The following is a 230,686-nucleotide window of genomic DNA, read 5'->3' as shown; positions in this document are numbered from 1 at the left end:
GTCAGCCTGACACTCAAACCTGTAAAAGGACGTCACCATGCAATACGGCAAAACCCTACTGATCATCGCCGCTTGGTTCGTCACTCAAGCCTCGGCCCATGGCCTGTGGACCGAACAACGGCGCGGCAATATCGAAGTGATCTACGGCCACGGTGCCGAAGACAATGCTTTCAAGGCGCAGAAAATCAGCCGCGCCTGGGCCTATGACACAAGCGGCAAAATGATCCCGGTGAGCGTCGAACGCCTGTCCGATCACGCGCGCCTGAAGCCGCTAAAAACACCGGCGGTCATGGCCGTCGCACTGAACAACGGCATGTGGTCGCAAACCGCCGACAGAAAATGGATCAACGAAGGCCGCAGCAAAGTGCCGGGTGCTGTCGAAGCCACCGAGACGCTCAAGTACAGCCTGGCGATTTATCAACCGGGAGCAAAGTTGCCCAGGCTTGAGCAGATCAAGTTGCTGATTTTGCCGGAGGTCGACCCGCTGACCGTCGGCCCGGGCAATTCACTGCCGGTACGGGTGCTGCTCGATGGCAAGCCGGCAGCGGGCGTGAAGCTGATTGGCGACTATCGCAATGCACCGAACACCCTGAGCACTGAAACGGACAAGGACGGTCGTGCGCAAGTGCTGGTGCGTAATGAAGGATTGAATGTGATTGCGGCGCAGGTGGAAGTGCCGGTGAAGGACAGCGCTGATGTGAACAGTCGCGGGCTGTTCAGTTCGCTGACGTTCCTTGGCGAACCGCATCACGAGTAAAAGCGCACCCTCACCCCAGCCCTCTCCCTGAGGGAGAGGGAGCAGACCGAGCTGTCTTGCGAAGTACATCGACCTGAAAATCCGAGTCGATTATGGATTCAGTACAGCACTCTCACGTCGGCGAAACTCTGCAATATCCCCCAATCAGTCCCCTCTCCCTCTGGGAGAGGGAGCAGACCGAGCTGTCTTGCGAAGTACATCGACCTGAAAATCCGAGTCGATTACGGATTCAGCACAGCACTCTCACGTCGGCGAAAATCTGCAATATCCCCCAATCAGTCCCCTCTCCCTCTGGGAGAGGGCTAGGGTGAGGGGCTTTGGCTTTTAGAGGTTGCCGAGACCGTCGATCAGCGCCTGATTCTGCTCCGGCGTACCGATCGAAATCCGCAGGAACTGGGCAATCCGCTCCTGCTTGAAGTGGCGCACAATCACGCCCTGCTCGCGCAGCTTGGCCGCCAGACCCGCGGCATCGTGTTGCGGGTGACGGGCGAAGATGAAGTTCGCCGCCGACGGCAGCACCTCAAAGCCCTTGGCCTGCAATTGCGCGATCACCCATTCACGGCTCTCGATCACCAGACGGCAGGTCTTGTCGAAATACTCGCGATCCTCGAACGCTGCCGCCGCCCCGACAATCGCCAGGCGATCCAGCGGATAGGAGTTGAAGCTGTTCTTGATCCGCTCCAGCGCTTCGATCAGATCCGGATGACCCACCGCCAGACCAACGCGCAGCCCGGCCAGCGAGCGCGACTTGGACAGGGTCTGGGTCACCAGCAGGTTCGGATAACGATCCACCAGACTGATCGCGGTTTCGCCGCCGAAGTCGATATAAGCCTCGTCCACCACAACCACCGAATCCGGGCTGGCCTTGAGGATCTGCTCGACCGCCTCCAGCGCCAACAGGCAACCGGTCGGTGCGTTCGGATTGGGAAAAATGATCCCGCCGTTCGGTTTGGCGTAGTCCGCCGGGTTGATCTGGAACTGCGCGTCCAGCGGCACGGCATCGAACTGGATGCCGTACAGACCGCAATACACCGGATAGAAGCTGTAGCTGATGTCCGGGAACAGCAGCGGCTGCTCGTGTTGCAGCAGACCGTGGAAGATGTGCGCGAGCACTTCGTCCGAGCCGTTGCCGAGGAACACTTGATTGCTCTGCACGCCGTAGTAGTTAGCGACGGCGTTTTTCAGCAGATCGCTGTTCGGGTCCGGGTACAGACGCAGGTTGTCGTTGAGTTCGGTCTGCATCGCCGCCAGGGCTTTTGGCGACGGGCCGTAGGGGTTTTCGTTGGTGTTGAGCTTGACCAGTTTGGTCAGCTTTGGCTGTTCGCCCGGCACATACGGCACCAGATCCTTGACGAACGGGCTCCAGAATTTACTCATGTTCAGTTCCCCTTCTGCTCAGCTTTGATGCGGTATTCGGCGCTGCGTGCGTGCGCACTCAGGGATTCGCCACGGGCCAGCACCGAAGCGGTCTTGCCCAGCTCGGAAGCACCGGCCTCGGAGCAGAAGATGATCGACGAACGTTTCTGGAAGTCGTACACACCCAGCGGCGAGGAGAACCGCGCAGTGCCGGAGGTCGGCAGCACGTGGTTCGGGCCAGCGCAGTAGTCGCCCAGCGCCTCGGAGGTGTGACGGCCCATGAAGATCGCGCCGGCGTGACGGATCTGCGGCAACCACGCTTGTGGATCAGCGACCGACAGCTCCAAGTGTTCCGGGGCGATACGGTTGGCGACTTCGATGGCTTGCGCCATGTCGCGCACATGAATCAGTGCACCGCGACCATTGATCGAGGTTTCGATGATGGTTGCGCGGTCCATGGTCGGCAGCAGTTTGTCGATGCTCGCAGCGACCTTGTCGAGGAATTCGGCGTCCGGGCTGACCAGAATCGCCTGGGCGTCTTCGTCGTGCTCGGCCTGGGAGAACAGATCCATGGCGATCCAGTCCGGATCGGTCTGGCCGTCGCACACCACAAGGATTTCCGACGGGCCGGCGATCATGTCGATGCCGACCTGACCGAACACGTGACGCTTGGCGGTGGCCACATAGATGTTGCCCGGGCCGACGACCTTGTCCACCTGCGGCACGCTTTCAGTGCCGTAAGCCAGCGCGGCAACCGCTTGCGCACCGCCGATGGTGAACACCCGGTCAACGCCGGCAATGCACGCCGCCGCCAGCACCAGTTCATTGAGCTCACCGCGCGGGGTCGGCACGACCATGACCACTTCGGTCACGCCGGCGACCTTGGCCGGAATCGCGTTCATCAACACCGAAGACGGGTACGACGCCTTGCCGCCCGGTACGTACAGGCCGGCGCGATCCAGCGGCGTGACCTTCTGCCCGAGTACGGTGCCGTCGGCCTCGGTGTAGCTCCAGGAATCCTGTTTCTGTTTTTCGTGATAGCTGCGCACCCGCGCCGCAGCTTTTTCCAGCGCTTCGCGCTGTGCCACGGTGATGCGGGTCAGGGCCAGTTCCAGACGCTCGCGCGGCAGGATCAGGTCAGCCATCGAGGCGACGTCGAGGCCGTCGAACTGGCGGGTGAACTCGACCAGCGCCGCGTCACCGCGCTCGCGCACCGCCTTGATGATGTCCAGCACGCGCTGATTGACCGAGTCGTCAGACACACTTTCCCAGCTCAGCAGATGATCCAGATGATGCGCGAAATCCGGGTCAGCAGCGTTGAGTCGGCGAATTGCAGTCGGTGCGGTCATAGCGAGAGCCTCATAGGAATGGCAAAAACTCAGGCGCCCGAAGGTGCGCTGACGTTTAATAACGATCGCGTTGGTACTGTGCCCGCACCAGGCAAGGCGTGGGACGAAGGTAAGGGTTTTTCCTTACCGAGTCCCGCAACGCAGCATGGTGCGGGCACAGTGCCAACCCGTAGGGCCTTGCTTCAAAAGGCTGGCCACTACGCGTTTATACTTCTGAGAAATTGTTCTGCTGCTGTTAGATTGCCTTTTGGAGTAAGGCGCGGTCGTTATTAAACGTCAGCGCACCTTCCCTAGCCAGTCGTTTCCGCTTGGGCACCTGAGATTCTGGCTATGAGGCGGATAGACGGGCGCGACTCAAGGTCACGCAGGTGAATCAGCCGCGGTGTCGCGATTCCACTGCGTTGCGCAGGGTATCGATCAACGCCTGGATTCGGGCGTGTTGCATCTTCATCGAAGCCTTGTTGACCACCAGGCGCGAGCTGATCGTGGCGATCAGTTCCTGAGGTTCCAGGCCATTGGCGCGCAGGGTGTTGCCGGTGTCGACCACGTCGATGATCTTGTCGGCCAGACCGATCAGCGGCGCCAGCTCCATCGAACCGTAGAGCTTGATGATGTCGACCTGACGCCCCTGTTCGGCGTAGTAACGCTTGGCGACGTTGACGAACTTGGTCGCCACGCGCAGACGGCCCTTGGGCTCGGCCGCGCCGATCTTGCCGGCGGTCATCAGCTTGCACTGGGCAATCTGCAGATCCAGCGGCTCGTACAGGCCCTGGCCGGTGTATTCCATCAACACGTCTTTACCGGCGACGCCGAGGTCGGCCGCGCCATGCTCGACATAGGTCGGCACGTCAGTGGCACGCACGATCAACAGACGTACGTCATCCTGAGTGGTGGGGATGATCAGCTTGCGGCTCTTGTCCGGATTCTCGGTCGGCACGATGCCGGCTTCAGCGAGAAGCGGCAGGGTGTCGTCAAGGATGCGGCCCTTGGACAGTGCGATGGTCAACATGGGAAACGTCAGTCCTTATCAAGGTACTCATGTCCGGTCGCAATCGGCGCCGGACACACATCGAGCCGGATACCGGCTCGACTCGAAACAAATTCAGTGGACACGTCCCTGTGTCCGCATGCAGCAATCAGCCCGGAACGCGACGGATCTTGGCGCCCAGCATCTGCAGTTTTTCTTCGATGCACTCGTAACCACGGTCTATGTGGTAGATGCGATCGATCAGGGTGTCGCCTTCGGCCACCAGTGCCGAGATCACCAGGCTGGCCGAAGCACGCAGGTCAGTGGCCATCACTGGCGCGCCCTTCAGGACTTCAGTACCGGTGACGATCGCGGTGTTGCCTTCGACCTGGATCCTGGCGCCCATGCGGTGCAGTTCGTACACGTGCATGAAACGGTTTTCGAAGATCGTCTCGATCACTGCGCCTGTGCCTTCGGCAATGGCGTTGAGCGAGATGAACTGGGCCTGCATGTCGGTCGGGAACGCCGGGTACGGCGCGGTGCGCACGTTGACCGCTTTCGGGCGCTTGCCGTGCATGTTCAGCTCGATCCAGTCTTCACCGCTGGTGACTTCAGCGCCGGCTTCACGGAGCTTTTCCAGAACGGCTTCGAGGATGGTCGGATCGGTGTCCTTGACCTTCACGCGGCCACCGGTGACCGCAGCGGCCACCAGGTAGGTGCCGGTTTCGATACGGTCAGGCATGACCTTGTAGAAGCACGAACCCAGACGCTCGACGCCATCGATGGTGATGGTGTCGGTGCCGGCGCCGGAAACCTTGGCGCCCATGGCGTTGAGGAAGTTCGCCAGGTCAACCACTTCCGGCTCGCGCGCGGCGTTCTGCAGGACGCTGCGGCCCTTGGCCAGGGCAGCTGCCATCATGATGTTTTCGGTACCGGTCACACTGACGGTATCGAAGAAGAAGCTGGCGCCGCGCAGGCCGCCTTCAGGCGCCTTGGCCTTGATGTAGCCGCCTTCGACGTCGATCACCGCGCCCATGGCTTCGAGGCCACGGATGTGCAGGTCAACCGGACGCGAACCGATGGCGCAACCGCCAGGCAGGGCGACTTCGGCTTCACCGAAACGCGCAACCATCGGGCCCAATACCAGGATCGAGGCACGCATGGTTTTCACCAGTTCGTACGGCGCGATCAGGGTCTTGATGGTGCGTGGGTCGATTTCGACGCTGAGTTTCTCGTCGATCACCGGCTCGATGCCCATGCGACCGAACAGCTCGATCATGGTGGTGATGTCGTGCAGGTGCGGCAGGTTGCCAACGGTCACCGGGCCATCGCACAGCAGGGTGGCAGCCAGAATCGGCAGGGCGGAGTTCTTCGCCCCGGAGATACGGATTTCGCCATCAAGACGAACGCCACCGGTAATAATCAATTTATCCATAAGAATCTCGACGCCCTTGGGCTCAGGTGCGCTCGGCCCAGGCCGCGCGGCTGAAAAATTTCATAGTGACCGCATGGATGCTGCCATCGGCGATCCACGGGTTCAAATGGGCATAGATGCTCTGCTGACGCTTGACCGGGCTTAACGCCGCCAGTTCATCGCTAATCACGTTCAGCTGAAAGTTGCAGCCTTCGCCTTCAACTTCCACCTGCGTTCCTGGCAGCTTCCCTTCAAGGAAGCTCTTCACTTCTACGGCCTGCATGCTCAACCTCAATCGGCGCCCTGTGCGCACGGGTCGGACATCATACAAAAAAGCCCCGCGCCTGCGAACCCCGCATTGGCAGGACTCTGACGGGGGGCTTGTTTATCGATGCGGGTTCAGGGGTGCGCCAGCAACTCGGTCAGTTCACTGACCTGAGCGATTTCGCGCATGTCTTCCGGCATCGCACGGATGCTGACGGCCTTGCCGGCCGCCTGGGCATCGCGCATGAAGCACAGCAGCAAGGACAAGCCGACGCTGCTGGACTTCTTCACTGCCGAGCAATCGATGACCAGCGATGCCGCCTTGCTGGACTTGATCAGCGCCTGGCCTTCCTTGCGCAGGTCGGGACCTGTGCGGTAATCCAGTACTCCACTGAGCAATAGCTCGTCGACGTCACTCATACGAACTGCCGCCTCATTCATTGCGCTGGCTTCTCGGCAGCTTTCTCGGTGGTTTCCTTGGCCTTGGCCACTTCGCCAGCCCAATTGTTGATGGTCTTGTCCAGATCGTTGCCATTGCGCTGCATCGCGTCGGCGAACTGATCACGGAACAGCTTGCCGATGTTGATGCCGTTGATGATCACATTGCGCAGTTTCCACTCGCCATTGATCTTCTCCAGCGTGTACTGCACAGGGTAGATCGCGCCGTTGTTGCCCTTGACGGTCATGCCGACGCTGGTGCGATCGCCGGACTCATCCTTGGCCGGATCAACGGTGATGCCCTGGTTGTTGTACTCGAGCAAAGCGTTGCCATAGAACTGGAACAGGCCGCGCTTGAAGTTTTCCTGGAAGGTCTGCATCTGCGCCGGCGTGGCCTTGCGCGAATACTTGACCGTCATGATGCTCTTGGAAATGCCTTCGGCATCCACCACAGGTCCGACGATGGTGTTCAGCGCCGTGTAGAAGTCCTGCGGATCCTTCTTGTACTTCTCTTTATTGGCCGACAAGTCGGCCAGCATCCGGTTCGTGGTGTCCTGAATCAGGTCGTGCGCCGACTGTCCGGGCGCAGCGCTAGCCAGCATCGGCAGTGCCGCAAGCAACACCAACAGGCCACGTCGCAAGGTAGAGATCATTCAAAAGCTCCTCATTTGGCGTCTTTGCTAACGGTATTGAGCAGGAATTTACCGATCAGGTCTTCCAGTACCAGAGACGACTGCGTGTCGTGGATGGTTCCACCATCCTTCAGACGGGTGTCTTCCCCGCCCACGCTGATACCGATGTACTTCTCGCCCAACAGGCCAGCGGTCAGGATAGACGCTGTGGAGTCGGTCGGCAGGTTGTCGACCTTTTTATCCACTTGCAGGGTTACCCGACCGGTGAAGCTGTCGCGATCCAGATCGATGGCCGTGACCTTGCCGATGGTTACGCCAGCCATGGTCACTTTGGCTCTGACCGTCAAACCGGCGATGTTGTCGAAGTAGGCATACAGTTTATAGGTGTCGGTGGTCGAAGTCGGAGACAGGCCACTGACCCGCAGAGCCAGTAGCAACAAAGCCAGGATCCCTGCCAGCAGGAACAGGCCGACACCGATTTCCAGGGTGCGGTTTTGCATCAGAAATCTCCAAACATCAAAGCGGTCAGAATAAAGTCCAGGCCCAGTACCGCCAGCGAGGCGAATACCACGGTCTTGGTGGTGGCGCGACTGATGCCCTCGGAAGTGGGCTCACAGTCATAGCCTTGGAAAACGGCGATCCAGGTCACGACGAAGGCGAAAACGATACTTTTGATGACGCCGTTGAGCACATCGCTGGTGAAGTTCACGCTGTTCTGCATGTTCGCCCAGTAGGAGCCTTCATACACGCCAAGCCAGTCGACAGCCACCCACGAACCGCCCCAGATTCCCACCACGCTGAAAATCATCGCCAGCACCGGCAGGGAAATGAAACCGGCCCACAGACGCGGGGCAATAATGTATTTGAGCGGATCGACACCGATCATTTCCAGGCTGGAAAGCTGTTCGGTGGACTTCATGTTGCCAATTTCTGCGGTCAGCGCCGAACCGGCACGCCCGGCAAACAGCAACGCCGTCACGACTGGCCCCAGTTCACGCAGCAACGTCAGGGCGACCATCTGCCCCACCGCCTGCTCCGAACCGTAGCTCGACAGAATACTGAAGCCCTGCAGCGCCAGCACCATGCCGATGAAAATCCCCGACACGACGATGATCACCAGCGACATCACGCCGACCGAATGCAACTGCTTGACCAGCAGGCCGAAACCGCCGCTGATACCGCCACGACCGAGCAGGGCGTGAAACAGGAACAGGGTCGCGCGGCCAAACACCGCGACGGCGTCGATCGCCGCCTCGCCGAACCGGCGTACGCGTTCTATTAATGAAATTTTGCGCATCAGCGCTTCCCCAGAAGATCTGCGCGGTAATCCGTCGCTGGAAAATGATACGGCACCGGGCCATCGGGGTTGCCGGTCATGAACTGGCGAATACGCGGTTCATCCGAATTCATCAATTCGTCCGGCGTGCCCTGCCCCAGCACCTGACCATCACCCACTACATAGATATAGTCAGCGATGCTCGCGGTTTCGGCCAGATCGTGGGAGACCACGATGCTGGTGATCCCCAGCGCATCGTTGAGCAGACGGATCAGGCGTACCAGCACCCCCATGGCGATCGGATCCTGACCGACGAAAGGCTCGTCATACATGAGAATCTGCGGATCGAGCGCAATCGCCCGGGCCAGCGCCACGCGCCGCTTCATGCCCCCGGACAGCTCGTCGGGCATCAGCTCGATCGCACCGCGCAGACCGACCGCCTGCAATTTGAGCAGGACGATGTCGCGGATCATTTCATCCGGCAATTGCGTATGAACGCGCAGGGGGAAAGCGACGTTCTCGAAGACATCGAGATCGGTGAACAGCGCGCCGCTCTGAAACAGCACACCCATGTGCTTGCGCGCATCGAACAGATCACTGCGCGACAGCGTCGGCAGGTTCTGGCCGTTGACCCAGACTTCGCCGCTGGATGGACGCAACTGCGCACCCATCAAGCGCAACAAAGTGGTCTTGCCGCACCCGGAAGGTCCCATGATGCCGGTAACCTTGCCACGCGGGATGCGAATATCGACGTTATTGAAAATGCTGCGCGCACCGCGCTTGAAGGAGACTCCCTTCAGCTCGACCGCGTAGGCGTTATCGGCACTCATCTAAACTCCTTGCGATGCAGCCTCTCACTCGGACGCCTGGCTTTCCGCAGAAAGCACATACCTCCCGGGCAGGCCGAACTGGCGGCGAACTATATCACTGCAAAGGCCAAGCGCCCAAGGCCCATGCCCCCCTGTGTTCAGCGATATGACAGGCGCGGCCGCGCTTTTTCAGGGTTTTGGTTACGAGGAATGACAAAGCACGACGAACTTGCGTGAGGCTTTTCAACATAACCGCTATAATCGCCGCCTTTTCATCGGGCTATACGATTTCTGACATGAGCCAATCCAGCGACCTGATTCAATCGGCACAACGCACCATTCGCCTCGAAGTGGAAGCCGTACAAGGCTTGTTGCCCCATATCGACGCCGATTTCGTACGCGCTTGCGAGATGATTCTGGCCAGCAAAGGCCGTGTGGTCGTGGTCGGCATGGGCAAATCCGGGCACGTCGGCAACAAGATTGCCGCGACCCTGGCCAGCACCGGCACCCCGGCATTTTTCGTCCACCCGGCCGAAGCCAGCCATGGCGACATGGGCATGATCACCCGCGACGACGTGATCCTCGCCCTCTCCAACTCCGGCTCGACCAACGAAATCGTCACCCTGCTGCCATTGATCAAGCGCCTCGGCATCCAGTTGATCAGCCTCACCGGCAATCCGCAGTCGCCGCTGGCCAAAGCTGCCGAAGTCAATCTCAACGTTCATGTCGAACACGAAGCCTGCCCGCTGAACCTGGCACCGACTTCCTCGACCACCGCCGCGCTGGTCATGGGCGATGCCCTGGCCGTGGCGCTGCTGGAAGCGCGTGGTTTCACCGCCGAAGATTTTGCCTTTTCACACCCGGGCGGCGCTCTGGGTCGACGCCTGCTGCTGAAAGTGGAAAACGTCATGCATGCCGGGCAAGAGCTGCCGCAAGTGCAGCGCGGCACCCTGCTCAAGGACGCGCTCATGGAAATGACCCGCAAGGGTCTGGGCATGACCGCGATCGTTGAAGCCGATGGCAAACTGGCCGGAATCTTCACCGACGGCGATTTGCGCCGCACGCTGGACCGCAGCATCGACATCCGCAGCGCCACCATCGACCAGGTCATGACCGCACACGGCAAGACCGCACGGCCCGAGATGCTCGCCGCCGAAGCCCTGAAAATCATGGAAGACCACCGAATCAACGCACTGGTTGTCGTGGACGAAGAAGATCGCCCGATCGGCGCCTTCAACCTCTCCGATCTGCTGCGTGCAGGAGTGATGTAATGACCACCGATCTGCTGCAACGCGGCAAAGCGATCAAACTGGCGGTGTTCGACGTCGACGGCGTCCTCACCGACGGGCGCCTGTACTTCCTCGAAGACGGCAGCGAATTCAAGACCTTCAACACCCTCGATGGCCAGGGCATCAAAATGCTGATGAATGCCGGTGTCGAGACTGCCATCATCAGTGGCCGCAAGACCCCGGTGGTTGAACGCCGGGCGAAGAACCTCGGTATCCCGCACCTGTTTCAGGGTCGCGAAGACAAATTGGTGGTTCTGGACGGCCTGCTGGCGCAACTGGGCCTAAGCTATGAACAGGTCGCCTACCTGGGTGACGACCTGCCTGACTTGCCGGTGATCCGCCGCGTAGGGCTGGGCATGGCCGTTGCCAATGCTGCCGACTTCGTGCGCGAACACGCCCATGGCGTCACTCGGGCCCGCGGTGGCGAAGGTGCCGCCCGCGAATTCTGCGAATTGATCCTGCGCGCCCAGGGCCGCCTCGATGCGGCCAACGCCGCGTACCTGTGAGCCAAATCATGTTTAGCAAAAAATTTCGCAACTTCCTGCTGTTCGGCTGCATCGCTGCGATGTTTGCGGCGGTCGGCTACTGGAACATCAGTCCGGAACGTTTCCTCGACAAGCCTGTGGCCAAGGTCGAAGACACTGCCATCGACTGGTACGCCACCAATACGCATACCCTGCAATATCTGCCGGACGGCAAAGTGCAGTACGAAATGACGTCGGACAAGGCCGAACACCTGAAAGCGACGGATGTGACTCTGGTTACCAAACCCGACCTCAACATGTATCGCGGCACCGAGTTTCCGTGGCACGTGACCAGCGAACGCGGCGAAGTGAATCCGGACGGAACGCAGGTAGAATTGATCGACTCGGTACGCATCAAGCGCACCGATGAAAAGAAACGCGACACCCTGATCACCAGCACACGCATGACGGTGTTCCCTCAGCAGCAATATGCGCAGACCGAGCAACCCGTTAGAATCGACGGCGCTGGCGGTGTATCGACTGGCGTGGGAATGAAGGCGTATTTGAAGGAAAGCAGGATACACCTGCAATCGAACGTAAGAGGACAGTATGAGGCTCGTTAAAACCCTCCCTATTTTGCTCAGTCTGGGCGCAGCACTGGGAAGCGTGAGCGCCTGGGCTCTGCCGAACGATCAGCAGCAACCTATCCGCATTCAGGCCGACGACGCCCAGCTGGACGACAAGAACGGCATCGCCACCTATAAAGGTGATGTGATCATCACCCAGGGCTCGATGATCGTTAAGGGCAATACGGTGACCATCACCCGTACTCCGACCGGCGATATCGACGTGGTGACCTCGGTGGGCAACCTTGCCTACTTCGAGCAACTGCAAACCCAGGGTGACGCCAAGCCTGTTCAGGGCTGGGGCGTGACGATTCAGTACCACGCCGCGCAAAACCGCGTCGTGCTGATCGACAAGGCCAAGGTTGTCGACAAGGACAACAACACCACTCAGGGCGAGAAAATCGTCTATGACACGGTGAAGAAACTGGCCAGTGCCGGTCGCGCTACCGGCAGCAAAGTCACCGAAGCGCGTCCGCGTATCGACATGGTGATCCAGCCGAAGAAGAAAACCGACGAGAAAACCCAGTAATGGCAACTCTGAAAGCTCAACACCTGGCCAAGGCCTATAAAAGCCGCCAGGTTGTGCGCGACGTCAGCCTGTCGATCGACAGCGGCCAGATCGTTGGCCTGCTCGGCCCGAACGGTGCCGGCAAGACCACCTGTTTCTACATGATCGTCGGCCTTGTGCAGGCCGATCAGGGTCGCGTGCTGATCGATGATCTGGACGTCAGCCATCAGCCGATGCACGGCCGCGCCAAGGCCGGTATCGGCTATCTGCCGCAAGAAGCGTCGATCTTCCGCAAACTGTCGGTGGCCGATAACATCATGGCCATCCTCGAAACCCGCACGGAACTCGACAAGGCCGGTCGTCGCAAGGAACTGGAAAGCCTGCTGCAGGAATTCCACATCAGCCACATCCGCGACAACCTCGGCATGAGCCTGTCCGGTGGTGAACGCCGCCGGGTGGAAATCGCCCGCGCCCTGGCGACCGCACCGAAATTCATCCTGCTCGACGAGCCGTTCGCCGGTGTCGACCCGATTTCGGTCGGCGACATCAAGCAGATCATCCATCACCTCAAGGCCAAGGGCATCGGTGTTCTTATCACCGACCACAACGTGCGTGAGACCCTGGATATCTGCGAAACCGCCTACATCGTCAACGACGGTCAACTGATCGCGGAAGGCGATGCGGCGACCATCCTTGCCAACGATCTGGTGAAGGAAGTGTACCTGGGCCACGAGTTCCGCCTGTAAGCACCAAGGCACTTGGCCAGCCTCCGGGTGCTGTATCGATGAAGCAGGCTTTTTATACGCTTTTATTGTTACAGCGCTCTAGGCAAACACGACAGTTTCAGGCATATAATTTGCTTAAGTTTGGCGCTCCGGCGCCCTGTAGTGGATGGCGCATGCGCGCCGGCGAATAAGGTGTTAAGCCCCTGCCATGAAACCATCGCTAGTCTTGAGAATGGGCCAGCAGCTGACGATGACACCGCAGCTGCAACAGGCCATCCGCCTGCTCCAATTGTCGACCCTGGACCTGCAACAGGAAATCCAGGAGGCCCTGGAATCCAATCCGATGCTCGAACGCCAGGAAGAAGGCGACGACTTCGACAATACCGATCCTTTGGCCGACAACGCCGAACAAAAACCCAACACCGACATTCAGGAACCGTCCTATCAGGAAGCCGCCCCGACGGTGGACAATCTGGAAGATGGCGAATGGAACGAGCGCATTCCTAACGAACTGCCCGTTGATACCGCCTGGGAAGACGTCTACCAGACCAGCGCCAGCAGCCTGCCCAGCAGCGATGACGACGAGTGGGACTTCACCACCCGCACGTCCGCCGGCGAAAGCCTGCAAAGCCATCTGCTGTGGCAATTGAACCTGGCGCCGATGTCCGACACCGACCGCCTGATCGCCGTGACCCTGATCGATTGCATCAACAATCAGGGCTACCTGGACGAAACCCTCGAAGAAATTCTCGACGCCTTTGATCCGGAGCTCGACATCGAGCTGGACGAGATCGAAGCCGTTCTGCACCGCATTCAGCAGTTCGAACCGGCCGGTATCGGCGCGCGCAACCTCGGCGAATGCCTGCTGCTGCAACTGCGTCAGCTCCCGGCCAAGACCCCGTGGCTCAACGAAGCCAAACGTCTGGTCAGCGATTACATCGATCTGCTCGGCAGTCGCGACTACAGCCAGTTGATGCGGCGTATGAAGCTCAAGGAAGACGAGTTGCGTCAGGTCATCGAACTGGTGCAAAGCCTCAATCCGCGTCCGGGCTCGCAGATCGAATCGACCGAAGCCGAGTACGTGGTGCCCGACGTCATTGTGCGCAAGGATAACGAACGCTGGCTGGTCGAGCTGAATCAGGAGTCAGTGCCCCGTCTGCGGGTTAACGCGCAGTACGCCGGTTTCGTCCGTCGCGCCGACACCAGCGCCGACAACACCTTCATGCGCAACCAGTTGCAAGAGGCACGCTGGTTCATCAAGAGCCTGCAAAGCCGCAACGAAACCCTGATGAAGGTGGCCACCCAGATCGTCGAGCATCAGCGCGGCTTCCTGGAGTATGGCGATGAAGCCATGAAGCCGTTGGTCCTGCATGACATCGCCGAGGCGGTCGGCATGCACGAATCGACGATTTCCCGGGTCACCACGCAGAAATTCATGCATACCCCGCGCGGTATTTATGAACTGAAATACTTTTTCTCCAGCCACGTCAGCACCTCCGAAGGCGGTGAATGCTCGTCGACGGCGATCCGCGCGATCATCAAAAAACTGGTTGCGGCGGAAAATCAGAAAAAGCCGTTGAGTGACAGCAAGATCGCTGGTTTACTGGAGGCACAAGGCATTCAGGTGGCTCGCCGCACCGTCGCCAAGTACCGCGAATCCCTCGGGATCGCGCCTTCGAGCGAACGCAAGCGGTTGATGTAAGCCACGTTACAGCGTTCCAGTGGCAGGCTCTTCGGCCTGCCGCTTTATGCACTGGCAACGAAGGAGAAGCTGTATGCAAGTCAACATCAGTGGACACCAACTGGAAGTGACCGAACCTCTGCGCACCTACATCAACGAGAAACTCGAACGATTGGAGCGCCATTTCGACAAGATCACCAACGTGCAAGTCACGATGTGCGTCGAAAAGCTCAAGCAGAAAATCGAAGCCACCTTGCATATACCCGGCAGCGAAGTGGTCGCTAACGCAGAAGATACTGACATGTACGCTGCGATCGACTCACTGACCGACAAGCTGGATCGCCAACTCAAAAAGCATAAGGAAAAGACCCAGAGCCTCCTTCAGGGCGCGACAGGTCGTTAACACTCCCAACCCATGATCCGACTTGAAAGTATCCTGACCCCCGGCCGTTCCCTGGTGAACGTGCCGGGCGGCAGTAAAAAGAAAGCCCTCGAACAGATTGCCAACCTCATCCATAAAGAAGTGCCGGATCTGGCCATGCAGGATGTTTTCGAGAGCCTGGTAGCCCGTGAGAAACTCGGATCCACCGGTTTCGGCAACGGCATCGCCATTCCCCACTGTCGCCTCAAAGGCTGCGAAGCGCCTATCAGCGCGTTGATGCACCTTGATGCCCCCATCGATTTCGATGCCATCGACGGCGCACCGGTCGACCTGCTGTTTGTACTGCTGGTCCCGGAAGCGGCCACCGATGCCCACCTGGAATTACTGCGCCAGATCGCCAGCATGCTCGATCGCAAGGAAGTGCGCGAAAAACTGCGCAGCGCACCGAGCAACGAAGCCTTGTATCAGGTCGTCCTGAGCGAGCAGAACGGTCATTAATCATGCGTTTGATCATCGTCAGCGGCCGCTCCGGCTCGGGTAAAAGTACCGCCCTGAATGTCCTTGAGGACAACGGCTACTACTGCATCGACAACCTGCCGGCCGGTCTGCTGCCGGAACTCGCCGAACGCGCCCTGATTCACACCGAACTGGCCCAGCCGCTGGTGGCCGTGTCGATCGATGCACGCAATCTGCCGAGCCACCTGTCGCGTTTCCCCGAACTGCTTGAAGAAGTCCGTGCCCGGCACATCCAGTGCGATGTGCTGTATCTGGATGCCGACGAAGAAACCCTGCTCAAGCGCTTCTCGGAAACCCGCCGGCGCCATCCATTGAGCACTGCCAACCGCTCGCTGGCCGAAGCGATCGAAGATGAAACCGCCCTGCTCGGCCCGATCGCCGACCTGGCCGACCTCAAGGTCAACACCACCAATCTGAATCTGTACCAGTTGCGTGACACCATCAAGCTGCGACTGCTGAACCAACCGGAACCGGGCACGGCGTTTCTGGTCGAGTCGTTCGGCTTCAAGCGCGGCATGCCGGTGGACGCGGATCTGGTGTTCGATGTGCGCTGCCTGCCCAATCCTTACTGGAAACCGGAACTGCGTGCACAATCGGGTCTCGACGCACCGGTCGCCGAGTACCTGGCTGCACAACCGGAGGTTGAGGAGATGTTCCAGGACATCTACGGCTACCTGTACAAATGGCTGCCACGCTTTGCCGCGAGTAATCGCGCCTATGTCACCATTGCCATTGGCTGCACCGGCGGGCATCACCGCTCCGTTTACCTGACCGAACGCCTGGGTCAGGCCCTGCAGAAAACCCTGAAGAACGTCCAGGTTCGCCACCGCGACCTCACTTAAAGGATTCACACCGCGATGCCTGCTCTGGAAATCGAAATCATCAATAAACTGGGCCTGCACGCCCGAGCGTCGGCCAAGTTCGTCGGGGTGGCGGGCCAGTTCCCGGATTGCACGATCAGAGTGGGTCGCACGCCAGAAACCACAGTGGATGGCAAAAGCATCATGGCGATGATGATGCTCGCCGCCGGCAAGGGTACGAAGATCTATCTGAGCACCGAAGGCCATCAGGAACAGGAAGCGCTGGATGCGCTGGTGGCGTTGATCAACAACTACTTCGATGAGGGTGGTTGATCGTTTAAAGATCAAAAGATCAAAAGATCAAAAGATCGCAGGCTGCGATCTTTTGATATTCAACCCAACGCCGTATCCATCACCATCATCAGACAAAACCCGATCAGCAAGCCAAGACTGGCCAGCTTGTCATGACCATTGCGGCGCGATTCTGGAATGACTTCGTGCGTCACCACCAGCAACATCGCCCCCGCCGCCAGCGCCAGCCCCATCGGCAATAACAGCTCCGCCAGACTGACCAGCCAGGCACAGAGCAGTGCAAACACCGGTTCGACCAGTCCTGACGCCGCACCGATCAAGAATGCCTTGACCCGCGACATTCCCGCCCCCGCCAGTACCAGCGCAATCACCAATCCCTCTGGCACATCCTGCAAGGCGATGCCCATCACCAGACTGTCGGCATCCGGCATGCCGCCGCCAGCGGACACCCCCACCGCCATGCCTTCCGGGATGTTGTGAGCAATGATGGCGAAGACGAACAGCCAGATGCGCGGCGGAATCACCGGGTGCTCGGGGGTACCGACGAGCATTTCCGGTGAGGCGCCGGACAGTTTCAGATCCACCAGATACAAACCGAATGCACCGAGCATGATGCCGAAGCAAATCAGCCCGCTGGCGGCCAACGGTGTCAGGCCCAGACTTTCGGCAGCAGCGATGCCCGGCACGATCAGCGAAAACGCAGTCGCCGCCAGCATCACGCCGGCGCCGAAACCCAGTAGCGTATCGCTGAGCCTCTGCGGCATACGCCGGATCACCAGCACCGGCACCGCGCCGAGCGCCGTGCCGAGGGCGCAGATCGCGCCGCCCTGCAATGCGCGTGACAATCGCGGCTGCAGATCCAGCCATTCCAGCCCGTGCACGGCCAGCAGGGTCATGCCCGCCAGCAGCAACAGCGACCCGACCGCGTAACGAAACATGCGCCCACCGCCAATCGCCAGTGTTTCAGTGCCCATAGTCAGCCCTGGATTGTTTTTATAGAAGACTTAAACCAGTGCAGCCTGGTAGCGCGCAGCAACTTCCGGCCAATTGATCACGTTGTAGAACGCGTTGATGTATTCCGGGCGACGGTTCTGATAACGCAGGTAATAGGCGTGTTCCCAAACATCCAGACCGAGAATCGGCGTGTTGCCGTTCATCAACGGGCTGTCCTGATTGCCGCTACTTTCCACGACCAGTTTTTTCTCCGGGGTCACGCTGAGCCAGGCCCAGCCGCTGCCGAAACGGGTCAACGCGGCTTTGGTGAAGGCTTCCTTGAAGCTGTCGAGGCCGCCCAGTTGCGCCTCGATGGCCTTGGCCAGCGCGCCGTCCGGCTTACCACCGCCGTTGGGCACCATGACTTCCCAGAACAGCGAATGGTTGGCATGCCCGCCACCCTGATTGATCACCGCCGCGCGGAGTTTTTCCGGCAACTGCTGAACGCTGGCGACCAGTTTTTCCACCGGCCATTCGGCGTACTCAGTGCCTTCGACGGCGGCATTGAGGTTGTTGATGTAGGTCTGGTGGTGCTTGGTGTAGTGGATCTCCATGGTTTGCGCATCGATGTGCGGTTCCAGGGCATCGTAGGCGTACGGCAAGGCAGGCAAGGTAAAAGCCATTTCAGTGGACTCCATGGTGATGTGAGGCTGACGCGCGGCGTGCATTGCCGGTGTCCGGGTGCAGCAGGCGCTGGGTGCGCGGGTATTCGCCGTGTTCGCTGATGAAATTCAGCAGTTCGACGTAGGTCTTGCTGCTCTGGCGCAACGCCGCCTCACGCAGGGCCGGGCGCAGGCGCTCGTCCTGCATGGTCTGCAACAGCCGTTGATGAATCGCGCAGAGGTACTCGGCGCTCTCCTCCGGCTGATTCAGGCGCAGGTGCAGATCCGCCAGGTTGTGGTGGGAGATGACGCAGGCCGCCACCGCTTCGTCGGCATCGGCCCAGCGTTCGAATAGCACTTGCGCCAGGGCCAGGGCTTGCAGGTAAGCCTCGCGGGCGTCGATCAGCTCGCCGAGCATGAAGCAGCGATTGGCCCGTTCGATCGTGCGTTTCCAGTGCTCCATGGTGAGCCTCCAAAGCGGTTGCGGGGTTTACACGCCGCCGGCGGTGAGTTTCTCGGGGTTGAGCAACTCTTCCAGGTGGCTGCGCGACAGATCGGTGTGTTCCAGCGCGACGTCGATCACCGGGCGGCCCTGCTTGTAGGCCTGCTTGGCGATTTCGGCGGCTTTCTGATAGCCGATGATCGGGTTGAGCGCCGTGACTAGGATCGGATTACGCGACAGCGCTTCTTTGAGCCGCGACTCGTTGACCTTGAAGCTGGCGATGGCCTTGTCGCCGAGCAGACGACTGGCATTGGCCAGCAGTTCGATGCTGCTCAGCAGGTTCTGGGCGATGATCGGCAGCATCACGTTCAGCTCGAAGTTGCCCGACTGGCCGGCGATGGTGATCACCGAATCGTTGCCGATCACTTGCGCAGCGACCATCGCAGTAGCTTCCGGAATCACCGGATTAACCTTGCCCGGCATGATCGACGAACCCGGTTGCAGGGCTTCCAGCTCGATCTCGCCAAGGCCGGCGAGCGGACCAGAGTTCATCCAGCGCAGGTCGTTGGCGATTTTCATCAGCGACACGGCGGTAGCCTTGAGCTGACCGGAGACGGCGACGGCGGTGTCCTGCGAGCCGATCAGGGCGAACAGATCCTTGCCCGGAGTTAATTGCACATTCGTCAGTTGGCTGAGCTGGCGACTGAAACGCTTGGCAAACTCCGGATGCGCGTTGATCCCGGTGCCGACCGCCGTACCGCCCTGCGCCAGCGATTGCAGGCTCGGCAGCAAGTCCTGCAGATGACCGATGTTGGCCTTGAGCTGCTGCGCCCAGCCATTGAGCACCTGACTCATGCGCACCGGCATCGCGTCCATCAAGTGCGTGCGGCCGGTTTTGACGTGGTGGTGCACCTGTTCGGCTTTGTTTTCGATGACCTGCACCAGATGCAACAGCGCCGGCAGCAGTTGTTCGTGCAACGCCAGGGCGGCGCTGACGTGGATGGTGGTCGGAATGATGTCGTTGCTGCTCTGGCCGCAGTTGACGTGATCGTTCGGGTTGACCGGCTCGCCAAGCAGTCGGCTGGCGAGGGTCGCGATCACTTCGTTGGCGTTCATGTTGGAGCTGGTGCCGGAGCCGGTCTGGAAGATATCCACCGGGAAATGCTGCATGAAGTCGCCTTCGAGCAGGCCTTGGGCCGCATCGCTGATGGCTTTGCCCTGGCCGGCGCTGAGCTGGTTGAGCTCGACGTTGGCCCGCGCGGCGGCGGCTTTGGCGAGGATCAGCGCACGGATGAATTGCGTTGGCATCGGCTTGCCGCTGATCGGGAAGTTATCCACTGCACGCTGGGTCTGCGCGCCATAGAGAGCGTCCACCGGCACCTGTAGTTCGCCCATGCTGTCGCGCTCAATACGAGTCTTGGTCATCGGTAAATCCTTGGACTAATTCAATGAGAGGAATCGAGGGAAGCAACTCGCAGGTCGCCAGTTGCCAGGTGTAGCGCTGCCAGCGCTGGAGCCGACAGTTGCACAGAGAGAGGCGCTCCATTTCACGCAACGGACGCCAGGCTTGATCGAGACACAGGCTGCGCCAGTGCCACGGCAACGCGATGTCGGTGGCTGTGTCGAGCAGCAGACGGAAGGAGGTTTCAGCGATGGTCCACGGGGAAGTCGCCGTACAGCAGGCCAGATAACGGCCTTCGGCCAGGTAATGTTCGATCAGGCGTGGTTCGTCAGGATCCATCGCGCAACGGATCTGTCGACTCATCCAGCGCCAGCTTTCGAGGTACGGCTGCTCGTGCAAGGCAGAACTCATGATCCGGGACTCGTTCGGAGATGAGATTTATTATTATATGATAATGAGAACCAAAACAAGAGCGCCTGATTACACAGACTTCATCGGGGCAGCGAGCCTGCTCGCGAAGGCGTCGTGTCAGTCACCGCTGGGGTCGGCCGCTTTCGCGAGCAGGCTCGCTCCCACAAGGTTTTGTGTGGAGCCAAGAAAAAAGGCGCGCCACCCGATGAGGTGGCGCGCCTTTCTTGTCTGACCGCTGGGGCTTAGCTGCCCGCGACAGTCATCCGCTCGATCAACACCGAACCCGTGCGAATATTGCTGCGCAGCTCCAGATCATTACCGACCGCGACGATCTGCTTGAACATGTCGCGCATATTGCCGGCGATGGTCACTTCCTGCACCGCGAACTGGATTTCGCCATTCTCGACCCAGAACCCCGCCGCACCACGCGAATAGTCGCCGGTGACCATGTTCAAGCCATGGCCCATCAACTCGGTAACCAACAAGCCACGGCCCATGCGCTTCAACAGCGCCGCCTGATCTTCATCACCGTGAGTGACGAACAGGTTATGCACGCCTCCCGCGTTGGCGGTGCTCGGCATGCCGAGTTTGCGCCCGGAGTACGTGCCGAGGATGTACGACACCAACTCGCCCTTCTCGACGAACGGTTTGGCGTAGGTGGCCAGACCATCACCGTCGTAGGACGCACTGCCCATGGCGCGCATCAGATGCGGACGCTCATCGATGGTCAGCCATTCCGGAAACAATTTCTGCCCCAGCGTGCCTTCGAGGAACGACGATTTGCGATACAGACTGCCGCCAGAAACCGCCGACAGGAAGCTGCCGAACAAGCCGCCCGCCAGTTCAGCGGAAAACAGCACCGGCACTTCGCAGGTCGGCACCGGACGCGCGCCCAGACGGCTCGCGGCGCGTTGCGCGGCACGCTGGCCGATGCTCACCGGATCCGCCAGCAGGCTGCCCTGACGATTGACGTCATACCAGTAATCGCGCTGCATCTGGCCGTCGGCTTCGGCGATCATCACGCAGCTCAGGCTGTGCCGGGTCGACGCGTAACCGCCGATGAAACCGTGGCTGTTGCCATATACACGGCAGCCCTGATGGGTGCTGAGGGTGGTGCCGTCGGCGTTCTTGATTCGCGCATCGGCGTCGAACGCGGCGGCTTCACAGAGCAACGCCTTCTCGATGGCCTGCTCCGGGGTGATGTCCCATTCGTGGAACAGGTCGAAATCCTGCACATCCCTGGCCATCAGCGCGGCATCGGCGAGGCCCGAGGCTTCGTCTTCAGAGGTATGTTTGGCGATCGCCAGTGCAGCGGCAACGGTTTCACGAATCGCGTCCGGCCCGGTGGCGGAGGTGCTTGCCGAGCCTTTTCGCTGGCCAACATACAAGGTGATGCCAAAGCCTTGGTCGCGATTGAATTCGACCGTCTCGACCTCACGCTGACGCACCGACGTCGACAAACCCTGCTCCAGCGACACCGCGACTTCGCAGGCACTGGCGCCCTGACGCTTGGCTTCGGCGATGATCTGCTCGACCTGTTCCTGCAGTGCCGGCAATGCTTGCGGGCCGACGCTTTGAACTGCACTCATGCTCATCTCCACTCAAATTCTGCTTTCGGCTGGGGCCATCGAGCGACCGGGCCGGACAAGCGGCCCCCGACTGGTTATCATGGCGGCGTTTCTTTGCGGACTGCCACCATGGTTGATTCTTACGACGACTCCCTCGATACGGGAGAAAAAAGCAAATCTCAGGTCAAACGCGAGCTGCATGCTCTGGTTGACCTTGGCGAGCGCCTTACAACACTCAAGCCCGACTTGCAGGCAAAACTGCCATTGACCGACGCCTTGCGCCGGGCCCTGGCTGATGCGCCGAAGCACACCGCGAACATCGCGCGTAAACGGCACCTGCAGTTCATCGGCAAACTGATGCGCGATCAGGACACTGACGCGATTCTGGTCCTGCTCGATCAACTCGATGCCTCCACCCGTCAGTACAACGAGCGTTTCCACAACCTCGAACGCTGGCGTGACCGCCTGATCGCCGGTGACGATGCCGTGCTGGAGAAATTCGTCGTCGAATACCCCGACGCCGATCGCCAGCAACTGCGTTCCCTGATCCGTCAGGCTCAGCACGAGGTTGCGCAAAACAAACCTCCTGCTTCCAGCCGCAAGATCTTCAAGTACATCCGTGAGCTGGACGATACGCAACGCGGCCTGCGTTGATACTCGCCATCGGGTGGCCGCCCTGCGCGCCACCCGCAGCTCCACCTCTTTTTATGCGCCCGTGCCACCCACGGTAATCGCATCGATCTTCAGCGTCGGCTGACCGACACCCACCGGCACCGACTGCCCGTCCTTGCCGCACGTGCCCACACCGCTGTCCAGCGCCAGATCGTTACCGACCATCGACACCCGGCTCATCGCCTCGGGGCCGTTGCCGATCAACGTCGCGCCCTTGACCGGCGCGGTGATCTTGCCGTCCTCGATCAGGTACGCCTCACTGGTGGAGAACACGAACTTGCCGCTGGTGATGTCGACCTGACCGCCGCCAAGGTTGGCGCAGTAGATGCCCTTCTTCACCGACGCGATGATTTCCGCCGGATCGCTCTCGCCTCCGAGCATGTAGGTGTTGGTCATGCGCGGCATCGGCAGATGCGCGTAGGACTCGCGACGACCGTTGCCGGTACGGGCCACGCCCATCAGACGCGCATTGAGCTTGTCCTGCATGTAACCTTTGAGCACGCCGTTCTCGATCAGCGTGGTGCACTCGGTCGGAGTGCCTTCGTCGTCGACGCTCAGCGAGCCGCGACGACCGCTCAACGTGCCGTCATCGACAATGGTGCAGAGCTTGGAGGCAACCATTTCGCCCATCCGCCCGCTGTAGGCCGAACTGCCCTTGCGGTTGAAGTCGCCTTCCAGACCGTGACCGACCGCTTCGTGCAGCAGCACGCCGGACCAGCCCGAACCGAGGACGACAGGCAAGGTGCCGGCCGGTGCCGGAATCGCTTCCAGATTCACCAGCGCCTGACGCAGTGCTTCACGGGCATAGCCCATGGCACGGTCTTCGGCGAGGAAATAACGGTAGTCGGTACGCCCGCCGCCGCCATGTCCGCCGCGCTCGCGACGGCCATTCTGCTCGACGATCACGCTGACGTTGAAACGTACCAGCGGACGCACATCAGCGGCCAGGCCACCGTCGGTGGACGCCACCAGAATCCGTTCCCAGACCCCGGCCATGCTCACGCTGACCTGCTGAATCCGTGGATCGAGGGCGCGGGTGGCGACGTCGATGCGCTTGAGCAGCTCGACTTTCTCGGCGCGGCTCAGCACTTCCAGCGGATTGTCCGGCGCATACAACTGCGCGACATCCTGAGTGCTGAACGCCTGCACCGTGCCGTTCTGCCCGGCGCGGGAGATCGAGCGGGCGGCACGGGCGGCAGCGCCCAGGGCTTCGAGGGTGATCGCGTTGCTGTAGGCAAAACCGGTTTTCTCGCCGGACTGCGCACGCACGCCAACACCTTGGTCGAGGTTGAAGCTGCCTTCCTTGACGATACCGTCCTCCAGCGACCACGACTCAGAGATCTGGCCCTGGAAATACAGGTCGGCAGCATCGATGCCCGGGCCTGCCAGATCGCCGAGCACGCCTTGCAGGCTCTCGATGGTCACGCCGCCGGGCGCCAACAGGTGATCACTGACTGAGGACAACAACTCGCTCATAGGTTTACGCCTTAAATTCATGTTCTGAAGCAGGCCGCTGGGCGCCCTGCGAGAAAAACCGCCGATGATTCGTCACCGGCATTCGCGCCCTGATAGACGCTTGTTCATCACTGTCGCGAGCGGCCAGCAACACCGCTTCGCCTTGATCCTGATGCGCCAGCACCCGGCCCCACGGATCGATAATCGCCGCATGACCGAAGGTCTCACGCGGTCCCGGGTGGGTCCCGCCCTGTGCTGCCGCCAATACGTAACACTGAGTCTCGATGGCCCGGGCGCGAATCAGCACGTCCCAATGCGCCGCACCGGTCACTGCGGTGAAGGCCGATGGGGCGGTAATCAACTCGGCCCCGGCAGCGCGCAATTCGCTGTACAGCTCCGGAAAGCGCAGGTCGTAGCATACGGTCAGGCCAACTCGGCCAACCGGCGTGTCCGCGACCACCACGCCACTGCCATAAGCATAGTCATCGGATTCACGGTACCGCCCGCGATTGTCCGCCACATCGACATCGAACAGGTGCAGCTTGTCATACCGCGCCACGGTTTCACCCTGATCGTTGACCAGCAGCGAGCAGGCGTGGGACTTGGCGTCCGGTTGCCCAAGCGGCGGCAACGGCAAGGTGCCGGCCACTATCCACAACTTGAGGTCGCGGGCGGTCTGTTTCAACCATGGCAGGATCGGTCCTTCGCCAAGCGCTTCGGCACGGCCGATGTCGGCGATGTCGCGACGGCCCATGGCGGCGAAGTTTTCCGGCAGCACTGCCAGCTTCGCGCCGCTGGCCGCAGCCTGTTCGAGCAGGCGTCGAGCCTGCGCCAGATTGGCCAGCACATCGCTCTGGCTGACCATTTGAATCACCGCTAAAGACATGGCGCACTCCGTAACAGGTATGCGGCCATGCTACTCCATAGGCCTGGGATGTGGCTGTTCAAAAAGGCTTGTCGAAGGTGATTTTCGGCTCTTTCCACGGGCCTTTGACGGTGTACTTGACGCTGGCGAAGCGTGCCACGCGGTCGCCGATCAGCTTGTCGATCAGGAACAACGCCCCGCCGACCGCCGGCGCGCCGACGATCAACGCGGCAATCGGCAGGTTGTTGGTCACCGGCAAGGTCACCAGCAATTTCGCGTCGACCTGATCGCCGACCAGATCCAGCGTACCGTCCAGCTCAAGATTGCTCGAAGGACCGGTCAGACGAATCGGCTCGCGGGTGACATACACGCCGTTATTAGCCACCAACAGGCCCTTGACCCGATCGTAGCTCAAGCCTTTGCCAAACAAGTCGGAGAAGTCCAGACGCAGGCGACGGCCGATGGAGTTGAAGTTGAGCAGGCCAAACACCCGCAACGCCTGCGCGCCGCCCTCCACTTCAACGAACTGACCTTTATTGAGCGAGGCATCCAGCGTGCCGGAGAAGCGCTTGGTTGCCAGCCATGCCGGCGAGCCCGGCCAGCGGCCATCGACATCCATGTGGAACTCTTCACTGGTCACGCTCGGCGCAAAGCCCCAGCCCTTGAGCACATCGGCAAGGTTTTTGCCGCTGATCCGGCCCTTGAACCAGCTGTTGGTCGAACCCGGCGCCCCTTCCCAGCCGCCATTGCCCTGCAACAGAATGCCCTTGAGGCCCATATCGAGATTGTTCAGGGCAATGCCTTTGGCCGTCGGTCGAACCTTGAGCGACCAGCCGCCCACCAGATCCTGGCCCAGAAACAACTGATTGATGGTGATATCCAGCGCGGGAATCTTGGTCGGGTCGACCGAAACCAGCGGATCAGGCGAATTCTCGTCAGCCTGCACCGTCGGATCCGGCGCCGGCAGACGTACGTATTGCAGATTGACCGCGATCGGCGCGCCCTTGGCATCGGGCAGGCTGGCCGAACCCTTGGCCTGCTGGCTTTCGAGCGCCAGATTCCACGCCCATGGCTTGCGATTGACCTGTACAGCAGCCTGATCCAGCGTGGTGCCGAAGGCGGTGAGCTTGCCCACCTTGAAATCGGCACTGTTGAGCAATTGCTTGGCACTGCCGCCCGGATCGTTGCCGGCGTATTTGCTGACCAGATCCTGCCACGGCGCGACGTCCAGCTCCGACAGCACACCGCGAATGCGCAAGCCCTTGGCCTCCGGCAGTACGGCGTCGCCCGTACCGAGGAACAGCTCACCGCGACCATCGGCGATATTGCTCGGCGGCGCGGCGAAGGTGAAGCTCGCCAGCTGATCGTAGTTGACCCAGTAACGCCGCTCCGCACCTTGCAACGTCATGCGGAACACCGTGTCACGACCCTGCTCGGCCGACATGCCAAACGGTGCCGGCAGATCCACTGCCACGCCTTTCATGCTGGAGCTGACAGTGAGCTGACTGTCAGTGCCGTCAAGGTTAACCTGCAACTGATACGGAAGGGTCCCGGACACCGGCAACGGCTGAGTCACGCCCAGCCAGTCAGTGAGCTTCTTGACCTCGACCTGCCCGGAAGCCGCGACCCGAGTCTTGAGCTTGTTCGGGCTGCCATCAGCGAAAATCTGCGCGGTCACCGGCTTGTCGAAGGCCCTGGCGGCGATGTTCTGCCCGCTCAGCCCCTTGGCGCTGTCAAAACGGAAATCGCCCTTGAGCTGGCTCAGTTCCAGCTTCGGCTCGGCCAGTTTCAGGCGCGCATTGGCGGTTTTGAAATCGACGAGGATCTTCGGCAGATCGCCCTTTTCCAGCGGAATGTCGAGTTTGACCTTGCCCTGCAAATCGCCCTCGCCTTCCCAGCCGGCAAAGGTTTCGCCGGTACCGATCGGCGCGGTCTGGAGAATTTTCAGGCCATCGCCCAGCCCGCCGGCAAATCCGCCGTCGAGCAACAGATGGGTAGGTTGCCCGGCCGGCACATGGGGAATGTTGACGAAAACGTCGCTGACCTGGGTGTCGAGCAACTGGCCCTTGTCGGCCACGATGCGCACGCCGCTGTCCTCGATGAACACATCGCCGCTGACCTTGCTCACGTGCGGCCAGCCCGGCTGGAACGCCAGCTCGGCGTCATGCACCTTGAAGAACAGGCTGATGCTGCGATCCACGTCCTTGGCGTTTTTGCTCAGCGAACCCTGGTACTGGAAGAAGCCCTGATCCACGGCGCCCTTGAGGATCGCTGTACGCAGCCACTCGTCGAGGGCCGGGCTCAAGACTTCGGGCAGGTATTTGGCGGTGTAGCGACCATCGCCATCGACCAGCCCGACGCGCAGGTCCATGTAGTCTTCCTGGCTATGGTCGAAGTGCAGGCGGATCAGGAAGTCGCCGGCAATCTTGCCCTCTTCGCCCAGCACTTTCAGGTACGGCGCGATCAGGGTGAAACCTTCTTTATCGAGCTTCCAGGTCAGTCGGGCATTGGCCTGGATGTATTGCCATGGCTTGGCGAAGATCGGGTCGAGGTGCAGGACGAAATCCTTGCTGTCCAGGCGCAACTCGCCACCGTCGAGGTTGCCGCTGAGGCTGCCACTGACGTTTCGCGCCGCCGGGGCACCGTGATAGGCATCGAAACCGACATTATCGAGGTTGGCCGCAAAGCCGAATTTCGAGCCGTCGGTGGCATTGGGACGAAAATCCAGCAGCACGTTGCGCAGTCCACCCGTCACCTTCAGGTGGTCGACGACCGTAGCGACGTTTTCGGGCAACGGCCCCAGCGCATTGAGCAACGGCGTGATCGGTGTCAGGTCGAGGCGGTCGGCCTGCAAGTGCCACAACTCATCGGTTTTATCGGTGGCCACCGTCTGCTTGAGCTGCACATGGGATTCCCAGCGGGTCTCGCCGAAGTTCATCGCCAGCGAATCGAGAGTGACAATCGCGCCCTCGTCATCGCGCTGGTAATAGCCGTTGAGCGCCAGATTGCTGATCTTGATCGGCTTGCGCTCGGCATAAGCGCCGGTCACCTGTGGTGCGTTCAAACGGATGGCGGCGCTTTGCAGAGCGCCGTCGTTCCAGTTCACCCACAGCTCGCCGCCAGCCTTGATCTCGGAAAAATTCCACTGTTGGGTCAAACGCTCCGGCAGCCACTTCGACCAATCGCTTTGCGGCAGGCTGACATAACCCTCCAGCGAACTGTCCGGCAATTGAGAGGGGCGAATCCGTGTACGCAGGCTCATCGCCACCGGTTGCCCGTCGGGCAAGGTCAGACGAGCATCAAGACGCTGACGGCTGCTGCCGGTTTTCAGATTGAGGCCGACATACGTAAAGGTCATCGGCGCCTGATCCAGCGGCTGCACGGTCACCTGACTGTCGAGCACCGACAGTTGCTGAACCATCTGCGAGCGCTTGAACAATTGTTCGGGATCCAGCGGCTGATCGTTCTGCACCGGCAGGCCTTCCAGCGCCCAGGTGCCGTCCTGTGCTTCTTTGACACTGATCTTCAGGCCGTTCAATTCCAGATGGGCGATACGCACTTCGCGCGCCAGCAGACTGGCCCAGAGGTCAGGCACCACGCGCACCCGATCCAGACGCAAGGCATTGGCGCCGTCACCGACCATCACATCGTGGGCCAGCAGAATCGGCGCGAAGCCGCTCCAGTTGCCTTCCAGCTCGCCGATCTGCAACGGCATGCCAAGCGCAGCCGTGGCCTTGTCTTCGATATCGGTGCGGTATTCCGCCACCAGTGGCGTCAGTTCCCGACCGAGGCTGACGTACAACGCCATCAACACCAGAACCAACGCGCACAGGCCCAGCCCCCAGCGGGTCAGTGCGGCCAAAATGCGTGTCAGACGCTCCATGTCAGTTGGCTCCCATGGCAAAAAAACTACTGAAAGCTGAGGCCAGCCGTTGTGGATTAAATGTGCTGCAGGGGTTCAGAGCAGCACCACGTCATATTGTTCCTGGGAATACATGGTTTCGACCTGAAAGCGTATGGTGCGGCCGATAAACCCTTCAAGCTCGGCGACGTTACCGGATTCTTCATCGAGCAAACGGTCCACCACTTTCTGGTTCGCCAGCACCCGGTAACCTTCGGCCTGATAGGCGCGGGCTTCGCGCAGAATCTCGCGGAAAATCTCGTAACAGATGGTTTCCGGGGTCTTCAACTTGCCCCGCCCCTGGCAACTGCTGCACGGCTCGCACAGCACTTGCTCAAGGCTTTCACGGGTGCGCTTGCGGGTCATCTGCACCAGGCCCAACTCGGTGATACCGATGATGTTGGTCTTGGCGTGATCACGTTCGAGCTGTTTTTCCAGGGTACGCAGCACCTGGCGCTGATGCTCTTCATCTTCCATGTCGATGAAGTCGATGATGATGATCCCACCCAGATTGCGCAGGCGCATCTGCCGGGCAATCGCGGTGGCGGCTTCGAGGTTGGTCTTGAAGATGGTTTCTTCGAGATTGCGATGGCCTACAAACGCGCCGGTGTTGACGTCGATGGTGGTCATGGCTTCCGCCGGATCGACCACCAGATAGCCGCCGGACTTGAGCGGCACTTTGCGCTCGAGGGCTTTCTGGATTTCGTCTTCGACGCCATACAGGTCGAAAATTGGCCTCTCGCCCGGATAGTGTTCGAGACGATCGGCGATTTCCGGCATCAGTTCGGCCACAAACTGCGTGGTTTTCTGGAAGGTTTCCCTGGAGTCGATGCGGATTTTCTCGATCTTCGGGCTGACCAGATCGCGCAACGTGCGCAGGGCCAGACCGAGGTCTTCGTAGATCACACTCGGCGCGCCGATGGTCTGGATCTGCGCATTGATCTGATCCCACAGGCGGCGCAGGTAGCGGATGTCCATGAGGATCTCATCGGCCCCGGCACCTTCGGCGGCGGTACGCAGAATGAAGCCACCGGCCTCCTTGATTCCTTCCTTGGCCACACAATCGCTGACCACCTGTTTGAGGCGCTCGCGCTCGGCTTCGTCTTCGATTTTCAGGGAAATGCCGACGTGGGCGGTGCGCGGCATGTACACCAGATAGCGCGACGGAATCGACAGCTGCGTGGTCAGGCGCGCGCCCTTGGAACCGATCGGATCCTTGGTCACCTGTACCACCAGGCTCTGCCCTTCGTGCACCAGCGCGCTGATGCTTTCCACCGCAGGGCCTTCGCGCAGGGAGATTTCCGAGGCATGGATGAACGCGGCACGATCCAGACCGATGTCGACGAATGCCGCCTGCATGCCCGGCAGCACCCGGACAATCTTGCCCTTATAGATGTTGCCGACGATCCCGCGTTTTTGCGTGCGCTCGACATGGACTTCTTGCAGCACACCGTTTTCGACCACCGCCACGCGCGATTCCATCGGCGTGATGTTGATCAGAATCTCTTCACTCATGGCAGGGTCTCGTTCAGGCATGTTCACGATAATGGCCGCATCTTGATTCGTACGACGCTCATTGCGCGTTCAGGTTTTGCCAACAGGGTATGCCGAAATGGCCCAACAGTTCTGCGGTTTCGCAAACCGGCAGCCCGACCACCGCCGAATAGCTGCCATTGAGCCCGGCGACAAACACCGCGCCGAGGCCCTGAATGCCATAACCGCCAGCCTTGTCCCGGGGTTCGCCACTGGCCCAGTAGGCCGCCGCTTCTTCGCGGCTGATCGGGCGGAACCGCACCAGACTGCGCACCACGCGCGACTCACAGCGCTCGCCTTCGAGCACGGCGATGGCGGTCAGCACTTCATGCTCCTTGCCGGACAACATCATCAGCATGGCGCATGCGTCGGCTTCGTCCACCGGTTTGCCAAGAATTTTGCCGTCGAGCACCACCGCGGTATCTGCGCCCAGAACGCAAAATGCCGCGTCGGACACCAGCGTGCGTCGACCGGCCTCGGCCTTGCCACGCGCAAGGCGTTCGACATAGGCCGCTGGCGATTCTTCGGGGAGCGGGGTTTCATCGATGTCCGCACTGATGGCGGAGAACGGCACGCCGATCTGCGTGAGCAACTCACGCCGACGCGGCGAACCAGAGGCGAGGTAAAGCGGCTTCATCAAGACATCTCCCTTGTCGAGGTGCGGGCACATGCCTGACCGAATCAGTTGATTTTGTAGCGCCGGCGCAATCCACGCAAAGCGAAGCTGACCCAAGGCCAGAGCAAGGCACTGACCAGTGCCGGCAGTACCAGCGCCAGGGTTGGCTGACGGTTGCCGGTCAAGGCGCTGAGCCACAATTGAACCAGTTGAGCGAGGCCGAAGATCACCAGGATCACCAGGCATTGCTGCCACATCGGGAACATCCGCAGACGCTGCTGCAACGACAGCACGAGGAAAGTGATCAGCGTCAGGATCAAGGCATTCTGGCCAAGCAGATCGCCCTGCAGCACGTCTTCGGCCAGCCCCAGGCAGAACGCGGTGACCATGCCGACCGTATGCGGCATGTACAACGCCCAGAAAGTCAGCAGCAAGGCCAGCCAGAGGGGACGCAGGATTTCCATGAACATCGGCAGCGGTGAAACGCTGAGCAGGATGCCGAAGACAAACGTCAGCCAGACAATCCAGCCGTTACGCGAAGCGGTAGCGCCGACCATTATTCTTGTCTCCCTGTGTTGCCCGGCGCAGTGGCGGGCGGTTTCGCCGCCGGACGCGCAGCAGGCTGGGATGCTGGCGGCTTGCTCGCCGCCGCGGGCTTGGCCGCAGGTTTGGCCGGCGTGGTGCTGGCCGCAGCAGCTGGCGCTGGAGCGGTCGGCGAAGCTGGCGTTGCCGCCGCTGCCGGTGTGTTGACAACTTTCGGCACCGTGGCCGGAAGCATCGGGCCACCGCCCTGCGCATCGAGATTTTCCTGGGCCTGCGCCGCATCGTTGGCGCGCTCTTCGGCGGTGCGGTTGTCACTGAACACCAGCAGCAGATAACGGCTGCGGTTCAACGCAGCGGTTGGCACCGCGCGGACAATTGCGAACGGCTGGCCGGAATCGTGGATGACTTCCTTGACCGTCGCCACCGGATAACCGGCCGGGAAGCGCTGACCCAGGCCGGAGCTGACCAGCAGATCGCCTTCCTTGATGTCAGCGGTATCGGCAACATGCCGCAGTTCCAGACGTTCCGGGTTGCCGGTGCCGCTGGCAATCGCCCGCAGACCGTTACGGTTCACCTGCACAGGAATGCTGTGAGTGGTGTCGGTCAGCAGCAGCACCCGGGAGGTGTACGGCATCAACTCGACCACCTGGCCCATCAGACCGCGTGCATCGAGCACCGGTTGACCGAGCACCACGCCATCGCGCTCACCTTTATTGATGATGATGCGATGGGTGAAGGGATTGGGGTCCATGCCGATCAACTCGGCCACCTCGACCTTTTCGTTGACCAGTGCGGAGGAATTGAGCAACTCGCGCAGCCGCACGTTCTGCTCGGTAAGGGCGGCAAGCTTCTGCATGCGCCCCTGCAACAGCAGGTTCTCGGTCTTGAGTTTTTCGTTTTCGGCGACCAGCTCGGTGCGGCTGCCGAACTGACTGGCGATCCCTTCCCACAGCCGTCCGGGCAGGTCGGTGATCCAGTAGGCGTCCATCAACACCAGCGACGCTTGTTTGCGCGCGGGTTTGAGCAGGTCGAAGCGGGCATCGACCACCATCAGCGCGACCGACAGCACGGCCAGCACCAACAGGCGCACACCCAACGAAGGGCCTTTGGCGAAAAGCGGTTTAATAAGCCGCTCCTCCCAGGCAAATGTTCTGTTTATTCATACGGCATCAAACCGGCCTGGATGAAGACTGACAGAAGATAAACGCCAACAGGCAGCACTGCAAAGTGCTGCCTGTGCGCTCACCCACGTATTGCAAACCGGCGCTTATTCGCTGGAGAGCAGGTCCATGGTGTGCTTGTCCATCATTTCCAATGCACGGCCACCGCCGCGAGCAACACAGGTCAGCGGATCTTCGGCAACGATCACCGGCAGACCGGTTTCCTGGGCCAGCAACTTGTCGAGGTCACGCAGCAGCGCGCCACCACCGGTCAGCACCAGGCCACGCTCGGCGATGTCGGAAGCCAGTTCCGGCGGCGATTGCTCCAGCGCGCTTTTCACCGCCTGAACGATAGTGGCCAGGGACTCTTGCAGAGCTTCCAGCACTTCGTTGGAGTTCAGGGTGAATGCACGTGGAACGCCTTCGGCCAGGTTGCGACCGCGAACGTCGACTTCGCGAACTTCGCCGCCCGGGTAGGCCGTACCGATTTCCTGCTTGATGCGCTCGGCAGTCGATTCACCGATCAGGCTGCCGTAGTTGCGGCGCACGTAGGTGATGATCGCTTCGTCGAAGCGGTCGCCGCCCACGCGGACGGATTCGGCATAGACCACACCGTTCAGGGAGATCAGCGCGATTTCAGTGGTACCACCACCGATATCGACGACCATCGAACCGCGTGCTTCTTCAACCGGCAGGCCGGCACCGATCGCAGCAGCCATCGGCTCTTCGATCAGGAACACTTCACGGGCACCGGCACCGAGGGCCGATTCACGGATGGCACGACGCTCAACCTGGGTGGATTTGCATGGAACGCAGATCAGCACACGAGGGCTGGGCTGCAGAAAGCTGTTTTCGTGAACCTTGTTGATAAAGTATTGCAGCATCTTTTCGCAGACGCTGAAGTCGGCGATCACGCCGTCCTTCATCGGACGAATGGCAGCAATGTTGCCCGGCGTACGGCCGAGCATGCGCTTGGCTTCGGTGCCGACAGCAACGACACTTTTCTGGTTACCGTGTGTCCGAATGGCCACAACCGATGGCTCATTCAGGACGATACCGCGCTCGCGCACGTAAATAAGGGTGTTGGCAGTGCCCAGGTCAATGGAAAGATCGCTGGAAAACATGCCACGCAGTTTCTTGAACATGGGAAAGGGACCCTAGGCAACGCGTGGGTAAAAAAGTGCGGCAAACTCTAACAACGACAGGGATTTTGGGCAAGGCGCCAATATGTTAAATTGGCCGCTTTTCTGTGCACCAAGCCCCACAATCGCGGCCTTATGACCGTAGAAGTGCGGTAGTGTTCCGACAATCTAACACACGGACGCCGTCCGTTCTGTTTTCCACTGGAGAATCCCGATGGCGCTAGAACGCTCCGACGTGGAAAAAATCGCACATCTGGCCTGCCTTGGCCTGAATGATGCCGATCTTCCGCACATTACTTCCGCCCTCAACAGCATTCTCGGGCTGGTCGACGAAATGCAGGCCGTCGATACCGACGGTATCGAGCCTTTGGCCCACCCGCTGGAAGCCAGTCAGCGCCTGCGCGCCGACGTCGTGACCGAGACCAATCACCGCGAGGCCTTATCAGTCCATCGCAGCGGTCGAAAACGGCCTGTATCTGGTTCCGAAAGTCATCGACTAAAGGGAAAGAGCCTGCAATGCATCAAATGACTCTGGCCGAGATCGCCCGCGGTCTCGCCGATAAAAAGTTTTCCTCCGAAGAGCTGACCAAAGTCCTGCTGGCGCGTATTACCCAGCTCGATCCGCAGCTCAACAGTTTCATCAGCCTCACCGAAGAGCTGGCACTCGAGCAGGCGAAAGCCGCCGACGCGCGCCGGGCCAACGGTGAGAGCGGCGCCCTGCTCGGTGCGCCGATCGCCCACAAGGACCTGTTCTGCACCCAGGGCATCCGCACCAGCTGCGGCTCGAAGATGCTCGACAACTTCAAGGCCCCGTACGACGCCACCGTGGTTGCGAAACTGGCCGCTGCCGGCGCCGTGACACTGGGCAAGACCAACATGGACGAATTCGCCATGGGTTCGGCCAACGAGTCGAGCTGGTACGGCGCGGTGAAAAACCCGTGGAACCTGGAACACGTGCCGGGTGGTTCGTCCGGTGGTTCGGCGGCGGCGGTTGCCGCTCGTCTGTTGCCGGCGGCCACGGCCACCGATACCGGTGGTTCGATCCGTCAGCCCGCTGCATTCACCAACCTCACAGGCCTGAAACCGACGTACGGTCGTGTTTCGCGCTGGGGCATGATCGCTTACGCCTCCAGCCTCGATCAGGGTGGCCCGTTGGCGCGTACGGCCGAAGACTGCGCGATTTTGTTGCAAGGTATGGCCGGGTTCGACCAGAACGACTCCACCAGCATCGATGAGCCGGTTCCGGATTACTCCGCCAGCCTCAACACTTCGCTGCAGGGCCTGCGCATCGGCGTGCCGAAGGAATACTTCAGCGCCGGTCTCGACCCCCGCATCGCCGAACTGATCCAGAACAGCATCAAAGAGCTGCAGAAGCTCGGTGCCGTGATCAAGGAAATCAGCCTGCCGAACATGCAGCACGCGATTCCTGCGTACTACGTGATCGCGCCAGCCGAGGCCTCCTCGAACCTGTCGCGTTTCGACGGCGTGCGCTTCGGCCATCGCTGCGAGAACCCGGAGAACCTGATCGACCTGTACAAACGCTCCCGTGGCGAAGGCTTCGGGCCGGAAGTGCAGCGCCGGATCATGGTCGGCGCCTACGCGCTGTCCGCCGGTTACTACGACGCCTACTACCTGAAAGCGCAGAAGATCCGTCGTCTGGTGAAAAACGACTTCATGGCGGCCTTTAATGAAGTCGACATCATCCTCGGCCCAACCACGCCGAACCCGGCCTGGAAGCTCGGCGCGAAGAACAGCGACCCGGTCGCTGCCTATCTGGAAGACGTCTACACCATCACCGCCAACCTCGCGGGCCTGCCAGGCCTGTCGATGCCGGCCGGTTTTGTCGACGGTCTGCCGGTGGGCGTGCAGTTGCTTGCGCCGTATTTCCAGGAAGGTCGCCTGTTGAACGTTGCCCATCAGTATCAGTTGAACACTGACTGGCACACCCGCACCCCAACCGGCTTCTGAGGAGACACACATGCAATGGGAAGTCGTGATCGGGCTGGAGATTCACACTCAGCTCACTACCCGGTCGAAAATCTTTTCCGGTAGTTCCACCCAGTTCGGCTCCGAGCCGAACACCCAGGCCAGCCTGATCGACCTGGGCATGCCCGGCGTATTGCCGGTGCTGAACCAGGAAGCGGTGCGCATGGCGGTGATGTTCGGTCTGGCGATTGACGCCGAGATCGGTCAGCACAACGTGTTCGCCCGCAAAAACTACTTTTACCCGGACCTGCCGAAGGGCTACCAGATCAGCCAGATGGAATTGCCGATCGTCGGCAAGGGCCACCTGGACATCGCGCTGGAAGACGGCACCGTCAAACGTGTCGGCATCACCCGCGCGCACCTGGAAGAAGACGCCGGCAAGAGTCTGCACGAAGAATTCAACGGTGCCACCGGCATTGACCTGAACCGTGCCGGCACGCCGCTGCTTGAAATCGTTTCCGAGCCGGACATGCGCAGCGCCAAGGAAGCCGTGGCTTACGTCAAGGCGATCCATGCGCTGGTGCGTTACCTGGGCATCTGTGACGGCAACATGGCCGAAGGTTCGCTGCGTTGCGACTGCAACGTCTCGGTCCGCCCGAAAGGCCAGGTCGAGTTCGGCACCCGCTGCGAGATCAAGAACGTCAACTCGTTCCGCTTCATCGAGAAGGCCATCAACTCCGAGATCCAGCGGCAGATCGAGCTGATCGAAGACGGCGGCAAAGTGATCCAGCAGACCCGTCTGTACGATCCGAACAAGGACGAGACCCGTCCGATGCGTTCCAAAGAGGAAGCCAACGACTATCGTTACTTCCCCGACCCGGACCTGCTGCCAGTGGTCATCGAAGAGTCGTTCCTCGGCGAGGTGCGCGCCACCCTGCCGGAACTGCCACCGCAAAAACGCGAGCGCTTCCAGAGCCAGTTCGGTCTGTCGGCCTACGACGCGAACGTGCTGGCTACCAGCCGTGAGCAAAGCGGACTACTTCGAGAAGGTCGCAGCCATCGGCGGCGACGCCAAACTGGCGGCGAACTGGGTGATGGTCGAGTTGGGCAGCCTGCTCAACAAGCAAGGCCTGGACATCGACGAGTCGCCGGTTTCCGCTGAACTGTTGGGCGGCATGCTGCAGCGCATCAAGGACAACACCATCTCCGGCAAGATCGCCAAAGTGGTGTTCGAAGCGATGGCCAACGGCGAAGGCACGGCGGACGAGATCATCGACAAGCGCGGTCTGAAGCAAGTGACCGACAGCGGCGCGATCTCCGCGGTGCTGGACGAAATGCTCGCGGCCAACGCCGAGCAGGTCGAACAATACCGTGCGGCAGACGAAGCCAAACGCGGCAAAGATGTTCGGCTTCTTCGTCGGTCAGGCCATGAAGGCTTCGAAAGGCAAGGCCAACCCGCAGCAAGTGAACGAACTGCTGAAAAGCAAGCTCGAAGGCTGATGCAAATGGGGCCAGACCTGAAGCCTGGCTCCATCCCCTGTGGGAACAATCCATGGCTGAAGGGGTTTTGTGGTGAGGGGATTTATCCCCGATGGGCTGCGAAGCGGCCCCAATTCTTTTGTGTCTGGAATTTGGGGGCGCTGCGCGCCCCATCGGGGATAAATCCCCTCGCCACAGAAGCTGATCTTCACATTGGGTTGTTTCCACATTTGTTTTGTGGAGCCTTTGAATGAAACGTCTGCTCGGCGCCTGCGCCCTGCTCTCCTTGCTCGCCGGTTGCGCCAGCAACGACATCATCGACCCGCACGGGTACGACCAGACCGGCGTCGCCTCCTATTACGGTGCCAAGCACCACGGTAAACGCACCGCCAGTGGCGAACCGTTCAACCAGCATTCCCTGACCGCCGCCCACCGCCAATTGCCATTCGGCACCCGGGTGAAGGTCACCAACCTGAAAAACGACAAATCCTGCGTTGTGCGCATCAACGATCGTGGCCCGCACACCCGTGGCCGCTTGATCGATGTCTCGCGTGAAGCCGCCGAACGCCTCGGCATGCTCGGTAGCGGCACCGCACGGGTGCGCATACAGGCCCTCGACGACTGATGGAGCGCTGACCATTTTTGCTCTAGCCGACCTACCACTGATCAAGGTGATCGAGCTGCTTAGCGGCCTGATCCTGCTGATCCTCGGCGCCGAACTGATGGTGCGCGCCGCGGTGCGTCTCGCCGCGCGCCTGCATGTGCGACCGCTGATCATCGGCCTGACCATCGTCGCCCTCGGCAGCAGCGCCCCGCAGATGGCGGTCAGCCTGCAAGCGACCCTGACGCACAACCCCGACATCGCCGTCGGCAGCGTGATCGGCAGCAGCATCTTCAACATCCTCGTGACCCTCGGCCTGTCGGCGCTGATCATTCCGCTGCGGGTGTCGCGGCAACTGGTGCGCCTGGATATTCCACTGATGATCGGCGCCAGCCTGCTGGTGTTCGTCCTCGCCTGGAACGAACAGATCGGCCGCTTAGACGGCGTGCTGTTGCTCGCGGCATTGGCGTTGTACCTGGGCTTGCTGCTGCGCCAGTCGCGGCACTCGGCGCGCCCGCATTCGGAATTGCCGCAAACCCCGAAGGCGCCGTGGTTCAGCAGTCTGCTGATGATCGCTGTCGGGCTGGCGCTGCTGGTGTTCGCCGGGCATTTGCTGCTCGGCGCAGCGGTGGCGGTGGCGACCGATCTGGGCTTCTCCGAACGGGTGATCGGTCTGACGGTGGTCGCGGTCGGCACCTCGCTGCCGGAACTCGCCACCTCGCTGATCGCGGCATTGCGCGGGCAACGCGATATCGCCGTGGGCAACGTGATTGGCGCCAACCTGTTCAACCTGCTCGGGGTGCTCGGGGTCACTGCGTTGATTGCGCCGACACCGTTGTCGGTCTCGCCCAACGCGCTGGATTTCGACTTGCCGGTGATGCTCGGCGTCGCCGCGCTGTGCCTGCCGGTGTTCTATTCCGGCTACCGTGTGACCCGCGCCGAGGGTCTGCTGTTGCTCGGTTTGTACGCGGCTTACGGACTGCACGTGGTGTCGTTCACCACCGGCATGCCGCTGGCCGGCAAACTGGAAAAACTGATGCTGTTCTACGTGCTGCCGACGCTGCTGGCGTTTCTGTTGTTCACGTCAGTACGCGCCTGGCGCCGCCAACACCACAAGAGGGATGTGCCATGACCGATTCGCAGAAAACCGGGGTTGAAATCCGCCGTCAGGTAATGGGCGATGCGTTCGTTGATCGCGCCTTGGGCAACGCCACCGAGTTCACTCAGCCGTTGCAGGATTTCGTCAATGAACACGCCTGGGGCGGCGTGTGGAATCGCGAAGGTCTGCCGCTGAAAACCCGCAGCCTGATTACCCTTGCAGCGCTGACCGCATTGAAGTGCCCGCAGGAACTGAAAGGCCACGTGCGCGGTGCGCTGAACAATGGCTGCACGGTCGAGGAGATTCGCGAGGCGCTGCTGCATTGCGCGGTGTACGCCGGGGTGCCGGCGGCGATTGATGCGTTTCGCGCGGCGCAGGAAGTGATCGACAGTTACCAGAAACCTGAGTGAAAGGACTGACGCCTTCGCGAGCAAGCCCGCTCCCACAGGGTTCTTTGGTGTTGTTGAAATCTGATTAACAACACAAAAACCTGTGGGAGCGGGCTTGCTCGCGAAGAGGCCCGCAGGAGCAACCCGAGTCTCAGGCTAGATCCACCCACCCCACTGCAACAGAAAGATCCCGATATTGGTGGTCACCGCCGCCATCAGCGTGGTCAGCACAATGATCGCCGCTGCCAGCTCATGATTGCCCTGCGCCGCCCGGGCCATGACGAAACTGGCCGCCGCCGTCGGGCTGCCGAAGTACAGAAACAGAATCCCCAGCTCTGCGCCACGAAAGCCCCACAACCACGCCCCCAGCGTCGCCAGCACCGGCAGGCCGATCATCTTCACCAGACTCGAACTCAGCGCCATGCTGCCGCTCTTGCGCAGCGCCGCCAGTGACAGCGTGCCACCAATGCAGATCAGCGCCAGCGGCAAAGTGGTTTGCGCCAGATACTGGCCGGAGGTTTCCAGCCAGCCCGGCAGGCTGATCTGGAAATACGCGAACGGCGCGGCGGCAATCACGCTGATGATCAGCGGGTTGCTGAACACGCTTTTGCAGATGCTCCACGGATCGGACTTGATCACCGGGCTGTACACCGCGAGCACGATGGTCGACAGCGTGTTGTAAAACAGGATCACCAGCGCCGCGAGAATCGCCCCGAGGGAAATCCCGTAGTCGCCGTACATGCTCGCCGCCAGCGCCAGACCGATCACCCCGTTGTTGCCGCGAAACGCACCCTGGGTGTAGATACCGCGATCTTCACGCGGGCACTTGATGATCGCCCAGCCCCAGGCCAGGGCAAAACTCACCAGCGTCGCGATCGCAAAATAGATCAGCAGCGCCGGTTGCAGTGCGGCGTGCAGATCCGCATGCAGAATCCCGAGAAACAGCAGCGCCGGCATGCTGACGTTGAACACCAGCGCCGAGGCGGTGTGGATGAAGTTGTCGTTGATCCAGTCGATGCGCTTGAGCAACACCCCGAGGAACAGCATGGCGAACACCGGCGCGGTGATGTTCAAGGTTTCGAGGAAGATTGCCAGCATGCCGGGGGAGCCTTTGGGTGAGCGTCGTCAGGGCTTAATGATAAGCCAAAAGCTTGAAAAGCCCCTCACCCTAACCCTCTCCCGGAGGGAGAGGGGACTGACTGAGGTGTGGTGCGTCATACATCGACCTGCAATACCGAGTCGACTATGGATTCGGCAAAGCATTTTCAGGTCGGCGTATTATTAAAATTCCCGGATCGGCCCCTCTCCCCCTCCGGGAGAGGGGGCTGACTGAGGTGTGGTGCGTCATACATCGACCCGAGAGACCGAGTCGATTATGGATTCGGTAGATCCCTTTCAGGTCGGTGTATTACTAGAATATTCCCGGATCGGCCCCCTCTCCCTCCGGGAGAGGGTTGGGGTGAGGGTAGCTTTTGCCTCACAAACCATCAGGTAATCGGCGCCGGATTGAACAGGGTGATGTCGTTATGCAGCTTGTGCTTCTCCGCCCACGTCTGCTGCTTGCCGCTCGCCACATCCAGGTAGTAGTGGAACAACTCCCAGCCCAATTCCTCGATGGTCGCGCGCCCGGTGGCAATCCGACCGGCATCGATGTCAATCAGGTCCGGCCAGCGCTGCGCCAATTCCGTACGCGTCGAGACCTTGACCACCGGCGCCATCGCCAAACCATACGGCGTACCCCGCCCAGTGGTGAACACATGCAGGTTCATCCCCGCTGCCAACTGCAAGGTGCCGCAGACAAAATCACTCGCCGGCGTGGCGCAGAAAATCAAACCCTTCTGCTTGAAACGCTCGCCCGGGCCGAGCACGCCATTGATCGCGCTGCTACCGGATTTGACGATCGAACCTAGCGACTTCTCGACAATGTTCGACAACCCACCCTTCTTGTTGCCCGGTGTAGTGTTGGCACTGCGATCCGCTTCGCCCTTGGCCAGATAGCGGTCGTACCAGTCCATCTCACGCACCAGTTCCTGCGCCACGGTTTTGGTTTCGGCACGGGAAGTCAGCAGATAAATCGCATCGCGCACTTCGGTGACTTCGGAAAACATCACCGTCGCCCCTGCGCGCAGCAGCAAGTCCGAGGCATAACCCAGCGCCGGGTTGGCGGTGATGCCGGAGAACGCATCGCTGCCGCCGCACTGCATGCCGAGGATCAGCTCGGAGGCCGGCACGGTTTCGCGGCGGCGCTGGTCGAGCTTCTTCAAACGGACTTCGGCCAGCGCCATGATCTGCTCGATCATCTCGGTGAAACCGTGACTGGAATCCTGCAGGCGATACAGCCATGCCTCGCTGAGATCGACCGAGGCATCGTCCTCGTGCATCACCTGCCCGGCCTGCAATTTCTCGCAGCCCAGACTGATCACCAGCGCTTCACCACCCAGGTTCGGGTTGCGCGCCAGGTTGCGCACGGTGCGGATCGGTATATAGGCGTCAGTGGCGGTGATCGCCACGCCGCAGCCGTAACTGTGGGTCAGCGCCACCACGTCATCGACATGCGGATATTTCGGCAGCAACTCGTCCTTGATGCGTTTCACCGCGTGATCGAGCACGCCGGTCACGCACTGCACCGTGGTGGTGATCCCGAGAATATTGCGCGTGCCGACGGTGCCGTCGGCGTTGCGATAACCCTCGAACGTGAAGCCTTCCAGCGGGGCCTGCGCGGCAGGCACCTCGGTGGACAGCGGCAGGCTGTCCAGCGGCGGCGCGGTCGGCATGCGCAGTTGATCTTCCTTGACCCAGCTGCCACGCGGGATCGGCTGCAACGCGTAGCCGATGGTCTGGCCGTAGCGAATCACCTGGCCGCCCTCGGGAATGTCCTCGAGGGTGACCTTGTGGCTCTGCGGCACAAAATCCACGGTCACCAGACCGTCCGGGAACTCGGTGCCGGCCGGTACGCCCTGGTCGTTGACCACAATCACTACGTTGTCCCGCTCGTGCAGGCGGATGTAGCGCGGCGAGTCGGAATGTTCAATCAACTGCATGACGCCGCTCCTCAGGAATGCGCTTGAGACAATTTGCCGGTGATTTCAGAACCACCGTTGGTTGGCGGCTCTTTGAGCACCACACGTTTGATCGGGCCGACGATCACCAGGTAGCTGAACACCGCGACCAGTGCGTTGGCACCGACGAACACCAGCGCCCACTTGAACGAACCGGTGGAGCTGATGATGTAGCCAATCACGATCGGCGTGGTAATCGAGGCGATGTTGCCAAAGGTGTTGAACAGGCCACCGCTCAGACCGGCGATCTGTTTTGGCGAAGTGTCGGACACCACTGCCCAGCCCAACGCGCCCACGCCTTTGCCGAAGAATGCCAAGGCCATGAAGCCGACCACCATCCATTCAACATCAACATAGTTGCAGGCGACGATGCTGCTGGATACCAGCAGACCGGCGATGATCGGTGCCTTGCGGGCGAAGGTCAGCGAATGCCCTTTGCGCAGCAAGTAATCGGAAATCACCCCGCCAAGCACGCCACCGATGAAACCGCAGATCGCCGGCAGCGAGGCAATGAAACCGGCTTTGAGAATAGTCATGCCGCGCTCCTGCACCAGGTACACCGGGAACCAGGTCAGGAAGAAATAGGTGATGCCGTTGATGCAGTACTGACCCAGATATACACCGAGCATCATGCGGTTGGTCAGCAACTGACGGATGTAATCCCACTTCGGACCGTCGGATTTTTTGCCTTGCTTGACGTCCATGTCGACCATGCCGCCGTTGTCGGCGATGAACTGCACTTCGGCTTCGTTGGCCAGCGGATGTTGACGCGGGCTGTGGATAACCTTGAGCCAGACCAGCGAGAAGATGATACCGAGGATGCCCATGACGATGAACACGTGCTCCCAGCCGAAGCGATACACGATCCAGCCCATCAGCGGTGCGAACAGCACGGTGGCGAAGTATTGCGCCGAGTTGAAGATCGCCGAGGCGGTACCGCGTTCCGCAGTCGGGAACCAGGCCGCGACAATGCGCGCGTTGCCGGGAAAGGATGGCGCCTCGGCCAGGCCCACCAGAAAGCGCAGCATGAACAGCGCAACGATCGCCGTGGACATGCCGAATTCACCGACAAAGCCTTGCAGCACGGTGAACAGCGACCAGGTGAAAATGCTCAGGGCATAGACTTTTTTCGAGCCGAAGCGATCGAGCAGCCAGCCACCGGGAATCTGCCCGGCAACATAGGCCCAACCGAAAGCGGAGAAGATGTAGCCGAGGGTGACCGCGTCGATGCCGAGGTCTTTTTGCAGGCTGGAACCGGCGATGGCGATGGTCGCGCGGTCGGCGTAGTTGATCGTGGTCACCAGAAACAGCATGAGCAGGATCAAATAGCGGACGTGAGTCGGCTTGGACGATTGCATGTAGATGTACTCCCACTGATTATTTTTATGCGCGGGTGAATCTGTTGTGCTGCATGTATTCCCTGTAGGAGTTGCCGAAGGCTGCGATCTTTTGATCTTCAAAAGCAAAGATCGCAGCCTTCGGCAGCTCCTACAGGGGTATTGCTGTATCAGGAGCCGATGTAGGCGGTTTTCACCACGGTGTAGAACTCTTGCGCATAGCGGCCTTGCTCACGTGAGCCATAGGATGAACCCTTACGGCCACCGAACGGAACGTGGTAATCGACACCGGCGGTCGGCAGGTTGACCATTACCATCCCGGCCTGCGAATGACGCTTGAAGTGGTTGGCGTACTTCAGCGACGTGGTGGCGATACCAGCCGACAGACCGAACTCGGTGTCGTTGGCCATCGCCAGCGCCGCCTCGTAATCGGCCACGCGAACGACGTTGGCCACCGGGCCGAAGATCTCTTCACGGCTGATGCGCATCGACGCCTCGCTGTCGGCAAACAGCGTTGGCGCGAGGAAGTAGCCTTCGGTGTCGCAGGTCACCAGACCACCGCCGCTGACCAGACGTGCACCTTCGGACTGGCCGATGTCGATGTACTTCATGTCCTGTTCAAGCTGCGCCTGGGAAACCACCGGACCGATGTCGGTGCCGGATTTCAGCGCGTGGCCGACCTTGATCGACTGCATGCGCTCGGCCATGGCCTCGACGAATTTGTCGTGAATCCCGGCGGTGACGATCAGGCGGCTCGACGCCGTGCAACGCTGGCCGGTGGAATAGAACGCGCTCTGCACCGAGAGCTCGACCGCTTGTTTGAGGTCGGCGTCGTCGAGAATGATCTGCGGGTTCTTGCCGCCCATTTCCAGCTGCACCTTGGCCTGGCGCGACACGCAATTAACAGCGATCTGCCGACCCACGCCCACCGAACCGGTAAAGCTGATGCCATCGACTTTCGGGCTGTTGACCAGCGCTTCGCCGACCACTCGACCGCTGCCCATCACCAGGTTGAACACGCCGGCCGGGAAGCCTGCACGGGAGATAATTTCCGCCAGCGCCCAGGCACAACCCGGCACCAGATCCGCAGGTTTCAGCACCACGCAGTTGCCGTAGGCCAATGCCGGAGCAATCTTCCATGCCGGGATGGCAATCGGGAAGTTCCACGGGGTGATCAGACCGACCACGCCGAGGGCTTCGCGGGTCACTTCAACGTTGACGCCCGGGCGCACCGACGGCACGTAATCGCCGGACAGACGCAGGCATTCACCGGCGAAAAACTTGAAAATATTGCCGGCGCGGGTCACTTCGCCGATGGCTTCGGGCAGGGTCTTGCCCTCTTCCCGGGCCAGCAGGGTGCCGAGTTCTTCGCGACGGGCGAGGATTTCCGTGCCGACTTTATCCAGCGCATCGTGACGGGCCTGAATGCCCGAAGTCGACCACGCCGGGAACGCGGTGCGGGCCGCATCGATAGCGGCGTTAACCTGAGTCAGGTCAGCCTTGGCGTAATCGCCGATGGTGTCGCTCAACTCGGACGGGTTGATGTTGGCCGAGTAGTCGGCACCGGCGACCCATTCACCGTTGATGTAGTTGTCGTAACGCTTGGAATCAGCCACAGAAAATTCTCCTCTCTACGCAAAAGCCGCTGATTGCTCAGCGGCCTTGTGGGTCGGTGTTTATTGCGCGCCTTGCTTGTCGATCAGCGCAGCGAGCATTTCGTACTCTTCGCCGGTCAGGTCGGTCAGCGGTGCGCGCACCGGGCCTGCGTCATAGCCGGCGATCTTGGCGCCTGCCTTGACGATGCTCACGGCATAACCGGCTTTGCGGTTGCGGATGTCGAGGTACGGCAGGAAGAAGTCGTCGATGATCTTGCCGACGGTGGCGTGATCTTCGCGAGCAATCGCGTGGTAGAAATCCATCGCGGTTTTCGGGATGAAGTTGAACACCGCCGACGAGTAAACAGGCACGCCCAGCGCCTTGTAGGCGGCGGCATAGACTTCAGCGGTCGGCAGGCCGCCGAGGTAGCTGAAGCGATCACCGAGGCGGCGACGGATCGACACCATCAGCTCGATATCGCCCAGACCGTCCTTGTAGCCGATCAGGTTCGGGCAACGCTCGGCCAGACGTTCCAGCAGTGGCGCGGTCAGGCGGCAGACGTTGCGGTTGTAGACCACCACGCCGATGTTCACCGATTTGCACACCGCTTCAACGTGGGCGGCAACGCCGTCCTGGCTGGCTTCGGTCAGGTAATGCGGCAGCAGCAACAGACCTTTGGCGCCCAGACGCTCGGCTTCCTGGGCGTACTCGATGGCTTGACGGGTCGAGCCGCCGACACCGGCCAGAATCGGCACGCTGGTGGCGCAGGTATCGACCGCGGTCTTGATGATTTCCGAGTATTCGCTGGCTGCCAGGGAGAAGAACTCACCGGTGCCGCCGGCGGCGAACAGTGCCGACGCGCCGTACGGGGCCAGCCATTCCAGACGTTTGATGTAGCCAGCGCGGTTGAAATCGCCCTGGGCATTGAAATCGGTGACCGGGAACGACAGCAGACCGGCGGAGAGGATGGACTTCAGTTCTTGTGGATTCATTTTTCGAACACCCTGGGTAGCAACATTTTTTGTGAGTTTTATGGTTCAGCCAGCGCTGAAGTTGTAGGTCATCGTACAACTTAAAAGACAACCGTCAACTGCATTTCATCGTCGCCTCACACTTTTTGTCGGACAAGATTCGTTCTTGACGTAGGAAAAATCTGGGCTAGGCTCGATTTTGCTGTATATCCATACAGCTAAAAATAAACCCACCGACGACATATCAAGGAGAAAGAAATGTCCGGACTGCATGCAAAACCACAGGAACGACCCAAGCCGGTCATCGCCCGATTCGAAGATCTTTTCACTGTAAACGGCATCCACTTCAGCACCGACAATCCGCATCTGCTGCTGCACATCGCCGACGCCCACAGCGATGTCGAACCGGCCACCGCCCTCCCCGGCAACGCTTTGAAAATTCGACCGCCACTGCGCTTCGAAGGCGCTGAACACACGGCCATCGGCGATAACACCCTGCTGCGCTTCAGCGCAAACGCCGAACCGATTCGCGCGCAAAACCTGCCCTTGCACTTGCCCAACGGTCTCGCGCTGACCTACGGCCAGGTGGTGGCGCTGGCTGGAGATTTCTACGGCGTGGTCGATCGACCGATCAACGAAGGCGCGACCCCGGCTGATCGCCTGAACCGTTTCAATGCCGCCTTCGACTCTCTCGCCGTGCTGCCGGCCTCCCGCGCCGAGGCCACGCAGATTCTCGCGGTCATGCAAAAAGAGATCGACGCGGTTAAACAAGCGATCAAGGACGGCAAAGCACCGCACGAAGCCTACGATGCGCTCGGAGATACGTTGTCCGAAGAGTGGAACAAGATCACCGGTGGCGGCAGTTTTGTCTCCGCGCTGTTCCCGCTCGGACGTTATCTGAAACTGGCGGCGAACAACGCCGACCACTTCGGCGAATGGGCCAGACTGGCCTACATCGCCGGCCACACCGCCGCCCTGCAAACCGCCGTCGCGGCCCGCGCCACTCACGATGAGCAGCAACTGAAACGGGCCTATGCAATGAACGCATTTGCCGACCACTTCCTCACTGACCTGTTCTCTGCCGGCCATCTGCGGGTGCCGCGCAAAGAGATGGCGGCGGTGGTCACGCCGAGCGATCTCGGCTCGCTGGTGACCCGTTTCATGCACGACGAGGACAGCAAATTCGGCCTCAAAGTGCGCAACGCCCATGGCGATCAATGGCGCGCCTACGGCGACAAACGCTACTTCGAGGCCAGCGATGCGGACAACCGCACCCAGGTCAACCTGGCGGTGCAGGCCTCGGCGGATGAAGTCTTCGCAGCTTACCTCAGCGGCAACGTGCCCGCCCCTTCGACGTTTGCCGCGCTGCAACGGCTGCCGGATCTGACGGCGGTGCTGAATCTTTCCGGCAACTTCTCGCCGCTGTTCCGCGTCGAGGGCGGCAAGGTGCTGCGGCGCAAAGACGTGAACAACCTCAACGACACCGCCACCATCGATGACTGGTGGGGCTGGAGCACCTACCTGCTGCTCAAGGACTACCACCCGAGCGGCAACGTCAATCAAGGAGAATGGGCATGACGATCAGATTGAAACTGGAACTGGCGTCGGGACAGTCGCTGCAAGGTGCACCGCTGGAGTTGCTGGCAGATGGCAAGCCGATTGCGCGGGGTATTGTGGATCAATCAGGCGAGGTGGCGTTTGCTGCCAAGCCGGGGCAAGCGCAACTGGCAGTGAGGGTGGATCGCTCGATATTGCCGCGCTGAATTCACGGGCCCCTTCGCGAGCAAGCCCGCTCCCACAATGGATCTCGGCTGAACTCAAAGTCCGGGCTTGCCGAAAATCCAGGGTGGGAGCGGGCTTGCTCGCGAAAGCGGTAGATCAATCAACACATGAATCAAACCTGCAAACTCATCCGCGCTGCGCCTGCGCCTCTTCATGAGCCTGGCGCAGTCTTTCGCGGCTGTTGGTCAAGTGCAGACGCATGGCCGCCCGCGCCGCATCGGAATCCTGGCGGGCAATTGCGTCATAAATCTCTTCGTGCTCACGGCTCAGACGATTCATGTAGTGCTGCTGATCATCATGGGCCAGGCGCGCCGAATTCAGCCGCGTACGCGGAATGATGCTGGTACCCAGGTGGGTCATGATGTCTGTGAAGTAGCGGTTGCCGGTGGACAGGGCGATTTCCAGGTGGAAGGCGAAGTCCGAGGCCACCGCATCGCTGGCGTGGGCCACGCTGTCGTTCAGCGCATCGAGGGCGGCGCGCATGGTCGCCAGTTGTTCGGAGCTGCGGCGTTGCGCGGCGAGGCCGGCGGACTCCACTTCCAGGCTGATGCGCAATTCGAGAATCGCCAGCACGTCACGCAGGGTGACGACCGTGGCCGGGTCGATGCGGAAACCGCTGGGGCTCGGCGTGTCGAGCACAAAGGTGCCGATGCCGTGGCGGGTTTCCACCTGGCCGGCGGCCTGCAAACGGGAGATCGCCTCGCGCACCACGGTGCGGCTGACGCCGTGCTCCTGCATGATCGCCGACTCGGTGGGCAATTTGTCGCCGCGCTTGAGCAGACCGTCGCGGATCTGCTCGGTCAGCACCGTCACCAGCTCCTGAGCCAGGCTGCGGCGCTTGCGTGGGAGGCGTGGAGTGTCGATCGGGTTTTCCATGGTCAACGTCTGGTCTCGAAAATTCGGCTTGGTGGGCATCATAGCGCAGGCGGGTTGTACGATCACATCCCGCCTCACATTACCCCATGTGGGAGCGGGCTTGCTCGCGAAGGCGGTGTGTCAGGCAACCGATTTGTCGACTGAAGAGACGCCTTCGCGAGCAAGCCCGCTCCCACAGGGGGTTGTGGTGATCAAGCGGTCACGGCCTGCTCCACCAGATGCCCGCTGTCGATCCGCACATGTCTAGGGTGGAAACGCTTCAGGCTGCTGCGGTGGCCGACGCTGACGATGCTCAGGCCCGGCAACTGATCGATCAGCGCCTGATACAACGTTGCCTCATCCTCTTCATCCATCGCCGACGTCGCTTCGTCCATGTACAGCCATTGCGGTGCGTAAAGCATGGCACGGGCGAAAGCCAGGCGTTGCTGCTCACCCGGCGACAGCATGCGCTGCCAGTGATTGGCTTCGTCCAGACGCGCAACCAGATGCGGCAGTCGGCAAGTTTCCAGCACCTCGGCGTAGCGCTCCGGCGCATAGGTATCGCCCGGCTGTGGATAACTCAAGGCCTCGCGCAAGGTGCCGATCGGCAGGTACGGTTTCTGCGGCAGGAACAGGTAACGCGCCGCCGGCAGCCGGATGTTGCCGTGGCCCGCCGGCCACAGATGCCCCATCGCCCGCAGCAACGTCGACTTGCCGCTGCCGGATCGGCCGCTGAGCATCACCCGCTCACCCGGCTCGACTGTCATGTCGGCGCTGGTCAGCAGATGACGACCATCAGCCAAGTCCAGACCGAGGTTGTGCACTTGCAATTCACTGCCCTGATTCTGCACGTCGATGGCCGGCGTACGCTGTTCGTTATCGGTCATGGCCTGACGGAAACTCAGCAGACGATCACAGGTGGCGCGCCACGAGGCCAGCTCTTGATAGGCGCTGATGAACCAGCTGAAACTCTCCTGGACGTTGCCGAATGCCGAGCTGATTTGCATCAGTTCACCCAGCTCGATCTTGCCGGCGAAGTAACGCGGCGCCGCAACGATAAACGGAAAGATCACGGCTGCTTGGCTGTAGCCGGCGGTAAAGAAGGTCAGTCGTTTGGACACTTTCATGATGTCCCAGAAGTTGTGCCAGACCAGACCGAAACGGCTGCTCAGCCGGCGGTTCTCGTTCGGCTCGCCGTTGTACAACGCGATGCTCTCGGCATTCTCACGAATTCGAACCATGGAGAAACGCAGGTCAGCCTCGAAACGCTGTTGTCTGTTGTTCAGGCCGATCAAGCGCCGACCGATCAAATGCGTCAGCCAACTACCCACCCCTGCGTAAATCAGCACACACCAGAACATGTAACCGGGAATCGTAACCCCGAACACTTCGATGCTGCCCGATACACCCCAGAGGATGATCGAAAAAGACACCAGACTGACGACATTGCTCAGCAAGCCAATACCCAGGCTTAAGGTGGTGGCGGTGAACTTGTTGAGGTCTTCTGAAATCCGCTGGTCCGGGTTATCGGTGTAACCGCCCTGCTCCAGCTGGTAGTAATTCTTGTCGGCAAGCCAACGGGAGAAATGCTTTTCGGTGAGCCAGGCCCGCCAGCGAATCGTCAGCATCTGGGTCAGATACAGCCGGTACACGGCACCGACAATCGCCACGGCCGCAATGCCGCAAAAATACAGAATCAAGCGCCAGAACGCCGCTTCATCCTTCTTTTGCAGGGCGTTGTAGAAGTCCTTGTACCAGGTGTTGAACCACACCGAGATGCCCACGCTCAGCAGCGAGAGCGCGATCACCGCAATCAGCAGCGTCCAGGCCTTGCCCTTCTCTTCACTGCGCCAGTAGGGCGTGATGATCGCCCACACCTTGCGAAAAAACTGCCCGCGCACAGCATCGTTGACCGCGGAATATTCAGCGTTCTGATTCATGGAAAAGGCTCGATAAAGAAAAGAACAGACACGCACCGATCATAGTTGATCGGTTCGTTTTATCGCCAGAGTGGGACTGGCTCATTCAGGGATTGTTCAGATTGATGGGGGTTTCAGTATCGCAGCGAGCGCACGTACCGTTCATCGGGACTGTCAGAGTTGACAGTAGAGGGGGGCTATTCAGGCTGATCAACTGGGCTGGCCTCCTGCAAGGAATTCGCTGTGAATCAGGAGAGCAGATTACCCCTCTGACAACGAAAGGAATTGGTCATGAACAAAGAAGAAAACCCGCTTAATGCTCCAACCAGCGATTCGATCAGGAATGGCAAACTGTCTATCAGCAAGCTCGGGGATTCGGGAACTACATTCACATTCGGGTCCAAAAACTCCGAGGTTCATATCGATGCTGCCTGGATCGGTTATGCCTCCGGAAAGAAATCCGAACAGAAAGGCGGTAAAAACAACGAGCTTATTCTCCCGGTATCAAAAGCTACCTTGGAAAGCTGGTTGGGGCTGGATCTCTACGCGCAATGCAAAGCGACACTGGGTGAAAAACAATACTCATCGCCAAAAACATTCTTCACGGTTGTAGATTGAACCCAAGGCGCTGCCCGAATGCAGGGTAGCGCCTGTTTCATTCAATCCAGCTCATTCGGCCAGAAAACCTCTCAACGACGAACCGGGCGCTTCTGCAGCTTGCGCTGCAGGGTGCGGCGGTGCATGCCCAGGGCGCGGGCAGTGGCGGAAATGTTGCCTTCGTGTTCGGTCAGCACACGCTGGATGTGCTCCCATTGCAGACGGTCAACCGACATCGGGTTTTCCGGCACCAGACTGTCGAGGTCGGCGTGCTCGGAGAGCAGCGCGGCCAGTACGTCGTCGGCGTCGGCCGGTTTGCACAGGTAGTTGCAGGCGCCGCGCTTGATCGCTTCGACCGCGGTGGCAATGCTCGAATAACCGGTGAGGATCACCACGCGCATTTCCGGGTCCAGCTCCAGCAGCTTGGGCAGCAGCACCAGGCCGGAGTCGCCGTCCATTTTCAAGTCCAGCGCGGCGTAGTCCGGCAGGTCGGCCTGGGCGATGGTCAGGCCTTCTTCGGCGGAACCTGCGGTGCTGACGCGAAAGCCACGACGAGCCATGGCACGGGCCATTACTCGGGTGAACGTTGCGTCGTCGTCGACCAGCAGCAAATGCGGCAGTTCTTCGCCTTCGACTTGGATTTCGTCACTCATGTTGGTCTCCTCGGGCGCCGTGGGGCAGGCGCAGCTCGGTGAGCGTGCCGCCTTCCTCATGACTATAGAGTTTCACTGAGCCGCCGGCGCGTGTCACGCTGGCCTTGCTCAAAAACAGGCCCAGGCCGAAACCTTTGCCCTTGGTGGTAAAAAACGGTTTGCCGATCTGCTCGGCGATGGCCAGCGGCACACCGGCGCCGTGGTCACGAATGCTGATGGTCACGGTTTCCGCGTCCCAGTCCAGCGTCACCTGAAGATTTTCCGGGCAGGCGTCGGCGGCATTGTTCAGCAGGTTGAGCAGCGCCTGGGTCAGATCCGGCGGCGGTGCCATGCGCGGCACGGTGCCCTGGCCGAGACGCTGGAAGCGATAACTGGCTTCCGGACGCATCAGGTGCCAGCGGTTCAGCGCTTCGTCGAGCCATTGGGTGACATCCTGCATTTCCACGGCCATACGGCGGTTGGCTTCGGCGGCGCGCACCAGTTGCTGCAGGGTTTCTTTACACAGTTTGACCTGATCCTGCAGCACCTTCAGATCATCCTGCAACATCGCGTCGGGGTGGTCCTGCTGCATCTCCTTGAGCAACACGCTCATGGTCGCCAGCGGTGTGCCGAGTTCATGCGCGGCGCCAGCCGCCTGAGTGGCGACGGCGAGCAATTGCTGATCGCGCAAGCCTTCTTCGCGGCGAATCGCACGCAATTCTTCCTGACGACGCAGCTCTTCAGCCATGCGCGCAGCGAAAAACGTGATGACCGCAGCCGCCAGCGCGAAGCTCAGCCACATGCCGTAGATCTGCAGGTTCTCGCGGGCCACCGGCAGAGTTTCCAACGGGTAGAAACGCGTGAGCATCACGGTGTACAGCGCCAGCGCGATACCCGACAGAATCACCGAATAACGCCACGGCAGCGTCACCGCCGCGATGGTCAGCGGCACCAGATAGTAGGAAACGAACGGGTTGGTCGAACCGCCGGAGAAATACAGCAACGCACTGTGGATCACCAGATCGCAGGCCAGTTGCAGGGCGTATTCGAGTTCAGTCACCGGCCATGAAGTACGCAGGCGCACGGCGGTGAACACGCACAGCAGAATCGAGCAGCCGAGGGTCATCGCCAGTTGCACCCACGGCAACGGCAGCAGTTGCAGCCAGTAGGCCAGGCCGACGGAACCGGCCTGCGCGGCGAGCACCAGGGTGCGAATGAAGGTCAGCCGCCAGAGGTTCTGGCGAGTGGCGGAAGTCAGTTGTACGGGGGCGAGCATGAGCTCTCCTGATGAGCGCTCCAGGCGGATCGCACGGAGTATAACCAAGCCGCGCCTTTGAGAGGCGAAAGTGCGGCAAATGACCACATGGCGTTGGCGGTAAATTGGGCTACTCCCGCGACTGTTCGAGATCAATGTGGTGAGGGGATTTATCCCCGATGGGTGGCGAAGCCGCCCCAAAACCTGCAATCCGCTTTTCACAGGCAGACCGCATCCGCTGAATTGCGACTGCTTCGCAGCCGATCGGGGCGGTGCGACGTTTCGCTAAATCCCCTCGCCACAAAAACACTCCCTGGCTAATCCGGCGCATCTGTATAGAAGTTGTAACTGGGCGAACCAGGCCGCAGAAGCTAGAGTCTGATGGTTTCACGCAGGGACGAACCAACACCTGCGCATTATTCAAGGAGCCTTCATGCACACCTTTCGCCGCAGCGCCGCCCTTCTCGCCCTGACCGTCGGCAGCATCGCCAGCCTTCCGGCGCTGGCCGCCGATGAGCTGCACTACAACCAGATCTCCCTGCGCGCCGAAGTCAGCCAGGAAGTGGCCCGCGACCTGATGATCGTGACGCTCTACACCGAAGCGCAAAACACCGACCCGGCCAAACTCGCCGCCGACGTCAGCACCACCATGAACAAGGCACTGGCCCAGGCCAAGCAAGTCAAAGACATCACCCTGCGCCAGGGCAGCCGCAACAGCTACCCGATCTACGACACCAAGGGCCAGAAAATCACCGGTTGGCGTGAACGCGCCGAACTGCGCCTGGAAAGCGCCGACTTCGCCGCCCTGTCCAAACTCACCGGCGAACTGCTGACCGACCTGAAAATGGGCGGCATGGACTTCGCCATCGCCGAGCCGACCCGCAAGGCCAGCGAGGACAAGTTGCTGAAAGAAGCCGTCATCGCCTTCAAGGCCCGCGCGCAACTGGCCACCGATGCACTGGGCGGCAAGGGCTACAAAATCGTCAACCTGAACCTCAACAGCAATGGCTTCCCGCAACCGTACATGCGCGCCCCGATGATGATGAAAGCCGCCGGCATGGCGGATTCGGCACCGGTCACGCCAGAAGTTGAAGCCGGCACCAGCCAGGTCAGCCTGACCGCCGATGGCTCGATTGAAGTGCTGATGCAGTGAATTGATATGGGCTGAATGAAAAACCGGCGATCAGTGAATGATCGCCGGTTTTTTTGTGCCTGGATTTTGTGGTGAATGTTCCGCCGCCATCGCGAGCAGGCTCACTCCTACAATTTGGAATGCGTTCCCCTGTAGGAGTGAGCCTGCTCGCGATGAACGATAACGCGGTCTCAAGCCTGCGGATCAACCCGGTCCAGCGCCCGATTCACCGCCAGCTCAGCGAGCATGATGATCTGCTGAATCGCCAGCGCCGTATTGAGCTGCGGACGACTGAGCTGATCGGCGAAATCGCTGGCCATGGTGTTGGCAGAGGCGAGGGATTCACAGGCATGCGCCAGCAGACTTTCCGTGTCGATGCCCGGATGGACGAGGAACATCGAACTCGGGGGGCGCGGTTTTGTAGCTTCGGGGCTGAGGTAGAAATCGAGGGCGCGTTTGATCGCTTCGCGGTTTTTTGCGAGGTCTTCGGCGTGGAGGGCTTCGGTGAGTGGGGTTGTTTCTGGGGGTGGATCGGGGACAGGCTTGGACATTGATAGCGTTCCTAATCAAAAGCCATTCACTCGCCGTTTCTCACGCGGCGGAGTGGTGGCAGCAATGTGCGGGGTGAGAAACCGGTAGGAACAAGCCCGGCCGGACCGAAGCCCGCCCGCACACAGCCGCCATAGAACATTGCAGCAGCAGAAATGCCGGCGGCAATTATGGTGGTACTGATTGTGGATTAACAGTTCCTGCGGGTTCTCACACCCGATCGCTGAGTTTTCAGCGACAGCCCAAGGCTAGAGAGCTGGCGTCCGAGGGACAACCTGAAAACCTTGTGGGAAGGTTCTGGTTATTTGACACAGATTTAAACAGCCAAAAGCCAACCCTCACCCTAGCCCTCTCCCGGAGGGAGAGGGGACTGACCGAGGTGTTTGGGGGAGCTACGCCGACATGAAATACCGAGTCGAACTCCAATTTTGAAAAGCCCAAAAATCGGCCCCCTCTCCCTCGGGAGAGGGCTGGGCGGGCGGCGTTCCGATGAGGGGCAAATCCACCACAAAACCAAAGCCGCCCCCCCGCTTTCACCACTCAACAGGATGAGCGTTAGCTCGGCTGCGGCTTTTGATCTGTAAGGCGACGTCGGAAGGCTGAGTGGAGGGATTGATCCGGGGGCGGGAGCGCAGCGACCGTTTGGCGCAGCCAAACACAGCGAGAGGAGGTGCAGCGAAGCAAACCGTAGGCGCTGCCCCCGGATCGATCCCGCAGCGAAGGCACCCCGAGCCCCAGCGAGCGGGCCGAACGCAGGAGCAAGCCTTTTTGGTTACTTTTTCGGCGTCTGGAAAAAGTGACCCGCCGTAAGGGCGGAACCCCAAGCCGCCGTTACCGCAGCAACGGATATGCACCCAAAAGCCCCAGATATACCGAGATAGACACCCCAACAAGAAAAACGATATTTCCGAACACACCCAAATCCCCGCTAACCTGAAAAAACAACCACCTCAAAATCCCGGGGACTCCATGGAAAGATTCACCCTAAAACCACTACTAATCACCCTCGCACTCACCGCCATAGCCCCAATCGCCAATGCCACCACCACCCTGGTCTACTGCTCCGAAGCCAGCCCCGCCGGCTTCGACCCCAGCCAATACACCAGCGGCACCGACTTCGACGCCTCCGCCGAAACCGTCTTCAACCGCCTCACCCAATTCCAGCGCGGCGGCACCGACATCGAACCCGGCCTGGCGACAAAATGGGACGTCTCCAGCGACGGCCTGCAATACACCTTCCACCTACGGCAAGGCGTGAAATTCCACACAACGGAATATTTCACCCCGACCCGCGACTTCAACGCCGACGACGTACTGTTCACCTTCCAGCGCCTGCTCGACCCCGACAACGCCTTTCGCAAGGCCTACCCCGCCGAGTCCCCGTACTTCACCGACATGGGCCTGAACACCACGATCAAATCGGTAGAAAAAATCGACGATCAGACCGTGCGCTTCAACTTGAACAACGTCGACGCCGCGTTCGTGCAAAACCTCGCCATGAGCTTCGCCTCGGTGCAATCGGCCGAATACGCCGCGCAACTGCTAAAGGAAGGCAAAGCCGCCGACCTCAACCAGAAACCGGTGGGCACCGGCCCGTTCGTATTCAAGCGCTACCAGAAAGATTCGCAGATCCGCTACGCCGCCAACCCGGCCTACTGGAAACCCGAAGACGTGAAGATCGACAACCTGATCTTCTCGATCACCCCCGACGCCGCCGTACGCCTGCAGAAACTCAAGGCCGGCGAATGCCAGGTCAGCGGCTACCCGCGCCCGGCCGACATCGAAGTCATGGAGAAAGACCCGAACCTGCGCGTGCTCAAGCAGCCCGGTTTCAACCTCGGCTTCCTCGCCTACAACACCACTCACCCGCCATTGGACCAGCTCAAGGTCCGTCAGGCACTGGACATGGCCATCGACAAACCGGCAATCATCAAAGCCGTTTACCAGAGTGCCGGCCAACTGGCGCAGAACGCCTTGCCGCCGGCGCAATGGTCGTATGACCCGAACATCAAGGACGCGCCGTACGACCCGGTTAAGGCCAAGGCGCTACTCAAGGAAGCCGGGGTTGCGCCGGGTACCACCATCAACCTGTGGGCGATGACGGTGCAGCGCGCCTCAAACCCGAATGCACGCATGTCGGCGCAGATGATCCAGCAGGATTGGGAGAAAATCGGCATCAAGGCCAACATCGTCAGCTACGAATGGGGCGAGTACATCAAGCGTGCGAAAAATGGCGAACACGACGCGATGATCTATGGTTGGACAGGTGACAACGGCGACCCGGACAACTGGCTCGGCGTGCTCTACAGCTGCGCGGCAGTCAAGGGCAGCAACTACGCCAAGTGGTGCGACCCGGCCTACGACAAACTGGTGCAGCAGGCCAAGGTGACCACCGACAAGGCGCAACGGGTAAAACTGTATCAACAGGCGCAACTGATCCTTAAACAGCAGGTGCCGATCACCCCGATCGCCAACTCCACGGTGTTCCAGCCGCTGCGCAAGGAAGTGACCGACTTCAAGATCAGTCCGTTTGGCCTTACGCCCTTCTACGGCGTGGGTATAAATAAGTAACACCGAGCCCCAATGCGGCGCGCACAACGTGACCAGCGCACCGTTTTGGGGCTTCGTTTGCACCGTAAAATCCACCCGCAAACGGTCAAATGCGTCAAAAGTTATACAGATGCGACATTAAGGTACGTACGTGCCACCGTTTAACGCTCGCTCACACTCTGGATCTTGCATTGGGTATGGCCCCTGCATAAGTATCCGCAGGCACGACTCACGAGGTCGTACCTCAATATTAAAAAATGACAACAAATCATGAGGCCAACATGCTTAAACACGCGGTCATTCCGTTTTTAGTCGGCGCAGGCTTGTTAGCCTCCGCACCTTTCGCATCCGCTGCGACTAACCTGGTGTTCTGCTCCGAAGGGAGCCCGGCCGGTTTTGATCCAGGCCAGTACACCACCGGAACCGACTTCGACGCCTCAGCCGAAACCATGTTCAACCGCCTGAGCCAGTTCGAGCGTGGCGGCACCGCCGTTATCCCGGGCCTGGCCACCAGCTGGGACATTTCCCCGGACGGCCTGACTTACACCTTCCACTTGCGTGAAGGCGTCAAGTTCCACACCACCCCGTATTTCAAGCCGACTCGTGAGTTCAACGCCGACGACGTGCTGTTCACCTTCAATCGCATGATTAACAAGGATGACCCGTTCCGTAAGGCGTACCCGACCGAATTCCCGTACTTCACCGACATGGGGATGGACACCAACATCACCAAGATCGATAAAGTCGACGACCACACCGTTAAATTCACTCTGAAAGAAGTCGACGCCGCGTTCATCCAGAACATGGCCATGAGCTTCGCCTCGATCCAGTCCGCCGAGTACGCAGCCCAGCTGCTCAAGGAAGGCAAGGCTGCCGACATCAACCAGAAGCCGATCGGCACTGGCCCGTTCGTGTTCAAGAGCTACCAGAAAGACTCGAACATCCGCTACACCGGCAACAAGGATTACTGGAAACCTGAGGACGTGAAGATCGACAACCTGATCTTCGCCATCACCACCGACCCGTCGGTGCGTATCCAGAAGCTGAAAAAGAACGAGTGCCAGGTCACCCTGTTCCCGCGTCCGGCGGATCTCGCGGCGCTGAAGGCCGACAAGACCCTGAAGATGCCTGACCAGGCCGGTTTCAACCTGGGCTACATCGCCTACAACGTGATGGACAAGGTCAAGGGCAGCAACGAGGCTAACCCGCTGGCTGACCTGCGCGTACGTCAGGCGCTGGACATGGCGGTGAACAAGCCGCAGATCATCGATTCGGTTTACCAGGGCGCCGGCCAGCTGGCCGTCAACGCCATGCCACCGACCCAGTGGTCCTACGACACCACCATCAAGGACGCCAAGTACGATCCTGAAAAAGCCAAGCAACTGCTCAAGGAAGCTGGCGTCAAGGAAGGTACCGAGATCGTTCTGTGGGCGATGCCGGTTCAGCGTCCGTACAACCCCAACGCCAAGCTGATGGCTGAAATGCTCCAGTCCGACTGGAAGAAGATCGGCCTGAACGTGAAGATCACCAGCTACGAGTGGGGCGAGTACATCAAGCGTTCCAAAGGTGGCGAGAACCAGGCCATGATCATTGGCTGGAGCGGTGACAATGGTGACCCGGACAACTGGCTGAACGTGCTGTTCGGCTGCGACTCGCTCAGCGGCAACAACTTCTCCAAGTGGTGCGACAAGAAGTTCGACGGCCTCGTCAAGGAAGCCAAACGCACTACCGACCAGGCCAAGCGCACCGAACTGTACAAACAGGCGCAACACGTCCTCAAAGATGCAGTCCCAATGACACCTATCGCTCACTCGACGGTGTATCAACCCATGCGCGCCAACGTGCAGGACTTCAAGATCAGCCCATTCGGCTTGAACTCCTTCTACGGCGTCAGCGTCAGCAATTAAAAACAGACAGCGGCGACGTTTCAGGCGGCGCCGCTGTTTTTTTTCTGCCGACTAGCCAGGAATTTGCCTACAGCCATTTCCACCCTGCTCTAACAGGGTGGTACATGATGTGTTGCCTTTTCCTACGAGTCTTTAGGACTCAGCGCATTTACTGCCAGACCCACGGCCCCTACCGTCGGGTTCTGACCAGTTTCTGCGTGGGCCACCGGCTTGCTGTACGTACTGGATTGAGCTCAATGCCACCTCAGCGTCCCTGGACGGGACCGCGGTGCATTGAACAACACTACAAAAAAGAGGGAGCGTCATGCGCCATACCTTGGTTTTTTCCGCACTGCTGGGCGCCGGCCTGTTGGCCGCCACGTCCGCCAGTTACGCCGCCAGCAACAGCCTGGTGTTCTGCTCCGAAGGCAGCCCGGCGGGTTTTGATACCGCGCAATACACGACGGCCACCGATAACGATGCCGCCGAGCCGCTGTACAACCGCCTGGTCGAGTTTGAAAAAGGCGCGACCAACGTCGTACCGGGACTGGCAACCAAGTGGGATATTTCCGAGGATGGTCTCAAGTACACCTTTCACCTGCGTGAAGGTGTGAAATTTCATACAACGCCGTACTTCAAACCGACGCGCGATTTCAACGCCGACGACGTGCTGTTCACGTTTAACCGCATGCTCGATCCGCAACAGCCATTCCGTAAGGCTTATCCGACCGAATTCCCGTATTTCAACGGGATGAGCCTGAACAAGAACATTGCCAAGGTCGAAAAGACCGGGCCGCTGACCGTGGAATTCACGCTCAACAGCGTCGACGCCGCGTTCATCCAGAACATCGCCATGAGCTTCGCTGCCATCCTGTCCGCCGAATACGCCGACAAGCTGCTGGCCGAAGGCAAGCCGAGCGACATCAACCAGAAGCCGGTCGGCACCGGGCCGTTCGTGTTCAAGAGCTATCAGAAAGACTCGAATATCCGTTACACCGGTAACGAGCACTACTGGGATCCGAGCCGGGTCAAGCTGAAGAACCTGATCTTCGCGATCAACACCGACGCTTCGGTGCGCGTGCAGAAGCTCAAGGCCGGCGAATGCCAGATCACTCTGCACCCGCGCCCTGCCGATGTTGAAGCGCTGAAGACCGACCCGAAACTGCAGCTGATCTCCAAGCCGGGCTTCAACCTCGGCTACATCGCCTACAACGTGCGCCACAAGCCCTTCGACCAGCTCGAAGTACGTCAGGCGCTGGACATGGCGGTGAATAAACAGGGGATTCTCAACGCTGTTTATCAAGGCGCCGGGCAACTGGCGGTCAACGCCATGCCACCGACCCAGTGGTCCTACGACGACAGCATCAAGGACGCCGCCTACAACCCGGAAAAAGCCCGCGAGCTGCTCAAGGCTGCCGGCGTCAAGGAAGGCACCGAGATCACCCTGTGGGCGATGCCGGTACAGCGCCCATACAACCCGAATGCCAAATTGATGGCCGAAATGCTCCAGGCTGACTGGGCCAAGATCGGTCTGAAAGTGAAGATCGTCAGCTACGAATGGGGCGAGTACATCAAGCGCACCAAGAATGGTGAGCACGACATCAGCCTGATCGGCTGGACCGGCGACAACGGTGACCCGGACAACTGGCTGGGCACCCTGTACAGCTGCGACGCGATTGGCGGCAACAACTACTCCATGTGGTGCGACCCGGCTTACGACAAGCTGATCAAAGAGGCCAAGGTCGTCACCGACCGCGACCAGCGCACCGTGCTCTACAAACAGGCGCAGCAGTTGCTCAAGCAGCAAGTGCCGATCACGCCTGTCGCCCACTCGACGGTCAACCAGCCGTTAAGCGCCCGGGTTGAAGGCTTCAAGGTCAGCCCCTTCGGTCGCAATGTGTTCTCGGGCGTCAGTATCGATTAACCCAACCGATTAGCCGCAACGCTGAGGGGGCTGTCTATCCCCCTCACGCAAGCGCTTTGCCGAAATTCGCCAATCAGGCCTTTTGCAAACGTTTGCGATGTGTGAATGAGTTCTAAACCAATAACCGGCCAACCCAAAAAAGCCGGCATAAAAAGAAAGTAAAGGAGCTTCACCCATGAAACTGAGCAGCACCGCGATACTGGCCTTGGCCATCAGCAGCATCACCGCTACGGCGTATGCAGAACCTGTCAGTCAGGAATTCGTACCGACCACTCTGGCCGGCAGCAGCGCCCAAAGCGAGGCCAAAGGTTTTGTCGATGGACAAAGTCTGGGCGGCACCACGCGTAACTGGTATGCCAACGAACTGCGTCGTCGCGACGACACTTTCAGCTACGTGAAAAACAGCGACAAGAATACTTCGCCAGTGGTCCGGACCAAGACCCCGCGCCGTATCAACTGGGTGCAGGGCACAATCGTCAACTACACCTCGGGCTTTACCCAAGGTACCGTTGGCGTCAGCACCGAGGTGGCGGCCTACAACGCCATCGCTCTCGACCGCGACCGCAAGGACATTGCTGGCGGCTCCAACCGCACCCTGGCGCACTCCGACGGCGACGCTGTCGACCAGTGGAGCAAACTGGGTCTGGCCAACGTCAAGTTCCGTGTTTCCAACACTACGCTGACCGCGGGTCGTCAGAATTTCAGCACCCCGATCGTCGACGTCATCGGCAACCGTCCGCTGCCTTCGAGCTTCGAAGGTATCAGCCTGCACAGCGAAGAATTCAACAACCTGTCGTTCGACCTGGCCGGTTTCGACCGCGTCTCGCCTCGTACCGAGCAGAGCCTGTCGAAATTCCGCAGTGAGTACAACGCCAACGGCGCGGAAACTGACAAGGTCTACACCGGCGGCGTGAACTACCAGCCGCTCAAGAGTCTGAAAACCAGCCTGTACGTAGCCAATGTCGAAGACTTCTGGAACCAGTACTACTTCGGCGCCACCCACGAACTGGGTGATAGCCAGGTACTGAGCCTGACCACCGGCCTGAACTACTACAAAACCGTCGACGAAGGCAAAAAGTTGATGGGCAACATCGACAACGACACCTACTCGCTGTCGTTCGGCCTGACCCACCAGGCGCACAGCCTGACCTTCTCGTACCAGCAAGTGAACGGTGACGAGTACTTCGACTACCTGCACGAAACCAACGGCATCTACCTGGCCAACTCCCTGCTGTCGGACTTCAACGGCCCGAACGAGAAATCCTTCCAGATCGCCTATGGCATCAACATGGCCGAATACGGCGTGCCAGGCCTGAAGTTCAACATCTACCAGGCTCGCGGCTGGGGCATCGACGGGACTCACTACACCGGTACTGCCTACACCGTCCCAGGTGACAAGCGCGGCGACCTGAGCCTGATGGACGGCGAAAGCCACTACGAATACGGCATCGGCGCCTCTTACGCCGTGCAGAGTGGCCCTCTGAAGGCCACCGCGATTCGCGCGACTTACACCACTCACCGCGCGAGCGAGCACCAGGCTGACGGCAACATCAACGAGTTCCGTCTCGTGACCACCATCCCGTTCAACATCCTGTAAAAACCGCCAACCGACGGCTGACTCATGACGAGTCGGCCGTTCGGTTTTTGTCTTCAACCGATTGCAGAGGGTTATCGATGAAAATGCTTCCCCTACGTGCGGCCGTCGCTGCCGCGTTGTTGAGCGCCGCCATCGGCGTCTCGGCCAAACCCTTGGTGGTCTGCACCGAAGCCAGCCCGGAAGGCTTCGACATGGTCCAGTACACAACTGCAGTCACTGCCGATGCGGTGGCCGAAACGATCTTCAACCGCCTGGCCGACTTCAAGCCCGGCACCACCGAAGTGATTCCGGCACTGGCCGAATCCTGGGACATCAGTGAAGACGGCCTGACCTACACGTTCCACCTGCGCAAAGGCGTCAAGTTTCACACCACCGAATACTTCAAGCCGACCCGCGACATGAACGCCGACGACGTGGTCTGGAGCTTCCAGCGTCAGCTGGACCCGAATCACCCGTGGCACAAACTGTCGAGCGTGGGCTTCCCGTACTTTGAAAGCATGGGCTTCAAGGAACTGCTCAAAAGCGTAGAGAAAGTCGACGACAACACGGTCAAGTTCACCCTGACCCGCCGCGAAGCGCCGTTCCTGGCCGACATCGCCATGGCGTTCTCCTCGATCTACCCGGCCGAATACGCCGACCAGTTGCTCAAGTCTGGCAAAACTGCCGACCTGAACAGCAAGCCGATCGGCACCGGTCCGTTTATCTTCCAGCGCTACGCCAAGGATGCGCAGGTGCGCTTCAAGGCCAACCCGGACTACTTCCGTGGCAAGGCCCCGGCTGACGCGCTGATCCTGGCGATTGCCACCGACAACAACGTGCGCCTGCAGAAGCTCAAGGCCAACGAGTGCCAGATCGCGCTGTATCCGAAACCGGATGACATCCCGAGCATCAAGAAAGACAGCAACCTGAAAGTCGACGAGATGGACGCGATGACCGTCTCGTACATCGCCATGAACACCCAGCACAAATACATGAGCGACGTGCGCGTGCGTAAGGCCATCGACATCGCGTTCGACAAGGAAGCCTACGTCAACGCGCTGTTCGGCAAAGGCAACGCCAGCGTGGCGGTCAACCCGTACCCGCCGACGCTGCTGGGCTACAACCACGACCTGAAGAACCCGCCACGCGATCTGGACAAGGCACGCGCCCTGCTCAAGGAAGCCGGGGTTCCGGAAGGCACCGTGTTTACCCTGTTTACCCGTAACGGTGGCGGCCCGACCAACCCGAACCCGATGCTGGGCGCGCAGATGATGCAGGCTGACCTGGCCAAGGTCGGAATCAAGATCGACATCCGCGTCATGGAATGGGGCGAAATGCTCAAACGCGCCAAGGCCGGCGAGCACGACATGGTGTCGGCCGGATGGGCGGGCGACAACGGCGACCCGGATAACTTCCTGACGCCTATGCTCAGTTGCGAAGCAGCCAAGAACGGCGAAAACTACGCGCGCTGGTGCAACGAGAAATTCCAGACCCTGCTCGACGAAGCACGGGCTAAAGTAGATCCGGCCGAACGCGCCAAACTCTACGAACAGGCCCAGGTGCTGTTTAATCAGGACCAACCGTGGATCAGCATGGCCCACACCCGGATGTTTACCGCAATGCGCAACAACGTAGAGGGTTATCACATCAGCCCTCTCACAACCAATAACTTCGCCACTACCCAGGTGAAGTAGATAAGAAACTCCCGGCCTCCCTGATCCCAGGGTCGCCGGGCACGCCTAACCGGCTGATGAGGTACCACACAAGATGTTTAGTTTTATTGCCCGCCGACTGGGGTTGTTGATCCCCACGTTTTTCGGCATCACCTTGCTGACTTTCGCGTTGATTCGCATGATTCCGGGCGACCCCGTGGAAGTGATGATGGGCGAACGTCGGGTCGACCCCGAAATGCACGCTCAGGCAATGGAACGCCTAGGTCTGAACAAACCGCTGTATGCCCAGTACCTGGACTACATCGGCAAACTGGCCCACGGCGATCTCGGCGAATCCCTGCGTACGCGTGAGAGCGTATGGACCGAGTTCACCTCCCTCTTCCCGGCGACCCTGGAACTGTCCATGGCCGCCCTGCTGTTTGCCGGCATCCTGGGCCTGCTGGCCGGGGTGATCGCGGCGCTCAAGCGAGGATCCCTGTTCGACCACGGGGTGATGGGCATCTCCCTGGCGGGGTATTCGATGCCGATCTTCTGGTGGGGCCTGATCCTGATCATGTTCTTCTCGGTGAGCCTGGGCTGGACCCCGGTTTCCGGGCGGATTGACCTGCTCTACGACATCGAGCCGCGCACCGGTTTCATGCTGATCGACACGCTGCTGGCCGATGACATGGGCGCATTCCTCGACGCCCTGCATCACCTGATCCTGCCGGCCATCGTGCTCGGCACCATTCCGCTGGCGGTGATCGCGCGGATGACCCGTTCGTCGATGCTCGAAGTGCTGCGTGAAGACTACATCCGTACCGCCAAGGCCAAAGGCCTGTCGCCCTCGCGCGTGGTGTTCGTCCACGGCCTGCGCAACGCGCTGATTCCGGTGCTGACCGTGGTCGGCCTGCAAGTCGGCACCCTGCTGGCCGGTGCAGTCCTGACCGAAACCATTTTCTCCTGGCCCGGCATCGGTAAATGGCTGATCGAAGCCATCGGCGCCCGGGACTACCCGGTTGTGCAAAACGGCATCCTGTTAATCGCCTGCCTGGTGATTCTGGTCAACTTCGTAGTGGACATCCTCTACGGCTTTGCCAACCCACGCATCCGTCATCAGCGCTGAGGTCCATACCATGAGCACTCCAACATCCTCAGTAGCCACTTCCGCTCCAAACGCGGATCAAAGCCTGCTGTACCCGTCACCGTACAAAGAATTCTGGCAAGCCTTCTCCAAGAACAAGGGCGCGGTTGCCGGCCTGCTGTTCATGCTGCTGGTGATTTTCTGCGCGATCTTCGCGCCGTGGGTCGCCCCGCATAACCCGAGCGAGCAATACCGGGACTTCCTGCTGACGCCACCGGCGTGGCTCGAAGGCGGGCAGATGCAATTCCTGCTCGGCACCGATGAACTGGGTCGCGACCTGCTGTCACGGCTGATCCAGGGTTCGCGCCTGTCGCTGCTGATCGGTCTGTCGTCGGTGGTGATGTCGCTGATCCCGGGGATCCTGCTGGGTCTGTTCGCCGGTTTCTTCCCGAAAATGATCGGCCCGACCATCATGCGTCTGATGGACATCATGCTGGCCCTGCCGTCCCTGCTGCTGGCTGTGGCGATCGTCGCCATCCTCGGCCCTGGCCTGATCAACACCGTGATCGCCATTGCTGTGGTATCGCTGCCGTCCTATGTGCGTCTGACCCGCGCGGCCGTGATGGGCGAACTGAACCGCGACTACGTGACCGCCGCGCGCCTGGCCGGTGCCGGTCTGCCACGTCTGATGTTCATCACCGTGCTGCCGAACTGCATGGCGCCGCTGATCGTGCAGGCCACCCTGAGCTTCTCCTCGGCGATTCTCGATGCCGCCGCCCTGGGCTTCCTCGGCCTTGGCGTACAACCGCCAACCCCTGAGTGGGGCACCATGCTGGCCTCGGCCCGCGACTACATCGAACGCGCCTGGTGGGTCGTGAGTCTGCCTGGTTTGACCATTTTGCTCAGCGTGCTGGCAATCAACTTGATGGGCGACGGTCTGCGCGATGCGCTGGACCCGAAACTCAAGAACGCCGCCTGAGGAGATTCCCATGTCACTGTTAGAAATCAAGAATCTCAACGTTCGCTTCGGCGACAAAACCGCGACACCCGTTGTCGATGGCCTCGACCTGAAAGTCGACAAAGGCGAAGTCCTGGCCATCGTTGGCGAATCGGGTTCGGGTAAATCCGTGACCATGATGGCGCTGATGGGCCTGATCGAGCATCCCGGCATCGTCACCGCCGACTCGCTCAGCTTTGACGGCAAAGACATGCTCAAGCTGAGCAATCGCCAGCGTCGGCAAATCGTCGGCAAAGACCTGTCGATGGTGTTCCAGGACCCGATGACCGCGCTCAACCCGAGCTACACCGTCGGTTTCCAGATCGAAGAAGTGCTGCGCCTGCACCTGAAAATGTCCGGCAAGCAGGCGCGCAAACGCGCCATCGAACTGCTGGAAAAAGTGGAGATCCCGGGCGCCGCCAGCCGTATGGACGCCTACCCGCACCAACTGTCTGGCGGTATGAGTCAGCGTGTCGCGATTGCCATGGCGATTGCCGGCGAGCCGAAACTGCTGATCGCCGACGAACCGACCACGGCACTCGACGTAACCATTCAGGCACAGATCATGGATCTGCTGCTGGCGTTGCAGAAAGAACAGAACATGGGCCTGGTGCTGATCACTCACGACCTCGCGGTTGTGGCCGAAACCGCCCAGCGCGTGTGCGTGATGTACGCCGGCCAGGCTGTTGAAGTCGGTCAGGTGCCGCAACTGTTCGACATCCCGGCGCACCCGTACAGCGAAGCGCTGCTCAAGGCGATTCCGGAACACAGCCAGGGCGCCGAGCGTCTGGCGACACTGCCGGGCATCGTCCCGGGCCGTTATGACCGCCCGCAGGGTTGCCTGCTGTCGCCGCGCTGCCCGTACGTGCAGGACACCTGCCGCGCGCAGCGTCCGGCCCTTGATCCGAAAAGCAACAGCCTCGCGCGCTGCTTCTTCCCGCTGAACCAGGAGGTGGCGTAATGGCCGTCGTACTTACCGCCCGCGACCTGACCCGTCACTACGAAGTATCCCGTGGCCTGTTCAAGGGGCACGCCACCGTACGCGCGCTCAACGGCGTGTCGTTCGAACTGGAAGCCGGCAAGACCCTCGCCGTAGTCGGCGAATCGGGCTGCGGCAAATCCACCCTCGCCCGCGCCCTGACCCTGATTGAAGAGCCGTCGTCCGGTTCGTTGAAAATCGCCGGCCAGGAAGTGGCTGGCGCCGACAAGGCCCAGCGCAAACAACTGCGCAAAGACGTGCAGATGGTATTCCAGAGCCCGTACGCGTCGTTGAACCCACGGCAGAAAGTCGGTGACCAACTCGGCGAGCCGCTGCTGATCAACACCAACCTGTCCGCCGCTGAACGCCGCGAAAAAGTCCAGGCGATGATGAAGCAGGTCGGCTTGCGTCCCGAGCACTACCAGCGCTATCCGCACATGTTCTCCGGCGGTCAGCGCCAGCGGATCGCTCTCGCCCGGGCGATGATGCTGCAACCGAAAGTGCTGGTGGCGGATGAGCCTACCTCGGCACTGGACGTGTCGATTCAGGCCCAGGTGCTGAACCTGTTCATGGATCTGCAGCAAGAGTTCAACACGGCGTACGTGTTCATCTCGCACAACCTGGCGGTGGTGCAACATGTGGCCGATGACGTGATGGTGATGTACCTCGGTCGCCCGGTGGAAATGGGCCCGAAAGACGCTATCTACGAACGTCCGCTGCACCCGTACACCCAGGCGTTGCTGTCGGCGACCCCGACCATTCACCCGGACCCGAACAAGCCGAAAATCAAGATCGTCGGCGAATTGCCCAACCCGCTGAACCCGCCACCGGGTTGCGCGTTCCACAAGCGCTGCCCGTACGCGACCGAGCGTTGCAGCACTGAAGAGCCGTTGTTGCGTGAATTGGATAATCGCCAGGTGGCCTGCCACTACGCCGAGCAATTTCTCGACGGCGCCGCCTGATTAACGGCGGACGAAATTGTGGGAGCGGGCTTGCTCGCGAATGCGGTGTGACAGTCACTGATAATGGTGACTGACTCACCGCTTTCGAGAGCAAGCCTCCTCCCACAGGGAACTTGAGTTGTCGCTAAAGCGTTAACCAAACCCCTTCTCCCCCGATTGCGCATCAGTCGGGGAAGAAGGGGTTTTCTTTTGCCGGCGATTTACGACTGGCTGTCGCCTTCGTCATCGTCGGTGTCCGGCTCATCAGTGGTCGAGTCGTCATCATCCTTGCTGCCGCCCTGATCCTGATCGCCCGGTTCGGATTCAGACTTGGCCAGCATGACCACACCGGCTTGTCCGTGGGCTGCGTTAAACCCCTGTGATGGTGTGGCAGAACTTGCCCACGCCGCCGTAGTGCCAAGCGTCAACATCACCAAAACCTTAAGCAACAGCACAATGCGTTGAAAAATGCTCATAGCCATTTCCATCCTTTCGTGGTTGAAGCCTGGGGTGCCGATCCGGCGCTGAATGAAATCTAGTTCCGATCAGTCCCGTTCACCAGATAGGACGCTGACCAACCCCGGGAAATGCCCCGGTACGGCAGATCACTTGTGAATAACCGCTATAACCGAATCAGCTAAGCGAGGCCGTGCGTTTGCTGGTGGCCAGCGCCTTGTCTTGGGTCGATGAGCGCGTCGCCAGGCAGATCAGCGGCAAGGTCAACAACGCCAGTGTCGCGCTTGCAAGCCATACACTGTGGCCGCCGAAGCGACCATACAACTGACCACTCAACACCGGCGACAGCAATGCACTGGCGCTCCAGCTCATGAAAAACAGGCCGAAATACTGGCCGCTTTTGCCGCCCTGCGCATGCCGCATGACCAGCACATTCATCGGCGGCATGAAAAAAGCTTCACCCAACGTCCAGATCACCGTCGACAAACACACGTAAAACAGCCCCGAACCAAACGGCAACATTCCCAACCCGACCGCCAGCAACACACAACCCGCCAGCAATTGCCGACGCAAGCCCCAGCGCTCGCCCCAATGCGTCAGTGGTATCTGCAGCGCCACCACCAGCATCGCGTTAAGCCCGAACTGCCAGCCGATGGCCTCGGTGCTCAAGTGGTAGTAGTCGCGCAGATAGTTGCCCAGCGTGCTGTAGACCGTATCGAACGCCATCCCCAGCAACACCGCCGCACCGAGCAGCCAGAGGAACGCCGCGTCGCGCAACGGTGTGCCAGTGCCAGCCTCGGTCACCTCATCGGGCTCGAGCACCTCACGGTGCCAGGTAGTGCGCACAAACCACAGCAACGCCAGCAACGTCATCGCCGCACTGACAAAAAACACCCAACGGAAATCCGTCTGCGCCAACACCCCGCCCGCCACACCCGCGGCGGCCATGCCAAGGTTACGCGCCACCCGGCTCAAGGCCTGCGCGCGCGAGCGTTGAGAGACTTCGCAGTACTCCATGATCAGGCGTTGGTGCAGGGTGCGAATGGCCCCATCGATCGTCCCGCTGAGCAACAGCAATGCCGCAAGCAACGGCACTTGCGAGACCAGCCCCAGCAGGATCAACACCCACACCGAAACAAAGAACAACCCCGCCGTCAGCCGCGCCGTACGCACATGGTCACTGAGCAAACCACCCAGCATCGAACCGACCAACAACCCGGCACCATAGGCCGACAGCAACCAGCCGACGGTTTCAATCGCCAGCCCCAGCTCCTGACGCAGATACAGCGCCATGAACAACTTGACCATGCTGCTCAGACGATTGATGAACAGCAACGCCGCAAGCACCCAGGCCATCAGACTGAAATAGCCATTGGGGCGCAGCAGATGGATGAGGTTGCGCGTCATTCCATTGACCTCTCAAAGCGACTGGCGTGACCTGGAACACTAACGTCCAGCGCGCCGGTTGTCGCGTTCAAGAACCTTGAGATCTCAAAATACGGATTCGTCCTACAGTCCCTGCAAGGAGCTTCCTTCAGTCGCTCAATTGGATAGAGAAACTGGTCGGCTGTCAGGCCGCCATCGCCAGCAGGCTGGCTCCTACAGTGGGAATGGGTGCGGTCAGCTGGAGACTGGTCGGCTGTCAGGCAGCCTTCGCGAGCAAGCCCGCTCCCACAGGTTGAAACCGGTGTATTCAGGTAGAGATTGGTCGGCTGTCAGGCAGCCTTCGCGAGCAAGCCCGCTCCCACAGGTTGAACCCGGTGTATTCAGGTAGAAATTGGTCGGCTATCAGGCCGCCATCGCTGGCAAGCCAGCTCCCACAGAAAAAGCTAAAGCCAGGCGCATGCTTTTCACCACTCAAATGGCCGAGTGTCAGCTCGCCGAAAGCTTTTGATCTTGATCCACGGGCGACGTCGGAAGGCTGAGTGGAGGGATTGATCCGGGGGTGGGAGCGCAGCGACCGTTTGGCGAAGCCAAACACAGCGAGAGGAGGTGCAGCGAAGCAAACCGTAGGCGCTGCGCCCGGATCAGTCCCGCAACGAAGGGACCCCGAGCCCCAGCGAGCGGGCCGAACGCAGGAGCAAGCGTTTTTGGTTACTTTTGAGGCGTTTGTCAAAAGTGACCCGCCGTAAGGGCGGAACCCTAATCCGCCATCACCTAAAAAACGGATATGTACACAAAAAAACCAAGAACCTGGTCGGCCCAAAGGCCGCCAAGACCAAAGCCCCAAAAAAAGCCCCCAAGGCCTACACCTCAGGGGCTCCAGACAACCCAGCTCAGCGCTTAGTGATGCTCACGCGTCGCACGGAATTTCACATCCGGCCACCGCTCTTCCATCAACGCCAGGTTAACCCGCGTCGGCGCCAGGTAGGTCAGGTGCCCACCGCCATCCAGTGCGAGGTTCTCCACCGCCTTGTTGGAAAACTCCTCAAGCTTCTTCTTGTCGCTGCATTCGATCCAGCGCGCGGAGTAAACAGTGATCGGCTCATACGAGCACTCAACCTTGTATTCCTCCTTCAAACGACTGGCGACCACATCAAACTGCAGCACACCCACGGCGCCAAGAATGATGTCGTTGCTGCGCTCCGGGAAGAACACCTGGGTCGCGCCTTCTTCGGCCAACTGCTGCAGACCCTGACGCAACTGCTTGGACTTCAGCGGATCACGCAGACGCACACGACGGAACAGCTCCGGGGCGAAGTGCGGGATACCGGTGAAACCGAGGACTTCACCTTCGCTGAAGGTGTCGCCGATCTGGATCGTGCCGTGGTTATGCAGACCGATGATGTCGCCGGCGTACGCCTCTTCCAGCTGTTCACGCTCGGAGGAGAAGAACGTCAGGGCGTCGCCGATGCGCACGTCCTTGCCGGTACGCACGTGGCGCATCTTCATGCCTTTCTCGTACTTGCCGGAGCAGATACGCATGAAGGCGATGCGGTCGCGGTGCTTCGGGTCCATGTTCGCCTGGATCTTGAAGATGAAGCCCGAGAACTTCTCTTCCACCGGCTCCACGGTACGTTCGTTGGCGACACGGGCCAGCGGACGCGGGGCCCAGTCAACTACAGCGTCGAGCACGTGATCAACACCGAAGTTGCCCAATGCCGTACCGAAGAACACCGGAGTCAGTTGACCGTCGAGGAACTCCTGCTGGTTGAACTCATGGCAGGCGCCCTGCACCAGTTCCAGCTGTTCGAGGAAGCGATCGTACTCGTCGCCCAAGTGCGCGCGCGCCTCGTCGGAGTCGAGCTTCTCGATGATCTTGGTTTCGGTGCGTTCGTGACCGTGACCGGCGGTGTAGACAATGATGTAGTCGTCGGCTAGGTGGTACACGCCCTTGAAGTCGCGGTAGCAACCGATCGGCCAGGTGATCGGCGCTGCCTTGATCTTCAGAACGGCTTCGATTTCGTCGAGCAGTTCGATCGGGTCGCGGATGTCACGGTCGAGTTTGTTGATGAAGCTGACGATCGGCGTGTCACGCAGACGGCAGACGTCCATCAGGGCGATGGTCCGTGGCTCAACACCTTTACCGCCGTCGAGGACCATCAATGCCGAGTCGACCGCCGTCAGGGTGCGGTAGGTGTCTTCGGAGAAGTCTTCGTGGCCCGGGGTGTCGAGCAGGTTGATCATGTGTTCGCGATACGGGAACTGCATGACCGACGTGGTAATGGAAATACCCCGCTGCTTCTCCATCTCCATCCAGTCGGATGTCGCATGGCGGTCGGATTTACGGGATTTCACCGTACCGGCCACTGCAATCGCCTTGCCCATCAACAGGAGCTTTTCGGTGATCGTGGTTTTACCGGCATCGGGGTGGGAAATAATGGCGAAAGTGCGGCGTTTCGCGACTTCGGCGGCCTGGTTGGTCATGGGAAATCGCCTGGCGGTGATTCAAAAAAGGGCCGCGATTATAGCCCAACTCGATGCAATAACCGAACCGTTGAGCACATTAAGGGTGGCCAAATGCTGCCCCAGATGGGAACCTTTTAAAGCACGGAGACGTCCATCCCCTGTTACGACATTTCGTCAGGGGCTGAAAAATCAGCAAGTTAGCCTGACGAGGCTGCGCTCATGGCTCGCTTTCAGACCGCTTGTTGCCGGTGCTGAAGGAGCTGCTTCTCGCGAACGTTTATTCCCGGCAGCCAAGGCTTGGCATGCCACACGGGAGAGCGTTCGCCGACTATAAAAAAGGAGTCCGCCTGTGGCTATCCGCTATGGCAAAGGGCTGATGGGAGGTGCGGTGGTTATCGCGCTCCTGGCCCTGCTGATCCACTGGATCGGCATCAACACGATCGAACACTACCGCGACGATTTGTTGTTTTACCTGCAAGCTCATCTGATTCTCGTCCTCGCTTCAATGCTGGCCGCCCTGGTCGTGGGCATCCCCGCCGGTATCTTCCTCAGTCGCCCGACCATGGTCGGCCGCGCTGAACGCTTCATGCAGATCTTCAATATCGGCAACACCGTACCACCGCTGGCCGTACTGGCGATTGCCCTGGGGGTTCTCGGCATCGGCAGTGGTCCGGCGATCTTCGCTCTGTTCCTCGCATCCCTGTTGCCGATTGTGCGCAACACCTACGAAGGCCTGAAAAACGTCCAGGGTTCGCTGAAAGAAGCCGCCGTCGGCATCGGCATGACTCCGCGCCAGGTGTTGTGGAAAGTCGAATTGCCCAACGCCGTGCCGATCATCATCGGTGGCGTGCGCGTGGCACTGGCGATCAACGTCGGCACCGCGCCGCTGGCCTTCCTGATCGGCGCCAACAGCCTCGGCAGCCTGATCTTCCCTGGCATCGCCCTGAACAATCAGCCGCAACTGCTGCTCGGCGCCGCGTGCACCGCGCTGCTGGCCCTGCTGCTCGATGGCGTGGTCACCCTCGCCAGCCGTCTCTGGCTGGAACGCGGTTTGCGCCCGTCTTAAGGCTCTTGCGAAGGAATATTTATGAAACGATTTAGCTTGATCTTGAGCTGCCTCCTGCTGTTTGCAGGATTGGCCCAAGCCGCCGAAAAACCAGTGATTCGCCTCGGCGCCCGGGTGTTCACCGAGCAGACCCTGCTCGCGGAAATCACCGCGCAATACCTGCGCAGCAAAGGCTACGACGCGCAGATCACCGGCGGTCTGGGCAGCAATCTCGCCCGCAGCGCCCACGAAAGCGGACAGCTGGACATGCTCTGGGAATACACCGGCGTGTCGCTGGTGGCCTACAACCATGTCACCGAGAAACTCGACAGCGAACAGTCCTACGCCCGGGTCAAAGAACTCGACGCGAAAAAAGGCCTGGTCTGGCTGACCCCGTCGAAATTCAGCAACACCTACGCCCTCGCCCTGCCGAAAAAAGTCGCCGAGGAGTACCCGCAGATCAACACCATCAGCGACCTGAACAAGGTTCTGCGTGATGAAGCCAAGACCAATCACCTGGTGGCGCTGGACACCGAGTTCGCCAACCGCTCCGACGGTCTGGACGGCATGGTCAAGCTCTACGACATGAACCTGACCCGCAAGAACATCCGCCAGATGGACGCCGGGCTGGTCTACACCGCGCTGCGCAATGGCCAGGTGTTTGCCGGTCTGGTCTACACCACCGACGGCCGCCTCAACGCCTTCGGCTTGAAGCTGCTGGAAGACGACAAGCATTACTTCCCCGACTACACCGCCGCGCCGGTGGTGCGTCAGGCCTACCTCGATGCACACCCGCAACTGGCCGAGCAACTCAAGCCGCTGGCGCAACTGTTCGACGACGAAACCATGCGCCAACTCAACGCGCGGGTCGATGTCGATCACGAAAGCCCATCGAAAGTGGCCGCGGATTTCCTGCGCCAGCACCCACTCAACTAAGGAGGAAAAGTCATGGAATTTCTCAACGCCTTTTCCCACCTCGACTGGCAGCAGGTGATGCACCTGACCTGGCAGCACATCACCCTGGTCGGCATCGCGGTAACGCTGGCGATTCTCATCGGTGTGCCGCTGGGCATTCTGATGACGCGCTTCCCGAGCCTCGCCGGTCCCTTGCAGGCCAGCGCCACGGTGCTGCTGACCGTGCCGTCGATTGCCCTGTTCGGCCTGCTGCTGCCGTTCTACTCCAAATTCGGCCAGGGCCTGGGGCCGATGCCGGCGATCACCGCAGTGTTCCTCTATTCGCTGCTACCGATCATGCGCAACACCTATCTCGCCCTGACCGGCGTCGAGCCGGGCATTCGTGAAGCTGCACGCGGCATCGGCATGACCTTCGGCCAGCGCCTGCGCATGGTCGAATTGCCGATTGCGGTGCCGGTGATCCTCGCCGGGGTGCGCACCGCGGTGGTGATGAACATCGGCGTGATGACCATCGCCGCGACCATCGGCGCCGGTGGCCTTGGCGTGCTGATCCTCGCCTCCATCAGCCGCAGCGACATGTCGATGCTGATCGTCGGCGCGCTGCTGGTCAGTCTTCTGGCGATCTTCGCCGACCTTCTCCTGCAGTGGCTGCAACGTACGCTGACTCCAAAAGGACTCCTCAAATGATCGAACTTCAAAACCTCAGCAAGACCTTCCAGAGCAACGGCAAAGATGTCAAAGCCGTGGACTCGGTGAGCCTGACCGTCAATGAAGGCGAAATCTGTGTGTTCCTCGGGCCATCGGGTTGCGGCAAAAGCACCACGCTGAAAATGATCAACCGCCTGATCAAGCCGACCTCGGGCAAGATCCTGATCAACGGCGAAGACACCACCGACCTCGACGAAGTGACCCTGCGCCGCAACATCGGCTACGTGATCCAGCAGATCGGCCTGTTCCCGAACATGACCATCGAAGAGAACATCGTCGTGGTGCCGAAACTGCTCGGCTGGGACAAACAGAAATGCCACGACCGCGCTCGCGAACTGATGAGCATGATCAAACTGGAACCCAAGCAGTATCTGCATCGCTATCCGCGTGAACTGTCCGGCGGCCAGCAACAGCGCATCGGCGTGATCCGCGCACTGGCGGCGGATGCGCCGCTGTTGCTGATGGACGAGCCGTTTGGTGCGGTCGACCCGATCAACCGCGAGATGATCCAGAACGAGTTCTTCGAGATGCAGCGGGCGCTGAACAAGACCGTGATCATGGTCAGCCACGACATCGACGAAGCGATCAAACTCGGCGACAAGATCGCGATTTTCCGCGCCGGCAAACTGCTGCAGATCGACCATCCGGACACGCTGCTCGCGCACCCGGCGGACGACTTTGTCAGCAATTTCGTCGGCCAGGACAGCACCCTCAAACGCCTGCTGCTGGTGAAGGCCGAAGACGCCGCCGACAATGCGCCTTCGGTCAGCCCGGAAACCCCGGTGGCCGATGCGCTGGAGTTGATGGACGAGCATGACCGCCGCTACGTGGTGGTCACCTGTGCCGAGAACAAGGCGCTGGGCTATGTGCGTCGTCGCGACCTGCACCGCCAGACCGGCACCTGCGCGCAGTATCTGCGTGAGTTCAACGCCACCGCGGCGTACGACGAACATCTGCGCATCCTGTTGTCGCGCATGTACGAATTCAACCGTTCGTGGCTGCCGGTGATGGATGCCGAGCGGGTGTTCCTCGGTGAGGTGACGCAGGAGTCGATCGCAGCCTATCTGAGCTCGGGGCGTTCGCGCGGGATGAAGACCAATATCGTCTCGCCGGCTGAGGCTGTGGTCGCGTAAAAACACCTGACCTGTGGGAGCGAGCCTGCTCGCGAATGCGCAATAACAGGCAACAATGATGTTGGCTGTGAAAATGTCTTCGCGAGCAGGCTCGCTCCCACAGGATTCGCGCAATCTTTGGGCGCATTCACAGGGCGGAAAAGAATCTCAACAGCAATGTCCGCAGCACCTCTGCAAACACCCGCTCCCAAACGGCCAAAATCCCCCTCACATCCACCTCTCGCCGCCAACGTCGCCGATGTTGCGCCGATCACACTTCCCGGCTAATTAGCCGACAAAAGCCGCGAACGTGCAGGTATTTTTAACACATGAAAATTCCCCGGGAACATCTGTCCGTCATCTGGGTCGGCTACAAAGAGTGATATCCGCGACGTACGTCAGAAGCGTGCAAAAACGCGACATTTTTAGTTGATCTCACGCCCCTCACGCCCTAAAGTTCGCGCCGAACGTCCATGCTGGAAACGATCCATCCGGCTCAAGTACTGACGACGAGACAGCAAGGCCAAGGGCAGATACGCCCGTGGCCTTTTTGCTTTCGGCGACATGCCTTGGGAAGTAGGCGAACCAAAGTGGGGATACGGAGGACGTTCATTTACACCCATGTTTTTACCCGTTTGCCCATAGGAGCACTCCAGCATGTCGATCCAGGTCGAAGACTATTTCGCGCGCGAAACCTTTCAGAAAATGAAGGCGTTCGCCGACAAACAGGAAACCCCGTTCGTGGTGATCGACACCGCGATGATCGCCCAGGCCTACGATGACCTGCGCGCCGGTTTCGAATTCGCCAAGGTCTACTACGCGGTCAAGGCCAACCCGGCTGTCGAGATCATCGACCTGCTCAAAGAGAAAGGCTCGAGCTTCGACATCGCCTCCATCTATGAGCTGGACAAAGTGCTGAGCCGTGGCGTCAGCCCGGACCAGATCAGCTACGGCAACACCATCAAAAAGTCCAAGGACATCCGCTACTTCTACGAGAAGGGTGTGCGCCTGTTCGCCACCGACTCCGAAGCCGACCTGCGCAACATTGCCAAGGCTGCGCCGGGTGCGAAAGTCTATGTGCGCATCCTCACCGAAGGCTCGACCACCGCTGACTGGCCACTGTCGCGCAAGTTCGGCTGCCAGACCGACATGGCCATGGACCTGCTGATCCTCGCCCGCGACCTGGGCCTGGTGCCGTACGGCATCTCGTTCCACGTCGGTTCGCAACAGCGCGACATCAGTGTCTGGGACGCGGCGATCGCCAAGGTCAAAGTGATCTTCGAGCGCCTGAAAGAAGAAGACGGCATTCATCTGAAGCTGATCAACATGGGCGGTGGCTTCCCGGCCAACTACATCACCCGCACCAATAGCCTGGAAACCTACGCCGAAGAAATCATCCGCTTCCTGAAGGAAGACTTCGGCGATGACCTGCCGGAAATCATTCTGGAGCCGGGCCGTTCGTTGATTGCCAACGCCGGCATTCTCGTCAGCGAAGTCGTGCTGGTTGCACGTAAATCCCGCACCGCCGTTGAGCGTTGGGTGTATACCGATGTGGGTAAATTCTCCGGCCTGATCGAAACCATGGACGAGGCGATCAAGTTCCCGATCTGGACCGAGAAGAAAGGCGAGATGGAAGAAGTGGTCATCGCCGGCCCAACCTGCGACAGCGCCGACATCATGTACGAAAACTACAAGTACGGTCTGCCGCTGAACCTGGCCATCGGTGATCGTCTGTACTGGCTGTCGACCGGTGCCTACACCACCAGCTACAGCGCCGTCGAATTCAATGGCTTCCCGCCGCTGAAATCGTTCTACGTGTAATACGTAGCGATTGAGAAAAAGGCCCATGAGCAATCATGGGCCTTTTTTTATGGGCGCAGCCACGCCTCAAGATGATCGAGCATTGCCATGCACTCATTGGCGCTCTCGGTCATCGCGGCGAGTTTGAAATTCAGCTCACTCAGTTTCACCGCAGACTTCGCCTGCAAGAGTTGATTGCACACGTTGTCGAGGCGCTGATAAAGCGCTTCGATGAATAGCCCCACCTGCGTATTCAGCGACACGACTCCATTGAATAACGCCGCGATATCAGCCTGGTATTCAGCCGCCCTGATGGCCGGATCAGTCGATGCATAAGCCAGATCCCAGACAGGCGTCGTCAATGAATCGCCAAACAACCCTTCGGCAACGGTTGGCGTCGCATGACACAGACAGGAGCGGTGATCCATAGCGCTGAGAAACACTGACTTCAAGCCAAATGACTCGTCGTACACTTCCACGACCGTGTATTTCAGCTGCCGTATCTCGGCCTGCAGCGCATAGAAACGCAGTGCCAGTTCGTGGATCAGGTCAGGCACATCCTCTGCTGGGAACAACTGCCAGCTGGTCGACCGCGAAAGGCTGAACAGCCGAAAGTCCACCTGGCTGACAGGCTCGTGTCTGGAGGTGTTGCCTGTGATATCCAGGGCTTCGCGGGTAAACACTTGCAGATCCCCTAGATACCCTGCGCCAAGACGCCTCGACGCTTCGGTACGCGCCCAGAAATCCTGCAGATAGCGCTGATTGAACCGGGCGTTCTCCAGACGCGAGTCTTTGGCCAGGACGGCCAATTGATGCCCTGCCTTTCTCCGGCGCTCGAAGACCAGCGGTATCGCATTGAATGTCGTCGGCAAGGTGCCGAGAAATCGCCCGTAACGGTCCAGTACACGCCGTTGCATCGCTGAAAATTCATAAGCCAAAGCATTCATGCCGTTTCAGGAAAGGCAGGCTAGTCGCCCACCTTTCCAGCTCCTTGTTATTGATGAATGCTCTGTAGATGCCGGACGACTTCGGCGACTCGATCAATCGCTGCTTGCGCCCGGGTTTCAACGGGAAGCGCAGTGTTCTGTCTGAAATCATTGGCGAAGCGGGTAAAGTCATCGATCAGAACGCTGAACTCTCCAGCGTAAGCCGCACGGCCGTCGTCCAGTTGATCCAGGGTTTCGACCAGCTCAATCCGGCCTTCAATGCGCGCGAGGTCTTTGCTGTATTTGTTGATCTGTGTGCGCAGATCACCTGCCTGTTCATTCAGCCGGTTGTACGCTGCCAGCATATTGAGAAAGGAAACGGCCTCGCCAATGCCGGAAATCAGTTTCTTCAGCGTCTCGATAGCCAGCAGGGCAACCTGCACCTGAGGTGGCGCCAGTCCCAATGCCTTGAGGCTTTCCAGAGACAACTGCGCTTGTTCGCCAATTTTCTCGATGCCAGCCTTGGCGATCAGATCAATACCCTCGGAAACAGACTTCATTTCGGTCGTCAGGTCTGCGAGTTTTTTGTCGGATCTGGCCTTGAGCTCGATCGTGGTGACACGCTCGGCCTTGAGCGTCACGATCCACTCGGCCGAGGCGCTGCGATCGTAATAAGCGCTGATGCTCTTGTGCACAGCTTTCAGATCTTCGTTCTGCACCGCCACCTTGTTGAAGATATTCTTCAGCTCGACCTCCATATCCTCGCGAACTTCGTCCGCGTCGTCCGGATACTCCAGCTCAGCTTGATAGCTGCGCAGTTTTTTATCGGCGCGTTCCAGGTAAATGCTGGTGGCCTGTGCCTGACTCCGCAGATCGTAGGTGGCCTTGTTGATGGCGAGCGCCAGATTGTTCATGGCCCCGACAGTTCCAGGCATGTAATCGAATTGCTCGAAGAGCATCTGAGCCGTGGTATTAAGACCCTGCACACCCGCATTATGCTCACGCAGGCGGGGCATGTTGAATGCGGGTACAGCCGAACTAACCGATAGCAAAGACATCATTGACCCACTCCGAACAACCAGCCCACTTCTTTCATATTCCCTGTCAGCCTCTTCAAACACTTTCAGCAACTGATCAGAGCTGACTTTTATCTGCTCCCAGGGATCGATGATACTCAGTAATTGAATCTTGAAACGGCGTAGCGAAGTCGCTTCGAAAATACCGTCAACTTCCTTGAACGACGCCTCGACGTAATCACTGAGGGCATTCCATACCAGCATCAGGTTCTGAGTCGCGACCTCGGCTTCAATCGCCACGTAACTCAAATTCTGCAAATCATCTCGAACCTTGTTCAACGAACTCAGCGTCTGGTTCTTGCTTGCCATACTCTGGTTATCGACCTGCTGCAGTTGCTTCAGGCGATTACGTTCAGAGCGGATTTTCTCGGCCTTGACGCCTTGGTAAATGCCAAGAATCAATCCGCCAATATTCAGGGTGGCCGCCGACTTGATCGCTTCCTGCACCAGTTGATCGTACTGTTTGTTCAGTTCATCAATTTCTTTTGCGCGCTGATCAATGACTTCCTGCAGCGCCTTGGTATCGTTCTGATAAGTGTTCCTGGAGACGAACTGCAGTCGCAAGGCAATTTCCGGCAGCACCTTTTCACGCATATCGGCGCCAAAACTGTCCAGCAGGGCCCGAACGCGCTCGGCTTCCTGATGACAATGCGCAACTTTAGCCAACAGGTCATTGAGATACGCCTTGATATCCAGGATATCTTCCGAAGACAGGTCAAGATCAGGCAGACCCGGAATCTGCCGTTGCAGATTCAGGTATTCCTCAGGCGTATTGATGTTGTGCTCTTCGAGATACCTCGAGGCCTTGAGATCCTCATACACTTCAACAATGGCGTTACCCGTGCGGATAATACTGCCAGCAAAGATTCTCAGATCGTTACCGGTCAACATGATCTTTTCGCGCAATGGCGACCAGCGTTTGGCGTGATCATAGGTCATGCTGAAGGTGCGCAGGAAATCTCCCGCTTTCAGGCCCACGCCGCCTTCATCACCCGCACCATAGTTCAGATAGGCAATAACATCTTGCAACCGGACGGGCAGCGAGAGGCCGAGAACTTCATACTTCCTTAGACTGATAATTTGCTCTTTGGTCATTTGCAAACCGGTACCGCGGTTATACCCCTCACCCACACCCAGCGAAGCATTTACAAATGCCAGAGGCGCTTTCGCGGCGGCCTCGACCACCTTGTCATTTAACTTGAGTTCCATCAAAGACTCCTTGTCTTCCGTGGATATTAATAACGGCTAATTTATTTTCGATGCCGACAAGAAACTTCCAATCACTTGAAAAACATCGAGCCCGACAGTAGGCAGATACAACTAATTCGCCAAGTTATTAACTATTAAAATTAAATACAAGAAGCAGAAAAGCCAACTAACCAGTGGCAAACCGAAAGACTTTTTAATGACTCAAGCGACGAGCAATTCCCCAAGCCGCTGCCGATAAGCATCGGCCATCTGGCGAATCGACGGATGACGGGCGCTCGATAATGAACCCATGCTCACCCGCAGAAAATTCACGTTCCCTGTAGCCAGTGCCTTGCGCAACCAGCCCAGTGCGTCCTCGATCAATCCAGCATCAGCCAGCACTGCGGCATAACTGAACTGCCCACGAAAATCTCCGCCCTCGGCCGAGCGTCGGTACCAGTCGCGCGCGGCGACCGGGTCGGCCCGACAGACCAGCCCTTCTTCCAGATAACGCCCCAGCAGGTTCATCGATTTGGCGTGGCCGGCTTCTGCGGCGCTTCGATACAGGGCCAGTGCCTGAAATTGATCCTCAGCCAATCCACGCCCGGTGGCGAGCAGATTGGCCAGGTTGTACATCGCCCAGTCCAGCCCATTATCTGCGGCGACCCGGTAATGCTGCGCGGCAACCGCAGCATTGGCGACACAGCCCCAACCATGCTCATGACAACGACCCAGCATGTTGCGCGCCATCAGATGCCCTTGCCCGGCGGCAATGCCAAACCAGCGTAGCGCCAGCGGCAGATCCTGAGCGATGCCACGGCCATCGAGCAGGATCTGCCCGAGCAGCGCCTGCGCTTCAACAATGCCCTGGCCGGCCGCGAGCAGAATCGCCTGCGCCGCACGCGCCGGGCTTTGTTCAAGCATGGCGTTGAGCTGGGCGCCGTCGAGTACTTCTTCGCGTCGCAGTTGAAAACTCATACCTCGACCCAGCGCCGCAACAGATTGTGATAGGTGCCGGTGAGGCGGATCAGCGACGGGTGATCGGGCATGTCTTGAGTGAGCTGCTGGATCGCCCCGTCCATCTCGAACAGCAGAGCGCGCTGGCTGTCTTCACGCACCAGACTTTGCGTCCAGAAGAACGACGCATAACGCGCGCCGCGGGTGACGGCATTGACCTTGTGCAGGCTGGTGCCGGGGTACAGCACCATATCGCCGGCGGGCAGTTTCACCCGTTGCGTGCCGAAAGTGTCCTGGATCTCCAGCTCGCCGCCGTCGTAATCCTCGGGTTCGCTGAAAAACAGTGTGGCCGACAGATCGGTGCGCACCCGCTCGATGCTGCCTTTGGGCTGACGCACGGCGTTGTCGATGTGAAAGTCGAAACTACCGCCCGCCGTGTAGCAGTTGAGTAACGGCGGGAATACTTTGTGCGGCAGCGCGGCCGACATGAACAGCGGATTTTTCCACAACCGTTCGAGCATCGCTGCGCCGATTTCTTTGGCCAGTGGATGGCCTTCCGGCAGTTGCAGATTGTGCTTGGCCTTGGCCGACTGATAGCCGGCGGTGATCTTGCCATCGGCCCAATCCGCCTGCTCCAGCGCCTCGCGGATGCGCTGCACTTCTGCTTTGGCGAACAGGCCGGGGATGTGCAGCAGCATGGCGATCGTACCTGATGGTAAAGGGGTGCCAATGGTATTGATTCTTATTGGCCGTGTAAAACCCGCACGACGGATGAATCGGCAAAAACCGTAAGGTTAAATTGTAAAGAATGTAAATTCGTCGCGAATAACAATGTTTCGCAATTGATACGAATACCTGTTTACCCTATATTCCGCGACCTCAAATCCTTGGGGAGGGGAATAAAAATGTCACGTCAACAGGTTCAATTGCCGGTCAGTTCACCACGTTTGCTTGCTTCGGCCATTGGTGTCGCCATCACCGCCGGCTCTGCTGGGCACATGGTCTTCGCCGCGGAAAAGACCGACAGCAAAGCTTCCGGCAATGCCATCGCTCTGGACGCTACCGCCATCACCGGCGAAGCGCAGGACTCGACGTCCTACCAGGTCGAAAAAGCCTCCTCGCCCAAGTACACCGCGCCGCTGGTCGACACGCCGCGCTCGGTCACCGTCATTCCGCAACAAGTCCTGAAAGACACCGGCGCCCTGAACATGCAGGACGCGCTGCGCACCGTGCCGGGCATCACCTTCGGTGCCGGTGAAGGCGGCAACCCGCAGGGCGATCGTCCGTTCATTCGTGGTTTCGACGCCCAGGGCGACACCTACCTCGACGGCGTGCGCGACACCGGTTCGCAGAGTCGCGAAATCTTCGCCGTAGAAAACATTGAAGTCAGCAAAGGCCCGAACTCCGCCATCGGCGGTCGTGGCGCAGCCGGCGGCAGCATCAATCTGGTGAGCAAGAAAGCGCACCTGGGCAATTCGTTTGATGGTGGTTTCACCTGGGGTTCCGACCAGACCCAGCGTTACACCCTGGACGGCAACTACCAGTTCAGCGACACCGCTGCCGGCCGCCTGAACCTGATGAGCCACGAGAGCAATGTCGCTGGTCGCGACAAGGTCGACTACGATCGCTGGGGTATCGCGCCGTCCCTGGCGTTTGGCCTGGGTACCGACACCCGCGTCAACCTCGACTACTACCATCTGGAAAGCAACGACACCCCGGACTCGGGCATTCCTTACACCATCCCGGCCGGTGGTTCGGCGGCACGCACCAAGTCCAACCCGGACAAGCCGTACGCCGGTGGTGATCACAGCAACTTCTACGGTCTGGATCGCGACTTCCGCAAGGGCCGCACCGACACCGCGACCTTCGCCATCGAGCATGACCTGAGCGACTCGCTGACCATCAAGAACACCCTGCGCCACGGCACCAGCATGCAGGATTACATCCTGACTCAGCCGGACGACAGCAAGGGCAACGTCAACAATGGCAGCGTCTGGCGCCGTGCCAACACGCGGGTCAGCAACACCGAGACCACCACCAACCAGACTGATCTGTTCGGCAATTTCTACGTCGCCGGTTTCAAGAACAGCTTCTCCACCGGTGTCGAATACACCCGCGAGGAAGGCCAGAAGTCCTCGTACAACGTCAACACTGACACCACGCCGCGCACCAGCGCCGCGACCACCAATTGCACCCCGTCGATGATTGGCGCATCGAGCGGCTACAACTGCACCTCGCTGTCGAACCCGAACCCGAACGATCCGTGGAACGGCGCGATCTCGCGCAACTACGCCGGCACCGACACCAAGGCCAACACTTACGCGCTGTATGCGTTCGACACCCTGGAGTTGTCCGAGCAGTGGCTGGTGAACATGGGCCTGCGTTACGACCACTTCGACACCGACTACAAGACCTACAACAACGCCGGCACAACCACCTCCAAGGGTGATGACACCAGCGAATTCGTCACCGGTCAGTTCGGCGTGGTCTACAAACCGGCACCGAACGGCAGCATCTACGCCTCCTACGCGACCTCCGCGACGCCACCGGGCAACACCCTCGGTGAAGGCCAGGAAGGCAACCCGCTGGGCGGCACCCCGGATCGCAACGGCAACCTGCTCAAGAGCGACATGGAGCCGGAAACCACCAAGAACTACGAATTCGGCACCAAGTGGGATCTGTTGAACGATCGCCTGTCGCTGACCGCTGACATCTTCAGCACCGAGAAAGAAAACGCTCGCGTACAAGTCGACACCACCTCCTACGAGAACGCCGGCAAGACCCGCGTGCAAGGTATCGAGCTGTCGGCCAGCGGCAAGATCACTGACAAGTGGCAAGTGTTCGCCGGCTACGCCTACATGGACAGCGAACAGGTGGACGGCGGTGACCTGCCGGCCAACAAAATCAACAACGGTAACGAGTTGCCCAACACGCCGAAAAACAGCGCCAGCCTGTGGACCACTTATCAGGTCACACCGAAGCTGACCCTCGGTGGCGGCGCGTTCTACGTCGACGACGTCTACGGCAGCGTGGCCAACACCACGATGGTCGATTCCTATGTACGTTACGACGCGATGGCCGCCTACAAGCTAAGCAAAAACGTCGACCTGCAACTCAACGTGCAGAACCTGACCAACGAAACCTACTACGACAAAGCCTTCTCGACCCACTTCGCCAACCAGGCGGCGGGCCGTACGGCGCTGTTGAGCACCAACTTCCACTTCTGATGGATGCTTTAAATGTGGGAGCGGGCTTGCTCGCGAAGGCGATGTGTCAGTGAAATAGATATCGACTGACACGACGCATTCGGGAGCAAGCCCCCTCCCACAGTTAATGCAATCAGCAGATCCGGCCCCGTTCATTAGATTGAACGGGGCCTTTGTGCGTAATCAAAGAAGCTCTCGACAACCCACGGCATAATGCGCGCCGTGATGACAATTATCGAACGGACAAGGCGAGCAACGTGTTGAAGAAAACCCTGTTCCAGTTGCACTGGTTTTTCGGCATCACTGCCGGGCTGGTGCTGGCCCTGATGGGCATTACCGGTGCCGCCTATTCGTTCCAGGACGAAATCCTGCGGGCGCTGAACCCGTCGGTGTTGCAGGTGGAAAAACAGGTCGCTGGCGTCCTGCCTCCAGTCGAACTGGTGGAACACATCGAAGCGAACTCCGGCAAGAAAGTCGGGATGCTCTGGGTCGAGACCGACAGCGGCAACGCCGCGCGCGTCTACTTCACCCCGCCCAAAGGCGAACGCCGTGGCGAGATGCGCTACTTCGACCCGTACACCGGCGAGTTCATGGGCGACGCCGTGGGTCAGGACTTCTTCGGCCTGATGCTGCAACTGCACCGCTTTCTCGCCATGGGCGACACCGGGCGCAACATCACCGGCGCCTGCACCCTGATCCTGCTGTTCTTCTGCCTCTCCGGGCTGTACCTGCGCTGGCCACGCCAGTGGAACAGCTGGCGCGTGTGGCTGACCCTCGACTGGAAGAAAAAGGGCCGCAGCTTCAACTGGGATCTGCACTCGGTGGCCGGCACCTGGTGCCTGCTGGTGTATCTGCTGCTGGCGTTGACCGGGTTGTCCTGGTCGTACGAGTGGTACAACAAGGGCCTGACCAGACTGCTTTCCGACGCGCCGCAAAACGAGCGCGTGCGCGGCGGTCGCGGCGCGGCGCCAGAAGGTCCGGCACCGACCGCCGACTATGCGGCGATGTGGAGCAGCATCTACAGCGCTGCCGGCCCGGGCCTGTCGGCCTACAACATCCGCATGCCGCCAGTGGCCGGGCAACCGGCGACCGTGTTCTACCTGCTCGACAGCTCGCCGCATGATCGCGCGCTGAACCAGATCACCCTCGACCCGGCCACCGGCGTGGTCAAACGTGTCGACCGCTACGCTGACAAGAGCTTCAAGGCGCAGCTGTTGACCAGCATTTACGCGCTGCACGTCGGCAGCTATTTCGGTCTGGTCGGGCGAATCATCATCACCCTCGCCGCCGTGTGCATGCCGCTGTTTTTCATCACCGGATGGCTGCTGTATCTGGACCGCCGGCGCAAGAAAAAGCAGATTCAGGACGCGCGCAAAGGTCTCCAGCCATCGAGCGGTGATGCACCGGCATGGCTGGTGGGTTTCGCCAGCCAGAGCGGTTTTGCCGAGCAACTGGCGTGGCAGACCGCCGGGCAATTGCAAGCCGCCGGGTTGCCGGTGAAGGTGCAGCCGCTGGCGAACGTCAGCGCGCAGGATCTGCGTGAATCGAATAACGCTCTGTTCGTGGTCAGCACCTTCGGCGACGGCGAAGCACCGGACAGCGCGCGTGGTTTCGAGCGCAAAGTGCTGAGCAACGCTGCAAGCTTCGACGGCCTGAACTATGCGGTGCTGGGCCTCGGCGACCGCCAGTACCAGAATTTCTGCGGTTTCGCCCGACGCCTGCATCAGTGGCTGGGCGAGCACGGCGGCAAGACCCTGTTCGCCCCGATCGAAGTCGACAGCGGCGACCCCTACGCCCTGCGTCATTGGCAAACCCAGCTCGGACAGCTGACCGGGCAAGCGCCGGTCGACACCTGGCAAGCGCCGAGCTACGACAACTGGACGCTGGTCAGCCGCGAACTGATGAACCCCGACAGCAGCGGCGCGCCGGTGTACCTGCTGGGCCTGAGGGCGCCGAGCACCAGCAGCTGGCTGGCCGGTGATCTGGTGGAAGTGCTGCCGCGCAACTGCCCGTGGGCCATCGAACACTTCCTCGACGGCCTGGGCATTCGTGGCGAAACCACGGTGAAGATCAACGGCCTCGAAGAGCCACTGGAAGTCGCCCTCGCCAGCCGCCAGTTACCCGAGCATCGCGCGCATCTGGTCGGCCTGCATGCACAAGCGCTGGTGGATGCGATGGTGCCGCTGGCCATGCGCGAATACTCGATTGCCTCGATTGCCGCCGACGGCGTGCTGGAACTGATCGTGCGTCAGGAACAACACAGCGACGGCAGCCTCGGCATCGGCTCCGGCTGGCTGACCGAACATGCGCCCGTGGGCGGCAGCATCAGCCTGCGCGTGCGGCGCAACAGTGGCTTCCACTTGCCGAACCAACCGGTGCCGATGATTCTGCTGGGCAACGGCACGGGGCTGGCCGGGCTGCGCAGTCTGCTCAAAGCACGCATCGCCGACGGTCAGCAGCGTCACTGGCTGCTGTTCGGCGAGCGCAATCGTCAGCACGATTTCCTTTGCCGTGCAGAGCTGGAAGAGTGGTTGATCAATGGCGATCTGGCACGGCTGGACCTGGCGTTTTCGCGGGATCAGGCGCAAAAGATTTACGTGCAGGATCGTCTGCGCGAATCCGCTGACGAACTGAAGAAATGGCTGACTGACGGTGCGGTGATCTACATCTGCGGCAGCCTGCAGGGCATGGCCGCCGGCGTCGATCAGGCACTCAACGACATCCTCGGTACCACCGAAGTCGAACGTCTGATCGAACAGGGCCGCTACCGCCGCGACGTGTACTGACTCAGCCAAAGAGCCCCTCACCCTAACCCTCTCCCGGAGGGAGAGGGGACTGATTGGGGGATGCCGGATAAATACGCCGACCTGAAGGTGATGTACCGAATCCATAATCGACTCGGTCTTTCAGGTCGATGTACAACTCGATACAACTCCGTAGGCTCCCTCTCCCCGAAAAAGAGAGGGGCTGATTGGGGATGCCGAATTACGCCGCTATGAAGGTGATTCACCGAATCCATAATCGACTCGGTCTTTCAGGTCGATGTACAACTCGATGCAACTCCGTAGGCTCCCTCTCCCCGAAAAAGAGGGGCGCTGATTGGGGATGCCGAATTACGCCGCTATGAAGGTGATTCACCGAATCCGTAATCGACTCGGTCTTTCAGGTCGATGTACAACTCGATACAACTCCGTAGGCTCCCTCTCCCTCCGGGAGAGGGCTGGGGTGAGGGTCCTCGTCTACAGTGAGATTTCCAGCCACTTCACAAGGATCGTGAAGCATGCAAAATCGCCTCACTCTCGCTCAGTTCGCCCGCCAGTTACGCAGCAGCCAAACCGATTGCGAACAATTACTCTGGCAAAAACTTCGTTCACGCCAAGTCGCCAATCTGAAATTCCGCAGGCAGTTTCCATGTCCGCCCTATGTCCTGGATTTTTACTGCGTAGAGCTGAAACTGGCGATTGAGCTGGATGGGGGTCAACACTATGAAATAGCGGGCTTGATCCACGATCAACGTCGGACGCTTTTCCTGGAACGTCAGGGCATTGAAGTTGTGCGATTCAGTAATCTCGAAGTAATGCAGCAGATGGATGATGTACTGGAGCAAATCACAAGAATTGCCGCGAATCGAAAAACACCCTCACCCTCCAAGCGGTCCGACATTTCGGGAGGGCCGGGGTGAGGGTTGTTTTTGATCTTCAAACTGGCTGCAATTTCTGCTCGAAAACCGCTACCCCATTCAAATCCCGCAACACCACACTCATCTCCCCGCTCTGCCCTTCGATGTTCACCTCGCCAAAGAACTGAAAGCCGGCAAACGGTGAAGCGTTCTGCGTGGGTGGGGCCTTCTGGAACACCACTTCCGGGCCGAAGGTCCTGTCCAGCGGATTAGGACCGAAACTCCCGGCATTCAGCGGCCCGGCGACAAACTCCCAGAACGGTTCGAAATCCTGAAACGCCGCGCGATCCGGGTGGTAGTGATGCGCCGCGCAGTAATGCACGTCCGCGGTCAGAAACACAAAATTGCGTACCTGTTGCGCCCGCAGAAAACCGAGCAACTCGGCGACTTCCAGCTCGCGTCCCTGCGCCGGGCCCGGATCACCGTTGGCCACGGCCTCCCAGCGCGCCACACCCGGGCTGACTTCACCGTCGGGCACGCCGAGGCCGATCGGCATGTCGGCGGCGATCACCTTCCACTGCGCCTTGGAGTGCTTCAAGCCACGCTTGAGCCAGTCCAGTTGCTCGCGCCCCAAAAACGGTTTCGCCGCGCCGAGGTTGTCGTCGTTGGCCCCGCGATAACTGCGCATGTCGAGCACGAACACATCGAGCATCGGCCCGTAGCTGAGCTTGCGATAAATTCGCCCGCCGCCGTCGGCCGCCTGCAAACGCATCGGCGAATATTCCAGCCAGGCCTTGCGCGCGCGGCCGACCAGGGTGTGGATATCTTTTTCCTGATAACGCTCGTCGAGCTGCTTGCCCGGCGACCAGTTGTTGACCACTTCGTGGTCGTCCCACTGCCAGATCTGCGGGACTTCGGCGTTGAAACGGCGGATGTTTTCGTCCATCAGGTTGTAGCGATAATTGCCGCGATAATCGTCAAGGGTCTGCGCGACTTTGCTCTTGGCCTCGGTGGTGAGGTTGCGCCAGATACGTCCACCTTCGGTGGTCAGTTGTGCCGGCACCGGGCCGTCGGCGTAGATGGTGTCGCCGCTGTGGATAAAGAAGTCCGGCAGGCGCAGACGCATGGATTCGTAGATGCGCATGCCGCCGATGTCCGGGTTGATGCCGAAACCCTGGCCGACCGTGTCGCCACTCCAGACGAAACGAATATTGCGCCGCGCCTTCGGAGCGCTGCGCAAATGGCCGAGCCACGGCTCGCTGGCGACGCCGGATTGTGCGTCCTTGAAATACACCCGGTAGAAAATCGCCTGATCAGGGGGCAGCCCGGTGAGTTCGACGCGGGCGGTGAAGTCGGTGCGCGCATCGGCCAGTGGCGAGACTACACGGCGCGGGTGGCGAAACTGGCTACGGGTGTCCCACTCGACCACCATCCGTGCCGGGCGATCGCTGCGGCTCCAGATCATCGCGCGGTCGCCTTGCAAGTCGCCGGACTGCACGCCGTCGGTGAGTTGCGGCCGATCCTTGACCGACGCGATGACCGCCGGCGCCAGCCCCGGCATCAGCAGCCCGGCACCGACCACCTGCATGACCCGCCGACGCCCCGGATTGAAATCGCTCATGCGTGTTCTCCCTGAAAAAAGGAAAACTTAAGCACGCTCACATGACCCGGAAATGACACCAGACACACCACACAACCCATGTGGGAGCGAGCTTGCTCGCGAATGCGTCCTATCAGTCGAAATCTTATTCGCTGACACACCGCTTTCGCGAGCAAGCTCGCTCCCACAGGGTTCTGTGGAGCCAGTTAAGCCTTCGCCGGTTCCAGCGCCAACTCAACGGCTTCCGGACGCTTGACCGTCGCATAGACAACGGCCGTCAACAGACTTCCCGCGACAATCGCCAGCAGATACAGCAACGCATGATTGATCGCATTGGGGATCGCCAGCACAAACAAGCCACCGTGCGGCGCCATCAGTTTGCAGCCGAAGTACATCGACAACGCGCCAGTCAACGCACCACCGGCGATGCTCGCCGGAATCACCCGCAGCGGGTCTTTGGCGGCAAACGGAATCGCCCCTTCGGAGATGAAGCACAGCCCCAGCACCAGCGCCGCTTTACCGGCCTCGCGCTCGGTCTGGGCGAACTTGCGGCGAGCAATGAAAGTGGCAATGCCCAGCCCGATTGGCGGCACCATGCCGGCGGCCATGGTCGCGGCCATCGGTGCATAACTCTGCGAAGCCAGCAGCCCCACCGAGAAGGCATACGCGGCTTTGTTGATCGGCCCGCCGAGGTCGACACACATCATGCCGCCGAGCAACACGCCGAGCAGAATCGCGTTGGTGGTGCCCATGCTGTCGAGAAAATGCGTCAGCGCCGCAAGCATGCCGGCAACCGGTTTACCGACCACGTAGATCATCACCAGCCCGGTGAACAGGCTGGCGAACAACGGGATGATCAGAATCGGTTTCAGCGCTTCGAGGCTCTGCGGCAACGCCACATAACGACTGATCAACTTGGCCGCATAACCGGCGATGAAACCAGCGACGATCCCGCCGATGAACCCGGCGCCCAGCGTACTGGCGAGCAAGCCACCAATCATCCCCGGCGCCAGGCCCGGGCGGTCGGCGATCGAGTAGGCAATGTACCCGGCGAGCAGCGGCACCATCAGCTTGAACGCGGTTTCGCCGCCGATCTGCATCAGCGCTGCCGCCAGCGTGCCTTCTTCCTTGAACGCGGTGATGCCGAAGACGAACGACAAGGCGATCATCAGACCCCCGGCCACCACCATCGGCAGCATGAACGAAACACCGGTCAGCAGGTGTTTGTAAACGCCGGTTTTCTCTTGCTTGGCCGGCGCCTTGCCGTCGCTCGCAGCGCTCTCCACCTGAGCTTCGGCGAGGGCTTTTTTCAGCGTCGCTTCGGATTGCTTGAGGGCAATGCCGGTGCCGCAACGGTAGATTTTCTTGCCGGCGAAACGCTCGGTGGCGACTTCGATGTCGGCCGCCAGCAACACCACGTCAGCCTCGGCAATCGCCGTTGCGCTGAGCGGGGTTTTCGCGCCGACCGAGCCTTGGGTTTCGACGTGCAGTTCATAGCCCAGACGCTTGGCCGTCTGCTGCAACGCCTCGGCCGCCATGAAGGTGTGGGCAACACCCGTCGGGCACGCAGTGATGGCGACGATGCGTGGCGCACGTGGCGCAGCGGCAACCGGGACGGCTTCGCTGGCGAGGTAAACTTCGGCCTCTTGCGCACCACGGCGCAGCACCGCTTCGACATCCTGCAGCGCTTGCGCCGGGGCGATGCGGAACACGCGCTTGCCGACGAAACGGCGCATGTCGACGTCACCGGTGGCAACCAGCAACACCCACTCCGCCGCTTCAATGGTGGCAGCCGACAATTCACGTTCCGGGTGCGCCGCATCGACCACTTCAACGCTGGTGCTCCAGCCCTGACGCTGGGCCGCCGCGTCCAGCAGACGGGCGCACAGCACACTGGTGACCATGCCGTTCGGGCAGGCCGTGACAATGGCTAATTTCATGACAAACCCTCTTATTGTTCTGTCAGGGGACGCACGCGTACGCCCTGTTCGAGCTGCGCCAGTTGCGCCGCATCGTTGATGCCGAAACCGATCTGCGTCACCGCCATCGCGGCAATCGCCGTGGCCGTGCGCAGGGTCTGCTCGGGCGTATCGGCACTGAGCAGACCGTGGAGCATGCCGGCCAGCAACGAGTCACCGGCACCCACTGTGCTGGCGACCGTAACCTTGGGCGGCGTGGCATGCAGCGCCGAGCCGACGCTGAACCAGTTCACACCGTCGGCACCGTGGGAGATCACTACGTGCTCGATACCCTTGGCGTGCAGGCACGCCGCAGCCTGAGCTTCGGCGGCGTGCGAAACCACATCGCAATCGAGCGCATCGGCGAGTTCTTCAGTATTCGGCTTGATCAGCCACGGACGCCCTTCAATGGCCGCGCGCAAAGCTTCGCCACTGCTGTCGAGGGCGACTTTCAGGCCGAGGCCGTTCAGGCGTTCGATCAACTCGCGTAACCACTGCGGGCTGACACCGCGCGGCAGACTGCCGGCGACCACCACCGCGTCATGCCCCGGAGCGATCTGCAGCAGACGCTCAAGCAACGCCTGCTGCGCCGTCGCGTCGACCACCGGCCCCGGGCCGTTGATGTCGGTGATGCGCCCGTCGTGCTCGGCGACCTTGATGTTGCTGCGCGTCTCCCCCGGCACGCGAATGAACGCATCGACAAAGCCGCGCTTGGCGAACAGGGTTTCGAAGGCTTGCAGATTGTCTTCGCCGAGAAAGCCGCTGACCGTCAGTTGATGCCCGAGGTCTGCGAGTACCTGGGCGACGTTCACGCCCTTGCCGGCGGCATGGGTGTGCATCTCGTCGCTGCGGTTGACCTGACCGGCCTCCAGGCGTGGCAGCTCAACCGTGAGGTCCAGCGCCGGGTTGAGGGTCAGGGTGAGAATCTTGGCCATTACAGGGCCTCCACTAATGCACGCACTTCGTTCGCGCTGCCCACGGTGAGGGCTTGTTGAGCAAGGGTTTGCGCCTGGTTCAGGCTGAGTTCGCGGATGCGCGCCTTGACCTCGGCGATGCTGCGACCGGACACGCTCAGCTCATCGACACCGAGGCCGACCAGCACCGGCACCGCCAGCGGATCTGCCGCCAGCTCGCCGCACACGCCGACCCATTTGCCATGGGTATGCGCGGCGCGCACGGTGATGTCGATCAGTTGCAGCACCGCCGGGTGCAGGCCGTCAGCCTGGGCCGAAAGCGTCGGGTGACCACGGTCGATGGCCAGGGTGTATTGCGTCAGGTCGTTGGTACCGACGCTGAAGAAGTCGACTTCCTTGGCCAATACCGGCGCCAGCAATGCAGCGGACGGTACTTCGATCATGATCCCCAGTTGCAAGTCCGCGACCGGGATTTCCAGGCGCAGACGCTCGGTCATGTCGCGGGCCTGACGCCACTCTTCAACGCTGCCGACCATCGGGAACATGATCCGCAGCGGACGGTTGTCCGCCGAACGCAGCAAGGCGCGCAGCTGCGCTTCCATGACCTGCGGACGCTGCAAGGTCAGGCGAATGCCGCGCACGCCGAGGAACGGGTTTTCCTCCTTGGCGATCGGCCAATAAGGCAGCGGTTTGTCACCGCCGACATCAAGGGTGCGCACCACCAGCGGCCGCCCGGCGAGGCCGTCGAGAACGCGACGGTATTCGGCCTCTTGAGTGGCTTCGTCTGGCGCTTGCGGGTGAGCCATGAAAATCAGTTCGGTGCGTAGCAGGCCGATGCCCTCGGCACCCTGCTCCACTGCGGCGGTGACACCGGCGCTTTCACCGATGTTGGCGAACACTTCCACAGCGTGACCGTCAGTGGTGTGCGCAGGTTGATGGCGTTGCTCGGCGGCAGCCTTGAGGCGCTGCTCGCGGGTGTCGCGTTCTTCGGCGGCGCGTTGCAGGGTTGCGGCATCGGCGTCGACGTGCAGGCGACCGCGCTGGCCGTCGAGCAGCAACGGCGTGCCCGGTGCCAGCAGCAACACCGCTGCACCCGCACCAACTAGCGCAGGAATTCCGAGAGCACGGGCGACGATTGCACTGTGCGCCGTGGCGCCGCCGCGAGCGGTGAGAATCCCCGCTACTCGCGCCGGATCGAGCCGCGCCACATCGGACGGGCCGACTTCATCCATCACCAGAATGTACGGCTGCTCGGGCTCGTTCGGCGTTTGTACGCCGCAAAGTTGCGCCAGCACCCGGCGACCGATGTCACGGAGGTCCGCCGCCCGCTCAGCGAGCAACGCGTCCTGCAGCGATTCCTGTTGTTTGGCCGCTGCTTCGATCACCGCCATCCACGCCGCTTCGGCGCTTTCGCCCTGCTTGAGGCGGGTGTCGACTTCATCGGTCAGTTCCGGGTCGTCGAGCATTTCCTGGTGGGTGATAAAGATCTCGCGGATGGCCTTGGCCTTGCTGCGTTCGATCAGGCCCTGAATGTCACTGCGCACATCGCTCAGCGCTTGCTTGAGACGTTCGCGCTCGACGGCCGCGGACTCGCCGCGCAACGGGTAATCGATAGCCTGCTGCACCTGAATGTGCGCAGGCCCGATGGCGATGCCCGGTGCAGCAGGGATCGCCTGCAATTGCGCGCCAGACGCCGGGGCGATCAGCACTTCGGCGATATCAGCGATGGCTTCGCGTTGCTGGCTCACGGCCGGCAGCGGTTCGACTTCTTCGCCGAGGCCTTCTTCGATAGCGGCCAGCAATGCAGGCAAGGCGTCGGCAGCGATGCTCGGTTCAGCGATCAACTCCAGCACCTGACCACGACGGGCGCCGAGGCTCAGCAGTTTGCTCAGGCTTTTTACCGACACGGCACTGTCCGCGCTGTCGACGATGCGCACGCGGATTTCACCGTCGAAACTCTTCGCCAGTTGCGCAAGGATCTTCGCAGGGCGTGCATGCAGACCGTGGGCGTTGGCCAGGGCAATACGCGCGCTCGGCCAGTCGGCGGGCAGTTCGCCGCCGAGCACTTCGAGGACTTTGCGGCTGCTGGTGGCCCGGCCCAATTCATGGCCGCGCCCTTCGATGAGCAGCGCGCACAGACGTTCGAGCAGCGCCTGATGCGCCTCACCCAGACTGGCCAGACAGAACAGACCGCTGAGCGGCTGGCCGAGATAACGCATCGGTTTGTCCGGGGTGACAAACGCCAGGCCCGGGCGCTTCACAGTTTGCTCGCTGTGCAGCCACCACAGGCCATCGCCCAGCGGCAGCGCCTCGACCTGCTGCAACACACCGGCAAAACCGTTGCTCACGCAATCGGCCTGCCGCAGCAGTCGTGCGCCACGCCAGACCAGTTCTTCGAAATCGTCAGCCGACACGCCGAGGCCGATCATCTGCGCATCCAGCGCCAACTCCTGCGGCGCGCCTTGCAGCAGTTTCAGCAGCGCTTCCGGCGAGCTGGCGCGACGCAGGGCCTGACCCAGATCGGTCTCGCCGAGGGCGCGGGTCAGCAGTTGCAGCAGGCGCAGGTGTTCGTCGGATTTGGCGGCGATGCCGATCGCCAGATAAACGATCTGGCCGTCGCCCCAATCCACGCCCCCGGGAAACTGCATCAGCCGCACGCCGGTGGCGAACACCTGATCGCGGGTCTCCGGGGTGCCGTGGGGGATGGCGATACCCTGGCCGAGAAAGGTCGAGCCCTGGGCTTCCCGGGCCTGCAATCCAGCGAGGTAGCCATCGGCGACCAGGCCATCGGCCACCAGATGATGGGCAAGCAATTGCAGGGCGGCGGGTTTATCCACAGCCGATTGGCCCATGGATATCTGCTCTATAGTGAGCTCGAGCATGCGATCTCCTTTTTGGCACATGGATGCGCCAGGATATTGTTTTGAATGGTCACAGCTTAGGCGCTGGTCAGCCTGCTTTTCAGCGGCAGTTTTGGCGGTTTCACGGCAGAACCGGCCAAAGGCGTCTAAAACGTAGAAAATACGCTTGCTGAAACGTTTAATCTAGATTGATCGGCACGTTACTCGATAATGTCTCATCCTTGAAGTCCAACTTGTCGGATGCGCTGCGACAATAGTCGTCTGCCCGAATCGGGTAGGATTGGCGAAAATGTGGCGGCAAGCTCGAAAAAACAAGGAAATCCCGGGTTGAAACTCAGTGATATCGCGCGGTTGGCCGGAGTGTCCGTGACCACCGCCAGCTACGTCATCAACGGCAAGGCCGAACAGCAACGCATCAGCAACGCCACGGTCGAGCGGGTGCGTGCGGTCGTCGAACAGCACGGCTTCACCCCCAACCCGCAAGCGGCCGGGTTGCGCAGTCGGCACACCCGCACGTTGGGTTTTATTCTGCCGGATCTGGAAAACCCCAGTTACGCGCGGATCGCCAAACTGCTGGAGCAAGGCGCGCGGGCGCGTGGCTATCAGTTGCTGATTGCCAGCTCCGACGATGCGCCGGACAGCGAGCGCCAGTTGCTGCAACTGTTCAAGGCGCGCCGTTGCGATGCGCTGATCGTCGCCAGTTGCCTGCCGGCCGGTGACGACAGCTATCGCCAACTGCAGGCCAAGGGCTTGCCGATCATCGCCATCGACCGGGTCATGGAACCCGAGCACTTCTGCTCGGTGATCAGTGATGACCGCGAAGCCAGCCTGCACCTGACCCAGAGCCTGCTCGATCCGCAGCCGAAACAGATCGTGCTGCTCGGCGCGCGTCCGGAGCTGAGCATCAGTCAGGAACGTGCGGCCGGCTTCAAGCAGGCACTGGCCGACTTTAAAGGCGAAGTGCTGATCGAGCACGCCGAGTCCTTCAGCCGCGAATGCGGCAAGCAATTGATGGAAGAACTCCTGCAACGTCTGGGGCATTTGCCGGATGCGCTGGTGACCACGTCCTACGTGCTGTTGCAGGGCGTGTTCGATGCGCTGCATGATTTCCCGCTCAAATCCCGCCCGCTGCGCCTGGGCACCTTCGGTGACACGCAGTTGCTGGACTTTCTGCCGCTGCCGGTCAACGCCATGGCCCAGCAGCACCAGTTGATCGCCGACAAGGCGCTGGAACTGGCGCTGGCCGCCGTCGAGCAATCGCAATACAAGCCTGGCGTGCAGGCCATCGCCCGTACCTTCAAGCAGCGTATTCATCGGGACTGAACCGTGGAGCTGATCGACAGCCACACCCACCTCGACTTCCCCGACTTCGACGCCGATCGCTCAGCCTTGCTCGCCGAAAGCCGCGCCCTCGGGGTGCGGCGGATGGTGGTGCTGGGGGTTTATCAGGGCAATTGGCAACGGGTGTGGGAGCTGGTGCAGAGCGATGCCGACCTGTACGCGGCATTCGGTTTGCATCCGGTGTACCTCGATCAGCATCAACCCGAAGATCTACGCGCACTCGGCGACTGGCTGACGCGGCTACGCGGCCATCGGCAACTGTGTGCGGTGGGCGAGATCGGCCTGGATTACTTCATCGAAACCCTCGACCGCGAACGCCAGCAGGCGCTGTTCGACGCGCAGCTGCAACTGGCGGCAGATTTCGAACTGCCGGCGCTGATCCACGTGCGCCGCAGCCACGCCGCGGTGATCGCCACGCTCAAGCGCTTTAAGCTCAAGCGCGCGGGCATCATCCACGCGTTCGCCGGCAGCCGCGAAGAAGCACGCGAATACGTCAAGCTCGGTTTCAAACTGGGTCTGGGCGGAGCACCGACCTGGCCGCAGGCGTTGCGCATGCATCGGGTACTGGCGGATCTGCCGCTCGATTCGATCGTGCTGGAAACCGACTCCCCGGACATGGCGCCGGCGATGTTTCCCGGAGTACGCAACACCCCCGCGCACTTGCCGGCGATCTGTGCGGCACTGGCCGAGTTGATGAATGTCAGTGCAGAACGACTGGCTGCCGCCAGCACCGCCAACAGCTGCGAAGTGTTCGGCTGGTAATCAGTCGCCGTGGGCCTTGGCCGCCTCGAGGATCAGGGTCATGTGCTGGCGATGATGAACAAAACGCAGCAGCGCGAAGTACACGAAAAGCACGATCAGTGATGCATTCAACTGTTCCGTCACGTTGAGCAGCCCGATCCATTCCATGACCAACGCCACCAGCAGCGCGGTGCACACCGTGACTGACGCGCTGAAGCGCAGCAATCCGAGAGAGTCGAGAGATTTGAAGCGTTTGATCTGCACCGGACAGCGCAACTTCAGGGTTTTCTGGCAGTGATTGCAGGTAAACGGTTCATTGATTGCGATGGCATTGAGTTGCCAGGGTTTGAGCACCTGCGTGGTCTGGCAATGAGCACAACGGCCCTGAACTCCCAGGGTTACAACGGACATTCGCGGCCTCCTCAGCGCAACTAACTGATCAGGGATACTGGCTCAATAATGACGAAAAGCCAGCCGCCGGAAGAAAACAGGAATTGGCTTACAAGCGTAAGCATCAAAGCATTACAAAATGTTCTGACATCTGCCCTGCTCCAGCCCTGTGGTGAGGGGATTCATCCCCGATGGACTGCGCAGCGGTCCCTGATCCCTTACAGGCTTGGGAGGACGCTATGCGTCCCATCGGGGATGAATCCCCTCGCTACAGGATCTTCCGCTGCGTCAGGACTTAGACGCGGAACGCGCTGATCAGTTGTTTCAGCTCCACTACCTGCGCTGACAGTGCCCGGCTGGCGTCCTCCGTCTGGTGCGCCCCTTGGGCCGTGCGCTCGCCAGCGCGGTTGATCTCGACGATATTCTGGTCGATGTCATGGGCCACGGCGGTTTGCTGCTCCACGGCGGCGGCGATCTGCTGGTTCTGATCGACGATCATGCCTACCGCGCCGAGGATGTTTTCCAGCGCCTGCTGGACCTTTTCCGACTGCCCGACCGTGCCGTTGGCCATCTGATGGCTGACGCCCATGGCTTTCACCGCCGCGCCGACGCCGCCATGCAGCTTGGCGATCATCTGTTCGATTTCTTCGGTCGATTGCTGGGTGCGCTTGGCCAACGTACGCACTTCGTCCGCCACCACCGCAAATCCCCGGCCCTGCTCTCCGGCCCGGGCGGCTTCGATGGCGGCGTTGAGCGCCAGCAAGTTGGTCTGCTCGGCAATGCTCTTGATCACTTCCAGCACGCGGCTGATCGACTGGCTGTCGCTGGCCAACTGGTTGATCACCAGCACCGATTGATCGATCTCACTGGCCAGCGCAGCAATGCTGCCCTGCTGCGACTCCACCAGTGTGCGACCGCTAACGGTTTCATCGTTGACGCTGTGCGCGCTGCTCACCGCTGCCGCTGCGCTGCGTGCAACTTCCAGCGAGGTCGCCGACATCTGGTTCATCGCGGTCGCCACTTGCTCGATCTGCGTGCGCTGCCCGGCCACCGCCTGATTGCTTTGCGCGGAAACAGTTTCCACCTGCCCGGCCTGGCGTTCAACCTCAGCCACGGTCTGCCCGACTCGCTCGATCAGGTCATGGATTTTCCTCACGGTGCCGTTGAACACCTCACCCAGCTCGCCGAGTTCATCGCGGCTGTTGGCCTTGAAGTTGACCGTCATGTCACCGGCCGCGACCTTGTCCATCATCGCGCCCAGGCGCTTGAGCGTGGTGCGGGTCGAGGCGTAGAACCCGCCGTAGAGATAGAAAATCAGCACGAACACCACCGCCAGCGCCACCGCCTGCAACACCATGTGCGTGCGGTTTTGCGCCAGGCGCTGCTGCAGTTGGGTATCGAGAAATTTCAGGGTCGCGTCATTGAGCTGGTAGGTCTGCGCCATCAGCCCGGTGACCTGATCGTAGAACGCCTGCCACGGGGTATCGAGGGTCTCGGCCACCACGACTTTCGCCTCAAACAGTTCACTGGCCTGTTTGAGCGAAGCCTTGCTGCTGTCGGCCGGCGCGCTGAGACTGGCGCGCGCGGCCTGGCTGGAGTCGAGGGCGTCCTGCAGTTTCAACGCGTATTCAGCCTGGAGCTTTTCGATCTGCGCCAGCAACTCGTCGAAACGGCTGCTCGACGAACTGTTGAGAAAGCCCTGCCCCAACGAATACGAACCGATGGCCCGACCTTCGCCAAGCGTCTGGGTCACGGCCGGAGTGATGTTGGTGAGCAGCTCGCTGAGCTGGCGGATGTCGCTCTGGTTGTCGCGGCTCAGACCGGCCTGACTGGTGACGATCTGGCTGAAGATCTGCGCATTGCCGAGCAGTTTGCCGATCATCGCGCTTTTGCTTTGCAGGGAGCTTTCCGCCTGTTGAGCCTTGAACGCGCTGATCATTTCATCGCGTTTGCCGTCGAACAGTTTGATCTGCTCGGGATCGTCGGTCATCGCCTGCAAACCTTGCAGGCGCGCCAGCACGGATTGCTCCAGGCTGCTGATCTGCGCTTCGAGGTTGTCGGCTTTGCCGGACTGGCCGAGGGTGACGTTGATCTGCACCAGATTGTTCAGCGTTTCCAGATCCCGGCGCAGGCTCAGGCTGCTGCCCAGCAGATCGAGGCTCTGCAATTCGACCCGGGTGCCCTGGAATTCGCGATAGGAATCGCGCACCAGATAAAAATTGGTCACCAGCATCGGCACCAGGAACAGCACGCTGATCAAGCTGAACTTCATGCCGAAGCTCAGACGGTTCATCAGCGAGACGGCGGGATAGAGCAAGCTCTTCACTGGAAGTCTCCCTTGGCTTTTTTTGTTTTTATTGGCAGGCGCGGGGCGACAGCAGATAGCCACTATCGGGCGCTGTCTCTGTATAGCTCAAATCGGGGAGAGGTTTTGTAACTTAAGGTTAACGACTACGCTGCGCCGGTCACTGACCTGTGGCGAGGGGATTTATCCCCGATGGGCTGCGCAGCAGCCCCATTAAGATATTGGGGCCGCTGCGCGCCCCATCGGGGATAAATCCCCTCACCACAATGAATTTCACGGGCGAGTATCAGTGGATCAAGACTGTCCACAAGGCAAACCCGGCATACCACAGCACCGCCGCACGCAGCAGCAGTTCCCAGAGGCAGTCGAGGGTGTTGATGCCTTCAGGCCCGACCACCGGCGGCGGGATCTCACCCGCTGCCAGCCCGACCTTGTTGATCAGCTGCGCGGCGCTGATGTTCCAGTTCAGCAGCTCATGCAACATCACCCGGCTGACCGCGACGAAATTGCCGACCAGAGCCAGACTGGCGGCGAGCAAGCGCACTGGCAACCAGTCAAAGGCGTGACGTAACTGTCCGGCACGTTCGGCGAGCGCCGGGTTCTGGCTGTGTTCTTCCGCCAATGCGAGCAAGCGATAAGCCAGCGCCGCGACCGGACCGAGCACGAAGTACCAGAAGATCACCGCGAAGAAACTTTGATAGGCCTGCCACAACAGGTGCCCTTGGACCCGATCCAGCAATTGCTCACCACTGTCGGCACAGATATCCAGATCACGCTTGGCCACATGCGCGGCGGCTTGGAGGTCTTCGCGACGCCATGCGTCACGAAACGGCCCGAGACCGCCGAGCAAATCACCGCGGCCCAAGGCGTAAATCACCACCAGCAAATGCACCGGCAAGGCCAGCAAACCGTACGCCACGGGCTCCAGCACCAGCAGCAACAGGCCGAGCAGCGCCACCGGCAGCAACACCAGAATCGTCAGCACCAGCCATGGTCGCTGGGCCAGGCGCGCGCTGGTTTCGAGTTTGTGCAGTTCGCGGATCCATCCGCCATCGCGTTGAACCCGATGGCGCAGGGCCGAGAATTTCTCGATCCAGACCGCCAGCAGTAACACCAGAAAACTCATTGTCCTTCCTCTTGTGCCAGGGCTGCGCGGTAACGCGCCCAGTCGAATGCCGGGCCAGGATCGGTCTTGCGCCCGGGTGCGATGTCGCTGTGCCCGCAGATACGGGCGCCGGTGATAGCCGGAAATGCTGTTTGCAGCTGACGCGTCAACGTGATCAGGGCCTGATACTGCGCATCGGTAAAGGGCAGATCATCAGTGCCTTCGAGCTCGATGCCCACGGAAAAATCGTTACAGGTTTCCCGGCCTTCAAACATCGACACGCCAGCATGCCACGCCCGCTCAAGACAGGAGACAAACTGGGTGACGCTGCCGTCACGTTCGATCAGAAAATGCGCCGAGACGCGCAGGTCGGCAATCCCTGCAAAATAGGGATGCTCGGTGACATCCAGACGATTCTGGAAAAATTCCTGCACCTTGCCGGTGGCAAACTGCGCCGGCGGCAGGCTGATGTTGTGGATCACCAACAGGGAGATTTCGCCCGCAGGGCGTTCATTGAAGTTGGGCGATGGGCAGACCTGTACCCCGTGACACCACCCGCTAGCGGGATCCAACTGCATACCGATTCCTTCAACGCCGACTGTGTTGGCGCCCAGTATGCCGTGATCGGCCCCCGGCGCGCGATCACTTGCCGCGATTGAGTCGCCGCAGATTGCCAAGCACCGACTCCAGCGCCCGATCGAACAGCAAGGTGTCATCCAGCGCCCGCACCGCGCCACGGCGGAACTCAAGGGCCAGCTCGACGCGGCTGCGCTCCAGCACCTTCATCCCGGTGCGGTCGACAAACACGTATTTGCCGGTGGCTTCGATGATCGCTGCCAGTTTGCAGCGCAGGCTGTGCTCGTCGTCTTCCTGGAACGCCACCCAACTGCCCAGGCGCAGTTGCTCCAACTGACGCAGCCCCGGGTCGTCATGCGCCAGGCCGCTGGCATTCATGCCGATCGCGCCCTCGTCGGCGCTACGCAGGGTGATGTGCTGCGACACCTCCACCAACGCCGGCGCATCGGCCGGCGGCTGCTCGGTGAGCGGTTCAAGCACCCGCACATGCAGCGCTTCCAGCTCGCTGAAAAATTCGCTGGTGGCGAACGGATCAAACGCCGAACTGCTCAGGCCATCACGCAATGATTTGAGCAACCCTGGCACCAGCGCCAGCAACTGCAGATCGGCGTCCACCTCGTCGTGACGCTGTACGCTCCAGATCAATTGCTCCATGGTCTGCACATCGGCCTGCCATTCAGCGCAGTGGTCGCCATGTTTGAGGCAGGTCAGCAGCAGCACTTTGCTCCACGCATCACGCACAAAGGTCACCACCGACGGCGGCAGGACTTTACCCAGCAACGCCTGGTTCAGCACATGCTCGACTCGCTGCCGAGCCAGTTCAGTTTTCGCCCGCCCTTCCTCGGCATCGCGCAAACGCTGCTCCAGCAACTCGCTGCGCCGCCGCTCATCACTGGTGAACGCCAGGAAATCGGCGAGCAACTCGGAGAAAATCGCCGGGTCGTCGACGAAGTCGCTCAACAGGCGCTGCACCACTTGTTCGATGCGCAGATACAGGCTGTCACGCGCCTCGCCATTGCAATCGCCCCAGCCCATGGCGGCATCGGCGATTTCATTGAGCAGGCGCCGCGCCGGGTGGCTGCTGCGGCTGAAGAAGCTCTTGTCGAGTACTGCCACTTTGAGCATCGGAATCTGCAAACGCGCGATCAACGCCTTGAGCGAATCCGGGAGGTTACGGTCTTCGAGGATGCAATCGAAGACCATGGCGATCAGGTTGATCACGTCTTCATCCGCGCCGTCGACGATGCGTGATTTGCCGCTCCTCACGCTGACCCGCGTCAGCAGCTGCTCAAGCTGATTGCGCAGATCGAAATCGTCCTGCGCCGCCAGCGCCGGGACGTATTGCTGCAAGTGTGAAAGCAGGCGCAGTAGATCGCGGGTGCTGATCGGTTGCGCCGCCGCACTCGGCTCCAGGGTCGGCGCGACGCTGCCGCGCACGTGCAGCAGCAGTTCCTGCAACGCGGCGAAGACTTCCTGCACGCCTTCGTCGGCGGGCGCGGGTTCGTCACTCTCTTCGCTGCTGATGCTTGCTGCCGCACGCTCGATTGCGCGGCGTGCGGGGGCCGGTTTCAACTCAGGCAACACGCCGGTGGCGACTAGCAATTGATTGGCTTCGGCATACAACTGCTCGGTATCGGCCAGCACATAGCGTTCGAACAGTTTGAGCAGGATCAGCTTGACCTTGATCTCCACGCCCAGGTTACGTCCGGCCTGCAGAAAGAACTCGCAGAGCATCGCCGGGCCGAGCGGGTTGTGTTGGTTATCGAAATCCTTGCCCAGCAACACGTTGAGCCGCGCAGTCAGTTGATCAAGAGCAAAGCCATCACGCTTGAGCACCCGCCCGACCATGGTCTCGACCGCCACGCTGCGTTCCATGTCATCGGTACGCGGTGCCGAATCCTCGAATATCAGCGTGCCGGACAATGTGGGTTGCACGACTTCGTATTGAATCAGCGCGACAAAGGCTTCGAAGAATTGCTCGAGAAAACCCCGTTCGATGTTTTTGCGCTTGAGGCGCAGGTCGCGCATGGCTTCGAAAAAGATGTTCTGCTCGACATCATTGCGCGCCCGGTCGGCCATTTCGAACAGAGTGTCGTCTGCGTTATCGAACAACTCCTGCAAACCGTGGCGCAGTTGCTGGGCAGCCTTGTCGCGGACCTGAAGCAGAATCACAGGCAGGCGGGCGAGCGGCGAGTGATTCGCCTGATCGGTAGCGGCCTTGTGCAAAGGCACTACATTCCCGTCGTTGTGCATCCAAGCCTCCTGAAACGGTGATTTCACTGGTCAGTTACCGCGCAATTCCCTGTGGGAGCGGGCTTGCTCGCGAAAGCGGTGTGTCGTTCGCCAAAACTGTCACTGACAAACCGCTTTCGCGAGCAAGCCCGCTCCCACATCGGCGTCAAAGCTATGACGTCAAATGCAAGGCGGATTATCTTGCAAAACTTGTCCCCGGCGCTATAGCCGTCAGGGTTTCCCCTATGCCGTCGCACCTTGCAGTGACCACGAAAAACCGCGCTTTGCTCACAGGAAATCGACCAGTTGCAGTCAGGCACGCGCGTTCTCGCCTTGGGTTGGTTCTCGCCATGCCCCTATAATCGGCGCACTTAGTTTGTGGAGCCCGTTATGCCGAATCTACGTCTCGCCGATCTGACCGCCGAAATCGAAGCCAACGTGCGCCGTGCGTTGCTCGAAGATGTCGGCAGCGGCGACATCACCGCACAACTGATCCCGGCCGAACGTCTGGCCAAAGCCACCATCATCACTCGCGACGACGCGGTTATCTGCGGCACGGCGTGGGTCGACACGGTGTTTCGCCAGCTCGATCCGCGCGTCGCGGTGCACTGGCAGGTACGGGACGGTGAACGGGTCAAACCCAACCAGCCGTTGTTTCATTTGGAGGGCCCGGCCCGTTCGTTGCTGACTGGCGAACGCAGCGCGCTGAACTTCCTGCAACTGCTGTCCGGCGTGGCCACGCGTGCGCAATATCTGGCGGACTTCGTGGCGCAAACCCAGGTCAAGCTGCTGGATACCCGCAAGACCTTGCCGGGCCTGCGTCTGGCGCAGAAATATGCGGTGACCTGCGGTGGTTGCCACAACCACCGCATCGGTCTCTACGACGCGTTCCTGATCAAGGAAAACCACATCGCCGCCAGCGGTGGCATCGCGCAGGCCATCGCCGCCGCGCACAAGATCGCGCCGGGCAAACCGGTGGAAGTCGAAGTGGAGAGCCTGGAAGAACTGAAGGAGGCGCTGACTGCCGGCGCCGACATCATCATGCTCGACGAACTGAGCCTGGATGACATGCGCGAAGCTGTCCGCTTGAACGGCGGCAAGGCCAAACTGGAGGCCAGCGGCGGTATCAATGAAAGCACACTGCTGCCGATCGCTGAGACCGGGGTGGACTACATCTCGATCGGGGCGATGACCAAGGATGTGAAGGCGGTGGACCTGTCGATGCGTCTGAGCCTCTGAGGCTGTCACGCCATAAAAAACGCCAGCCCGATTGAGGCTGGCGTTTTTGTTTCAGACCACCAGATTATTCATCTCGCAGTACTCGTCCCACTCGACGCCCAACACCTCGGCCGCCTCCTTGTGCAGCTCCAGGCGCTTGGCCTCAAACTCTTCAGGGGTGCTGGTGTACTTGAGCGTCAGCTCCCACGGCTGCAAGCCCTGGGCTTCGGCTTCGTCCTCGAACGCCCACTGGATCTGATCTTTCTGATCATCAGGGCTCAGGTCCTTGATCTCTTCTTTCAAGTCCGGTACGTCCAGAATGTACTTTGCCAACGCTTGTTCGTGTCGTTGCTCTTGAGTTAATTCGGTCATGGCGTTCTCGCTGATCGTAAGAATGGAGGATGGATCTGGATCATCAAGGATCTCTCTGACGCGGATTGTCCGGCCTTCGGAACCATTCGGGATCATCTGAAAACTGCTAAGCGATGCTCATGCAGGCACCGAATATAGGACGTTTGCATGACGAATTACACGGCTCTTTACATCTCTCGCACAAAAACTTTGACCTGGGAGACATAAATCGCGGGATTGCGCGAGGGGATGGTGCCCGAGACAGGAATCGAACCTGCGACCTTCGCGTTACGAGTGCGCTGCTCTACCGGCTGAGCTACACGGGCGGTGGGCTAAACCTAGCACCGGTCTTGAAGTCCGGCAACTTCAAAGCCTGTCCCGGCATTTCGCAGACAAAAAAATGCCCCGCCGTTTTCACGGCGGGGCATTTCATTGCGCTAAAGCTGTGGGCTGATTAAACGCCCGAAGCCTTGGCCGCTGCCACGTCTTTGATGGACAGCTTGATACGGCCGCGGTTGTCCACGTCCAGTACCAGCACTTCCACTTCCTGGCCTTCTTTCAGGATGTCGGTGACTTTCTCTACGCGAGCGTCGCTCAGCATCGAGATGTGCACCAGACCGTCCTTGCCCGGCAGGATGTTGACGAATGCGCCGAAGTCGACGATGCGTTCAACCTTGCCGACGTAGATCTTGCCGATCTCGGCTTCTGCAGTGATGCTCAGAACGCGCTGACGAGCAGCTTCTGCGGCATCCTTGGTTTCGCCGAAGATCTTGATCGAACCGTCGTCTTCGATGTCGATCGAAGCCTTGGTTTCTTCGCAGATCGCACGGATGGTCGCGCCACCTTTACCGATAACGTCACGAATCTTGTCGGTGTCGATCTTCATCGCGATCATAGTCGGAGCGTTGGCCGACAGTTCGGTACGCGACTGGCCGATGATCTGGTTCATCTGGCCGAGGATGTTCAGGCGCGCTTCCAGGGCTTGGCCCAGAGCGATTTCCATGATCTCTTCGGTGATGCCCTTGATCTTGATGTCCATCTGCAGCGCGGTAACGCCTTTGGCGGTACCGGCTACTTTGAAGTCCATGTCGCCCAGGTGGTCTTCGTCACCCAGGATGTCGGTCAGGACGGCGAACTTCTCGCCTTCTTTAACCAGACCCATGGCGATACCGGCAACCGGTGCCTTCATTGGCACACCAGCGTCCATCAGGGCCAGGGAAGCGCCGCAAACGGAAGCCATCGAGCTCGAACCGTTGGATTCGGTGATTTCCGAAACCACACGGATGGTGTACGGGAACACGTCAGCGGCCGGCAGCATGGCCGAAACGGAGCGACGGGCCAGACGGCCGTGACCGATTTCACGACGACCAGCGCCACCCATGCGACCACACTCGCCCACCGAGAACGGAGGGAAGTTGTAGTGCAGCATGAACGGGTCTTTTTTCTCGCCTTCCAGGGTGTCCAGCAGCTGTGCGTCACGGGCGGTACCCAGCGTCGCAACGACCAGGGCCTGGGTTTCGCCACGGGTGAACAGCGCCGAACCGTGAGTCTTCGGCAGAACGCCGACTTCGATGTTCAGCGGACGTACGGTGCGGGTGTCGCGGCCGTCGATACGTGGCTTGCCGTTAACGATGTTTTCGCGAACGGTGCGGTATTCGATTTCGCCGAAAGCGGCTTTGACGTCAGCAGCAGAAGGCTGGCCTTCTTCGCCGGACAGCTTGGCAACGACCTGGTCTTTCAGCTCGCCCAGACGTGCGTAGCGGTCAGCCTTGACGGTGATGGTGTAAGCCTGGGAGATCGCTTCGCCGAACTCGGCACGGATCGCGCCCAGCAGTTCGGTGGCTTCTGGAGCAGGAGCCCAGGTCCAGGTTGGCTTGGCAGCTTCAGCGGCCAGTTCTTTGACGGCGTTGATCACCACCTGGAACTCGTCGTGAGCAAACAGTACCGCGCCCAGCATCTGGTCTTCGGTCAGCTCTTTGGCTTCCGATTCAACCATCAGTACGGCGTCGGAGGTGCCGGCAACGACCATGTCCAGGCTCGAAGCAGCTTGCTGCTCGTAGGTCGGGTTGAGCAGGTAGCCGGTGCTTTCGTGGAAAGCGACGCGGGCGGCGCCGATCGGGCCGTCGAACGGAATGCCCGAGATGGCCAGGGCAGCCGAGGTACCGATCATCGCAGCGATGTCCGGATCGGTCTTCTTGCTGGTGGAAACGACGGTGCAGACAACCTGCACTTCGTTCATGAAGCCTTCCGGGAACAGCGGACGGATCGGACGGTCGATCAGTCGGGAAGTCAGGGTTTCTTTCTCGGAAGGACGGCCTTCACGCTTGAAGAAACCGCCAGGGATCTTACCGGCAGCGTAAGTCTTTTCCTGGTAGTGAACGGACAGAGGGAAGAAGCCCTTGCCTGGATCGGCTTGCTTGGCACCGACTACGGTCACCAATACGCTGACGTCGTCGTCAACGGTGACCAATACTGCGCCGGAGGCCTGACGGGCGATACGGCCAGTCTCGAGGGTAACGGTCGACTGACCGAACTGGAATTTTTTGATTACCGGGTTCACGGTGTCCTACCTTCTTTGTGGCTCTTGGGGGAACTGGTTTCTTGCGAAATTCTTGGGCAATGTCGGGAATCGGCCCGCTGACTGTCCGGGTAAAACGGTAGTGCAGATAAAACTTGAGGCTGGGAGCCTGCCAGCCACCAGCGGAAAACCGCTGATGCCTGACAGACAACCAACCTCATAGCGCAATCGCTGATTAGCGACGCAGACCCAGGCGGCCGATCAGAGCGCTGTAACGGCTCAGATCTTTGCCTTTCAGGTAATCCAGCAGCTTACGACGCTGGTTTACCATGCGGATCAGACCACGACGGGAGTGGTGGTCTTTACCGTTGGCCTTGAAGTGACCTTGCAGTTTGTTGATGTTGGCGGTCAGCAGTGCAACTTGCACTTCTGGCGAACCAGTATCACCAACAGCTTGCTGGTAGTCGGCAACGATTTGAGCTTTTTCTTGAACGTCGAGAGCCATGAGGCAATCCTTTTATCAGGAAACTGTTTCAAAAACAGTTTCAACAGGCCAGGGACAAATCCCTGTATCTATAAATGAGTAGTGACCGTGCCTGTTAACAGCCACACTCGTTCGGTCATTCTGACCGAATCAGTCGACGCGGCGCGATGCGCCCGTCCTCGCTCACTTCACCGATACCGATGAAGCGACCATTGTGATCCTGTACCCGTACCATGCCGAACTTCGGAGCATCCGGGGCACGTACCGGCTGGCCGTTGAGCCAGTAGAACGCACTCGCTTCGGAGAAGTGCAGCAGCGGCCAATCCTGCAGGCCGCTGTCCGATGGCATCAGGAAGCGGTCGACCGCTTCGTTGCCGCCTTCGGCATGTACCGCTTCCAGCTCTTCGAGGGTCACGGTCTGCGCCAGGGTGAAAGGCCCGGCCTGGGTACGACGCAGTTCTGCGACGTACGCACCACAACCGAGTTGCTCACCGATATCCTCCACCAGGGTGCGGATATAGGTGCCCTTGCTGCAATCCACCGCAAGACGCGCAGTATCGCCTTCGAAGGCCAGCAATTCCAAGCGCGCAATAGTAACAGAACGCGGTTCGCGCTCCACTACTTCGCCTGCACGGGCAAGCTTGTACAGCGGCTGACCGTCACGCTTGAGTGCCGAGTACATCGGCGGTATCTGACTGATTTGCCCACGAAATTTCGGCAGAACCGCTTCGACATCGGCGCGACCAACGGTCACCGGGCGCTCCTGCAAAACCTCACCCTCGGCGTCCGCCGTGGTAGTGGTCTTGCCCAGTTGCGCCAGGGTTTCGTAACCCTTGTCGGAATCGAGCAGGTACTGCGAGAACTTCGTTGCCTCGCCAAAGCACAGCGGCAATACACCGGTGGCCAGCGGGTCGAGACTGCCGGTGTGACCGGCCTTCTCGGCGTTGAGCAACCAGCGAACCTTCTGCAACGCGGCGTTGGAGGTGAACCCCAGCGGCTTGTCGAGCAGGATGATACCGCTGACGTTACGACGGATACGTTTGACCTGAGCCACCGAATTACTCCTTGGTGTCTTCAGGTGCAGCGGCCAGGTGCTGATTGTCCTCAGCCACGGCGCGCTCGATCAGGGCCGACAGATGCGCGCCACGCACGACGCTTTCGTCGTAGTGGAAGTGCAATTGCGGCACGCTGCGCAGCTTCATTTCACGGGCCAGCTGCATGCGCAGGAAACCTGCGGCAGCGTTGAGCACCTTGATGCTTTGCGCGATGTCTTCGGCGTTGTCCTGCCCCATCACGGTGATGAAGATCTTCGCGTGACCGACGTCACGGCTGACTTCCACAGCGGTAATGGTGACCAGGCCGACGCGCGGATCTTTGACTTCACGACGGATCAGTTGGGCCAGCTCACGCTGCATCTGATCGCCGATACGTTGGGTACGGCTGTATTCTTTTGCCATGATTTTGTTACCTGTTACTGCCCCACGGTGAAACCCGCAAGGTCTGAAAGCGGCAAACGCCCGGCCTGACAAAAGCCAGACCGGGCGTTGCGTTTAGAGTCCTGACGCCGTGGCGCGCATCTGCATGCGGCGGCTCGGCGTGGCCCTTGAAGTGCGCGAGTCAGAGGCTGCGAGCAACCTGAACCTTCTCGAAGACTTCGATCTTGTCACCGACTTTGACGTCGTTGTAGCTCTTCACGCCGATACCGCATTCCATGCCGGCACGTACTTCGGAAGCGTCATCCTTGAAGCGGCGCAGGGATTCCAGCTCGCCTTCGAAGATAACGATGTCTTCACGCAGTACACGGATCGGACGGTTACGGTGCACAACACCTTCGATCACCATGCAACCGGCGATCGCGCCAAACTTCGGCGAACGGAACACATCACGCACTTCGGCCACACCCAGGATGTTCTCGCGAACATCGCTGCCGAGCATGCCGGTCAGGGCTTTCTTGACGTCTTCGATGATGTCGTAGATCACGTTGTAGTAACGCATGTCCAGACCTTCCTGCTCGACGATCTTCCGTGCGCCAGCATCAGCACGCACGTTGAAGCCGAACAGTACAGCGTTGGAAGCCAGTGCCAGGTTGGCGTCGGATTCGGTGATACCACCGACACCGCCACCGACTACGCGCACTTGCACTTCGTCGTTGCCCAGGCCGTTCAGAGCGCCCTGCAAAGCTTCCAGCGAACCACGGACGTCGGATTTGAGGACGATGTTGAGCGTCTTCTTCTCTTCCTGACCCATGTTTTCGAAGATGTTTTCCAGCTTGCCGGCGTGAGCGCGAGCCAGTTTGACTTCGCGGAACTTGCCTTGACGGAACAGAGCCACTTCACGGGCTTTCTTCTCGTCGGCAACCACGCTCATCTCGTCGCCAGCGTCTGGTGTACCGTCAAGACCCAGGATCTCGACCGGAATGGCCGGACCTGCTTCCTTGATCGGCTTGCCGTTCTCGTCGAGCATGGCGCGCACGCGGCCATAGTTCGAGCCGACCAGCACCATGTCGCCTTGACGCAGCGTACCGTCCTGAACCAGCACGGTGGCCACCGGGCCACGGCCCTTGTCCAGACGCGATTCAACGACAACACCCCGGCCAGGAGCCGATGGGGTGGCGGTCAGTTCGAGTACTTCGGCCTGCAGCAGAACCGCTTCGAGCAGCTCGTCAACGCCGGTACCCATTTTCGCCGAAACCGGTACGAATGGAGTGTCGCCACCCCAGTCTTCGGAGGTCACGCCGTGAACCGACAGTTCGCTGCGGATGCGATCGAGGTCGGCACCCGGCTTGTCGATCTTGTTCACCGCAACCACCAGAGGAACGCCAGCCGCCTGAGCGTGCTGAACAGCCTCGATGGTTTGCGGCATCACGCCGTCGTCCGCCGCAACCACCAGGATCACGATGTCGGTCGCCTTGGCACCACGGGCACGCATTGCGGTAAACGCAGCGTGACCCGGGGTGTCGAGGAACGTCACCATGCCACGGTCGGTTTCAACGTGGTACGCACCGATGTGCTGGGTAATGCCGCCGGCTTCGCCCGCTGCTACCTTGGCGCGACGAATGTAATCGAGCAGGGAAGTCTTACCGTGGTCAACGTGGCCCATTACGGTCACGACTGGCGCACGGGAAACTGCCTCACCTTCAAACTTCAGGGACTCGGCCAGGGAATCTTCCAGGGCGGTGTCGCTGACCAGGGTCACTTTGTGGCCCAGCTCTTCAGCTACCAGTTGAGCAGTTTCCTGATCGAGTACCTGGTTGATGGTCGCTGGAGTGCCCAGTTTGAACATGAACTTGATGATTTCAGCAGCCTTGACCGACATCTGCTGGGCGAGATCGCCAACAGTGATGGTCTCGCCGATCTTCACTTCACGCACGACAGGACCGGTAGGGTTCTGGAAACCGTGAGCGTTGCGTTTTTTCAGCTTGGCCTTGCCGCGACCACCACGACGGAAGCCATCGCTTTCTTCGTCGGTAGTGCGTGGCGCCACACGTGGAGCCGGCGCTTTTTCTTTGACCGATGCGCGATGCGGAGCGTTTTTGCGCTCGCCATCGCCACCACCGCCGCGACGATTGTTATCGTCGGCACGTGGCTTGTCCGGACGGCGCTGTTCGTCACGCTTGCGAGTGTCGGCAGCCGGCGCAGCAGCAACCGGCGCGGCGTCGCGCACGGGTTCAGCGACTGGCGCAGGTGCTGCAACAGCTTCGGCAGGAGCGGACGGCGCAGCAGCAGGCTGGCGACGCGCTTCTTCTTCAGCGCGCTGCTTGGCTTCTTCTTCAGCCTTCTGACGAGCAGCATTTTCTACTGCGCGACGCTCTTCCAGTTCACGCTTGCGCTCGGCTTCGATTTCTTCCGGGCTACGCTGTACGAAAACTTTCTTCTTGCGAACTTCAACGCTGATGCTCTTGCTACCAGCCACACGCAGGGTGCTGGTGGTTTTACGCTGCAGCGTGATCTTGCGTGGTTCTTCCACTTTCGCCTTGTGGCTGCTCTTCAAGTGAGTCAGCAGGGATTGCTTCTCACTGTCAGTCACATTTTCTTCGGCGGCGGTGTGCGGCAGACCTGCCTCACGCATCTGCTGCAACAGGCGCTCTACCGGTGTTTTGACCTCATCGGCCAGTTGTTTCACCGTGACTTGCGTCATGCACTTCTCTCCTCAGGCCGCGCCTAATTACTCGAACCAGTGGGCTCGGGCGGCCATGATCAACTTGCCGGCACGATCATCGTCAATGCCGTCGATGTCGAGCAGGTCGTCAATAGACTGCTCGGCCAGGTCTTCGCGGGTAATTACGCCGCGCACCGCCAGTTCCATCGCCAAATCCTTGTCCATACCCTCAAGCGAGAGCAGGTCTTCGGCCGGATGGGCGTCTGCCAGCTTTTCCTCAGTAGCGATGGCTTTGGTCAACAAACGATCCTTGGCACGAGCGCGAAGCTCGTTGACGATATCTTCGTCAAAGCCGTCGATGTTGAGCATTTCTTCCAACGGTACGTAGGCAATCTCTTCCAGGCTGGTGAAGCCTTCATCTACCAGCACCTGAGCCAGTTCTTCGTCGACTTCCAGCTCGTCGATGAAGTTGCGCAGGATGTCGCCGGTTTCTGCTTGCTGCTTAGCCTGGATGTCCGATTCGGTCATCACGTTCAGGGTCCAGCCAGTCAACTGGCTCGCCAGACGCACGTTCTGACCACCTCGACCGATGGCCTGAGCCAGGTTGTCTGCGCCAACGGCGATGTCCATTGCATGGGCATCTTCGTCAACGATAATGGCCGCCACTTCTGCCGGCGACATGGCATTGATCACGAACTGCGCCGGGTTATCGTCCCACAGGACGATATCGACACGCTCGCCACCCAACTCGCCCGACACGGCCTGGACGCGCGAACCGCGCATACCGATGCACGCGCCCTGCGGGTCGATGCGCTTGTCCTTGGAACGGACAGCGATCTTGGCACGCGAACCCGGATCACGGGACGCCGCCATGACTTCGATCAGGCCTTCAGCGATTTCCGGCACTTCGATACGGAACAGCTCGATCAGCATTTCCGGCGCGGTACGCGACAGGATCAGCTGCGGGCCGCGGTTCTCGGTGCGGATTTCCTTAAGCAGTGCACGCAGACGCACACCGACACGGAAGGTTTCGCGAGAAATGATGTCTTCACGGGCCAGCAACGCTTCGGCGTTGTTGCCCAGATCGACGATCACGTTGTCGCGGGTGACTTTCTTCACGGTGCCGGAGATGATTTCTCCCAGGCGCTCGCGATAGGCGTCGACCACTTGAGCGCGCTCGGCTTCACGCACTTTCTGCACGATGACCTGTTTGGCGGTCTGTGCTGCAATGCGGCCGAACTCGATGGATTCGATCTTTTCTTCGACGACGTCGCCGACCTTGGCGCCCGGATGCGTTTCGGCAACCTTGCTTGGCCAGGTTTCGATCGCAGGATCGTCGAGATCATTCTCTTCGACGACTGTCCAGCGACGGAAAGTCTCGTAGGAACCGGTGTGGCGGTTAATTTCCACACGCAGGTCAACTTCGTCTTCAAAACGCTTTTTGGTAGCAGTGGCCAGAGCCAGCTCCAGCGCTTCAAAAATCACGCTTGCCGGTACGCCCTTTTCATTGGATACCGACTCAACAACCAGCAGTACTTCTTTGCTCATCGTACGCCTCGCCTTTCGCAAGCCATTGGATCCGCGGGATCCGCGTCTCAGTCAAAACTGGGAATAATGTTGGCCTTGTCGATCATATCGATCGGCAACAGGAATTCATGGTCTTCTACCTGCACCACGACATCCTGTTCTTCTACACCGCGCAGAAGGCCCTGAAAGTTGCGTCGACCTTCAAAAGGCGAGCGCAGCTTGATCTTCACTTGTTCACCGGCAAATTTTGCAAACTGCTCAAGAGTGAACAGTGGGCGTTCCATGCCAGGCGAGGAAACTTCGAGGGTGTATTCAACGGAGATCGGATCTTCAACATCCAGGACACCGCTGATCTGACGGCTGACAATGGCGCAATCGTCCACCAGCACGCCACCCTCTTTATCGATATAAACGCGCAACATCGAGTGACGACCTTGAGCCGAAAACTCGATACCCCAGCATTCATAGCCTAGGGCCACGACCACCGGGGCCAACAAGGCCTGCAACTCTTCTAGCTTGCTCGACACCTGAACCCCCTCGTGCATGTAAATGCATGCGCTGCAAAATAAAAAAATGGGCGAAACGCCCATCCTTGAAACGCCGTCGAACATCGGCGTAGAAAGTGTCCAGCTAACAAAAAGCCCCTGAAAAGGGGCTCCTTAAACTGGTTGCGGGGGCCGGATTTGAACCGACGACCTTCGGGTTATGAGCCCGACGAGCTACCAGACTGCTCCACCCCGCGACAAAGCTGGGGCGGAAGTATACGACCGATCCCTTATAGGGTCAATGTAACCTTCCACCTGCAAGAAAGCCCGCAACAGCGGGCTCTCCTGACTAATTGGTACCGAGAAGGGGACTCGAACCCCTACACCCTATGGGCACAACCACCTCAAGGTTGCGTGTCTACCAATTCCACCACCTCGGCAAAACTACGTTTGAAACCCTTCTTACTTCTGCTCTTGAGCTGGAGGTACGTCAGTCGCTGGAGTAGCCGACTTTTGCTCTTGAAGCACCGGGACATCATCAGAAGCCGGTTGTTGTTGCTTAGGCACTTCCAACACTGCTGGATCTGGCAAACCTGCTTGAGTCAGCTGATGAGCCTTCTCTTTAGCAAAGTAACCTAACCCCAAGCTGGTTATGAAGAAACCGGCGGCAAGTATAGCAGTAAACTTACTAAGAAAGGTAGAGGAACCTTGGCTTCCGAACACAGTATTTGAAGCACCTGCTCCGAAAGACGCGCCAGCGTCCGCACCCTTACCCTGCTGCAGCAAAACCAGAGCAACTACGCCCAATGCACCCAGCAGATGAAAAACGACTACGACTGTTTCCAGCATTTTTTCAGTTTCCCGCGGCGCGACAAATCGCACCGAACTCATCTGCATTCAGGGAAGCTCCACCAATGAGCCCCCCATCGATATCCGGCATGCCGAACAGTTCGACCGCATTGGCCGCCTTCACGCTGCCGCCGTATAGAAGGCGCACACCTCGTGCGACTTCAGAATTCTCTGCCGCCAACTGCTCGCGAATGGCTTTATGCACATCCTGAGCCTGTTGCGGCGTTGCAGTCAGTCCGGTACCAATGGCCCAGACAGGCTCGTAAGCAATGACTGCCTTGGCAAAGGCACCAACACCCAGCTCCTCGATGATGCTGCCCAGCTGACGCCCGACAACTTCAAGAGTTTTTCCGGCTTCGCGCTGCTCGAGGGTTTCCCCTACACACAACACCGGAATCAAGCCACATGCCTGTGCCGCTGCGAACTTGCGATTCAGCATCCCGTCTCGCTCGCCCATTATCTGGCGGCGTTCGGAGTGCCCGACAAGCACCAGGGAACAACCTGCATCCACCAACTGACTAGGAGCAATCTCGCCAGTCAACGCACCTTGCATGGATTCCACCGCAGAATTTTGCGCACCGACCGAAATCGATTTGCCTTTCAAGCCATCAATCACTTGATTGATATGCAAGCAAGGCGGGAATACCGCGACATCAACACCGCTTGGCAAGGCCAGATGACGAAGGCCGTTGATCAGCTCAGCGACGCTGGCGCGGGTACCGTGCATCTTCCAGTTACCAGCTACCATAGGGCGACGCATGCTGTACCTCGTCGGTCAAAGTGGGCGCAGATGTTACCCAACACAATCATGGCTGGCAAGCCGAATCAGGCAGAAACTTCACTTACCAGTTTTGCCAGTTCTTCGGCGTAGCTGCGAACCTGAGTTTCATCCTCACCTTCGACCATCACGCGCACCAAAGGCTCTGTACCGGACTTGCGCAGAAGTACCCGGCCACGCCCCGCCATTGCCTGGGTGACACGCGCACTGGCTTCCTTGACCGCCGGATGCTCAAGCGGACTTTCACCGCCACCAAAACGCACATTGATCAGCACCTGAGGACACTTGCGCAAGGCCTGACGCGTTTGCGCAAGACCTTCATTACGGGCCTTCAGTGCCATCAGCACCTGGAGCGCAGCAATGATCGCATCACCGGTGGTGGTGTGATTGAAGCAGACGATATGCCCCGAGTTTTCACCGCCTACCAGCCAGTCGCGCTCCAGCAGTTCGGCGATCACATAACGGTCACCGACATTGGCACGAATGAATGGAATCGAGAGCTCTGCCAGCGCGAGTTCAAGACCCAGGTTGCTCATCAGCGTACCGACTACGCCGCCCTGCAATTTGCCCCGCCCGTGCAGATCGCGCGCAATGATGAACAGCAACTCATCACCATCAACGATGGCGCCAGTGTGATCAACCATCAACACCCGATCACCGTCACCATCAAAGGCGATGCCCAGATCAGCGTGCTCGGCCAGAACCGCGGCCTGCAGCTGACCCATATGGGTCGAGCCGCAATTGTCATTGATGTTCAGACCGTTGGGCTGCGCCGACAGCACGACCACTTCAGCACCCAGCTCACGGAACACACTCGGAGCAACCTTGTAGGTCGCACCGTGCGCACAATCGATCACGATCTTCAAACCGGAAAAACTGGTACCGGTCGGCACACTGCTTTTGCAGAATTCGATGTAGCGGCCGGAGGCGTCATTGATGCGCGACACCTTGCCGATCTTGCTCGACTCAACCACAGTCATTGGGGTATCGAGCAGCTCTTCGATCATCAGCTCCAGCTCATCAGGCAGCTTTGTGCCCTTGCCGGAGAAAAACTTGATGCCGTTATCGTCATGCGGATTGTGCGAAGCACTGATCACGATCCCGGCTTCAGCCTGGAACGTGCGCGCCAGATAAGCAATGGCAGGCGTCGGCATCGGACCGAGCAGCATCACGTCCGCACCAGCCGAGGTCAGGCCTGCTTCAAGTGCCGATTCGAACATGTAGCCAGAGATGCGCGTGTCCTTGCCGACCAGCACCTTGCAGGCGCCCATCTTGCGAAAGGCCATACCCGCCGCCCAGCCGAGCTTAAGCATGAAGTCAGGAGTGATCGGATATTCACCCACACGACCACGAATACCGTCAGTACCAAAGTATTTCTTGCTCATAAGTGCTCCATCATTTTTATTCGGCTGATTCCACGGCCGCGAGCATGCGCACCACGTCTACCGTTTCCGCCACATCATGGACGCGCAATATACGCGCTCCTTTAACCGAAGCGAGTGCTGCGAGAGCCAGACCACCATAAAGACGCTCACCCACGAGGCGGTTCAATGCGTGGCCGATCATGCTTTTGCGTGAGACACCAACCAATAGCGGACGCCCCAGCGCATGCAGGGCTTCCATATGCTTGAACAAGCTTAGATTGTGCTGCAGGGTTTTCGCGAAACCGAAACCGGGATCAAGAATGATCCGTTCGGCAGGAATACCCGCCGCCGCACATTGAGTCATGCGCTCTGCCAGAAACTCACCCACTTCCCGGGTAACGTCCTGATAATGCGGATTGTCCTGCATGTCACCCGGCTCGCCGAGCATGTGCATCAGGCAGACCGGCAACCCGGTCGCGGCTGCGGCATCCAGCGCGCCATCGCGGCGCAGCGAGCGCACATCATTGATCAACCCGGCACCCAGGCGCGCCGTTTCACGCATCACCGCAGGCGTCGAAGTATCGACCGAGATGACTACATCCAGCTCGCGATTGATCAACTCCACGATCGGAGCTACGCGTTCCAACTCCTCCAACGGCGAAACCGCTCGAGCGCCAGGCCGGGTCGATTCGCCGCCGACATCGATCAGCGTCGCACCAGCAGCCACCATGGCTTCGGCGTGGCGCAAGGCCACGTCGAGCTGGTTGTATCGGCCACCGTCGGAAAAGGAATCGGGAGTGACATTGAGAATACCCATGACATGCGTCTGAGCCAAATCAAGAACCCGGTTGCCGCAAGGCAACCGGGTCAGAGACTGTACAGAAGTCATTTCAAGCCTTAAACGTCAGCAGCCGGACCGCCGATCGGTGTTTCCGGGCGCTCATCCTGAATCACTGGAGGCGGGGGCGTACCCGTGCCACCGGTCCAGTCACGCGGTTCGCGAGGCGTACGACCCGCCATGATGTCGTCGATCTGCTCGGCATCGATGGTTTCGTACTTCATCAGCGCATCAGCCATGGCATCCAGCTTGTCACGGTTGTCCGTGAGGATCTGCTTGGCCGTGCCGTAGCACTGGTCAATGATGCTGCGCACTTCGGAGTCGATCAGCTTGGCAGTCTCACCGGAGAAACTTGCATTCTGACCGCCACCACCGCGACCGAGGAACACTTCACCCTCTTCTTCGGCGTACATCAGCGGACCGAGCTTTTCCGACAGACCCCACTTGGTCACCATGTTCCGCGCAATCTGACTGGCACGCATGATGTCGTTGGAAGCGCCGGTGGTCACACCGTCGAAACCAAGGGTCATTTCTTCAGCGATACGGCCACCGTACAGCGAGCAGATCTGACTGATCAACGCACGTTTGGACAGGCTGTAGCGATCTTCTTCCGGCAGGAACATGGTCACACCCAGCGCACGACCACGTGGAATGATCGAAACCTTGTAGACCGGATCATGCTCAGGTACGACGCGACCGACAATAGCGTGACCCGCTTCGTGATAAGCGGTGTTCTGCTTCTCTTTCTCGGACATGACCATCGATTTGCGCTCGGCGCCCATCATGATCTTGTCTTTGGCCAGCTCGAACTCTTTCATTTCGACGATGCGCTTGCCGCTGCGTGCAGCGAACAGCGACGCTTCGTTGACCAGGTTGGCCAGATCGGCACCAGAGAAGCCCGGGGTACCACGTGCGATAACGGCCGGGGCAACGTCGTCACCCATTGGCACTTTGCGCATGTGAACCTTGAGGATCTGCTCGCGACCACGGATATCCGGCAAACCTACAACGACCTGACGGTCGAAACGGCCCGGACGCAGCAGCGCAGGGTCGAGTACGTCAGGACGGTTGGTAGCGGCGATCACGATGATGCCGTCATTCATTTCAAAGCCATCCATCTCTACCAGCAACTGGTTGAGAGTCTGCTCACGCTCGTCGTGACCGCCGCCCATGCCGGCGCCACGGTGGCGACCGACGGCGTCGATTTCGTCGATGAAGATGATGCACGGCGCATGCTTCTTGGCCTGCTCGAACATGTCGCGAACGCGGCTTGCGCCAACACCCACGAACATTTCAACGAAGTCGGAACCGGAAATAGTGAAGAACGGAACCTTCGCTTCGCCGGCAATCGCCTTGGCCAGCAAGGTTTTACCGGTACCCGGAGGGCCGACCATCAATACGCCGCGAGGAATACGACCACCCAGGCGCTGAAACTTGCCCGGATCACGCAGGAACTCAACCAGTTCGCCGACCTCTTCCTTGGCTTCGTCGCAACCTGCAACGTCAGCCAAGGTGGTTTTCACCTGATCTTCGGAAAGCAGGCGTGCCTTGCTCTTGCCGAAGCTCATCGGTCCGCCCTTGCCGCCAGCACCGCCCTGCATCTGGCGCATGAAGAACATGAACACCGCGATGATCACCAGGATCGGGAAGCTCGCCACCAGGAGTTGAGTCCAGATGCTTTGCTGTTCAGGCTGCTTGCCCTCAACCACAACGTGGTTGTCGACCAGGTCGCCGATCAGGCCATTGTCCTGGATCGCCGGACGAATGGTCTTGAAGCTGTCGCCATCGTTGCGCTTGCCGGTAATCACATAGCCATCAACGGCTACGCGCTCGACCTTGCCATCCTTGACCTGCTGGATGAAGTCGGAATAGTTGAGGGTCTGCGGCTCGTTAGGGCTGGAGAAGTTGTTCATCACCGTCACGAGGACTGCCGCGATGATCAACCACAGGATCAGATTCTTTGCCATATCGTTCAATTAACTACCCTCTGAAGCAAGCTCCGCTACTGGCGCGCGCTTCGCATGATATTCACCGGCCTAACTTACTACATTACCTACAACTCTGGCAGGCGCCGTCTGTAACCCTTTGTGAAACACTTTCTACACAATATTCGCTTATACACGCGGGGCAAAATACGAAAAACCTATCGCCCCGGCAAAAAACCTCGTTTTACTCGTTACCACCGCGGTAACCCCAAGCCAGCATATATTGCTCGCGGGAGCTGCCTCGGGAAGAATCCGGCTTGATCATCTGGATCTTGTCGAATTTCTTGCGGGCATCCTTCAGGTAAACATCGAAACCTTCACCCTGAAAGATCTTGATCACGAAATTTCCACCCGGCTTGAGTATCCGTTCCGCCAGATCAAGCGCCAGTTCGCAAAGGAACATGGCTTTCGGCATATCCACTTCAGGCGTACCACTCATATTGGGGGCCATATCGGAAATCACAAGGTCCACCTGCGAATTACCCACGGCCTCAAGGATTCGCGCGAGCACTTCGTCCTCGGTGAAGTCACCCTGAATGAAGGTAACGTCCGGGATGCTGTCCATTTCCAGAATGTCCGAAGCGATCAGACGCCCCTGACCGCCGATCAGCCGACTGGTGACCTGCGACCAGCCGCCGGGCGCTGCGCCCAGGTCGACAACGCTCATGCCGGAACGGATCAGCTTGTATTTCTCCTGGATCTCCAGAAGCTTGTAACTTGCACGCGAACGGTAGCCATCCTTCTGCGCCTGCTTCACATAAGGATCGTTGACATGTCGTTTCAGCCAACCAAGGCTTGTCTTGGAACGCGCCATTGGGCACCTCGATGATTAGGGTCGTGATTAATTGGGCGGATCCACGAACCCTCGGGTAAAATGGCCGCCATTTTACAGAATCCAGACGAAAGGGTCAGATTATGCCGCTCACTCCAGAGCAGAAGAAACAGTACAAATCCATTGGCCACCACCTGAAGCCGGTTCTGACGGTGGCGGACAACGGTCTGACTGAAGGTGTATTAGCCGAACTCGAACGCGCACTGGCGGATCACGAGCTGATCAAGATCAAGCTCAACATCCTCGATCGCGAGTCGCGCCTGGCGCACATTGCAGAGTTGTGCAAGGTCGGCAAGGCTGACCTGGTTCAGGTCATCGGCAAGATGGCACTGGTATATCGCAAGAACTTCAGCGTCAACAAGCAGCTGTCGAACGTTCATCGCTTCAAGTGATGACAAGGGTCAAGGGTGTGCTTCGCGCACCCTGCCACTCCATCCCGGCAGTGGCTGCAACACCAACACCACACCGGAGAAGCCCAACAGCAGAAAACTGAATTCCTGCCAGCGCTGCGCTTGCGGCCAGCCGACACGCACTGCAATAAACATCGCACACGCATACAACGCCATCAGCAACACCTGCCCGCGAAAATCCCGCCATAGACTGGCAAGGCCATCGGCCTGTACCAGCACCAAAGCCTGAAAAATCACGCATGCCGCGGCAAAACCCGCCACCGGCACTTCGAATGCATCGGCAACTTCATCGATCAGCAACGGTGCCAGGCCAATCTTGCCCAACACCGGTCGCAAACCGAGATGTATCAACCAGAAGCCGCCGACCCACAACATCTGGGTCAGCTGCCAAAGCATGGCGCCCGCACGTAGCGGGCGCCTGCCTTCAGATGTGACGGACTTCGACAATCTCGTACTCGATAACGCCACTCGGCGTTTTCACGGCGACCACATCACCCTCTTCCTTGCCGATCAAGGCACGGGCCAATGGCGAGCCGACCGAAATCTTGCCGAGTTTGAAGTCAGCCTCATCCTCACCCACGATGTGGTAAGTGACGCTTTCATCAGTCTCGACGTTGGCGATTTCGACGGTAGTACCGAAGATCACTTTACCGGTGTGCGGGATAGTCGTGACCGATGATCACCTGATTCTGAATCCGGCCTTCGATGTCACGGATCCGCGCCTCGACCATGCCTTGCTGTTCGCGGGCGGCATGGTATTCAGCGTTTTCCTTCAGGTCACCCAACTCGCGAGCGGTACCGATGTCCTGGCTGAGCTTCGGACGAACGACCTTGGTCAGGTGAGCGTGTTCTTCTTCCAGGGCTTTCGCGCCCTGGACGGTCATTGGGTATTTGATCATGCCTTCAATCCTGCGTGTAGATCCTGCAAGCGGCGCACGGTCTTCTCGGGACCGAACTTCAGCGCTTCGCAGATAGCTTCGCCCGCAGCAATGGTGGTGGTGCAGTAGATCTTGTGCTGCAGGGCATTACGACGAATGGAGTAGGAATCAGCGATCGACTGACGGCCTTCGGTGGTGTTGATGATCAGAGTGACTTCGTCATTCTTGATCATGTCAACCACGTGCGGACGCCCCTCGGTCACCTTGTTCACACGGCGCACTTTCAGGCCTGCAGCTTCGATCAGCTTGGCAGTGCCGGCAGTCGCGACCACTTCGAAGCCCAAGTTGATCAGATCACGGGCCACGCCTGCAACCAGCGGCTTGTCATCATCACGCACGCTGATGAACGCGGTACCGCCGGTCGGCAGCACTTCGCTGGCGCCCATCTGGGCCTTGGCGAATGCTTCACCGAAAGTGTCGCCGACGCCCATCACTTCACCGGTGGACTTCATCTCTGGGCCGAGGATCGGGTCAACACCAGGGAACTTGGCGAACGGGAACACCGCCTCTTTCACGCTGTAGAAGTTCGGGATGATTTCCTTGGTGAAGCCGATTTCCTTCAGGGTCTTACCGGCCATGACGCGAGCAGCGATCATTGCCAGGGAAACACCGATGCACTTGGACACGAACGGTACGGTACGCGAAGCGCGCGGGTTGACTTCGATGACGTAGATGTCTTCGCCCTGCAGCGCCAGTTGCACGTTCATCAGGCCGACAACGCCCAGTTCCAGGGCCATTTTCTTGACCTGTTCGCGCATCTCGTCCTGGATGTGTGCCGGCAGCGAGTACGGCGGCAGCGAGCACGCGGAGTCACCGGAGTGAACGCCCGCCTGTTCGATGTGCTGCATGATCGCGCCGATCACCACGTCCTTGCCGTCGCAGACCGCATCCACGTCCATCTCGATGGCGCAGTTGAGGAAGTGATCAAGCAGCACCGGGCTGTCGTTGGACACTTGCACCGCATCACGCAGGTAGCGCTTGAGTTCGTCTTCCTTGTAAACGATTTCCATCGCGCGGCCGCCCAATACATAGGACGGGCGCACCACCAGCGGATAACCGATTTTCGCGGCAGCGCGAACGGCTTCGTCTTCGCTGCGCACGGTGGCGTTTGGCGGCTGACGCAGGTTCAGGCGCTCGACCATTTGCTGGAAGCGCTCACGGTCTTCGGCGCGGTCGATGGCGTCAGGGCTGGTACCGATGATCGGCACGCCAGCGGCTTCGAGGGCACGCGCCAGTTTCAGCGGAGTCTGGCCCCCGTACTGGACGATTACGCCTTTCGGCTTCTCGACGCGGCAGATTTCCAGCACGTCTTCCAGGGTTACCGGCTCGAAGTACAGACGGTCGGAAGTGTCGTAGTCGGTGGAAACGGTTTCCGGGTTGCAGTTGACCATGATGGTTTCGTAGCCGTCTTCGCGCAGAGCGAGGGCAGCATGTACGCAGCAGTAGTCGAACTCGATGCCCTGGCCGATACGGTTCGGACCGCCACCCAGAATCATGATCTTGTCGCGACCGGACGGCGCGGCTTCGCACTCCTCCTCGTAAGTAGAGTAGAGGTAAGCGGTGTCGGTGGCGAACTCGGCGGCGCAGGTGTCAACGCGCTTGTAGACCGGGAACACTTCCAGTTTTTGACGGTGAGTACGCAGATTCTTCTCGGTCACACCCAGCAGCTTGGCCAGACGCTGATCGGAGAAGCCTTTGCGCTTGAGCTTGAACATCAGGTCGCGGTCGATGGCGGACAGACCGAGGGTCTTGACCTTCTCTTCGTCCTTGATCAGATCTTCGATCTGCACCAGGAACCACGGGTCGATCATGTTCATGCCGAAGATGTCTTCGACGGTCATGCCGGCGCGGAAGGCGTCCGCCACGTACCAGATACGCTCGGCGCCCGGCACGGTCAGCTCGCGCTTGAGGATGCTCATGCTTTCCGGATTGCTCAGGTCGAGCTTCTCGTCCAGACCGCAAACACCGACTTCCAGACCGCGCAGGGCTTTCTGCAGGGATTCCTGGAAGGTGCGACCGATGGCCATGACTTCGCCGACCGACTTCATTTGAGTGGTCAGGCGTGCGTCAGCGTTGGCGAATTTCTCGAAAGCGAAACGTGGCAGCTTGGTGACGACGTAGTCGATCGACGGTTCGAAGGACGCCGGAGTCTTGCCGCCGGTGATGTCGTTCGACAGTTCGTCGAGGGTGTAGCCCACAGCCAGCTTGGCCGCGACTTTGGCGATCGGGAAACCGGTGGCTTTCGAAGCCAGTGCCGAGGAGCGCGATACACGCGGGTTCATCTCGATCACGACCATGCGGCCGGTGTCCGGGCAGATGCCGAACTGCACGTTGGAGCCACCGGTCTCGACGCCGATCTCGCGCAGTACCGCCAGCGAGGCGTTACGCAGGATCTGGTATTCCTTGTCGGTCAGGGTCTGTGCCGGAGCAACGGTGATCGAGTCACCGGTGTGCACGCCCATCGGGTCGAAGTTTTCGATCGAGCAGACGATGATGCAGTTGTCCTTTTTGTCGCGGACAACTTCCATTTCATATTCTTTCCAGCCGATCAGCGATTCGTCGATCAGCAGCTCTTTGGTCGGCGACAGGTCCAGACCGCGGGCGCAGATTTCTTCGAACTCTTCACGGTTGTACGCGATACCGCCGCCGGTGCCGCCCATGGTGAAGGACGGACGGATGATGCACGGGAAACCCAGACGCTCGAGGACGGCGTTGGCTTCTTCCATGCTGTGGGCGATACCGGAACGCGGGCATTCCAGGCCGATCGACTTCATGGCCTTGTCGAAACGCGAACGGTCTTCAGCCTTGTCGATGGTGTCGGCGTTGGCGCCGATCATTTCCACGCCGAACTTTTCCAGAACGCCTTCGCGCTCCAGGTCCAGGGCGCAGTTCAGAGCAGTCTGGCCGCCCATGGTTGGCAGCACGGCATCCGGACGCTCTTTTTCGATGATCTTGGCCACGGTCTGCCACTTGATCGGCTCGATGTACGTGGCGTCAGCCATGTCCGGGTCGGTCATGATGGTGGCCGGGTTGGAGTTCACCAGGATGACGCGGTAACCCTCTTCGCGCAGGGCTTTGCAGGCCTGGGCGCCGGAGTAGTCGAATTCGCAGGCCTGGCCGATAACGATCGGGCCAGCGCCGAGAATCAGGATGCTTTTAATGTCTGTACGTTTTGGCATGGGTTTGTCACTCAAATCCGCAGGTCAGTCGGCAAGCCGTCTTGATCGATTTCTGAAGCCCTGAGGGGCGCCACCGGTGTCGGGGCCGCCCTCGAGGGCTTCTCGCTACAGTCTCAAGGCGAACGCTTAGCGTCGCTTGGCCATCTCGTTGATGAAGCGGTCGAACAGGGGCGCCACATCGTTCGGGCCCGGGCTCGCTTCAGGGTGGCCCTGGAAGCTGAACGCGCTCTTGTCAGTGCGCTCGATGCCTTGCAGGGTGCCGTCGAACAGCGACTTGTGGATCGCACGCACGTTGGCCGGCAGGGTCGCTTCGTCAACCGCGAAACCGTGGTTCTGGCTGGTGATCATCACAACGCCAGTGTCCAGATCCTGCACCGGGTGGTTGGCACCGTGGTGGCCATGACCCATTTTCAGGGTCTTGGCGCCGGAGGCCAGAGCCAGCAGTTGGTGACCGAGGCAGATGCCGAAGACCGGAATTTCGGTTTCCAGCACTTCCTTGATCGCCTTGATTGCGTAGTCGCAAGGCTCCGGGTCACCAGGGCCGTTGGACAGGAACACGCCGTCCGGCTTGAGTGCCAGCACATCGGCAGCCGGGGTTTGCGCCGGCACCACGGTCACGCGGCAGCCGCGCTCGACCAGCATGCGCAGGATGTTCAGTTTGACGCCGTAGTCGTAGGCAACCACGTGGTACGGCAACTCGGACGCTTCGATGGTCGCGTGGCTGTCGGTCTTCAAGTCCCAGACAGTGGAGCGCCATTCGTACTTTTCCTTGGTGCTGACGACTTTCGCCAGATCCATGCCCTTCAGGCCCGGGAAGCCTTGCGCGGCGGCAATTGCAGCTTCTTCGGAGATGTTGTCGCCGGCCATGATGCAGCCGTTCTGTGCGCCTTTTTCACGCAGGATGCGGGTCAGGCGACGAGTATCGATACCAGCGATTGCCACAACATTGTTGGCTTTCAGGTAGTCGGACAGGGACATCGTGTTACGCCAGTTGCTCGCTACCAGCGGCAGGTCACGAATCACCAGGCCTGCGGACCATACGCGGTCAGACTCGGCGTCTTCCGGCGTGGTGCCGGTGTTGCCGATGTGCGGGTAAGTCAGGGTAACGATCTGCTGGGCGTAGGAAGGATCGGTAAGGATTTCCTGATAGCCGGTCATTGCGGTGTTGAACACCACCTCACCAACGGTTTGACCGTCGGCTCCAATGGCTTCGCCGCGAAAAATGCTGCCATCAGCAAGGGCGAGTATGGCTGGCTTAGTCAAGAAGACCTCCCGTAAATAACGCATGAAAGGGCAATCGCAGGTTGTAAAAAAGCGGAGTGACGTATGGACACGTCACCCCGCTTCTTCACCGAATTATTCTGCGCGCTTTTAGTGGACACACTAAAGCTGTAGCTTACAGAAAAAGGCTTTTTTGGTCCACCGCTAAAGAGCCTAAAAGGCCGGAGAATGCGACAGGCCGTCGCGCGGTGCAGAAAAACCAGCGCAAACCGGGCGTTTGCGCTGGGTAAAGCAGTCAATTAATGCAGGTCGAGCACGTCCTGCATGTCGTACAGACCCGGCTCGCGACCATCCAGCCACAACGCCGCACGCACCGCACCCTTGGCGAATGTCATGCGACTGGAAGCCTTGTGCGTGATCTCCAGGCGCTCGCCTTCGCAAGCGAACAGCACGGTGTGATCGCCGACCACATCACCACCACGCACGGTAGCGAAACCGATGGTTTCCCGCTCGCGCGCACCGGTGTGGCCTTCACGGCCATAGACCGCAACCTTCTGCAGATCACGATCCAGCGCCTCGGCGATCACTTCACCCATGCGCAGGGCCGTGCCCGAAGGCGCATCGATCTTGTGCCGGTGATGCGCCTCGATGATCTCGATGTCCGCATCATCGCCCAGCACCCGAGCGGTCATTTCGAGCAGCTTCAGCGACAGATTGACCCCAACACTGAAGTTGGCCGCGAACACGATCGGAATATCCTTGCCCGCCTCGGCCAGCAGTTGCTTCTGCGCAGCATCCAGCCCCGTGGTGCCGATGACCATGGCCTTGCCAGCCTTGCGACAGAACGCGAGGTTTTTCAGCATGACTTCCGGCAGGGTGAAATCGATCAGCACATCGAACTCTTCAGCCACCGATTCGAGATTGCCGGACAACGGCACACCGATGCGACCCAGCGAAGCCAGCTCACCGGCGTCCACCCCGATCAGCGTACTGCCGGGACGAACGATCGCCGCGGTCAGGCCGGTCAGCGGCGCGCGCTGTTGCACGGCCTCGACCAGAATCTTGCCCATGCGCCCGGCGGCGCCCATCACAGCTATACGTCGCATGCCGACTCCTTACAGATCGCCGAAGAAGCGCTTCACGCCATCGAACCAACCGGTGGTTTTTGGCGAGTGACTGTTGTCATCCGCCAGCGAGCTGCGGAACTCTTCGAGCAATTCGCGCTGACGACGATTCAGATTGACCGGGGTCTCGACCGCTACACGGCACATCAAGTCGCCCGCACCACCGCCCCGCACCGGCGCCACGCCTTTGCCGCGTACACGGAACTGCTTGCCGGTCTGGGTGCCTTCAGGGATTTTCAGTTTGACGCGACCGTCGAGGGTCGGGATTTCCAGCTCGCCGCCGAGCGCCGCATCAACAAAGCTGATCGGCACTTCGCAGAACAGATGTTTGCCATCGCGCTGGAAGATGTCGTGTTCGCGCACGTTGATCACCACGTACAGGTCGCCGGTCGGGCCGCCCTGGGTGCCCGCCTCGCCCTCGCCAGACAGACGAATGCGGTCGCCGGTATCAACGCCAGCCGGCACCTTCACCGACAGGGTCTTGTACTCTTCGACGCGACCGTCGCCGTGGCAGGAATCGCACGGATCGGAAATGATCTTGCCTTGGCCATGGCAGCGCGGGCAGGTCTGCTGCACCGAGAAGAAGCCCTGCTGCATACGCACCTGGCCGATGCCGCCGCAGGTCGGGCAGGTTGATGGCGACGAGCCTTTCTTCGCACCGGAACCATCGCATGGCTTGCAATTGACCAGTGTCGGAACGCGGATATTCACGGTAGTGCCGCGCACCGCTTCTTCCAGATTCAGCTCCAGGGTGTAGCGCAGATCGCTGCCGCGCTGGGCGCCGCCACGGGAACCGCCACGACCGCCACCGAAGAAGTCACTGAAGACATCGCCAAAGATGTCGGAGAAGTTCTGCCCGCCGAAACCGGCGCCACCGCCACCCATGCTTGGGTCGACGCCAGCATGACCGTACTGGTCGTACGCCGCGCGCTTGCTCGAATCGGACAATACTTCGTAGGCCTCGTTGGCCTCTTTGAACAGTTCTTCCGACGCTTTGTCATCGGGATTACGGTCCGGGTGATGCTTCATCGCCAGACGACGATAGGCCTTCTTCAGGTCTGCATCGCTTGAACCACGCTCTACACCCAATACTTCGTAATAGTCACGCTTTGCCATAAGTCTTTTGCACTCTTGAGGACGTTCGGCAAACCCCTCCTGAGGATGGCCAAACTCGTTGAGCCCCAATACAGGCCCGGACCCAACTCACGTCAATTCAACGATCCTGGTCTTTGTTTCTTTTGGTACTTGCGGCGCGAAAAGCAGGAGCATTCCCGGCCATACCAGCAGCAGGCGAACCTTGTCGCATGCTGTAAAAATTCGTGTATTCCAGATACGCCAACGCGGGAGCAAGCTCCCGCGCGGCGACATCCTACCAGTCACCGCCGCAAGGCAGTCAACCGGCCGACCAACAACTTACTTGTGGTCTTTGACTTCTTCGAACTCGGCATCGACAACATCGTCAGCCTTTTCAGCTTTCTCGTCGTGCGGTGCCGCGCCTTCAGCAGGCTGAGCCTGTTCGGCGTACATCTTCTGAGCAACCGGAGCCGAGACTTTCGACAGCTCTTCGATCTTCGCTTCGATGGCAGCCTTGTCGTCGCCTTTCACAGCGGCTTCCAGTGCAACCACAGCGGCTTCGATCGCGGTCTTCTCTTCAGCGCTGACCTTGTCGCCCGCTTCGGTAACCATTTTGCGAGTCGAGTGAACCAGTGCATCACCCTTGTTACGGGATTCAGCCAGTTCAGCGAACTTGCGGTCTTCCTCGGCGTTCAGCTCGGCATCGCGAACCATCTTCTGAATTTCTTCATCCGACAGACCGGAGTTGGCCTTGATGGTGATCTTCTGCTCTTTACCGGTCGCCTTGTCTTTCGCACCAACGTGCAGAATGCCGTTAGCGTCGATGTCGAAGGTCACTTCGATCTGCGGCACGCCACGTGGAGCTGGTGGAATGTCGGCCAGGTCGAACTTGCCCAGGGACTTGTTCTGTGCGGCTTGCTTACGCTCACCTTGCAGAACGTGAATGGTCACGGCGCCCTGGTTGTCGTCGGCAGTCGAGAAGACTTGCGATTTCTTGGTAGGAATCGTGGTGTTTTTCTCGATCAGCGCGGTCATCACGCCACCCATGGTTTCGATACCCAGGGTCAGCGGGCTGACGTCGAGCAGCAGAACGTCTTTCACGTCACCGGCCAGAACGGCGCCCTGGATCGCAGCACCCATGGCAACCGCTTCGTCCGGGTTCACGTCTTTACGTGCTTCTTTACCGAAGAAATCGGTCACCAGCTTCTGCACCAGCGGCATACGGGTCTGACCGCCGACCAGAATCACGTCGTTGATCGCGCCAACGTCGATACCGGCGTCTTTCATGGCGATGCGGCAAGGTTCGATGGTGCGCTGAACCAGGTCTTCAACCAGAGCTTCGAGCTTGGCACGCGAAATCTTCACGTTCAGGTGCTTAGGACCGGTGGCGTCTGCAGTGATGTATGGCAGGTTGACGTCGGTCGACTGCGCGGACGACAGCTCGATCTTGGCTTTCTCAGCGGCTTCTTTCAGGCGCTGCATGGCCAGCGGGTCACCTTTGAGGTTCATGCCGCTTTCTTTCTTGAATTCGTCAACGAGGTAGTCGATCAGACGAATGTCGAAGTCTTCACCGCCGAGGAAAGTATCACCGTTGGTGGCCAACACTTCGAACTGGTGCTCGCCGTCAACTTCAGCGATCTCGATCACGGAAACGTCGAAAGTACCGCCACCCAGGTCGTAAACGATCACGGTGTGATCGCCCTTGGCCTTGTCCATACCGTAAGCCAGAGCAGCTGCGGTTGGTTCGTTGATGATACGTTTAACGTCCAGACCGGCGATGCGGCCGGCGTCTTTGGTCGCCTGACGCTGGCTGTCGTTGAAGTAGGCCGGAACGGTGATCACCGCTTCGGTCACAGGCTCGCCGAGGTAGTCTTCGGCGGTCTTCTTCATCTTCTTCAGAATTTCAGCCGAGATTTGTGGCGGCGCCATTTTCTGGCCGTTCACTTCAACCCAGGCGTCGCCGTTGTCAGCCTTGGCGATTTTGTACGGGACCATCTTGATGTCTTTCTGTACGACTTCTTCGTCGAACTTGCGACCGATCAGACGCTTCACCGCGTACAGGGTGTTGTGCGGGTTGGTCACTGCCTGACGCTTGGCCGACTGACCAACGAGGATTTCACCATCGTTGGCGTAAGCGATGATCGACGGCGTGGTACGCGCGCCTTCGGCGTTTTCGATAACTTTGGCTACGCCGTTTTCCAGCACGGAGACGCAGGAGTTGGTAGTCCCCAGGTCGATACCGATAATTTTGCCCATGTTCACTCTCCCGAAACTTTGGATTTTGTTGCCGCAGCAGTGGTGGCTAACTGCGGTAATACTTAAACGCTTGACTTCTAAATGGGGGCCTTGCGGCTAATTTCAAGCCTTCTCGTCAATCGAAGGCGAAATTGGCGCCGGCGCCTTGCTGACCACAACCATGGCCGGACGCAACAGGCGGCCATTGAGCTGGTAGCCCTTCTGGAACACCTTCAGAACGCTGTTCGGTTCGACGTCGGCGCTTTCCTGCATGGCCATCGCCTGATGGTGAACGGCATTGAACGGTTCGCCATGCGGATCGATCGCTTCAAGCTGATAACGCTTGAGGGTGTCGTGGAACATCTTCAGGGTCAGCTCGATGCCTTCGCGCATCGGACGGATGCTTTCGTCGTCCGGGCTCGACAGCTCGAGGCCGCGCTCCAGGCTGTCGACGATCGGCAGCAGGTCACCGGCGAATTTTTCCAGCGCAAACTTGTGCGCCTTCTCGACATCCTGCTCGGCACGACGGCGGACGTTCTGCAGATCGGCAGCTACGCGCAGCGACTGATCCTGCGCGGCGGCCAACTGCTCTTCGAGCACTTGTACACGGGTCGCCAGGTCGTCACCCGAAGTTTCGGGCGCCTGATTGGCTTCTGGATTTTGCGTATCTACTGTCTGTTCGTCAGCCATAGAATTCTCCTTTCAATTACGTCCGCGAGCTGTACTCGCGCTTCTGCCCCGATATATGGGGCCGCAAAATCAGGCTTCAAGGGCCTGCAATGATTAACCCTACAAAAAAGTGCTGCATTGTCATTCCCGCTCGGACTAAGCATTTGATCGGATCAAGCAAATCGAGCTAAGCGAGGGCATTGTCAGCCTGAAACAAAACACTGTATAAATAACCAGACCTAAAGCCTGGGAGCGGCCTTTATGCTGGTGCACCTGTCCGTACATAACTACGCCATCGTTGAACATCTCGATCTCGAACTCGATCGCGGGATGAGCGTGATCACAGGGGAAACCGGCGCCGGCAAGTCGATCATGCTCGACGCCCTGGGCCTGACCCTGGGCGATCGCGCCGACAGCGGCGTGGTTCGCCCAGGCGCCGACAAGGCCGACATTCTGGCCACCTTCGATCTGGTCGACATTCCCGAAGCCCATGCCTGGCTGGCCGAACGCGATCTCGAAAACGACGGCCCATGCATCCTGCGTCGGGTGATCACCGCTGAAGGCCGTTCGCGTGGCTATATCAATGGCACGCCCTGCCCGCTCGGCGATCTCAAGGCTCTCGGCGAACTGCTGATCGATATCCACAGCCAGCACGAACACCAGTCCCTGCTGAAAATCGATACCCATCGCCGCCTGCTCGATGAATACGCCGGTGCCACCGATCTGGCCCGCCAGGTTCAACTGGCTGCGCAGCGCTGGCGCCAGACTCGCCAGGAGCTGGAGCGCCTCTCCAACTCCGGCGACGAACAACGCGCGCGCCACCAACTACTCAGCTACCAGCTCGAAGAACTGGAAAACCTCGGCCTCGGCGAAAACGAGCTGGAACAGCTGGAGCAGGAACACAAAAACCTGACCAATGCCGAAACCCTGCTCGGCATTTGCCGACAGGTGGTCGAGCAGTGCAGCGAAAGCGATTCCGGCAACGTACTGAACGCACTGACCGCCAGCCTCAATCGCCTGTCGAGCGTGAACAACTCGGTTGGCGCACTGGGCGAAGCCAGCAGCCTGCTGACCAGCGCGCAGATCCAGGTCGAAGAAGCCGTGGGCGAACTCAATCGCTTCCTCGACAACTTCGATGCCGATCCGGCGCGCCTGCAGTATCTGGAAGAACGCCTCGACGCAATTTACACCCTGGCCCGCAAGCACCGGATCCAGCCAACCGAAGTCGCCGAGATGCAGCAGAAGTTGCTGGATGAGATCGAAACCCTTAACGCCAACGACGAATCCATCGAGCGCCTGGGTGAAGAACTGGCGTCCTACGCACGCCATTATCAAGAGAAGGCCCGCGAGCTGAGCGACTTGCGTCATCAGGCCGCCGGCAGCCTTGCCAGCGCCGTGGAGCAGGAAATCCAGCGCTTGGGCATGCCGGGCGGGCGCTTCACCATTGAATTGCGCGCCAATAGCAGCGACGAACTGCTGCCCAATGGTCTGGAACAGGTTGAACTGCTGGTCAGCGCCAACCCCGGCCAGCCACTGAAGGCGCTGGCCAAAGTGGCCTCCGGCGGCGAGCTGTCGCGGATCAGTCTGGCGATTCAGGTGATTACCGCGCAGACCTCAAGAGTGCCGACCCTGGTATTCGACGAAGTGGACGTGGGTATCGGCGGGCCGACCGCCGAAATCGTCGGCCAGTTGTTGCGACGTCTTGGCGATCGCGGGCAGGTACTGACCGTGACGCACTTGCCGCAAGTGGCAGCGCAGGGTCATCAGCATTTGTTCGTGCACAAGGTACGGGGCGAACAGGCGACTCACACCGCCGTGTCCAAGCTGAGCAAGAACGACCGTATAGAAGAAGTGGCGCGGATGCTGGGCGGCATCGACCTGACCAAAGAGTCTTTGGCTCACGCAAAAAAAATGGTGGTTACCGCAAAAGTTTAAGCACAGCAGAAAGCACGAAGGCGACCCTTGGGTCGCCTTCGTTCGTTTCGCGAACCTGAAATTCGCGCGACATGCTTACTTTTTCTTGCGTACGTACAGCACCAGATTGTGATCTACCAGATCAACACCGTGCTCCTCGGCAATTGCCTTCTGGAGCTTTTCGATTTCCGGACTGACGAATTCGACGACTTCACCGGTTTCCACGTTGACCATGTGGTCGTGGTGGCCACCGTCGGCCAATTCGAATACCGCGTGGCCACCGTCGAAGTTGTGACGGACCACGAGGCCAGCGGCTTCGAACTGGGTCAGAACACGGTAAACCGTGGCCAGACCGACGTCCTCGCCCGCTTCCATCAACGCCTTGTAGACGTCTTCGGCACTCATGTGACGCTGCTCGGTAGAGTCGAGCATTTGCAGGATCTTGACCCGTGGCAGGGTCACTTTGAGGCCGGCTTTGCGTAGTTCGCTATTTTCAACCATGGTCAGCTTTCTCGCGATGCTGCTTCGCAGCTTCTCTTAATGCGGGTATGATCGGCGTTTACGTTGTCCCAGCCAAGATAGTGGAAGTCGCCCACCGATGCAAAACACCAAGCTCTTGCTAACCAGTTTCACCTTTGTGGGACTGCTCGCACTCGCCGGTTGTTCATTCCCCGGGGTTTACAAAATCGACATCCAGCAGGGCAATGTCGTCACGCAGGACATGATAGACCAGTTACGCCCGGGAATGACCCGTCGGCAAGTACGGTTTATCATGGGTAACCCTCTGCTGACCGACACGTTCCATGCCGATCGCTGGGATTATCTGTACAGCCTGCAACCTGGTGGCGGTGAACGCCAACAGGAACGCGTGAGTGTTAACTTCAACTCCAACGACCAGCTTGTCAGCCTGTCCGGTGACTTCATGCCGGGCGTGAGCCGTGACGAAGCCATTCTCGGCAAGGACAGTGGCACCAGCGTGACCGCCCCTGCTGAAAACGCCGAGAAGCCGAAGCCGGAACAACCAGCCAAACCGGGCTCCTTGCTGGATTCGATCCAGAAGGACGTGGACGGTGTTGAAACCGTTCCGGTTCCGACGCCTGAACCGCTGGACACCTCGCCGCAGTAATGTGCGAGGCAATAAAAAACCCGGAATTTCCGGGTTTTTTATTGCCTGCGATTTGCTCGTCCTACTGATTTCGCGCCTTGGCTTCGGCAGCCTTGGCCGCCCGCAAGCGCCGAACCTCTTTCGGATCTGCCAATAGCGGCCGGTAGATCTCGATGCGATCCCCCGCCTGAATCAGGCGAACCTGCGGATCCGCGATCACTTTGCCGAAGATACCCAACGGGCACTCGCTCAAGTCCAGCTTCGGAAATTCATCGCCAATACCTGACTTGAGCACCGTCTCACGCACTGTCGTCCCTTCAGGAACGCTCAAAGTGCGCAAGATCTGACGATCCACGGCGGCATACACCACCTCAATCTCGATCACCGGCTCAACCATGCATCTGCTTGGCGCGCTGGCAGAACGCATCCACCAACGTATTCGCCGCCTGATTGAACAGCGGGCCGAGCGTCGCGCGCACCAGCGGGCCGGCGTAGTCGAAAGACAGGTCAAGACTGATCTTGCAGGCCTTCTCGTTCAACGCTTTGAAGACCCAGACGCCATGCAGTTGGTTGAACGGGCCTTCTTCCAGGTTCATCTCGATCGATTGCCCCGGCACCAGCGTATTGCGCGTGACGAAGTGCTGACTCAGACCGCCCTTGGCCACGCCAACGCTGGCACGCATGTGCTCGGGCGAACTCTCCAGCACCTCGGCGGACGAGCACCATGGCAAGAATTCCGGGTAACGCGCGACGTCGTTGACCAGGTCGTAGAGGAATTGCGCCGGGTATGGCAGCAACGCCGAACGTTGAATATGTGTCGTCATGTAAGCGTTACTTCCAGAGCTGAGCGGCAAACACTACAAGAATGCCGATAGGCGCCACGTAGCGCATCAAGAACAAGGACAGGGCAAACAGCGCCGGGTTACGAATCGACAACTCGTCACGCACCGCCTCACGCCCCATCACCCAACCGGCAAACAGCACGAAGCACAAGCCACCGAGCGGCAACATGATCCGCGAGGTGAAGAAATCGATCACGCCGAAGAAGTCCAGACCGCCTGCCGCCCCCCATTGGTAGAGATGAAACAGCCCGCCATCGTTCACGAAAAATTTGGCTTCCTTCCAGATATTGAAGGAGAAAACCGTACCCAGACCGACGAACCAGCAAATAAATGCCAGCCAGAAAGTCACCCAGCCACGGCTGATTTTCGTGCGTTCAACCAAATAGGCAACCATCGGTTCGAGCAGGGAAATCGCCGAGCTCCAGGCGGCAATTGCCACCAGGACAAAGAACACCACGCCCATCAACTGGCCGAAAACCACGTTACCGAAGGCAAATGGCAGACTGACGAACATCAGGCCCGGACCTTCGCTAGGGTTCAAACCGCCAGCAAACACAATCGGAAACAATGCCAGACCGGCCACCAGCGACACGAAGGTGTCGAGCAGTGCCACACCGACCACCGTGCCGGACAACGAGGCTTCCTTGGTCATGTAAGCGCCGTAGATCATGATCGAGCCGACGCCCACGCTCAGGGAAAAGAACGCATGGCCCATGGCGGGCAGCAAGCCGTCGAGGACTTTTTCCGGGTGGAAATCGAACATGAAATGCACGCCTTCCATGAAATGCCCGGTGGTCATGCTGTAACCCAGCAACACCAGCACCATCACGAACAGCAGCGGCATCATGATCCGCAGACTGCGCTCAAGCCCGGCAACCACGCCTTTGGCGATCACCACGGCCGACAACAGCATGAAAACTGTATGCCAAAGTGTCAGGCGCCAGGGATCGGAGATGACATTGCCGAAATAAGCGCCGACCTGCTCCGCCGTGGCGCCCTGGAAGTCGCCGCGCCCCATGTCGATGATGTAATCCAGCGACCAGCCGCCAACCACACTATAGAAAGACAGGATCAGCAACGCCGTGATCATCCCGGCAAATGCGCCCCACGACCACTTGCCCGAATGCCCGGCTTCCAGCGCCAGCACCTTCAGGGCGTTCGCCGGACTTTGCCGTGCGCGGCGGCCGATCAGGGTTTCAGCCAGCATGACCGGGATCCCGATCAGGGCGATGCAGGCCAGAAACATCAGCACGAAGGCGCCGCCGCCGTAGACCCCGACCATGTAGGGGAATTTCCAGATGCTGCCCAGTCCCACGGCCGAACCGGTCGCGGCGAATATGAAAACCCAGCGGCTAGCCCAACTGCCGTGGACAGAAACCTTGTCTGTCGACATTGAATATCACGCCCAAGCGTTAGAAAAAGAGGCCGCATTGTCCGGGATTCACTCAACGTGCTCAAGCACGCAGCATCACCGTAGCCGAGGACCGTTTATCTCCATATAATGCCGCCCCTATGGCTAAACAGAAGAAACACCCAACAGGGACCATCGCGCAGAACAAAAAGGCGCGACACGATTACTTCATCGAACATCGTTTCGAGGCTGGTCTGGTCCTGGCCGGCTGGGAAGTAAAAAGTCTGCGGGCAAGCAAGCTGCAACTGGTCGACAGTTACGTGCTGCTCAAGGATGGCGAAGCCTGGCTCCTCGGCAGTCACATCACGCCGTTGATGACCGCCAGCACCCACGTCATCGCCGATCCGACCCGCACCCGCAAACTGCTGCTCAACAAGCGCGAGCTGGAAAAACTCGCCGCTGCCGTGCAACAGAAAGGCTACGCCTGCGTGTGCCTGTCCTTCTACTGGAGCAAGCACATGGTCAAGTGCGAGATCGCTCTGGGCAAGGGCAAGAAGGAATACGACAAGCGTGACACCGAGCGCGAACGCGACGCCGGTCGTGAATTGCAGCGCGCCGTGCGCAACAAGGGCAAGGAAGAATAATTTTCCTGCTTTAAAAGATCGCAGCCTGCGGCAGCTCCTACACAGGAATGAGAATTTCCCTGTAAGAGCTGCCGAAGGCTGCGATCTTTTTGCCTCTAAAAGCTACATTCCCTTGCGCCGCTCCGCCCGAGCCATGCGCTGAACTTCCTGCCGCACCTCCTCCAGCACCTCCTGCACATACAGAATGTGCCGACTGGAAACCTCCCGCGCCTGCTCCGCACGCCCCTCGATAATCGCCAGATACAGCTCCCGGTGCTGAGAGATCAGCATGTCGCGGGTTTCCGTGCGCTGCTTGTACATGCCGCCAATGTTGGTCACCACGTTGCGCTTGAGCAGATCGAACAGCCCGCGAATGGTGTGCAGCAGCACTGCGTTGTGGCTGGCTTCGGCGATCGCCAGATGAAACTTGGCATCCGCCGCGCCCTCTTCCGCCCGGCTCACTTCGTCATGCCGCGTATAGCAATCCTGCAACTCATTGAACGCTGCAGTCAGACGCTCACGATCCACATCCGTGGCGCGCAATGCTGCGTAATAGGCGCACGATGCCTCCAGAGTGTGCCGAAACTCCAGCAAGTCGCGCTGCGCCTCGGGATTGCTCTCCAGCAGCAATAGCAGAGGATCACTGAAGGTCGAGCCGAGCGTTTCCACCACATAATTGCCGCCGCCCTGGCGACTGACCAGCAAGCCCTTGGCCGCCAGTTTCTGAATCGCTTCGCGCAACGACGGACGCGACACGCCGAACTGCTCGGCCAAGGCGCGCTCGGCCGGAAGCCGCTCACCGGACTTCAGCGTGCCTTCGAGGATCATCCCCTCGAGGCGCTCGACAATATCGTCAGACAAACGGCGCTGACGAATCTGATCAAACCCCATAACTCATTTCTCCACGATCCCGACCGCTCGCCGGGCTCTCTATTCTGGCCTATCGGCGCCCCGCCGACACCTGTCAGCGCACATTCGCCCGACCGGATCAGATGCCCTCTGCACCGCTTATTCGACAAAAGTTTCAGGGCGACAAATTGACACACCGACATCAAGGCTTTTACCCTAGCCAACAGCGATTGTAAATTGGTATTACCAATTAACCAAGAACGCTGACAGTGCCTGACCAACAACAATTAGGGGCCACCCCATATGCAAACCTGGCAACAGCTCTATACCCCGCTCGGCAGTCTCGGCGTCTCCGCACTCGCGGCCGTCATCCCCATCGTTTTCTTCTTTCTGGCTCTGGCGGTGTTCCGCCTCAAGGGTCACGTGGCCGGCAGCATCACGCTGGCCCTGTCGATTGCCGTGGCGATTTTCGCCTTCCACATGCCGGTCGACATGGCCTTCGCCGCGGCCGGATACGGCTTTGCCTACGGTCTGTGGCCGATTGCCTGGATCATTGTCGCGGCGGTGTTCCTCTACAAACTGACAGTCAAGAGTGGCCAGTTCGAGGTCATTCGCAGTTCGGTGCTGTCGATCACCGACGACCAGCGTCTGCAGGTGCTGCTGATCGGTTTCTCCTTCGGTGCATTTCTTGAAGGTGCCGCCGGCTTCGGCGCGCCAGTGGCGATTACCGCTGCGCTGCTGGTCGGTCTCGGGTTCAACCCGCTGTACGCCGCCGGCCTGTGCCTGATTGCCAACACCGCGCCAGTGGCGTTTGGCGCACTGGGCATTCCAATCATTGTTGCCGGGCAAGTGACCGGCATCGACGCGTTCAAGATCGGCGCCATGACCGGCCGCCAACTGCCACTGCTGTCGCTGTTCGTGCCGTTCTGGTTGGTGTTCATGATGGACGGCCTGCGTGGCGTGCGTGAAACCTGGCCGGCAGCACTGGTCGCAGGCCTGAGTTTCGCAGTGACCCAGTACTTCACTTCGAACTTCATCGGCCCGGAGCTGCCGGACATCACCTCGGCCCTAGCCAGCCTGATTTCCCTGACTCTGTTCCTTAAAGTCTGGCAGCCAAAACGCACCGCCGGTGCACAGATCGCCGGCGCCACCTCGAGCGCAGCGATTACCGCCAGCGTCGGCGGTTTCGGCCAGAAGCGCACCACCGTGGCTTCGCCTTACAGTCTTGGGGAAATTTTCAAGGCGTGGTCGCCGTTCCTGATCCTCACCGTGCTGGTGACCATCTGGACCCTCAAACCCTTCAAAGCCATGTTCGCCGCCGGCGGATCGATGTACGCCTGGGTATTCAACTTCGCCATCCCGCACCTTGATCAACTGGTGATCAAGACCGCGCCGATCGTCGCCACCCCGACCGCGATTCCGGCGGTGTTCAAGCTCGACCCGATCTCGGCGACCGGCACCGCGATTTTCTTCTCGGCGCTGATCTCGATGCTGGTGCTGAAGATCAATTTCAAAACTGGTCTGACCACTTTGAAAGAGACCTTCTACGAACTGCGCTGGCCAATCCTGTCGATCGGCATGGTGCTGGCCTTCGCCTTCGTCACCAACTACTCGGGCATGTCTTCGACCATGGCTCTGGTATTGGCCGCGACCGGCGCAGCCTTCCCGTTCTTCTCACCGTTCCTCGGCTGGCTCGGTGTGTTCCTGACCGGCTCCGATACTTCGTCGAACGCCCTGTTCAGTTCGCTGCAAGCGACCACCGCGCACCAGATCGGCGTCAATGACACCCTGCTGGTAGCCGCCAATACCAGCGGCGGCGTGACCGGCAAAATGATCTCGCCACAATCGATCGCCGTGGCCTGCGCCGCGACTGGCCTGGTGGGCAAGGAATCGGATCTGTTCCGCTTCACCCTCAAGCACAGCCTATTCTTTGCGACGATTGTCGGCCTGATTACCCTGGCCCAGGCCTACTGGTTCACCGGCATGCTGGTGCACTAAAGCTGGAAGAAGCCTACAAGCAACACGGAAATAACCGACGCCGGCTGGTGATTCCGGCGTCAGCAATTCACAACCCGGTCTGTAAGGCTGCTGAAAGCAATGCTGTCTATATTCAGCAGCCGCCACAGACGGATAACCGGGCCCACCCGGAGACACGCCTGATGAGCGAGCTTTTTTACAACGCTGTGCCCAACGCCACCCGCGTTGCACCGCCACTGCCCGAACCTCGGCAATACCCCAGCGAGAAACCGTCGCGGGTGTACCTGTTCGGGACCTGCGTGGTCGACCTGTTCTACCCCGAAGCCGGGATGGACGCGATCCACTTGCTGGAGCGCGAAGGCATCCGCGTCGAGTACCCGCAGGGGCAGAGCTGCTGCGGGCAACCGGCCTACACCTCGGGTTACACCGAGCAGGCGCGGACGGTCGCGCGCTCGCAACTGGCGCTGTTTGCCGGGGATTATCCGGTGGTGGTGCCATCGGGTTCCTGCGCGGGCATGCTGCGCGAGCATTACGCCGACTTGTTCAAGGACGAGCCGGAAACGTTGAAACAGGTGCAGGCCCTCGCGGCCCGCACCTATGAGCTGGCCGAGTTCCTGCTGTTCGTTTGCAAGGTGCAGCTCAAGGACAGCGGCGAACCGGTCAAAGTCGCGCTGCACACCTCGTGTTCGGCACGCCGCGAGATGAACACCCACCTGCACGGCCGCGAGTTGTTGGCGCAGTTGAGCAATGTGGAACGGGTCAACCATGACCATGAAAGCGAATGCTGTGGCTTCGGTGGGACATTCAGCGTCCGTATGCCAGACATTTCCGGCGCGATGGTGGCTGACAAGACCCGAGCGTTGAAGGAATCCGGCGCGCATCAGGTCTTGAGTGCCGACTGCGGCTGCTTGATGAACATCAACGGCGCATTGGAGAAACAAAAGGAAGCGCTGCGCGGGCAACATCTCGCCAGCTTTCTGTGGCAACGAACCGGAGGTGCGAAATGAGCACCTCCGCGATTATTCCTACGGTTGCCGTAGAAGAAGATTTCCGCACCCGGGCGCACAACGCTTTGGGCGATCAGCAGCTACGGAACAACTTCCGCACTGCGATGGATTCACTGATGACCAAGCGGGCAGCGGCTTTCAGCGATGCCCACGAAAGAGAACATTTGCGCGCCCTGGGCAACTCGATCAGGGCGCGTGCGCTCTCCAAGTTGCCCGACTTGCTCGAGCAACTGGAACAGAACCTGACCCGCAACGGTGTGACAGTGCACTGGGCGGAAACGGTGGACGAAGCCAATGGCATCGTCCTTTCGATCATCCGCGCTCACGAGGCGCGGCAAGTGATCAAGGGCAAATCGATGGTCAGCGAAGAGATGGAGATGAACCATTTCCTCGAGGCTCAAGGTGTTGAATGCCTGGAGTCCGACATGGGGGAATACATCGTCCAGCTCGACCACGAGAAGCCTTCACACATCATTATGCCGGCGATCCACAAGAATGCCGGTCAGGTCGCGTCCTTGTTCCACGACAAACTTGGCGTGGAGTACACCAAGGACGTTGACCAACTCATTCAGATCGGTCGCAGGGTCCTGCGGCAGAAATTCTTCGAAGCGGACATCGGCGTTTCCGGCGTCAACTTCGCCGTGGCCGAGACCGGCACCCTGCTGCTGGTGGAAAACGAAGGCAACGGGCGCATGACCACCACCGTGCCGCCCGTGCACATCGCCGTCACCGGCATCGAAAAGGTTGTGGAAAACCTGCGCGACGTGGTGCCGCTGCTATCACTGCTGACCCGCTCGGCGCTGGGCATTCCGATCACCACTTACGTCAACATGATCTCCGGCCCGCGCAAGGAACATGAACTCGACGGCCCACAGGAAGTGCACCTGGTCCTGCTCGACAACGGTCGCAGCCAGGCCTTTGCCGACAGCGAGCTGCGCCAGACCCTGAACTGCATCCGCTGCGGCGCCTGCATGAACCATTGCCCGGTCTACACCCGCGTCGGTGGTCACACCTATGGCGAGGTTTACCCGGGACCGATCGGCAAAATCATCACCCCGCACATGGTCGGTCTGGCGAAAGTACCGGATCATCCGAGCGCTTCGTCGCTGTGCGGCGCCTGCGGCGAAGTGTGCCCGGTGAAAATTCCTATCCCGGCGATCCTGCGGCGCCTGCGCGAAGAAAACGTCAAAGCCCCGGACAGTCCGCATCAAGTGATGCGCGGTCAGGGCAGCAAATATTCGCGCAAGGAACGCTTCATCTGGAACGCCTGGGCGAAACTCAACAGCTCGCCGACGCTGTATCGGTTGTTCGGGTTCTTCGCCACGCGTCTGCGCGCCCTGACCCCGAGCCATGTCGGCCCATGGACGCAAAACCACAGCGCACCCAAACCCGCCGCCCGCTCACTGCATGACATGGCCCGCGAGCATCTGGCCAAACAGGGAGACCGCTGATGAGCGCCAAGCAAAATATCCTCGCCAAGCTGCGGAAAAGTCTGACCGGCGCCACACCGATTGCCGACGACTTCGACGTCGATCTGGTGACGCAGCCTTACACCTACAGCGCCGAGCAACGTATCCCGCAACTGCGCAAACTGATGGAAGCGGTGCACACCGAGATATATCTGACTACCGGCGCAGACTGGCCGGCGCTGCTCGCGCAATTGCTGCGTGACCGTCAGTTGCCAAGCCTGTTGATCGCACCGACTACACCTCACGGGCAGCGCATCTCACAACACTGGGCGAACAATCCTGATCTGCCGACGCTGAAGTCCTACAACCGGCCGATGGAAGAATGGAAAGCCGAGCTGTTCAACAACACCCCGGCCAGCCTCACCGGCACCCTCGGCGCCATCGCCGCGACCGGTAGCCTGATCCTTTGGCCAACCCGTGAAGAACCGCGACTGATGAGTCTGGTGCCGCCGGTGCATTTCGCCCTGCTCAAGGCCAGCGAAATCCGCGACAACTTCTATCAAGTGCAACAGGAATTCGAGTGGGCCCAAGGCATGCCGACCAACGCGCTGCTGGTGTCCGGCCCGTCGAAAACCGCCGACATCGAACAAGTGCTGGCCTACGGCGCTCACGGCCCGAAAGACCTTGTGGTGCTGATCCTGGAGGACCAATGACGCTTCCGGTGAATTTCCTGCGCGATGCGCAGCAACTGATTCCAGCGGATCGCCGCTTCGACGATCCGCTGTCGACCTTGGCTTTCGGCACCGACGCCAGTTTTTATCGGCTGATTCCCAAACTGGTGATCCGCGTCGAGTCCGAGGACGAAGTGGTGGCGCTGTTGAAACTGGCCCAGCGCGATCAGGTCCCGGTGACCTTCCGCGCCGCTGGCACCAGTTTGTCCGGGCAGGCGATCAGCGATTCGGTGTTGATCGTGCTGGGGGATAACTGGAACGCTCGCGAGATTCGCGGCCAAGGCATGCAGATTCGCCTGCAACCCGGGGTGATCGGCGCGCAGGCCAACGCGTGGCTGGCACCGTTCGGGCGCAAGATCGGCCCGGATCCGGCATCGATCAACGCCTGCAAAATCGGCGGCATCGTCGCCAACAACGCCAGCGGCATGTGCTGCGGCACCGCGCAAAACACCTATCACACCTTGGCCGGGATTCGTCTGGTTCTTGCCGACGGCACGCGTCTCGATACCGAAGACGCCGCCAGTGTCGCCGCGTTTCGCGCCAGCCACGGCGATCTGCTGGAGCACCTGGCGACATTGGGCCGTGAGACCCGCGCCAATGCCGAACTGGCCGCGAGAATCCGCCACAAATACCGTCTGAAAAATACCACCGGCCTGTCACTCAATGCCCTGGTGGATTTCGACGAGCCTGTGGATATCTTGAGCCACCTGCTGGTCGGCTCCGAAGGCACGCTCGGCTTCATCAGTGCGGTGACCTACGACACGGTGATCGACCACCCGAACAAGGCCTCGGCGCTGATTGTGTTCCCGGATGTGGAAACCTGCTGCAACGCGGTCACCGTGCTGAAAAGCCAACCGGTGTCGGCGGTGGAACTCCTCGATCGACGCAGTCTGCGTTCGGTGCAGGACAAACCGGGCATGCCGGATTTCGTACAACACCTGTCGAACAATGCCTGCGCGCTGCTGATCGAATCCCGGGCCGCCTCTTCCACTTTGCTGCAGGAACAGCTGGCGCAGATCATGGCTTCGCTGACCCGTTTCCCGGTGGAAAAACAGGTCGACTTCACCGAAGACCCGGCCGAAAACGCCAAGCTCTGGGCGATCCGCAAGGACACCTTCCCCGCCGTCGGCGCGGTGCGTAAAACCGGCACCACGGTGATCATCGAAGACGTGACCTTCCCGGTCGAGCAACTGGCCATCGGCGTCAATCGCCTGATCGCGCTGTTCGATAAACATGCCTACGACGAAGCGATCCTTTTCGGACACGCATTGGAAGGCAATCTGCACTTCGTCTTCACCCAAGGCTTCAACAGTCCGGAAGAAGTCGCACGCTATCAGGCGTTCATGGACGACGTGGCACAACTGGTGGCGGTGGAGTTCGGCGGTTCGCTGAAGGCCGAACACGGCACCGGGCGCAACATGGCACCGTTCGTTGAGCTGGAGTGGGGCAGCGATGCCTATCAGTTGATGTGGCAGCTTAAACGTCTGCTCGACCCCAACGGCATCCTCAACCCCGACGTGGTGCTCAGCGAAGATCCGCAGATCCACCTCAAACACCTGAAGCCGCTGCCGGCGGCTGACGAGATTGTCGATAAATGCATCGAGTGCGGCTTCTGCGAACCGGTCTGCCCGTCGAAAGGTCTGACCCTCAGCCCGCGCCAGCGCATCGTGATCTGGCGTGACATTCAAGCGAAGAAACGCGCCGGCGTTGACACCACCGAGCTGGAACAAGCCTACGAGTACCAAGGCATTGAAACCTGCGCCGCGACAGGCTTGTGCGCGCAGCGTTGCCCCGTAGGCATCAATACCGGCGATCTGGTGAAAAAGCTCCGCGCCCGTAACGCCACGCATCAGAAAACCGCTGACTGGATCGAAGGAAATTTCGCCAAGACCCTGCAAGGCGCACGCTTCACCCTGCACGTGGCCAACGGCGCACGGATGCTGCTCGGCGCACCGCGCCTGGCGAAGCTGTCGGCAACCCTGACACGCTTGTCCAAAGGCCAGGTGCCGCTGTGGACCAGCGCGATGCCGCAACCGGAAAAAGCCATTCGCTTCAGCCCGAGCGTGTCCGGCGAACGCCCACGCGTTGTGTATCTGGCCGCCTGTGTTTCACGGGTGATGGGCCCGGCAGCGGGCGACAAGGAGCAGATGTCGCTGTACGACAAGACCCGTGGCCTGCTGGAAAAAGCCGGTTACCAAGTGGTATTCCCGGACAATCAGGACAACCTCTGCTGCGGTCAGCCGTTTGCTTCCAAAGGCTACGCCGAACAGGCCGAGCACAAGCGTCAGGAGTTGATCAGCGCGCTGCTGCACGCCAGTCGCGGTGGACTCGATCCGATCTATTGCGACACCAGCCCGTGCACCTTGCGCCTGGTGCAGGACGTGGGAAATGTTCGCCTGGATCTGTATGACCCGGTGCGCTTCATCCGTACGCATCTTCTCGATCGACTGGAGTTCACCCCGCAAGAAGCACCGATTGCAGTTCATGTGACCTGCAGCACCCAGCATCTGGGCGAAAGCCAGGCGCTGATCGAACTGGCACGCAAATGCAGCAAAACCGTGGTGATTCCGGAAGGTATTCATTGTTGCGGGTTTGCCGGTGACAAGGGTTTCACCACGCCGGAGCTGAACAGCCACTCGCTGCGCACACTCAAGGACGCGGTGCAACATTGCAACGAGGGGATTTCCACCAGCCGCACCTGTGAGATCGGCCTGACGCAGCACGGCGGCATCGACTATCACGGACTGGTCTATCTGGTGGATCGGGTCACTCGAGCGAAGGCCTGCTAAAAGAAAGTTAGAACCCTTGAGCGAGGCGGTAGTCCACAGAACAAGCCCCCGAACACGCGGGGCTTTTCCTCCTTTCGCTGGCCTGCTCTGACGGTCAGCGAGAGTCTGGATTCCTCAGTGCAAGGAGATACTCATGAAGCATTCTGTACTGTTTGGTCTGTTCGTTACTGCCTCGATGATGGCTTCTACTTCGTTCGCCGATGGCAAACCTGCCGACTTGTGCGAGGCGAATCTGCAAAAGATCGAAAGCGCCAAGACGCAATATCAGACGTCGCCGGATCTGAATTCGCGCGTCTCGGCAAGCGTCAGTAAAGCCCAGGCCCTCAAGGCTCAGGGCAGGATTGACGACTGCCTGGCGGAAACCCAGCAAACCCTTCTGGTAATCCAGAACTCGACGGGGGATACCAAGAAATGAACCTCGGGACGACCAGTCTTCAGGTGGCGTGATGCAGCGCGGTTCGGGTTGACGGGCCACGATGTAAAAAAAACCGAATTCCTGCGTGCGGCCGCGGTCGATTGAACAGGCCCACTACCAAACACGGCCTGTTACGACCTCGGCATCGCCGCCAGACCGTCCGGCAGCACCGAGACCAACCGTTCAAGGAGATACCCATGAAGCATTCTGCAATTGCTGGATTGTTCATCGCTGGTGCCCTGCTGACGTCGCCGGTGTTTGCGGCAGACAAAGACCTTTGTGCCGGGAATCTTCAAACCATCAAAGACTTCGTTACCAGTCAGCCGTCAATTCCCGAGACGTCCATGAACAACGTCAAGGAAGCGCAGAAAAAAGCTGAAGACGCGCAGGCGGCCGGCAATGACAAGGATTGCGTTGAGGTCACCTCTTCCTTGATAACCAAAATGCAAATCCGCAATCCAACGCGCAATTGATATGCCACGAGGCCAACCTTCGGGTTGGCCTCGCCGGCCGTTTGGCGTACACTGCGCAGGCTTGTTGCCTCACCTGATGTACGAGGCAATGAGTTCGGGGCCGATTAGGATTCGACGCCGGTGACGAAACTTTAGGTGCATGCCGACTTGGTAACAGAAGTCGTAAATCCACTGTTGCAACTTCTTATAGTTGCCAATGACGACCAATACGGTGCTGCTCTCGCTGCTTAATTGCAGCTGACATGCACTCCTGGTGCCTTCGGGCCCAGCAATCATCAGGGGATGTCTGTAAACCCGAAATGATTGTCATATAGAACAGAATCGCCGTGCAGTACGTTGTGGACGAAGCGGCTAAAACTTACACAACTCGCCCAAAGCACCCTGCCCGTCGGGTCGCTGAGGGTTAACTTAATAGACACGGCTACGCATGTAGTACCGACAGCGGAGCACTGGCGGACGGGGGTTCAAATCCCCCCGGCTCCACCAACTCTCGACGACAAAGCCCGCCTTGTGCGGGCTTTGTCGCATTTGCACATCAGCCAAACCGGGCACACAAACCCACAGCCTGCAGGCGATCAAACTCGATAACCCTGGCAATGCTCTGCCTACTCACAAAAAAGGACGACACGATGTCGTCCTTTTTCGTACCCGCATTCATCAAAATCAATGAACCGCGCTGAGCAGATCCGGGCGGCTGGATTTGAGCATTGCCTCATTGACCTTGCCTTGAATCGAGCAGGTAAACATCCCCTTGCTGCCAGTCGTCAGCTCTTGCGGAGCAGGCTCGATCAGGAACACGCGCTCGGCACTGTCGACAACCAGCTTGCCCGCCGTTGCGGATGGGTCTTCCGGCTGCCAGTTGGATTTGTCGTGGGACCAGATTTCCGCGCGTGCGTAGAGTCCCTGCGACATGTCCATACGCGGCCCACCCGCTTTTTCCAACTGGGTGTGGAGTTCATTCGGCGTCTGTTTGGCGTAGAACCCCCAACTGATGATGCGAGTGCCCATCAGGTCTGTATCTTCGGCGTAGAAGCCGGTCAACGACATGCCGTCAATTTCGACCGGCTTGGCGAACATCCAGCGCTGCCCCATATCGCTCTTGGTGCCGCCGGACAATTTGATCTGGCCATTTTCGACAGTGCTCGGCACCAGATCCTTGAACAAAGGTGATTGCACGACTGCCAGGGAGTGATCGTCACAAGCGGCAAACGACGCCACCGGCGAAGGTGCAGCGGCAACGCTGAAAGCAGAAAAAAGGGCCGCAATGGGCAACAGCAGGAAAATTGGTTTCATGGAATGACTCGAATGAAAGACTGAAGAAATCGACAGAGACGATATCACAATGACATCAATCAACAGACTTCAGAGTTTCAATCAATGCCCATGCCGATGATGCACATCCGGAAAATGCGCATGACTGTGCCGCATCGGCGTGTGCACATGCGGATGGCTATGCGGCTCCACCCCATCCCACTCAAACCCATGCGTATGTTGATGATGCTCATCGTGTGTATGCCGATGATCATGCTCAAGCGGTTCGTGCTGATGCTCATGAACATGGTTTTCCATCAGATGAATCCATACCCCCACGGCCATTAACGCCGCTGCGAGCAGAAACATCAGCGATATCGACTCGCCGAGCAGCAGAATCGAGATGCCTGCGCCGAGAAACGGTGCGGTGGAAAAGTAGGCGCCGGTGCGTGCGCTGCCGAGGCCGCGCAGGGCGAGGACGAACATTACCAGGCTGACGCCGTAGCCGAGAAAGCCGACCAGCATGATCGGCACCAGCGAGGTGGCGGCGGGTAGTTGGGTGCCGATGAACAGGGCCAGTGTGCAGTTGACCAGCCCCGCCACCAGGCCTTTGCTGCCGGCGATGAACAGTGCGTCCGAGGCCGAGACTTTACGGGTCAGGTTGTTGTCGATGGCCCAGCAAAAGCAGGCGAAGGCCACGGCCAACGGGCCGGTCCACTCTTGCGCCGAGACGGTCTCTTGCGGCCAGGACAGCACGACACCGCCGGCGACGATGGCGAGCATGCCGATCACGATTCGTCGGTCGGCATTTTCCTTGAACACCACCCACGCCAGCAGCGCCGTGAGCACTGATTCGAGGTTGAGCATCAGTGACGCGCTCGCGCCGGACGTTCGGGTCAGACCGAACATCAGCGCCACCGGCGCCAGCACTCCGCCGAAGCCGATGGCGCCGAGCAGCCATGGCCATTCACCGGTGCCGAGCCCGGAGGGCTTCCAGCCACGATCGCGGACAAAACGCAGGGCGGTCAAGCCCAGACCGCTACCGAGATAGAGCAACCCGGCCAGCAGAATCGGCGAAACCTGTACCCCCAACAGTTTGGCGAGAGGCGTACTGGCGCCAAACAGCGCCGCCGCAATCAATGCGTGGAGAACGCTCACATTCATGCTGGGATCACTCGCTGGGGCCGATGGAATACCGGCGCCCATCATCGCAAAACTCAGGTGAGAATTATGTGAACAGCTGATTCGTGTCAGCGAACATCATCTCTGGCTTGTGCTCAAATCCAGCAACATTTAATCCGCGCAATCTCTGGGCGGTCACTCGAAGCAGGCTCTATGCTGCGAACATCGAGATGCAATGGAGTTGAAGATGAAGAGCTGGATTGCCGTAGCGCTGGCCGCGCTGATTTCCTTGTCCGTCCATGCGGCCGACGCCCCCACTGTGCGCGTCGAACCGATCGCGTTCACAACCAGTGCCGACAGCATCCAGCGCAAACAGTCGATCAAGGGGGACCAGACCGCGCAGTACACATTCAACGCCAAGGCCGGCCAGATACTGACCGTCGACTTCAAACCGTCCAACACCTCCGCTTACTTCAACATCCTCGCCAAGGGTGCGGATTACGCGCTGTTCAACGGCTCGATCATGGGCAATCACTTTCTCGGTCCACTGCCCGGCGATGGCGAGTACACGGTTCAGGTCTACCTCATGCGCAACGCCGCCCGGCGTAATGAAGTGGCCAAGTACGATTTGTCTCTGAAGCTGGTTAATAACGATGCTGGATCTGGCACGAGGACAAAGTGACGGAGTTCAGAAGTGACATCGCTCAGTGTCGCCGGCAGATAAACCCCTGAACCACTTCTACACTCACACCGCCCCCACTGCCACGACGAGCCCCCATGACCACCCTCCAAACCCGCATGAAGCAAGGCAAGGACGCCCGCAAGAAATGCTCGCGCAGCGCCCACGCCACCACCGGAAAGATGAACCGCGATCCGATCCCGCTGATCAAGGCCTCCAGTCAGGGCCGCGTCGCCTCGCTAGTGGAACTGCGTTACGGACGAATGCTGGTGTCGCCCTTCACGTTCTTCCGTGGCAATGCGCTGGTGCAGGCACATGATCTGTCGAGCACCGAGAACATGGGACTGGTCGGGCCGATCTGTGGGGATGCGCATTTGATGAATTTCGGCGGGTTTGCCACGCCGGAGCGCAATCTGCTGTTCAGCGTCAATGATTTCGACGAGGCGCACCCCGGGCCTTGGGAATGGGATGTGAAGCGGCTGGCTGCGAGTTTCGTGGTGGCGGCGCGGGATTTGCGCCATGGCGAGTCGGTTGAGGAAGACGTGTGTCGGCAGATGGTCGGCGCCTATCAGGCGACGATGCTGGAGTGCGCCGAGCAGAGTGCGCTGGAAACCTGGTACGAATCGATCAAGTACGAAGATTTGCTCGATCAGGCGCGCAAGAGTGCCCTGGAGCACGTGCAGCGCGCCGTCGATAAAGCCGAACGGCGCACCCACGCCGAGTTGCTGCCGAAGATCAGCGAGCGCGACGCGAATGGGCGGCTGGTCATTCGTGACGATTTGCCGGAGATTTTCCACCTGCACAAGAACACCACGCTGCTCGACGCCGATGATGACTGGTTGCGGCTGGCGGACTGGCGGCCGTTGTTCGATACGTTCATGCGTGACTATCGCACCACGCTGCAGGCTGACCGGCGGGAATTGCTCTCGCGGTTTCACGTGCAGGATCTGGCGTTCAAAGTGGTCGGCGTGGGCAGTGTCGGCACCCGCTGTTTGGTGGCGCTGCTGACCGACGATCAGGAGTTTCCGTTGTTCCTGCAGTTCAAGGAGGCGCGGCGCTCGGTACTCGCCGACTATGTGAAGGCCAAGTCCCGCACCCGTCATGAAGGCCAACGGGTGGTCGAAGGGCAGCGCTTGATGCAGTCGGCCAGCGATCTGTTTCTCGGCTGGACCACCGGTCCCAACGGTCGGCATTTCTATGTGCGGCAGTTGCGCGACATGAAGATCTCCGCCGAACTGGAAAACGTCGACGCCGACACCTTCGCCGCCTATGCCCGGGTCTGTGGCCGCGCATTGGCACGGGCGCACGCCAAAGCCTCAGGCAACGCTGCGCTGATCAGTGGTTACATCGGCAAGGGCGATGCCTTGGCCGACGCTTTGTTCAAATACGCCCGCAGTTACACCGCGCAGAACGAGCGCGACTTCGAACGCTTTCAGCAGGCCTGCCGCAAGGGCCGGCTGACGGCGCGTTCGGAAGCGGATTTCGCCGCGGATCATCTGCCCTGAGGCGTTGCAGAGCGGTCGCTGCCGAGATGAATTTTTCTTCACTGCTCAGGCTCGATCAACACGGTACAGTCCGCTCGCTCATTCAAGAAACTACGGTTCGCCCGCGCTCTCCCGCGGGCTTTTTTTTGCCTGGCGTTTGCTGCCGAAGCGATACACCCAAGTGTCCTGCACGCCGTGCTGCTGCGATTGCCGCGCCTGTGGATGAACCCTGATCAGCGCAAACCCCGCCGCTTCAGCCAGACGCTGACTGCGGCTGTTGGCCGACGATGTGGTCAGGTAAAAGGTGAACTCCGGCAGGCGCCTGACCAGTTGCTGGAGCACTTCGCGCATGTAGCCCTTGCCGGCAAACGCGCTGTTGGCCCAATAACCGACGACATAACGCTTGCGTCGACGCGGCACCAGGCCGATGCAGCCAACGACGGCTTGTCCGTCTTCAGTCACGATGAATAAGCGCCGCTCACCGGTCTCGCTGGTGAAGTCATCCCGCGCTTGCAGCATGGACGACAGCGCCCGCCCCTCACTGGTGTGTTCAACCGCCCACTCGAGAAAAGGCGCATGCTCGCGGTAACTGGCGTTCAGCGCCTCGCGCACCGGAGTGACCAGCGCTGGGTCCGGCGCCCGAACACGCAGCGCCAACCCGTTCACCGTCAATGCAAATTCCATTGCTTGTTCCTCCAATCCCGGAAATGCCGCAGTCGATAACCCTGTGCACTCAACCAAAGAAATTTACAGAGCGCCAGCGCGGTTTGTTTTTTTCCATCTCCTAGGCAATCCTGTCCCTCGACCCTGCCAACCGGAGCCGCCGATGTCACTGCTGAGCCTGCCCTGCCAACGCCTGACGCTCGCCATCCTCGCCCCGGAACAGGCCGAGCTGGAAAGTGACTTCTATGCACGCAACCAGCGCCATCTCGCCCCTTGGTCGCCGATTCGCACCACCGAATACTTTTCCAGCGAGCAGATTCGCCGACGCCTTGAAGTCCAGGCCAGTGCCTACGAGGCCGGGCTGGCGATGCATTTCGCTCTGTTGACGCCGGATGGCCAGCAAATGATCGGCGCGTGCAATTTCAGCGGGATCATTCGCGGAGCGTTTCAGGCCTGTTATCTGGGTTATCACATCGACCACGCGCATCAGGGCCAAGGCTTGATGCAGGAAGGTCTGGAGGCTGGCATCGGCTATATGTTCGACACGCAGAACCTGCACCGGATCATGGCCAACTACATGCCCGGCAACGAACGCAGTGCGCGGTTGCTGGAGCGTCTGGGTTTCGAGCGCGAAGGCTACGCCAAGGCTTATCTGAACATCGCCGGCCGCTGGCAGGACCATGTGCTGACGGCGCTGGTCAATCCGTTGTTCGAAACACCGGAGAAGCGTTGGTCGCGTCAACTGGCGTGAGTTTCACAATTTGTTAAGCATTGGCGAAGTATGCTCAAGGCTCCTGCCCTTTCCGGTTGCCTGAAACCCATGCCGCGTGCCGCCACTTCACTGTTTCTACTCGCCGCCCTGCTGTTTTTTTTCGCTTTGGGTAACCACCAGTTGCAAGGCTCTACCGAGGCCCGGGTCGCCGGGATCGCCATGGAGATGCATCTGGACGATGACTGGGTGACGCCGCGCCTGTTCGGCGAACCGTTTCTGGAAAAACCGCCGCTGAGCCTGTGGCTGGACGCCGGCGCCATGCGCGTGTTTGGTGTTTCGCCATGGGCGGTGCGGCTGGCGTCGGCGGTGGCCGGGTTGCTCAGCGTGATGCTGCTGTACGGCATGCTGCGCCGCTTCGGCCGGCCAAAAGCGGTCGCGTGGACGGCGGGGATTCTGCTGGCGACCATGGCCAGCTACTGGAGCAACGTGCGCGGGGTCGGCGAAGATGCGCTGCTGGCGCTCGGCGTGACCACGGCGCTGCTGGCGTTCTTTCAGGCACAACGCGCACCGAACGCGGCTAACTCGCTGCTGTTTATCGTCGGGATCGCTATCGCCACTTTGAGCAAGGGCGTGCTCGGCCTGGCGATGCCCGGGCGTGGTGATTTTTGCCTACCTGCTGGCCGACAACCTGATCGACAAACGCCTGAAGGTCGGTGCCTGGCTGCGTCCCGGCCTGCTGACGGCGGTGTGGGTCTGATTCCGTTGCTGATCTGGCTCGCCGTGCTCTATCAACGCGGTGGTTCGCACGCTGTCGCTGAAGTGCTGCTGACCAACAGCGTCGGTCGCTTCAGCGGCTCGTTCGTCGAGGCCGGGCATTACGAGCCGTTCTATTACTATCTGGCCAAACTGCCCGAAGCGTTTCTGCCGTGGAACATTCTGGTGTATCTGGGGCTGTGGCATTTCCGCAAGGAGCTGAAGGCCGACCGCTATCTGCTGTTTTTCAGCCTGTGGATCGTCGCGCAGTTCATCATGCTGACCCTGGCCTCGAGCAAGCGCACGGTGTACCTGATGTCGATGACCCCGGCGGCGGCGGTGATTGCCGCCGAGTATGCGCGCGTGCTCTTCGAGCGCTTGCAGGCCCGCGAAACCGTCGACCGCTTTATCGGAAAAGTCGCCCGTCATCGTCAGGCAATTGCTGCCGGCTTGCTCACGGTGGTGATCGCCAGCTACCTCGGCGCCGCGCAGTGGGCACTGCCCAACGCCGACAAGGAGTTGTCGTTCCTGCCGTTGACCGAACACATTCAGAGCTTGCAGGCCAACGGTCAGCAGGTCGCACTGTTCCAGGCCAATGAACGGGTCGGCGGCGCCAGCGTGTTCTACACCCAAAGCGTGCTCAAGGGGCTGGATACTGACGCGCAACTGCACGACTTCCTCAGCGCTTCCCCCTCGAACGTCGCGGTGATCTCGGCAGACAGCGAACCCGCCGCACCACTCAAAGTGCTCAAGACCATGATGGTCGGGCGTCAGGCGTATTACTTCGTCGGCTACTGACGTCCTTCGCACCAGACAATAAAAAACCCGCCGTCACTGGCGGGTTTTGTTTGCGCTGAAGCTTGGCAAACGTCAGTTCATCGGGTGCTCACGGAGTGCCAGTCGGAGGCTTCGATGAAGCCAAGCACCCGCGGGTCTGCTTTGTTTGCGGCAGACACAAACAGTGAGGAACCGTAGCCAGGGTCAGAAACCGGTGTATTCAAGTCCTTTTCCAGCTCCGCCATGCATTCGCTGTGGGTCACCAGGATCAGATTGCGCCCGGGGAGCTTGTGCGCCAGCGCTTCCTGCAGGATGTGGCCCTTGCAGCTGATTAGCCAATCTTCGCCGCTGGCCGCGCGGTTGAACATGTAACCGGCGGTCTGCACCGTGCGCAGCATCGGGCTGTTGTAGATGTCAGCGTTATTCAGGCCCAGATGCTCAAACTGTGCACCGACACCGACCGCAACACTGCGCGAGCGGTCGGTGATGCCGTCGTCGCCACTCAGGCACGGCGCCGGCGAGTGATCGCAGCGCTCGACGTGACGCACCAGCACAATCATGTCGCCCTTGGCCCACCCGGCCGCCAGCGCGCGGGCTCCGGACACATTGCCATGGGCCAGATCCGGCACCGCCGCCGGGGCGAGCAGCCACAGTGTCAGCGGAATCACCAGCAGCGACGCGCCGAGCACCACCCAGGTATTGCGATAGCGGGCCAATCCGCTCAGGGAAATCGAGCGTTTGACGCCGAACAGACTCAGTCTCAACTCCACATCGGGCCGCCTCGTCGGCATGCATCACAGTCAATACGATGCGGCGAGAGTAAGGAAGCGGGCGTAAGTGGCGAGTGAAACGCATGTGAAAAAAGTCTTGAAGCGCCCTTGTTACAAATTCCGTAGGACAAAAACCTTTCAGCTCTCGTGTTTGCGGCCGATACAGACCTGCTAACACCCTTGCTGGCTCAAAAAAACAACAATCTTCCAGCCTGACCGACGATCAAGTAGCTCTACGTTCCTGGAGGAATTGTGATGAATAGCTGGTTCGGCAACATCAGCGTGAACATGAAATTGGGCCTGGGCTTCGGCCTGGTCCTGGCCCTGACCTGCGTGCTGGCCCTGACGGGCTGGACCAGCCTCGGCGGCCTGATTGACCGCAGCAACTGGATGAGCGACATCACCCAGCTCAATGCCGGTCTGACCAAGCTGCGCGTGGTCCGCCTGCAATACATGCTGACCAACGGCGACGAAACCGCCGCGCAGAATGTACAAACCACCCTCGAAAGCTTCGCCGCGCAACAACAGGCGCTGATCAACAAGTTCAAGAGCCCGGAAAACGTCAAACTGCTGAAAGAGCAGGCCGCGACTATCGCCGAATACCAGACCTCGCTGAACAAGATGCGCAACGCCTACCGCACCGGCAACAGCGCCCGCGACGTGATGGGCACTAACGCCGACGCCGCTTACAACCTGATCGAAACGATCAGCAAGCGCGTGCAGCAAATGGACATGAGCGAGCAGCGCTTCGAGCAGTTCCAGGCCATCACCCAGGCCAAGGAAGCGTTCATCCTGGCGCGCTATGAAGTGCGCGGCTACACCGCCACCACCAACGCCGAAACCGAGCAGAAAGCCGTCGGCCAACTGGACGCAGCGATCGCCAGCCTCAAGCAACTGAACGTGCATTTCGCCGCCACCCAGCAAGACGCCCTGCGTCAGCTGGAAACCGCCCTGAGCAACTACCGCAGCGCGTTGCAGGCCTACAAGAACGCCAACAGCGAAGCGGTGCAGGCGCGTAAAGAGATGACCGATCAGGGCACCGCGATCGTCAACACCAGCGAGCAGCTGTACCAGATCCAGCTCGACCGCCGTGACATCGAAAGCGCCCAGGCCCGTACCTTCCAGCTGATCAGCACCCTGCTGGCGCTGTTCGTCGGTGTGATTGCCGCAGTGATCATCACCCGTCAGATCACCCGTCCGCTGCAAGAAACCTTGGCCGTGGTCGAGCGCATTGCCAGCGGCGACCTGACCCAGAACGTCACGGTCACCCGCCGCGATGAACTCGGCGTGCTGCAACAGGGCATCGCGCGCATGGGCGTGACCCTGCGCGACCTGATCAGCGGCATCCGCGACGGCGTCACCCAGATCGCCAGCGCCGCCGAAGAACTCTCGGCCGTGACCGAGCAGACCAGCGCCGGTGTCAACAGCCAGAAGGTCGAGACCGACCAGGTGGCCACCGCCATGCACGAGATGACCGCCACCGTGCAGGAAGTCGCGCGCAACGCCGAAGAAGCCTCGCAAGCCGCAGCCGCCGCTGACGGCGAAGCCCGTGAAGGCGACAAGGTGGTCAACGAAGCCATCGCGCAGATCGAGCGTCTGGCCAGCGAAGTGGTGCGTTCCACTGAAGCCATGAGCGTGCTGCAACAGGAAAGCGACAAGATCGGCAGCGTCATGGACGTGATCAAAGCCGTGGCCGAACAGACCAACCTGCTCGCGCTCAACGCCGCGATCGAAGCGGCGCGTGCCGGTGAAGCCGGTCGTGGGTTTGCCGTGGTCGCCGACGAAGTCCGTGGTCTGGCCCAGCGCACGCAGAAATCCACCGAAGAAATCGAAGGTCTGGTCGCCGGACTGCAGAACGGCACCCAGCAAGTGGCGGCGGTGATGAACAACAGCCGAGCCCTGACCGACAGCAGCGTGGCCCTGACCCGCAAGGCTGGCGACTCCCTGGAGAACATCACCCGCACGGTGTCGAACATCCAGTCGATGAACCAGCAGATCGCCGCCGCGGCCGAGCAGCAAAGCGCCGTGGCCGAAGAAATCAGCCGCAGCATCATCAACGTGCGCGACGTGTCGGAACAGACCGCCGCGGCCAGTGATGAAACCGCCGCGTCCAGCGTTGAACTGGCGCGCCTGGGCGGTCAGTTGCAGCAGATGGTCAGCCACTTCCGCGTCTGATCTTCAGTCAGCGCCAAAGGGTAAATCCAATCGCGGGCAAGCCCGCTCCCACAGGTAACGAGTCGAACACAAAATTGTGAACGACCGAAAAACCTGTGGGAGCGGGCTTGCCCGCGATTGCGTCAGCCCGACCACCCTGATGTCCCAGACAACTCGCCTTCGTGTAGGAGCTGCCGCAGGCTGCGATCTTTTGATCTTGTTTTTAAAATCAAAGTCAAAAGATCGCAGCCTGCGGCAGCTCCTACAGGGGTTGCGTTGGATCAGCAGGCCGGTGCGCGTGTTGCCTGACTCTAGCGTGTCCCGCGCTGGCGCAACGCCGAGGGCATGAAATACGCGTCTTCCGGCACCGGTTGCGAGAAGTCCACGGTGGAGGCTTCTTCGTTATCGAGGTTCTGCACGTAGTAACGGCGGGCCTGCAGGTCGTGGAACACGTCCAGTGCGCTCCAGGTGGTCGGCAGGTCGTAGAAGTTTTTCAGGTAGGCCATCGACACCCGCCACAACTCCCCTCGCCCATCGTATTGATCAACCAGCGCCGCGCCCCAGCTGTCCTCGTCGAGGAACAGCACGCGCTTGGAATAGATATGCCGCGCGCCCGGTTTCAGGTTGCCTTCAACAACCCACACGCGGTGCAGTTCGTAGCGGGTGAATTGCGGGTTGAGGTGGCCGGGGGTCAGCAGTTGGGCGTACTTCACGTCGGGGCTGCCGACCTTGTAGTTGTTGTAGGGAATGTAGATTTCCTGCTTGCCCTTGAGCTTCCAGTCGTAGCGGTCCGGCGAGCCGTTGAACAGGTCGGTATCGTCCGCCGTGCGCAGGCCATCGGATGAGGCGATCGGCGTGTCATATGCCAGGTTCGGCGCGCGGCGCACACGGCGTTGGCCGGCATCGTAGACCCAGGCCTGACGCGGGTCCTTGAGCTGATCGAGCATCTCGTGCACCAGCGCCGCACCGCCGGCCAGCCGCGCCGGACTTTTCACGAAGGCGAGGTAGTAGAACAGGATGTTTTTCAGGTCGGCATACTGCCCGCCCGGACGGTAGAAGTTGAACAGCGCTTCCTGCTGCGAGGTCACCAGCGCAAAGCTGCCGTTGCGCTGCACCGGGGCTTCGGACGCGCGACGTACCACGTAGATTCCGCGATAACGGGTGATGTGGTTCCACAGCACTTCGATGCCGTCCTTGGGCACCGGGAACGGTACGCCGCCGTAGGCATCGGCGAATCCGCTGCCGCCCTCCAGCAGCTTGGCCGAGGTCGCGTTCTTCAGGGTGTTGTCATACAGCCACTGCGGCGCCGAACCCGAGCGACGCGACGGGTAGACCGGCATCTGGAACGTGTCCGGGTAGCTGTTAAACAGCGCAATCTGACCGGGGCTGAGGTGGGCCTTGTACTGGTCGAGATTGGCCTTGGTAATGGTGAACAACGGCTTGTCCGCCGCATATGGATCCGGGTGATGTTGGCCCGGTTTGTAGCCGGCGGGCGCCTGGGTGATGCCGCCGGTCCAGGCCGGAATGGTGCCGGCGGCGTTGCCCGCGCGCTCGGCGCCCATAGGCGTGAGGGTAGTTTTCAGTTGTTCGGCTTGTTGTGGGGTGATGGCGGCGAGGGCGCTGCCGGCGGTGAGGCCCAGAACCAGCGCCAGCATGGTTTTGCTGAATCGTGATGCGTAAAACATGATCGATCTCCGAGATGGGAGTGAGGTCTGAGAATCACCGCAAGTCCCTTGTAGGAGTGAGCCTGCTCGCGATAGCGGTGTGTCAGACAACATTTACCGCGACTGAAAATCCGCTATCGCGAGCAGGCTCACTCCTACAAGGGGGTGCGCCTGTGTTCTGGATATCAAAGAAAATACTTGAGATTGAACCCGACGTTGTCGCGGTCGCGAATCCCGTTGTTCTGTCCGCCGCCCCAGAAGTTGGTGTATTGCACCTCGGCTTCGAGCTTGTTCTGGTAGTTGGCCTTGATCCCCAGGGTGTAGGCCTTACGCCCGTCGATGGTGTTGCCGGCCTGATAGCTGTTGCCCTTGAAGTCGTCCTTGTAGACGACGTAAGGCGACACGTTGACCCCGGCGTACACGTCGTTCCAGGTGCCGTTGAACATCACCGTGTAGCTGTAGGAGTTGCGGTTGACCTGATCATCACGATCACCGCCGGAGACATAAGAGGTGTTGCCGGTACCGGCGTAATAACGCGTGCTGCCGTCGTAGGCGGTGTATTGCAGACTGCTGCCGCGCAGGTGTTCGGAGGCCAGTTCGAAGATGCCGAACATCGAGTCGAACGACAGCGTCGGGCCGAAGTTGTAGATGCTGCCCAGCGAGGTGTTGAACGCCTCGACGCGCTCGGCGTTGTTGATCTCGCTGTCTAGCGTGACCATCTGCCCGCCAACGTTGACGGGCTTGCCGGTCACCGCTACAGCGGCACCGTTGGCCAGATCGCCGATCAAGTCGTTAGTCGCGGCGATGCCGATCGGCAGGTTCGGCCGGTAGGCAATCTCGCCGAACACCGAGGCCTGGCCCAAAGTGGTATTGAAGCTGAAACCGTACATGCGGATGTCTTCGGCATAGCGCCGATGCGCCTGAATATTGCCCATCACGTCGGCTGTCGCCAGACCATTCGCCAGCGCCCCAGCCTGACTGCCAGCGACGCTGGAGAGCATGTTGGTCAGGGCATTCATGTCGATGCCTTTGTAGCCACCGAGGTCAGCGGCGATGGTCGGCTCCTTGGCGTGGTAGTTGACCAGATACAGGCCGAACTCGGTGCTGTTGAGCTCCTCGGCGATGTAGCGAAACGCAAAGCCAAACTGACCATCGTTGCGCGCGTTGTAGTCCTTGCCGATCGACGCCACTTTCAGCGTATTGCCGTAGGCCGGCGTAACGCCGTTGGCGTACAGGCCAGTGGTCTGCAAAACCGGACTGAGCAACGGGTTGTTGCCCAATGCGCTGTACAGGCCGATGACGTTGCCAAAGCCCGGCACCGGCGTATCAAGCGCAGTGCCGCTGAAGTTGTTGTAACCGGTGTTGCCGCCATCGGCGAACAGGTCGGTCTGCGAGTAGAAAGTGCCGACCGGGTCGATGCGGGTTTCCTTCCAGTTGGTCTGGTAGAAGCTCTCCAGGGTCAGCGAATCGCTGAGGCCAATGTTGAAGCTCACGGCCTCCACCGGCATCAGCACTTCCTTGACTTCGGCGCCCGGCAAGCGGTACTTGGCGGCGTCCACCGGGTTGGTGGTGTTGATCCCGCCGCGATAGAAAATCCCCTCGCCCCAGTTGAACACCTGACGCCCGACCCGCGCGGTGACCGGCATCTGCGCCACGTCCCAGTTGCCGTAGACATAGGCGTCGAGCATCTCGATCCGGCTGCCGGCGATGTCGCGGGTCTGGCTGGTGAAGCGGTCGTCCTGCGGGTAGCTCTGGCTCGGCTGCGACGGGTTGTTGTTGCGGTAGTAATCGTTGCGTTTGTCCATCAACTGGGTGTCGTAGAACGCCGTGCCGCGCAGGAACATCCCGTAGTTCTGGTAGTTGGCTTCCAGCTCCGAAGTGATCTTGTACACCTCGGAAACCAATCCGGTGTCGAAGTTGCGATTGCCGTCGTTGGTGTTGACGTCATCGTTGTTCTTGTCGCGGCCCTGCACCCGCCACAAACGCCCATAGGAAAGGGTCGTGTCAATCGAGCCGGTGACTTGATTGTCCAGCACGCTGAACTCCGCAGCCTGCAGCGCATCCACCGCGCAGAGTTGCAGCAGCCCTGCCAGGCCGACACCGGGAAGTGCCACGCCGGTGAGGCGCAATCGAGTGTTGATCATGGGTTCCTCCTTCCTTGTTCTTATTGTTTTTTGCGTGGCCGCGATGGCTACGGTGCCAGTCCCGCACGGACATAAGTCCGGCTGTGCGCGCCGAAATGGCCGAGCAGTTTGAACAGCTGCTGATTGAGTGCCGGATGCTCGAACGTCTCGCGCTGCAACTGATTGCCGCTGCTGAAATCGCTGGTCACCGGAGCCGTCTCCAGCCACTGACCGATGGCTTCATCGAACGCCGCCGAGTCCTCGACCGACTCGGCGCTGACCACTTCGCGCAAGTAGTCCACCGAGTACGGCGGATACTGTTGGTCTTGAGCGACATCGGCGTAGGCCGCGAGCATCGGATGCGCCTGACCGGTACGCAGCACGCGGCGCAGCCAGGTCGACTGGTACTTCTCGATTTCCATATGGCGGGTGGCGACGCGTTCGATCGAGGCTTTTTTATCATCGGCAAAACCGGCCAGCGCCTTGCCTTCCAGCAACAACAGACTCGGCAGCTCGACCCCGGGCAGCGGCTTGGCGTGATACGGCTGGGTCAGGTCCTGCACGTGGTGCACGCCCCATCCGAGGAACCGGTAGCCCCAGTAAGGATGGCCACTGGCGAACGCCAAACGCGCCAGCCCCAGGTACTGATAGGCGCGCCAATCCGGCCAACTGCGCTGAAGAAATCCGGCAGCGGCATACACCACCGGGCTTTCATGGAAGAATCCCATGTGGAACGGCGCCTGCGAGCTGTACTGAAAACGCGCATCGCCAAACGGCTGCGGGCCGAAGCCATACAGCGCGCCGACCTCGCCGGGGTTATCGCTGAACAGGTTGATGTCGTGACCGTAATCCGGCTCGTCGGCGGCGCTCGCCAGTACCGCCAGCGCCGCGACTTTATCGCCGTCCGCCACGCAAATGAAACGCTGACGATTCCATGGCGAAAGCGTCTGTTCGACCATCACCTGATCGGCACTGAGATGTTCGCGCTCGGGCAGGTCTTGACCCGGCAGCGGTTGAATGACCATCGCCAGATGAATGCGCGGATTGAGCCGCAGCGCGGTGAGAAAGTCGTGGCGCAGATTGTCGCCCGGCACCGCGGGCAGCTTCAGATTGTCGGGGCGCGGCGGGTACTGGGTGAAGTGTTCACGGGCGAAGTTTTCCTGTTGCTCCAGCAGCGCGACCACGGCCGGATACTGCTCGGCGAGAAAACGCTCCAGCGGCTCGACTTCGACCGGCGGCGCATCGCGCAGCGCCGGCAGTTCCTGCAACGCCAGATAGCTGCCCACCGTGTGGTTCGACCAGCCCCACGCCGTCGGGGCTGTTGCACAAAGCAGCAACAGGAGAAAGGTCAGCTTCATTGCTTTTAATTCTTATTGGAGGTGCTGTGGGGGTTGAGCCTAACAACCGCCCCCGGCGCTGACACTGTCCGATCTCACCAGAAAAAGTCTCCGATAGCGCCATGTGCGAATCACCACGCCCCCTGTAGGAGTGAGCCTGCTCGCGATGGCGGTGTGTCAGTCAAACAGGTGCAAGCTGACACACCGCCTTCGCGAGCAAGCCCGCTCCCACAGGGGATTTCTGGTGTCTGGTCAGGCGGGGTAACCGGTGATTTTTCGGATGCTCTGGTACAGCGGTTTGAGCTGGCGATACATGCGCAGGTACACCTCGTTGTACAAACGCTCATAGACCTGCTGCGCCTCGGGCTGCGGTGTGAACACCGCGCCCACCCGCGTCATCGCGGCGATTGCCGTGGGGAAATCCGCATACAAGCCCAACCCCACCGCACAACAGATCGCCGCGCCCAACCCGGACGCTTCGTACACATGCGGACGCTCCGCCGGCAGACCAAAAATATTCGCCGTCAGCTGCATCGCCGCATCACTCTGCGAACCGCCACCGGCCACTCGCAGGCGCTTGATCGACACCTTCGAGCGCTTCTCGATGTTCTCCAGGCCTTGGCGCAACGCATACGCCAGCCCTTCCAGAATCGCCCGGTAAATATGCGCGCGGGTGTGCACGTCGCCGAAGCCGATCATCGCGCCTTTGGCTTCGACACCCGGCTCACGAATCCCTGGCGACCAGTACGGTTGCAGCATCAGCCCCATCGACCCCGGCGGCACCGCGTTGACCAGCGCATCGAACAGTTGCTCAGGTTCAATGCCCTGCTCTTTTGCCTGCTGCATCTCGCGCAGGCCGAACTCGTTTTTGAACCAGCTGACCATCCAGTAACCGCGATAAATCATCACCTCGCAGTTGTACTGATCCGGCACCGCCGAGGGGTACGGCGGGATCAGCGGGACGATTTCCAGGTAGCGCGAGCGAGTGCTGGTGATCGTCGCCGTGGTGCCGTAGGACAGGCACACCGTGCTCGCATCGACCACGCCGGAACCGACCACTTCGCAGGCCTTGTCAGCGCCCGCAGCAATCAGCGGCAAGCCCTCCGGAATCCCGGTGTGACGGCTAGCTTCGGCGCTGATGTAGCCAAGGGTTTCACCGGGTTTGTGCAAGGTCGGCAATTGCGCGGGACGCACCGCCAGCGCCTGCCATTTCCAGTCACTGGGCGCGGCCCATTTCAGGCGTTTGAAGTCGAACGGCAAATAGCCGACGCAGCAACCCACCGAGTCGACAAAGCGCCCGCACAGACGATGAGTGAGAAACCCCGAGAGCAGCAGAAACTTGTCGGTCGCCGCCCATACTTCAGGCTGGTGTCTGGCGATCCAGTTGGCCTCGGCCTGAGCGCGAAAATAATCCACGGTGGCCTGCGCGCCGACCAGTTTGAACAGCCAGCCCCACGGCCCCTTGATCCCGCCCTCGACTTCGCTCTGGCGCTGATCGAGCCACAGAATGGCCGGGCGCAGCGGCTTGCCCTGAGCATCGACGTTTATCACCGTGCCGCGCTGAGTGGTCAGCGACACCCCGGCAATCTGCGAGCGATCAATCCCGGTTTGCGCCCATACCTGCTGACAGGCTTCGCCGAGTTTCGCCCAGTAATATTCCGGGTCCTGTTCGGCCCAGCCCGGTTGCGTCGAGTAGTACGCCTGCAACTCGACCTTGCCTTTACCGAGCAGATTGCCCTGCAAATCGAAGAGCAATGCGCGCACGCTCTGGGTGCCGTTGTCGATCGCCAGCAGGTAGCGCTTGTTCGCGTGGTTATCCATGGCGCTCTCTTCAAGGGGCATCAAGGCGTGGCATCCGGCAGACCGTGATGGCGTTGCCACAACGCCCGGTAACGCTGCAGCTCTTGCTGCCAGTGTGCATCGTCCCAGCCCAGTCTTGGCTGGCAGAGTTGGCGGATAGCAGCGAAATATTCTTCACCACCGCGCGCCAGCAACAGGCCCAGACGGGTGCGGCGCAGCAACAGATCATCGAGGTGCAGCACCATTTCCGCTTCGCAGGCAAAGGCCAGCTCTGCCCACAAGGTGTCGGTGTTGCCGACCGTTTCGTGACCCAACTCGGCGATCAACTGCGCCAGTCGCGGCAGGTCACGCCCGTGGCGTCCGGCCAGACGTCGCCACTGTTGCGGGCTGAGTCCGGGGATCGGCAGTGGCACTACAGCGGCAAAAACCGCTGCGCCGTGATCTTCGAAATCGCGGCCAAGCATGTCAGCGCAGGCCTTGAGCACTTCGATGGCTTGCGGGCGAAACGTCGTCAGTTTGCCGCCAGCCAACGTGACGCACCCCGGCTCCTGCCACAGCACATGTTCACGGGTTTCATTCGACGGTTTGCCTTGCTGCTCACCCGCCGCGCTGCCCACCACCGGACGTACGCCGGACCAGGTCGACAGCACATCGCTCGCCGTCACTTCGGCACCTGGAAATTGTTGCGTGCAGGCCGCCAGCAGATAGTCGAGTTCGTCAGCGCTGATGCTCGCGCTCTGGTCCAGATTCTCGCGATGATCGAGGTCGGTGGTGCCGACCACCGTCGCCCCTTCCCACGGAAAAACGAACACCGGCCGACGGTCGCGCGCATGCAGAAACGTGAAGGCCTGCGCCACCGGCAAGCGCCAGCCCGGCAACAGCAGATGGCTGCCGCGCAATGGCCGCAACTGTCGTGGCGCCTCGGGCAAACGCAGGCGCTCAGCCCACGCCCCGGTCGCCACCGCCAGCACGCCGCAACGCAATTGCAGCGATCCACCCGCTTCGCAGTCCTCTATCTGCACCCCACACACCCGACCGTTTTCGCGCAGCAAATGTTCGACGCGCACCCCGTTGAACACCGCCGCGCCATCGGCCCGCGCTTCGTGCAACACGCGCATCACCAGCCGTGCGTCATCGGTCAGCGCATCGACAAAACAGGTGCCGCCGAGCAGGTGATTTTCCTTCACCCCCGGCGCGAGAAAACGCAGTTGCTGCGCGTCATGAAAACGATGACTGCGGCGTCCAGCCAACGCGTCGTAAACCGACAACAAGCCACCGAGCACACGCGGCCCGGGAAAGCCGCCGCGATAGTGCGGCATCATGAAACTCATCGGCTCCACCAGCCCCGGCGCTTCGTCGAGCAGACGCTGACGCTCGCGCACCGAATCGCGGGTCAGGCGCCACTGGCCCTTGGCGATGTAACGTAAACCGCCGTGGACCATTTTCGACGATCGGCTAGAGGTGCCCCAAGCGAAATCCCGTTGCTCCAGCAGCAGACAACGCCAGCCACGCCGCGCCGCTTCGCGCAGAATTCCAGCACCGCTGATGCCGCCGCCAATCACGATCAGATCCCAGCTTGCGTCGGCCAATGTCGGCAAGGTTTGATGGCGCCACGCGGCGTTCCAGTCCGGGTGCATGATCGTCACTCCTGCAACAGCGTGCCGGGGTTGAGGCGCCCGGCCGGATCGAAGTGCTTGCTCAGCGCCTGCAAGGAGTCCATCGCGAGTGCGCCTTTCTCGCGCGGCAGATACGGCGCGTGATCCTTGCCGACCCCGTGCTGGTGGCTGATGGTGCCGTGGTTGTCGACGATGGTCTGGCTGGCCGCGTGCTTGAGTGCCTGCCAGCGCGCCAGTGTTGCCGGATAATCCGCCGCCGGGCGAAACACGTAAGTGGTGTAGATGCTCGAGCCTTCGCCGTAGACGTGGGACAGATGGGTGAACACATGCACCCGTTCACCCTGCGCCGCCAAGGCATCGCGCAGGCTATTTTCGATCAGGTTGAGCAGGTGGTCGACGTTACTCCAGTCGGTGGCGGTTTCCAGGGTGTCGACCACGTAACCGGCGTTCCACAGGTTCTCCCGCAGGTAGGGGAAACGGAAGCGGTTCTGCGCCCACTTCTTGCCGAGCAAGGTGCCGGTGAACACGCCACCGAAGGCTTTCAGATGCTGGCGCGCCTGGCTCAGCGACAGCGCGTTTTGCCGACGGTTGCCGGTCACGCCGAAGGTCAGCAGGCACTTGCCTTCACCGGCACCGCGCAGGTTCAGATACTTTTCCAGCCAGGCGATCTGCTGCGGATGCCCGGCCAGCGCCAGTTGGGTTTCGGTCTCCACCGCGTTCGACAGGCGCAGCATCGACAGCGGCACCCGCGCCTGGGCCAATTGGCGAATCGCTTGCAGCGCCTTGCTCCAACTGGGCAGGAACACTCCGTAAAAACGTTCATCGGCCGGCAGCGGGCTGACCCGCACTTTGACCTCGGAAATGATCCCGAAACGGCCCTCGCAACCGAGCACCACTTCGCGCAGATCAGGCCCCGCCGCCGAAGCTGGGAACGTCGGAATTTCCAAGGGCCCGGCGAAAGTTTCCAGGGTGCCGCCAGCGAACAATTGCTCGATGCGCCCGTAGCGCAACGACTGCTGACCGCTGGAGCGACTGGCCACCCAACCGCCCAGCGTCGACAGCTCCCACGACTGCGGGAAATGCCCCAGCGTGTAGCCGCGAGCGCGCAGCTGACTTTCCACCTGCGGGCCACTGGCACCGGGGCCGAACGTCGCCAGTTGGCTCTGCTCGTCGAGGTCGATCAGACGATTCATCCGCGCCAGCGACACGGTCACCACCGGCCGCGCCGAATCCGGCGGGTTGATGTGCCCGGCCACCGAAGTGCCGCCGCCGTAGGGAATCAGGCACAGGTCCTGCTCATGGGCGAGCGCCAGTAATTGACGGATCTGCCCGGCGGTTTCGGGAAACGCCACCGCATCGGGATAGTTGCCCAGCGCACCTTCGCGCAGCGCCAGCCAGTCCGGCAGGCTCTGGCCCCTGGCGTGCAGCAGACGGTCATGGGCGTCGACGCTGTACAAGGTGTGCGCCGCCAGCCGCGAGAGCGGCACCCGCGCCAATGCCGACTCCAGCGTGGCATCGGGCAATACGTGCCCGGCCCCCAGTCGTTCATGGAGAAAACTCGCGCCCTGGGCCGGCAGTTCGACCACCGTGGTTGCCTCTCCCCAGCCGTTCCAGCGTCGCATGCGTGTGTCCTTCTTATGCAGTCTGATCAGTGATGTGGCAGGCCTCCATACTAGTCAGCGGCCAAAAAGTGTCACGGTCGCATCCGGCCAGTTCGAGTAGCCAATTGAGTCAAACGTCGCGCAAGTGCCAGCCATTTACTTTAGTCGGGGTTTCAAATTACCTTTCAGGCATTCATTCGCTCACGCAGGCCTTGATCAAGGGATTCGGATCATGCAATCGCTCGGCTTCACCTCGGTTCCGCCGCTGCTCAAATACGTGCGCCATGCCGAGCAACTGGGCATGGCCATCGAGCCGGCGTTGGCGGCAGCCGGATTGCAGGCGCAGCAACTGAGCGACAACAGCCTGCGCCTGCCGGGCGAAACCCATGAACGCCTGCTCGATTATTTCTGCGAGCACTCGGGCGATCCGCTGTTTGGTCTCAACGCGGCCAATTTCGTCCTGCCCAATTCCTGGAGCGTGCTCGGTTACATCACCATGAACTGCGCGACCCTGGGCGATGCCATGAGCCGGATCATGCCGTTCGAAAAACTGGTGGGCGACATGGGCGTCAGCCGCGCCGAAGTGCAGGACGGTCATGTACACCTGATCTGGACTTGCCGCTACGAGCGTCCGCGGATTCGCCGGCATCTGGTGGAAAACGTCCTCGGCTCCTGGCTGCAATATGCACGCTGGATCGCCGACACGCAGATGTCGCCCGCCGCCGTGTGGCTGGAACATCCGCGTCCTGCTGACACCACACAAGCCCAGTACGAAGCTTTTTTCGATTGCCCGGTGCTGTTCGAGCAGGCCTATTCAGCGCTGATCGTGCCGTTGGCGTATCTGCAATTACCGCTGCGCCAGGCCGATGCGCAATTGCTGCGTACGCTGGAAGAACACGCGATGGGCTTGATGGCGACGCTGGAGGATGCATCGCTGGAACAACGGGTCAAAAGCATCCTGCGCCAGTTGCTCAAGGAAGGCTTGCCGCGCAAGGAACAGGTGGCCGAGCAGCTCGCGGTGTCGGTGCGCACGTTGCAGCGCCAGTTGCATCAGGCGGGGACGTCGTATCAGCAGATTCTTGATGATTTGCGTCAGGAGCTGGCGGAGCATTACTTGCTCAACAGCACGTTGCCGATTCAGGACATTGCGCAGTATCTGGGGTTTACCGAACCGCGGTCGTTTCATCGTACGTTCAAGAGCCGGCGCGGGATGCCGCCCGGGGAGTTTCGGCAGATGCATCGGGGATGACGGGACTGGCCTCTTCGCGAGCAAGCCCGCTCCCACAGGGGATTTGTGTCGTACACAAAATCTGCATTCACTGAAGATCCACTGTGGGAGCGGGCTTGCTCGCGAAGGCGCCAGTCGCCTCACCTCAATCCGACAGACAAATCCTCCGCTCCTGTAGTGCAATAAACACTTTCCAGCACGCCTGTTTAAAGACACTCAGTGTTACGGCTCACCACCCTACAAATCCTTGCGCCGCTGCCTACGGCTAAGCCAGAATCCGCCGGCTTGTGCGCCCCGGAGGCCGTCGGTAACTTGAGTCCGTCACTGATTTCCAGTGATCGGGTTTAGTAGCCCGAGGTTTTTGGGGCGTATCGCTCATCAGACAGTCAGGTCTTGCCTGAACGTTATGGTGGCTGTGCGCAGGGCGCCCTCGGGCGCGCCGGTTTCCCAGATCCCCGGTCTACTAACCTGCGCACGGCTGCCTCCATTTCTTTTAGTAGGGAAACGGCGGCCAGCCCTCAATGAGGATCTGGCAAATGTTCAAAGTTACACCCAACCCGCCGCCCACCGACGCGGCCTCCCCCTACGAATCCCCCGCTTCAAGGAAATTCCACGAAGCCGCCGAGCGCGCCCTCGACCACTACCTCGGCCCACCGAGGCCCGCGATCATGGCCACCCCGTACCAGTCCAATCGTCTCTACATGGCCAACCCGGCCAGCGGCACCGAACCGTTGCTGGCCGATGCCAGCGAAACCCTGGGCTCGGCCACCGTGATGCTCAACGACTTCGCCGGACTGCTGGAAGGCTCGCACCGCAAGACCCTGCAAGGCATCGCGCAGGTGGTGATGGTGGCGGAAATCGCCGTCAACCGGGTGCTGGACCAGTTAGTGCCAACCGAGTAACGAAAAAGCCCGCGGCAAAACCTTAGTGGTTTGGCAGCGGGCTTTTTTGTATGGCGTGAATCTTTTTCCCTCACCCCAACCCTCTCCCGGAGGGAGAGGGGGCCGATCGAGGGATGCTCGCGAGACACACCGACCTGAAAATGCTGCTGTGAATGCACAATCGCAGCGGATCATTCAGGTCGATGTACAGCGCAAGACACCTCGGTCAGTCCCCTCTCCCTCTGGGAGAGGGTTAGGGTGAGGGGCTCTTCTCAGCTCAAACACTGATCGCGTTGGTAAACACCAACCGATTACCAAACGGATCAGCAATCGTCATGTCCTGACTGCCCCACGGCATCGCCTGAATCTGTGGGTGCGAGAACTTGTAGTCCTTGGCCACCAGTTGCTGCTGGAACGCCTCCAGCTCATCGGTCTCGATGCGCAACGCCGAACCCGGGGTCGCATCGCCATGATGCTCGGACAGGTGCAACACGCACTCACCCCGCGACACCTGCAGATACAGCGGGAAGTTCGCTTCGAAACGATGCTGCCAGTCGATCTTGAAGCCGAGGAAGTCGACGTAAAACTCCAACGCCTTGGCTTCATCGAAGATCCGCAGGATCGGGGTGGTTTTGCCGAAGCTCATGGGGTGCTCCCTGACTTGTTTGGCCCAAAAGTGTAGACGGGCTGGATGTCAGCAATTCGGCTTGGCGGTGGCTTTCTTTAATTGCAATGTGCCACCACTGTGACGCACTCCGCGAAACGTCAGCGAAAGTTGTTGCGCAAATCCCCGTCCCGCGCCAGAAACCGCCCTTCCCGGCGACCATTCGCCTGCCCATCGCGATAACTCAACACGCCATTGACCCACACCCCATCAATCCCCTGCGCCGCCCGCTGCGGATCAGTGAAATCCGCCACATCGCGCACGGTCGCCGGATCGAACAACACCAGATCCGCCCAGTGCCCCTCGCGAATCTCGCCGCGCTCTTTCAAGCCAAACCGCGCCGCCGACAGGCCGGTCATCTTGTGTACCGCCGTGTGCAGCGGAAACAACCCGACATCACGACTGAAATGTCCGAGCACTCGTGGGAAAGCGCCCCACAGGCGTGGATGCGGGAACGGGTCTTCCGGCAGTCCGTCAGACCCGACCATCGACAGCGGATGCGCGAGAATTTTTCGTACATCCGCCTCGTCCATGCCGTAGTACACCGCGCCCGCCGGTTGCAGGCACTTGGCGGCTTCGAGCAGTGGCACGTTCCATTCGGCGGCGATGTCGATCAGGTCGCGACCGCTGACTTCGGGGTGCGGCGTCGACCAGGTGATGGTGATGCGGTGGGCATCGGTGACTTGCTTCAGATCCAGCGTCGAAGAACTCGCCGCGTAGGGATAGCAATCGCAGCCCACGTGCTGGGTTTTCGCTGCTTCCTCCAACGCCGCGAGCAACTGCGGACTGCGCCCCCAATTACCGACACCGGCGCATTTGAGGTGGGAAATGATCACCGGCGATTGCGAGTGACGGCCAATGCTGAACGCTTCGTCCATCGCCTCCAGCACCGGCTCGAACTCACTGCGCAGGTGGGTGGTGTACACCGCGCCAAATGCGGTCAGTTCTTCGGTCAGTTGCTTCACTTCGTCGGTGGAGGCGTTAAAGGCGCTGGCGTAGGCCAGGCCTGTGGATAAACCGAGCGCGCCGGCTTCAAGGCTTTCACGCAGTTGCTCACGCATGGCGGCGATTTCGTCTGGCGTGGCAGTGCGAAACAGGTCGTCGAGGTGATTGCTGCGCAGCGCGGTGTGGCCGACCAGTGCGGCGACGTTCAGCGTGGTGTTCGCCGCTTCGACGGCGGCGCGGTAATCGCTGAAGCGCGGATAGACGAACGCCGCTGCGCTGCCGAGCAGGTTCATCGGGTCCGGCGGATTGCCTTTCAAACTCACCGGCGAGGCGCTGATCCCACAGTTGCCGACAATCACCGTGGTCACGCCCTGGCTGAGCTTGGGCAGCATCTGCGGCTGGCGGATGACCACGGTGTCGTCGTGGGTGTGCACGTCGATGAAACCCGGGGCGAGCACGCGGCCGGCGGCGTCGATTTCTTCAACGGCGTGGGCATCGCGCAGGTCGCCGATACGCTCGATACAGCCATTGAGAATCGCCACATCGGCGCGGTAGCCGGGGGTGTTGCTGCCATCGATGACGGTGGCGTTGCGGATCAGCGTGTCGTACAGCATGTCAGTCTCCCAGCGGCAGGTGATCGTCGCCGCCACGGTATTCGTCGAGGGCGAGTTTGATCCGCCGCAGACGCTCTTGATTGTCTTCAGGATTGGCCAGCGCCAGCTCGGTGGCGAGCACATCAATAGCGAGCAACATGCCGTAGCGCGCCGCCGTCGGTTTGTAGATGAATGAGGTTTCTGCGCCTTGCAGCGGCAGGACGATGTCGGCCAGTTCGGCCAGCGGCGAGTCGGCGCGGGTGATGGCCAGAATGCGCGCGCCATAGTTGCGCGCCAGCTCGACAGTTTCCAAAAGCTCCGGGGTGATGCCGGTCAGCGAGCAGACGATCAGCACTTGCTCGGCGTTCAGGCTGGCAGCGGTGACGCGCATCATCACCGCGTCGTGACACACCGCAATCGGGTAGCCGAGGCGCACCAGGCGCACCTGCAATTCGTCGCTGCACAGGGTCGAGCAACCGCCCATGCCGAACGCATGAATCATCCGTGCCTGGCCGAGCATTTTTACCGCGTCGGCGAAGCGTGATTCGTCAAACCCGGCAAGATGCTGGCGTAGCGTGGTTTCGATATCGCCGACAATCTGCCCGTAGAACGCCGACTGGTCAGGTGTGCCCGCCGGGTCGAGAAAACGGCTGCCAACGCCGCTGGCCTGAGCCAGTTGCAGGCGCAGATCACGCAGGTCGCGGCAGCCCACCGTGCGGGCGAAACGCGACAGCGTGGCGGTGCTGACCTCGGCCCGTTGCGCCAGCTCTTCGAGGCTGGCGGAGGCGGCAAAACCGACGTCGTCGAGCATCAGCCGGGCGATGCGGCCCTCGCCCGCGCTGAAGGAGTCCTGACGGGCGCGGATCTGATAAAGGATGTCCATGGCGGCTGGCTCCGGTTACAGCAAATAAGAAAGGCCGACGGTCAGACCGAAAGCGACCAGCGAGATCAGGGTCTCAAGCACGGTCCAGGTCTTGAACGTCTGCGCGACCGTCATGTTGAAGTATTCCTTGATCAACCAGAAGCCGCCGTCGTTGACGTGGGAAAAGATCACCGAGCCGGCGCCGGTCGCCAGCACCAGCAATTCCGGGTGTGGATAACCCAGACCAATGGCCACCGGTGCGACCACGCCGGATGCGGTGGTCATGGCCACGGTCGCCGAGCCGGTGGCCACCCGCATCAACGCCGCGAACAACCAGCCCATGATCAGCGGCGACAGGTGAAATTCGTGGGCCAGCCCGACAATCTGATCGGTGACCCCAGCGTCCACCAGAATCCGGTTCAGACCACCGCCGGCGCCGACCAGCAAGGTGATGCTGGCGGTCGGTGCCAGGCACTCGTTGGTGAATTTGAGGATCGATTCACGATTGAAACCCTGGGCGATGCCCAGCGTCCAGAAACTCAGCAAGGTCGCCAGCAACAGCGCAATCACCGAGTTGCCGATGAACAACAGGAACTGGTTGAAACCACTGCCCGGCGTGGAAATCAGGTTGGCCCAGCCACCGATCAGCATCAGCACCACCGGCAACAGAATGGTCGCCATGGTGATGCAGAAACCTGGCAGCTTGTCGCGCGGTTCGCGGTCGAGAAATTGTTTTTCCAGCGGGTTATCCGGCGGCAGTTGAATGCGCGGCACGATGAATTTGGCGTACAGCGGACCGGCGATGATTGCGGTGGGAATACCGATGGCAATCGCATACAGCAAGGTCTGCCCGACCGAGGCCTGATACGCCTGCACCGCGAGCATCGCCGCCGGGTGCGGCGGCACCAGCGCATGCACCACCGACAGACCGGCAACCATCGGCAAGCCGACCATCAGAATCGACACGCCCACCCGCCGCGCCACGGTAAAGGCGATGGGTACCAGCAACACAAAACCGACTTCGAAGAACAGCGGCAAGCCGACCAGAAACGCGATGCAAACCATCGCCCAATGCGCGTTCTTCTCGCCGAATTTTTCGATCAAGGTGCGGGCCATCTGCTCCGCGCCGCCGGACTCGGCCATCATCTTGCCGAGCATCGTCCCCAGCGCCACCACCAGCGCAATATGCCCCAGCGTCTTGCCCACCCCGGCCTCATACGCCCCCACCACGCCCGACGGCGGCATCCCCGCCACCAGCGCCAGACCGATGGAAATCAGGGTGATAACGATGAACGGGTTAAGCCGGTAGCGGGCGATCAGCACGATCAGGGCGATGATGGCGACGGCGGCATACATCAGCAGCCAATAGCCGAAGGAAGGCGTCATGCGGTACTCCTCGAAAGGGTCACGTTCGAATGGGTTGTGAAACTCATAAATCATTTCAAGATCGAGTTTTCAAACACCATGAAAGTAATTTTCGTGGAGAGGTAAGGCGTGTCGCTGCTGGGTATGTCTTGTCGCGATTAATGAAAATCGCGGGGTGGGATTTACATGGTTCTCAGGCAAACACAAAAACTTGTGGGAGCTGGCTTGCCAGCGATGGCGGCTGCCCATTCAAGATCTCTGCCGACTGATCCACCGCTTTCGCGAGCAAGCCCGCTCCCACAGTTTGATTGCATTCCTTCAGCAAGAATGCGGTCATCAACCTGTGGGAGCGAGCTTGCTCGCGAATGGCTTCACACGGTGTAGCGCGGGCTCACACCATCTCGTTACGAATCCAGTCCACCACCGACGTACGCTTCGGTACCCAGCCCAGCAGTTCACGAGCATGTTTGCCGCGTACCCGGCTGTTGGAGCCAAGGCCGTAGTTGGCCATTTCGTAACCCCACTCGGCTTCGGCATCTTGCAGTGGCCAGTCTTGTGGTTCGCCGAGATTCAGCGCTTCAGCCATGGCAGTGGTCATGTCGATGAACGAGGCCTCACCGCTTTCAACGAAGTAGAAGGTACCCGGTACGTTTTTGGTCAGCGCCAGCAGGTACAGGGCGACGACGTCTTCGATGTGCACGTTGGACCAGATGTTCTGGCCAGTGCCGACATGGCGCACCACGCCGCTTTTGCGCGCTTGTTTGAGCAGACGCGGCAACTGCACGCTGTCGCGATTGACGCCCAGGCTGTGACCGTAGATCAGGGTGTTGCAGATCACCGCCGAGTTCACGCCGTCCTGTGCGGCAGAGAGGATCAGGTTGTCGATGGCCACACGGGCAGCCTTGTCGACGGTGGGTTCCGGCAGGTTGTCTTCGTAGTAGATGACGTCGCTGGACTTGCCGCCCGAGGCATCGCCGACGATGCTCGAACCGCTGGTGTGCAGGAACACTTTGTTCGAACCGCGCAGGGCATCGAGCAACGCTTCGACCGCGCCGAGATGGTCGCTGCTGGCGGCGTTGATCACCGCATCGGCGGCGCGGGCCTGTTCAGCCAGCAATGTGCTGTCTTCGAGGGTGCCGATCACCGGGGTGATGCCCAGTACTATCAGCTCATCAGCCTGTTCGGCGCTACGCACCAGACCCGTGACGGTGTGGCCGGCCCGAACCAGACCGGTGGCGATGGAACCGCCGATGAATCCGGCAGCGCCGGTGATGAATACGTTCATGGAGAAACTCCCTGCGTGAATAAGTGATGCTGCGAGTATCGACCGCTAACCCCGATGGAAAAACCCGCCCTCGCCCAAATCACTGTTGCGCAGGGGTCACGAATCAACCCTTGAAATCCGCACTGGCGTAAGCCGCAAGCTTGCTCTGGATGAAGTCGAGGAAGCACTGGATGCGCAGCGCCAGTTGCGAGTTCCGGTAGTACACCGCGTTGATCGGCTGGCGATAACCGCTGTTGAATTCCGCCAGCAGCACCTTGAGGCGCCCGGCGCGGATGTCGTCGATGGTCATGAAGTGCGAGAGGCAGGCAATGCCCTGCCCTTCCAGCGCCAGATGACGCACGGTCTCGCCGCTGGAAGCGCTGATGGCCGGGGTGATCGGCCAGCGGTCACCGTGCACGTAACGCAGCGGCCACTGATTGAGGCCTTCGTTGTGGGTGAAACCGAGCAGGGCGTGGTCAGTCAAGTCGGCAACCTGCTGCGGCGCGCCGTGCTGCTCCAGATACGCTGGGCTGGCGACGATCAGCAGCGGACTGCAACCCAGCGAGCGCGCATGCAAGGTCGAATCGGCAAGGGTGCCGATGCGGATGGCGACGTCGGTGCTTTGTTCCAGCAGGTCAATGATCAGGTCATTGCTGTTGAGTTCGAGCTGGATGTCCGGGTACAGGCCACGGAATTCGTCGATGTACGGCACGATGGCGTGCAGCATGAAGGGCGACGCGGCGTTGATCCGCAGGCGTCCGGACGGGGTTTGCTGGCGTGAGGACAGTCGCTCTTCGAGCGCATCCATCTGGTCGAGAATCAGCTTGGCCTGCTCGAAGAAATACTTGCCCTCCTCGGTCAGGTCCATGCGCCGCGTGGTGCGGTTGATCAGCGTGGTGTCGAGCTTGGCTTCCAGCCGCGACAGTGTGCGGCTGACCGCCGAAGGGGTCTGGCCGACCTGCTCGGCAGCAGCGGAAATCGAACCGCACTCGATCACGCAGACGAAAATCTGCAACTCATCGGATCTGGCTTTCACGGGTGTCCCTTATTGATCGTCAGCACAAAATCCATTGTGGAGAGAGAACACCCCTGTGGCGAGGGGATTTATCCCCGATGGACTGCGCAGCAGGCCCCGCTTTTCGAGATCAAGATCGGGGGGCCGCTGCGCGACCCATCGGGGATGAATCCCCTCACCACATTTAAAACCCTCACCACAGTTACAACCGTAACCACATGAAATCACTTCACGCCTTGAGAGCAAACACCTGTTTCAGATGCTGCTCATACCGCGCCACATCATTCTCGATGTTCGGGCGCTTCATCACGTCCACACAGAGGAACGTCGGCAGCCCGCTCATGCCCAAGAACTCATTGGCCTTGTGGAACGGGAAATACACCGCATCCACACCCTTTGCTTCAAAGAAATCGCTCGGGTCATCAAACGCCTGCTGCGGTGCGTTCCAGGTCAGCGACAGCATGTATTGCTTGCCCTGAATCAGGCCGCCGCTGCCGTACTTCTGCGACGCATCGGAACGGGTCCGACCATCGCTGGCATAGAGGCTGCCGTGGCCTTCGGTGAAGACTTCGTCGATGTACTTTTTCACCGTCCACGGCGCGCCCATCCACCAGCCCGGCATCTGATAAATGATCACATCGGCCCAGAGGAATTTGGCCACTTCTCCGGCGACGTCGTAGCCCTCGTCGATGAACGTGGTTTTGACATCCAGACCACCGCGATCCAGCACGCTCAGCGCGGTTTCGTGCAGGGTGGCGTTGTAACGACCGTCGGAGTGGGCGAATTTCTTGCCACCATTGAGCAACAACACTTTTTTCATCGGAACGCCTCGCGCAGCCATTGGGCTGGAGAAAGATGGGAAAACGAATGGCGGCAGGTTAACCATCCATCTCGCGCGGAATAAGCCGCGTCGGCGCAAAATACATTTGATCAAAAAGCACGAATCGAATGCCGATTGTTGCAATAGCATTCCCGGCCATCTGCATTTGAGGAGTTGTTTCGATGAGTGAACGCCACGGTTTCATCCTGCATGCCAAGACCCGCCCGGAAAAAGCCGAGGCTTTCGAAGCGCTGTTTCGCGCCTATGTCGAGCCGAGCCGCGCCGAGCCCGGCTGCATCGAGTACCACATGCTGCGCGACAAGGAAGACCCGACGCTGTTCATCTTTTACGAGATCTGGGAAAGCCAGGCGCACCTGGACGTGCACTCGAATCTGCCGCACATGCGCGAGTTTTTCGACAACCGCATGACGTATCTGGAGCGTGATTTCGATGTCCGTCGGATCGACATGCTCAGCGCCTCGTCGGCTAGCCGCTGATCAGCAAATGGGCGCCGAGCGCGCCCAGTCCGATAAAGAACACCCGCTTGAACAGCACAGCGCTGATGCGCTGACGCAACCATTGGCCGAACCACATGCCCAGCATCGCGGGAATCAGCACCAACAGCGAGGCACTCAATTCGCCACTGCCCAGTGCGCCGCGCCAGAACAGGCCGCCGGCCAGCGCCAGGGTCGAAACGGTGAACGACAGGCCCAGCGCCTGCACCAGTTCATCGCGACTCAAACCCAGCGCCTGCAGGTACGGCACCGCCGGAATAACGAACACACCGGTGGCCGAAGTGATAACCCCGGTGATCAGCCCGCACAGCGGGCCGAGCCACGGTTCATGCCGGGGATTGACCTGCAGGGTCGGCAGCAACAACCCGCTCAACGCATACAGCAGCAACGCCGCGCCCAGCCCACGCACCACCCAATGCCCGCCTGCCATGCCGATCGACAACGTGCCGACGGCGGTGCCGAGGAAGATCATCAGCAACAGCGGCCACAGGCGTTTAAGCAACCCTTTCAGATGCCCGCCGAACGCCAATTGCCAGACATTGGTCAGCGTCGCCGGAATGATCAGCAGCGCGGCTGCCTGTGACGGCGCCATAGCCAGACCAAGCAGGCCCATGGCGACGGTGGGCAGACCCAGGCCGATTACGCCTTTGACCAGCCCGGCCATGATGAAAGTGGCGATGACCAGCAGGCACAGAGCCAAGCCGAGGTTTTGATAGAAGTCTGCAAATGCGTTCATGGCGCTACTGTGCGCTTTGGCGGGTGCGTTGAAAATCTGCCATATACTGAGGCTGCCTCTGCCGGTACAAGAGGCTGTTAATTGCGTTGCGGCTGATGGCCCCTTCGCGAGCAAGCCCGCTCCCACAGTTTTGGATTCACCACTGATCCACTGTGGGAGCGGGCTTGCTCGCGAAGAGGCCCGCCCAGACACCACAACAACCACAGGCGGCCCCATGCACTTCGACCTCACCGACCTGCGCCTCTACCTGCACATCCTCGACACCGGCAACATCACCGCCGGCGCCGCCCGCAGCCATCTTTCGCTGGCCGCCGCCAGTGCCCGCATCCGCGCCATGGAAGCCTCGCTGGGCACCGAGTTCCTGCAGCGCGGCCGCCGTGGCGTGAGCCCGACACCTGCTGGCAAGGCACTGGCCCACCACGCGCGCATCCTCCTGCAACAGGCCGAACGCATGCAGCAGGATCTGGCCGACTACGCCCAGGGCGTCAAAGGTCAGGTGCGACTGTTGTGCAACACCACGGCGATCACCGAATACCTGCCGGAAGTGCTCGCGGACTTTTTGCGCGAGCATCCCAACCTCGACATCGATCTGCAGGAACTGCCCAGCGCCCGCATCACCCACGCCTTGCGCCAGGGCGCAGCCGATATCGGCATCGTCTCCGATGCGGTGGACACCTCCGATTTACAGACTCAGCCCTTTCGCGATGATCCGTTAGTGCTGATCGTGCCGCGGGAACATCCACTGGCCAACGCCGCCGAAGTCAGCTTCAGCGACGCCCTGCATCACGATTTTGTCGGCCTGAGCACCGACAGCGCGCTGGCGATCTACCTCGAAGAACAGGCGCTGCACAGCGGCTCGCGCATGCAGGTGCGGATCCGCGCCGACGGTTTCGAAGGAGTGCTGCGCATGGTCGCCCGAGGCGCCGGCCTCGCCATCGTGCCGCTGGCGGCCATTGAACGCGCGACGCCGCGCTCATTCAACAGCATCGCCCTCAACGAGCCATGGGCGCGCCGCACCCTGATGCTCTGCGCCCGGGATTTCAGCGCCCTGCCCGGTTATGCCAAAGCCTTGCTGCAAGCCTTGACTCTCCCCTGAGGGGCAGACTTCATCCTTGGCGTTCAACGGCAAGGAGCATGACCATGGGCAAACGCATTCTGCTGATTCTCGGCCATCCCGGCGCGACGAGCTTCTGCGCCGCACTCGCCGAGCGCTATGCACAATCAGCGCTCGATGCCGGACACCAGGTGCGTCAGCTACGCCTGGGAGAGATGGCTTTTGACCCGGTGTTGCGCCAGGGGTATCAACAGGTTCAAGCGCTGGAAGAAGACTTGAGCCGCGCGCAATCCGACATCCTTTGGGCCGAACATCTGACGCTGGTCTACCCGATCTGGTGGGGCGGCATTCCGGCGCTGCTCAAAGGTTTTTTTGATCGGGTGTTGCTGCCGGGATTCGCCTTCAAATACCGAAAAGGCAACCCCTTTCCCGATCAGTTGCTCAAGGGGCGCACCGCGCATTTGCTGGTGACGATGGACACGCCACTCTGGTATTACCGCTGGATCTACCGGATGCCGGGACTGCATCAGGTGCGCAAGACCACCCTGCAGTTCTGTGGTATCAACCCCCTGCGCACGCTGACCTTCGGCCCGTTGCTTGACTCCAGCGACCGGCAGCGCCAGCGCTGGCTGCAACAGGCGCACGCTATCGCCCGCCGCTAAGTCTGCCGATAATGCGCCGCATGGTTTCACATTGAAAAAGGACTTTTATGTACATCGGCCAAGCCGCGCAACGTGCCGGCACCACCATCAAAAGCATTCGCCACTATGAGTCGATCGGTTTGCTGCCCACGCCCCGGCGCCAAGGTAAATATCGCCTCTACGACCAACAAAGCATCGAACTGCTGATCTTCATCAAATGCGCAAAAGAGATGGGCTTCAGGCTCCGGGAATTGCAGACGATTTTTGCCGCGCATCATGGCGAGGCCATGCCATGGGATCTGGCCCAACAGGCTATCGAGGCAAAAAAACGCGAGATCAACAGCAGCATCGCTGAGCTGACGCGGCAATACGCGCAACTGGAAGGTTTCGAAATCGACCTTGAACGGGCGCGGGTCGAATGCCCGCTGGAAAACCTTTGACGGTTTGCGCGTTTCTGAGCAGCTCGATGTCGAGCACAGACAACTGAGCGGCAACCGGGCGCTATAGGGTGCGAGTTGGTTTCTTTGCCATCCGCCCACTGCCCGGAGTTCTCATGACCGCGACCGCCCCCATCACCGTTCTGCGCGACACCCACCCGCTGCCGGTACTCGATGCCTGCAAATGGGAAAAACTCGAAGGTGACCCGCACACCGTCAACCTCAACGCTTACACCAGCGAAGACGGCAGCAAGATCATGGGCACCTGGATCTGCACCCCGGGCAAGTGGCGGGTCGATTATGTGAAGTGGGAGTACTGCCACTTCCAGGAAGGCTACTGCATCATCACCCCGGACGGCATGGCGCCAATCCACCTGCGAGCCGGCGACATCTTCGTGGTTGAACCGGGGATGAAAGGCACCTGGGAAGTGGTCGAGACCGTACGCAAATATTTCGTATTCGCCTGATGCAAAAAAAGCCGGGAAACCACCCGACGTGATTTCCCGGCAACACCTACTGCATTCTGGCTGACGCCATGGTTGTGGCGCCTGTGAGATTTGTGGCGAGGGGATTTATCCCCGATGGGCGCAAAGCGCCCCCCCGCATTGTGTCAGTTGAAACGCAGGCTCAGTGGTTGCGACTGCTACACAGTCGATCGGGGATAAATCCCCTCACCACAAAGTCTCCGTTGCCACAAAAAGTATTGATGTCCAAGTTACTGTGGCTTGCGATAGCTGTTGATAATCGCCGAGAAGTCCTTGCCACCCTCCCCGCGCTGGCTCATCGCCTGATACAACTGCTGCGCCACCGCGCCGAGCACCACCGGTTGATGCGCCTGACGCGCTGCTTCGGTCGCCAGCCCCAGATCCTTGAGCATCAGTTCGGCACCAAACCCACCGGTATAACCGCGCGAGGCCGGCGCCGTTTCGACGATGCCCGGCCACGGGTTGTACATTTCCGAACTCCAGCAACGCCCGGTCGAGCTGTTGATGATCCCGGCCAGCACCGAGGTGTCGATCCCCAGTGCATCGCCCAGCGCCATGGCTTCGCTGACGCCGACCATCGAGATCGCCAGCAGCAGGTTGTTACAGATCTTGGCGATCTGCCCGGTGCCGACTTCGCCGCAATGCACGATGTTGCGGCCCATCTGCGCCAGCACCGGTTGCAGGGTGACGAACAGTTCCGGAGTGGCGCCGACCATGAAGGTCAGCGTGCCGGCGGTCGCGCCGCCAGTGCCGCCGGAGACCGGTGCATCAGCCATGGCCACGCCTTGTTTGGCAGCAGCGGCGGCCACATCGCGGGCGGTCTGCGGATCGATGGTGCTGCAATCCACCGCCGGCACACCTTTGCCGATACCGGCGAGCACACCGTCCTCACCGAGCCAGACGCTGCGCACATGCACCGCCGCCGGGAGCATGGTGATCACCAGCTCGGCGTCTTCGGCGGCCTCACGGGCCGAGGCGCGGATAGTGCCGCCCAGTTGCTCAAGCTCCGCCAGCACCGTCTTGTTCAGGTCGACCAGATTCAGTGAATGGCCGGCCTTGATCAGGTTGCGCGCCATCGGCGCGCCCATGTTGCCCAGACCGATAAATGCGATTTTCATGGCCAGTCCTCAGCGCAGGTTGATGGTGGTGTTCACGCCGTCGTTGACGCTGTCGTCATCGAACCAGCGCGCCGTGACCGTTTTGGTCTGGGTGTAGAACTGCACCACTTGCTTGCCGTACGGACCCAGGTCGCCGAGTTTCGAACCACGGGAACCGGTGAAGCTGAAGAACGGCACCGGCACCGGAATCGGGATGTTGATGCCGACCTGGCCGACGTCGATTTCCGTCTGGAATTTGCGCGCCGCCGCACCGCTCTGGGTGAACAGGCCCGTACCGTTGCCGAACGGGTTGGCGTTGACCAGTGCGATGGCCTGATCGAGGGTGTCGACTTCCAGCACCACCAGCACCGGGCCGAAGATTTCCTGGGTATAGATCTGCATGTCAGTGGTCACGCCCGAGAACAGGGTCGGGCCGACGAAGTTGCCTTGTTCGTAGCCCGGCACCTTGATGTCGCGACCATCGAGTTCAAGCTTGGCGCCTTCCTTGATGCCGCTTTCGATCAGATCGAGAATCCGCGCCTTGGCTTTCTTCGAGATCACCGGGCCGACATCGGTGCCCGCCTCGCTGCCGGCGTTGACCTTGAGTTTCTGCGCCAGCGCTTTCAGATCCGGCAGCCATTGTTTCGCCGCACCAACCAGCACCACCACCGAGGTGGCCATGCAGCGTTGCCCTGCCGCACCGAAACCGGCGCCGACCAAGGCATTCAGCGCTTGCTCGCGATTGGCGTCCGGCAGCACGACGGCATGGTTCTTCGCACCCATCATCGATTGCACGCGTTTGCCGTGCTTGCCGGCCAGGTCGTAAACGTGCGTACCGACCGCGGTCGAACCAACGAACGATACGGCTTTGATGTCCTTGTGGGTACACAGGCCATCGACGACGTCCTTGCCACCGTGCACCACGTTGAGCACGCCGGCCGGAACGCCGGCCTCGATCGCCAGTTCCACCAGGAGCATGGTCGACAGTGGATCCTGCTCGGAAGGCTTCAAGACGAAGGTGTTGCCGCAAGCGATGGCCATCGGGAACATCCACAGCGGAATCATCGCCGGGAAGTTGAACGGGGTGATGCCGGCGCACACGCCGATTGGCTGGCGCAGGGTGTAGGTATCGACGCCACCGGCCACGTTTTCGGCGAACTCGCCCATTTGCAGGGTGCCGATGGAACAGGCGTGTTCGACCACTTCCAGGCCACGGAAAATATCGCCCTCGGCGTCGGCAATAGTCTTGCCCTGCTCGGCGCTCAGCACTACGGCGATGCGCTTGGAGTGCTCGCGGATCAGTGCCTGCAGCTTGAGCATGATGCGCATGCGCGCGCCGATCGGGGTCAGTTTCCAGGTCTGGAACGCGCGGTGCGCGGCACTGATGGCGGCGTCGACTTCAGCGGCAGTGGCGAACGGAACCTTGGCCAGCACTTGCTGGGTCGCCGGGTTGACGATGTCGTGCCATTCGGTGGTCTGCGATTCGACCCACTCGCCATCGATCAGCAGCTTGACCTTCTGGACCGTGGTTTCGTTGGGCGTAAGCGATGCGTTCATGCTGGTCTCCGAAACTTGTTTTTATCGTAGGAGCCAAGGCGAAAGGGTTCGCCTTGAGATGAGGCGTGTGTCACGAATTGGTTGTCGGACTGTTTTTGGAGTATAGATGTGCAAACTTCTAATAAGAACGCACATATAAGCCCGTCCATCATGCAAAAAAACATCACCTCCCTGGGGTCGCTGAACTGGGACGACCTGAAGTTTTTCCTCGAAGTCGCCCGTACCCGCAAGGCCAGCACCGCGGCCAAACGGCTCGCCGTCGACTACACCACCGTGTCGCGGCGCATCAGTTCGCTGGAAGCGGCATTGGGTACGTTGCTGTTCGAAAAATCGCGCACCAGCGGTTTTGTCCTGACCACTGAAGGCCAGCGTTTGCTGGGCTATGCCGAGTCGATTGAAAGCACGTTGCACATGGCTTGCGAGCAGGTCTCGGGCTCTGGTGTGGCACTTTCCGGGCATGTACGCATGGGCTGCACCGAAGGTTTCGGCAGTTTTTTCATCACCCCGCAGCTGAGCCACTTCGTCGACGCCTACCCGGCGATCTCGGTGGACATCCTGCCGCTGCCGCACTTCATCAGTCTGTCCAAACGCGAAGCCGATATCGTCATTGCGCTGGAGCGCCCGGAACACGGCCCGTACGTGTGCTGCAAACTCTGCGACTACCGCTTGCAGCTGTACGCAACCCAGGACTACCTCGACCAGCACCCACCGATCCGCCGCCCGGCCGATTTGGGCAAGCATCAATTCATCAGTTATGTGGATGACCTGGCGTTCAGCTCGGAGCTGCTTTACCTGGCGAACGTGCTGCCCGGCGCCAGCGCAAACCTGCGCAGCACCAGCGTGATCGCGCAGTTCGTCGCGGCGCAGCAAGGGCGTTCACTGGCGATTCTGCCGTGCTTCCTCGCGGCGCAGGATCCGCGCCTGCTGCCGGTGCTGCCCGAGGAAATCGACATCACCCGGCAGTTCTGGATGTACTGCCGGGAGGATCTCAGGAAATTGAAGCGGATCACCCTGTTGTGGGATTACATCCGTGAGGTGACCGAGCGTAATCAGGGTCTGCTGATGGGGCAGACCCGCGAGATGCGGTTTGCCGATTAATCGGCGCTGACCACAATCGACACCCGGCGATTCTCGGTGCGTCCGGCGGTAGTGTCATTGGACGCCACCGGCTCGCTGCTGCCCAGTCCGCGCAGCTGGATGTTCTCTTGCTTCATGCCGACGGTGGTCAGCACTTTGGCCACGCTTTTGGCCCGACGCAGCGACAGTTGCTGGTTGTAGGTTTCCTTGCCCGAGGCATCGGTATGACCGTCGACCCGCACCCGCTCGATACCGACGCCGAGCAGTGCCTTGCCGATCCGTTCGACGATTTCGGTGCTCTGGTTGTTCAGGCTTTCGATATCGCTGCCAAACAGCACTTTGCCGGACAGGCCAAACTCCCAGCCCTCGTCGGTCGCTTCGAAGCCTTGTTGTTTGAGGACGGCGATCTGCGCCGGGGTCAGGCCTTTCTGCGGTGCGGTCTGGCACCCGGTCAGCGCCAGTACGGCGATCATCAGCAAGGCGGAAAACAGTCGAGCGGGAAATGTGAACACGGAATCAGCTCCTGGTTTGCAGATTGACGACCGGGCTCTCCGACCCGGCAGTGAATTGAGCGCCACGCGACAGGCGCTTGGCCTGATACATCGCCGCGTCGGCGGCGTTGAGCAAGGCACCTGGCGTGGCGCCATGATCGGGGAAAACCGCAATGCCGATACTGAGCGACGTCACCACACTGGTATCCCCCGGCAGCGCGATGGGCATGTCCATGCTGGCGAGAATCTTGTCAGCAATGCGCTCGGCGTCCTCGATCTTGTGCAGCGGCGCGAGCAGTACGGCGAACTCGTCGCCGCCGAGCCGCGCCACCAGATCCTCTTCACGCAGTTGCGCGCGGATCCGATTGGCGACCGCCACCAGCACCGCGTCGCCAGCGGCGTGACCGAAGTTGTCATTGATGCCTTTGAAGCGGTCGCTGTCGAGAAACAGCACCGCCACCCGCTCATTGAGCTTGCCGGCGTTGCGCAAGGCGCGAATCAATCGCCCCTCGAAAAACGCCCGGTTGGGCAAACCGGTGAGGCTGTCGTGGCTGGCCTGATGGGCGAGGGTTTCGTTCTCGCTTTGCAGATGGGTCTGCCAGGATTCGAGTTCATCGAGCAGGGCATTGAAGTCGTTGCCGAGGTTGTCGAGCTCGGCGATCTGCGCCGGCGGTACCCGGCGATCCAGTGCTCGCTCGCTGCGGGCAGCGTGGGCCACCGCCGCGAGGCTGCGAAGCGGGCCGGTAATGCTGCGCAGCTGTCGGCGCGCCAGATACAGCGCGACCCAGGCACTGATTGCGGTGCAGAGAATGATCCCCGCCAGACCGCTGAGCAAGAAGCGCATCAGGCTACCGCCGTGACCGACCAGCAGGATGCGTCCGATTTCACGATCCTGATGCACGATCGGCAGGCTGATCGGCTTTTCCAGAATGGTCCGGGCAGCCTGCATTTCCAGTTGGGAAAACAGACCGTTTTCGGGCCGCTGCCAACGCGCCAGCAACTGCCCCTGTGTGTCGAACACCTGGGCATCCGCCACCTCTTCGGTGGACGCGATCAAGGCCAGCGCTTCGGTGGCGGCGTCCTTATCGTTGAACACCACCGCCGCTTCCACGGTGTAGCTGATCGAACGTGCAATCAGATGCAGGTTGTGATCGGCGTACACCCGCAGCGCGAGAACGCCCAGCAGGGTCAGCGACACGCTGGCCATCGTCACGGCCACCAGCGCGACAATCAAATGGCCGCGGCCGATGACCGAGCCCAGTGTCGGGCGGCTCCTGGAACGAAACAGCTTCATGGTGCCGCCGGTTTGCGGCGCGACAACTGCAGTACGCTCGGGTGGATGCGTACACCGCTGCGGGCGACGGAGTCGAGATTGACCTCGAAGGAAACCTGCTGATCGCCGACCCGCAGGCAGAACAGGCTGCCGACCGTGCACTGATCGCCCCCTTCGCTGATGCTCAGCACCGGATGGCCGATCAATGAGGTGAACAGCCGACTGCGTTCATCTGCGGTGAGTTTGCCGATGTACACCGCATCGCATTCGCTGACGATCGCCGGGTTGTCGGCCAGCAGTCGGCGCACAGCGACCGGACGACCGGTGGCTTGCGTAGTGCCTTTGACCAGGTCATCGGTGTATTCGGTGGGGCCGACGATGCACAGGCGCAATTGTGCGGGTTCCACCGGCCAGCGCGCGTAACTGAGGATGCCCAGCACAACCTGCGTCACCGACTGGGCGCGCTGCTCGGCCATGCCCACCGGCGTCTGTGCCTGCGCCATGGCGGCGCCGGTCAGCAAACAGAGCAGACCGACAAGCAATGCGTGCTTGCAGCGAACCACGCGCTCTGTCGCCCAGACAGCCACCTTCATGCAGGGATTCTCTTGGATCGTACCGAAATGATGCCGCAACGATAGCACAGCGGAGTAACACCAGCGAGACAGCAGCTGCTGACCAGTTGGTCAGTAATCGGCACCGAACATCAGGCTATTTCATTCCCGAACCTCGCCACCTTCCTCCAGTTCCAGCATCAATCCGCTCAGGCGCTTGACCTTGCGCTGCACCGCCTCTTCAAACACGCCAGCCCGGGGTTCGATCAAAGTGAACCAGTGTTTGGCCCGGGTAATACCGGTATAGATCAATTCCTTGGTCAACACCGGATTCAAGGCATCCGGCAGGATCAGCGCGGTGTGGGCGAACTCGGAGCCCTGGGATTTGTGCACCGTCATCGCGTACACCGTTTCCACATCGTTGAGCCGGCTCGGCAGCACGAAACGCACACCGCCCTGCCCGTCGTTACGCGGAAAGGCCACGCGCAGCACCGGTTTGCCGGCGTCCGGGCCTTCGCGCTCGGGCAACTTGAGGGCAATGCCAATATCGCCGTTCATCAGACCCAGACCGTAATCGTTGCGCGTCATCAGCACCGGCCGGCCTTCGTACCATTGCTGGTCATGCTCGATCAGGCGTGCCTTGACCAGCGTTTCGGTGATCCGCAGATTCAACCCTTCAACGCCCCAAGGCCCCTTGCGCACAGCACACAACAACTGGAAGGTGTCGAACGCCTGCAGCACTTCCCGCGCCCAGTTGATCCAGTCCGGATGCTCCAGCGGTCTTTCCGCTGGCGGGCGTTGTTGGCGCAGGATATTCAGATAGTGGCGATAACCCTTTGGACCTTCCCCATGACCGTCGAGCAGCAGCCGCTCGAACGTGTGATCGTGTTCGCCCTTGAGCGGCAGGGAAAACACGTCATCATAGTGACCGGCCGCCAGCAACTGGCGCGCCTCCTCCGGCAACTGCTGATTGACCCGCCGCGCCAGCTGACCGATGCCGCTGCCTTCACCGAAGCGTCGGGAATGGCGCAGCATCACCAGTTGCTGAGCCAAAGGATGCGAGCCGTCGTGGTCCTCGTGCAGGCCACTGTCCTGTAATGACTCACCACTGACCGACTCCAGCCACCGCCGGGTCTGCGGGTTGTACCAGCCTGCCTCGGCATCGCGGCACAGATCGCCGAGCACCGCCCCGGCCTCTACGGAGGCGAGTTGATCCTTGTCACCGAGCAACACCAGACGCGCATGCGCCGGCAACGCATCGAGCAGGTTAGCCATCATTTCCAGGTCGATCATGGAAGCTTCATCGACCACCAGCACGTCCAGCGGCAAGCGGTTGCCGGCATGGTGGCGGAAGTGTCGGGTGCCGGGCCGGCTGCCCAACAAACGATGGACAGTGGTCACGTCGCAGGGGATCTTCTCGCGCACGTCTTCGGTGACTTGCAGCGACTGCACTTGCTGGCTGATGGACTCGGTCAACCTCGCAGCAGCCTTGCCCGTGGGCGCCGCCAGACGAATGCGCAACGGCTGACCGGCTTCCACCGCCGGCGCCTGAAGCAGCGCGAGCAGACGCACCACCGTGGTGGTTTTGCCAGTTCCCGGGCCGCCCGTGATGATGCTGAAGGCTCCCCGAGTGGCAAGCGCGCAGGCGAGTTTCTGCCAGTCGATCACTGCTCCGGGCCTGGCGGGGCCGAACAATTCATCGAGACGCTGGGGCAAGTCATCCGGCGGCGTTTCGCCTTGGGCCAGACGTGTGCGTAACGCCGCATCGATACGCCGCTCATAGGCCCAGTAGCGCCGCAGGTACAGACGCTTGCCGGACAGCACCAACGGTCGCTGATGCGCCGCTTCGCTATTGTCCGCAGCCAGTGCAACCAGAGCGCTGCTCGCCAGCACCTTGCACCAATGGGCGCCATCCAGCGTTTCAAGCAGCTGCGACGGCAGGAGCAAGACATCACTTTGCTCATCGCCTTCAGGAGGTAAAGACAGGGCGAAATCCGGGGCCTTGAGGGTTTCGAACAGGTCGAGGCAGACATGTCCGTGACCCAGTTGATGGCTGGTCAGTGCGGCAGCGAGCAACACCAGTGGATCGGACTGGGGTGCGAGGTCGTACAGAAAACTGATAAAGGCCTTGTCCAGCGAACGAAGCCAGCCTCGCTCGACCCAGCGACCAAGCAAGATCAGCAGATCCGAGGCACTGGTCAGTGGCGCCAGGCTCGACGGGTTGTCGATAGCCGATGACAGATCGGCGAAGGTACGGCTCATAGCAGGACTCCCTGTTCCCATGCGGGTTCGGCCTTGGGTTCCGGCTTACCCTGGAAAAGACGATCCAGGCGCTCGATCAGTTCGCGCGGCGGCCGCGCAAAATACACCCCGCGACTGTCTGCCCGGGTCCCGCGCAGAAACACATACAACGCACCACCGACATGCCGATCGTAATCGTAGTCAGGCAACCGCGCCTTCAGTTGTCGATGCAACGCCAGCAGATACAACACGTATTGCAGGTCATAACGGTTGTCGAGAATCGAGCGCTCCATGGCTTGCTCGGTATAGGCCGCATCGTCGACACCCAGCCAGTTGGATTTGTAGTCGGCCACGTAGTAGCGCCCTTCATGTTCGAAGGTCAGGTCGATGAAGCCTTTGAACATGCCGTTGAGCTGTACTGGCTCGGCGGCTACTCGTGCCACACCGTTGTGGGTGTACTGGCGCACCCACTCATCGAGTTTGAGAACATCGACCTTGTGGCTGGCGAACCAGAACTCCATCTCGACGCGGTACTGTTTCAGTTGCTCGAGAACCACCGGAGGCTGTCCGCCACCTGCTGGCAGCGACGACTTGAGCAAGTGTTGCAGCCAGTCACTCAGGGTGGTGATCCACCCCTCCCAACCACGCAGGTTGCAGCGCCGGCCAATCGCATCCTTGAGCGTTTCAAAAGGAACGGCAAAACCTTCGTCTCCGGCCCATTCGAGCAGACCATGAAGAAAGGTTCCCGGATTCGGACCGCGGGGAAAACGATGAATATCGGCGCCACCGGCCACGATCTCGCGTGGCGCTTCCGGGTCGAGACGCTCATCATCAAACAGCTTTTGCGCTTGTGGACTGTCCGGCGCCTCATCGCTGCCCACGCTCAATACGTCACTGATGCGCAAAGCACTGTAGGAGGCAATCCACCAGTTTTCGCTGGCCTTGCGCTTGGGCACCAATGTAGCGCTGAGGATCGCTTCGTTACGCTCGGGCCGGTAGATCTCCTGAGTGGCTTGAGGCAACTCCCCCAAACTGATGGCCGTGCAGTTCTGCTGCAAATCCTGCAGCCAGCGGCTCAGACCGGTTGACTCATCCAGCCTTGCGCCGCCACCCAGCAGATAGCCAAGCGCCGAAAGATGAAGCACCGAACCGTTGTTATTAGCGCGTTTGAGGTCCGTGACACCCAGCCAGCAGGCATGTTGCGCGCGAGTCAGGGCGACGTAGAGCAGACGCAGGTCCTCGGCCAGACGCTCGTCATCCGCCAGGGCGATCAATTCGGCGGTCGGCTTCAGTGTCACCTGGGCTTTGCCGGAGGCATCGTGGTAATGCAGCGGCAAGCGACTGCCATCCACCGGTTTTGCCGAGCAGATGAACGGCAGGAACACCAGTGGATACTCAAGCCCTTTGGACTTGTGAATGGTCACGACCTTGACCAGTTGCTCGTCACTCTCCAGACGCAATATCTGCTCTTCGCCGGCCTGACCGGACAACGCCAGAAGCTCGGCCAGATGACGAATCAGCGCTTGCTCGCCATCAAGCTCAGCGGCAGCCTGCTGCATCAGTTCCGACAAGTGCAAAAGGTTGGTCAGTACCCGCTCGCCATCACTGCGTGCGATCAGGGTCTGCGGCAGGTGAAAGTCGTGCAGCAGGCGTCGCAACATAGGCAGCACACCTTGCTTGCGCCACAGTTCGCGATAGCCACGAAACTGCATGACCCGGGCTTCCCAGACCAACTCGTCCTGATTCAAACGTTCCAGTTCAGCCAACGGCAGATTGAGGGTGATGCAAGCCAGCGCAGCCTTCAGAGAGCGCTCGACATCCGGCTCCGCGCAGGCCTTGAGCCAGGAGAGCAGGTCATGCGCTTCCTGGGCGGCGAACACCGAGTCCTTGTCCGACAGGTAAACGCTGCGCACGCCACGGGCCGCGAGTTCTGCGCGTACGGCTTGGGCCTCTTTGCCGTCGCGTACCAGAATCGCAATGTCAGAGGGTCGCAAGCCTCTGAAGTCTTCTCCGTCGCGGACAAATCCCGCCGCACCGGCTTGCCCGCCATTGAGCAACGCGGTGATTTCGCTGGCACAGGCCGCCGCCAACTGCTGGCGATAGACCGCGCCTGACAGCGGCTGCTCCGTCGACAGGTGCCAGACATTCAGTGCCGCGACATCGTGCCCGGCAATCTGCAGCCGCTCTTTGCGCCCCTGAGACTCAACAGGCTGGAACGGCACCGGGTTTTCCCCGGTTTTTTCCCGAAACAAAAACGCGCCGCGTCCCTGCTCGCGGGACTCGGCGCGTTCGAATACGTGATTGACCGCGTTGACCATGCCATGGCTGGAGCGGAAGTTGGTGCCCAGCGTATGCAGGCGGCCGGCAGTGGCCTGACGCGCACGCAGGTAGGTGTAGATATCGGCGCCACGGAACGCGTAGATCGCCTGCTTGGGGTCACCGATCAGGAACAGACCGGTATCCGGACTGTTATCCTCGATGCGGTAGATGCTCTCGAAAATCCGGTATTGCACCGGGTCGGTGTCCTGAAACTCATCGATCAGAGCAACCGGAAACTGCTCGCGGATCACCGCAGCAAGGCGCTCGCCGCTGTCGGATTGCAACGCCGCATCGAGGCGCAACAGCATGTCGTCGAACCCCATTTCCGCACGACGACGCTTCTCTTCCTCAAAACGCGCGCCCACCCATCTCGCCGCATGTTGCAATACGGCGGCATCGGGGGTGGGAAGCGCGTCGAGGCTCGACTTGAGCCCCGGCATCGCGTCGAGACCCGGATGACTCGGTGCCTGGCCCTTCCAGGCTTCGGCCATTCCGTCAGGGGTCAATCGGGTGAAACCGGTGCCGATGTCCAGTTGTTCCATAGCCTCGTCTTCGGCCCACGCCTTGAGTTTCTCGAACCAGGGCTCGAAGTAGCGCGCCTGCATCTTGCGTCCGTCGACGGCTTTGCTCGCAACGCCTTCGTGACAGATCACCAGCAGCTCATCGGCCCACTGACGCCACGGCATCTTCAGCTCGAGCAACGCGGCACGCCGTTCTTGCAGACACTCGTCGATCAGCTCTGCGGGGACCTTGCCGTCATCACTGTCGCGCTCACTGCCAAACAGGCCGCGCACTCGTGGCAACAACGCTGCCGGCCCACCCCAGTTAGCGCGAACCCAGTTCAGCGCGTCGCCCTGCATCGGGTAACAGAACAGTCGCCAGTAATCGCGCAGTACTTCACCGAGCAGATCGCTGTGATCGGTTTCCAGGGACTGGGTAAACAGGCTGCCGCTGTCGAACGCGTGTTCGCGCAGCATGCGCTGGCACCAACTGTGGATGGTGGAGACGGCCGCTTCATCCATCCATTGCGCGGCGATGTCCAGGCGATTGGCGCAACCGGGCCATTGTGCCGGGTCAAACTGCTCGCGCAGCTCGGCAATCAAGCCATCCGGCGCCGGGGTTTCTTCACGGAAAAACCGCGCAGCCTCGGCCAGCCGCGTACGGATTCTTTCACGCAGCTCCTTGGTGGCGGCATCGGTGAAGGTCACCACAAGAATCTGCGGGGGCAGCAATTCACGGCCGAAGCCGCTCGATTCGCCGCCGTGGCCAAGGATCAGCCGCAGATAGAGAGCAGAAATGGTAAAGGTCTTGCCGGTACCCGCACTGGCTTCGATGAGTTGACTGCCGTGCAGCGGGAAGGCCAGAGCCAGCGGTGTTTTGGTACTCATGCGCGTGCCCCTTCGCTGGCCAACGAGCGCCATGGCGCTTCCAACAGGGGGCGATACAACGCGTCGCACCAACCGGAGAATGTTTCGTCGGCACTCAATGCGTCAAAGTCAGCGAATTGGCGTGACAGCGCAGGGCTTTCACGGCGCTCACCGTCACTGGTCTGGCCGTCGCCTTCGTAGGCTTTTCTGGCAGCCGCCTCAGCCTTGAGCGGATCAGTCTGCGCAAGCCAGGCGAAGGCCGTCTTGACCGCGATCGGCAGCGGCTGGCGCATGCCGGCCTGCCAGGCGAGCAGCAGATCACCCAGAAAACGAACCGCTCGGTCCTTCTCCGTCGGCTCAAGCAGCAGCGTATCGTCACTCGCCACCAGTGCCGTGGTCAGGATAAGTCCGCTGGCGCAGGCCACCAGGTGATTGACCCACGGCTTGATCAACCGATGCCATTTTCGACTTTTGATCGAGCCGATGCTGTTGGGAATGGTCGTGACCGACAACACGCCACCGTCAGCGCGTTGATGCAAACCGGCGAGCCAGCCTTCAACACGCACGCCCTGCAACTCAAGACTGACCGGGAGCGCGCTGGTCAATGGTGTCGGCCATAACGCCAGAAGGTGTTGGTAACGTTGCAGCAAGTCAGGTAACGGCTCGATCAACTCTCGTTGCAGGCATTCGCCGAAGCCGGCCATGGGCAGCAATCCGCTGTTTTGCAAACGCCGCGCCTGATCTTCGAGTGCCCGATTGATATTGTCCGGCTGCCGGAGTGCGGCTTCGAGCAGGCTGTCGCTCAGTGTGTAGCGTTGCAATGCGTCCAGCACGAACGGTTCTTCGTCAGCCAGGGGCGCCTCGGCGGCCTCGAAGTACACTTTGAGGCGCTGCGTGAAAAAGTGCCGGACCGGGTTACGCAAGAAATCCTGCAGCAGAGCCAGACTCAGCGGCTCCTCCTGAACATGGGGCGCGAGTAGCTCCATCTCATGTTGTGGCGCATGCACCTGGTGCAAGACCTGCCATTCACGGGCATAACTGAATAGTTGATCGCCTTCATGGAAATAGCGCGAACTGAACGGTTGCAGGGGGTGCTCCTCGGTCATGGAGGTCAACAGATCCTGATGCTCATCGAGCGACCGCCAGCCACTGGCGAGGTGATCGCGCAACTGCCCGATCAGCACTGAAGCAGGCCGTTCACTGTTGTCGCGAATGCTGCGTCCGACCCAACTGATGTAGAGCTGATCGCGCGCAGACAGGAGCGCCTCGAGCAACAGATAGCGATCGTCTTCACGCCGGGAACGGTCCCCTGGCCGGTAGTCACTGCCCATGAGGTCGAAGTCCAGCGGGGGTTGCGCCCGGGGATAATCGCCATCGTTCATCCCCAGCAAACAGACAAGCTTGAACGGGATCGCCCGCATGGGCATCAGCGTGCAAAAGTTTACTGCGCCGGCGAGAAAACGCTGGGACAGACGCCCCTGATCCAGCCCCGCGAGCCAGGCTTCACGAACCACCGTCAGCGGCAATTCATCGACCAATCCAACGGATTCACAGGTCTGCAGCCAGGTTTCGCGCAACTCCTCAAGTTGCGTGAGCAGATAATCGTCGTGCTCGTTACTGGCCTTGAAAAACAGCTGCATCAGGATTTGCAGGCGCTGGCCCCACACCTTGGGCTGAGCGACTTGAGTGAGTTCGTGATGGGCCAGTTCCAATGCATCGAGCAGGGCAACCAATGGACCGATCAACGCAGCATCCAGACCACCGATTTCATCGTAGGGTTCGATACCGGCACAGGCGCTGGAGCTGCCAACTGCGTACCCCAACAACATCCGCCGCAAACCGAAATGCCAGCTGTTCTGTTCAAGCTCATCCGGCAAGCCCAGGCCGGCACGTTGCCCGGCGTTCATTCCCCAGCGCACGCCTGCTCCTTCGATCCAGCGATGCAGAGTAGGCAAATCACGCTCTTGTACGCCAAATCGGGCGCGCAACGCAGGGACGTCGAGCAGATCGAGGATCTCGCTCACCGGGAAACGACTATCGGGCAGCTTCAGCAGGTGCTCGACAGCAATCAGCAACGGATCGCGGCCCCGCTGGCCCTGGTCGGCCAAGGTAAATGGAATGAAGCGTGGATCATGTCGATCCAGTTGTCCGAACACCGCCCGGATATGCGGCGCATAGCTGTCGATGTCCGGCACCATCACAATTACATCTCGTGGGCGCAGATCTGGATTGGCGCTGAAGCGTGCGAGTAACTGATCGTGAAGGATTTCCACTTCGCGCTGGGCACTGTGGGCTATGTGGAAGCGGATCGACCCATCCTGCGTCAAGTCAACGGCAGGCCAGCGCTCACGCGTTTCATTGAGTGGCCGCAACTCGAGGATGTCGTCCTGAAGTTGGTTGAGCATGTTATGTGGCTGATTTTCGCTGAACAGATCAATGCGCCCGTCACGAAACGCCGCGCGATAGCTGTTGGGGTCATCGTAACTGTCGAGCAGGTTGATATAGTCGCGGCCTTGCTTGCCCCAGGCGGCGAGCAGCGGATGAGCATGTTGGTGCAACGTTTCGGGATCGAGTACGACCGGCATGCCGTTCTTGCGGCTCTGACGCTTGTATTGATGACGCAGCAGATCCTTGTCGGCGACGATATCGGCCCAGTGGTGTCGGCAAGGGTTGTGTACACACAACAGCACCTGACTGAAACGTGCGAGTCCGGCCAACGCTTCAAGCACCTGGGCGGGCAACGAGGATATACCGAACACGATCACCCGCGAGGGTAGTCCTGCTGGTGCATGTTCGAGGGAATTTATGCACTCGATAAATCGTTGATGAACACCGGCGCGGCTCTGGGCCATGCCTTGCTCACCGACATCTTCCAAAAGAGCACGCCACAGTTCAGCCTGCCAGCAACTGACTGGAGGCAGTGGCTTTATCTCGCCTCGAACATTACGTAACTGATGCCGGCCCTCGGCCCAATCTTCGAGCCAGTCGGCCCGATACACCTGATATTGGTCAAACAGGTCTGCCAGGCGCTCGGACAACTGGTAGCGCTTGCGCAAGTCGGTGTCATGGGTGAGGAAGCGTTGTAGCGGTTCGAAATGGGGGCGATCAATCACTTGCGGCAACAGGCGCATCAGCCGCCAGGTCAGGGGAGCTTTGTCGAGCAGGGATGTGGCGGGGATTTCGTCTCGGCCCAACACCATACGGTAGAGCTGCCACATGAAACTGCCTGGAAGCTGCACATCGATGGCAGCGGCTATTCCGCAACCACCGAGATCGTCCTCTTCAGGATCTTCTGCCAATGCCAGCTTGAGCCATTGGGCGATACCGTTGCTTTGGACCAGAGCGATTTCGTTCTCCAAGGGAGCCAATGGGTAGCGCCGCATGATGCTGACCACCAGGCTGCGCAGCTCGTCCAGGCTATTGCTCTGAACCACCATGAATGCAGCGTTGAGGGACGAGGCGTCCGGCATAAAAGCTTCCTTGGAAAAGTACAAAAGCCAAGGCAGAACCTTAGCACTGTCGGCAGGCTGTGACAGCCGGAAGGGCCTACCGCATGCTGTAGGAACTTTCCTGCGGGCAAAACAAAACCCCAACTGCTTTCGCAATTGGGGTTTCGGAATTTAATCTTGACGATGACCTACTCTCACATGGGGAAACCCCACACTACCATCGGCGATGCATCGTTTCACTTCTGAGTTCGGGATGGGATCAGGTGGTTCCAACGCTCTATGGTCGTCAAGAAATTCGGGTACTGACTCGTGACCGGTTGGCCTCGCTTCAGCAAATCGGGTATGTGATACAGGTGTTTGTGAGCATCGCGAACTTTCGGTTCATTGCGTCTTCACACACCGCAATCTGGTCTCTTTCGAGCATGCAGATTGCTTGGGTGTTATATGGTCAAGCCTCACGGGCAATTAGTATTGGTTAGCTCAACGCCTCACAGCGCTTACACACCCAACCTATCAACGTCGTAGTCTTCGACGGCCCTTCAGGGAACTCAAGGTTCCAGTGAGATCTCATCTTGAGGCAAGTTTCCCGCTTAGATGCTTTCAGCGGTTATCTTTCCCGAACATAGCTACCCGGCAATGCCACTGGCGTGACAACCGGAACACCAGAGGTTCGTCCACTCCGGTCCTCTCGTACTAGGAGCAGCCCCTCTCAAATCTCAAACGTCCACGGCAGATAGGGACCGAACTGTCTCACGACGTTCTAAACCCAGCTCGCGTACCACTTTAAATGGCGAACAGCCATACCCTTGGGACCGGCTTCAGCCCCAGGATGTGATGAGCCGACATCGAGGTGCCAAACACCGCCGTCGATATGAACTCTTGGGCGGTATCAGCCTGTTATCCCCAGTACCTTTTATCCGTTGAGCGATGGCCCTTCCATACAGAACCACCGGATCACTAAGACCTACTTTCGTACCTGCTCGACGTGTCTGTCTCGCAGTCAAGCGCGCTTTTGCCTTTATACTCTACGACCGATTTCCGACCGGTCTGAGCGCACCTTCGTACTCCTCCGTTACTCTTTAGGAGGAGACCGCCCCAGTCAAACTACCCACCATACACTGTCCTCGATCCGGATAACGGACCTGAGTTAGAACCTCAAAGTTGCCAGGGTGGTATTTCAAGGATGGCTCCACGCGAACTGGCGTCCACGCTTCAAAGCCTCCCACCTATCCTACACAAGCAAATTCAAAGTCCAGTGCAAAGCTATAGTAAAGGTTCACGGGGTCTTTCCGTCTAGCCGCGGATACACTGCATCTTCACAGCGATTTCAATTTCACTGAGTCTCGGGTGGAGACAGCGCCGCCATCGTTACGCCATTCGTGCAGGTCGGAACTTACCCGACAAGGAATTTCGCTACCTTAGGACCGTTATAGTTACGGCCGCCGTTTACCGGGGCTTCGATCAAGAGCTTCGCGTTAGCTAACCCCATCAATTAACCTTCCGGCACCGGGCAGGCGTCACACCCTATACGTCCACTTTCGTGTTTGCAGAGTGCTGTGTTTTTAATAAACAGTCGCAGCGGCCTGGTATCTTCGACCGGCATGAGCTTACGGAGCAAGTCCTTCACCCTCACCGGCGCACCTTCTCCCGAAGTTACGGTGCCATTTTGCCTAGTTCCTTCACCCGAGTTCTCTCAAGCGCCTTGGTATTCTCTACCCAACCACCTGTGTCGGTTTGGGGTACGGTTCCTGGTTATCTGAAGCTTAGAAGCTTTTCTTGGAAGCATGGCATCAACCACTTCGTCACCTAAAAGGTAACTCGTCATCAGCTCTCGGCCTTAAGATCCCGGATTTACCTAAGATCTCAGCCTACCACCTTAAACTTGGAACCAACGCCAAGCTGGCCTAGCCTTCTCCGTCCCTCCATCGCAATAACCAGAAGTACAGGAATTTAACCTGTTTTCCATCGACTACGCTTTTCAGCCTCGCCTTAGGGACCGACTAACCCTGCGTCGATTAACGTTGCGCAGGAAACCTTGGTCTTTCGGCGTGGGTGTTTTTCACACCCATTGTCGTTACTCATGTCAGCATTCGCACTTCTGATACCTCCAGCAAGCTTCTCAACTCACCTTCACAGCTTACAGAACGCTCCTCTACCGCATCACTTGCGTGATACCCGTAGCTTCGGTGTATGGTTTGAGCCCCGTTACATCTTCCGCGCAGGCCGACTCGACTAGTGAGCTATTACGCTTTCTTTAAAGGGTGGCTGCTTCTAAGCCAACCTCCTAGCTGTCTAAGCCTTCCCACATCGTTTCCCACTTAACCATAACTTTGGGACCTTAGCTGACGGTCTGGGTTGTTTCCCTTTTCACGACGGACGTTAGCACCCGCCGTGTGTCTCCCATGCTCGGCACTTGTAGGTATTCGGAGTTTGCATCGGTTTGGTAAGTCGGGATGACCCCCTAGCCGAAACAGTGCTCTACCCCCTACAGTGATACATGAGGCGCTACCTAAATAGCTTTCGAGGAGAACCACTATCTCCGAGCTTGATTAGCCTTTCACTCCGATCCACAGGTCATCCGCTAACTTTTCAACGGTAGTCGGTTCGGTCCTCCAGTCAGTGTTACCTAACCTTCAACCTGCCCATGGATAGATCGCCCGGTTTCGGGTCTATTCCCAGCGACTAGACGCCCTATTAAGACTCGCTTTCGCTACGCCTCCCCTATTCGGTTAAGCTCGCCACTGAAAATAAGTCGCTGACCCATTATACAAAGGTACGCAGTCACCCAACAAAGTGGGCTCCCACTGCTTGTACGCATACGGTTTCAGGATCTATTTCACTCCCCTCTCCGGGTTCTTTTCGCCTTTCCCTCACGGTACTAGTTCACTATCGGTCAGTCAGTAGTATTTAGCCTTGGAGGATGGTCCCCCCATATTCAGACAAAGTTTCTCGTGCTCCGTCCTACTCGATTTCATGACTAAGATTTTCGCGTACAGGGCTATCACCCACTATGGCCGCACTTTCCAGAGCGTTCCGCTAATCTCAAAGCCACTTAAGGGCTAGTCCCCGTTCGCTCGCCACTACTAAGGGAATCTCGGTTGATTTCTTTTCCTCAGGGTACTTAGATGTTTCAGTTCCCCTGGTTCGCCTCTTGCACCTATGTATTCAGTACAAGATAACCATCTTATGATGGCTGGGTTCCCCCATTCAGACATCTCCGGATCAAAGTCTGTTTGCCGACTCCCCGAAGCTTTTCGCAGGCTACCACGTCTTTCATCGCCTCTGACTGCCAAGGCATCCACCGTATGCGCTTCTTCACTTGACCATATAACCCCAAGCAATCTGGTTATACTGTGAAGACGACATTCGCCGAAAATTCGCAAAACTCTTAAGAGCCACTCACAAATTTTACCTTAGCCTGATCCGTTACCAGTGAAAGTAACGTTCAGTCTATCTTTCTATCACATACCCAAATTTTTAAAGAACGATTCTGAAAAAGATCAGAGCTAATTATTCGATTCGAATATTTAGCTCTGCACTTTTACAAACGCATGAATCAAGCAATTCGTGTGGGAACTTATGGAGCAGCTGATGTCGTCGATTAAGGAGGTGATCCAGCCGCAGGTTCCCCTACGGCTACCTTGTTACGACTTCACCCCAGTCATGAATCACACCGTGGTAACCGTCCTCCCGAAGGTTAGACTAGCTACTTCTGGTGCAACCCACTCCCATGGTGTGACGGGCGGTGTGTACAAGGCCCGGGAACGTATTCACCGCGACATTCTGATTCGCGATTACTAGCGATTCCGACTTCACGCAGTCGAGTTGCAGACTGCGATCCGGACTACGATCGGTTTTGTGGGATTAGCTCCACCTCGCGGCTTGGCAACCCTCTGTACCGACCATTGTAGCACGTGTGTAGCCCAGGCCGTAAGGGCCATGATGACTTGACGTCATCCCCACCTTCCTCCGGTTTGTCACCGGCAGTCTCCTTAGAGTGCCCACCATTACGTGCTGGTAACTAAGGACAAGGGTTGCGCTCGTTACGGGACTTAACCCAACATCTCACGACACGAGCTGACGACAGCCATGCAGCACCTGTCTCAATGTTCCCGAAGGCACCAATCCATCTCTGGAAAGTTCATTGGATGTCAAGGCCTGGTAAGGTTCTTCGCGTTGCTTCGAATTAAACCACATGCTCCACCGCTTGTGCGGGCCCCCGTCAATTCATTTGAGTTTTAACCTTGCGGCCGTACTCCCCAGGCGGTCAACTTAATGCGTTAGCTGCGCCACTAAGAGCTCAAGGCTCCCAACGGCTAGTTGACATCGTTTACGGCGTGGACTACCAGGGTATCTAATCCTGTTTGCTCCCCACGCTTTCGCACCTCAGTGTCAGTATCAGTCCAGGTGGTCGCCTTCGCCACTGGTGTTCCTTCCTATATCTACGCATTTCACCGCTACACAGGAAATTCCACCACCCTCTACCATACTCTAGCTTGCCAGTTTTGGATGCAGTTCCCAGGTTGAGCCCGGGGATTTCACATCCAACTTAACAAACCACCTACGCGCGCTTTACGCCCAGTAATTCCGATTAACGCTTGCACCCTCTGTATTACCGCGGCTGCTGGCACAGAGTTAGCCGGTGCTTATTCTGTCGGTAACGTCAAAATTGCAGAGTATTAATCTACAACCCTTCCTCCCAACTTAAAGTGCTTTACAATCCGAAGACCTTCTTCACACACGCGGCATGGCTGGATCAGGCTTTCGCCCATTGTCCAATATTCCCCACTGCTGCCTCCCGTAGGAGTCTGGACCGTGTCTCAGTTCCAGTGTGACTGATCATCCTCTCAGACCAGTTACGGATCGTCGCCTTGGTGAGCCATTACCTCACCAACTAGCTAATCCGACCTAGGCTCATCTGATAGCGCAAGGCCCGAAGGTCCCCTGCTTTCTCCCGTAGGACGTATGCGGTATTAGCGTTCCTTTCGAAACGTTGTCCCCCACTACCAGGCAGATTCCTAGGCATTACTCACCCGTCCGCCGCTGAATCCAGGAGCAAGCTCCTTTCATCCGCTCGACTTGCATGTGTTAGGCCTGCCGCCAGCGTTCAATCTGAGCCATGATCAAACTCTTCAGTTCAAACATCTTTGGGTTTTTAAGAAACCCTAAACTTGGCTCAGCAATCGTTGGTTACATCTTTGATTTCTCGCGGAGTAACTTGTGATGCTGATAATCTTGTTGACTATCAGTCTGACTCCACAAGCACCCACACGAATTGCTTGATTCAGTTGTTAAAAGAGCGATTGATTAAGACCTTTCGTCTCAACCGAGGCGCGCATTCTACAGCAGCCTCATTTGCTGTCAAGTGATTATTTTCAGAAGTTTTCGAAGATTTCTTCAACAACTTCAACCACTTGCGCTTCCGATCTCTCGTTAGCGGGAGGCGAATTCTACAGCGTTACACGCTGCTGTCAACACCTCTTTTTCTCCGCTTTCGACCGAGAAGATCGAACCGTCAAAAGAGCCAAACATCACCGCTCTTTCAACTCCTTCCAGGCTTCGATGAACTGAAGCAAGTCGCTGTCGAAAACTGCGTAACTCATTGAATCTCAAGGAGTTTTCCGTTTCGACTGCGCCGGAAGTGGGGCGAATTATAGACCTCCAGAATCTGCCGTCAACCGCTTTTTTCACATTTCTGTCATATCGGTCAAAAAAACCCGAAAACACGAAGGCCGACCTCTAGAGGTCGGCCTTTGTCATGCCCTGCTACTTACAAGCTAGGGAAAGCGAACTGCGAAGCCTCATGGCTCGCACGCTGCGGCCAGCGCTGGGTGATGGCCTTGCGACGGGTATAGAAGCGCACACCATCCGGGCCATAGGCATGCAGGTCGCCGAACAGCGAGCGCTTCCAGCCGCCGAAGCTGTGGTAAGCCACCGGAACCGGCAGCGGTACGTTGACGCCGACCATGCCGACTTCGATCTCGTCGCAGAACAGACGCGCCGCTTCACCGTCACGGGTAAAGATGCAGGTGCCGTTACCGTATTCGTGATCGTTGATCAGCTTCATCGCCTCTTCCAGGCTGTTGACGCGAACCACGCACAACACCGGCCCGAAGATCTCTTCCTTATAGATGCGCATTTCAGGGGTAACGTTGTCGAACAGGCAGCCGCCGAGGAAGAAGCCCTCTTCGTTACCTGGAATGCTCAAGCCGCGACCATCGACCACCAAGGTCGCGCCCGCTGCCACACCGTCATCAACATAACCACTGACCTTGTCCCGCGCCTGACCGGTCACCAGTGGCCCCATGTCCAGACCACACGAAGTGCCGGCACCGATTTTCAGCGCCTTGATCTGTGGAACCAGTTTCGCCACCAGCGCATCCGCTACCTGATCGCCGACACATACTGCGACCGAAATCGCCATGCAGCGCTCACCGCAAGAACCATAGGCCGCGCCCATCAGCGCGCTGACCGCGTTGTCCAGATCCGCATCCGGCATCAGCACCGCATGGTTCTTCGCGCCGCCCAGTGCCTGAACGCGTTTGCCGCGCTTGGTACCTTCGGCATAGATGTATTCGGCAATCGGCGTCGAACCAACAAAGCTCAGCGCTTTGACTTCCGGCGCTTCAATCAGCGCGTCCACTGCAGTCTTGTCGCCATGCACCACGCTCAGCACGCCTTTCGGCAAACCGGCTTCCAGCAGCAGTTGGGCGATCAGCAGCGTCGAGCTTGGGTCACGCTCGGACGGTTTGAGGATAAAGCAGTTGCCGCAGACGATCGCCAGTGGGTACATCCACAGTGGGACCATCGCCGGGAAGTTGAATGGCGTGATGCCGGCAACCACGCCCAGTGGCTGGAAGTCCGACCAGGCGTCAATGTTAGGGCCGACGTTGCGGCTGTATTCGCCCTTGAGGATTTCCGGGGCGGCGCAGGCGAACTCGACGTTCTCGATACCGCGCTTCAGTTCACCGGCGGCGTCTTCGAGGGTCTTGCCGTGTTCTTCGCTGATCAATTGCGAGATACGCGCTTCGTTCTGCTCCAGCAGTTGCTTGAAGCGGAACATCACCTGGGCACGTTTCGCCGGCGGGGTGTTGCGCCATGCCGGGAATGCAGCCTTGGCGGCGTCGATCGCGTGTTGAATGGTTTCGCGGGTGGCCAGCGGCAGCTTGTGGATCGCCTGACCGGTGGACGGGTTGAACACATCAACCGCGCGACCGTTCTCGGTCACCAGTTCGCCATTGATCAAATGCGGGATAACGCTCATCGAAAACTCCTGAATTCTTGTGTACAGACGCCCGCATGGGGCGCCTGTTATTCGCAGGTATATATAGAGGGAAAAATCAGTCGAGCTTGTTCAGCACTTCGCCAACCGCGTCGAACAGACGATCGAGGTCTTGCGGCTTGCTGTTGAAAGTTGGGCCGAACTGCAGGGTGTCGCCGCCGAAGCGTACGTAGAACCCGGCTCTCCACAGGGCCATGCCGGCTTCGAATGGACGCACGATGGCGTCGCCGTCACGGGCCGCGATCTGGATCGCACCGGCCAGGCCGTAGTTACGGATGTCGATGACGTTCTTCGAACCTTTCAGACCGTGCAGGGCATTTTCGAAATGCGGTGCAACCTCGGCCACGCTCTGCTCCAGGTTTTCCTTTTGCAGCAGGTCGAGTGCCGCCAGGCCAGCGGCGCACGCCACCGGGTGGGCCGAGTAGGTGTAGCCGTGGGGGAATTCCACCGCGTATTCCGGAGTCGGCTGATTCATGAAGGTCTGGTAGATCTCGGAGCTGGCAATCACCGCGCCCATCGGAATCGCGCCGTTGGTCACTTGCTTGGCGATGCACATCAGATCCGGGGTCACGCCAAAGCTTTCGGCGCCGAACATCGAACCGGTGCGGCCGAAGCCGGTAATCACTTCGTCGAATACCAGCAGGATGTTGTGCTGATCACAGATCTCGCGCAGACGCTTCAGGTAACCCTGAGGCGGAACCAGCACACCAGCGGAACCGGCCATCGGCTCAACGAAGACCGCCGCGATGTTCGACGCGTCGTGCAGTTCGATCAACTTCAGCAGCTCATCGGCCAGAGCGATACCGCCCTGCTCCGGCATGCCACGGGAGAATGCGTTGCTGGTCAGCAGCGTGTGCGGCAGGTGATCGACATCCATCATCGCCTGACCGAACAGCTTGCGGTTGCCGTTGACGCCGCCGAGGCTGGTGCCGGCGATGTTCACACCGTGATAACCACGGGCACGGCCGATCATTTTGGTCTTGGTTGACTGACCTTTCAGACGCCAGTAGGCACGAACCATCTTCACCGCAGTGTCGGCGCACTCGGAACCGGAGTCGGTGAAGAACACGTGGTTCAGGTTGCCCGGAGTCAGCTCAGTGATCTTTTCCGCCAACTGGAACGACAGCGGATGGCCGTACTGGAAGCCTGGCGAGTAATCGAGGGTGCCCAGTTGTTTGGATACCGCTTCCTGGATTTCCTTGCGGGTGTGCCCGGCGCCGCAGGTCCACAGACCGGACAGCGAATCGTAGATCTTGCGGCCCTTGTCATCGAACAGCCAGCTGCCTTCGGCACCCACAATCAGACGCGGATCGCGCTGGAAGTTGCGGTTGGCGGTGTACGGCATCCAGTGCGCGTCCAGCTTCAGTTGGCTGGCCAGTGGCGACGGCGCGTTTTCAGGCATGTTCATCGGGCAAAACCTCGCAGGGCATAAGCATCAGGGAGATAAAAAGCGTTGTTGCAGCTAAATTGCCACGCGGATAAAGTCGGTGAAATCCAACTTTTCTAACCTTCAGTTAGAACACTGCTAAACAATGAGAACAACAGCATGAGCAGTCGTCGCCCCGATCCGCTGGCCCAGGTCAGTGATTTTGATATTCGCCTGCTGCGGATTTTCCGCAGCGTGGTGGAGTGCGGCGGCTTCTCGGCGGCGGAAACCGTGCTCGGCATCGGGCGCTCGGCGATCAGCCAGCAGATGAGCGATCTCGAACAGCGCCTCGGCCTGCGTTTGTGCCAGCGTGGCCGCGCCGGGTTCTCGCTGACCGAAGAGGGCCGCGAGGTTTATCAGTCAGCGCTGCAACTGTTAAGTGCGCTGGAAAGTTTCCGCACCGAGGTCAATGGCCTGCACCAGCACCTGCGTGGCGAACTGATCATTGGCCTGACCGACAACCTCGTCACCCTGCCCCACATGCGCATCACCCATGCCCTCGCACAGTTGAAGGAACGCGGGCCGGACGTGCAGATCCAGATTCGCATGATCGCTCCCAACGAGGTCGAACAAGGCGTGCTCGACGGTCGCCTGCATGTCGGCGTGGTGCCGCAGGCCAGCGCACTGTCGGGGCTGGAATATCAGCCGTTGTACAGCGAACGCTCACTGCTTTATTGCGCGGTGGGTCATCCGCTGTTTTATGTGGATGACAAGCAGCTGGATGACGAGCGCCTTAATAGCCAGGATGCGATTGCCCCGACCTTTCGTTTGCCGGCGGAGATTCAGGCGCATTACCAGGCGCTCAATTGCACCGCCAGTGCGTCCGACCGTGAGGGCATGGCGTTTCTGATTTTGACCGGGCGTTATATCGGTTATCTGCCGGATCATTACGCCAGCCTGTGGGTGCAGCAAGGTCGCTTGCGTGCGCTGAAATCGACGACACGTTTTTATGATTTGAGTCTGGCATCGGTCACGCGCAAGGGGCGGCGCCCTCATTTGGTGCTGGAAAGTTTTCTGGAGAGTCTGGCGGCGACGCGTTGAAAAATCCTGCAAGGCCCGACAGATCAGGTTTTCAACCACAAAATCACTGAATAACCTGAGCAAGTGGACAGCTTTTTGCAAAGCAGGATCAACCCCGATCCTTCAACAAGAAGCCTTAAGCCATGCAGCCAGATTCTGAACCGTCCAGCGACCTGATCTACGGCCTCGACGACCGCCCAAAACCACCCGCCGCAATCCTCGCCGCCCTGCAACACGTGCTCGCCAGTTTCGTCGGCATCATCACCCCACCGCTGGTGATCGGCTCGGCCCTCGGCCTGACCGCACACTTGCCGTACCTGATCAGCATGGCGCTGATGGTGTCCGGGGTCGGCACCTTTATTCAAGCGCGGCGGCCGTTCGGCATCGGCGCCGGGATGATCTGTTTGCAGGGCACCAGTTTTGCCTTCCTCGGCGCGGTGCTGTCGGCCGGGTTTCTGGTCAAGCAGCGTGGCGGCAGCCCGGAAGACATTCTGGCGATGATCTTCGGCGTATGTTTTTTCGGTGCCGTGGTGCAGATAGTCCTCAGCCGTTTCATCGGTCAATTACGCCGGGTCGTCACGCCGCTGGTGACCGGGATCGTCATCACTCTGATCGGCATCAGTCTGATCAAGGTCGGCATCACCGATCTGGGCGGTGGATTCAATGCGCCGGACTTCGGCGCGCCGGGCAATCTGGCGCTGGGGGTGTTCGTGTTGCTGACGATCATCCTGCTCAACCGCTCGAACACGCCGTGGGTGCGGCTGTCGGCAATTATTGTCGGACTGCTGCTCGGCAGTCTGGCCGCGTGGTTCAGCGGGAAACTGGTTCCGCAGGCATTGCCTGACTTGCCGCTGGTCAGTCTTCCTGCACCCTTCAAGTTCGGATTCAGCTTTGACTGGACAGCTTTCCTGCCCGTCGCGCTGATTTATCTGATCAGCACCATCGAAACCGTCGGCGACCTCACGGCCAACTGCATGCTCGCCCGCCAGCCGATCAGCGGCCCCTCTTATATAAGCCGACTGCGCGGCGGCGTGCTCGGTGACGGCGTCAGCTGCATGATCGCCGCCACCTTCAGCGCCTTCCCCAACACCACGTTTGCGCAGAACAACGGCGTAATCCAGTTGACCGGCGTCGCCAGCCGCTACGTCGGTTTATACATCGGCGCGATCCTGTTTTGTCTCGGGCTGTTCCCCATGATCGGCGCGGTGCTGCAGCAGATCCCCAAACCGGTGCTTGGCGGCGCCACGTTGGTGATGTTCGGCAGCGTGGCAGCGGCCGGGGTGCGGATCCTCGCGCAGTCGCCGCTGGACCGACGCAGCATGCTGATCATCGCCACCTCGCTCGGCGTCGGCCTGGGCATTGCCGCGCAACCGAACCTGCTGCACCTGTTGCCGAAACTGGTGCAAAACCTGTTCGATTCGGCGATCACCAGCGGTGGCCTGACCGCGATCATCCTGTGCCTGTTGCTGCCGGAGGCGAAAACCACCCGCGTCGAATCCGCCGCAGCGCTGAACAAGATCGAACAGGCGTAACGGTTTTATTGCATCAGGACTTGTCGGATGCCTGTGGGTGCGTTATCAACGCAACTGGTTGCACCCACAGACAAACCGGAAGTGCCTATGACCTTTGAAGTCCCTGCTCACGGCGGCAAACCCGCCAGCCGCATTCGTCAGAAGAACGAAGAGACCATCCTCAAAGCCGCCGAAGACGAGTTCGCCCGTCACGGTTACAAAGGCACCAGCATGAACACCATTGCGCAGAATGCCGGGTTGCCCAAGGCGAACCTGCATTACTACTTCACCAACAAGCTTGGGTTGTACGTGGCGGTGCTGAGCAACATCATCGAGCTGTGGGACAGCACCTTCAACACGCTGACCGCCGAGGATGATCCGGCCGAAGCGCTGACCCGCTACATTCGCACCAAGATGGAATTCTCCCGCCGCCAACCGCAGGCTTCGCGGATCTTTGCGATGGAAGTGATCAGCGGTGGCGAATGCCTGACCGAGTATTTCAACCAGGATTACCGCGCCTGGTTCCAGGGCCGCGCGGCCGTGTTCCAGGCGTGGATCGATGCGGGCAAGATGGACCCGGTGGATCCGGTGCACCTGATTTTCCTGCTGTGGGGCAGCACCCAGCATTACGCCGACTTCGCCACGCAGATCTGCCGCGTCAGCGGTCGCAGCAAGCTGACCAAGCAGGACATGGAAGACGCCGGCAACAACCTGATCCGCATCATTCTCAAAGGCTGCGGCCTCACCCCGACTATTTAAGACGTTTATGCCTTTCACCCTCAGCGGTTTTTGCGAGTACCGCGAAGAGATTCGCAAAAGCCGCTTCATCACCTTCGCCGCGCCGATCGCCAGCCCCGCCGACGCGCAGGCATTCTTCGAACAACACAGCGACTTGAATGCCTCGCACAACTGCTGGGCATGGAAACTCGGTGCGCAATACCGCAGCAACGACGACGGCGAACCCGGCGGCACCGCCGGACGGCCGATTCTGGCGGCCATCGAAGCGCAGGATTGCGATCAGGTCGCGGTGCTGGTGATCCGCTGGTATGGCGGCATTCAATTGGGTACCGGCGGTTTGGCCCGAGCCTATGGCGGCGGCGCGAACAAGTGCCTGCAAACGGCGGCAAAAGTCGAGTTGATCAGCCGTGTGCCGCTCAGTTGTGCCTGCGGCTTTGCCGAGTTGGCGTTGGTGAAGCTGCGGGTGGCGGACCTGGGTGGGTTGGTCGTCGAAGAAAACTTCACTGCCAATGGTGTTGAGTTGCAGTTGGCAGTGGGTGAGGCGCAGATCGAGTTGTTGCAAACACAACTGGCGGATCTCAGCCGTGGGCGGATTGTGCTGCAGCGTTAGAAGAGCAAAAGATCACAGCCTTCGGCAGCTCCTGCACAGAACTTAGTGTTTCCCAGTAAGAGCCGCCGAAGGCTGCGATCTTTTAGGGCATCGACGAATTCCGTTATTCCAGCAACTTGCCCACATCTGCTGTGCACCCGACTGTGGATAACCTGAGCACATATGGCTGTAACCCTTCTGTCACGTGGCTTTGCGCGATTTGCTCACTTTTCGTCCACTGCGCATGAAAAAAGATAAATCCCACTTAAAAACAGATAGTTAGCGCTGTTTATCACCATTGGGAGATAGCATCCCAGCGCTTATGCCAAGGATTTCCAATTGCGCACAAATACTGTGGAACAACCTGTGGATAAGCCGTTCATGGCTGGCGCAGTAGCAGGTTCTGTATAGCTTCGACCCGGCTGCTCGTTTTTTAACCAGTTCGTCACGGTGCAAAAGTGGAGCCGGATCAACAGCTTTGCGCTGAATTGGTGCCCGCTCCTCCTGCGTTTTTCAGCGCGACGCTCTGCCGCCGGCACGCGGCAACAGTGACGGCGGGCGTTCCTGACTCAATGGCCAGGAAATTGCTTTATCCACAGGCACAACTCCAAGTCAGTCGAGCCTGTCATGCCAAGCCCAGATTCAACGCCGCGCCTGCAACTGCGCCAGATCAGCAAACGCTACCCCGGTTGCCTGGCCAATGACGCCATCGACCTGAGCATCGCGCCGGGAGAAATCCACGCACTGCTCGGTGAGAACGGCGCGGGTAAAAGCACGCTGATGAAGATCATCTATGGCGTCACCCAGGCCGATATCGGCGAAATGCTCTGGCAGGGCCAGCGGGTGAATATCCGCAACCCGGCGCAGGCCCGGCAGTTGGGGATCGGCATGGTGTTTCAGCATTTCTCGCTGTTCGAAACCCTCAGCGTCGCGCAGAACATCGCTCTGGCCATGGGCGCCAAAGCCGGTACGCCGAAACAACTGGAGCCGAAGATTCGCGAAGTGTCGCGCCGCTACGGCATGGCGCTGGAGCCGGAGCGACTTGTCCACAGCCTGTCGATTGGCGAGCGACAACGGGTGGAGATCATTCGCTGCCTGATGCAGGACATCCGCCTCCTGATTCTCGACGAACCGACGTCGGTGCTGACGCCACAAGAGGCCGACGAACTGTTCATCACCCTGCGCCGCCTCGCCGCCGAGGGCTGCAGCATTCTGTTTATCAGCCACAAGCTCGCGGAAGTGCGCGCCCTGTGCCATAGCGCCACGGTTTTGCGCGGCGGGCGGGTCGCCGGGCATTGCCGGCCGGCCGAATGCTCGGATCAGCAATTGGCGCAGATGATGGTCGGCGAAGCGGCGGCGTTGATCGGCGAATATCCGAAGGTCAGTGGCGGCGCGGACTTTCTACAGGTCAACGGCTTGAGCTGGCACAACCCCGATCCCTTCGGCTGCTCGTTGAGCGACATCAACCTGCAAGTGCGCGGCGGCGAAATCGTCGGTATCGCCGGGGTCGCGGGCAATGGACAGGATGAGTTGCTGGCGCTGCTCAGCGGTGAACAAACCCTGCCCCGCGACAGCGCGACAACCATTTGTTTCGCCGGGCAAGCGGTCGCCGATTTGCGCCCGGATGCGCGGCGCCAACTCGGTCTGGCGTTCGTCCCGGCAGAACGCCTGGGCCACGGCGCGGTGCCGGAACTGAGCCTTGCCGACAACGCCTTGCTCACGGCCTTTCAACAGGGGCTGGTGCGCAACGGTTTGATCGAGCGCAGTAAAGTCGAAGCCCTCGCCCAACAGATCATTCAGCGCTTCGGGGTGAAAACCGCGGGCACTCACGCGGCCGCGCGCAGCCTGTCCGGCGGCAATCTGCAGAAATTCATTCTCGGCCGGGAAATCCTCCAGCAACCGAAACTGCTGATCGCCGCGCACCCGACCTGGGGCGTGGACGTTGGCGCAGCGGCGACCATTCACCGCGCGCTGATTGCCCTGCGCGATGCCGGCGCGGCGATCCTGGTGATCTCCGAAGACCTCGACGAACTGTTCCAGATCAGCGACCGCCTCGGCGCCCTGTGCGCCGGGCGTCTGTCGCCGCTGCAGAACACCACCGACACCCTGCTGAGCGATGTCGGTGGCTGGATGGCCGGGCACATCAACCCCACGCATTCATCGGCCACGGCCTGACGGAGTTTCCCAACATGCTGCTTTCCCTCGAACCCCGTGGCCAGCAATCGCGCCTGATGTTGTGGTGCTCGCCGTTGCTGGCAGCACTGCTGACACTCGGCTGCGGCTCGCTGTTGTTCATCGCTCTGGGACATGACCCGCTGCAAACCTTGCACACGTTGTTGATCGCACCGGTCAGCGATCTGTATGGCGTCTCCGAACTGCTGGTCAAGGCGCTGCCGATTCTGCTTTGCGCACTCGGTCTGGCGGTGGCTTATCAAGCGCGGATCTGGAACATCGGCGCCGAAGGTCAATTGCTCCTCGGCGCACTCGCTGGCAGCGCCTTGGCGGTGAACATCATCGACCTGCAAAGCCGTTGGGCACTGGTGCTGATCCTGCTTACCGGCACCTTCGCCGGGGCCGCCTGGGCCGGGCTGACGGCATGGCTGCGCACGCGCTTCAACGCCAACGAAATCCTCACCAGCATCATGCTCAATTACATCGCGCTGAACCTGTTGCTGTTCTGCGTGCACGGGCCGCTGAAGGATCCGGCCGGCTACAACTTTCCCGAGTCGGCGATGTTCGGCGACGCCAGTCGCCTGCCGCTGCTGATGGAGGATGGCCGGGTGCACGCCGGGGTGTATTTCGCTTTGCTCGCACTGGTTGCGGTGTGGGTGTTGTTGCAGAAAAGCTTTGTCGGTTTCCAGATCAAAGTGCTCGGTCTGGATAAACGTGCGGCGGGGTTCGTCGGCTTTCGCGAAAAACGTCTGATCTGGCTCGCGCTGTTGATCAGCGGTGGTTTGGCCGGGCTGGCCGGGGTTTGCGAAGTGACCGGGCCGATCGGGCAATTGGTGCCGCAAGTCTCGCCGGGCTATGGCTATGCAGCAATCACCGTGGCGTTTCTCGGACGGTTGAACCCGATCGGGATTCTGTTCTCAAGCCTGTTGATGGCGCTGCTGTACATCGGCGGCGAGAGCGCGCAGATGACCCTGAATCTGCCGCAAGCGATCACCCAACTATTCCAGGGAATGATGCTGTTTTTCCTGCTGGCCTGCGACGTGCTGATTCTCTATCGGCCACGCCTGAAACTGCGCTGGGCACGGCGCACGTCGACCACCGCCGTAACCGCCGGAGCGCTGTGATGGATATCGATCTGCTGAGCAATATTTTCTACGCCATGGTGCGCTGCGGCACGCCGCTGTTGTTGGTGGCGCTGGGTGAGTTGATCTGCGAGAAGAGCGGCGTGCTCAATCTCGGCCAGGAAGGAATGATGCTGTTTGGCGCGGTGATCGGTTTTATCGTCGCCCTCAACAGCGGCAACCTGTGGCTCGGCGTGTTGCTGGCGATGCTCGCGGGGATGCTCTTGTCTTCGCTGTTTGCCCTGGTGGCGCTGGTGTTCAACGCCAATCAGGTGGCGACCGGGCTGGCGCTGACGATCTTCGGTGTGGGCCTGTCGACCTTTGTCGGCGCGGCGTGGGTCGGCAAGCCGTTGGCCGGATTCGAGCCGTTGGCGATTCCGTACTTGAGTGAGATTCCGCTGATCGGGCGCATGCTGTTTGCTCAGGACTTGCTGGTGTACCTGTCGTTCGCGCTGTTTGCGCTGGTGGCTTGGGTGATCATCAAAAGCCGTGTCGGGCTGATCATTCAGGCCGTTGGTGAGAACCCGGACGCGGCCAGTGCGATGGGCCTGCCGGTGCTGACCGTGCGCACGCTGGCGGTGCTGTTCGGCGGGGCGATGGCCGGCCTGGCCGGAGCCTATCTGTCCCTGGCTTACACGCCGATGTGGGCCGAAAACATGACCGCCGGACGCGGCTGGATTGCCCTGGCGCTGGTGGTGTTTGCCAGTTGGCGGGTGTGGCGCTTGTTGCTCGGGGCTTATCTGTTTGGCCTCGCCAGCATCCTGCATCTGGTGGCGCAGGGCTTGGGGCTGGCGATTCCGTCGAGTCTGCTGGCGATGCTGCCGTATGTGGCGACGATTGTGGTGTTGGTGCTGTTGTCACGGGATGCCGTTCGTACCCGGTTGTATGCGCCGGTGTCGTTGGGGCAGCCGTGGCAGGCCGGGCATTAGGGTGGTGATGCCACGGGCCTCATCGATGGCAAGCCAGCTCCCACAGTGTCCATGTTGTGTACATGATTTGCGAACACCGCTGAGCGGCCTGCGAATTCGAGAAGCAACCACGCTAGAGCCTGGAGTATGCTTCGGGATCAACAGCTCTTTTGAGACCCGGCTCGATGTGTTGCGACGAGTACTGCAACTACGGCTGGGTCAGGCGTGTCCATTGAATCCGTGAACCGTAATCTTCAAGGAACCGAGTCATGTCCCAGGCAAAAAACGCACTGATCATCGGCGCCTCCCGTGGCTTGGGCCTCGGGTTGGTGAAAACCCTGCTGGCCGATGGCTGGCAAGTGACCGCCACCGTGCGCAATCCGCAAAAGGCCGAGGCGCTGCAAGCGCTGGGCAAGGTGCGGATCGAGAAACTCGACATGGACGACCAGCAAGCGGTGATTGCCCTGAGCCAGCAGCTCAAGGGCGAGACCTTCGACCTGCTGTTCGTCAACGCCGGGGTCAAAGGCCCTGAAGTGCAAACCCCGGGCGGCGCGACACTGGCCGAAGTCGGGCAACTGTTTTTCACCAACGCCGTGGCGCCAATCAACCTGGCGCAACGCTTCGTCGGGCAGATCCGCGACGGCAGCGGCGTGCTGGCGTTCATGAGTTCCGGCCTGGGCAGCGTCACCGTACCCGACGCCCCGGAGCTGGCGCTGTACAAGGCGAGCAAGGCCGCGCTGAATTCGATGACCAACAGTTTTGTCACCCAGTTGGGCGAACAGAAACTCACCGTGCTGTCGCTGCATCCGGGCTGGGTGAAGACGGACATGGGCGGCGAAGGGGCTGACCTGGATGTAGAGACCAGCACCCGTGGGCTGATTGATCAGGTGAATGCGTACACCGGCAAGGGCGGGCATCACTTCATCAACTACAAGGGTGAAACCATTCCCTGGTAAACACCACAGATCTTCCCTGTAGGAGTGAGCCTGCTCGCGATCGCAGTGTGTCCGTCACCGATGATATTGAATGAAAGACCGCTATCGCGAGCAGGCTCACTCCTACAAGGGGATGGCGGTGTCCTGTCGGGTTGGGCTTGCCCGATCCGGCGATTTGTTTGAAACTCCGCACCTCGTCCATCGCGGCGACCCTGGATCAGCAGACAGGGCAACACTGAGCTGGCAACCCTGAACCCAACTTTCAGAGGAGCCGGCCACAATGCCTGCGACCCGTACCTGGTTAAAAAATCCCCTCGCCATTTTCACGGCCAACGCGCTCGATGCCCGTGGCGGTCTGGTGCTGCAAGACGGCGTGATCGTCGAAGTGCTGGCAGCCGGTCAGCAACCGTCCGCGCCGTGCAACGAAGTGTTCGATGCCCGCGAGCATGTGATCCTGCCGGGCCTGATCAACACCCACCATCACTTCTATCAAACCCTGACTCGCGCCTGGGCGCCGGTGGTCAATCAGCCGCTGTTCCCGTGGCTGAAAACCCTGTACCCGGTGTGGGCACGGCTGACCCCGGAAAAACTCGCCCTCGCGACGAAAGTGGCTTTGGCTGAACTGCTGCTGTCAGGTTGCACCACCGCCGCCGACCACCATTACCTGTTCCCGGACGGTCTGGAAAACGCCATCGACGTGCAAGTCGACACCGTGCGTGAACTGGGCATGCGCGCCATGCTCACTCGCGGCTCGATGAGCCTCGGCGAGAAGGACGGCGGCCTGCCGCCGCAACAGACCGTGCAGGAAGGTCAGGTGATTCTCGACGACAGCCAGCGCCTGATTCACGAGTACCACGAGCGCGGCGATGGTGCGCAGATCCAGATCGCTCTGGCGCCTTGCTCGCCCTTTTCGGTGACCCCGGAAATCATGTCGGCCAGCGCCGAACTGGCGAATAAACTCGACGTGCGCCTGCACACGCACTTGGCGGAAACCCTCGACGAAGAGGATTTCTGCCTGCAACGTTTCGGCCTGCGCACCGTGGATTATCTGGACAGCGTCGGCTGGCTCGGCCCGCGCACCTGGCTGGCCCATGGCATCCACTTCAACCCGGATGAAATCGCTCGCCTCGGCCAGGCCGGCACCGGTATCTGCCATTGCCCGAGTTCGAACATGCGTCTGGCCTCCGGCATCTGCCCGAGCATCGATCTGACCGATGCCGGTGCGCTGTTCGGTCTCGGCGTGGATGGTTCGGCCTCGAACGACGCGTCGAACATGATTCTAGAAGCGCGTCAGGCGTTGTACATCCAGCGCCTGCGTTACGGCGCGGAGAAGATCACCCCGGAACGCGTGCTCGGCTGGGCAACCAAAGGCTCGGCGAGCCTGTTGGGGCGTACCGACATTGGCGAGCTGGCGGTGGGCAAGCAGGCGGATCTGGCGTTGTTCAAGCTCGATGAGCTGCGTTTCTCGGGCAGCCATGATCCGATTTCGGCGCTGCTGTTGTGCGGTGCCGATCGTGCGGATCGGGTGATGATTGGCGGCAAGTGGCGCGTGGTGGACGGCCAGGTTGAAGGGCTGGATCTGAAGGGTCTGATCGCCGATCACAGCCAGGCGGCTCGCCAGTTGATCGCCGGTACCTGATCCCAACACTAAACCCTGTGGGAGCGGGCTTGCTCGCGAAAGCGGTGTGTCATTCAGATTTAGCCTGCCTGACACACCGCTTTCGCGAGCAAGCCCGCTCCCACATTTGGATTTGTGTATGTCCTTAAAGGCCCAGCAGGGAGAGCATGATAAACGTCGCAAACAGCACAAAGTGAGTCATGCCTTCGATGGCATTGGTCTCGCCGTCATTCAGGTTGATCGCACTGACAATCAGCGTGATGAAGATCATCACCGTCTGCACCGGGGTCATCGCCATCTGAAACGGCTGACCGGTGTACAGCGCCATCGCTTCCATCACCGGCACCGTCAGGATCACCGTCGACAGTGACGCGCCCATCGCAATGTTCACCACCGACTGCATGCGGTTGGCCAACGCGGCACGCAACGCCGTCAGAATCTCCGGCGCCGCGGAAATCGCCGCCACCAGAATCGCCGTGATCACCGGCGGTGCACCGGTACCTTCCAGGCCCAGATCGAGGGTCTTGGACATCACTTCGGCCAGTGCGCCGATCACCACCACGCCGAACACCAGAATGCCGATCGACCAGGTCAGGCTCAGCGGTTTCGGTTCATCTTCCACCGGCTCTTTCTTGCGGCGTTTGTCCGGATAGCTGTAGCTGAAAAAATAACTGTGCGGCCCGACCTGCATGCGCAGGAACAGCGCGTAAAGCACCACCATCGCACCGATGGTGAACGCTGAATAAATCTTCCAGTTGGCCGCCGGAATAAACTCCGGCACCACCATCGATACGCCCATGGCGGTGAGGATCATCACGCTGTAGCTGCGTGCCGAATCATCGTTGTACGACTGCTCGCCGTGCTTGAGCCCGCCCATCAACGCGGCGAGGCCGAGGATGCCGTTGATGTCGAGCATCACCGCCGAATAGATCGTGTCCCGCACCAGCGTGGCGGACGCCTCGTTGCTCATCATGATCGCCAGGATCACCACTTCCACCAGCACCGCAGCGAGGGTCAGGATCATCGTGCCGTAGGGGTCGCCGACTTTTTCCGCGAGCAGTTCGGCATGATGGGCAACGCGCATCGACGCGGCGACGATGAAGGCGATCAGCACCAGACCGCAGACCAGCGCGACGATCTGGCCGCTGTGGAGCATCCAGTGTTCCAGCGGATAGGCGATGCACGCGGCAATCACCGCCAGCAGCAGAAAGCTTTCTTGCTTGAGGATCGTGAGCATGGCGGGCCTTTTTGCCGAGAGATTCGAATGAGCTACTGACTGCGGCGCGACGCTAACGTTTCGTTACACCTTAGCGCACCAACCGATTGCAGCGGGTTTCAGGCATGCACTTTTATCGTTCCTGCCGGCCTCTTCGCGAGCAAGCCCGCTCCCACAGGGAATCGCATTCCAATGTGGGAGCGGGCTTGCTCGCGAAGGCCGCGCCTCGGTTTCGGATTGTTTGTTGTCCTGTTGGTCAGCAATTTGCATTGCCCCTGACCACACACAACAAAATGGAGCTCCAATTCATGCAAATACGTCCGCTGCATAAACTGCTGTGCGCCGCCATCGGTCTGGGGATCAGTCTGAGCGCCAGCGCTGCCGATCCGCTGAAGGTCGGTTTCGTCTACATCGGCCCGATCGGCGATCACGGCTGGACGTATCAGCATGAGCAGGGGCGCAAGGCGCTGGCGGAGAAGTTCGGCGCGCAGATCACCACCAATTACGTCGAGAACGTGGCCGAGGGCGCCGACGCCGAGCGGGTGATCCGCAACATGGCCAAGGACAACTACGACCTGATCTTCACCACCTCGTTCGGCTACATGAACCCGACGCTGAAAGTCGCCAAACAGTTTCCCAAGGTCACCTTCGAACACGCCACCGGCTACAAGCAGGACAAGAACCTCGGCACCTATCTCGCGCGCACCTACGAGGGTCGTTACGTCGGCGGCTTCCTCGCGGCGAAGATGACCAAGAGCAAGAAAGTCGGTTACGTCGCCTCGTTCCCGATTCCGGAAGTGATCCGCGATATCAACGCCATCCAGCTGGCGCTGAACAAGTACAACCCCGGCACCGAGATCAAAGTGGTGTGGGTCAACTCGTGGTTTGACCCGGGCAAGGAAGCCGACGCCGCCAACGCGCTGATCGATCAGGGCGTGGACGTGGTGTTCCAGCACACCGACAGCCCGGCGCCGATCCAGGCCGCCGAACGGCGTGGCGTGTACGCCGTGGGTTACGCCTCGGACATGGCGCACTTCGGCCCGAAAGCGGTGCTGACCTCGATCGTCAACGACTGGGCGCCGCACTACATTCAAGCCACGCAAAGCGTGATCAACCACAGCTGGAAATCCCAGGATTACTGGGGCGGGTTGAAGGAAGGCACGGTTGAACTGCCGATCAGCGACCTGGTACCGGCGCCGGTGAAAGCCGAGGCCGAGCAGATCATTGCCGACATCAAGAGCGGTACGCTGCAACCGTTCACCGGGCCGATCAAGGATCAGGCCGGCGTAGAGAAAATCCCTGCTGGGGTGAGCGCAACCAATGCCGAATTGGCGTCGATGAACTATTACGTGGAAGGGATGAAGGCCGAGATGCCGAAGTAATTCCGGCCCCACCACCATTCCCCTGTGGGAGCGGGCTTGCTCGCGAAAGCGGTGTATCAGCCAACGCATGTATCGACTGACACGGCCCCTTCGCGAGCAAGCCCGCTCCCACATTTGGATCTTCAGTGTTCTCAAGGATTGTGTATGGATCAGCTCCCGATCATCGACATCAGCCCGCTCTATAACGACGACCAAAACGCCTGGCCCGCCGTCGCCGCACAGATCGACCAGGCCTGCCGCGAATGGGGCTTTTTCTACATCAAGGGCCACCCGATTTCCGCACAGCGCATCGACTCGCTGCTCGACCACGCCCAGCGTTTTTTTGCGCAACCGACCGAAGAAAAACTCAGGATCGACATCACCCAGACCCGCCACCATCGCGGCTATGGCGCTATCGCCACCGAACAGCTCGACCCGGACAAACCCAGCGACCTCAAGGAAACCTTCGACATGGGCCTGCACTTGCCGGCGGATCATCCCGACGTGCTCGCGGAAAAACCGCTGCGCGGGCCGAATCGTCATCCGGCACAAGCAGGCTGGGAGGCGCTGATGGAGCAGCATTACCTCGACATGCAGGCCCTCGCGCAAACCCTGCTGGGGGCGATGACGATTGCGCTGGGGATCGAACGCGACTTCTTCGATTCGCGCTTCGTTGAGCCGGTCAGCGTACTGCGGATGATCCACTACCCACCACGCCACACCGCCAGCAGCGCCGAACAGCAAGGCGCCGGAGCGCACACCGATTACGGCTGCATCACCCTGCTCTACCAGGACAGCGCCGGCGGCCTGCAAGTGAAGAACATCAACGGTGAATGGATCGACGCGCCACCGATTGACGGCACCTTCGTGGTCAACCTCGGCGACATGATGGCGCGCTGGAGCAACGACCGTTATCGCTCGACGCCGCATCGGGTGATCAGCCCGCTGGGGGTGGAGCGCTATTCGATGCCGTTCTTCGCCGAGCCGCACCCGGACACCCGTATCGAATGCCTGCCCGGTTGCCAGGACGCACAGCATCCGGCGAAATATCCGACCACCACCTGCGCCGGATTCCTGCTGTCGCGCTTCGCCGATACCTACGCCTATCGGCGCGAGCCGCAAGCGGTGTGATGGATCGCTTGGTCAGGTTTTGCCAATTGTTTCGGCGCGCATCTGTAGAATGGCCGCCATCTGCACCTGATGAGAAAAGAATATGTACGATTGGCTCAACGCCCTGCCCAAGGCCGAACTGCACCTGCATCTGGAGGGCTCGCTGGAGCCTGAGTTGCTGTTCGCCCTGGCCGAACGCAACAAGATCGCCCTGCCGTGGAGCGATGTCGAAACCCTGCGCAAGGCCTACGCCTTCAACAACCTGCAGGAATTTCTCGACCTGTATTACCAGGGCGCCGACGTGCTGCGCACCTCGCAGGACTTCTACGACCTGACCTGGGCCTACCTGCTGCGCTGCAAAGCGCAGAACGTGATTCACACCGAACCGTTCTTCGACCCGCAGACCCACACCGACCGGGGCATCCCGTTCGAAGTGGTGCTCAACGGCATCGCCGCGGCACTCAAGGATGGCGAGCAGCAACTGGGCATCACCAGCGGTTTGATCCTGAGCTTCCTGCGCCACCTGAGCGAAGACGAAGCACAGAAAACCCTCGATCAGGCGCTGCCGTTCCGTGATGCGTTTGTCGCCGTCGGTCTCGACAGCTCCGAGATGGGTCACCCGCCAAGCAAGTTCCAGCGTGTGTTCGACCGCGCCCGCCACGAGGGTTTCCTGACCGTCGCCCACGCCGGTGAAGAAGGCCCGCCGGAGTACATCTGGGAAGCCATCGACCTGCTGAAGATCCAGCGTATCGACCATGGCGTACGCGCCATCGAAGACGAGCGCCTGATGCAGCGGATCATCGACGAGCAGATCCCGCTGACAGTGTGCCCGCTGTCGAACACCAAGCTCTGCGTGTTCGATCACATGTCGCAGCACAACATCCTCGACATGCTAGAGCGTGGGGTGAAGGTCACCGTCAACTCCGATGACCCGGCGTATTTCGGCGGCTACGTCACCGAGAACTTCCATGCGCTGCATGAACACCTGGGCATGACCCAGGATCAGGCCAAGCGCCTGGCGCAGAACAGCCTGGATGCGCGTCTGGTAAAACCGTAAGTACAAAGCAAATCCCCTCTGGGAGCGGGCTTGCTCGCGAAAGCGGTGTGTCAGTCGACATATTGGTTGAATGACACACCGCCTTCGCGAGCAAGCCCGCTCCCACAGGGTGCTGTGTTCAGCCAGCGATCTCTGCTTCAGTCAGCTCTTCCAGCGTCTTGCCCCGCGTCTCCATCCCGAACAGCCATACCACCCCCGCCGCAATCGCAAAGCACAGCGCGCCCAGCGCAAACACCCCGCCCTGCCCGGTAATCGGGAACACCAGCCCGGTCACCAGCGGCCCGAGCAACGAGCCGACACGGCCAATCGCCGAGGCAAAGCCCGAGCCTGTGGCCCGCGCCGAAGTCGGGTACAACTCCGGCGTATAGGTGTAGAGCACCGCCCACATGCCGAACAGGAAAAACTGCATCAGCAGCCCCGAGCTGATCAGCAACGCGACGTTGCCGCCGAACACCGCACTCTGCCCGTAGAGAAACGCCATCACTCCGCCGCCGAGCAACGTCACGATGCACACCGGTTTGCGCCCCCAGCGTTCCACCAGCCACGCCGCCATCAGAAACCCGGGAATCCCGCCCAGCGATATCAGCACGGTGTAATACACCGACTGGGTCACGGCGAAACCCGACTGTTGCAACAACGCACTGAGCCACGATGTCAGCCCGTAGAAACCGAGCAAAGCGAAAAACCACAGGCTCCAGATCATCGTGGTGCGCTGGCGATATTGCGGCGACCAGATCTGCTTGAGCGCCGAGAAGAAGTTGCCCGGCGGCGTCACTGTTCTTGGCAGGCGCACCGGCTCCGGCAGCGTCGCCCCCCCGAGCGACGTGCGCACGCGCGCCTCTATTGCGCTCAGGACCTTGTCCGCCGCCTCATGGCGTCCGGCTTGCTCCAGCCAGCGCGGTGATTCGGGGATAAAGAAACGGATCGCCAGCACAAACACCGCCGGCACCGCCAACACCAGGAAGATATCGCGCCAGCCAATCAGCGGCAGCAGAAAGTACGACAGCACCCCGGCGGCGACGAAACCCAGCGGCCAGAAACCGTCCATCAATGCAATGTAACGCCCGCGCCGTTGCGCCGGGATCAACTCCGAAAGCATCGACTGTGCAATCGGAAACTCCATGCCCATGCCGATCCCCAGCAGGATCCGGAACAGCGTCAGGCTCTCGACCGTTTGCGCGGTCGAACACAGATAACTGGCCACGCCCCACAACACGATGCTCCACTGAAACACCGGTTTACGCCCGAAACGATCGGCGAGCATCCCCGATAACGACGCCCCCAGCACCATGCCGAAAAAACTCGAACTGGCGAGCAGGCCGGCTTGTGCACTGCTCAAGCCGAACTCGGTTTTGATCGAGCCGAGCAGGAACGTCATCATGGCCAAGTCCATGGAGTCGAAAAAGAACGCCAGGGCAATGATGATGAAAATAACCCGGTGATAACCGCTGAGCGGCAGCCGTTCCAGGCGTTCTGCCGCGCTGAAGTCTCGCGTATCCATGCCCATCCCCTCCGCAATGTGTGCGGATCGAGTGTGCGCGATAACGCCTCAGCGCTTTTTCTGGATACGACCTGTTCGCAGTCACAGGCGACGCCAGCGTCGAAGTGTCGGCCGGCGAACGCTCTATTACGCCAATTCCAGCTCGGTTTCCTTGGCGAACCGCTGGATTTCCCGCTGCCCGGCCGGGGTCACTTGCAAGGCTCGGGAGTCCTTGGGCAGCACCAGCCAGCCGGACTGCATGAACAGTTGCAGCACCGCCGCGCCGAGTGAACCGCCCAGGTGCGGGCGACGTTCACTCCAGTCCGGACAGGCGCACGCCACCTGAGCCTTGCGATGAGCGAGGGCCTGGATGAACACACCGCGGTTGGCCAGTTGCGTCGAGCCTTTGAGGGTCACCACGACCCGCTGCTCGATCTGTTCGAGCCAGCCGGCATCGAGCAGACGCTGATACAGATCGGCGGCCAGCGTGCCACCCAAATGATCATCGCAAAAGCGCGCACGCAGCAGTGAAGACGGCGCAGTCCGGGGATTGGCGCTCGGTGCCGAGCGTTTGAATACGTGAGGAATTTCCCGCGGTGCGCTGGCGATCGTGGCACTGGCCAGCGCTTCGATGGCCGCCGCGATCTCCGGGGCTGCCAGACGGAAAAAGCGCTTGCGCCCACGGACCTCGACTTTCAACAGGCCCCCGGCGGACAAACGCCCCAGATGCGCACTGGCCGAAGATGGCGACAACCCTGCCAGCAGCGCCAGCTCTTCGGTCTGGCGTGCCGAGCCATCCATCAACGCCCACATCATCGCACTGCGCTTGGGGTCGGCCAGCAGCGTGGCGATCTGGCTGATGCAAGGTGCATGTTCCATGTATTCACTCCCTGTTGAATCGTATCGTCTACTGCTCGAAGACATCTTGACCAGTAATGGGTCATCGGCCAAGACGGGTAAAACGCCATGAACCGGAGCAAGCCAGGCCGGTGCTGCGGCACCCGTCAATGGAGTGTCCGCGGCGTTTGTGCAGCGCTCGCCCGGCTCTGAAAAACCGGCCGGATTCAGTCCTGACCGGTTATCGGTGCAGGTTTGAGGCGGTCGCTAGTATAAGCGGGATGCACGCTGCTTCCTGCGCCGTGGCTGACACGAATGGTGATAGTTCCTGAGTGAAATTTCGCTAATTGCCTGCGACTAATGATCAACTTTCGGGAAATGGGGAAATTGACTACTCAATTCGGCGCATCGGCTGGCGAGCATTTCCCTCAAAAGGTTCACCGGCTTACTCAATTGTGCGCGATGGGCGCACAACAGATTCAGCGGAGCACGCTCACAGAGCAGCTCTGGCAGCAACACTTTGAGGCGCCCGGCGAGCACATCCCCGCCGACATCGAGCCACGATTTGTAGGCGATGCCCGCCCCCGCCACCGCCCACAACCGGACGACGTCGGCGTCATCACTGAAGCGATCGCCACTGACCGTCAGGCCGACTTCACGTTTGCCGTCATGAAAACTCCAATGGTCGTGCACGCGGCTGCCGAGCATGTACAGCAGGCAATTGTGCTGCGCCAGTTGTTCGAGCTGACGCGGTTCGCCGTGGCGCGCCAGGTACGCCGGCGATGCGCAGAGCACGCGGCGATTGTCCGGAGCGATGGGCAGGGCCACCAGGCTCGAATCCTCGGGTTCGCCATAACGCAGGGCGATGTCCACCGGCTGGCGGAACAGGTCGGCGATCCGGTCACCGAGCAGCAGGCGCACGGTCAGCTTCGGATGCTCGCGCTGAAACTCGTCGAGCCATGGCAACAACAGGTTGCGCCCGAAATCCGAAGGCGCCGACAACTGCAGGATGCCGCTGACCTGATCCTGCGCGCTGGAGAGAAATCGCCGGCCTTCGTCAAGCGAACTCAACGCGGCCCGCGCGTATTCGAGGAAGCCTTCGCCCTCGGCGGTCAGACGCAGGCTGCGGGTCGAGCGCGCCAGCAAACGCACGCCTAGTTGCTGTTCGATGCGTTTGAGCGCGGCGCTGGCCACTGCCGCGGACATGTCCATCACCCGCGCCGCTGCCGACAGACTGCCCAGATCCGCCGCGCGAACGAACAACTGCAAATCGTCGAAACGCAGCATTCTCAGCCTCGATTATCAAAAAAATATTGAAAGAGACTGCTCTTTTAGCCGGTTTTATCGCGCCGAGAAATAGCCAATGATGGGTTCAAGCGAATTTATCCCGCGACTGGAGCCAAACATGTCCCAAGCATTCACCGCCATCGCCACCCTGATCGCCAAACCCGGCCAGCAGGACACCCTCGAAAACGCCCTGCGCGCACTGGTTGAGCCGAGCCGCGCCGAGGAAGGCTGCAGCCAGTACGACCTGCATCGCGACCTCGCCGATCCGCTGACCTTTTATGTGATCGAACACTGGGCCAGCGAGGAAATCCTTTCGGCGCACAACGCCAGCGCGCATTTTCAGAACTTCCAGGCCGCCGCCGGCCACTGCATCGATCACTTCCAATTGAAACGTCTGGGCGCCATCGCCTGAGCCCTTCTTCTATTACCGTTACGGAGCAAGTCATGAAAGCCATTGCCTATTACGCCTCCCTGCCGATCAGCGACGAAAAATCCCTGCAAGACATCGAACTGCCGGAGCCGGTCGCCGGCCCGCGCGACCTGCTGGTGGAAGTCAGAGCCATCTCGGTCAACCCGGTCGACACCAAGGTGCGGCAGAACGCGGCGCCGGAAAACGGCGCGGCAAAAGTGCTGGGCTGGGACGTCGCTGGCGTGGTCAAGGCTGTCGGCAGTGACGTGACGCTGTTCAAGGCCGGCGACAAAGTGTTCTACGCCGGCTCCATCGCCCGTGCCGGTGGCAACAGCGAACTGCACGTGGTTGATGAGCGCATTGTTGGCCACATGCCCAAATCCCTCGGTTTTGCCGAAGCCGCCGCGCTGCCGCTGACCGCGATCACCGCGTGGGAACTGCTGTTCGAACGCCTGCAGATTCGTGAGGGCAAAGCGGATGAAGGGCAGAGTCTGCTGATCGTCGGTGCCGCCGGCGGCGTTGGTTCGATTCTCACCCAACTGGCCAGGCAGTTGACCGGGCTCAAGGTCATCGGCACCGCGTCCCGTGCACAGACTCGCGACTGGGTGACCGAGCTGGGCGCCGACCTGGTGATCGACCACAGCCAGCCGTTGAGCGAAGAACTGCAACGCGCCGGCATTGATCAGGTGACCCACGTCGCCAGCCTGACCCAGACCGATCAGCACCTGGAGCAACTGGTCGAGGCGCTGGCGCCGCAAGGCAAACTCGCGCTGATCGACGATCCGAAGTCGCTGGACGTGAGCAAGCTCAAGCGCAAGAGCCTGTCGCTGCACTGGGAGTTCATGTACACCCGCTCGCTGTTCGAAACCCCGGACATGATCGAGCAACACAAACTGCTCAACCGCGTGGCCGAGCTGATTGATGCGGGGACGTTGAAGACCACCGTCGGCGAGCATTTCGGCACGATCAACGCGGCGAACCTGCGACGGGCGCATGAGCTGCTGGAAAGCGGCAAGGCCAAGGGCAAAATTGTTTTAGAAAGTTTCTGAAAACCCGAACGACGTCATCGGCGCCAGTCCTTTCAAGGGCTGGCGCTGTTGTTTGCCGTCAGTCAGATGCTCGCTCGTTGTCACAAATCCGATCGTATTCAGGTCTACACTCGAAGCCTCTGCGATGCATCTTTTACACAAGGGAGGTCAGTAATGAAGATCCTGATAAAAGAAGTGGCAAAGTCCCAATGGCAGGTTCGTCTGGACCAGCACGCCGTGACCTTTCGCAGTGAAGCCGAGGCGCTCGCCTTCACCCGTACCCTCGAAGCGCGCCTGCACGCGCCCCATCGGATTCCCGACCCCGGACAGCAACGCGCCGTCGGCTAAGGCAATCAGGCTTCGGCCTGTGCTTGCGCCAGTGCCCGGGCATTCTGCAAATGCCGGGTGTACATCGCGACGCTGACCACCAGCAACCCGCACAGACTGATGACCATGGCCATCGGCATGGCGCTGCCATCGTGCAGAACGCCCACCAGCGAAGCCGCGCCGGACGCCACGCTGAACTGCAGGCAGCCCATCAGTGCCGACGCACTACCGGCACGCGCACCTTGGCCGTTCATTGCACACGCCGCTGCGTTGGGCAGGATGCAGCCGAGGCTGGCGATACACACGAACAACGGAATCAACAGCGGCCACAATGCCTGGGTGTGCAGCGAGCTGACCGCGAGCAAAGAAACCCCGGCCAACAGATACACCCACACCGCCCGCGCCAGCAGGAACGCCGGACCGCGCTTGGCCAACAGCCGCGCATTGACCTGGGCCACCAGAATGAAACCCGCCGCATTGGCGCCGAACAGCCAGCCGAAATGCTCGGCCGGTACGCCGTAGAGTTTGATGAAGACGAACGGTGATCCGGCGATGTAGGAAAACATCCCGGCAACCGCGATACCGCCGGTCAGGGCGTGGCCGAGAAATACCCGGTCGCCGAACAACCGGCCGTATTGGCGCAACGCACCGGACAATGGCTGGCGCGGCACATGGGCCGGCAGACTTTCCGGCAGCCCCAACGCCACAGCCAGGCCGGCCAGTGCGCTGAAGCCCGTCAGTACGAGGAAGATCGACTGCCAGCCCGTGGTGTTGACCAACAAACCGCCGAGCAACGGCGCGAGAATCGGCGCCAGGCCCATCACCAGCATCAGTTGCGAAAAGACTTTCGCCGAACCGACCGCATCACACTTGTCGCTGACCACCGCTCGTGAAATCACCATCCCCGCGCAGCCGCCCAGCGCCTGAACGAAGCGCGCGCCGATCAGCCATTCCAGATTCGGCGCGTAGGCGCAGGCCAGCGAGGCCAGGGTAAACAGCCCGACACCAACCAGCAGCGGCAGGCGCCGCCCAAACCGGTCGGCCACCGGGCCATACAACAACTGCCCGATCGACAGACCGGCGAAATAGGCTGCCAGGGTCAGCTGGACGTGCTTTTCATCGGTGCCAAAGGCCAGCGCCATCGACGGGAACGCCGGCAAATAAAAGTCGATCGCCAGCGGACCGAAGGCGCTCAAGGCACCGAGAATCAGAATGGTACGGAAGTTCATCAGGCATCCAGGTGGGATAGGAGTCAGCAGCCCGACAGTCTAGCCGCGCTGAGACACCTTGAACATTCCGATAGCTCGCTAACTATTAGAAATCAGATGACCTACATCTGAAACCTGTGGCGAGGGAGCTTGCTCCCGCTGGACTGCGCAGCAGGCCCAGTGTTTTTCAATTGGAAAAAATGGCCGCTTCGCGACCCGGCGGGAGCAAGCCCCCTCGCCACAGGGGATTTATCGTTATCAGGCGAGTTTTACCCGGTAGCCCTCTTCGCTGATCACCTCGATCACCTGCTCGGGGCTGAGCGAACTCTCGACGCCGACTTCTTTCGCGGCCAGATCGACCCGCACGCTGGCCGCCGGATCCTTCGCTTGCACCGCGCTGGTGATGGCTTTGACACAGTGGCCGCAGGACATGCCTTGAACGTTGAACACTTGCATGGATTTGACTCCTTTGAGTGAGGTTGCCGGCAGTGTCGAGCTTGCCACCATGGCAAGGTCAAGTTCTGCAGAAACCTGCCGGGCTGGCAATCGGCGTCGCGCTCAGCCAAGCTGCGTGCATCAATGACTCAAATTCAGGAGATTCAGCCATGCGCTGGTCAGCTTTCAGCCTGTTTGGCTTGCTCAGCCTGTTCGCCGCCCTGCCCCAGGCCAACGCGACCGGTGAGGACTACGCCGTTCTGATCATCTCGCGCGAGCGCCTGGAAGTGCCGACTCCCTGCGAGATTGGCGTGTACGTCAATGATCAACTCGCTGGGCGCCTGCTGCAGGAAGAGACTACTTCCTTCAACCTGCCCCACGGCACGCTTTCCATTCGTCTGAAGCAATTGCCTGGCCAGGCGCCGGGTTGCCAGGCAGGCATGCTCGCGCCGCCCGCGCAGGAGATCTCGCTCAAGGCCGGCGATGTGCTCAAGTACCGGATCGCGGCAAATGCCAAAGGCTTGTACCTGCGACCTGCCGCCCTCGAATACTAAGCGAAACTCCAAATGTGGGAGCGGGCTTGCTCGCGAAAGCAGTGTGTCATTCAGCGATGATGTTGACTGACACTCCGCCTTCGCGAGCAAGCCCGCTCCCACACTGGTTTTGTAGTGAGTCAAATATTGGCGCTTGACCTTGCCAGCGTGGCAAGGTTGATCCTTGTAGGCATCTTCTACAGGGAGTAAGACCGATGTCCGATTCCATCACTTTCGATCTGCCGATTGCCGGCATGACCTGCGCCAGTTGCGCCGGGCGTGTCGAGCGGGCGTTGCGCAAAGTCAGCGGCGCCAGTGCCGTCAGCGTCAATCTCGCCACCGAACAGGCCCGCGTCCAGGCGCCCGGCGACAGCTTGCCGGCGTTGATGGAGGCGGTTGAACGCGCCGGTTACAGCGTGCCGCAGCAGACGGTGGAGTTGAGCATTGACGGCATGACCTGCGCTTC

General features: G+C 60.1%; 190 protein-coding genes, 3 tRNA genes, 3 rRNA genes, 1 other RNA gene and 6 pseudogenes (2 of these 203 only partly in view). 86 read left to right on the top strand and 117 right to left on the bottom strand.

Annotated elements, in window-relative coordinates; all coding sequences use genetic code 11:
• Together E3Z29_RS07045 and E3Z29_RS07040 are read left to right on the top strand one after the other, a co-directional pair.
• Positions 1-15: pseudogene (locus tag E3Z29_RS07045) on the top strand (TonB-dependent siderophore receptor); its annotated part reaches 2,082 nt to the left of the window's first position; the annotation flags it as partial.
• A 22-nt stretch (positions 16-37) separates the two neighbouring features.
• The gene (locus E3Z29_RS07040; protein ID WP_134785446.1) at positions 38-757 is read left to right on the top strand and encodes a DUF4198 domain-containing protein; all 720 of its coding nucleotides are present in this window, start codon (positions 38-40) and stop codon (positions 755-757) included.
• Between the two features lie 324 nt (positions 758-1,081).
• Here the strand turns inward: E3Z29_RS07040 and hisC are convergent, their stop codons facing one another.
• From hisC to E3Z29_RS06990, 10 genes are all read right to left on the bottom strand, one after another.
• On the bottom strand, positions 1,082-2,134 hold the full coding sequence (hisC, locus tag E3Z29_RS07035; RefSeq protein ID WP_027610856.1) for a histidinol-phosphate transaminase: 1,053 nt from the start codon (positions 2,132-2,134) through the stop codon (positions 1,082-1,084).
• A 2-nt stretch (positions 2,135-2,136) separates the two neighbouring features.
• On the bottom strand, positions 2,137-3,462 hold the full coding sequence (gene hisD, locus E3Z29_RS07030) for a histidinol dehydrogenase (protein ID WP_134785445.1): 1,326 nt from the start codon (positions 3,460-3,462) through the stop codon (positions 2,137-2,139).
• Positions 3,463-3,835: 373 nt separating this feature from the next.
• On the bottom strand, positions 3,836-4,471 hold the full coding sequence (hisG, locus tag E3Z29_RS07025) for an ATP phosphoribosyltransferase (protein WP_007967226.1): 636 nt from the start codon (positions 4,469-4,471) through the stop codon (positions 3,836-3,838).
• A 127-nt stretch (positions 4,472-4,598) separates the two neighbouring features.
• On the bottom strand, positions 4,599-5,864 hold the full coding sequence (murA, locus tag E3Z29_RS07020) for a UDP-N-acetylglucosamine 1-carboxyvinyltransferase (RefSeq protein WP_134785444.1): 1,266 nt from the start codon (positions 5,862-5,864) through the stop codon (positions 4,599-4,601).
• A gap of 22 nt (positions 5,865-5,886) precedes the next feature.
• Positions 5,887-6,126: a BolA family protein gene (locus E3Z29_RS07015; protein WP_003221710.1), complete on the bottom strand. Its 240-nt coding sequence runs from the start codon at positions 6,124-6,126 to the stop codon at positions 5,887-5,889.
• 116 nt (positions 6,127-6,242) lie between these two features.
• Positions 6,243-6,548, bottom strand: coding sequence for a lipid asymmetry maintenance protein MlaB (locus E3Z29_RS07010; RefSeq protein WP_027610853.1), 306 nt, complete (start codon positions 6,546-6,548; stop codon positions 6,243-6,245).
• A complete protein-coding gene (locus E3Z29_RS07005) occupies positions 6,545-7,198 on the bottom strand; it encodes a phospholipid-binding protein MlaC (protein ID WP_027610852.1) in 654 nt (217 codons plus the stop codon). The genes E3Z29_RS07010 and E3Z29_RS07005 overlap by 4 nt, the downstream gene beginning before the upstream one ends.
• An 11-nt stretch (positions 7,199-7,209) precedes the next feature.
• Positions 7,210-7,677, bottom strand: a complete 468-nt coding sequence (gene mlaD, locus E3Z29_RS07000) for an outer membrane lipid asymmetry maintenance protein MlaD (RefSeq protein ID WP_007967220.1) — start codon at positions 7,675-7,677, stop codon at positions 7,210-7,212.
• Positions 7,677-8,474 (bottom strand): lipid asymmetry maintenance ABC transporter permease subunit MlaE, encoded by a 798-nt coding sequence (gene mlaE, locus E3Z29_RS06995; RefSeq protein WP_134785443.1) that lies wholly within the window; start codon positions 8,472-8,474, stop codon positions 7,677-7,679. Before mlaE ends, mlaD begins: the two co-directional genes overlap by 1 nt.
• The gene (locus E3Z29_RS06990; RefSeq protein ID WP_003221703.1) at positions 8,474-9,283 is read right to left on the bottom strand and encodes an ATP-binding cassette domain-containing protein; all 810 of its coding nucleotides are present in this window, start codon (positions 9,281-9,283) and stop codon (positions 8,474-8,476) included. Before E3Z29_RS06990 ends, mlaE begins: the two co-directional genes overlap by 1 nt.
• A 275-nt stretch (positions 9,284-9,558) precedes the next feature.
• Between E3Z29_RS06990 and E3Z29_RS06985 the strand changes: the two genes are divergently transcribed.
• The 10 genes from E3Z29_RS06985 (at position 9,559) to E3Z29_RS06940 (ending at position 16,586) form a co-directional block, all read left to right on the top strand.
• A complete protein-coding gene (locus E3Z29_RS06985) occupies positions 9,559-10,533 on the top strand; it encodes a KpsF/GutQ family sugar-phosphate isomerase (protein WP_027610849.1) in 975 nt (324 codons plus the stop codon).
• Positions 10,533-11,057, top strand: a complete 525-nt coding sequence (locus E3Z29_RS06980) for an HAD family hydrolase (protein ID WP_007967216.1) — start codon at positions 10,533-10,535, stop codon at positions 11,055-11,057. Before E3Z29_RS06985 ends, E3Z29_RS06980 begins: the two co-directional genes overlap by 1 nt.
• A gap of 8 nt (positions 11,058-11,065) precedes the next feature.
• The gene (gene lptC / locus E3Z29_RS06975; protein WP_027610848.1) at positions 11,066-11,638 is read left to right on the top strand and encodes an LPS export ABC transporter periplasmic protein LptC; all 573 of its coding nucleotides are present in this window, start codon (positions 11,066-11,068) and stop codon (positions 11,636-11,638) included.
• Positions 11,625-12,170, top strand: coding sequence for a lipopolysaccharide transport periplasmic protein LptA (gene lptA / locus E3Z29_RS06970; RefSeq protein ID WP_096795357.1), 546 nt, complete (start codon positions 11,625-11,627; stop codon positions 12,168-12,170). The genes lptC and lptA overlap by 14 nt, the downstream gene beginning before the upstream one ends.
• Positions 12,170-12,895, top strand: a complete 726-nt coding sequence (gene lptB, locus E3Z29_RS06965) for an LPS export ABC transporter ATP-binding protein (RefSeq protein WP_007967211.1) — start codon at positions 12,170-12,172, stop codon at positions 12,893-12,895. The genes lptA and lptB overlap by 1 nt, the downstream gene beginning before the upstream one ends.
• Before the next feature lie 187 nt (positions 12,896-13,082).
• Positions 13,083-14,576 carry an RNA polymerase factor sigma-54 gene (locus E3Z29_RS06960; protein WP_027610846.1) on the top strand — a complete coding sequence of 498 codons (1,494 nt, stop codon included), beginning with the start codon at positions 13,083-13,085 and terminating at the stop codon, positions 14,574-14,576.
• 73 nt (positions 14,577-14,649) lie between these two features.
• Positions 14,650-14,958 (top strand): ribosome hibernation-promoting factor, HPF/YfiA family, encoded by a 309-nt coding sequence (gene hpf, locus E3Z29_RS06955; protein WP_025109458.1) that lies wholly within the window; start codon positions 14,650-14,652, stop codon positions 14,956-14,958.
• A gap of 12 nt (positions 14,959-14,970) precedes the next feature.
• Positions 14,971-15,435 (top strand): PTS IIA-like nitrogen regulatory protein PtsN, encoded by a 465-nt coding sequence (ptsN, locus tag E3Z29_RS06950; protein WP_027610845.1) that lies wholly within the window; start codon positions 14,971-14,973, stop codon positions 15,433-15,435.
• A gap of 2 nt (positions 15,436-15,437) precedes the next feature.
• Entirely contained in the window at positions 15,438-16,295 is an 858-nt protein-coding gene (gene rapZ / locus E3Z29_RS06945) for an RNase adapter RapZ (protein ID WP_027610844.1), read from the top strand.
• A 15-nt stretch (positions 16,296-16,310) separates the two neighbouring features.
• Positions 16,311-16,586 carry an HPr family phosphocarrier protein gene (locus tag E3Z29_RS06940; protein ID WP_003221684.1) on the top strand — a complete coding sequence of 92 codons (276 nt, stop codon included), beginning with the start codon at positions 16,311-16,313 and terminating at the stop codon, positions 16,584-16,586.
• 59 nt (positions 16,587-16,645) lie between these two features.
• Here the strand turns inward: E3Z29_RS06940 and E3Z29_RS06935 are convergent, their stop codons facing one another.
• The 6 genes from E3Z29_RS06935 to pmbA all read right to left on the bottom strand — a co-directional run bounded on the left by E3Z29_RS06935 (position 16,646) and on the right by pmbA (position 22,004).
• Positions 16,646-17,539, bottom strand: coding sequence for a ZIP family metal transporter (locus E3Z29_RS06935; protein ID WP_134785442.1), 894 nt, complete (start codon positions 17,537-17,539; stop codon positions 16,646-16,648).
• A gap of 30 nt (positions 17,540-17,569) precedes the next feature.
• Positions 17,570-18,181 carry a superoxide dismutase gene (locus E3Z29_RS06930; protein WP_115986705.1) on the bottom strand — a complete coding sequence of 204 codons (612 nt, stop codon included), beginning with the start codon at positions 18,179-18,181 and terminating at the stop codon, positions 17,570-17,572.
• 1 nt (position 18,182) lies between these two features.
• On the bottom strand, positions 18,183-18,623 hold the full coding sequence (locus E3Z29_RS06925) for a hypothetical protein (protein ID WP_007967199.1): 441 nt from the start codon (positions 18,621-18,623) through the stop codon (positions 18,183-18,185).
• 27 nt (positions 18,624-18,650) lie between these two features.
• Positions 18,651-20,027 carry an aspartate ammonia-lyase gene (locus E3Z29_RS06920; RefSeq protein ID WP_134785441.1) on the bottom strand — a complete coding sequence of 459 codons (1,377 nt, stop codon included), beginning with the start codon at positions 20,025-20,027 and terminating at the stop codon, positions 18,651-18,653.
• The gene (locus tag E3Z29_RS06915) at positions 20,008-20,415 is read right to left on the bottom strand and encodes a hypothetical protein (RefSeq protein ID WP_027610839.1); all 408 of its coding nucleotides are present in this window, start codon (positions 20,413-20,415) and stop codon (positions 20,008-20,010) included. Before E3Z29_RS06915 ends, E3Z29_RS06920 begins: the two co-directional genes overlap by 20 nt.
• Before the next feature lie 242 nt (positions 20,416-20,657).
• Complete coding sequence (pmbA, locus tag E3Z29_RS06910; protein WP_027610838.1) at positions 20,658-22,004, bottom strand: metalloprotease PmbA; 1,347 nt, start codon at positions 22,002-22,004, stop codon at positions 20,658-20,660.
• Positions 22,005-22,112: 108 nt separating this feature from the next.
• Here pmbA and yjgA point away from each other — a divergent pair, with 108 nt between their 5' ends.
• Complete coding sequence (yjgA, locus tag E3Z29_RS06905; protein ID WP_003221672.1) at positions 22,113-22,637, top strand: ribosome biogenesis factor YjgA; 525 nt, start codon at positions 22,113-22,115, stop codon at positions 22,635-22,637.
• 51 nt (positions 22,638-22,688) lie between these two features.
• On the opposite strand, the gene tldD is transcribed toward yjgA, so the two are convergent.
• From tldD to mreB, 8 genes are all read right to left on the bottom strand, one after another.
• Positions 22,689-24,131 carry a metalloprotease TldD gene (gene tldD / locus E3Z29_RS06900; protein WP_007961588.1) on the bottom strand — a complete coding sequence of 481 codons (1,443 nt, stop codon included), beginning with the start codon at positions 24,129-24,131 and terminating at the stop codon, positions 22,689-22,691.
• Between the two features lie 4 nt (positions 24,132-24,135).
• Positions 24,136-24,996 (bottom strand): carbon-nitrogen hydrolase family protein, encoded by an 861-nt coding sequence (locus E3Z29_RS06895; RefSeq protein WP_095139487.1) that lies wholly within the window; start codon positions 24,994-24,996, stop codon positions 24,136-24,138.
• A gap of 58 nt (positions 24,997-25,054) precedes the next feature.
• Entirely contained in the window at positions 25,055-28,858 is a 3,804-nt protein-coding gene (locus E3Z29_RS06890; RefSeq protein ID WP_134785440.1) for a YhdP family protein, read from the bottom strand.
• 75 nt (positions 28,859-28,933) lie between these two features.
• Positions 28,934-30,391, bottom strand: a complete 1,458-nt coding sequence (gene rng / locus E3Z29_RS06885; RefSeq protein WP_007961585.1) for a ribonuclease G — start codon at positions 30,389-30,391, stop codon at positions 28,934-28,936.
• Positions 30,392-30,449: 58 nt separating this feature from the next.
• A complete protein-coding gene (locus E3Z29_RS06880; protein ID WP_098967207.1) occupies positions 30,450-31,046 on the bottom strand; it encodes a nucleoside triphosphate pyrophosphatase in 597 nt (198 codons plus the stop codon).
• A gap of 44 nt (positions 31,047-31,090) precedes the next feature.
• On the bottom strand, positions 31,091-31,582 hold the full coding sequence (gene mreD / locus E3Z29_RS06875; RefSeq protein ID WP_096795347.1) for a rod shape-determining protein MreD: 492 nt from the start codon (positions 31,580-31,582) through the stop codon (positions 31,091-31,093).
• On the bottom strand, positions 31,582-32,658 hold the full coding sequence (gene mreC, locus E3Z29_RS06870; protein WP_245223423.1) for a rod shape-determining protein MreC: 1,077 nt from the start codon (positions 32,656-32,658) through the stop codon (positions 31,582-31,584). The genes mreD and mreC overlap by 1 nt, the downstream gene beginning before the upstream one ends.
• A 177-nt stretch (positions 32,659-32,835) precedes the next feature.
• Complete coding sequence (gene mreB, locus E3Z29_RS06865) at positions 32,836-33,873, bottom strand: rod shape-determining protein MreB (RefSeq protein ID WP_002555108.1); 1,038 nt, start codon at positions 33,871-33,873, stop codon at positions 32,836-32,838.
• A gap of 211 nt (positions 33,874-34,084) precedes the next feature.
• Here mreB and gatC point away from each other — a divergent pair.
• The 6 genes and pseudogenes from gatC (at position 34,085) to E3Z29_RS06835 (ending at position 39,385) form a co-directional block, all read left to right on the top strand.
• Positions 34,085-34,370 (top strand): annotated as a pseudogene (gatC, locus tag E3Z29_RS06860) (Asp-tRNA(Asn)/Glu-tRNA(Gln) amidotransferase subunit GatC).
• A 16-nt stretch (positions 34,371-34,386) separates the two neighbouring features.
• A complete protein-coding gene (gatA, locus tag E3Z29_RS06855) occupies positions 34,387-35,838 on the top strand; it encodes an Asp-tRNA(Asn)/Glu-tRNA(Gln) amidotransferase subunit GatA (RefSeq protein ID WP_097090387.1) in 1,452 nt (483 codons plus the stop codon).
• Between the two features lie 10 nt (positions 35,839-35,848).
• A pseudogene (gatB, locus tag E3Z29_RS06850) lies at positions 35,849-37,296 on the top strand (Asp-tRNA(Asn)/Glu-tRNA(Gln) amidotransferase subunit GatB).
• 229 nt (positions 37,297-37,525) lie between these two features.
• The gene (locus tag E3Z29_RS06845) at positions 37,526-37,900 is read left to right on the top strand and encodes a septal ring lytic transglycosylase RlpA family protein (protein ID WP_007966094.1); all 375 of its coding nucleotides are present in this window, start codon (positions 37,526-37,528) and stop codon (positions 37,898-37,900) included.
• A 46-nt stretch (positions 37,901-37,946) separates the two neighbouring features.
• Positions 37,947-39,008: a calcium/sodium antiporter gene (locus tag E3Z29_RS06840; protein WP_134785439.1), complete on the top strand. Its 1,062-nt coding sequence runs from the start codon at positions 37,947-37,949 to the stop codon at positions 39,006-39,008.
• Positions 39,005-39,385, top strand: coding sequence for a carboxymuconolactone decarboxylase family protein (locus tag E3Z29_RS06835; protein WP_003221648.1), 381 nt, complete (start codon positions 39,005-39,007; stop codon positions 39,383-39,385). The genes E3Z29_RS06840 and E3Z29_RS06835 overlap by 4 nt, the downstream gene beginning before the upstream one ends.
• 135 nt (positions 39,386-39,520) lie before the next feature.
• Here the strand turns inward: E3Z29_RS06835 and E3Z29_RS06830 are convergent, their stop codons facing one another.
• From E3Z29_RS06830 to kdgD, 5 genes are all read right to left on the bottom strand, one after another.
• Entirely contained in the window at positions 39,521-40,462 is a 942-nt protein-coding gene (locus tag E3Z29_RS06830) for an AEC family transporter (RefSeq protein WP_134785438.1), read from the bottom strand.
• A 389-nt stretch (positions 40,463-40,851) separates the two neighbouring features.
• Positions 40,852-42,405, bottom strand: a complete 1,554-nt coding sequence (gene garD / locus E3Z29_RS06825) for a galactarate dehydratase (RefSeq protein ID WP_098967200.1) — start codon at positions 42,403-42,405, stop codon at positions 40,852-40,854.
• 11 nt (positions 42,406-42,416) lie between these two features.
• On the bottom strand, positions 42,417-43,781 hold the full coding sequence (locus E3Z29_RS06820; protein WP_027610828.1) for an MFS transporter: 1,365 nt from the start codon (positions 43,779-43,781) through the stop codon (positions 42,417-42,419).
• Positions 43,782-43,930: 149 nt separating this feature from the next.
• Positions 43,931-45,376 carry an aldehyde dehydrogenase family protein gene (locus E3Z29_RS06815; protein WP_134785437.1) on the bottom strand — a complete coding sequence of 482 codons (1,446 nt, stop codon included), beginning with the start codon at positions 45,374-45,376 and terminating at the stop codon, positions 43,931-43,933.
• A gap of 60 nt (positions 45,377-45,436) precedes the next feature.
• Positions 45,437-46,348 carry a 5-dehydro-4-deoxyglucarate dehydratase gene (kdgD, locus tag E3Z29_RS06810; RefSeq protein ID WP_007981458.1) on the bottom strand — a complete coding sequence of 304 codons (912 nt, stop codon included), beginning with the start codon at positions 46,346-46,348 and terminating at the stop codon, positions 45,437-45,439.
• 237 nt (positions 46,349-46,585) lie between these two features.
• Between kdgD and E3Z29_RS06805 the strand changes: the two genes are divergently transcribed.
• Positions 46,586-47,905: a phospholipase gene (locus tag E3Z29_RS06805; RefSeq protein ID WP_134785436.1), complete on the top strand. Its 1,320-nt coding sequence runs from the start codon at positions 46,586-46,588 to the stop codon at positions 47,903-47,905.
• Positions 47,902-48,090 carry a hypothetical protein gene (locus E3Z29_RS06800; protein ID WP_134785435.1) on the top strand — a complete coding sequence of 63 codons (189 nt, stop codon included), beginning with the start codon at positions 47,902-47,904 and terminating at the stop codon, positions 48,088-48,090. Before E3Z29_RS06805 ends, E3Z29_RS06800 begins: the two co-directional genes overlap by 4 nt.
• Before the next feature lie 145 nt (positions 48,091-48,235).
• Here the strand turns inward: E3Z29_RS06800 and E3Z29_RS06795 are convergent, their stop codons facing one another.
• Together E3Z29_RS06795 and E3Z29_RS06785 are read right to left on the bottom strand one after the other, a co-directional pair.
• Complete coding sequence (locus E3Z29_RS06795; RefSeq protein WP_177416188.1) at positions 48,236-48,985, bottom strand: FadR/GntR family transcriptional regulator; 750 nt, start codon at positions 48,983-48,985, stop codon at positions 48,236-48,238.
• A gap of 191 nt (positions 48,986-49,176) precedes the next feature.
• The gene (locus E3Z29_RS06785; protein WP_134785434.1) at positions 49,177-50,904 is read right to left on the bottom strand and encodes an ABC transporter ATP-binding protein/permease; all 1,728 of its coding nucleotides are present in this window, start codon (positions 50,902-50,904) and stop codon (positions 49,177-49,179) included.
• A gap of 270 nt (positions 50,905-51,174) precedes the next feature.
• Between E3Z29_RS06785 and E3Z29_RS06780 the strand changes: the two genes are divergently transcribed.
• Entirely contained in the window at positions 51,175-51,501 is a 327-nt protein-coding gene (locus E3Z29_RS06780) for a hypothetical protein (RefSeq protein ID WP_134785433.1), read from the top strand.
• A 71-nt stretch (positions 51,502-51,572) separates the two neighbouring features.
• On the opposite strand, the gene E3Z29_RS06775 is transcribed toward E3Z29_RS06780, so the two are convergent.
• Together E3Z29_RS06775 and E3Z29_RS06770 are read right to left on the bottom strand one after the other, a co-directional pair.
• Positions 51,573-52,133 (bottom strand): response regulator transcription factor, encoded by a 561-nt coding sequence (locus E3Z29_RS06775; RefSeq protein WP_003221630.1) that lies wholly within the window; start codon positions 52,131-52,133, stop codon positions 51,573-51,575.
• On the bottom strand, positions 52,126-53,388 hold the full coding sequence (locus tag E3Z29_RS06770) for an ATP-binding protein (RefSeq protein ID WP_027610820.1): 1,263 nt from the start codon (positions 53,386-53,388) through the stop codon (positions 52,126-52,128). The genes E3Z29_RS06775 and E3Z29_RS06770 overlap by 8 nt, the downstream gene beginning before the upstream one ends.
• Positions 53,389-53,800: 412 nt before the next feature.
• Here E3Z29_RS06770 and E3Z29_RS06765 point away from each other — a divergent pair, with 412 nt between their 5' ends.
• A complete protein-coding gene (locus E3Z29_RS06765; protein ID WP_134785432.1) occupies positions 53,801-54,520 on the top strand; it encodes an SIMPL domain-containing protein in 720 nt (239 codons plus the stop codon).
• Positions 54,521-54,690: 170 nt separating this feature from the next.
• Here the strand turns inward: E3Z29_RS06765 and E3Z29_RS06760 are convergent, their stop codons facing one another.
• A complete protein-coding gene (locus E3Z29_RS06760) occupies positions 54,691-55,050 on the bottom strand; it encodes a DUF6124 family protein (protein ID WP_134785431.1) in 360 nt (119 codons plus the stop codon).
• 967 nt (positions 55,051-56,017) lie between these two features.
• Here E3Z29_RS06760 and E3Z29_RS06755 point away from each other — a divergent pair.
• The 9 genes from E3Z29_RS06755 (at position 56,018) to E3Z29_RS06715 (ending at position 68,658) form a co-directional block, all read left to right on the top strand.
• Entirely contained in the window at positions 56,018-57,619 is a 1,602-nt protein-coding gene (locus E3Z29_RS06755) for an ABC transporter substrate-binding protein (protein WP_134785430.1), read from the top strand.
• A 260-nt stretch (positions 57,620-57,879) separates the two neighbouring features.
• Positions 57,880-59,505, top strand: a complete 1,626-nt coding sequence (locus tag E3Z29_RS06750) for an ABC transporter substrate-binding protein (RefSeq protein WP_027610816.1) — start codon at positions 57,880-57,882, stop codon at positions 59,503-59,505.
• A gap of 304 nt (positions 59,506-59,809) precedes the next feature.
• Positions 59,810-61,408 (top strand): ABC transporter substrate-binding protein, encoded by a 1,599-nt coding sequence (locus E3Z29_RS06745; RefSeq protein ID WP_134785429.1) that lies wholly within the window; start codon positions 59,810-59,812, stop codon positions 61,406-61,408.
• A 175-nt stretch (positions 61,409-61,583) separates the two neighbouring features.
• Positions 61,584-63,005, top strand: a complete 1,422-nt coding sequence (locus E3Z29_RS06740) for an OprD family porin (protein WP_134785428.1) — start codon at positions 61,584-61,586, stop codon at positions 63,003-63,005.
• 77 nt (positions 63,006-63,082) lie between these two features.
• Positions 63,083-64,678: an ABC transporter substrate-binding protein gene (locus E3Z29_RS06735; RefSeq protein WP_098967183.1), complete on the top strand. Its 1,596-nt coding sequence runs from the start codon at positions 63,083-63,085 to the stop codon at positions 64,676-64,678.
• Positions 64,679-64,751: 73 nt separating this feature from the next.
• Entirely contained in the window at positions 64,752-65,762 is a 1,011-nt protein-coding gene (locus E3Z29_RS06730; RefSeq protein ID WP_007953665.1) for an ABC transporter permease subunit, read from the top strand.
• 10 nt (positions 65,763-65,772) lie between these two features.
• Entirely contained in the window at positions 65,773-66,699 is a 927-nt protein-coding gene (locus E3Z29_RS06725) for an ABC transporter permease subunit (RefSeq protein ID WP_007966702.1), read from the top strand.
• Between the two features lie 10 nt (positions 66,700-66,709).
• The gene (locus E3Z29_RS06720) at positions 66,710-67,678 is read left to right on the top strand and encodes an ABC transporter ATP-binding protein (RefSeq protein WP_134785427.1); all 969 of its coding nucleotides are present in this window, start codon (positions 66,710-66,712) and stop codon (positions 67,676-67,678) included.
• Entirely contained in the window at positions 67,678-68,658 is a 981-nt protein-coding gene (locus E3Z29_RS06715; RefSeq protein ID WP_027610810.1) for a peptide ABC transporter ATP-binding protein, read from the top strand. Before E3Z29_RS06720 ends, E3Z29_RS06715 begins: the two co-directional genes overlap by 1 nt.
• A 200-nt stretch (positions 68,659-68,858) precedes the next feature.
• Here E3Z29_RS06715 and E3Z29_RS06710 read toward each other — a convergent pair whose 3' ends face one another.
• From E3Z29_RS06710 to E3Z29_RS06700, 3 genes are all read right to left on the bottom strand, one after another.
• Positions 68,859-69,113 (bottom strand): hypothetical protein, encoded by a 255-nt coding sequence (locus tag E3Z29_RS06710; protein ID WP_047291237.1) that lies wholly within the window; start codon positions 69,111-69,113, stop codon positions 68,859-68,861.
• A gap of 157 nt (positions 69,114-69,270) precedes the next feature.
• Positions 69,271-70,500 (bottom strand): MFS transporter, encoded by a 1,230-nt coding sequence (locus E3Z29_RS06705; protein WP_134785426.1) that lies wholly within the window; start codon positions 70,498-70,500, stop codon positions 69,271-69,273.
• A gap of 876 nt (positions 70,501-71,376) precedes the next feature.
• Entirely contained in the window at positions 71,377-72,960 is a 1,584-nt protein-coding gene (locus tag E3Z29_RS06700; RefSeq protein ID WP_027610807.1) for a peptide chain release factor 3, read from the bottom strand.
• 358 nt (positions 72,961-73,318) lie between these two features.
• On the opposite strand from E3Z29_RS06700, the gene E3Z29_RS06695 reads away from it, so the two are divergent.
• From E3Z29_RS06695 to E3Z29_RS06670, 5 genes are all read left to right on the top strand, one after another.
• Positions 73,319-74,008: an ABC transporter permease gene (locus tag E3Z29_RS06695; protein WP_171061924.1), complete on the top strand. Its 690-nt coding sequence runs from the start codon at positions 73,319-73,321 to the stop codon at positions 74,006-74,008.
• A 21-nt stretch (positions 74,009-74,029) separates the two neighbouring features.
• Positions 74,030-74,923 (top strand): glycine betaine ABC transporter substrate-binding protein, encoded by an 894-nt coding sequence (locus E3Z29_RS06690; protein WP_041066880.1) that lies wholly within the window; start codon positions 74,030-74,032, stop codon positions 74,921-74,923.
• Positions 74,924-74,935: 12 nt separating this feature from the next.
• On the top strand, positions 74,936-75,589 hold the full coding sequence (locus E3Z29_RS06685) for an ABC transporter permease (protein WP_007965673.1): 654 nt from the start codon (positions 74,936-74,938) through the stop codon (positions 75,587-75,589).
• Entirely contained in the window at positions 75,586-76,743 is a 1,158-nt protein-coding gene (locus E3Z29_RS06680) for a betaine/proline/choline family ABC transporter ATP-binding protein (protein ID WP_003221591.1), read from the top strand. Before E3Z29_RS06685 ends, E3Z29_RS06680 begins: the two co-directional genes overlap by 4 nt.
• Positions 76,744-77,379: 636 nt before the next feature.
• Positions 77,380-78,543 carry a type III PLP-dependent enzyme gene (locus E3Z29_RS06670; RefSeq protein WP_039769212.1) on the top strand — a complete coding sequence of 388 codons (1,164 nt, stop codon included), beginning with the start codon at positions 77,380-77,382 and terminating at the stop codon, positions 78,541-78,543.
• Between the two features lie 47 nt (positions 78,544-78,590).
• On the opposite strand, the gene E3Z29_RS06665 is transcribed toward E3Z29_RS06670, so the two are convergent.
• The 4 genes from E3Z29_RS06665 to E3Z29_RS06650 all read right to left on the bottom strand — a co-directional run bounded on the left by E3Z29_RS06665 (position 78,591) and on the right by E3Z29_RS06650 (position 83,367).
• A complete protein-coding gene (locus E3Z29_RS06665; RefSeq protein WP_134785424.1) occupies positions 78,591-79,469 on the bottom strand; it encodes a hypothetical protein in 879 nt (292 codons plus the stop codon).
• 47 nt (positions 79,470-79,516) lie between these two features.
• Positions 79,517-81,733 (bottom strand): alpha-xenorhabdolysin family binary toxin subunit A, encoded by a 2,217-nt coding sequence (locus E3Z29_RS06660; RefSeq protein WP_134785423.1) that lies wholly within the window; start codon positions 81,731-81,733, stop codon positions 79,517-79,519.
• 201 nt (positions 81,734-81,934) lie between these two features.
• Positions 81,935-82,690 carry a tetratricopeptide repeat protein gene (locus E3Z29_RS06655; RefSeq protein WP_134785422.1) on the bottom strand — a complete coding sequence of 252 codons (756 nt, stop codon included), beginning with the start codon at positions 82,688-82,690 and terminating at the stop codon, positions 81,935-81,937.
• Positions 82,687-83,367 (bottom strand): Fe2+-dependent dioxygenase, encoded by a 681-nt coding sequence (locus tag E3Z29_RS06650; RefSeq protein ID WP_027610799.1) that lies wholly within the window; start codon positions 83,365-83,367, stop codon positions 82,687-82,689. The genes E3Z29_RS06655 and E3Z29_RS06650 overlap by 4 nt, the downstream gene beginning before the upstream one ends.
• A gap of 207 nt (positions 83,368-83,574) precedes the next feature.
• Here E3Z29_RS06650 and E3Z29_RS06645 point away from each other — a divergent pair, with 207 nt between their 5' ends.
• The 3 genes from E3Z29_RS06645 to E3Z29_RS06635 all read left to right on the top strand — a co-directional run bounded on the left by E3Z29_RS06645 (position 83,575) and on the right by E3Z29_RS06635 (position 89,557).
• Positions 83,575-85,896: a TonB-dependent siderophore receptor gene (locus E3Z29_RS06645; protein ID WP_134785421.1), complete on the top strand. Its 2,322-nt coding sequence runs from the start codon at positions 83,575-83,577 to the stop codon at positions 85,894-85,896.
• A 236-nt stretch (positions 85,897-86,132) separates the two neighbouring features.
• Complete coding sequence (locus E3Z29_RS06640) at positions 86,133-88,661, top strand: sulfite reductase flavoprotein subunit alpha (RefSeq protein ID WP_134785420.1); 2,529 nt, start codon at positions 86,133-86,135, stop codon at positions 88,659-88,661.
• A 494-nt stretch (positions 88,662-89,155) separates the two neighbouring features.
• Positions 89,156-89,557, top strand: a complete 402-nt coding sequence (locus tag E3Z29_RS06635) for an endonuclease domain-containing protein (RefSeq protein WP_003221578.1) — start codon at positions 89,156-89,158, stop codon at positions 89,555-89,557.
• Between the two features lie 16 nt (positions 89,558-89,573).
• Here E3Z29_RS06635 and E3Z29_RS06630 read toward each other — a convergent pair whose 3' ends face one another.
• The 4 genes from E3Z29_RS06630 to ptsP form a co-directional block, all read right to left on the bottom strand.
• Entirely contained in the window at positions 89,574-91,115 is a 1,542-nt protein-coding gene (locus E3Z29_RS06630; RefSeq protein WP_134785419.1) for an alkaline phosphatase, read from the bottom strand.
• 185 nt (positions 91,116-91,300) lie between these two features.
• Positions 91,301-93,034 carry a PTS fructose-like transporter subunit IIB gene (locus tag E3Z29_RS06625; protein WP_134785418.1) on the bottom strand — a complete coding sequence of 578 codons (1,734 nt, stop codon included), beginning with the start codon at positions 93,032-93,034 and terminating at the stop codon, positions 91,301-91,303.
• A gap of 11 nt (positions 93,035-93,045) precedes the next feature.
• The gene (pfkB, locus tag E3Z29_RS06620) at positions 93,046-93,987 is read right to left on the bottom strand and encodes a 1-phosphofructokinase (RefSeq protein WP_134785417.1); all 942 of its coding nucleotides are present in this window, start codon (positions 93,985-93,987) and stop codon (positions 93,046-93,048) included.
• Positions 93,987-96,848, bottom strand: a complete 2,862-nt coding sequence (ptsP, locus tag E3Z29_RS06615) for a phosphoenolpyruvate--protein phosphotransferase (RefSeq protein ID WP_134785416.1) — start codon at positions 96,846-96,848, stop codon at positions 93,987-93,989. The genes pfkB and ptsP overlap by 1 nt, the downstream gene beginning before the upstream one ends.
• Before the next feature lie 306 nt (positions 96,849-97,154).
• Here ptsP and cra point away from each other — a divergent pair, with 306 nt between their 5' ends.
• Complete coding sequence (cra, locus tag E3Z29_RS06610) at positions 97,155-98,150, top strand: catabolite repressor/activator (protein ID WP_134785415.1); 996 nt, start codon at positions 97,155-97,157, stop codon at positions 98,148-98,150.
• A gap of 3 nt (positions 98,151-98,153) precedes the next feature.
• Positions 98,154-98,930, top strand: coding sequence for a TatD family hydrolase (locus tag E3Z29_RS06605; RefSeq protein ID WP_134785414.1), 777 nt, complete (start codon positions 98,154-98,156; stop codon positions 98,928-98,930).
• On the opposite strand, the gene E3Z29_RS06600 is transcribed toward E3Z29_RS06605, so the two are convergent.
• The 5 genes from E3Z29_RS06600 to E3Z29_RS06580 all read right to left on the bottom strand — a co-directional run bounded on the left by E3Z29_RS06600 (position 98,931) and on the right by E3Z29_RS06580 (position 105,538).
• On the bottom strand, positions 98,931-99,320 hold the full coding sequence (locus E3Z29_RS06600; protein WP_134785413.1) for a hypothetical protein: 390 nt from the start codon (positions 99,318-99,320) through the stop codon (positions 98,931-98,933).
• Positions 99,321-99,594: 274 nt separating this feature from the next.
• Positions 99,595-100,299 (bottom strand): methyl-accepting chemotaxis protein, encoded by a 705-nt coding sequence (locus E3Z29_RS29905; RefSeq protein WP_372241219.1) that lies wholly within the window; start codon positions 100,297-100,299, stop codon positions 99,595-99,597.
• A 1,591-nt stretch (positions 100,300-101,890) separates the two neighbouring features.
• On the bottom strand, positions 101,891-102,730 hold the full coding sequence (gene ampE / locus E3Z29_RS06590) for a regulatory signaling modulator protein AmpE (RefSeq protein WP_134785411.1): 840 nt from the start codon (positions 102,728-102,730) through the stop codon (positions 101,891-101,893).
• The gene (gene ampD / locus E3Z29_RS06585) at positions 102,727-103,287 is read right to left on the bottom strand and encodes a 1,6-anhydro-N-acetylmuramyl-L-alanine amidase AmpD (RefSeq protein ID WP_003221563.1); all 561 of its coding nucleotides are present in this window, start codon (positions 103,285-103,287) and stop codon (positions 102,727-102,729) included. The genes ampE and ampD overlap by 4 nt, the downstream gene beginning before the upstream one ends.
• 64 nt (positions 103,288-103,351) lie before the next feature.
• On the bottom strand, positions 103,352-105,538 hold the full coding sequence (locus E3Z29_RS06580) for a DUF1631 domain-containing protein (RefSeq protein WP_134785410.1): 2,187 nt from the start codon (positions 105,536-105,538) through the stop codon (positions 103,352-103,354).
• 369 nt (positions 105,539-105,907) lie between these two features.
• Between E3Z29_RS06580 and nadC the strand changes: the two genes are divergently transcribed.
• Positions 105,908-106,756, top strand: coding sequence for a carboxylating nicotinate-nucleotide diphosphorylase (gene nadC, locus E3Z29_RS06575; RefSeq protein WP_095139818.1), 849 nt, complete (start codon positions 105,908-105,910; stop codon positions 106,754-106,756).
• Between the two features lie 51 nt (positions 106,757-106,807).
• Here the strand turns inward: nadC and E3Z29_RS06570 are convergent, their stop codons facing one another.
• The 17 genes from E3Z29_RS06570 to rlmE all read right to left on the bottom strand — a co-directional run bounded on the left by E3Z29_RS06570 (position 106,808) and on the right by rlmE (position 122,826).
• Positions 106,808-107,107: a DUF6388 family protein gene (locus E3Z29_RS06570; protein ID WP_098967158.1), complete on the bottom strand. Its 300-nt coding sequence runs from the start codon at positions 107,105-107,107 to the stop codon at positions 106,808-106,810.
• Positions 107,108-107,336: 229 nt separating this feature from the next.
• A tRNA-Thr gene (locus E3Z29_RS06565) sits at positions 107,337-107,412 on the bottom strand.
• A 128-nt stretch (positions 107,413-107,540) separates the two neighbouring features.
• Positions 107,541-109,646, bottom strand: coding sequence for a polyribonucleotide nucleotidyltransferase (gene pnp, locus E3Z29_RS06560; protein WP_007961443.1), 2,106 nt, complete (start codon positions 109,644-109,646; stop codon positions 107,541-107,543).
• Between the two features lie 193 nt (positions 109,647-109,839).
• Positions 109,840-110,109, bottom strand: a complete 270-nt coding sequence (gene rpsO, locus E3Z29_RS06555) for a 30S ribosomal protein S15 (protein WP_003221553.1) — start codon at positions 110,107-110,109, stop codon at positions 109,840-109,842.
• 115 nt (positions 110,110-110,224) lie between these two features.
• Positions 110,225-111,142: a tRNA pseudouridine(55) synthase TruB gene (truB, locus tag E3Z29_RS06550; protein ID WP_024011571.1), complete on the bottom strand. Its 918-nt coding sequence runs from the start codon at positions 111,140-111,142 to the stop codon at positions 110,225-110,227.
• Positions 111,143-111,146: 4 nt separating this feature from the next.
• Positions 111,147-111,545, bottom strand: coding sequence for a 30S ribosome-binding factor RbfA (gene rbfA, locus E3Z29_RS06545; protein WP_003221549.1), 399 nt, complete (start codon positions 111,543-111,545; stop codon positions 111,147-111,149).
• A 160-nt stretch (positions 111,546-111,705) separates the two neighbouring features.
• Positions 111,706-114,225 carry a translation initiation factor IF-2 gene (gene infB, locus E3Z29_RS06540; RefSeq protein ID WP_027610783.1) on the bottom strand — a complete coding sequence of 840 codons (2,520 nt, stop codon included), beginning with the start codon at positions 114,223-114,225 and terminating at the stop codon, positions 111,706-111,708.
• A 27-nt stretch (positions 114,226-114,252) separates the two neighbouring features.
• Entirely contained in the window at positions 114,253-115,734 is a 1,482-nt protein-coding gene (gene nusA, locus E3Z29_RS06535; protein ID WP_003221546.1) for a transcription termination factor NusA, read from the bottom strand.
• A gap of 47 nt (positions 115,735-115,781) precedes the next feature.
• Positions 115,782-116,240: a ribosome maturation factor RimP gene (gene rimP / locus E3Z29_RS06530; protein ID WP_007973115.1), complete on the bottom strand. Its 459-nt coding sequence runs from the start codon at positions 116,238-116,240 to the stop codon at positions 115,782-115,784.
• A 138-nt stretch (positions 116,241-116,378) separates the two neighbouring features.
• Positions 116,379-116,455: transfer RNA gene (locus tag E3Z29_RS06525), tRNA-Met, on the bottom strand.
• A 97-nt stretch (positions 116,456-116,552) separates the two neighbouring features.
• A tRNA-Leu gene (locus E3Z29_RS06520) sits at positions 116,553-116,638 on the bottom strand.
• Between the two features lie 22 nt (positions 116,639-116,660).
• Positions 116,661-117,047 (bottom strand): preprotein translocase subunit SecG, encoded by a 387-nt coding sequence (gene secG, locus E3Z29_RS06515; RefSeq protein ID WP_027610782.1) that lies wholly within the window; start codon positions 117,045-117,047, stop codon positions 116,661-116,663.
• A gap of 4 nt (positions 117,048-117,051) precedes the next feature.
• The gene (tpiA, locus tag E3Z29_RS06510) at positions 117,052-117,807 is read right to left on the bottom strand and encodes a triose-phosphate isomerase (RefSeq protein WP_008088336.1); all 756 of its coding nucleotides are present in this window, start codon (positions 117,805-117,807) and stop codon (positions 117,052-117,054) included.
• 65 nt (positions 117,808-117,872) lie between these two features.
• Positions 117,873-119,210, bottom strand: coding sequence for a phosphoglucosamine mutase (glmM, locus tag E3Z29_RS06505; RefSeq protein WP_027610781.1), 1,338 nt, complete (start codon positions 119,208-119,210; stop codon positions 117,873-117,875).
• A 16-nt stretch (positions 119,211-119,226) separates the two neighbouring features.
• Positions 119,227-120,078, bottom strand: a complete 852-nt coding sequence (gene folP / locus E3Z29_RS06500; protein ID WP_098967152.1) for a dihydropteroate synthase — start codon at positions 120,076-120,078, stop codon at positions 119,227-119,229.
• Between the two features lie 8 nt (positions 120,079-120,086).
• On the bottom strand, positions 120,087-121,994 hold the full coding sequence (gene ftsH, locus E3Z29_RS06495; protein WP_027610779.1) for an ATP-dependent zinc metalloprotease FtsH: 1,908 nt from the start codon (positions 121,992-121,994) through the stop codon (positions 120,087-120,089).
• 202 nt (positions 121,995-122,196) lie between these two features.
• Positions 122,197-122,826, bottom strand: coding sequence for a 23S rRNA (uridine(2552)-2'-O)-methyltransferase RlmE (gene rlmE / locus E3Z29_RS06490; RefSeq protein WP_003221536.1), 630 nt, complete (start codon positions 122,824-122,826; stop codon positions 122,197-122,199).
• A gap of 101 nt (positions 122,827-122,927) precedes the next feature.
• Between rlmE and E3Z29_RS06485 the strand changes: the two genes are divergently transcribed.
• A complete protein-coding gene (locus E3Z29_RS06485) occupies positions 122,928-123,236 on the top strand; it encodes a YhbY family RNA-binding protein (RefSeq protein ID WP_003221534.1) in 309 nt (102 codons plus the stop codon).
• Positions 123,237-123,245: 9 nt separating this feature from the next.
• Here the strand turns inward: E3Z29_RS06485 and E3Z29_RS06480 are convergent, their stop codons facing one another.
• From E3Z29_RS06480 to grpE, 8 genes and pseudogenes are all read right to left on the bottom strand, one after another.
• A complete protein-coding gene (locus E3Z29_RS06480) occupies positions 123,246-123,650 on the bottom strand; it encodes a hypothetical protein (RefSeq protein WP_027610778.1) in 405 nt (134 codons plus the stop codon).
• Positions 123,651-123,678: 28 nt separating this feature from the next.
• Positions 123,679-124,153 (bottom strand): annotated as a pseudogene (greA, locus tag E3Z29_RS06475) (transcription elongation factor GreA).
• On the bottom strand, positions 124,150-127,371 hold the full coding sequence (gene carB / locus E3Z29_RS06470) for a carbamoyl-phosphate synthase large subunit (RefSeq protein WP_007961429.1): 3,222 nt from the start codon (positions 127,369-127,371) through the stop codon (positions 124,150-124,152). The pseudogene greA and the gene carB overlap by 4 nt, the downstream one beginning before the upstream one ends.
• A 126-nt stretch (positions 127,372-127,497) precedes the next feature.
• A complete protein-coding gene (carA, locus tag E3Z29_RS06465) occupies positions 127,498-128,634 on the bottom strand; it encodes a glutamine-hydrolyzing carbamoyl-phosphate synthase small subunit (protein WP_027610776.1) in 1,137 nt (378 codons plus the stop codon).
• Between the two features lie 257 nt (positions 128,635-128,891).
• On the bottom strand, positions 128,892-129,698 hold the full coding sequence (dapB, locus tag E3Z29_RS06460; RefSeq protein ID WP_134785409.1) for a 4-hydroxy-tetrahydrodipicolinate reductase: 807 nt from the start codon (positions 129,696-129,698) through the stop codon (positions 128,892-128,894).
• Between the two features lie 9 nt (positions 129,699-129,707).
• Positions 129,708-130,832, bottom strand: coding sequence for a molecular chaperone DnaJ (dnaJ, locus tag E3Z29_RS06455; protein ID WP_003221522.1), 1,125 nt, complete (start codon positions 130,830-130,832; stop codon positions 129,708-129,710).
• A gap of 297 nt (positions 130,833-131,129) precedes the next feature.
• Entirely contained in the window at positions 131,130-133,046 is a 1,917-nt protein-coding gene (gene dnaK, locus E3Z29_RS06450) for a molecular chaperone DnaK (RefSeq protein WP_003221521.1), read from the bottom strand.
• A 102-nt stretch (positions 133,047-133,148) separates the two neighbouring features.
• Positions 133,149-133,715 (bottom strand): nucleotide exchange factor GrpE, encoded by a 567-nt coding sequence (gene grpE, locus E3Z29_RS06445; RefSeq protein WP_007961425.1) that lies wholly within the window; start codon positions 133,713-133,715, stop codon positions 133,149-133,151.
• 240 nt (positions 133,716-133,955) lie between these two features.
• Here grpE and recN point away from each other — a divergent pair, with 240 nt between their 5' ends.
• Positions 133,956-135,629, top strand: a complete 1,674-nt coding sequence (gene recN, locus E3Z29_RS06440; protein ID WP_098967145.1) for a DNA repair protein RecN — start codon at positions 133,956-133,958, stop codon at positions 135,627-135,629.
• Positions 135,630-135,704: 75 nt separating this feature from the next.
• Here the strand turns inward: recN and fur are convergent, their stop codons facing one another.
• Positions 135,705-136,109 (bottom strand): ferric iron uptake transcriptional regulator, encoded by a 405-nt coding sequence (gene fur, locus E3Z29_RS06435; protein WP_003221515.1) that lies wholly within the window; start codon positions 136,107-136,109, stop codon positions 135,705-135,707.
• A 97-nt stretch (positions 136,110-136,206) separates the two neighbouring features.
• Here fur and E3Z29_RS06430 point away from each other — a divergent pair, with 97 nt between their 5' ends.
• Entirely contained in the window at positions 136,207-136,734 is a 528-nt protein-coding gene (locus E3Z29_RS06430) for an outer membrane protein assembly factor BamE (protein ID WP_027610774.1), read from the top strand.
• Positions 136,735-136,795: 61 nt separating this feature from the next.
• Here the strand turns inward: E3Z29_RS06430 and E3Z29_RS06425 are convergent, their stop codons facing one another.
• Genes E3Z29_RS06425 through E3Z29_RS06415 form a run of 3 tightly spaced genes read right to left on the bottom strand, consistent with a single transcriptional unit; the run spans position 136,796 to position 138,948 of the window.
• On the bottom strand, positions 136,796-137,110 hold the full coding sequence (locus E3Z29_RS06425) for an RnfH family protein (RefSeq protein WP_134785408.1): 315 nt from the start codon (positions 137,108-137,110) through the stop codon (positions 136,796-136,798).
• Positions 137,103-137,537 carry a type II toxin-antitoxin system RatA family toxin gene (locus E3Z29_RS06420; RefSeq protein ID WP_003221509.1) on the bottom strand — a complete coding sequence of 145 codons (435 nt, stop codon included), beginning with the start codon at positions 137,535-137,537 and terminating at the stop codon, positions 137,103-137,105. The genes E3Z29_RS06425 and E3Z29_RS06420 overlap by 8 nt, the downstream gene beginning before the upstream one ends.
• A gap of 7 nt (positions 137,538-137,544) precedes the next feature.
• Entirely contained in the window at positions 137,545-138,948 is a 1,404-nt protein-coding gene (locus E3Z29_RS06415; protein WP_007961408.1) for a sodium-dependent transporter, read from the bottom strand.
• Between the two features lie 119 nt (positions 138,949-139,067).
• On the opposite strand from E3Z29_RS06415, the gene smpB reads away from it, so the two are divergent.
• On the top strand, positions 139,068-139,550 hold the full coding sequence (smpB, locus tag E3Z29_RS06410; RefSeq protein WP_003221505.1) for an SsrA-binding protein SmpB: 483 nt from the start codon (positions 139,068-139,070) through the stop codon (positions 139,548-139,550).
• Positions 139,551-139,652: 102 nt separating this feature from the next.
• Here the strand turns inward: smpB and E3Z29_RS06405 are convergent, their stop codons facing one another.
• Positions 139,653-140,420 (bottom strand): GntR family transcriptional regulator, encoded by a 768-nt coding sequence (locus E3Z29_RS06405; RefSeq protein ID WP_027610772.1) that lies wholly within the window; start codon positions 140,418-140,420, stop codon positions 139,653-139,655.
• Positions 140,421-140,681: 261 nt separating this feature from the next.
• Here E3Z29_RS06405 and E3Z29_RS06400 point away from each other — a divergent pair, with 261 nt between their 5' ends.
• From E3Z29_RS06400 to ssrA, 8 genes are all read left to right on the top strand, one after another.
• Entirely contained in the window at positions 140,682-142,376 is a 1,695-nt protein-coding gene (locus tag E3Z29_RS06400) for a lactate permease LctP family transporter (protein ID WP_134785407.1), read from the top strand.
• A 161-nt stretch (positions 142,377-142,537) separates the two neighbouring features.
• Positions 142,538-143,362, top strand: a complete 825-nt coding sequence (locus E3Z29_RS06395; protein WP_134785406.1) for a (Fe-S)-binding protein — start codon at positions 142,538-142,540, stop codon at positions 143,360-143,362.
• Positions 143,359-144,813, top strand: coding sequence for a LutB/LldF family L-lactate oxidation iron-sulfur protein (locus tag E3Z29_RS06390; RefSeq protein WP_134785405.1), 1,455 nt, complete (start codon positions 143,359-143,361; stop codon positions 144,811-144,813). The genes E3Z29_RS06395 and E3Z29_RS06390 overlap by 4 nt, the downstream gene beginning before the upstream one ends.
• Positions 144,813-145,484: a lactate utilization protein C gene (locus E3Z29_RS06385; protein ID WP_134785404.1), complete on the top strand. Its 672-nt coding sequence runs from the start codon at positions 144,813-144,815 to the stop codon at positions 145,482-145,484. Before E3Z29_RS06390 ends, E3Z29_RS06385 begins: the two co-directional genes overlap by 1 nt.
• Positions 145,481-148,291 carry an FAD-binding and (Fe-S)-binding domain-containing protein gene (locus E3Z29_RS06380; protein ID WP_134785403.1) on the top strand — a complete coding sequence of 937 codons (2,811 nt, stop codon included), beginning with the start codon at positions 145,481-145,483 and terminating at the stop codon, positions 148,289-148,291. The genes E3Z29_RS06385 and E3Z29_RS06380 overlap by 4 nt, the downstream gene beginning before the upstream one ends.
• 133 nt (positions 148,292-148,424) lie before the next feature.
• Positions 148,425-148,706: a hypothetical protein gene (locus E3Z29_RS06375; protein ID WP_027610766.1), complete on the top strand. Its 282-nt coding sequence runs from the start codon at positions 148,425-148,427 to the stop codon at positions 148,704-148,706.
• 197 nt (positions 148,707-148,903) lie between these two features.
• Positions 148,904-149,179, top strand: a complete 276-nt coding sequence (locus E3Z29_RS06370) for a hypothetical protein (RefSeq protein WP_027610765.1) — start codon at positions 148,904-148,906, stop codon at positions 149,177-149,179.
• Between the two features lie 96 nt (positions 149,180-149,275).
• Positions 149,276-149,665, top strand: a transfer-messenger RNA (tmRNA) gene (gene ssrA, locus E3Z29_RS06365).
• Positions 149,666-149,842: 177 nt separating this feature from the next.
• Here ssrA and E3Z29_RS06360 read toward each other — a convergent pair.
• Together E3Z29_RS06360 and E3Z29_RS06355 are read right to left on the bottom strand one after the other, a co-directional pair.
• Positions 149,843-150,535: a hypothetical protein gene (locus tag E3Z29_RS06360; protein WP_256662072.1), complete on the bottom strand. Its 693-nt coding sequence runs from the start codon at positions 150,533-150,535 to the stop codon at positions 149,843-149,845.
• Positions 150,536-150,553: 18 nt separating this feature from the next.
• Positions 150,554-151,594 (bottom strand): DMT family transporter, encoded by a 1,041-nt coding sequence (locus E3Z29_RS06355; protein ID WP_134785402.1) that lies wholly within the window; start codon positions 151,592-151,594, stop codon positions 150,554-150,556.
• A gap of 205 nt (positions 151,595-151,799) precedes the next feature.
• Here E3Z29_RS06355 and E3Z29_RS06350 point away from each other — a divergent pair, with 205 nt between their 5' ends.
• Together E3Z29_RS06350 and E3Z29_RS06345 are read left to right on the top strand one after the other, a co-directional pair.
• The gene (locus E3Z29_RS06350) at positions 151,800-152,234 is read left to right on the top strand and encodes a hypothetical protein (RefSeq protein WP_098967134.1); all 435 of its coding nucleotides are present in this window, start codon (positions 151,800-151,802) and stop codon (positions 152,232-152,234) included.
• 95 nt (positions 152,235-152,329) lie between these two features.
• On the top strand, positions 152,330-153,736 hold the full coding sequence (locus E3Z29_RS06345; protein ID WP_134785401.1) for a DUF2252 domain-containing protein: 1,407 nt from the start codon (positions 152,330-152,332) through the stop codon (positions 153,734-153,736).
• A gap of 90 nt (positions 153,737-153,826) precedes the next feature.
• On the opposite strand, the gene E3Z29_RS06340 is transcribed toward E3Z29_RS06345, so the two are convergent.
• Complete coding sequence (locus E3Z29_RS06340; protein ID WP_134785400.1) at positions 153,827-154,399, bottom strand: GNAT family N-acetyltransferase; 573 nt, start codon at positions 154,397-154,399, stop codon at positions 153,827-153,829.
• Between the two features lie 142 nt (positions 154,400-154,541).
• On the opposite strand from E3Z29_RS06340, the gene rimJ reads away from it, so the two are divergent.
• Both rimJ and E3Z29_RS06330 read left to right on the top strand, forming a co-directional pair.
• Positions 154,542-155,129 (top strand): ribosomal protein S5-alanine N-acetyltransferase, encoded by a 588-nt coding sequence (rimJ, locus tag E3Z29_RS06335; protein WP_134785399.1) that lies wholly within the window; start codon positions 154,542-154,544, stop codon positions 155,127-155,129.
• A 69-nt stretch (positions 155,130-155,198) separates the two neighbouring features.
• Positions 155,199-156,641 (top strand): annotated as a pseudogene (locus tag E3Z29_RS06330) (ArnT family glycosyltransferase).
• Between the two features lie 77 nt (positions 156,642-156,718).
• Here the strand turns inward: E3Z29_RS06330 and E3Z29_RS06325 are convergent.
• A complete protein-coding gene (locus tag E3Z29_RS06325; RefSeq protein WP_098967127.1) occupies positions 156,719-157,390 on the bottom strand; it encodes a histidine phosphatase family protein in 672 nt (223 codons plus the stop codon).
• A gap of 255 nt (positions 157,391-157,645) precedes the next feature.
• On the opposite strand from E3Z29_RS06325, the pseudogene E3Z29_RS29900 reads away from it, so the two are divergent.
• Together E3Z29_RS29900 and E3Z29_RS29895 are read left to right on the top strand one after the other, a co-directional pair.
• Positions 157,646-158,659: pseudogene (locus tag E3Z29_RS29900) on the top strand (methyl-accepting chemotaxis protein); the annotation flags it as partial.
• 42 nt (positions 158,660-158,701) lie between these two features.
• Positions 158,702-159,565: a methyl-accepting chemotaxis protein gene (locus E3Z29_RS29895; protein ID WP_371260362.1), complete on the top strand. Its 864-nt coding sequence runs from the start codon at positions 158,702-158,704 to the stop codon at positions 159,563-159,565.
• Between the two features lie 290 nt (positions 159,566-159,855).
• Here E3Z29_RS29895 and E3Z29_RS06315 read toward each other — a convergent pair whose 3' ends face one another.
• The 6 genes from E3Z29_RS06315 to E3Z29_RS06290 form a co-directional block, all read right to left on the bottom strand.
• Entirely contained in the window at positions 159,856-161,229 is a 1,374-nt protein-coding gene (locus E3Z29_RS06315; RefSeq protein WP_098967121.1) for a DUF1329 domain-containing protein, read from the bottom strand.
• A gap of 164 nt (positions 161,230-161,393) precedes the next feature.
• Positions 161,394-163,352: a DUF1302 domain-containing protein gene (locus E3Z29_RS06310; protein WP_134785397.1), complete on the bottom strand. Its 1,959-nt coding sequence runs from the start codon at positions 163,350-163,352 to the stop codon at positions 161,394-161,396.
• A 47-nt stretch (positions 163,353-163,399) separates the two neighbouring features.
• Positions 163,400-164,689 carry a phospholipase gene (locus tag E3Z29_RS06305; protein WP_134785396.1) on the bottom strand — a complete coding sequence of 430 codons (1,290 nt, stop codon included), beginning with the start codon at positions 164,687-164,689 and terminating at the stop codon, positions 163,400-163,402.
• Positions 164,690-164,920: 231 nt separating this feature from the next.
• Positions 164,921-166,489, bottom strand: a complete 1,569-nt coding sequence (locus E3Z29_RS06300) for an FGGY-family carbohydrate kinase (protein WP_134785395.1) — start codon at positions 166,487-166,489, stop codon at positions 164,921-164,923.
• Between the two features lie 20 nt (positions 166,490-166,509).
• Positions 166,510-168,105 carry a glycerol-3-phosphate dehydrogenase/oxidase gene (locus E3Z29_RS06295; protein ID WP_134785394.1) on the bottom strand — a complete coding sequence of 532 codons (1,596 nt, stop codon included), beginning with the start codon at positions 168,103-168,105 and terminating at the stop codon, positions 166,510-166,512.
• 5 nt (positions 168,106-168,110) lie between these two features.
• Positions 168,111-169,706: an FAD-binding oxidoreductase gene (locus E3Z29_RS06290; protein WP_134785393.1), complete on the bottom strand. Its 1,596-nt coding sequence runs from the start codon at positions 169,704-169,706 to the stop codon at positions 168,111-168,113.
• A gap of 211 nt (positions 169,707-169,917) precedes the next feature.
• On the opposite strand from E3Z29_RS06290, the gene E3Z29_RS06285 reads away from it, so the two are divergent.
• Complete coding sequence (locus E3Z29_RS06285; protein ID WP_098967111.1) at positions 169,918-170,934, top strand: AraC family transcriptional regulator; 1,017 nt, start codon at positions 169,918-169,920, stop codon at positions 170,932-170,934.
• Positions 170,935-171,449: 515 nt separating this feature from the next.
• Positions 171,450-171,815, top strand: a complete 366-nt coding sequence (locus tag E3Z29_RS06280) for a DUF6124 family protein (protein WP_134785392.1) — start codon at positions 171,450-171,452, stop codon at positions 171,813-171,815.
• A gap of 256 nt (positions 171,816-172,071) precedes the next feature.
• Here E3Z29_RS06280 and E3Z29_RS06275 read toward each other — a convergent pair whose 3' ends face one another.
• The 7 genes from E3Z29_RS06275 to E3Z29_RS06245 all read right to left on the bottom strand — a co-directional run bounded on the left by E3Z29_RS06275 (position 172,072) and on the right by E3Z29_RS06245 (position 179,322).
• On the bottom strand, positions 172,072-172,440 hold the full coding sequence (locus E3Z29_RS06275) for a glyoxalase superfamily protein (protein ID WP_007962133.1): 369 nt from the start codon (positions 172,438-172,440) through the stop codon (positions 172,072-172,074).
• Between the two features lie 119 nt (positions 172,441-172,559).
• Positions 172,560-174,017, bottom strand: coding sequence for an amidohydrolase family protein (locus tag E3Z29_RS06270; protein ID WP_134785391.1), 1,458 nt, complete (start codon positions 174,015-174,017; stop codon positions 172,560-172,562).
• 1 nt (position 174,018) lies between these two features.
• Entirely contained in the window at positions 174,019-174,879 is an 861-nt protein-coding gene (locus tag E3Z29_RS06265) for a MurR/RpiR family transcriptional regulator (protein ID WP_098967106.1), read from the bottom strand.
• Positions 174,880-174,894: 15 nt separating this feature from the next.
• Positions 174,895-176,244: a GntP family permease gene (locus tag E3Z29_RS06260; RefSeq protein WP_134785390.1), complete on the bottom strand. Its 1,350-nt coding sequence runs from the start codon at positions 176,242-176,244 to the stop codon at positions 174,895-174,897.
• Positions 176,245-176,614: 370 nt separating this feature from the next.
• Positions 176,615-177,508 carry an NAD-dependent epimerase/dehydratase family protein gene (locus E3Z29_RS06255; protein WP_134785389.1) on the bottom strand — a complete coding sequence of 298 codons (894 nt, stop codon included), beginning with the start codon at positions 177,506-177,508 and terminating at the stop codon, positions 176,615-176,617.
• Positions 177,509-177,611: 103 nt separating this feature from the next.
• Positions 177,612-178,523, bottom strand: coding sequence for a LysR family transcriptional regulator (locus E3Z29_RS06250; protein WP_134785388.1), 912 nt, complete (start codon positions 178,521-178,523; stop codon positions 177,612-177,614).
• Between the two features lie 208 nt (positions 178,524-178,731).
• Complete coding sequence (locus E3Z29_RS06245) at positions 178,732-179,322, bottom strand: NAD(P)H-dependent oxidoreductase (protein WP_134785387.1); 591 nt, start codon at positions 179,320-179,322, stop codon at positions 178,732-178,734.
• A 182-nt stretch (positions 179,323-179,504) separates the two neighbouring features.
• Here E3Z29_RS06245 and E3Z29_RS06240 point away from each other — a divergent pair, with 182 nt between their 5' ends.
• A complete protein-coding gene (locus E3Z29_RS06240; protein ID WP_098967099.1) occupies positions 179,505-179,819 on the top strand; it encodes a putative quinol monooxygenase in 315 nt (104 codons plus the stop codon).
• On the opposite strand, the gene E3Z29_RS06235 is transcribed toward E3Z29_RS06240, so the two are convergent.
• Positions 179,809-180,573: a sulfite exporter TauE/SafE family protein gene (locus E3Z29_RS06235; RefSeq protein WP_098967098.1), complete on the bottom strand. Its 765-nt coding sequence runs from the start codon at positions 180,571-180,573 to the stop codon at positions 179,809-179,811. The genes E3Z29_RS06240 and E3Z29_RS06235 overlap by 11 nt on opposite strands.
• 214 nt (positions 180,574-180,787) lie before the next feature.
• On the opposite strand from E3Z29_RS06235, the gene E3Z29_RS06230 reads away from it, so the two are divergent.
• The 4 genes from E3Z29_RS06230 (at position 180,788) to E3Z29_RS06215 (ending at position 183,172) form a co-directional block, all read left to right on the top strand.
• The gene (locus tag E3Z29_RS06230; protein ID WP_134785386.1) at positions 180,788-181,669 is read left to right on the top strand and encodes a LysR substrate-binding domain-containing protein; all 882 of its coding nucleotides are present in this window, start codon (positions 180,788-180,790) and stop codon (positions 181,667-181,669) included.
• A gap of 44 nt (positions 181,670-181,713) precedes the next feature.
• On the top strand, positions 181,714-182,289 hold the full coding sequence (locus tag E3Z29_RS06225) for an NAD(P)H-dependent oxidoreductase (RefSeq protein ID WP_098967095.1): 576 nt from the start codon (positions 181,714-181,716) through the stop codon (positions 182,287-182,289).
• 47 nt (positions 182,290-182,336) lie between these two features.
• Positions 182,337-182,708 carry a MerR family transcriptional regulator gene (locus E3Z29_RS06220; protein ID WP_086793657.1) on the top strand — a complete coding sequence of 124 codons (372 nt, stop codon included), beginning with the start codon at positions 182,337-182,339 and terminating at the stop codon, positions 182,706-182,708.
• 113 nt (positions 182,709-182,821) lie between these two features.
• A complete protein-coding gene (locus tag E3Z29_RS06215) occupies positions 182,822-183,172 on the top strand; it encodes a cupin domain-containing protein (protein ID WP_003221437.1) in 351 nt (116 codons plus the stop codon).
• 248 nt (positions 183,173-183,420) lie between these two features.
• Here E3Z29_RS06215 and mmsB read toward each other — a convergent pair whose 3' ends face one another.
• Both mmsB and E3Z29_RS06205 read right to left on the bottom strand, forming a co-directional pair.
• The gene (gene mmsB / locus E3Z29_RS06210) at positions 183,421-184,308 is read right to left on the bottom strand and encodes a 3-hydroxyisobutyrate dehydrogenase (RefSeq protein ID WP_098967092.1); all 888 of its coding nucleotides are present in this window, start codon (positions 184,306-184,308) and stop codon (positions 183,421-183,423) included.
• Positions 184,309-184,317: 9 nt separating this feature from the next.
• Positions 184,318-185,844, bottom strand: coding sequence for a CoA-acylating methylmalonate-semialdehyde dehydrogenase (locus tag E3Z29_RS06205; protein WP_007962100.1), 1,527 nt, complete (start codon positions 185,842-185,844; stop codon positions 184,318-184,320).
• 150 nt (positions 185,845-185,994) lie between these two features.
• On the opposite strand from E3Z29_RS06205, the gene E3Z29_RS06200 reads away from it, so the two are divergent.
• A complete protein-coding gene (locus tag E3Z29_RS06200) occupies positions 185,995-186,942 on the top strand; it encodes a LysR family transcriptional regulator (RefSeq protein WP_007962101.1) in 948 nt (315 codons plus the stop codon).
• On the opposite strand, the gene E3Z29_RS06195 is transcribed toward E3Z29_RS06200, so the two are convergent.
• The 11 genes from E3Z29_RS06195 to E3Z29_RS06145 all read right to left on the bottom strand — a co-directional run bounded on the left by E3Z29_RS06195 (position 186,939) and on the right by E3Z29_RS06145 (position 207,302).
• A complete protein-coding gene (locus E3Z29_RS06195) occupies positions 186,939-187,394 on the bottom strand; it encodes an OmpA family protein (RefSeq protein ID WP_177416206.1) in 456 nt (151 codons plus the stop codon). The two genes, E3Z29_RS06200 and E3Z29_RS06195, sit on opposite strands and share 4 nt — an antisense overlap.
• Before the next feature lie 43 nt (positions 187,395-187,437).
• Positions 187,438-188,706: a diguanylate cyclase domain-containing protein gene (locus E3Z29_RS06190; RefSeq protein ID WP_097090438.1), complete on the bottom strand. Its 1,269-nt coding sequence runs from the start codon at positions 188,704-188,706 to the stop codon at positions 187,438-187,440.
• Positions 188,703-189,278, bottom strand: coding sequence for a YfiR family protein (locus E3Z29_RS06185; protein WP_027614152.1), 576 nt, complete (start codon positions 189,276-189,278; stop codon positions 188,703-188,705). The genes E3Z29_RS06190 and E3Z29_RS06185 overlap by 4 nt, the downstream gene beginning before the upstream one ends.
• A gap of 120 nt (positions 189,279-189,398) precedes the next feature.
• Positions 189,399-191,498 carry an exodeoxyribonuclease V subunit alpha gene (gene recD / locus E3Z29_RS06180; protein ID WP_134785384.1) on the bottom strand — a complete coding sequence of 700 codons (2,100 nt, stop codon included), beginning with the start codon at positions 191,496-191,498 and terminating at the stop codon, positions 189,399-189,401.
• Positions 191,495-195,184, bottom strand: a complete 3,690-nt coding sequence (recB, locus tag E3Z29_RS06175) for an exodeoxyribonuclease V subunit beta (RefSeq protein ID WP_134785383.1) — start codon at positions 195,182-195,184, stop codon at positions 191,495-191,497. The genes recD and recB overlap by 4 nt, the downstream gene beginning before the upstream one ends.
• Positions 195,181-198,633, bottom strand: a complete 3,453-nt coding sequence (gene recC / locus E3Z29_RS06170; RefSeq protein WP_134785382.1) for an exodeoxyribonuclease V subunit gamma — start codon at positions 198,631-198,633, stop codon at positions 195,181-195,183. Before recC ends, recB begins: the two co-directional genes overlap by 4 nt.
• 154 nt (positions 198,634-198,787) lie before the next feature.
• Positions 198,788-198,903: ribosomal RNA gene (rrf, locus tag E3Z29_RS06165) — 5S ribosomal RNA — on the bottom strand.
• Between the two features lie 153 nt (positions 198,904-199,056).
• Positions 199,057-201,937 (bottom strand): 23S ribosomal RNA (locus E3Z29_RS06160).
• Positions 201,938-202,214: 277 nt separating this feature from the next.
• Positions 202,215-203,751: ribosomal RNA gene (locus E3Z29_RS06155) — 16S ribosomal RNA — on the bottom strand.
• The 16S, 23S and 5S rRNA genes sit together here, the layout of an rRNA operon.
• 631 nt (positions 203,752-204,382) lie before the next feature.
• Entirely contained in the window at positions 204,383-205,876 is a 1,494-nt protein-coding gene (locus tag E3Z29_RS06150; protein ID WP_041067919.1) for a CoA-acylating methylmalonate-semialdehyde dehydrogenase, read from the bottom strand.
• A 76-nt stretch (positions 205,877-205,952) separates the two neighbouring features.
• Positions 205,953-207,302, bottom strand: coding sequence for an aspartate aminotransferase family protein (locus E3Z29_RS06145; RefSeq protein ID WP_134785381.1), 1,350 nt, complete (start codon positions 207,300-207,302; stop codon positions 205,953-205,955).
• A 138-nt stretch (positions 207,303-207,440) separates the two neighbouring features.
• Between E3Z29_RS06145 and E3Z29_RS06140 the strand changes: the two genes are divergently transcribed.
• From E3Z29_RS06140 to E3Z29_RS06095, 9 genes are all read left to right on the top strand, one after another.
• Positions 207,441-208,361, top strand: coding sequence for a LysR family transcriptional regulator (locus E3Z29_RS06140; RefSeq protein ID WP_007968115.1), 921 nt, complete (start codon positions 207,441-207,443; stop codon positions 208,359-208,361).
• A 122-nt stretch (positions 208,362-208,483) separates the two neighbouring features.
• Positions 208,484-209,872, top strand: coding sequence for a uracil-xanthine permease family protein (locus tag E3Z29_RS06135; RefSeq protein ID WP_096794858.1), 1,389 nt, complete (start codon positions 208,484-208,486; stop codon positions 209,870-209,872).
• Positions 209,873-209,959: 87 nt separating this feature from the next.
• Entirely contained in the window at positions 209,960-210,610 is a 651-nt protein-coding gene (locus E3Z29_RS06130; RefSeq protein WP_134785380.1) for a TetR/AcrR family transcriptional regulator, read from the top strand.
• Between the two features lie 7 nt (positions 210,611-210,617).
• Complete coding sequence (locus E3Z29_RS06125) at positions 210,618-211,199, top strand: YigZ family protein (RefSeq protein ID WP_134785379.1); 582 nt, start codon at positions 210,618-210,620, stop codon at positions 211,197-211,199.
• A gap of 606 nt (positions 211,200-211,805) precedes the next feature.
• Positions 211,806-213,353, top strand: coding sequence for an ABC transporter ATP-binding protein (locus E3Z29_RS06120; RefSeq protein WP_134785378.1), 1,548 nt, complete (start codon positions 211,806-211,808; stop codon positions 213,351-213,353).
• 14 nt (positions 213,354-213,367) lie between these two features.
• The gene (locus tag E3Z29_RS06115; RefSeq protein WP_103484556.1) at positions 213,368-214,474 is read left to right on the top strand and encodes an ABC transporter permease; all 1,107 of its coding nucleotides are present in this window, start codon (positions 213,368-213,370) and stop codon (positions 214,472-214,474) included.
• Complete coding sequence (locus tag E3Z29_RS06110) at positions 214,474-215,400, top strand: ABC transporter permease (protein ID WP_003221385.1); 927 nt, start codon at positions 214,474-214,476, stop codon at positions 215,398-215,400. Before E3Z29_RS06115 ends, E3Z29_RS06110 begins: the two co-directional genes overlap by 1 nt.
• Before the next feature lie 248 nt (positions 215,401-215,648).
• Positions 215,649-216,335: an SDR family oxidoreductase gene (locus E3Z29_RS06100; RefSeq protein WP_095138233.1), complete on the top strand. Its 687-nt coding sequence runs from the start codon at positions 215,649-215,651 to the stop codon at positions 216,333-216,335.
• A 259-nt stretch (positions 216,336-216,594) separates the two neighbouring features.
• Positions 216,595-217,953 (top strand): 8-oxoguanine deaminase, encoded by a 1,359-nt coding sequence (locus E3Z29_RS06095; RefSeq protein ID WP_027613641.1) that lies wholly within the window; start codon positions 216,595-216,597, stop codon positions 217,951-217,953.
• 124 nt (positions 217,954-218,077) lie between these two features.
• On the opposite strand, the gene E3Z29_RS06090 is transcribed toward E3Z29_RS06095, so the two are convergent.
• Entirely contained in the window at positions 218,078-219,169 is a 1,092-nt protein-coding gene (locus tag E3Z29_RS06090) for a calcium:proton antiporter (RefSeq protein ID WP_098967080.1), read from the bottom strand.
• Positions 219,170-219,456: 287 nt separating this feature from the next.
• Here E3Z29_RS06090 and E3Z29_RS06085 point away from each other — a divergent pair, with 287 nt between their 5' ends.
• The 3 genes from E3Z29_RS06085 to E3Z29_RS06070 all read left to right on the top strand — a co-directional run bounded on the left by E3Z29_RS06085 (position 219,457) and on the right by E3Z29_RS06070 (position 222,676).
• Complete coding sequence (locus tag E3Z29_RS06085) at positions 219,457-220,530, top strand: BMP family ABC transporter substrate-binding protein (protein ID WP_134785377.1); 1,074 nt, start codon at positions 219,457-219,459, stop codon at positions 220,528-220,530.
• A 144-nt stretch (positions 220,531-220,674) separates the two neighbouring features.
• A complete protein-coding gene (locus E3Z29_RS06075) occupies positions 220,675-221,640 on the top strand; it encodes a 2-oxoglutarate and iron-dependent oxygenase domain-containing protein (RefSeq protein ID WP_134785376.1) in 966 nt (321 codons plus the stop codon).
• 82 nt (positions 221,641-221,722) lie between these two features.
• Positions 221,723-222,676 carry an adenosine deaminase gene (locus E3Z29_RS06070; RefSeq protein WP_003221371.1) on the top strand — a complete coding sequence of 318 codons (954 nt, stop codon included), beginning with the start codon at positions 221,723-221,725 and terminating at the stop codon, positions 222,674-222,676.
• Between the two features lie 118 nt (positions 222,677-222,794).
• On the opposite strand, the gene E3Z29_RS06060 is transcribed toward E3Z29_RS06070, so the two are convergent.
• From E3Z29_RS06060 to E3Z29_RS06050, 3 genes are all read right to left on the bottom strand, one after another.
• Positions 222,795-224,177: an MFS transporter gene (locus E3Z29_RS06060; protein WP_134785375.1), complete on the bottom strand. Its 1,383-nt coding sequence runs from the start codon at positions 224,175-224,177 to the stop codon at positions 222,795-222,797.
• Between the two features lie 126 nt (positions 224,178-224,303).
• Positions 224,304-225,035, bottom strand: a complete 732-nt coding sequence (locus tag E3Z29_RS06055) for a helix-turn-helix transcriptional regulator (protein ID WP_097089938.1) — start codon at positions 225,033-225,035, stop codon at positions 224,304-224,306.
• A gap of 315 nt (positions 225,036-225,350) precedes the next feature.
• A complete protein-coding gene (locus tag E3Z29_RS06050; RefSeq protein WP_134785374.1) occupies positions 225,351-226,280 on the bottom strand; it encodes a LysR family transcriptional regulator in 930 nt (309 codons plus the stop codon).
• Between the two features lie 118 nt (positions 226,281-226,398).
• Between E3Z29_RS06050 and E3Z29_RS06045 the strand changes: the two genes are divergently transcribed.
• From E3Z29_RS06045 to E3Z29_RS29345, 3 genes are all read left to right on the top strand, one after another.
• The gene (locus tag E3Z29_RS06045) at positions 226,399-226,692 is read left to right on the top strand and encodes a putative quinol monooxygenase (RefSeq protein WP_134785373.1); all 294 of its coding nucleotides are present in this window, start codon (positions 226,399-226,401) and stop codon (positions 226,690-226,692) included.
• Between the two features lie 32 nt (positions 226,693-226,724).
• A complete protein-coding gene (locus E3Z29_RS06040; RefSeq protein WP_134785372.1) occupies positions 226,725-227,738 on the top strand; it encodes a zinc-binding alcohol dehydrogenase family protein in 1,014 nt (337 codons plus the stop codon).
• 153 nt (positions 227,739-227,891) lie between these two features.
• Positions 227,892-228,065, top strand: coding sequence for a hypothetical protein (locus E3Z29_RS29345; RefSeq protein WP_166496092.1), 174 nt, complete (start codon positions 227,892-227,894; stop codon positions 228,063-228,065).
• Between the two features lie 5 nt (positions 228,066-228,070).
• On the opposite strand, the gene E3Z29_RS06035 is transcribed toward E3Z29_RS29345, so the two are convergent.
• Both E3Z29_RS06035 and E3Z29_RS06030 read right to left on the bottom strand, forming a co-directional pair.
• Positions 228,071-229,273 carry a multidrug effflux MFS transporter gene (locus tag E3Z29_RS06035; protein WP_134785371.1) on the bottom strand — a complete coding sequence of 401 codons (1,203 nt, stop codon included), beginning with the start codon at positions 229,271-229,273 and terminating at the stop codon, positions 228,071-228,073.
• A gap of 237 nt (positions 229,274-229,510) precedes the next feature.
• Complete coding sequence (locus E3Z29_RS06030; RefSeq protein ID WP_095138221.1) at positions 229,511-229,708, bottom strand: heavy-metal-associated domain-containing protein; 198 nt, start codon at positions 229,706-229,708, stop codon at positions 229,511-229,513.
• Positions 229,709-229,857: 149 nt separating this feature from the next.
• Between E3Z29_RS06030 and E3Z29_RS06025 the strand changes: the two genes are divergently transcribed.
• Both E3Z29_RS06025 and E3Z29_RS06015 read left to right on the top strand, forming a co-directional pair.
• Entirely contained in the window at positions 229,858-230,241 is a 384-nt protein-coding gene (locus E3Z29_RS06025; RefSeq protein ID WP_134785370.1) for a hypothetical protein, read from the top strand.
• Between the two features lie 194 nt (positions 230,242-230,435).
• Positions 230,436-230,686: the 5' end (the start) of a heavy metal translocating P-type ATPase gene (locus E3Z29_RS06015; RefSeq protein WP_134785369.1), read on the top strand. It continues 2,143 nt past the right edge of the window; only the first 251 of its 2,394 coding nucleotides appear in the window; its start codon is at positions 230,436-230,438; its stop codon lies beyond the right edge, outside the window.

The sequence above is a fragment of the Pseudomonas sp. S150 genome (assembly GCF_004526365.1).
Lineage (GTDB): Bacteria > Pseudomonadota > Gammaproteobacteria > Pseudomonadales > Pseudomonadaceae > Aquipseudomonas > Aquipseudomonas putida_A.
The sequence above is the reverse complement of the archived record's forward strand: the minus strand, read 5'-3'. Positions and strand labels throughout refer to the sequence as shown.

Excerpts from the sequence above, each read along its gene's own strand:
- hisC (WP_027610856.1), bottom strand. The coding sequence starts at position 2,134 with ATGAGTAAATTCTGGAGCCCGTTCGTCAAGGATCTGGTGCCGTATGTG.
- E3Z29_RS06890 (WP_134785440.1), bottom strand. The coding sequence starts at position 28,858 with ATGGAGCGTCTGACACGCATTTTGGCCGCACTGACCCGCTGGGGGCTG.
- E3Z29_RS06800 (WP_134785435.1), top strand. The coding sequence starts at position 47,902 with ATGACGATCAGATTGAAACTGGAACTGGCGTCGGGACAGTCGCTGCAA.
- smpB (WP_003221505.1), top strand. The coding sequence starts at position 139,068 with ATGGCTAAACAGAAGAAACACCCAACAGGGACCATCGCGCAGAACAAA.
- E3Z29_RS06245 (WP_134785387.1), bottom strand. The coding sequence starts at position 179,322 with ATGAAAAAAGTGTTGTTGCTCAATGGTGGCAAGAAATTCGCCCACTCC.
- E3Z29_RS07010 (WP_027610853.1), bottom strand. The coding sequence starts at position 6,548 with ATGAATGAGGCGGCAGTTCGTATGAGTGACGTCGACGAGCTATTGCTC.
- E3Z29_RS06085 (WP_134785377.1), top strand. The coding sequence starts at position 219,457 with ATGCAAATACGTCCGCTGCATAAACTGCTGTGCGCCGCCATCGGTCTG.
- fur (WP_003221515.1), bottom strand. The coding sequence starts at position 136,109 with ATGGTTGAAAATAGCGAACTACGCAAAGCCGGCCTCAAAGTGACCCTG.
- E3Z29_RS06190 (WP_097090438.1), bottom strand. The coding sequence starts at position 188,706 with ATGAAGCTGTTTCGTTCCAGGAGCCGCCCGACACTGGGCTCGGTCATC.
- E3Z29_RS06880 (WP_098967207.1), bottom strand. The coding sequence starts at position 31,046 with ATGAAGCCGCTTTACCTCGCCTCTGGTTCGCCGCGTCGGCGTGAGTTG.
- E3Z29_RS06780 (WP_134785433.1), top strand. The coding sequence starts at position 51,175 with ATGAACAAAGAAGAAAACCCGCTTAATGCTCCAACCAGCGATTCGATC.
- E3Z29_RS06895 (WP_095139487.1), bottom strand. The coding sequence starts at position 24,996 with ATGTCTTTAGCGGTGATTCAAATGGTCAGCCAGAGCGATGTGCTGGCC.
- mreD (WP_096795347.1), bottom strand. The coding sequence starts at position 31,582 with ATGGTCGGCGCTACCGCTTCGCGTAACGGCTGGATTGTCTGGCTGACG.
- rpsO (WP_003221553.1), bottom strand. The coding sequence starts at position 110,109 with ATGGCTCTCGACGTTCAAGAAAAAGCTCAAATCGTTGCCGACTACCAG.
- E3Z29_RS06915 (WP_027610839.1), bottom strand. The coding sequence starts at position 20,415 with ATGAGTTCTGCCTTGCACGAGCAGCCGTACCTCGAAAGCTGGCGCTGG.
- E3Z29_RS06415 (WP_007961408.1), bottom strand. The coding sequence starts at position 138,948 with ATGTCGACAGACAAGGTTTCTGTCCACGGCAGTTGGGCTAGCCGCTGG.
- E3Z29_RS06240 (WP_098967099.1), top strand. The coding sequence starts at position 179,505 with ATGAGTGAACGCCACGGTTTCATCCTGCATGCCAAGACCCGCCCGGAA.
- nusA (WP_003221546.1), bottom strand. The coding sequence starts at position 115,734 with ATGAGCAAAGAAGTACTGCTGGTTGTTGAGTCGGTATCCAATGAAAAG.
- secG (WP_027610782.1), bottom strand. The coding sequence starts at position 117,047 with ATGCTGGAAACAGTCGTAGTCGTTTTTCATCTGCTGGGTGCATTGGGC.
- E3Z29_RS06650 (WP_027610799.1), bottom strand. The coding sequence starts at position 83,367 with ATGCTGCTGCACATCCCCGGCCTGTTCGCCAAAGCAGAAGTGCAGCGC.
- ampE (WP_134785411.1), bottom strand. The coding sequence starts at position 102,730 with ATGAGTTTTCTGGTGTTACTGCTGGCGGTCTGGATCGAGAAATTCTCG.
- E3Z29_RS06785 (WP_134785434.1), bottom strand. The coding sequence starts at position 50,904 with ATGAATCAGAACGCTGAATATTCCGCGGTCAACGATGCTGTGCGCGGG.
- rbfA (WP_003221549.1), bottom strand. The coding sequence starts at position 111,545 with ATGGCAAAAGAATACAGCCGTACCCAACGTATCGGCGATCAGATGCAG.
- E3Z29_RS06150 (WP_041067919.1), bottom strand. The coding sequence starts at position 205,876 with ATGAGCGTTATCCCGCATTTGATCAATGGCGAACTGGTGACCGAGAAC.
- E3Z29_RS06290 (WP_134785393.1), bottom strand. The coding sequence starts at position 169,706 with ATGCGACGCTGGAACGGCTGGGGAGAGGCAACCACGGTGGTCGAACTG.
- recB (WP_134785383.1), bottom strand. The coding sequence starts at position 195,184 with ATGAGTACCAAAACACCGCTGGCTCTGGCCTTCCCGCTGCACGGCAGT.
- yjgA (WP_003221672.1), top strand. The coding sequence starts at position 22,113 with ATGGTTGATTCTTACGACGACTCCCTCGATACGGGAGAAAAAAGCAAA.
- E3Z29_RS06820 (WP_027610828.1), bottom strand. The coding sequence starts at position 43,781 with ATGCAATCGTCCAAGCCGACTCACGTCCGCTATTTGATCCTGCTCATG.
- E3Z29_RS06280 (WP_134785392.1), top strand. The coding sequence starts at position 171,450 with ATGTTCAAAGTTACACCCAACCCGCCGCCCACCGACGCGGCCTCCCCC.
- E3Z29_RS06300 (WP_134785395.1), bottom strand. The coding sequence starts at position 166,489 with ATGGATAACCACGCGAACAAGCGCTACCTGCTGGCGATCGACAACGGC.
- E3Z29_RS06090 (WP_098967080.1), bottom strand. The coding sequence starts at position 219,169 with ATGCTCACGATCCTCAAGCAAGAAAGCTTTCTGCTGCTGGCGGTGATT.
- E3Z29_RS06570 (WP_098967158.1), bottom strand. The coding sequence starts at position 107,107 with ATGACCGAATTAACTCAAGAGCAACGACACGAACAAGCGTTGGCAAAG.
- E3Z29_RS06680 (WP_003221591.1), top strand. The coding sequence starts at position 75,586 with ATGATCGAACTTCAAAACCTCAGCAAGACCTTCCAGAGCAACGGCAAA.
- E3Z29_RS06635 (WP_003221578.1), top strand. The coding sequence starts at position 89,156 with ATGCAAAATCGCCTCACTCTCGCTCAGTTCGCCCGCCAGTTACGCAGC.
- E3Z29_RS06670 (WP_039769212.1), top strand. The coding sequence starts at position 77,380 with ATGTCGATCCAGGTCGAAGACTATTTCGCGCGCGAAACCTTTCAGAAA.
- folP (WP_098967152.1), bottom strand. The coding sequence starts at position 120,078 with ATGACTTCTGTACAGTCTCTGACCCGGTTGCCTTGCGGCAACCGGGTT.
- E3Z29_RS06600 (WP_134785413.1), bottom strand. The coding sequence starts at position 99,320 with ATGTCCGTTGTAACCCTGGGAGTTCAGGGCCGTTGTGCTCATTGCCAG.
- E3Z29_RS06795 (WP_177416188.1), bottom strand. The coding sequence starts at position 48,985 with ATGGAAAACCCGATCGACACTCCACGCCTCCCACGCAAGCGCCGCAGC.
- E3Z29_RS06805 (WP_134785436.1), top strand. The coding sequence starts at position 46,586 with ATGTCCGGACTGCATGCAAAACCACAGGAACGACCCAAGCCGGTCATC.
- E3Z29_RS06130 (WP_134785380.1), top strand. The coding sequence starts at position 209,960 with ATGACCTTTGAAGTCCCTGCTCACGGCGGCAAACCCGCCAGCCGCATT.
- E3Z29_RS06700 (WP_027610807.1), bottom strand. The coding sequence starts at position 72,960 with ATGACCAACCAGGCCGCCGAAGTCGCGAAACGCCGCACTTTCGCCATT.
- E3Z29_RS06205 (WP_007962100.1), bottom strand. The coding sequence starts at position 185,844 with ATGAACGCATCGCTTACGCCCAACGAAACCACGGTCCAGAAGGTCAAG.
- E3Z29_RS06630 (WP_134785419.1), bottom strand. The coding sequence starts at position 91,115 with ATGAGCGATTTCAATCCGGGGCGTCGGCGGGTCATGCAGGTGGTCGGT.
- lptC (WP_027610848.1), top strand. The coding sequence starts at position 11,066 with ATGTTTAGCAAAAAATTTCGCAACTTCCTGCTGTTCGGCTGCATCGCT.
- E3Z29_RS06645 (WP_134785421.1), top strand. The coding sequence starts at position 83,575 with ATGTCACGTCAACAGGTTCAATTGCCGGTCAGTTCACCACGTTTGCTT.
- E3Z29_RS29345 (WP_166496092.1), top strand. The coding sequence starts at position 227,892 with ATGAAGATCCTGATAAAAGAAGTGGCAAAGTCCCAATGGCAGGTTCGT.
- hpf (WP_025109458.1), top strand. The coding sequence starts at position 14,650 with ATGCAAGTCAACATCAGTGGACACCAACTGGAAGTGACCGAACCTCTG.
- mlaE (WP_134785443.1), bottom strand. The coding sequence starts at position 8,474 with ATGCGCAAAATTTCATTAATAGAACGCGTACGCCGGTTCGGCGAGGCG.
- E3Z29_RS06625 (WP_134785418.1), bottom strand. The coding sequence starts at position 93,034 with ATGAAATTAGCCATTGTCACGGCCTGCCCGAACGGCATGGTCACCAGT.
- E3Z29_RS06960 (WP_027610846.1), top strand. The coding sequence starts at position 13,083 with ATGAAACCATCGCTAGTCTTGAGAATGGGCCAGCAGCTGACGATGACA.
- E3Z29_RS06265 (WP_098967106.1), bottom strand. The coding sequence starts at position 174,879 with ATGGACATCCTTTATCAGATCCGCGCCCGTCAGGACTCCTTCAGCGCG.
- E3Z29_RS06255 (WP_134785389.1), bottom strand. The coding sequence starts at position 177,508 with ATGAACGTATTCATCACCGGCGCTGCCGGATTCATCGGCGGTTCCATC.
- E3Z29_RS06755 (WP_134785430.1), top strand. The coding sequence starts at position 56,018 with ATGGAAAGATTCACCCTAAAACCACTACTAATCACCCTCGCACTCACC.
- E3Z29_RS06050 (WP_134785374.1), bottom strand. The coding sequence starts at position 226,280 with ATGCTGCGTTTCGACGATTTGCAGTTGTTCGTTCGCGCGGCGGATCTG.
- E3Z29_RS06135 (WP_096794858.1), top strand. The coding sequence starts at position 208,484 with ATGCAGCCAGATTCTGAACCGTCCAGCGACCTGATCTACGGCCTCGAC.
- E3Z29_RS06350 (WP_098967134.1), top strand. The coding sequence starts at position 151,800 with ATGAAGAGCTGGATTGCCGTAGCGCTGGCCGCGCTGATTTCCTTGTCC.
- E3Z29_RS06715 (WP_027610810.1), top strand. The coding sequence starts at position 67,678 with ATGGCCGTCGTACTTACCGCCCGCGACCTGACCCGTCACTACGAAGTA.
- E3Z29_RS06730 (WP_007953665.1), top strand. The coding sequence starts at position 64,752 with ATGTTTAGTTTTATTGCCCGCCGACTGGGGTTGTTGATCCCCACGTTT.
- E3Z29_RS06060 (WP_134785375.1), bottom strand. The coding sequence starts at position 224,177 with ATGGATACGCGAGACTTCAGCGCGGCAGAACGCCTGGAACGGCTGCCG.
- E3Z29_RS06230 (WP_134785386.1), top strand. The coding sequence starts at position 180,788 with ATGCACTTCGACCTCACCGACCTGCGCCTCTACCTGCACATCCTCGAC.
- E3Z29_RS06765 (WP_134785432.1), top strand. The coding sequence starts at position 53,801 with ATGCACACCTTTCGCCGCAGCGCCGCCCTTCTCGCCCTGACCGTCGGC.
- dnaJ (WP_003221522.1), bottom strand. The coding sequence starts at position 130,832 with ATGGCAAAGCGTGACTATTACGAAGTATTGGGTGTAGAGCGTGGTTCA.
- ptsP (WP_134785416.1), bottom strand. The coding sequence starts at position 96,848 with ATGCTCGAGCTCACTATAGAGCAGATATCCATGGGCCAATCGGCTGTG.
- E3Z29_RS29905 (WP_372241219.1), bottom strand. The coding sequence starts at position 100,299 with ATGTCGGCGACCTCGCTGGAAGTTGCACGCAGCGCAGCGGCAGCGGTG.
- E3Z29_RS06295 (WP_134785394.1), bottom strand. The coding sequence starts at position 168,105 with ATGCACCCGGACTGGAACGCCGCGTGGCGCCATCAAACCTTGCCGACA.
- hisD (WP_134785445.1), bottom strand. The coding sequence starts at position 3,462 with ATGACCGCACCGACTGCAATTCGCCGACTCAACGCTGCTGACCCGGAT.
- E3Z29_RS06710 (WP_047291237.1), bottom strand. The coding sequence starts at position 69,113 with ATGAGCATTTTTCAACGCATTGTGCTGTTGCTTAAGGTTTTGGTGATG.
- E3Z29_RS06115 (WP_103484556.1), top strand. The coding sequence starts at position 213,368 with ATGCTGCTTTCCCTCGAACCCCGTGGCCAGCAATCGCGCCTGATGTTG.
- recC (WP_134785382.1), bottom strand. The coding sequence starts at position 198,633 with ATGCCGGACGCCTCGTCCCTCAACGCTGCATTCATGGTGGTTCAGAGC.
- pmbA (WP_027610838.1), bottom strand. The coding sequence starts at position 22,004 with ATGAGTGCAGTTCAAAGCGTCGGCCCGCAAGCATTGCCGGCACTGCAG.
- E3Z29_RS06480 (WP_027610778.1), bottom strand. The coding sequence starts at position 123,650 with ATGCTTTGGCAGCTGACCCAGATGTTGTGGGTCGGCGGCTTCTGGTTG.
- E3Z29_RS06830 (WP_134785438.1), bottom strand. The coding sequence starts at position 40,462 with ATGCTGGCAATCTTCCTCGAAACCTTGAACATCACCGCGCCGGTGTTC.
- tpiA (WP_008088336.1), bottom strand. The coding sequence starts at position 117,807 with ATGCGTCGCCCTATGGTAGCTGGTAACTGGAAGATGCACGGTACCCGC.
- E3Z29_RS06070 (WP_003221371.1), top strand. The coding sequence starts at position 221,723 with ATGTACGATTGGCTCAACGCCCTGCCCAAGGCCGAACTGCACCTGCAT.
- gatA (WP_097090387.1), top strand. The coding sequence starts at position 34,387 with ATGCATCAAATGACTCTGGCCGAGATCGCCCGCGGTCTCGCCGATAAA.
- hisG (WP_007967226.1), bottom strand. The coding sequence starts at position 4,471 with ATGTTGACCATCGCACTGTCCAAGGGCCGCATCCTTGACGACACCCTG.
- E3Z29_RS06775 (WP_003221630.1), bottom strand. The coding sequence starts at position 52,133 with ATGAGTGACGAAATCCAAGTCGAAGGCGAAGAACTGCCGCATTTGCTG.
- ampD (WP_003221563.1), bottom strand. The coding sequence starts at position 103,287 with ATGCAGTTGGATCCCGCTAGCGGGTGGTGTCACGGGGTACAGGTCTGC.
- E3Z29_RS06315 (WP_098967121.1), bottom strand. The coding sequence starts at position 161,229 with ATGTTTTACGCATCACGATTCAGCAAAACCATGCTGGCGCTGGTTCTG.
- garD (WP_098967200.1), bottom strand. The coding sequence starts at position 42,405 with ATGCAGTTGATTGAACATTCCGACTCGCCGCGCTACATCCGCCTGCAC.
- E3Z29_RS06760 (WP_134785431.1), bottom strand. The coding sequence starts at position 55,050 with ATGTCCAAGCCTGTCCCCGATCCACCCCCAGAAACAACCCCACTCACC.
- E3Z29_RS06075 (WP_134785376.1), top strand. The coding sequence starts at position 220,675 with ATGGATCAGCTCCCGATCATCGACATCAGCCCGCTCTATAACGACGAC.
- dnaK (WP_003221521.1), bottom strand. The coding sequence starts at position 133,046 with ATGGGCAAAATTATCGGTATCGACCTGGGGACTACCAACTCCTGCGTC.
- E3Z29_RS06225 (WP_098967095.1), top strand. The coding sequence starts at position 181,714 with ATGGGCAAACGCATTCTGCTGATTCTCGGCCATCCCGGCGCGACGAGC.
- E3Z29_RS06580 (WP_134785410.1), bottom strand. The coding sequence starts at position 105,538 with ATGCACAACGACGGGAATGTAGTGCCTTTGCACAAGGCCGCTACCGAT.
- E3Z29_RS06405 (WP_027610772.1), bottom strand. The coding sequence starts at position 140,420 with ATGGGGTTTGATCAGATTCGTCAGCGCCGTTTGTCTGACGATATTGTC.
- E3Z29_RS06390 (WP_134785405.1), top strand. The coding sequence starts at position 143,359 with ATGAGCACCTCCGCGATTATTCCTACGGTTGCCGTAGAAGAAGATTTC.
- infB (WP_027610783.1), bottom strand. The coding sequence starts at position 114,225 with ATGACGCAAGTCACGGTGAAACAACTGGCCGATGAGGTCAAAACACCG.
- E3Z29_RS06100 (WP_095138233.1), top strand. The coding sequence starts at position 215,649 with ATGTCCCAGGCAAAAAACGCACTGATCATCGGCGCCTCCCGTGGCTTG.
- carB (WP_007961429.1), bottom strand. The coding sequence starts at position 127,371 with ATGCCAAAACGTACAGACATTAAAAGCATCCTGATTCTCGGCGCTGGC.
- E3Z29_RS06425 (WP_134785408.1), bottom strand. The coding sequence starts at position 137,110 with ATGGTTGAGCCGGTGATCGAGATTGAGGTGGTGTATGCCGCCGTGGAT.
- pfkB (WP_134785417.1), bottom strand. The coding sequence starts at position 93,987 with ATGGCCAAGATTCTCACCCTGACCCTCAACCCGGCGCTGGACCTCACG.
- E3Z29_RS06930 (WP_115986705.1), bottom strand. The coding sequence starts at position 18,181 with ATGGCTTTTACCTTGCCTGCCTTGCCGTACGCCTACGATGCCCTGGAA.
- rapZ (WP_027610844.1), top strand. The coding sequence starts at position 15,438 with ATGCGTTTGATCATCGTCAGCGGCCGCTCCGGCTCGGGTAAAAGTACC.
- E3Z29_RS06660 (WP_134785423.1), bottom strand. The coding sequence starts at position 81,733 with ATGGAACTCAAGTTAAATGACAAGGTGGTCGAGGCCGCCGCGAAAGCG.
- tldD (WP_007961588.1), bottom strand. The coding sequence starts at position 24,131 with ATGAGCGAGTTGTTGTCCTCAGTCAGTGATCACCTGTTGGCGCCCGGC.
- E3Z29_RS06750 (WP_027610816.1), top strand. The coding sequence starts at position 57,880 with ATGCTTAAACACGCGGTCATTCCGTTTTTAGTCGGCGCAGGCTTGTTA.
- rlmE (WP_003221536.1), bottom strand. The coding sequence starts at position 122,826 with ATGGCGCGTTCCAAGACAAGCCTTGGTTGGCTGAAACGACATGTCAAC.
- E3Z29_RS06195 (WP_177416206.1), bottom strand. The coding sequence starts at position 187,394 with ATGATCGCCGTACTGGCGCTGACCGGGTGCCAGACCGCACCGCAGAAA.
- E3Z29_RS06665 (WP_134785424.1), bottom strand. The coding sequence starts at position 79,469 with ATGAATGCTTTGGCTTATGAATTTTCAGCGATGCAACGGCGTGTACTG.
- E3Z29_RS06200 (WP_007962101.1), top strand. The coding sequence starts at position 185,995 with ATGCAAAAAAACATCACCTCCCTGGGGTCGCTGAACTGGGACGACCTG.
- E3Z29_RS06980 (WP_007967216.1), top strand. The coding sequence starts at position 10,533 with ATGACCACCGATCTGCTGCAACGCGGCAAAGCGATCAAACTGGCGGTG.
- E3Z29_RS06345 (WP_134785401.1), top strand. The coding sequence starts at position 152,330 with ATGACCACCCTCCAAACCCGCATGAAGCAAGGCAAGGACGCCCGCAAG.
- recN (WP_098967145.1), top strand. The coding sequence starts at position 133,956 with ATGCTGGTGCACCTGTCCGTACATAACTACGCCATCGTTGAACATCTC.
- E3Z29_RS06745 (WP_134785429.1), top strand. The coding sequence starts at position 59,810 with ATGCGCCATACCTTGGTTTTTTCCGCACTGCTGGGCGCCGGCCTGTTG.
- recD (WP_134785384.1), bottom strand. The coding sequence starts at position 191,498 with ATGAGCCGTACCTTCGCCGATCTGTCATCGGCTATCGACAACCCGTCG.
- E3Z29_RS06385 (WP_134785404.1), top strand. The coding sequence starts at position 144,813 with ATGAGCGCCAAGCAAAATATCCTCGCCAAGCTGCGGAAAAGTCTGACC.
- E3Z29_RS06145 (WP_134785381.1), bottom strand. The coding sequence starts at position 207,302 with ATGAACATGCCTGAAAACGCGCCGTCGCCACTGGCCAGCCAACTGAAG.
- ptsN (WP_027610845.1), top strand. The coding sequence starts at position 14,971 with ATGATCCGACTTGAAAGTATCCTGACCCCCGGCCGTTCCCTGGTGAAC.
- mmsB (WP_098967092.1), bottom strand. The coding sequence starts at position 184,308 with ATGAAAATCGCATTTATCGGTCTGGGCAACATGGGCGCGCCGATGGCG.
- E3Z29_RS06735 (WP_098967183.1), top strand. The coding sequence starts at position 63,083 with ATGAAAATGCTTCCCCTACGTGCGGCCGTCGCTGCCGCGTTGTTGAGC.
- E3Z29_RS06055 (WP_097089938.1), bottom strand. The coding sequence starts at position 225,035 with ATGGAACATGCACCTTGCATCAGCCAGATCGCCACGCTGCTGGCCGAC.
- grpE (WP_007961425.1), bottom strand. The coding sequence starts at position 133,715 with ATGGCTGACGAACAGACAGTAGATACGCAAAATCCAGAAGCCAATCAG.
- E3Z29_RS06110 (WP_003221385.1), top strand. The coding sequence starts at position 214,474 with ATGGATATCGATCTGCTGAGCAATATTTTCTACGCCATGGTGCGCTGC.
- mlaD (WP_007967220.1), bottom strand. The coding sequence starts at position 7,677 with ATGCAAAACCGCACCCTGGAAATCGGTGTCGGCCTGTTCCTGCTGGCA.
- E3Z29_RS06695 (WP_171061924.1), top strand. The coding sequence starts at position 73,319 with ATGGGAGGTGCGGTGGTTATCGCGCTCCTGGCCCTGCTGATCCACTGG.
- E3Z29_RS06215 (WP_003221437.1), top strand. The coding sequence starts at position 182,822 with ATGACCGCGACCGCCCCCATCACCGTTCTGCGCGACACCCACCCGCTG.
- E3Z29_RS06095 (WP_027613641.1), top strand. The coding sequence starts at position 216,595 with ATGCCTGCGACCCGTACCTGGTTAAAAAATCCCCTCGCCATTTTCACG.
- E3Z29_RS06270 (WP_134785391.1), bottom strand. The coding sequence starts at position 174,017 with ATGCTGTACGACACGCTGATCCGCAACGCCACCGTCATCGATGGCAGC.
- E3Z29_RS06025 (WP_134785370.1), top strand. The coding sequence starts at position 229,858 with ATGCGCTGGTCAGCTTTCAGCCTGTTTGGCTTGCTCAGCCTGTTCGCC.
- E3Z29_RS06260 (WP_134785390.1), bottom strand. The coding sequence starts at position 176,244 with ATGACGCCTTCCTTCGGCTATTGGCTGCTGATGTATGCCGCCGTCGCC.
- lptA (WP_096795357.1), top strand. The coding sequence starts at position 11,625 with ATGAGGCTCGTTAAAACCCTCCCTATTTTGCTCAGTCTGGGCGCAGCA.
- E3Z29_RS06140 (WP_007968115.1), top strand. The coding sequence starts at position 207,441 with ATGAGCAGTCGTCGCCCCGATCCGCTGGCCCAGGTCAGTGATTTTGAT.
- dapB (WP_134785409.1), bottom strand. The coding sequence starts at position 129,698 with ATGCGACGTATAGCTGTGATGGGCGCCGCCGGGCGCATGGGCAAGATT.
- E3Z29_RS06310 (WP_134785397.1), bottom strand. The coding sequence starts at position 163,352 with ATGATCAACACTCGATTGCGCCTCACCGGCGTGGCACTTCCCGGTGTC.
- glmM (WP_027610781.1), bottom strand. The coding sequence starts at position 119,210 with ATGAGCAAGAAATACTTTGGTACTGACGGTATTCGTGGTCGTGTGGGT.
- kdgD (WP_007981458.1), bottom strand. The coding sequence starts at position 46,348 with ATGAATCCACAAGAACTGAAGTCCATCCTCTCCGCCGGTCTGCTGTCG.
- E3Z29_RS06925 (WP_007967199.1), bottom strand. The coding sequence starts at position 18,623 with ATGGAGCACTGGAAACGCACGATCGAACGGGCCAATCGCTGCTTCATG.
- E3Z29_RS06275 (WP_007962133.1), bottom strand. The coding sequence starts at position 172,440 with ATGAGCTTCGGCAAAACCACCCCGATCCTGCGGATCTTCGATGAAGCC.
- E3Z29_RS06035 (WP_134785371.1), bottom strand. The coding sequence starts at position 229,273 with ATGAACTTCCGTACCATTCTGATTCTCGGTGCCTTGAGCGCCTTCGGT.
- E3Z29_RS06120 (WP_134785378.1), top strand. The coding sequence starts at position 211,806 with ATGCCAAGCCCAGATTCAACGCCGCGCCTGCAACTGCGCCAGATCAGC.
- mreB (WP_002555108.1), bottom strand. The coding sequence starts at position 33,873 with ATGTTCAAGAAACTGCGTGGCATGTTTTCCAGCGATCTTTCCATTGAC.
- nadC (WP_095139818.1), top strand. The coding sequence starts at position 105,908 with ATGCCGAATCTACGTCTCGCCGATCTGACCGCCGAAATCGAAGCCAAC.
- E3Z29_RS06725 (WP_007966702.1), top strand. The coding sequence starts at position 65,773 with ATGAGCACTCCAACATCCTCAGTAGCCACTTCCGCTCCAAACGCGGAT.
- E3Z29_RS06920 (WP_134785441.1), bottom strand. The coding sequence starts at position 20,027 with ATGACCAAGACTCGTATTGAGCGCGACAGCATGGGCGAACTACAGGTG.
- E3Z29_RS06370 (WP_027610765.1), top strand. The coding sequence starts at position 148,904 with ATGAAGCATTCTGCAATTGCTGGATTGTTCATCGCTGGTGCCCTGCTG.
- E3Z29_RS06430 (WP_027610774.1), top strand. The coding sequence starts at position 136,207 with ATGCAAAACACCAAGCTCTTGCTAACCAGTTTCACCTTTGTGGGACTG.
- E3Z29_RS06340 (WP_134785400.1), bottom strand. The coding sequence starts at position 154,399 with ATGGAATTTGCATTGACGGTGAACGGGTTGGCGCTGCGTGTTCGGGCG.
- rng (WP_007961585.1), bottom strand. The coding sequence starts at position 30,391 with ATGAGTGAAGAGATTCTGATCAACATCACGCCGATGGAATCGCGCGTG.
- E3Z29_RS07005 (WP_027610852.1), bottom strand. The coding sequence starts at position 7,198 with ATGATCTCTACCTTGCGACGTGGCCTGTTGGTGTTGCTTGCGGCACTG.
- E3Z29_RS06705 (WP_134785426.1), bottom strand. The coding sequence starts at position 70,500 with ATGACGCGCAACCTCATCCATCTGCTGCGCCCCAATGGCTATTTCAGT.
- E3Z29_RS06940 (WP_003221684.1), top strand. The coding sequence starts at position 16,311 with ATGCCTGCTCTGGAAATCGAAATCATCAATAAACTGGGCCTGCACGCC.
- E3Z29_RS06355 (WP_134785402.1), bottom strand. The coding sequence starts at position 151,594 with ATGAATGTGAGCGTTCTCCACGCATTGATTGCGGCGGCGCTGTTTGGC.
- E3Z29_RS06835 (WP_003221648.1), top strand. The coding sequence starts at position 39,005 with ATGACCGATTCGCAGAAAACCGGGGTTGAAATCCGCCGTCAGGTAATG.
- E3Z29_RS06030 (WP_095138221.1), bottom strand. The coding sequence starts at position 229,708 with ATGCAAGTGTTCAACGTTCAAGGCATGTCCTGCGGCCACTGTGTCAAA.
- E3Z29_RS06985 (WP_027610849.1), top strand. The coding sequence starts at position 9,559 with ATGAGCCAATCCAGCGACCTGATTCAATCGGCACAACGCACCATTCGC.
- E3Z29_RS06690 (WP_041066880.1), top strand. The coding sequence starts at position 74,030 with ATGAAACGATTTAGCTTGATCTTGAGCTGCCTCCTGCTGTTTGCAGGA.
- E3Z29_RS06040 (WP_134785372.1), top strand. The coding sequence starts at position 226,725 with ATGAAAGCCATTGCCTATTACGCCTCCCTGCCGATCAGCGACGAAAAA.
- E3Z29_RS06285 (WP_098967111.1), top strand. The coding sequence starts at position 169,918 with ATGCAATCGCTCGGCTTCACCTCGGTTCCGCCGCTGCTCAAATACGTG.
- E3Z29_RS06720 (WP_134785427.1), top strand. The coding sequence starts at position 66,710 with ATGTCACTGTTAGAAATCAAGAATCTCAACGTTCGCTTCGGCGACAAA.
- E3Z29_RS06305 (WP_134785396.1), bottom strand. The coding sequence starts at position 164,689 with ATGAAGCTGACCTTTCTCCTGTTGCTGCTTTGTGCAACAGCCCCGACG.
- E3Z29_RS06375 (WP_027610766.1), top strand. The coding sequence starts at position 148,425 with ATGAAGCATTCTGTACTGTTTGGTCTGTTCGTTACTGCCTCGATGATG.
- E3Z29_RS06400 (WP_134785407.1), top strand. The coding sequence starts at position 140,682 with ATGCAAACCTGGCAACAGCTCTATACCCCGCTCGGCAGTCTCGGCGTC.
- E3Z29_RS06235 (WP_098967098.1), bottom strand. The coding sequence starts at position 180,573 with ATGAACGCATTTGCAGACTTCTATCAAAACCTCGGCTTGGCTCTGTGC.
- E3Z29_RS06220 (WP_086793657.1), top strand. The coding sequence starts at position 182,337 with ATGTACATCGGCCAAGCCGCGCAACGTGCCGGCACCACCATCAAAAGC.
- E3Z29_RS06420 (WP_003221509.1), bottom strand. The coding sequence starts at position 137,537 with ATGACGACACATATTCAACGTTCGGCGTTGCTGCCATACCCGGCGCAA.
- E3Z29_RS06740 (WP_134785428.1), top strand. The coding sequence starts at position 61,584 with ATGAAACTGAGCAGCACCGCGATACTGGCCTTGGCCATCAGCAGCATC.
- E3Z29_RS06485 (WP_003221534.1), top strand. The coding sequence starts at position 122,928 with ATGCCGCTCACTCCAGAGCAGAAGAAACAGTACAAATCCATTGGCCAC.
- E3Z29_RS06845 (WP_007966094.1), top strand. The coding sequence starts at position 37,526 with ATGAAACGTCTGCTCGGCGCCTGCGCCCTGCTCTCCTTGCTCGCCGGT.
- E3Z29_RS06655 (WP_134785422.1), bottom strand. The coding sequence starts at position 82,690 with ATGAGTTTTCAACTGCGACGCGAAGAAGTACTCGACGGCGCCCAGCTC.
- E3Z29_RS07040 (WP_134785446.1), top strand. The coding sequence starts at position 38 with ATGCAATACGGCAAAACCCTACTGATCATCGCCGCTTGGTTCGTCACT.
- E3Z29_RS06380 (WP_134785403.1), top strand. The coding sequence starts at position 145,481 with ATGACGCTTCCGGTGAATTTCCTGCGCGATGCGCAGCAACTGATTCCA.
- E3Z29_RS06125 (WP_134785379.1), top strand. The coding sequence starts at position 210,618 with ATGCCTTTCACCCTCAGCGGTTTTTGCGAGTACCGCGAAGAGATTCGC.
- E3Z29_RS06990 (WP_003221703.1), bottom strand. The coding sequence starts at position 9,283 with ATGAGTGCCGATAACGCCTACGCGGTCGAGCTGAAGGGAGTCTCCTTC.
- E3Z29_RS06395 (WP_134785406.1), top strand. The coding sequence starts at position 142,538 with ATGAGCGAGCTTTTTTACAACGCTGTGCCCAACGCCACCCGCGTTGCA.
- E3Z29_RS06935 (WP_134785442.1), bottom strand. The coding sequence starts at position 17,539 with ATGGGCACTGAAACACTGGCGATTGGCGGTGGGCGCATGTTTCGTTAC.
- murA (WP_134785444.1), bottom strand. The coding sequence starts at position 5,864 with ATGGATAAATTGATTATTACCGGTGGCGTTCGTCTTGATGGCGAAATC.
- E3Z29_RS06770 (WP_027610820.1), bottom strand. The coding sequence starts at position 53,388 with ATGCTCGCCCCCGTACAACTGACTTCCGCCACTCGCCAGAACCTCTGG.
- ftsH (WP_027610779.1), bottom strand. The coding sequence starts at position 121,994 with ATGGCAAAGAATCTGATCCTGTGGTTGATCATCGCGGCAGTCCTCGTG.
- E3Z29_RS07015 (WP_003221710.1), bottom strand. The coding sequence starts at position 6,126 with ATGCAGGCCGTAGAAGTGAAGAGCTTCCTTGAAGGGAAGCTGCCAGGA.
- E3Z29_RS29895 (WP_371260362.1), top strand. The coding sequence starts at position 158,702 with ATGGGCGTGACCCTGCGCGACCTGATCAGCGGCATCCGCGACGGCGTC.
- lptB (WP_007967211.1), top strand. The coding sequence starts at position 12,170 with ATGGCAACTCTGAAAGCTCAACACCTGGCCAAGGCCTATAAAAGCCGC.
- E3Z29_RS06685 (WP_007965673.1), top strand. The coding sequence starts at position 74,936 with ATGGAATTTCTCAACGCCTTTTCCCACCTCGACTGGCAGCAGGTGATG.
- E3Z29_RS06185 (WP_027614152.1), bottom strand. The coding sequence starts at position 189,278 with ATGAAGGTGGCTGTCTGGGCGACAGAGCGCGTGGTTCGCTGCAAGCAC.
- rimJ (WP_134785399.1), top strand. The coding sequence starts at position 154,542 with ATGTCACTGCTGAGCCTGCCCTGCCAACGCCTGACGCTCGCCATCCTC.
- E3Z29_RS06045 (WP_134785373.1), top strand. The coding sequence starts at position 226,399 with ATGTCCCAAGCATTCACCGCCATCGCCACCCTGATCGCCAAACCCGGC.